Annotated in this window: 173 protein-coding genes, 4 tRNA genes and 4 pseudogenes (1 of these 181 running past the window's edge); 92 read left to right on the forward strand and 89 right to left on the reverse strand. The window is 70.7% G+C overall.

What is annotated here, in order from left to right:
* The 4 genes from mmsA to iolC form a co-directional block, all read right to left on the reverse strand.
* A protein-coding gene (gene mmsA / locus ACFZDA_RS07435) for a CoA-acylating methylmalonate-semialdehyde dehydrogenase (RefSeq protein WP_391076267.1) crosses the window boundary here: on the reverse strand, positions 1-201 show its 5' end (the start). Its footprint begins 1,302 nt before the window's first position; 201 of the gene's 1,503 nt are visible here — the first part of the coding sequence; the start codon lies at positions 199-201; the stop codon falls past the left edge of the window.
* A gap of 14 nt (positions 202-215) precedes the next feature.
* Positions 216-2,099 (reverse strand): 3D-(3,5/4)-trihydroxycyclohexane-1,2-dione acylhydrolase (decyclizing), encoded by a 1,884-nt coding sequence (gene iolD / locus ACFZDA_RS07440; protein WP_391076270.1) that lies wholly within the window; start codon positions 2,097-2,099, stop codon positions 216-218.
* A gap of 311 nt (positions 2,100-2,410) precedes the next feature.
* A complete protein-coding gene (locus ACFZDA_RS07445; RefSeq protein WP_391076273.1) occupies positions 2,411-3,301 on the reverse strand; it encodes a deoxyribose-phosphate aldolase in 891 nt (296 codons plus the stop codon).
* Positions 3,298-4,248, reverse strand: a complete 951-nt coding sequence (gene iolC, locus ACFZDA_RS07450; protein ID WP_391076276.1) for a 5-dehydro-2-deoxygluconokinase — start codon at positions 4,246-4,248, stop codon at positions 3,298-3,300. The genes ACFZDA_RS07445 and iolC overlap by 4 nt, the downstream gene beginning before the upstream one ends.
* Positions 4,249-4,658: 410 nt before the next feature.
* On the opposite strand from iolC, the gene ACFZDA_RS07455 reads away from it, so the two are divergent.
* The gene (locus tag ACFZDA_RS07455) at positions 4,659-4,859 is read left to right on the forward strand and encodes a MerR family transcriptional regulator (protein WP_391076279.1); all 201 of its coding nucleotides are present in this window, start codon (positions 4,659-4,661) and stop codon (positions 4,857-4,859) included.
* A 61-nt stretch (positions 4,860-4,920) separates the two neighbouring features.
* Here the strand turns inward: ACFZDA_RS07455 and ACFZDA_RS07460 are convergent, their stop codons facing one another.
* Complete coding sequence (locus ACFZDA_RS07460) at positions 4,921-5,964, reverse strand: zinc-binding dehydrogenase (protein WP_391076282.1); 1,044 nt, start codon at positions 5,962-5,964, stop codon at positions 4,921-4,923.
* A gap of 223 nt (positions 5,965-6,187) precedes the next feature.
* Between ACFZDA_RS07460 and ACFZDA_RS07465 the strand changes: the two genes are divergently transcribed.
* On the forward strand, positions 6,188-6,427 hold the full coding sequence (locus tag ACFZDA_RS07465) for a cation transporter (RefSeq protein ID WP_391076285.1): 240 nt from the start codon (positions 6,188-6,190) through the stop codon (positions 6,425-6,427).
* Positions 6,428-6,572: 145 nt separating this feature from the next.
* Positions 6,573-8,825, forward strand: a complete 2,253-nt coding sequence (locus ACFZDA_RS07470) for a heavy metal translocating P-type ATPase (RefSeq protein ID WP_391076288.1) — start codon at positions 6,573-6,575, stop codon at positions 8,823-8,825.
* Between the two features lie 621 nt (positions 8,826-9,446).
* Here ACFZDA_RS07470 and ACFZDA_RS07475 read toward each other — a convergent pair.
* The 4 genes from ACFZDA_RS07475 to ACFZDA_RS07490 all read right to left on the reverse strand — a co-directional run bounded on the left by ACFZDA_RS07475 (position 9,447) and on the right by ACFZDA_RS07490 (position 14,420).
* A complete protein-coding gene (locus ACFZDA_RS07475; protein WP_391076291.1) occupies positions 9,447-10,736 on the reverse strand; it encodes a citrate synthase in 1,290 nt (429 codons plus the stop codon).
* Between the two features lie 369 nt (positions 10,737-11,105).
* Positions 11,106-13,379 (reverse strand): ATP-dependent RecD-like DNA helicase, encoded by a 2,274-nt coding sequence (locus ACFZDA_RS07480; RefSeq protein WP_391076294.1) that lies wholly within the window; start codon positions 13,377-13,379, stop codon positions 11,106-11,108.
* A 29-nt stretch (positions 13,380-13,408) separates the two neighbouring features.
* Positions 13,409-13,609 (reverse strand): DUF397 domain-containing protein, encoded by a 201-nt coding sequence (locus ACFZDA_RS07485; protein ID WP_391076297.1) that lies wholly within the window; start codon positions 13,607-13,609, stop codon positions 13,409-13,411.
* A complete protein-coding gene (locus ACFZDA_RS07490) occupies positions 13,596-14,420 on the reverse strand; it encodes a Scr1 family TA system antitoxin-like transcriptional regulator (RefSeq protein ID WP_391076300.1) in 825 nt (274 codons plus the stop codon). The genes ACFZDA_RS07485 and ACFZDA_RS07490 overlap by 14 nt, the downstream gene beginning before the upstream one ends.
* A 218-nt stretch (positions 14,421-14,638) precedes the next feature.
* Here ACFZDA_RS07490 and ACFZDA_RS07495 point away from each other — a divergent pair, with 218 nt between their 5' ends.
* On the forward strand, positions 14,639-14,917 hold the full coding sequence (locus ACFZDA_RS07495; protein ID WP_391076303.1) for a hypothetical protein: 279 nt from the start codon (positions 14,639-14,641) through the stop codon (positions 14,915-14,917).
* A 19-nt stretch (positions 14,918-14,936) separates the two neighbouring features.
* On the opposite strand, the gene ACFZDA_RS07500 is transcribed toward ACFZDA_RS07495, so the two are convergent.
* Complete coding sequence (locus tag ACFZDA_RS07500) at positions 14,937-15,197, reverse strand: hypothetical protein (RefSeq protein WP_391076307.1); 261 nt, start codon at positions 15,195-15,197, stop codon at positions 14,937-14,939.
* Positions 15,198-15,231: 34 nt separating this feature from the next.
* The gene (locus ACFZDA_RS07505) at positions 15,232-15,825 is read right to left on the reverse strand and encodes an ABATE domain-containing protein (RefSeq protein WP_391076310.1); all 594 of its coding nucleotides are present in this window, start codon (positions 15,823-15,825) and stop codon (positions 15,232-15,234) included.
* Between the two features lie 86 nt (positions 15,826-15,911).
* Here ACFZDA_RS07505 and ACFZDA_RS07510 point away from each other — a divergent pair, with 86 nt between their 5' ends.
* Positions 15,912-16,715 (forward strand): MBL fold metallo-hydrolase, encoded by an 804-nt coding sequence (locus ACFZDA_RS07510; protein ID WP_391076313.1) that lies wholly within the window; start codon positions 15,912-15,914, stop codon positions 16,713-16,715.
* Positions 16,716-16,722: 7 nt separating this feature from the next.
* On the opposite strand, the gene ACFZDA_RS07515 is transcribed toward ACFZDA_RS07510, so the two are convergent.
* Entirely contained in the window at positions 16,723-17,367 is a 645-nt protein-coding gene (locus ACFZDA_RS07515) for a dihydrofolate reductase family protein (RefSeq protein ID WP_391076316.1), read from the reverse strand.
* Positions 17,368-17,700: 333 nt separating this feature from the next.
* Between ACFZDA_RS07515 and ACFZDA_RS07520 the strand changes: the two genes are divergently transcribed.
* From ACFZDA_RS07520 to rbsD, 5 genes are all read left to right on the forward strand, one after another.
* Positions 17,701-18,768 (forward strand): substrate-binding domain-containing protein, encoded by a 1,068-nt coding sequence (locus ACFZDA_RS07520; protein WP_391076319.1) that lies wholly within the window; start codon positions 17,701-17,703, stop codon positions 18,766-18,768.
* Complete coding sequence (locus tag ACFZDA_RS07525; protein ID WP_391076322.1) at positions 18,765-20,309, forward strand: ATP-binding cassette domain-containing protein; 1,545 nt, start codon at positions 18,765-18,767, stop codon at positions 20,307-20,309. Before ACFZDA_RS07520 ends, ACFZDA_RS07525 begins: the two co-directional genes overlap by 4 nt.
* A complete protein-coding gene (locus ACFZDA_RS07530) occupies positions 20,299-22,248 on the forward strand; it encodes a substrate-binding domain-containing protein (protein WP_391076325.1) in 1,950 nt (649 codons plus the stop codon). Before ACFZDA_RS07525 ends, ACFZDA_RS07530 begins: the two co-directional genes overlap by 11 nt.
* A 75-nt stretch (positions 22,249-22,323) precedes the next feature.
* Positions 22,324-23,226 (forward strand): PfkB family carbohydrate kinase, encoded by a 903-nt coding sequence (locus ACFZDA_RS07535; protein ID WP_391076328.1) that lies wholly within the window; start codon positions 22,324-22,326, stop codon positions 23,224-23,226.
* A complete protein-coding gene (gene rbsD, locus ACFZDA_RS07540) occupies positions 23,223-23,612 on the forward strand; it encodes a D-ribose pyranase (RefSeq protein WP_391076331.1) in 390 nt (129 codons plus the stop codon). Before ACFZDA_RS07535 ends, rbsD begins: the two co-directional genes overlap by 4 nt.
* 197 nt (positions 23,613-23,809) lie before the next feature.
* Here the strand turns inward: rbsD and ACFZDA_RS07545 are convergent, their stop codons facing one another.
* Positions 23,810-24,313: a GNAT family N-acetyltransferase gene (locus ACFZDA_RS07545; protein WP_391076334.1), complete on the reverse strand. Its 504-nt coding sequence runs from the start codon at positions 24,311-24,313 to the stop codon at positions 23,810-23,812.
* A 76-nt stretch (positions 24,314-24,389) separates the two neighbouring features.
* Positions 24,390-25,214, reverse strand: coding sequence for a prolyl oligopeptidase family serine peptidase (locus ACFZDA_RS07550; protein ID WP_391076337.1), 825 nt, complete (start codon positions 25,212-25,214; stop codon positions 24,390-24,392).
* A 232-nt stretch (positions 25,215-25,446) separates the two neighbouring features.
* On the opposite strand from ACFZDA_RS07550, the gene ACFZDA_RS07555 reads away from it, so the two are divergent.
* Positions 25,447-25,599 (forward strand): hypothetical protein, encoded by a 153-nt coding sequence (locus ACFZDA_RS07555; RefSeq protein WP_391076834.1) that lies wholly within the window; start codon positions 25,447-25,449, stop codon positions 25,597-25,599.
* Positions 25,600-25,671: 72 nt separating this feature from the next.
* Here ACFZDA_RS07555 and ACFZDA_RS07560 read toward each other — a convergent pair whose 3' ends face one another.
* The gene (locus ACFZDA_RS07560; protein ID WP_391076340.1) at positions 25,672-26,475 is read right to left on the reverse strand and encodes a TIM barrel protein; all 804 of its coding nucleotides are present in this window, start codon (positions 26,473-26,475) and stop codon (positions 25,672-25,674) included.
* A gap of 220 nt (positions 26,476-26,695) precedes the next feature.
* A complete protein-coding gene (locus ACFZDA_RS07565) occupies positions 26,696-27,628 on the reverse strand; it encodes a GNAT family N-acetyltransferase (RefSeq protein WP_391076343.1) in 933 nt (310 codons plus the stop codon).
* 213 nt (positions 27,629-27,841) lie between these two features.
* Between ACFZDA_RS07565 and ACFZDA_RS07570 the strand changes: the two genes are divergently transcribed.
* Entirely contained in the window at positions 27,842-28,414 is a 573-nt protein-coding gene (locus ACFZDA_RS07570) for a dihydrofolate reductase family protein (RefSeq protein WP_391076346.1), read from the forward strand.
* Between the two features lie 374 nt (positions 28,415-28,788).
* On the opposite strand, the gene ACFZDA_RS07575 is transcribed toward ACFZDA_RS07570, so the two are convergent.
* Complete coding sequence (locus ACFZDA_RS07575) at positions 28,789-29,838, reverse strand: LacI family DNA-binding transcriptional regulator (protein ID WP_307175313.1); 1,050 nt, start codon at positions 29,836-29,838, stop codon at positions 28,789-28,791.
* A 312-nt stretch (positions 29,839-30,150) separates the two neighbouring features.
* Between ACFZDA_RS07575 and ACFZDA_RS07580 the strand changes: the two genes are divergently transcribed.
* Genes ACFZDA_RS07580 through ACFZDA_RS07590 form a run of 3 tightly spaced genes read left to right on the forward strand, consistent with a single transcriptional unit; the run spans position 30,151 to position 33,301 of the window.
* Positions 30,151-31,302 carry a Gfo/Idh/MocA family oxidoreductase gene (locus ACFZDA_RS07580; RefSeq protein ID WP_391076350.1) on the forward strand — a complete coding sequence of 384 codons (1,152 nt, stop codon included), beginning with the start codon at positions 30,151-30,153 and terminating at the stop codon, positions 31,300-31,302.
* Positions 31,299-32,468, forward strand: a complete 1,170-nt coding sequence (locus tag ACFZDA_RS07585; RefSeq protein ID WP_391076352.1) for a DUF993 family protein — start codon at positions 31,299-31,301, stop codon at positions 32,466-32,468. The genes ACFZDA_RS07580 and ACFZDA_RS07585 overlap by 4 nt, the downstream gene beginning before the upstream one ends.
* Complete coding sequence (locus ACFZDA_RS07590; protein WP_391076355.1) at positions 32,465-33,301, forward strand: TIM barrel protein; 837 nt, start codon at positions 32,465-32,467, stop codon at positions 33,299-33,301. Before ACFZDA_RS07585 ends, ACFZDA_RS07590 begins: the two co-directional genes overlap by 4 nt.
* Positions 33,302-33,338: 37 nt before the next feature.
* Here ACFZDA_RS07590 and ACFZDA_RS07595 read toward each other — a convergent pair whose 3' ends face one another.
* Positions 33,339-33,968 (reverse strand): GNAT family N-acetyltransferase, encoded by a 630-nt coding sequence (locus ACFZDA_RS07595; protein ID WP_391076358.1) that lies wholly within the window; start codon positions 33,966-33,968, stop codon positions 33,339-33,341.
* Positions 33,969-34,393: 425 nt separating this feature from the next.
* Here ACFZDA_RS07595 and ACFZDA_RS07600 point away from each other — a divergent pair, with 425 nt between their 5' ends.
* On the forward strand, positions 34,394-36,229 hold the full coding sequence (locus ACFZDA_RS07600) for a glycoside hydrolase family 3 N-terminal domain-containing protein (RefSeq protein ID WP_391076362.1): 1,836 nt from the start codon (positions 34,394-34,396) through the stop codon (positions 36,227-36,229).
* Positions 36,230-36,343: 114 nt separating this feature from the next.
* The gene (locus tag ACFZDA_RS07605; RefSeq protein ID WP_391076365.1) at positions 36,344-37,000 is read left to right on the forward strand and encodes a hypothetical protein; all 657 of its coding nucleotides are present in this window, start codon (positions 36,344-36,346) and stop codon (positions 36,998-37,000) included.
* 36 nt (positions 37,001-37,036) lie between these two features.
* Here ACFZDA_RS07605 and ACFZDA_RS07610 read toward each other — a convergent pair whose 3' ends face one another.
* The 3 genes from ACFZDA_RS07610 to ACFZDA_RS07620 all read right to left on the reverse strand — a co-directional run bounded on the left by ACFZDA_RS07610 (position 37,037) and on the right by ACFZDA_RS07620 (position 42,801).
* Complete coding sequence (locus ACFZDA_RS07610; protein WP_391076369.1) at positions 37,037-38,470, reverse strand: S28 family serine protease; 1,434 nt, start codon at positions 38,468-38,470, stop codon at positions 37,037-37,039.
* A gap of 96 nt (positions 38,471-38,566) precedes the next feature.
* Positions 38,567-38,959, reverse strand: a complete 393-nt coding sequence (locus tag ACFZDA_RS07615) for a hypothetical protein (protein WP_391076373.1) — start codon at positions 38,957-38,959, stop codon at positions 38,567-38,569.
* A 110-nt stretch (positions 38,960-39,069) separates the two neighbouring features.
* Positions 39,070-42,801: an ABC transporter transmembrane domain-containing protein gene (locus ACFZDA_RS07620; protein WP_391076375.1), complete on the reverse strand. Its 3,732-nt coding sequence runs from the start codon at positions 42,799-42,801 to the stop codon at positions 39,070-39,072.
* 175 nt (positions 42,802-42,976) lie between these two features.
* On the opposite strand from ACFZDA_RS07620, the gene ACFZDA_RS07625 reads away from it, so the two are divergent.
* Positions 42,977-44,134, forward strand: a complete 1,158-nt coding sequence (locus tag ACFZDA_RS07625; RefSeq protein ID WP_391076378.1) for an acyl-CoA dehydrogenase family protein — start codon at positions 42,977-42,979, stop codon at positions 44,132-44,134.
* A gap of 45 nt (positions 44,135-44,179) precedes the next feature.
* Positions 44,180-45,070, forward strand: a complete 891-nt coding sequence (gene tesB / locus ACFZDA_RS07630; RefSeq protein ID WP_391076381.1) for an acyl-CoA thioesterase II — start codon at positions 44,180-44,182, stop codon at positions 45,068-45,070.
* On the opposite strand, the gene ACFZDA_RS07635 is transcribed toward tesB, so the two are convergent.
* Both ACFZDA_RS07635 and ACFZDA_RS07640 read right to left on the reverse strand, forming a co-directional pair.
* A complete protein-coding gene (locus ACFZDA_RS07635; RefSeq protein WP_391076385.1) occupies positions 45,067-45,855 on the reverse strand; it encodes a phosphatase in 789 nt (262 codons plus the stop codon). The two genes, tesB and ACFZDA_RS07635, sit on opposite strands and share 4 nt — an antisense overlap.
* A gap of 93 nt (positions 45,856-45,948) precedes the next feature.
* Positions 45,949-47,733 (reverse strand): PucR family transcriptional regulator ligand-binding domain-containing protein, encoded by a 1,785-nt coding sequence (locus ACFZDA_RS07640; protein ID WP_391076387.1) that lies wholly within the window; start codon positions 47,731-47,733, stop codon positions 45,949-45,951.
* Positions 47,734-47,850: 117 nt separating this feature from the next.
* Here ACFZDA_RS07640 and speB point away from each other — a divergent pair, with 117 nt between their 5' ends.
* Both speB and ACFZDA_RS07650 read left to right on the forward strand, forming a co-directional pair.
* The gene (gene speB / locus ACFZDA_RS07645) at positions 47,851-48,834 is read left to right on the forward strand and encodes an agmatinase (RefSeq protein WP_391076390.1); all 984 of its coding nucleotides are present in this window, start codon (positions 47,851-47,853) and stop codon (positions 48,832-48,834) included.
* Positions 48,831-50,516, forward strand: coding sequence for a thiamine pyrophosphate-dependent enzyme (locus ACFZDA_RS07650; protein ID WP_391076393.1), 1,686 nt, complete (start codon positions 48,831-48,833; stop codon positions 50,514-50,516). The genes speB and ACFZDA_RS07650 overlap by 4 nt, the downstream gene beginning before the upstream one ends.
* A 29-nt stretch (positions 50,517-50,545) precedes the next feature.
* Here ACFZDA_RS07650 and ACFZDA_RS07655 read toward each other — a convergent pair whose 3' ends face one another.
* Positions 50,546-51,163, reverse strand: a complete 618-nt coding sequence (locus tag ACFZDA_RS07655) for a hypothetical protein (RefSeq protein WP_391076396.1) — start codon at positions 51,161-51,163, stop codon at positions 50,546-50,548.
* Between the two features lie 252 nt (positions 51,164-51,415).
* On the opposite strand from ACFZDA_RS07655, the gene ACFZDA_RS07660 reads away from it, so the two are divergent.
* Positions 51,416-52,267, forward strand: coding sequence for a serine hydrolase (locus tag ACFZDA_RS07660; protein ID WP_391076399.1), 852 nt, complete (start codon positions 51,416-51,418; stop codon positions 52,265-52,267).
* A 375-nt stretch (positions 52,268-52,642) separates the two neighbouring features.
* Here ACFZDA_RS07660 and ACFZDA_RS07665 read toward each other — a convergent pair whose 3' ends face one another.
* Complete coding sequence (locus tag ACFZDA_RS07665; RefSeq protein WP_306966836.1) at positions 52,643-53,239, reverse strand: TetR/AcrR family transcriptional regulator; 597 nt, start codon at positions 53,237-53,239, stop codon at positions 52,643-52,645.
* Between the two features lie 86 nt (positions 53,240-53,325).
* Here ACFZDA_RS07665 and ACFZDA_RS07670 point away from each other — a divergent pair, with 86 nt between their 5' ends.
* The 4 genes from ACFZDA_RS07670 to ACFZDA_RS07685 are packed head-to-tail and all read left to right on the forward strand — an operon-like array spanning position 53,326 to position 58,998.
* Positions 53,326-54,942: a carboxyl transferase domain-containing protein gene (locus ACFZDA_RS07670; RefSeq protein ID WP_391076403.1), complete on the forward strand. Its 1,617-nt coding sequence runs from the start codon at positions 53,326-53,328 to the stop codon at positions 54,940-54,942.
* Positions 54,943-54,956: 14 nt separating this feature from the next.
* Positions 54,957-56,885 carry a biotin carboxylase N-terminal domain-containing protein gene (locus ACFZDA_RS07675; protein WP_391076406.1) on the forward strand — a complete coding sequence of 643 codons (1,929 nt, stop codon included), beginning with the start codon at positions 54,957-54,959 and terminating at the stop codon, positions 56,883-56,885.
* A complete protein-coding gene (locus tag ACFZDA_RS07680) occupies positions 56,882-57,832 on the forward strand; it encodes a hydroxymethylglutaryl-CoA lyase (protein WP_391076409.1) in 951 nt (316 codons plus the stop codon). The genes ACFZDA_RS07675 and ACFZDA_RS07680 overlap by 4 nt, the downstream gene beginning before the upstream one ends.
* Before the next feature lie 5 nt (positions 57,833-57,837).
* Positions 57,838-58,998 (forward strand): acyl-CoA dehydrogenase family protein, encoded by a 1,161-nt coding sequence (locus tag ACFZDA_RS07685; protein WP_391076412.1) that lies wholly within the window; start codon positions 57,838-57,840, stop codon positions 58,996-58,998.
* A gap of 45 nt (positions 58,999-59,043) precedes the next feature.
* On the opposite strand, the gene ACFZDA_RS07690 is transcribed toward ACFZDA_RS07685, so the two are convergent.
* Positions 59,044-59,565, reverse strand: coding sequence for a hypothetical protein (locus ACFZDA_RS07690; RefSeq protein WP_391076415.1), 522 nt, complete (start codon positions 59,563-59,565; stop codon positions 59,044-59,046).
* Positions 59,566-60,047: 482 nt separating this feature from the next.
* On the opposite strand from ACFZDA_RS07690, the gene ACFZDA_RS07695 reads away from it, so the two are divergent.
* The 6 genes from ACFZDA_RS07695 to ACFZDA_RS07720 all read left to right on the forward strand — a co-directional run bounded on the left by ACFZDA_RS07695 (position 60,048) and on the right by ACFZDA_RS07720 (position 67,236).
* The gene (locus ACFZDA_RS07695) at positions 60,048-61,091 is read left to right on the forward strand and encodes an ABC transporter substrate-binding protein (protein ID WP_391076418.1); all 1,044 of its coding nucleotides are present in this window, start codon (positions 60,048-60,050) and stop codon (positions 61,089-61,091) included.
* Positions 61,092-61,252: 161 nt separating this feature from the next.
* Positions 61,253-62,107, forward strand: coding sequence for an SIP domain-containing protein (locus ACFZDA_RS07700; RefSeq protein WP_391076421.1), 855 nt, complete (start codon positions 61,253-61,255; stop codon positions 62,105-62,107).
* A gap of 111 nt (positions 62,108-62,218) precedes the next feature.
* Entirely contained in the window at positions 62,219-63,661 is a 1,443-nt protein-coding gene (gene desA, locus ACFZDA_RS07705; protein ID WP_391076423.1) for a lysine decarboxylase DesA, read from the forward strand.
* A complete protein-coding gene (locus ACFZDA_RS07710) occupies positions 63,645-64,922 on the forward strand; it encodes a SidA/IucD/PvdA family monooxygenase (RefSeq protein WP_391076426.1) in 1,278 nt (425 codons plus the stop codon). Before desA ends, ACFZDA_RS07710 begins: the two co-directional genes overlap by 17 nt.
* Positions 64,919-65,470: a GNAT family N-acetyltransferase gene (locus tag ACFZDA_RS07715; protein WP_391076429.1), complete on the forward strand. Its 552-nt coding sequence runs from the start codon at positions 64,919-64,921 to the stop codon at positions 65,468-65,470. Before ACFZDA_RS07710 ends, ACFZDA_RS07715 begins: the two co-directional genes overlap by 4 nt.
* Positions 65,467-67,236: an IucA/IucC family protein gene (locus ACFZDA_RS07720; protein ID WP_391076432.1), complete on the forward strand. Its 1,770-nt coding sequence runs from the start codon at positions 65,467-65,469 to the stop codon at positions 67,234-67,236. Before ACFZDA_RS07715 ends, ACFZDA_RS07720 begins: the two co-directional genes overlap by 4 nt.
* Positions 67,237-67,366: 130 nt before the next feature.
* On the opposite strand, the gene ACFZDA_RS07725 is transcribed toward ACFZDA_RS07720, so the two are convergent.
* Positions 67,367-68,995: a family 20 glycosylhydrolase gene (locus ACFZDA_RS07725; RefSeq protein ID WP_391076435.1), complete on the reverse strand. Its 1,629-nt coding sequence runs from the start codon at positions 68,993-68,995 to the stop codon at positions 67,367-67,369.
* Positions 68,996-69,051: 56 nt separating this feature from the next.
* Between ACFZDA_RS07725 and ACFZDA_RS07730 the strand changes: the two genes are divergently transcribed.
* Positions 69,052-69,933 carry a DUF4429 domain-containing protein gene (locus ACFZDA_RS07730; RefSeq protein ID WP_391076437.1) on the forward strand — a complete coding sequence of 294 codons (882 nt, stop codon included), beginning with the start codon at positions 69,052-69,054 and terminating at the stop codon, positions 69,931-69,933.
* A 36-nt stretch (positions 69,934-69,969) separates the two neighbouring features.
* Here the strand turns inward: ACFZDA_RS07730 and ACFZDA_RS07735 are convergent, their stop codons facing one another.
* Positions 69,970-71,529 carry a fibronectin type III domain-containing protein gene (locus ACFZDA_RS07735; protein WP_391076810.1) on the reverse strand — a complete coding sequence of 520 codons (1,560 nt, stop codon included), beginning with the start codon at positions 71,527-71,529 and terminating at the stop codon, positions 69,970-69,972.
* Between the two features lie 186 nt (positions 71,530-71,715).
* Here ACFZDA_RS07735 and ACFZDA_RS07740 point away from each other — a divergent pair, with 186 nt between their 5' ends.
* Entirely contained in the window at positions 71,716-71,973 is a 258-nt protein-coding gene (locus ACFZDA_RS07740; protein WP_031114246.1) for a hypothetical protein, read from the forward strand.
* A 12-nt stretch (positions 71,974-71,985) separates the two neighbouring features.
* Positions 71,986-73,803 carry a glutamine--fructose-6-phosphate transaminase (isomerizing) gene (gene glmS / locus ACFZDA_RS07745; protein ID WP_391076440.1) on the forward strand — a complete coding sequence of 606 codons (1,818 nt, stop codon included), beginning with the start codon at positions 71,986-71,988 and terminating at the stop codon, positions 73,801-73,803.
* Between the two features lie 229 nt (positions 73,804-74,032).
* Here the strand turns inward: glmS and ACFZDA_RS07750 are convergent, their stop codons facing one another.
* The gene (locus ACFZDA_RS07750; RefSeq protein ID WP_391076443.1) at positions 74,033-74,560 is read right to left on the reverse strand and encodes a universal stress protein; all 528 of its coding nucleotides are present in this window, start codon (positions 74,558-74,560) and stop codon (positions 74,033-74,035) included.
* Positions 74,561-74,866: 306 nt separating this feature from the next.
* Here ACFZDA_RS07750 and ACFZDA_RS07755 point away from each other — a divergent pair, with 306 nt between their 5' ends.
* The 6 genes from ACFZDA_RS07755 to ACFZDA_RS07780 all read left to right on the forward strand — a co-directional run bounded on the left by ACFZDA_RS07755 (position 74,867) and on the right by ACFZDA_RS07780 (position 79,734).
* Positions 74,867-75,199, forward strand: a complete 333-nt coding sequence (locus tag ACFZDA_RS07755; RefSeq protein ID WP_391076446.1) for a hypothetical protein — start codon at positions 74,867-74,869, stop codon at positions 75,197-75,199.
* Between the two features lie 377 nt (positions 75,200-75,576).
* Complete coding sequence (locus ACFZDA_RS07760; RefSeq protein WP_391076449.1) at positions 75,577-76,857, forward strand: helix-turn-helix domain-containing protein; 1,281 nt, start codon at positions 75,577-75,579, stop codon at positions 76,855-76,857.
* A gap of 145 nt (positions 76,858-77,002) precedes the next feature.
* Complete coding sequence (gene orn / locus ACFZDA_RS07765) at positions 77,003-77,605, forward strand: oligoribonuclease (protein ID WP_391076452.1); 603 nt, start codon at positions 77,003-77,005, stop codon at positions 77,603-77,605.
* A gap of 115 nt (positions 77,606-77,720) precedes the next feature.
* A tRNA-His gene (locus ACFZDA_RS07770) sits at positions 77,721-77,793 on the forward strand.
* Positions 77,794-77,986: 193 nt separating this feature from the next.
* Positions 77,987-79,177 carry an MFS transporter gene (locus tag ACFZDA_RS07775; protein WP_391076455.1) on the forward strand — a complete coding sequence of 397 codons (1,191 nt, stop codon included), beginning with the start codon at positions 77,987-77,989 and terminating at the stop codon, positions 79,175-79,177.
* A 26-nt stretch (positions 79,178-79,203) separates the two neighbouring features.
* The gene (locus ACFZDA_RS07780; protein WP_391076458.1) at positions 79,204-79,734 is read left to right on the forward strand and encodes an NUDIX domain-containing protein; all 531 of its coding nucleotides are present in this window, start codon (positions 79,204-79,206) and stop codon (positions 79,732-79,734) included.
* On the opposite strand, the gene ACFZDA_RS07785 is transcribed toward ACFZDA_RS07780, so the two are convergent.
* Together ACFZDA_RS07785 and ACFZDA_RS07790 are read right to left on the reverse strand one after the other, a co-directional pair.
* Positions 79,664-80,485 carry a serine/threonine protein kinase gene (locus tag ACFZDA_RS07785; RefSeq protein ID WP_391076461.1) on the reverse strand — a complete coding sequence of 274 codons (822 nt, stop codon included), beginning with the start codon at positions 80,483-80,485 and terminating at the stop codon, positions 79,664-79,666. The genes ACFZDA_RS07780 and ACFZDA_RS07785 overlap by 71 nt on opposite strands.
* A complete protein-coding gene (locus ACFZDA_RS07790) occupies positions 80,482-81,537 on the reverse strand; it encodes a substrate-binding domain-containing protein (RefSeq protein ID WP_391076465.1) in 1,056 nt (351 codons plus the stop codon). Before ACFZDA_RS07790 ends, ACFZDA_RS07785 begins: the two co-directional genes overlap by 4 nt.
* A gap of 397 nt (positions 81,538-81,934) precedes the next feature.
* Between ACFZDA_RS07790 and ACFZDA_RS07795 the strand changes: the two genes are divergently transcribed.
* The 4 genes from ACFZDA_RS07795 to ACFZDA_RS07810 all read left to right on the forward strand — a co-directional run bounded on the left by ACFZDA_RS07795 (position 81,935) and on the right by ACFZDA_RS07810 (position 86,757).
* A complete protein-coding gene (locus tag ACFZDA_RS07795; RefSeq protein ID WP_391076468.1) occupies positions 81,935-83,260 on the forward strand; it encodes an extracellular solute-binding protein in 1,326 nt (441 codons plus the stop codon).
* A 5-nt stretch (positions 83,261-83,265) separates the two neighbouring features.
* Positions 83,266-84,276, forward strand: coding sequence for an ABC transporter permease subunit (locus ACFZDA_RS07800; protein ID WP_391076814.1), 1,011 nt, complete (start codon positions 83,266-83,268; stop codon positions 84,274-84,276).
* A 12-nt stretch (positions 84,277-84,288) separates the two neighbouring features.
* Positions 84,289-85,209, forward strand: coding sequence for an ABC transporter permease subunit (locus ACFZDA_RS07805; protein WP_391076471.1), 921 nt, complete (start codon positions 84,289-84,291; stop codon positions 85,207-85,209).
* A gap of 111 nt (positions 85,210-85,320) precedes the next feature.
* On the forward strand, positions 85,321-86,757 hold the full coding sequence (locus ACFZDA_RS07810) for a GH1 family beta-glucosidase (protein ID WP_391076474.1): 1,437 nt from the start codon (positions 85,321-85,323) through the stop codon (positions 86,755-86,757).
* 77 nt (positions 86,758-86,834) lie between these two features.
* Here the strand turns inward: ACFZDA_RS07810 and ACFZDA_RS07815 are convergent, their stop codons facing one another.
* The 6 genes from ACFZDA_RS07815 to ACFZDA_RS07840 form a co-directional block, all read right to left on the reverse strand.
* The gene (locus ACFZDA_RS07815; RefSeq protein WP_391076477.1) at positions 86,835-88,151 is read right to left on the reverse strand and encodes an alpha-galactosidase; all 1,317 of its coding nucleotides are present in this window, start codon (positions 88,149-88,151) and stop codon (positions 86,835-86,837) included.
* 21 nt (positions 88,152-88,172) lie between these two features.
* On the reverse strand, positions 88,173-89,057 hold the full coding sequence (locus ACFZDA_RS07820) for an ABC transporter permease subunit (RefSeq protein WP_391076480.1): 885 nt from the start codon (positions 89,055-89,057) through the stop codon (positions 88,173-88,175).
* Positions 89,054-90,028 (reverse strand): ABC transporter permease subunit, encoded by a 975-nt coding sequence (locus tag ACFZDA_RS07825; protein WP_391076483.1) that lies wholly within the window; start codon positions 90,026-90,028, stop codon positions 89,054-89,056. Before ACFZDA_RS07825 ends, ACFZDA_RS07820 begins: the two co-directional genes overlap by 4 nt.
* Positions 90,025-91,338, reverse strand: a complete 1,314-nt coding sequence (locus ACFZDA_RS07830) for an extracellular solute-binding protein (RefSeq protein ID WP_391076487.1) — start codon at positions 91,336-91,338, stop codon at positions 90,025-90,027. The genes ACFZDA_RS07825 and ACFZDA_RS07830 overlap by 4 nt, the downstream gene beginning before the upstream one ends.
* A gap of 375 nt (positions 91,339-91,713) precedes the next feature.
* On the reverse strand, positions 91,714-92,583 hold the full coding sequence (locus tag ACFZDA_RS07835) for a fused MFS/spermidine synthase (protein WP_391076490.1): 870 nt from the start codon (positions 92,581-92,583) through the stop codon (positions 91,714-91,716).
* 251 nt (positions 92,584-92,834) lie between these two features.
* A complete protein-coding gene (locus tag ACFZDA_RS07840; protein ID WP_391076493.1) occupies positions 92,835-93,242 on the reverse strand; it encodes a hypothetical protein in 408 nt (135 codons plus the stop codon).
* Between the two features lie 297 nt (positions 93,243-93,539).
* Here ACFZDA_RS07840 and ACFZDA_RS07845 point away from each other — a divergent pair, with 297 nt between their 5' ends.
* On the forward strand, positions 93,540-94,991 hold the full coding sequence (locus tag ACFZDA_RS07845; RefSeq protein WP_391076496.1) for a hypothetical protein: 1,452 nt from the start codon (positions 93,540-93,542) through the stop codon (positions 94,989-94,991).
* A gap of 14 nt (positions 94,992-95,005) precedes the next feature.
* Here the strand turns inward: ACFZDA_RS07845 and ACFZDA_RS07850 are convergent, their stop codons facing one another.
* Positions 95,006-95,599, reverse strand: coding sequence for a histidine phosphatase family protein (locus ACFZDA_RS07850; protein ID WP_391076498.1), 594 nt, complete (start codon positions 95,597-95,599; stop codon positions 95,006-95,008).
* Positions 95,600-95,787: 188 nt separating this feature from the next.
* On the opposite strand from ACFZDA_RS07850, the gene ACFZDA_RS07855 reads away from it, so the two are divergent.
* The 7 genes from ACFZDA_RS07855 (at position 95,788) to ACFZDA_RS07885 (ending at position 102,013) form a co-directional block, all read left to right on the forward strand.
* A complete protein-coding gene (locus ACFZDA_RS07855) occupies positions 95,788-96,741 on the forward strand; it encodes a phosphatase PAP2 family protein (RefSeq protein ID WP_391076501.1) in 954 nt (317 codons plus the stop codon).
* Complete coding sequence (locus ACFZDA_RS07860; protein WP_391076504.1) at positions 96,692-97,813, forward strand: hypothetical protein; 1,122 nt, start codon at positions 96,692-96,694, stop codon at positions 97,811-97,813. Before ACFZDA_RS07855 ends, ACFZDA_RS07860 begins: the two co-directional genes overlap by 50 nt.
* The gene (locus ACFZDA_RS07865) at positions 97,804-99,396 is read left to right on the forward strand and encodes a hypothetical protein (protein ID WP_391076507.1); all 1,593 of its coding nucleotides are present in this window, start codon (positions 97,804-97,806) and stop codon (positions 99,394-99,396) included. The genes ACFZDA_RS07860 and ACFZDA_RS07865 overlap by 10 nt, the downstream gene beginning before the upstream one ends.
* Positions 99,393-100,727 (forward strand): AAA family ATPase, encoded by a 1,335-nt coding sequence (locus ACFZDA_RS07870; protein WP_391076510.1) that lies wholly within the window; start codon positions 99,393-99,395, stop codon positions 100,725-100,727. Before ACFZDA_RS07865 ends, ACFZDA_RS07870 begins: the two co-directional genes overlap by 4 nt.
* Before the next feature lie 122 nt (positions 100,728-100,849).
* Positions 100,850-101,215, forward strand: a complete 366-nt coding sequence (locus ACFZDA_RS07875; protein ID WP_391076512.1) for a hypothetical protein — start codon at positions 100,850-100,852, stop codon at positions 101,213-101,215.
* Between the two features lie 134 nt (positions 101,216-101,349).
* Positions 101,350-101,949, forward strand: a complete 600-nt coding sequence (locus ACFZDA_RS07880) for a bifunctional DNA primase/polymerase (RefSeq protein ID WP_391076514.1) — start codon at positions 101,350-101,352, stop codon at positions 101,947-101,949.
* Positions 101,940-102,013, forward strand: a tRNA-Lys gene (locus ACFZDA_RS07885). Before ACFZDA_RS07880 ends, ACFZDA_RS07885 begins: the two co-directional genes overlap by 10 nt.
* A 51-nt stretch (positions 102,014-102,064) precedes the next feature.
* Here ACFZDA_RS07885 and ACFZDA_RS07890 read toward each other — a convergent pair.
* Positions 102,065-103,360 (reverse strand): M6 family metalloprotease domain-containing protein, encoded by a 1,296-nt coding sequence (locus tag ACFZDA_RS07890; RefSeq protein ID WP_391076517.1) that lies wholly within the window; start codon positions 103,358-103,360, stop codon positions 102,065-102,067.
* Between the two features lie 277 nt (positions 103,361-103,637).
* Here ACFZDA_RS07890 and ACFZDA_RS07895 point away from each other — a divergent pair, with 277 nt between their 5' ends.
* Complete coding sequence (locus tag ACFZDA_RS07895) at positions 103,638-105,494, forward strand: EAL domain-containing protein (protein WP_391076520.1); 1,857 nt, start codon at positions 103,638-103,640, stop codon at positions 105,492-105,494.
* On the opposite strand, the gene ACFZDA_RS07900 is transcribed toward ACFZDA_RS07895, so the two are convergent.
* The 4 genes from ACFZDA_RS07900 to ACFZDA_RS07915 all read right to left on the reverse strand — a co-directional run bounded on the left by ACFZDA_RS07900 (position 105,470) and on the right by ACFZDA_RS07915 (position 108,687).
* A complete protein-coding gene (locus ACFZDA_RS07900) occupies positions 105,470-106,561 on the reverse strand; it encodes an MsnO8 family LLM class oxidoreductase (RefSeq protein ID WP_391076523.1) in 1,092 nt (363 codons plus the stop codon). The two genes, ACFZDA_RS07895 and ACFZDA_RS07900, sit on opposite strands and share 25 nt — an antisense overlap.
* Positions 106,562-106,650: 89 nt before the next feature.
* A complete protein-coding gene (locus tag ACFZDA_RS07905; RefSeq protein WP_391076526.1) occupies positions 106,651-106,920 on the reverse strand; it encodes a hypothetical protein in 270 nt (89 codons plus the stop codon).
* Between the two features lie 223 nt (positions 106,921-107,143).
* The gene (locus ACFZDA_RS07910; RefSeq protein ID WP_391076528.1) at positions 107,144-107,875 is read right to left on the reverse strand and encodes a decarboxylase; all 732 of its coding nucleotides are present in this window, start codon (positions 107,873-107,875) and stop codon (positions 107,144-107,146) included.
* On the reverse strand, positions 107,872-108,687 hold the full coding sequence (locus ACFZDA_RS07915; RefSeq protein WP_307175387.1) for an aspartate/glutamate racemase family protein: 816 nt from the start codon (positions 108,685-108,687) through the stop codon (positions 107,872-107,874). The genes ACFZDA_RS07910 and ACFZDA_RS07915 overlap by 4 nt, the downstream gene beginning before the upstream one ends.
* Before the next feature lie 198 nt (positions 108,688-108,885).
* Between ACFZDA_RS07915 and ACFZDA_RS07920 the strand changes: the two genes are divergently transcribed.
* Together ACFZDA_RS07920 and ACFZDA_RS07925 are read left to right on the forward strand one after the other, a co-directional pair.
* On the forward strand, positions 108,886-109,833 hold the full coding sequence (locus tag ACFZDA_RS07920) for an NAD(P)-dependent oxidoreductase (RefSeq protein WP_391076532.1): 948 nt from the start codon (positions 108,886-108,888) through the stop codon (positions 109,831-109,833).
* Between the two features lie 17 nt (positions 109,834-109,850).
* A complete protein-coding gene (locus ACFZDA_RS07925) occupies positions 109,851-111,260 on the forward strand; it encodes an amidase (RefSeq protein WP_391076535.1) in 1,410 nt (469 codons plus the stop codon).
* Here ACFZDA_RS07925 and ACFZDA_RS07930 read toward each other — a convergent pair.
* Positions 111,241-111,735 (reverse strand): DUF3830 family protein, encoded by a 495-nt coding sequence (locus tag ACFZDA_RS07930; protein WP_010047957.1) that lies wholly within the window; start codon positions 111,733-111,735, stop codon positions 111,241-111,243. The genes ACFZDA_RS07925 and ACFZDA_RS07930 overlap by 20 nt on opposite strands.
* A gap of 107 nt (positions 111,736-111,842) precedes the next feature.
* Between ACFZDA_RS07930 and ehuB the strand changes: the two genes are divergently transcribed.
* The 6 genes from ehuB to ACFZDA_RS07960 all read left to right on the forward strand — a co-directional run bounded on the left by ehuB (position 111,843) and on the right by ACFZDA_RS07960 (position 116,040).
* On the forward strand, positions 111,843-112,772 hold the full coding sequence (gene ehuB, locus ACFZDA_RS07935; protein WP_391076539.1) for an ectoine/hydroxyectoine ABC transporter substrate-binding protein EhuB: 930 nt from the start codon (positions 111,843-111,845) through the stop codon (positions 112,770-112,772).
* Positions 112,769-113,470, forward strand: coding sequence for an ectoine/hydroxyectoine ABC transporter permease subunit EhuC (ehuC, locus tag ACFZDA_RS07940; protein ID WP_086562330.1), 702 nt, complete (start codon positions 112,769-112,771; stop codon positions 113,468-113,470). Before ehuB ends, ehuC begins: the two co-directional genes overlap by 4 nt.
* Entirely contained in the window at positions 113,467-114,117 is a 651-nt protein-coding gene (gene ehuD / locus ACFZDA_RS07945; protein WP_086562329.1) for an ectoine/hydroxyectoine ABC transporter permease subunit EhuD, read from the forward strand. The genes ehuC and ehuD overlap by 4 nt, the downstream gene beginning before the upstream one ends.
* The gene (gene ehuA, locus ACFZDA_RS07950) at positions 114,107-114,892 is read left to right on the forward strand and encodes an ectoine/hydroxyectoine ABC transporter ATP-binding protein EhuA (RefSeq protein ID WP_391076545.1); all 786 of its coding nucleotides are present in this window, start codon (positions 114,107-114,109) and stop codon (positions 114,890-114,892) included. The genes ehuD and ehuA overlap by 11 nt, the downstream gene beginning before the upstream one ends.
* Positions 114,893-115,091: 199 nt before the next feature.
* Complete coding sequence (locus ACFZDA_RS07955; protein ID WP_391076547.1) at positions 115,092-115,853, forward strand: IclR family transcriptional regulator C-terminal domain-containing protein; 762 nt, start codon at positions 115,092-115,094, stop codon at positions 115,851-115,853.
* Between the two features lie 113 nt (positions 115,854-115,966).
* Positions 115,967-116,040 (forward strand) — tRNA-Lys (locus tag ACFZDA_RS07960).
* On the opposite strand, the gene ACFZDA_RS07965 is transcribed toward ACFZDA_RS07960, so the two are convergent.
* The 5 genes from ACFZDA_RS07965 to ACFZDA_RS07985 all read right to left on the reverse strand — a co-directional run bounded on the left by ACFZDA_RS07965 (position 116,006) and on the right by ACFZDA_RS07985 (position 121,576).
* On the reverse strand, positions 116,006-117,670 hold the full coding sequence (locus tag ACFZDA_RS07965; RefSeq protein WP_391076550.1) for an AMP-binding protein: 1,665 nt from the start codon (positions 117,668-117,670) through the stop codon (positions 116,006-116,008). The genes ACFZDA_RS07960 and ACFZDA_RS07965 overlap by 35 nt on opposite strands.
* A gap of 40 nt (positions 117,671-117,710) precedes the next feature.
* Positions 117,711-118,205 carry a hypothetical protein gene (locus ACFZDA_RS07970; RefSeq protein ID WP_391076553.1) on the reverse strand — a complete coding sequence of 165 codons (495 nt, stop codon included), beginning with the start codon at positions 118,203-118,205 and terminating at the stop codon, positions 117,711-117,713.
* Between the two features lie 100 nt (positions 118,206-118,305).
* Positions 118,306-118,911, reverse strand: a complete 606-nt coding sequence (locus ACFZDA_RS07975) for a lytic polysaccharide monooxygenase (RefSeq protein WP_391076556.1) — start codon at positions 118,909-118,911, stop codon at positions 118,306-118,308.
* Positions 118,912-119,012: 101 nt separating this feature from the next.
* Entirely contained in the window at positions 119,013-120,146 is a 1,134-nt protein-coding gene (locus ACFZDA_RS07980; protein WP_391076558.1) for an SPFH domain-containing protein, read from the reverse strand.
* Between the two features lie 104 nt (positions 120,147-120,250).
* Positions 120,251-121,576 carry a peptidoglycan-binding protein gene (locus tag ACFZDA_RS07985; RefSeq protein ID WP_391076561.1) on the reverse strand — a complete coding sequence of 442 codons (1,326 nt, stop codon included), beginning with the start codon at positions 121,574-121,576 and terminating at the stop codon, positions 120,251-120,253.
* 199 nt (positions 121,577-121,775) lie between these two features.
* On the opposite strand from ACFZDA_RS07985, the gene ACFZDA_RS07990 reads away from it, so the two are divergent.
* The 5 genes from ACFZDA_RS07990 (at position 121,776) to ACFZDA_RS08010 (ending at position 131,311) form a co-directional block, all read left to right on the forward strand.
* A tRNA-Lys gene (locus ACFZDA_RS07990) sits at positions 121,776-121,849 on the forward strand.
* Positions 121,850-121,964: 115 nt separating this feature from the next.
* Complete coding sequence (locus ACFZDA_RS07995; protein WP_391076564.1) at positions 121,965-122,678, forward strand: FCD domain-containing protein; 714 nt, start codon at positions 121,965-121,967, stop codon at positions 122,676-122,678.
* Positions 122,679-123,007: 329 nt separating this feature from the next.
* Entirely contained in the window at positions 123,008-125,014 is a 2,007-nt protein-coding gene (locus ACFZDA_RS08000) for a glycosyltransferase family 2 protein (RefSeq protein WP_391076567.1), read from the forward strand.
* A complete protein-coding gene (locus tag ACFZDA_RS08005) occupies positions 125,011-126,951 on the forward strand; it encodes a galactose oxidase-like domain-containing protein (RefSeq protein ID WP_391076570.1) in 1,941 nt (646 codons plus the stop codon). Before ACFZDA_RS08000 ends, ACFZDA_RS08005 begins: the two co-directional genes overlap by 4 nt.
* Positions 126,952-127,102: 151 nt before the next feature.
* Positions 127,103-131,311 carry a trypsin-like peptidase domain-containing protein gene (locus tag ACFZDA_RS08010; RefSeq protein ID WP_391076573.1) on the forward strand — a complete coding sequence of 1,403 codons (4,209 nt, stop codon included), beginning with the start codon at positions 127,103-127,105 and terminating at the stop codon, positions 131,309-131,311.
* On the opposite strand, the gene ACFZDA_RS08015 is transcribed toward ACFZDA_RS08010, so the two are convergent.
* The 3 genes and pseudogenes from ACFZDA_RS08015 to ACFZDA_RS08025 all read right to left on the reverse strand — a co-directional run bounded on the left by ACFZDA_RS08015 (position 131,312) and on the right by ACFZDA_RS08025 (position 133,607).
* Entirely contained in the window at positions 131,312-132,346 is a 1,035-nt protein-coding gene (locus ACFZDA_RS08015) for a glycoside hydrolase family 6 protein (protein WP_391076576.1), read from the reverse strand.
* 366 nt (positions 132,347-132,712) lie between these two features.
* Positions 132,713-133,126: pseudogene (locus tag ACFZDA_RS08020) on the reverse strand (DUF4267 domain-containing protein); the annotation flags it as partial.
* Between the two features lie 34 nt (positions 133,127-133,160).
* Complete coding sequence (locus tag ACFZDA_RS08025) at positions 133,161-133,607, reverse strand: anthrone oxygenase family protein (protein WP_391076579.1); 447 nt, start codon at positions 133,605-133,607, stop codon at positions 133,161-133,163.
* A 91-nt stretch (positions 133,608-133,698) separates the two neighbouring features.
* Between ACFZDA_RS08025 and ACFZDA_RS08030 the strand changes: the two genes are divergently transcribed.
* Positions 133,699-134,277: a WHG domain-containing protein gene (locus ACFZDA_RS08030; RefSeq protein WP_391076582.1), complete on the forward strand. Its 579-nt coding sequence runs from the start codon at positions 133,699-133,701 to the stop codon at positions 134,275-134,277.
* A 46-nt stretch (positions 134,278-134,323) separates the two neighbouring features.
* On the opposite strand, the gene ACFZDA_RS08035 is transcribed toward ACFZDA_RS08030, so the two are convergent.
* The 11 genes from ACFZDA_RS08035 to ACFZDA_RS08085 form a co-directional block, all read right to left on the reverse strand.
* The gene (locus tag ACFZDA_RS08035) at positions 134,324-135,013 is read right to left on the reverse strand and encodes a class F sortase (protein ID WP_391076585.1); all 690 of its coding nucleotides are present in this window, start codon (positions 135,011-135,013) and stop codon (positions 134,324-134,326) included.
* Between the two features lie 2 nt (positions 135,014-135,015).
* Positions 135,016-135,819, reverse strand: a complete 804-nt coding sequence (locus ACFZDA_RS08040; protein WP_391076588.1) for a hypothetical protein — start codon at positions 135,817-135,819, stop codon at positions 135,016-135,018.
* 121 nt (positions 135,820-135,940) lie between these two features.
* On the reverse strand, positions 135,941-136,720 hold the full coding sequence (locus ACFZDA_RS08045) for an HAD-IIA family hydrolase (RefSeq protein ID WP_391076591.1): 780 nt from the start codon (positions 136,718-136,720) through the stop codon (positions 135,941-135,943).
* 154 nt (positions 136,721-136,874) lie between these two features.
* Complete coding sequence (locus tag ACFZDA_RS08050; RefSeq protein WP_391076594.1) at positions 136,875-137,660, reverse strand: LPXTG cell wall anchor domain-containing protein; 786 nt, start codon at positions 137,658-137,660, stop codon at positions 136,875-136,877.
* 116 nt (positions 137,661-137,776) lie between these two features.
* Positions 137,777-138,010 (reverse strand): hypothetical protein, encoded by a 234-nt coding sequence (locus tag ACFZDA_RS08055; protein WP_391076597.1) that lies wholly within the window; start codon positions 138,008-138,010, stop codon positions 137,777-137,779.
* A gap of 45 nt (positions 138,011-138,055) precedes the next feature.
* The gene (locus tag ACFZDA_RS08060) at positions 138,056-139,477 is read right to left on the reverse strand and encodes a glucoamylase family protein (RefSeq protein WP_391076600.1); all 1,422 of its coding nucleotides are present in this window, start codon (positions 139,475-139,477) and stop codon (positions 138,056-138,058) included.
* Between the two features lie 153 nt (positions 139,478-139,630).
* Positions 139,631-140,833: a family 1 glycosylhydrolase gene (locus ACFZDA_RS08065; RefSeq protein WP_391076603.1), complete on the reverse strand. Its 1,203-nt coding sequence runs from the start codon at positions 140,831-140,833 to the stop codon at positions 139,631-139,633.
* A gap of 94 nt (positions 140,834-140,927) precedes the next feature.
* Complete coding sequence (locus tag ACFZDA_RS08070) at positions 140,928-141,797, reverse strand: ABC transporter permease subunit (protein ID WP_391076606.1); 870 nt, start codon at positions 141,795-141,797, stop codon at positions 140,928-140,930.
* Positions 141,794-142,786 (reverse strand): ABC transporter permease subunit, encoded by a 993-nt coding sequence (locus ACFZDA_RS08075; protein WP_391076609.1) that lies wholly within the window; start codon positions 142,784-142,786, stop codon positions 141,794-141,796. The genes ACFZDA_RS08070 and ACFZDA_RS08075 overlap by 4 nt, the downstream gene beginning before the upstream one ends.
* A 13-nt stretch (positions 142,787-142,799) precedes the next feature.
* Complete coding sequence (locus tag ACFZDA_RS08080; RefSeq protein ID WP_391076612.1) at positions 142,800-144,044, reverse strand: extracellular solute-binding protein; 1,245 nt, start codon at positions 144,042-144,044, stop codon at positions 142,800-142,802.
* Positions 144,045-144,491: 447 nt separating this feature from the next.
* Positions 144,492-145,586 (reverse strand): substrate-binding domain-containing protein, encoded by a 1,095-nt coding sequence (locus tag ACFZDA_RS08085; RefSeq protein WP_391076614.1) that lies wholly within the window; start codon positions 145,584-145,586, stop codon positions 144,492-144,494.
* A 274-nt stretch (positions 145,587-145,860) separates the two neighbouring features.
* Between ACFZDA_RS08085 and ACFZDA_RS08090 the strand changes: the two genes are divergently transcribed.
* Entirely contained in the window at positions 145,861-148,158 is a 2,298-nt protein-coding gene (locus ACFZDA_RS08090; protein ID WP_391076616.1) for a glycoside hydrolase family 3 N-terminal domain-containing protein, read from the forward strand.
* Between the two features lie 517 nt (positions 148,159-148,675).
* Here ACFZDA_RS08090 and ACFZDA_RS08095 read toward each other — a convergent pair.
* Complete coding sequence (locus ACFZDA_RS08095) at positions 148,676-149,815, reverse strand: ROK family protein (protein WP_391076817.1); 1,140 nt, start codon at positions 149,813-149,815, stop codon at positions 148,676-148,678.
* 216 nt (positions 149,816-150,031) lie between these two features.
* Positions 150,032-150,265 (reverse strand): annotated as a pseudogene (locus ACFZDA_RS08100) (ROK family transcriptional regulator); the annotation flags it as partial.
* Between the two features lie 47 nt (positions 150,266-150,312).
* Between ACFZDA_RS08100 and ACFZDA_RS08105 the strand changes: the two are divergent.
* The 3 genes from ACFZDA_RS08105 (at position 150,313) to ACFZDA_RS08115 (ending at position 152,877) form a co-directional block, all read left to right on the forward strand.
* A complete protein-coding gene (locus ACFZDA_RS08105; RefSeq protein WP_391076618.1) occupies positions 150,313-151,401 on the forward strand; it encodes a Gfo/Idh/MocA family oxidoreductase in 1,089 nt (362 codons plus the stop codon).
* On the forward strand, positions 151,398-151,919 hold the full coding sequence (locus ACFZDA_RS08110; protein WP_391076621.1) for a heme-degrading domain-containing protein: 522 nt from the start codon (positions 151,398-151,400) through the stop codon (positions 151,917-151,919). The genes ACFZDA_RS08105 and ACFZDA_RS08110 overlap by 4 nt, the downstream gene beginning before the upstream one ends.
* Positions 151,920-152,007: 88 nt before the next feature.
* Entirely contained in the window at positions 152,008-152,877 is an 870-nt protein-coding gene (locus ACFZDA_RS08115) for a TIGR03620 family F420-dependent LLM class oxidoreductase (RefSeq protein ID WP_391076623.1), read from the forward strand.
* 78 nt (positions 152,878-152,955) lie between these two features.
* Here ACFZDA_RS08115 and ACFZDA_RS08120 read toward each other — a convergent pair whose 3' ends face one another.
* From ACFZDA_RS08120 to ACFZDA_RS08130, 3 genes are all read right to left on the reverse strand, one after another.
* Positions 152,956-153,813, reverse strand: coding sequence for a fumarylacetoacetate hydrolase family protein (locus tag ACFZDA_RS08120; protein ID WP_391076626.1), 858 nt, complete (start codon positions 153,811-153,813; stop codon positions 152,956-152,958).
* A gap of 163 nt (positions 153,814-153,976) precedes the next feature.
* Positions 153,977-154,684 (reverse strand): membrane protein insertase YidC, encoded by a 708-nt coding sequence (locus ACFZDA_RS08125; protein ID WP_391076629.1) that lies wholly within the window; start codon positions 154,682-154,684, stop codon positions 153,977-153,979.
* Positions 154,685-154,780: 96 nt separating this feature from the next.
* Positions 154,781-155,092, reverse strand: coding sequence for a DUF6412 domain-containing protein (locus ACFZDA_RS08130; RefSeq protein WP_391076632.1), 312 nt, complete (start codon positions 155,090-155,092; stop codon positions 154,781-154,783).
* 244 nt (positions 155,093-155,336) lie between these two features.
* Between ACFZDA_RS08130 and ACFZDA_RS08135 the strand changes: the two genes are divergently transcribed.
* The 4 genes from ACFZDA_RS08135 (at position 155,337) to ACFZDA_RS08150 (ending at position 159,889) form a co-directional block, all read left to right on the forward strand.
* Complete coding sequence (locus tag ACFZDA_RS08135) at positions 155,337-156,812, forward strand: beta-1,6-galactanase (RefSeq protein ID WP_391076635.1); 1,476 nt, start codon at positions 155,337-155,339, stop codon at positions 156,810-156,812.
* Between the two features lie 130 nt (positions 156,813-156,942).
* On the forward strand, positions 156,943-157,959 hold the full coding sequence (locus ACFZDA_RS08140; protein ID WP_391076638.1) for an SEC-C metal-binding domain-containing protein: 1,017 nt from the start codon (positions 156,943-156,945) through the stop codon (positions 157,957-157,959).
* A gap of 425 nt (positions 157,960-158,384) precedes the next feature.
* The gene (locus ACFZDA_RS08145) at positions 158,385-159,290 is read left to right on the forward strand and encodes an endonuclease/exonuclease/phosphatase family protein (protein WP_391076641.1); all 906 of its coding nucleotides are present in this window, start codon (positions 158,385-158,387) and stop codon (positions 159,288-159,290) included.
* A 137-nt stretch (positions 159,291-159,427) separates the two neighbouring features.
* On the forward strand, positions 159,428-159,889 hold the full coding sequence (locus tag ACFZDA_RS08150; RefSeq protein ID WP_391076643.1) for a DNA mismatch endonuclease Vsr: 462 nt from the start codon (positions 159,428-159,430) through the stop codon (positions 159,887-159,889).
* Here the strand turns inward: ACFZDA_RS08150 and ACFZDA_RS08155 are convergent.
* The 4 genes from ACFZDA_RS08155 to ACFZDA_RS08170 all read right to left on the reverse strand — a co-directional run bounded on the left by ACFZDA_RS08155 (position 159,821) and on the right by ACFZDA_RS08170 (position 165,281).
* Positions 159,821-161,167: a DNA (cytosine-5-)-methyltransferase gene (locus ACFZDA_RS08155; protein ID WP_391076646.1), complete on the reverse strand. Its 1,347-nt coding sequence runs from the start codon at positions 161,165-161,167 to the stop codon at positions 159,821-159,823. The two genes, ACFZDA_RS08150 and ACFZDA_RS08155, sit on opposite strands and share 69 nt — an antisense overlap.
* 146 nt (positions 161,168-161,313) lie before the next feature.
* Positions 161,314-163,131: an SNF2-related protein gene (locus ACFZDA_RS08160; RefSeq protein ID WP_391076650.1), complete on the reverse strand. Its 1,818-nt coding sequence runs from the start codon at positions 163,129-163,131 to the stop codon at positions 161,314-161,316.
* Positions 163,128-164,564 (reverse strand): hypothetical protein, encoded by a 1,437-nt coding sequence (locus ACFZDA_RS08165; protein ID WP_391076653.1) that lies wholly within the window; start codon positions 164,562-164,564, stop codon positions 163,128-163,130. The genes ACFZDA_RS08160 and ACFZDA_RS08165 overlap by 4 nt, the downstream gene beginning before the upstream one ends.
* 18 nt (positions 164,565-164,582) lie before the next feature.
* Complete coding sequence (locus ACFZDA_RS08170) at positions 164,583-165,281, reverse strand: hypothetical protein (RefSeq protein ID WP_391076655.1); 699 nt, start codon at positions 165,279-165,281, stop codon at positions 164,583-164,585.
* Between the two features lie 276 nt (positions 165,282-165,557).
* Between ACFZDA_RS08170 and ACFZDA_RS08175 the strand changes: the two genes are divergently transcribed.
* The 3 genes and pseudogenes from ACFZDA_RS08175 (at position 165,558) to ACFZDA_RS08185 (ending at position 167,465) form a co-directional block, all read left to right on the forward strand.
* A complete protein-coding gene (locus tag ACFZDA_RS08175) occupies positions 165,558-166,478 on the forward strand; it encodes a hypothetical protein (RefSeq protein WP_391076658.1) in 921 nt (306 codons plus the stop codon).
* Positions 166,479-166,744: 266 nt separating this feature from the next.
* Positions 166,745-166,795 (forward strand): annotated as a pseudogene (locus ACFZDA_RS08180) (hypothetical protein); the annotation flags it as partial.
* Between the two features lie 124 nt (positions 166,796-166,919).
* The gene (locus ACFZDA_RS08185) at positions 166,920-167,465 is read left to right on the forward strand and encodes a transposase (RefSeq protein ID WP_391076660.1); all 546 of its coding nucleotides are present in this window, start codon (positions 166,920-166,922) and stop codon (positions 167,463-167,465) included.
* On the opposite strand, the gene ACFZDA_RS08190 is transcribed toward ACFZDA_RS08185, so the two are convergent.
* Positions 167,437-167,976, reverse strand: coding sequence for a YrhB domain-containing protein (locus ACFZDA_RS08190; RefSeq protein WP_391076665.1), 540 nt, complete (start codon positions 167,974-167,976; stop codon positions 167,437-167,439). The genes ACFZDA_RS08185 and ACFZDA_RS08190 overlap by 29 nt on opposite strands.
* A gap of 527 nt (positions 167,977-168,503) precedes the next feature.
* Between ACFZDA_RS08190 and ACFZDA_RS08195 the strand changes: the two genes are divergently transcribed.
* Complete coding sequence (locus ACFZDA_RS08195; protein ID WP_391076667.1) at positions 168,504-169,202, forward strand: hypothetical protein; 699 nt, start codon at positions 168,504-168,506, stop codon at positions 169,200-169,202.
* Between the two features lie 61 nt (positions 169,203-169,263).
* A pseudogene (locus ACFZDA_RS08200) lies at positions 169,264-169,845 on the forward strand (HAD family hydrolase).
* Between the two features lie 14 nt (positions 169,846-169,859).
* Here the strand turns inward: ACFZDA_RS08200 and ACFZDA_RS08205 are convergent.
* Complete coding sequence (locus tag ACFZDA_RS08205; RefSeq protein ID WP_391076669.1) at positions 169,860-170,507, reverse strand: ATP-binding protein; 648 nt, start codon at positions 170,505-170,507, stop codon at positions 169,860-169,862.
* A 216-nt stretch (positions 170,508-170,723) separates the two neighbouring features.
* On the opposite strand from ACFZDA_RS08205, the gene ACFZDA_RS08210 reads away from it, so the two are divergent.
* From ACFZDA_RS08210 to ACFZDA_RS08235, 6 genes are all read left to right on the forward strand, one after another.
* On the forward strand, positions 170,724-171,572 hold the full coding sequence (locus ACFZDA_RS08210; RefSeq protein WP_391076672.1) for a Scr1 family TA system antitoxin-like transcriptional regulator: 849 nt from the start codon (positions 170,724-170,726) through the stop codon (positions 171,570-171,572).
* A gap of 32 nt (positions 171,573-171,604) precedes the next feature.
* Positions 171,605-171,781, forward strand: a complete 177-nt coding sequence (locus ACFZDA_RS08215) for a DUF397 domain-containing protein (RefSeq protein WP_391076820.1) — start codon at positions 171,605-171,607, stop codon at positions 171,779-171,781.
* A 492-nt stretch (positions 171,782-172,273) separates the two neighbouring features.
* On the forward strand, positions 172,274-172,792 hold the full coding sequence (locus ACFZDA_RS08220) for a winged helix-turn-helix domain-containing protein (RefSeq protein WP_391076675.1): 519 nt from the start codon (positions 172,274-172,276) through the stop codon (positions 172,790-172,792).
* A gap of 83 nt (positions 172,793-172,875) precedes the next feature.
* Positions 172,876-173,139, forward strand: a complete 264-nt coding sequence (locus tag ACFZDA_RS08225) for a hypothetical protein (protein ID WP_391076679.1) — start codon at positions 172,876-172,878, stop codon at positions 173,137-173,139.
* Between the two features lie 74 nt (positions 173,140-173,213).
* A complete protein-coding gene (locus ACFZDA_RS08230) occupies positions 173,214-173,738 on the forward strand; it encodes a MarR family transcriptional regulator (RefSeq protein ID WP_391076682.1) in 525 nt (174 codons plus the stop codon).
* The gene (locus ACFZDA_RS08235; RefSeq protein ID WP_391076685.1) at positions 173,735-174,973 is read left to right on the forward strand and encodes a Bcr/CflA family efflux MFS transporter; all 1,239 of its coding nucleotides are present in this window, start codon (positions 173,735-173,737) and stop codon (positions 174,971-174,973) included. Before ACFZDA_RS08230 ends, ACFZDA_RS08235 begins: the two co-directional genes overlap by 4 nt.
* A gap of 1,341 nt (positions 174,974-176,314) precedes the next feature.
* Here ACFZDA_RS08235 and ACFZDA_RS08240 read toward each other — a convergent pair.
* From ACFZDA_RS08240 to ACFZDA_RS08255, 4 genes are all read right to left on the reverse strand, one after another.
* Positions 176,315-176,623 carry a VOC family protein gene (locus tag ACFZDA_RS08240; RefSeq protein ID WP_391076823.1) on the reverse strand — a complete coding sequence of 103 codons (309 nt, stop codon included), beginning with the start codon at positions 176,621-176,623 and terminating at the stop codon, positions 176,315-176,317.
* A gap of 98 nt (positions 176,624-176,721) precedes the next feature.
* Positions 176,722-177,528: an alpha/beta fold hydrolase gene (locus ACFZDA_RS08245; RefSeq protein WP_391076688.1), complete on the reverse strand. Its 807-nt coding sequence runs from the start codon at positions 177,526-177,528 to the stop codon at positions 176,722-176,724.
* Between the two features lie 122 nt (positions 177,529-177,650).
* The gene (locus ACFZDA_RS08250; RefSeq protein ID WP_391076691.1) at positions 177,651-178,148 is read right to left on the reverse strand and encodes a DUF2267 domain-containing protein; all 498 of its coding nucleotides are present in this window, start codon (positions 178,146-178,148) and stop codon (positions 177,651-177,653) included.
* A gap of 147 nt (positions 178,149-178,295) precedes the next feature.
* A complete protein-coding gene (locus ACFZDA_RS08255; protein ID WP_391076693.1) occupies positions 178,296-178,718 on the reverse strand; it encodes an Hsp20 family protein in 423 nt (140 codons plus the stop codon).
* A gap of 214 nt (positions 178,719-178,932) precedes the next feature.
* Here ACFZDA_RS08255 and ACFZDA_RS08260 point away from each other — a divergent pair, with 214 nt between their 5' ends.
* On the forward strand, positions 178,933-179,235 hold the full coding sequence (locus ACFZDA_RS08260) for a hypothetical protein (protein ID WP_391076696.1): 303 nt from the start codon (positions 178,933-178,935) through the stop codon (positions 179,233-179,235).
* A gap of 324 nt (positions 179,236-179,559) precedes the next feature.
* On the forward strand, positions 179,560-181,014 hold the full coding sequence (locus ACFZDA_RS08265; protein ID WP_391076826.1) for an alginate lyase family protein: 1,455 nt from the start codon (positions 179,560-179,562) through the stop codon (positions 181,012-181,014).
* A 162-nt stretch (positions 181,015-181,176) separates the two neighbouring features.
* On the opposite strand, the gene ACFZDA_RS08270 is transcribed toward ACFZDA_RS08265, so the two are convergent.
* Both ACFZDA_RS08270 and ACFZDA_RS08275 read right to left on the reverse strand, forming a co-directional pair.
* On the reverse strand, positions 181,177-182,661 hold the full coding sequence (locus tag ACFZDA_RS08270; RefSeq protein WP_391076699.1) for an MFS transporter: 1,485 nt from the start codon (positions 182,659-182,661) through the stop codon (positions 181,177-181,179).
* 99 nt (positions 182,662-182,760) lie between these two features.
* Positions 182,761-184,101 (reverse strand): DUF445 family protein, encoded by a 1,341-nt coding sequence (locus ACFZDA_RS08275; protein WP_391076702.1) that lies wholly within the window; start codon positions 184,099-184,101, stop codon positions 182,761-182,763.
* 195 nt (positions 184,102-184,296) lie between these two features.
* Between ACFZDA_RS08275 and ACFZDA_RS08280 the strand changes: the two genes are divergently transcribed.
* Positions 184,297-185,631, forward strand: a complete 1,335-nt coding sequence (locus tag ACFZDA_RS08280) for a GDSL-type esterase/lipase family protein (protein ID WP_391076704.1) — start codon at positions 184,297-184,299, stop codon at positions 185,629-185,631.
* 33 nt (positions 185,632-185,664) lie between these two features.
* Here the strand turns inward: ACFZDA_RS08280 and ACFZDA_RS08285 are convergent, their stop codons facing one another.
* From ACFZDA_RS08285 to ACFZDA_RS08300, 4 genes are read right to left on the reverse strand one after another with little or no spacing between them, the layout of a single operon-like run.
* Positions 185,665-186,339 carry a DUF1707 domain-containing protein gene (locus ACFZDA_RS08285; protein WP_391076707.1) on the reverse strand — a complete coding sequence of 225 codons (675 nt, stop codon included), beginning with the start codon at positions 186,337-186,339 and terminating at the stop codon, positions 185,665-185,667.
* A gap of 33 nt (positions 186,340-186,372) precedes the next feature.
* Positions 186,373-187,389 carry an ATP-binding cassette domain-containing protein gene (locus ACFZDA_RS08290; protein WP_391076710.1) on the reverse strand — a complete coding sequence of 339 codons (1,017 nt, stop codon included), beginning with the start codon at positions 187,387-187,389 and terminating at the stop codon, positions 186,373-186,375.
* A gap of 4 nt (positions 187,390-187,393) precedes the next feature.
* Positions 187,394-188,215, reverse strand: coding sequence for an ABC-2 family transporter protein (locus tag ACFZDA_RS08295; RefSeq protein WP_391076713.1), 822 nt, complete (start codon positions 188,213-188,215; stop codon positions 187,394-187,396).
* Positions 188,208-189,008 carry an ABC-2 family transporter protein gene (locus tag ACFZDA_RS08300; protein WP_391076829.1) on the reverse strand — a complete coding sequence of 267 codons (801 nt, stop codon included), beginning with the start codon at positions 189,006-189,008 and terminating at the stop codon, positions 188,208-188,210. Before ACFZDA_RS08300 ends, ACFZDA_RS08295 begins: the two co-directional genes overlap by 8 nt.
* A gap of 479 nt (positions 189,009-189,487) precedes the next feature.
* Between ACFZDA_RS08300 and ACFZDA_RS08305 the strand changes: the two genes are divergently transcribed.
* Entirely contained in the window at positions 189,488-191,896 is a 2,409-nt protein-coding gene (locus tag ACFZDA_RS08305; RefSeq protein WP_391076716.1) for a transglycosylase domain-containing protein, read from the forward strand.
* Positions 191,897-191,967: 71 nt separating this feature from the next.
* On the opposite strand, the gene ACFZDA_RS08310 is transcribed toward ACFZDA_RS08305, so the two are convergent.
* Both ACFZDA_RS08310 and ACFZDA_RS08315 read right to left on the reverse strand, forming a co-directional pair.
* Complete coding sequence (locus ACFZDA_RS08310) at positions 191,968-192,324, reverse strand: co-chaperone GroES (protein ID WP_010040015.1); 357 nt, start codon at positions 192,322-192,324, stop codon at positions 191,968-191,970.
* 44 nt (positions 192,325-192,368) lie between these two features.
* Complete coding sequence (locus tag ACFZDA_RS08315; protein WP_391076720.1) at positions 192,369-192,698, reverse strand: DUF3618 domain-containing protein; 330 nt, start codon at positions 192,696-192,698, stop codon at positions 192,369-192,371.
* Between the two features lie 95 nt (positions 192,699-192,793).
* Between ACFZDA_RS08315 and bcp the strand changes: the two genes are divergently transcribed.
* On the forward strand, positions 192,794-193,261 hold the full coding sequence (bcp, locus tag ACFZDA_RS08320) for a thioredoxin-dependent thiol peroxidase (protein ID WP_391076723.1): 468 nt from the start codon (positions 192,794-192,796) through the stop codon (positions 193,259-193,261).
* Between the two features lie 72 nt (positions 193,262-193,333).
* On the opposite strand, the gene ACFZDA_RS08325 is transcribed toward bcp, so the two are convergent.
* Genes ACFZDA_RS08325 through ACFZDA_RS08335 form a run of 3 tightly spaced genes read right to left on the reverse strand, consistent with a single transcriptional unit; the run spans position 193,334 to position 195,941 of the window.
* The gene (locus tag ACFZDA_RS08325) at positions 193,334-194,065 is read right to left on the reverse strand and encodes an ATP-binding cassette domain-containing protein (protein WP_391076726.1); all 732 of its coding nucleotides are present in this window, start codon (positions 194,063-194,065) and stop codon (positions 193,334-193,336) included.
* On the reverse strand, positions 194,062-194,658 hold the full coding sequence (locus ACFZDA_RS08330; protein WP_391076831.1) for a hypothetical protein: 597 nt from the start codon (positions 194,656-194,658) through the stop codon (positions 194,062-194,064). The genes ACFZDA_RS08325 and ACFZDA_RS08330 overlap by 4 nt, the downstream gene beginning before the upstream one ends.
* On the reverse strand, positions 194,658-195,941 hold the full coding sequence (locus tag ACFZDA_RS08335; RefSeq protein ID WP_391076729.1) for a hypothetical protein: 1,284 nt from the start codon (positions 195,939-195,941) through the stop codon (positions 194,658-194,660). Before ACFZDA_RS08335 ends, ACFZDA_RS08330 begins: the two co-directional genes overlap by 1 nt.
* Positions 195,942-196,091 lie beyond the last annotated feature (150 nt).

Genomic DNA, 196,091 nt, shown 5'->3' on the forward strand with positions numbered 1-196,091 from the left:
CGTGCGCTGGGCCAGGGAGGACTGGCCCCAGGTCGCGAAGGCCTCCTTGGCGGCGGCCACCGCCGCGTCCACCTCGTCGGCCGAGGCGAACGCGACCTTCGTCGTCACCTCGCCGGTCGCCGGGTCGGTCACCGGCCCGTGGGTGCCCGAGGCGCCTTCGACGGTCTTGCCGCCGATCCAGTGGTTGACGATCTTCGTCATGGCCGGGTACTCCTTCACAGATGGCGGCGTCGGGTGGAGACGTGCCGTTCGTACAGCTCGCGTGCCTTGACCGCGGACGGCCGTATCGCGGTCTCGGCCACGGGTACATCCCACCAGGCCTGCGCGGGAGGCGCGCCCGACACTGTGTCTGCCGTTTGGGTCTCCACGTAGACACATGTGGGAGTGTCGGCGGCCCGGGCCTCGGCGAGCGCCGCTTCGAGGTCCCGCACGGTCTTCGCGCGCAGTACGCGCATGCCGAGGCTGGCCGCGTTGGCGGCGAGGTCCACCGGCAGCGGCGGGCCGGTGTACGAGCCGTCCTCGGACGGGTAGCGGTAGGCCGTGCCGAAGCGCTCACCGCCCACCGACTCGGACAGCCCGCCGATGGACGCGTAGCCGTGGTTCTGGATGATCAGGACCTTGATCGCGATGCCCTCCTGCACGGCCGTCACGATCTCCGTCGGCATCATCAGGTACGTGCCGTCGCCGACCAGCGCCCACACGGGCCGGTCGGGGGCGGCCATCTTCACGCCGATGGCGGCCGGGATCTCGTAGCCCATGCAGGAGTAGCCGTACTCCAGGTGGTACTGGTCGTACGAGCGGGTCCGCCACAGTTTGTGCAGGTCGCCGGGGAGGGAACCGGCGGCGTTGATGAGGATGTCCGAGTCGTCGACCAGGGCGTCGAGCACGCCGAGGACCTGCGGCTGGGTCGGGCGGGTGTCCGGCTCGTCCACCTCGTAGCAGGCGTCGACGCGCTGCTCCCAGCGCTCCTTGTCCTCGGTGTACTCGGTGGCGTACAGCGGCGCGACCCGGTGGCCGTGCATCTCCAGCCGCTCGGTCAGCTCCTCCAGGCCGGTGCGGGCGTCCGCGATGAGGGGCTGCCCGGCGAGCTTGTGGCCGTCGAAGGAGGCGATGTTGAGGTTGAGGAACCGGACGTTCTCGCCGGTGAAGAGGGTGCCGGAGGCGGTGGTGAAGTCGGTGTAGCGGGTGCCGACGCCGATCACCAGGTCGGCGGTGCGGGCGAGTTCGTCCGCGGTGGCCGTCCCGGTGTGTCCGATGCCGCCGACGTCCTGGGGGTGGTCGTGGCGCAGGGAGCCCTTGCCGGCCTGGGTGGAGGCGACCGGGATGCCGGTGGTCTCGGCGAACTCGGCGAGCGCCGCCTCGGCACGGCTGTGGTGGACGCCGCCGCCGGCGACGACCAGGGGCCGCTTCGCCGCGCGGATGATCCGTACCGCCTCGGCGAGTTCCGCCGGGTCGGCGCCGGGACGCCGTACGGTCCACACGCGCTCGGCGAAGAACTCCTCGGGCCAGTCGTACGCCTCGGCCTGCACGTCCTGGGGCAGGGCGAGGGTGACGGCGCCGGTCTCGACGGGGTCGGTGAGCACGCGCATCGCGTTCAGCGCCGACGGGACCAGGGCCTCCGGGCGCGTGATCCGGTCGAAGTACTTCGACACCGGGCGCAGACAGTCGTTGACCGACACGTCGCCCGCGTACGGCACCTCCAGTTGCTGGAGGACCGGGTCGGCGGGGCGGGTGGCGAAGACGTCACCGGGCAGGAGCAGCACCGGCAGGTGGTTGACGGTCGCCAGGGCGGCACCCGTGACGAGGTTGGTGGCGCCCGGGCCGATGGAGGTCGTGACCGCGTGCGTGGACAGCCGGTTGGACTGGCGCGCGTACCCGACCGCGGCGTGCACCATGGCCTGTTCGTTGCGGCCCTGGTGGTACGGCATCGCGTCGGTGTGCTCCAGGAGCGCCTGGCCGATGCCGGCGACGTTGCCGTGGCCGAAGATGCCCCAGGTGGCGCCGATGAGCCGCTGCCGTACGCCGTCGCGTTCGGTGTACTGGGCGGACAGGAAGCGCACGAGCGCCTGAGCGACCGTCAGCCTCGTCGTCGTGGTCATCGATTTCCCCTCCCTATGGATGGTCACGGGTACGCGGGGGCCGTCGCGGGTGTTCACCACCGGGAGTGAACACACAGGTCTCCGGCACGACACGGCGAGGCCGCGTGCGCCTCGCGTGGGGGACCTCCGGCGCGGGGCCGTAGCGGGCGGGGAGTTGTCGCTCGCTCTTCGCTCCTGCCAAAGCAAAGCGGCATCCCGCGCCGGAGGCGATCTGGGTCCGGGCGTCATGGGCGCCCGGGAGGGGCGGCACGATCCGCACGACGGTCGTGGTGCCCTGGGGGGTGTACGGCTCACTGCTCATGAAGCGGCCCTCACAGCAGTCCTACGGCGGTGTCCACGGCGGCGGCCACATCGCCGTCCGCCGGGTACAGCAGCGAACGGCCGACCACCAGCCCGCGCACGGTGGGCAGTTGGAGCGCGCCGCGCCACTTCTCGTACGCCCCGGCCTGCTCCTCGGCGGAGCCCCCCACCTCACCGCCGAGCAGTACGGCGGGCAGCGTGGAGGCGGCCATGACCTCGGCCATGTCGTCGGGGTTGTCGGTGACCGGCACCTTCAGCCAGGTGTAGGCCGAGCTGCCGCCCAGGCCGGAGGCGATGGCGATCGACCGGGTGACGGCCTCGGCCGACAGGTCGTTGCGCAGCCGGCCCGTCTCGTCGCGGCGGGAGATGAACGGCTCGACGAAGACGGGGAGCCGGCGGGCCGCCATGGCGTCGATGGCGCGGGCGGTGGACTCCAGCGTGGTGAGGGAGCCCGGGTCGTCGTAGTCGATGCGCAGCAGCAGCTTGCCCGCGTCGAAGCCGAGGCGCTCGATGTCCTCCGGGCGGTGACCGGTGAAGCGGTCGTCGAGCTCGAAGCGCGCGCCCTGGAGGCCGCCGCGGTTCATCGAGCCCAGGACGACCTTGCCGTCGAGGACGCCGAGGAGGAGCAGGTCGTCGAGGATGTCGGCGGTGGCGAGGACGCCGTCCACGCCCGGGCGGGACAGGGCCAGGCAGAGGCGTTCGAGGAGGTCGGCGCGGTTGGCCATGGCCAGGCCGCGGCCGCCGACGCCGAGGGCGCCGCGGGCCGGGTGGTCGGCGGCGACGATCATCAGCCGGCCGTTGTCGTTCAGCAGGGGCCTGCGGGGGCGGCGGGCGGCGGCCTCGGCGATCGCCTCCGGGCGGTGGCTGCGCAGGCGGACGAGTTCGCAGACGTCGACGGTCACTGGACGGCCCCCGCGGTGACGGCCGCCTCGATCTCGTCCGCGGTGGGCATCGCGGAGGAGCACTCCAGGCGGGAGGCGACGATGGCGCCGGCGGCGTTGGCGTGCCGCATGGTCTTCTCCAGGTCCCAGCCGGACAGCAGGCCGTGGACCAGACTGCCGCCGAAGGCGTCTCCGGCGCCGAGGCCGTTGAGGACGTTCACGGGCAGCGGCGGGACCTCGGCGGTGACGCCGTCGCGGTGGACGGCGAGGACGCCCTTCGGGCCCTGCTTGACGACGGCCAGCTCGACACCGGCGTCCAGGAGGGCCCGGGCGGCGGCGTGCGGCTCGCGCACGCCCGTGGCGACCTCCACCTCGTCGAGGTTGCCGACGGCGACGGTGGTGTGGCGCAGGGCCTCCTGGTAGAAGGGGCGGGCCGCGTCCGGGTTCGTCCAGAACATCGGGCGCCAGTCGAGGTCGAAGACCGTCGTGCCGGACCTGGCGCGGTGGGCGAGGGCCGCGAGCGTCGCCGTACGGCTCGGCTCCTCGCTCAGGCCCGTGCCCGTGACCCAGAAGACGCGGGCGTCACGGATGGCGTCCAGGTCGAGCTCGTGGGCGTCGATCTCCAGGTCGGGGGCCTTGGGCTGCCGGTAGAAGTACAGCGGGAAGTCGTCCGGCGGGAAGACCTCGCAGAACGTGACCGGGGTGGGCAGGCCGGGGACCGGGGTGACCCAGCGGTCGTCCACGCCGAAGCCCTTCAGGGCCTGGTGCAGGTACGTGCCGAAGGGGTCGTCACCGGTGCGGGTGATCACCGCCGTGCGCCGTCCCAGGCGGGCCGCGGCGACCGCGACGTTCGTGGCCGAGCCGCCGAGGAACTTGCCGAAGGAGGTGACCTGCGGCAGCGGGACGCCCGTCTGGAGCGGATACAGATCCACTCCGATGCGCCCCATGGTGATCAGGTCGTACGCCATCGGCTTCCCCTCGGTGTCGGCTCTCCCCGGCTTTGTAGTCCCCTTTCCGAAGCCCTGTCAATGTTTTGTCCGGACATTCGGACCAGATCATGACAGCGCTTTCCGGTGTCGTGTGCCCGTGCCCGCTTTCCGTGCCCCTCGGTTCTCCAGTCTTCGCCTGATGCCGCGTCAAGGCACCCCGCCGGAGCCCGGGCGGGCGCGTGTGCCCCGGCTGTGTCACAAACGCCCCCGTCCTGTCACAGGTGTCCCGTGTCCGCGACCCTTCCGTCACACCCGGCGCACAGGCCCTGCCCGGTGTCACGGGAGCGTCGTTGACCGGACACAGGCTTGTTGATCGCCAGCGCAGCGCCCGGCTCCCCCGGACGGCCGTCCCCGGCCCCCGCCGTGGTGCGCGCGGGGAGGTGCACGTCATGACCGACCGAAGGCTCTGGTCCTACAAGGAGATCGCGGCACACATCCGGGTGCAGCCTGACACCGTGCGGTCCTACCGCAAGCACGGCCTTCTGCCCCCGCCCGACCACGTCGAGAACGGCAAGCCCTACTGGTACGCCGACACGGTCCGGGCCTGGGTGGCGTCCCGGCCCCGCAACCGCGCCCGGAGAGCCGACTGACCGTCCCGGCCCGGCCCCGTGCCCCACCGCCGCGCCGGGCGCGGCCGTCTCCGTGAGCAGGTCAGCGCCACGGCTCGATGACCGTCGCGCCCGCCGGTGGCGCCGTCCCCATCGCCGCCAGGGCGGGCGGGGCCGCGTCCAGCGGGATCGTGGACGTCACCAGCAGGTCGGGGCGCAGGACACCGCTGCGGACCAGCTCCAGCATCGGCGGGTAGCCGTGCGCGGCCATGCCGTGGCTGCCTAGGAGTTCCAGTTCCAGGGCTATCGCGCGGGCCATCGGCACGGGGGTCGTGCCGCTCGGCGAGGGCAGCAGGCCGACCTGGACGTGCCGGCCGCGGCGGCGCAGGCCGTTCACGGAGGCGGCGCAGGTGGCGGGGGAACCGAGGGCGTCCAGAGAGAGATGGACACCGCCGCCGGTGAGGTCACGGACCGCCGACGCGGGGTCCGGCACGGCCGACGCGTCCAGGCACCGCGCCGCCCCGAACTTCCGCGCCAGGTCCAGCGCCCGGGCCGACACGTCGACGGCCACGACCCGCGCGCCCGACGCCGCCGCGATCATCACGGCGGAGAGACCGACCCCGCCGCAGCCGTGCACCGCGACCCACTCCCCCGCCGCGACCCGGCCCTGCAGCACCACCGCCCGGTACGCCGTGGCGAACCGGCAGCCGAGGGAGGCCGCCGTCGCGAAGGACAGCTCCCCGGGGAGCGCCACGAGGTTGACGTCGGCGTGGTCCAGGGCCACGTACTGGGCGAAGGAGCCCCAGTGCGAGAAGCCGGGCTGGGTCTGCCGCTCGCACACCTGGTGGTCGCCCGCCGCGCAGGACGGGCAGATGCCGCAGGCGCAGATGAACGGCACGGTGACCCGGTCGCCGGGCCGCCAGCGGGTCACCCGGCCGCCCACCGCCTCGACGACTCCGGCGAGTTCATGCCCGGGCACATGCGGCAGCGTGATGTCCGGGTCGTGGCCCTGCCAGCCGTGCCAGTCGCTGCGGCACAGCCCCGTGGCCTCGACCCGCACGACGACACCGTGCTCCGCGGGCTCCGGATCGGCGACGTCCCGCACCTCGGCCGGCTCCCCGTACCGCTCGAACACCACGGCCCGCATGAGCTACCCGCCTTCCGTTCGCGTCCGGGGACGGCGCCGGTCGTCCTCGCGCCCCCGGGCAGTCAGCGCCTCGGGGAACGCTAGCCGGTGCGTGCGGGGCCGTGCCGCGCGGGCCCGTGCGAGCTGGTGGGTGAGGTCGTGAACTGATACCCCCTAGGGGTACAGTGGGTATATGGACCCAAGGGTCCCCACAGCCCCACATGCCTCGACGAGGAGTAACGACATGACCGCCCAGACCGATACCACGGGCCACGTCACCACCGTCTACAAGGTGAGCGGCATGAGCTGCGGACACTGCGAGGGCGCCGTCTCCGGCGAGATCTCCCAGCTCTCCGGCGTCAGTTCGGTGACGGCCGTCGCCTCGACCGGCGAGGTCACCGTCGTCTCCGCCGCCCCGCTCGACGAGGAGGCCGTGCGCGCGGCCGTCGACGAGGCCGGTTTCGAGCTGGCCGGGAAGGCCTGACCGGTTCTGGGAGCACGGGGCGCACAGGTCTGAGACACCCCAGGCCTGGCACTCGTACCGACGTACGGGCCGTACGCCGCCGCCCCCCGGCCCGTACGGCCCCCGTCGCACTTCCCGGGCGACCCGCATCACCTGGAGTACGGACATGACCAGCACCACCGCCAAGGCGCCGGCCGGCCGCGAGCCGGCACTCGCCGAGGTCGAGCTGCTCATCGGCGGGATGACCTGCGCCTCCTGCGCGGCCCGCGTCGAGAAGAAGCTCAACCGCATGGACGGCGTCGCCGCCACGGTGAACTACGCGACGGAGAAGGCCCGGGTCACCTATCCCGCGGGCACCGAGGTCGCCGACCTGATCGCGACCGTGGTGAAGACCGGGTACACCGCCGAGGAGCCCGCGCCCCCGCGCGAGGAGGAGCCCGCCGAGGGCGCGCACGCCGCCGGGGAGGACGCCGAGCTGCCGGCCCTCCGCCGGCGCCTCGCCGTCTCCGCCGCCCTCTCCGTGCCCGTCATCCTGCTGGCCATGGTCCCGGCGCTCCAGTTCGACAACTGGCAGTGGCTCTCGCTCACCCTCGCCGCACCGGTCGTCGTCTGGGGCGGGCTGCCCTTCCACCGGGCGGCGTGGACGAACGCCCGGCACGGCGCCGCCACCATGGACACGCTGGTCTCCCTCGGCACGCTGGCCGCGTTCGGCTGGTCCCTGTGGGCCCTGTTCCTCGGCGACGCGGGCATGCCCGGCATGCGGCACCCCTTCGAGCTCACGGTCTCGCGCGGCGACGGCGCCTCCTCGATCTACCTGGAGGTCGCGTCCGGCGTCACCGCCTTCATCCTGCTGGGCCGCTTTCTGGAGGCCCGCTCCAAGCGCCGCGCGGGAGCCGCCCTCAAGGCGCTGCTGGAACTGGGCGCCAAGGAGGTGGCCGTCCTGCGGGACGGGCGCGAGGTGCGGATCCCGGCGCGGCGGCTGGCCGTCGGCGACCGGTTCGTCGTACGGCCCGGCGAGAAGATCGCCACCGACGGCACGGTCGTCGAGGGCGCCTCGGCGGTGGACGCCTCGATGCTGACCGGCGAGTCCGTGCCGGTGGACGTGACGGCCGGGGACGCGGTCACCGGCGCGACGGTCAACGCGGGCGGCCGGCTCGTCGTCGAGGCCACCCGGATCGGCGCCGACACCCAGCTCGCGCGGATGGCGAGGCTCGTGGAGGACGCGCAGAACGGCAAGGCCGAGGTGCAGCGGCTCGCCGACCGGGTCGCCGGGGTCTTCGTGCCGGTGGTCCTGCTGATCGCCGCCGCCACGGCCGGGGCGTGGCTCGGCCTGACCGGCGACAGCGTCGCCGCGTTCACCGCCGCCGTCGCGGTCCTGATCATCGCCTGCCCGTGCGCCCTTGGCCTGGCCACCCCGACCGCGCTGATGGTCGGCACGGGCCGCGGCGCCCAGCTCGGCATCCTCATCAAGGGCCCGGAGGTCCTGGAGTCCACGCGGCGGATCGACACGGTCGTGCTGGACAAGACCGGCACGGTCACCACGGGCCGGATGACCCTCCAGGAGGTCCACGTCGCCGAGGGCGCCGACGAGAAGGAGGTGCTGCGGCTCACGGGCGCCGTCGAGCGCGCCTCCGAGCACCCCGTGGCCCGGGCGATCGCGCTGGGCGCCGGGGAGAGGGCCGGAGCGCTCCCGGACGTCGAGGACTTCGAGAACGTCCCCGGGCGGGGCGTACGGGGGCGTGTGGAGGGCCGCGAGGTCGCCGTGGGGCGGCTCTTCGACGACGTACCGCCGGAGCTGGCCCGCGCGCGGGAGGAGGCCGAGCGGGCCGGCCGTACGGCCGTCGTGGCCGGCTGGGACGGGACGGCGAAGGCCGTCCTGGCCGTGGCCGACGCGGTCAAGGAGACCAGCGCCGAGGCGGTGCGCGAGCTGCGCGCGCTGGGGCTCACGCCGGTGCTCCTGACCGGGGACAACCGGGCGGTGGCCGACGCGGTGGCCGAGGCCGTCGGGATCGACCGGGTGATCGCGGAGGTCCTGCCCGAGGACAAGGTCGACGCCGTACGGCGGCTGCGGGCGGAAGGGCGGGTCGTCGCCATGGTGGGCGACGGCGTCAACGACGCGCCCGCGCTCGCCACCGCCGACCTGGGCCTGGCCATGGGCACCGGCACGGACGCGGCGATCGAGGCGGGTGATCTGACGCTGGTGCGCGGCGATCTGCGGGTGGCCGCGGACGCGATCCGGCTGTCCCGCCGGACGCTGGCCACGATCAAGGGCAACCTCGTGTGGGCCTTCGGCTACAACGTGGCCGCGCTGCCGCTGGCCGCCGCGGGACTGCTGAACCCGATGATCGCCGGGGCCGCGATGGCCTTCTCGTCGGTCTTCGTCGTCACGAACAGTCTTCGACTCCGGACATTCCGGTGAAGTCCCCCGAATTCGCCCTAAGTTCGCGGCGAATGCGATATGAGCCCCTCTGGAGTCCGCAGCCCGGCTCACATAAGCTCTTCACAAGGCGCACGCATCATCCTTACGCTTGAGCCCCGGACGGCATATCCGGGCTCTTGCGCATCTACCGGACATACGCAAGAGACGCAGATCACAGTGATGTGAACGTAACCATCGAAGGGGTTCGAAGGTCTAAGTTGACGATGTCAGGCAGCGTCTTGGGGGGCGCCACCTGGCATCTGGAGATGTCTTGGGGGACTTCTCCAGAGATGCGTTGCCGGGGCACGTACACCGGGAAGCTTTGAGCGGCCCTCCCGGTCGTGCGCTGTCCCGGCAGACCGCACCACCGCAGTACGGCGAGTTCTGCTCGTTTTGCTCAACAGCGATTCAGGCGCTGTCCTCACAGACGCCCGGCCGGATCCCGTGGGGGGAATCCGTACCGGGACTGGGAAGGCGCCCTGGCCGTCGGCCCGTGGGGGGACCGGCGTTCCGGGGCGCCTTCTTTTCTGCCTCACGGCACCTTCACGCCTCGCGCGCCCACGCAAGGGCCCCCGCACCCGCACGGCGGCGGATACGGGGGCCGAGCGGCGCTACGACGCCTCAGCGCTCCTCGACGGGCACGAAGTCGCGCTCGACGACTCCCGTGTAGATCTGGCGCGGGCGGCCGATGCGGGAGCCCGGCTCCTTGATCATCTCGTGCCACTGGGCGATCCAGCCCGGAAGCCGGCCGAGGGCGAACAGGACGGTGAACATCTCGGTCGGGAAGCCCATGGCCCGGTAGATCAGGCCGGTGTAGAAGTCGACGTTCGGGTAGAGGCTGCGCGAGACGAAGTAGTCGTCGGAGAGCGCGTGCTCCTCCAGCTTCAGCGCGATGTCCAGCAGCTCGTCGGACTTGCCGAGGGCGGACAGCACGTCGTGCGCGGCGGCCTTGATGATCTTGGCGCGCGGGTCGAAGTTCTTGTAGACCCGGTGGCCGAAGCCCATCAGGCGGACGCCGTCCTCCTTGTTCTTCACCTTGCGGATGAAGTTGTCGACGTCGCCGCCGGAGTCGCGGATGCCCTCCAGCATCTCCAGCACGGACTGGTTGGCACCGCCGTGCAGCGGACCCCACAGGGCGTTGATGCCGGCCGAGATCGACGCGAACATGTTCGCCTGCGAGGAACCGACCAGGCGGACCGTGGAGGTCGAGCAGTTCTGCTCGTGGTCCGCGTGCAGGATCAGCAGCTTGTCGAGCGCGGAGACCACGACCGGGTCGAGGTCGTACTCCTGCGCGGGGACCGAGAAGGTCATGCGGAGGAAGTTCTCCACGTAGCCCAGGTCGTTGCGCGGGTAGACGAACGGGTGGCCGATCGACTTCTTGTACGCGTACGCCGCGATCGTCGGGAGCTTGGCGAGCAGACGGATCGTGGAGAGGTTGCGCTGGCGCTCGTCGAACGGGTTGTGGCTGTCCTGGTAGAACGTGGACAGCGCCGAGACGACCGAGGACAGCATGGCCATCGGGTGGGCGTCGCGCGGGAAGCCCTTGTAGAAGTTCTTGACGTCCTCGTGCAGCAGGGTGTGCTGCGTGATGTCGTTCTTGAACGTCGAGAGCTCGTCGACGGTCGGCAGCTCGCCGTTGATCAGCAGGTAGGCGACCTCCAGGAAGGTGGAGCGCTCGGCCAGCTGCTCGATCGGGTAGCCGCGGTACCGCAGGATGCCCGCTTCGCCGTCCAGGTAGGTAATGGCGGATTTGTAGGCGGCGGTGTTGCCGTAACCGCTGTCCAGTGTCACCAGACCGGTCTGGGCGCGGAGCTTGCCGATGTCGAAGCCCTTGTCACCGACGGTGCTGTCGATCACCGGGTAGGTGTACTCGCCGTCGCCGTACCGCAGTACTACAGAGTTGTCGCTCACGTCATCCCTCACCGACGTTGTGCCTCTTCTTCGAGGTGCCCTGACTGTCTCTACCATCCCCCATTTGGCGCAGGAGAGTGCACTCGGGGTCGACCATTGGGCCTATCGGCGGCACTGAGTGCCGCCAACCTGTCCATCCTGCCCCCTCCTGCCCTCCCGAGGAAAGCACTGTGTGACCTTTGCGACTTGTTTGATCGATCATTTTTCGGTCCGCGGGTGCCGGCGGGGGTGTGGTGGCCCTGACCCGGGGTCAGCACCTCGTCAACCTGACGCCGGGGTGCTGCTCAGCGGCTTCCTCGGCCCGAGGACCCGCGTGCTGTCACGGTGCGGGGCGCGGCGTTCTCCCGGCAGCGCGTGAACGCGTCGGCGTCAGGGTGACCCGTCCGGGGGCCGGCCCCCGGCCAGGCGGAAGTCCAGCGCCGTGCACCGCCGCCCCGCGGACACCGTACGGACCGCCTGGCCCAGGGCCTTGCGCGAACCGACCAGCACCACCAGCTTCTTCGCCCGAGTGACCGCCGTGTACAGCAGGTTGCGCTGGAGCATCATCCAGGCCCCGGTGGTGACCGGGATGACGACAGCGGGGTACTCACTGCCCTGGGAGCGGTGGATCGTCACCGCGTACGCGTGGGCGAGCTCGTCGAGTTCGTCGAACTCGTACGGCACCTCCTCGTCCTCGTCCGTCCGCACCGTCAACCGCTGGTCGTCGAGGTTGAGGGAAGTGACCACGCCGACCGTGCCGTTGAAGACGCCGTTCTCGCCCTTCTCGTAGTTGTTGCGGATCTGCGTGACCTTGTCGCCGACGCGGAAGACGCGACCGCCGAACCGCTTCTCGGGAAGGTCGGGGCGGCCGGGGGTGATGGCCTGCTGGAGCAGGCCGTTGAGGGTGCCCGCGCCGGCCGGGCCGCGGTGCATGGGGGCCAGGACCTGCACGTCCCGGCGGGGGTCCAGCCCGAACTTGGCGGGGATCCGCCGCGCCGCCACGTCCACCGTGAGCCGCCCGGCCTCCTCCGTGTCGTCCTCGACGAAGAGGAAGAAGTCCTTCATGCCGTCGGTGAGCGGGTGTTGGCCGGCGTTGATCCGGTGCGCGTTCGTCACCACGCCCGACTGCTGGGCCTGGCGGAAGACCCGGGTGAGGCGGACGGCGGGGACCGGGCTCCCGTCGGCCAGGAGGTCGCGCAGCACCTCGCCCGCGCCGACGCTGGGCAGCTGGTCCACGTCCCCGACGAACAGGAGATGCGCTCCCGGCGGCACCGCCTTCACCAGTTTGTTGGCGAGCAGCAGGTCCAGCATGGACGCCTCGTCGACCACCACCAGGTCGGCGTCCAGCGGGCGGTCCCGGTCGTAGGCCGCGTCCCCGCCGGGCTTCAGCTCCAGCAGACGGTGGACCGTGGAGGCCTCGGCGCCGGTGAGCTCGGACAGGCGCTTGGCGGCCCGGCCGGTCGGGGCAGCGAGCACGACCTTCGCCTTCTTGGCGCGGGCCAGCTCCACGATGGAGCGGACCGTGAAGGACTTGCCGCAGCCGGGGCCGCCGGTGAGGACGGCGACCTTCTCGGTCAGCGCGAGCTTGACGGCGGCCTCCTGCTCGGGGGCGAGGTCGGCGCCGGTGCGTGTCCTCAGCCAGCCGAGGGCCTTGTCCCAGGTCACCGCCCGGAAGCCCGGCATCCGGTCCTCCTCCGTGCGCAGGAGGCGAAGCAGCTGGGCGGAGAGGGAGAGTTCGGCGCGGTGGAAGGGCACGAGGTAGATCGCGGTGACGGGCTCGCCGCCGTCCGGGCCGGGGACCTTCTCCCGTACGACTCCGGGGTCCTCGCCGTCCTGAGGGGGTTCGGCCAGCTCGGCGAGGCACTCGATGACCAGGCCCGTGTCGACCTGGAGGAGCTTGACCGCGTCCTTGATCAGCTGCTCCTCCGGGAGGAAGCAGTGGCCCTGGTCGGTGGACTGCGACAGCGCGTACTGCAGGCCCGCCTTGACGCGCTCCGGGCTGTCGTGCGGGATGCCGACGGACTGGGCGATCTTGTCTGCGGTGAGGAATCCGATGCCCCAGACGTCGGCGGCGAGGCGGTAGGGCTGGTTCTTCACGACGGAGATGGACGCGTCGCCGTACTTCTTGTAGATCCGCACCGCGATGGACGTGGACACCTCCACCGTCTGGAGGAAGAGCATGACCTCCTTGATCGCCTTCTGCTCCTCCCAGGCGTCGGCGATCTTCTTCGTCCGCTTGGGCCCGAGGCCCGGGACCTCGATGAGCCGCTTGGGCTCCTCCTCGATGATCTGGAGGGTGTCCAGCCCGAAGTGCTGCGTGATGCGATCGGCGAAGACCGGGCCGATGCCCTTGACCAGGCCGGAGCCGAGGTAGCGGCGGATGCCCTGGACGGTGGCCGGCAGGACGGTCGTGTAGTTCTCCACGTGGAACTGCTTGCCGTACTGGGGATGCGAGCCCCAGCGGCCCTCCATGCGCAGGGACTCCCCGACCTGGGCGCCGAGCAGCGCGCCCACGACCGTGAGCAGATCACCGCCGCCTCTGCCGGTGTCGACCCGGGCGACGGTGTAGCCGTTCTCCTCGTTCGCGTACGTGATCCGCTCGAGAACGCCTTCGAGCACGGCGAGTCGCCGTTCGCCGGCGGGGGTTCCCGTCTGGTTGGGCATGATCCGACCGTACCGCCGGGGTACGACAGTCAGGCCCTTATGTGACCTTCCTTGACAGCCGTCACGAACGCCGTCCAGCCGTGCGTGGAGAAGACCAGGGTGGGGCCGGGGGTGGTCTTGCTGTCGCGGACGGGGACGTCGGGGTGGTCGCGGGCGACTTCGAGGCACTCGGCTTGACTGCCACCGCTGTAGCTGGACTTGTACCACCCGCTGTGTTCACTGCTGATCATGCGCGTGTTCCTCTGCTGCCGACCGGACGAGGGCCAGTGACTCCTGCTGCGACAACGCGTCGCTCAGGGCCAGAGAGTAGGCGGTCTGGCAGGTGCTCACCAGCGCCGGATCGTCCATCAGACGTCCGGTCTCGAATGCGTCGACGTATGCCACCGGGGCGGAGTCCTCAAAGGTCATCAGGGTGAGCAGGCTCTCCATGAGCGGATGCGCACCGACCCGGTACGGGAGGACGTGCAGCCGGATCCGCCGTGACGCGGCCAAGTCCGCGATCTTGTACAGCTGTTCCGCCATGACCTGCGGGCCACCCACAGAGCGTCGCAGGACGGCCTCGTCGAGAAGTGTCCAGACGACCGGAGCCGACGGCCCGTCGAGGATCCGGGCACGCCCTGTTCGGATGACAACCTGCCTGTCAAGTTCCTGGTCGGTGGAGTTGAGGCGGTAAGCGGCGAACACCGCCCGCGCGTAATCGGGTGTCTGGAGCAGGCCGGGGACCAGTGAGAGCGCGAACTGCTGGATCACCGTTGCCTGTCGCTCCAGTTCGGCGGCGGCAGCAAAGCGCGGGTCGTACTTGTTCTCCAGGTCCTCCAGCCACCGCGCGAAGAACCCGTCCGTCCCCAGCGCACGGTCGATCCGCTGCGCGTCGTCGGGTTTGGGCAGCCGCCTGCCGGCCTCGAAGTGGCTGATCAGTGTGGGGGAGCACACGACCTGGTCGCTCAGTTCCTCCTGGGTGAGGCCGGCCGCAGTCCGCCGAAGCCTCAGCTCCTCCCCGTACTTCTCCCGCAGCGTTCGAGGCGTACGACGTTCGTCCATGCGGCCAACTCCCTTTCTTGACAAGCGCGATGTCAAGCCCCAACCCCTGGCAGCGTAGCCAGCGCCGACCCCACTCTGTGAGTGATTCACCACAGAACGCAGTCACCGCAGGTCGGAAGGCAAGCAGACATGACAGACCTCATCGCCCGAGCCGAACGTCCGTTGCGTGGAGAGGACAACCGACTGGTCCGTCCCTACCTGGCGGCGGAGGTGCGCGCGTGACGGCCGGGCGACTGCTGCCTTGGACCGCTGTCGACGGCAGACCGTGCTACCTCGTGGGCGACGGGACCGGATACGTCTCACGCCTGGCCGACGACATCGAAGCCGTACAGCTGGACATGGCGGACGATCTTCTCGGCCACGCCGCCGCACTCCTCGCGGAACACCGCGTGACGAGCGCGGAGCTGCGCTATCTGGCCCTGCGGCTCGCCGAGTCCCTGCGGGACGTCAAGCGGGTGGCGGAGAGCAGAGGGGCACGGCTCGACCCGTCACCGTGATTCCGACCGAGGATCAGAGTCACTCTCCGGACTGCCGCTCGTGTTGGTGGGTGCCGCGGGCCAGTTCCTGGAGCAGCTCGTGTTCGCTCTTCCCGACATCCCTGGCCATCTTGCTCAGCAGCAGGGCGCAGAGGGCCGCCGCCCCGTCCATCAGGGCCTCGGTCGCCATGGGGTCCTCGCGCCGTCGTTCTGTCACGTAGTCCGCCAGCAGGTCGTTGCCGGAGACGTAGGCGGTCATGAACTCGATGCCGTTACGGAGACGGTCGTAGTCGCTGGTCATGGTCGAACCGTCCCACACGAGTGAAGCGAACGAGTCATCGCGGGTTGCTGCGGCGGGCATACGCCCGGGCCGCGCGGGCGCGGTCGCCGCAGCGGGTGGAGCACCACTGGCGGCGGCCGTGGCGGAGCAGGTAGCGGTTGCAGGGCGGGGAGCCGCAGGCGGTGAGGCGCTCGGCGTCGGGCGACGTGAGCAGGTCGGCGGCGTCGGCGGCGAGGGTGGCCAGGGCCAGGTCGACGATCGCGGTGGTGGGGTGGGGGGCCGTGCGGTAGGGGCCGGTCTTGTCGTCCCACCGCAGCAGCGGGGCCGTGGGGACCCGGGTCATCGCGTCGTTGACGGCCGCCACGGCCGCGGGGAGGGCCGGCAGGCCTTCGGCGCGGGCGGCGAACAGCGACCTGATCTGTTCGCGCAGGGAGCGCAGCTGGGTCGCGCACATCTCCCGCATGCCGGCGTCGACCGGGGCGAGGCCGCGCTGGGTGAGCCAGTGGTTCGCCTGGTCCGGGGTGCCCAGGAAGTCGGCCGTGTGCCCGCCGGGCAGGGCGATGGCGCTGTTGACGAGGGCGAGGGAGGGGTGTTCCTCCTCGCCCTGGGCGGGCGGCGGGGCGGGCTGTTCGGTCACGGACTCTTCCATGTTTCTCATGGTACGGCTTGCACTTATCCGTGAGAAGTAGGTACGGTCGTCTCACGGTTCAAATACATCCATCCGTGAGGTTCTTCATGTCTGCCCTGCCTGCGACGACCGCCTCCTTCCCCGTCCGCGTCTTCGGCGGCCCGACCGCCCTCTTCGAGTACGGCGGCCTGCGCTTCCTGACCGACCCCACCTTCGACGGTCCCGGCGACTACCCCCGCGGTGGCGGCCGGTTCCTGACCAAGACCGCGCCCTCCAGCACCACCCCCGCCGAGCTCGGCCGCGTCGACGTGGTGCTGCTCTCCCACGACGAGCACGCCGACAACCTCGACACCTCCGGCCGGGCCCTCCTCTCCGGCATACCGCTGACCCTGACCACGCCCGGCGGCGGCGAGCGCCTGCGCGAAGGCCTGGGAGAGAAGGTCAGGGGTCTGGCCGACTGGGAGTCCGTCGAGGTGGAGCGCCCCGACGGCGGCACGGTCACCGTGACCGGCGTGCCCGCCCTGCACGGCCCCGGCCTCCGCGAGGAGGTCGAGCCGGTCACCGGCCAGGTCGTCGGGTTCGTCCTGACGGGCGAGGGCCTGCCCACCGTCTACGTCAGCGGCGACAACGCCTCCCTCGAAGCGGTCCGCGAGATCGCCGGCCGCTTCGCGCCCGTCGACACCGCCGTGCTCTTCGCGGGCGCTCCGCGGTTCAACGTCCTCTTCGACAACCAGGTCGTCGTCCTGGACAGCGCCATGGCCGCCGAGGCCGCGCGCATCCTCGGCGCCCGCCGCGTGGTCCCGGTGCACTACGACAGCTGGGCCCACTTCACCGAGGGCCGTGAGGAGCTGGCGGCGGCTTTCACCGCCGCGGGGCTGGCCGACCGTCTGGACTGGGGCGGACGCGACTGACCTGCCGTCACTTCCGCCAGAACAGGTGATGCGTCACGCCGCTGGGACTCGGCACGACATCGCAGTGGAACCGGTCGAACAGCTCCTCCGGCGACTCCCAGAGCCGTGAACCGGATCCGAGCTTCAGCGGCGAGACCGCCACGTGCAGCGTGTCGACCAGGTCGGCGTCGAGGAACTCGCGGACGGTCATGGCTCCGCCGCCGAGCCGAACGTCCTTGCCCTGGGCCGCCTCCCTGGCCTTTTCGAGGACCGCGGCCGGGTCGCCGCCGACGAAGTGGAACGTCGTGTCGGACAGGGTGAACGAGGGGCGTTCGTGGTGGGTCATGACGAACACCGGCGTGTGGAACGGGGGCTCGTCACCCCACCAGCCCTGCCACTCGTAGTCCTGCCAGGGGCCGCGCTGGGGGCCGAACTTGTTGCGGCCCATGATCTCGGCGCCGATGTTGTTCGCGAAGTCGCGTGTGAAGTAGTCGTCGAGACCGCGGCTCCCGCCGGGGTCGGTGCGGTTGGGCCAGCTCGCCGTGGCGCCGGCCCAGGCGAACATCTGCCCCGGGTCGGCGTGCCCGAAGGGCCGCTCCAGGCTCTGGTGCTCACCGGCACCGAATCCGTCGCTGGAGACGTTGAAGTTCTGTACTCGCAGTAGCTGGGGCACGGCGCTCCTCCTGTGGTGGTCGATGCCCGTGGTGGTCGACGAGGGACAGACCGCCCGGGCCGGCGAAACTCATCGGTGGCTCGGGGACAACTCCGCGAACTCGCTGTCCTCCAGGGCGACCGGGACATGGCCAGGACCCCAGTAGTACGCCTGTCCCGCCTCTAGTACGGGCCTCGCGGCAACGGATCTTCTCCTTCCACCCTGAACCGCCGCGGACCGGCCCGCGACATCACGATCCGGTCAAGAGGTGCCCTCGGGGTCTTGATTTACCGGCGTGTAATCGATTCCATCCACCCGTCGGTGTAATCGATTCCACGAGGGGGTGGAGCGGCGGTGGCCAGCATCAAGGACGTCGCTGCCGAGGCAGGCGTATCCGTCGCCACGGTCTCGCGCGTCCTGAACGACCACCCGTCGGTCAGCGCCGACGCACGCACCCGCGTGCTGGCCGCCGTCGAGTCCCTGGGCTACCGCCCGAACGCCGTCGCCCGCTCCCTGCGCACCGACCAGACCCACACCCTCGGCCTGGTCATCAGCGACGTACTGAACCCGTACTTCACCGAGCTGGCCCGCTCCGTCGAGGAGGAGGCCCGCGCGCTCGGCTACAGCGTCATCATCGGCAACGCCGACGAGCGGCCCGACCTCCAGGACCACCACGTACGCAACCTGCTGGACCGGCGGATCGACGGGCTGCTCGTCTCCCCCACGGACGGCGGCTCGCCACTGATGCTGGACGCGGCCCGGACCGGGACGCCCATGGTGTTCGTGGACCGGTGGATCCCGGGCGTGGACGTGCCGGTGGTCCGGGCGGACGGCCGGGCCGCCGTCCGGGACCTCGTGGCGCATCTGTACGGGCTCGGGCACCGGCGGGTCGCGATCATCGCGGGTCCCGCCGCCACCACGACCGGGCGGGAGCGGGTCGAGGCCTTCCGGGAAGCCCTGGGCGCCCACGGCCTCGCCCTGCCCGACGCCTACATAGGGCAGGGCGACTTCCAGGCCGAGAGCGGGCGCCGGGTCACCGAGGGGTTCCTCGACCTCGCCGAGCCGCCCGAGGCCGTGTTCGCGGCCGACAACCTGATGGCGCTGGGCGCGCTGGACGCCGTACGCGCGCGTGGCCTGCGCGTGCCGGACGACATCGCGCTGGCCGCCTTCGACGACATCCCGTGGTTCGTGCACACCGATCCGCCGGTCACCGCGATCGCCCAGCCGACCGGTGAACTGGGGCGGGCCGCCGTGCGCGCGCTGGTCGACCGGATCGAGGGGCGGCCCGGCGAGTCCGTCACCCTCCCCGCCCGGCTCGTCGTACGCCGGTCGTGCGGCGAGCCGGATCCGGCCTCCCCGGAGCCGGACCCTGCACAGGCCCCCGCTGTGCAGCCCCCCGCAAAGAACAGGAGCCATTCGTGAGCGACGCGGACGAGTTGCTGCGCATCGAGGGCATACGCAAGACCTTCCCGGGTGTGGTCGCGCTGGACGGCGTGGACTTCGACCTGCGCCGGGGCGAGGTGCATGTGCTGCTCGGTGAGAACGGCGCGGGCAAGAGCACCCTCATCAAGATGCTCTCCGGCGCCTACACGCCCGACGCCGGGCGGATCCTGGTCGGCGGCGAGGAGACGCGCGTCCAGGACGCGCAGGACTCCGAGCGGCTCGGGATCGCCACCATCTACCAGGAGTTCAACCTCGTTCCCGATCTGACGGTCGCCGAGAACCTCTTCCTGGGGCGGCAGCCGCGCCGGTTCGGGGTGATCGACCGCAAGCGGATGGAGGCCGACGCCGAGGTCCTCCTCGCGCGCGTGGGCGTGAACGTGTCACCCCGCGCGCGGGTGCGCGAACTCGGCATCGCGCGCCTGCAGATGGTCGAGATCGCCAAGGCGCTCAGCCTCGACGCGCGGGTGCTCATCATGGACGAGCCGACCGCCGTGCTGACCTCCGAGGAGGTCGAGAAGCTCTTCGCGATCGTGCGCACGCTGCGCGAGGACGGCGTCGGGATCGTCTTCATCACGCATCACCTGGAGGAGATCGCCGCCCTGGGTGACCGGGTGACGGTCCTCCGGGACGGCAGGAGCGTCGGGCAGGTCCCCGCCTCCACCCCGGAGGACGAGCTCGTCCGGCTCATGGTGGGGCGGTCGATCGAGCAGCAGTACCCGCGCGAGCGGACCGACCGCGGCTCCGCCCTGCTGTCCGTCGAGGGCCTGACCCGCGACGGTGTCTTCCACGACGTCAGCTTCGAGGTGCACGCCGGTGAGGTGGTCGGCATCGCGGGGCTGGTCGGGGCCGGACGTACGGAGGTCGTACGGGCCGTGTTCGGGGCGGACCCGTACGACAAGGGGGCCGTGAAGGTCGCCGGTTCCGCCGTCCCCAGGTACGACGTCAACGCGGCGATGACCGCGGGCATCGGGCTCATCCCCGAGGACCGCAAGGGCCAGGGCCTGGTGCTGGACGCCTCGGTCGAGGAGAACCTCGGGCTGGTGACACTGCGGTCCGCCACGCGCGCGGGGCTCGTCGACCTCAAGGGGCAGCGCGAGGCCGCCGAGCGGATCGCGGGGCAGCTCGGGGTGCGGATGGCCGGACTCGGCCAGCACGTGCGCACCCTCTCCGGCGGCAACCAGCAGAAGGTCGTCATCGGCAAGTGGCTGCTCGCCGAGACCAAGGTGCTGATCCTCGACGAGCCGACGCGCGGTATCGACGTCGGCGCCAAGGTCGAGATCTACCAGCTCGTCAACGAACTCACCGCCGCCGGCGCGGCCGTCCTGATGATCTCCAGCGATCTGCCCGAGGTGCTCGGCATGAGCGACCGGGTGCTGGTGATGGCACAGGGCCGGATCGCCGGCGAACTCTCCGCCGACGAGGCGACCCAGGACGCCGTGATGGCACTCGCCGTCAGCACCCCGACGACCACGAGCACGAGCACGACTACGACCGGAACGGAGGCCTCCCGTGGCCACTGACACGCTCAAGAGCACGACGGGCGCGGGTGGCGCCTCGGGCGGCCTGCGCCGTCTCCTGCTCGACAACGGGGCGCTCAGCGCGCTCATCGTCCTCGTCGTCGCGATGTCGGCGCTGTCCGGCGACTTCCTGACGACGGACAACCTGCTGAACGTCGGCGTGCAGGCGGCCGTCACCGCCATCCTCGCCTTCGGCGTCACCTTCGTGATCGTCTCGGCGGGCATCGACCTGTCGGTCGGCTCGGTCGCCGCGCTGGCGGCCACGGTCCTCGCGTGGAGCGCGACCTCGGCGGGCGTCCCCGTGTTCCTCGCCGTCCTGCTCGCCATAGCGACCGGTATCGCGTGCGGCCTGGTCAACGGCATCCTGATCTCCTACGGCAAGCTGCCGCCGTTCATCGCGACGCTGGCCATGCTGTCGGTGGCCCGGGGTCTGTCCCTCGTCATCTCCGAGGGCTCGCCGATCGCCTTCCCCGACTCGGTCTCCCACCTCGGGGACACGCTCGGCGGCTGGCTGCCGGTGCCGGTGCTCGTCATGGTCGTGATGGGCCTGATCGCCGCGTTCGTGCTCGGCCGGACCTACATCGGCCGTTCGATGTACGCGATCGGCGGCAACGAGGAGGCCGCGCGGCTGTCCGGACTGCGCGTGAAGAAGCAGAAGCTCGCGATCTACGCCTTCTCCGGCGTCTTCGCGGCCGTCGCCGGTGTCGTCCTCGCCGCCCGCCTCTCCTCCGCGCAGCCGCAGGCCGCCGACGGCTACGAGCTGGACGCGATCGCCGCGGTCGTCATCGGCGGCGCCTCCCTCGCGGGCGGCACCGGCAAGGCCTCCGGCACGCTCATCGGCGCGCTGATCCTGGCCGTGCTGCGCAACGGGCTGAACCTGCTGAACGTGTCGGCGTTCTGGCAGCAGGTCGTCATCGGCGTCGTCATCGCGCTGGCCGTGCTGCTCGACACCGCCCGCCGCAAGGCCGGGGCGACGCCGGTCGCGGCCGGCACCGGCGGCGACAAGGGCAGGCAGGCGGCGACGTACGCGCTCGCGGCCGTCGTCACCGTCGCGATCGTCGGCGCCACGTCCTTCCTGCACAACGGCTCCTCCTCGGCGAGCACCCCGAAGATGGGCCTGTCGCTGTCCACCCTCAACAACCCCTTCTTCGTGCAGATCCGGGCGGGCGCCCAGGCCGAGGCGAAGAAGCTGGGCGTGGACCTGACCGTCACGGACGCGCAGAACGACGCCTCCCAGCAGGCCAACCAGCTGCAGAACTTCACCAGTTCCGGACTCGGCGCGATCATCGTCAACCCGGTCGACTCGGACGCGGCGAGCAACTCGGTGAAGGCCGCCGACCAGGCGAAGATCCCGGTCATCGCCGTCGACCGCGTCGTCAACAACGCCAGGACGGCCACCCTGGTCGCCTCCGACAACGTCACCGGCGGGGAACTCGCCGCCAAGAGCGTCGCCGAGAAGCTGGGCGGCAAGGGCAAGATCGTGATCCTCCAGGGCCAGGCCGGCACCTCCGCCGCCCGCGAGCGCGCCCAGGGCTTCGCGAACGGACTCAAGGCCTACCCGGGCATCCAGGTCGTCGCCCAGCAGCCCGCCGACTTCGACCGCACCAAGGGCCTCGACGTGATGTCGAACCTGCTCCAGGCCCACCCGGACGTCCAGGGCGTCATCGCCGCCAACGACGAGATGGCGCTCGGCGCGATCAAGGCCCTGGGCTCCAAGGCGGGCACGTCGGTCTCCGTGGTCGGCTTCGACGGCACGCCTGACGGGCTGAAGGCGGTCGAGGGCGGCACGCTGTACGCGTCCGTGGCGCAGCAGCCGTCCCAGCTCGGGAAGATCGCCGTGGACAACGCCCTGAAGGCACTCCAGGGCAAGGAGGTCGAGGAGACGGTGAAGGTGCCGGTGAAGGTGGTCACGAAGGAGAACGTGGCCGGGTTCAGCGGCTGACATCGGGGAACGGCGGGCGGTCAGCCACTCCCGGTGGGGCCGCCCGCCCATGTCACTGACGTGGGGAGACAACGCATGTACGACTACGACCTCCTGGTCGTGGGGTCGGCCAACGCCGACCTGGTGATCGGTGTCGAGCGCCGGCCCGGTGCCGGCGAGACCGTGCTCGGCTCCGACCTGGCCGTCCACCCGGGCGGCAAGGGCGCGAACCAGGCGGTCGCGGCCGCCCGGCTCGGAGCCCGTACGGCTCTGCTGGCCCGGGTCGGCGACGACGCGTACGGCAGGCTGCTGCTCGACTCGCAGCGCTCGGCCGGCGTGGACACGGTGGGTGTCCTGGTGGGCGGCGCGCCGACCGGCATCGCGCTGATCACGGTCGACCCCTCCGGGGACAACAGCATCGTGGTCTCGCCGGGCGCGAACGGCCGGCTGGCCCCGGAGGACGTCAGCGCCGCCGGGAGCCTCTTCCACGCCTCCCGGGTGGTCTCGGCGCAGCTGGAGATCCCGCTGGAGACGGTGGTGGAGGTCGTGCGGAACCTGGCGCCGGAGAGCCGTTTCGTGCTGAACCCCTCGCCGCCGCGGCCCCTTCCGCAGGAGGTGCTGGCGGCGTGCGATCCGCTGATCGTCAACGAGCACGAGGCGAAGGTGATCCTCGGCTCGGCCGCCGTCGGCGACAGCCCGGAGGACTGGGCGCGGATCCTACTCGCGAAGGGCCCGCGGTCGGTGGTGGTGACGCTGGGCGCCGAGGGCGCGCTGGTCGCCTCGGCACAGGGCGTCTCGCGGGTGCCGTCCGTGAAGGTGGACGTGGTGGACACGACCGGCGCGGGTGACGCGTTCACCGCCGCGCTGGCCTTCCGGCTGGGGACGGGTGAGTCCCTCGCGGAGGCGGCCGCGTACGCGGCGCGGGTCGGGGCGGTGGCCGTGACGAGGGAGGGCGCGCAGGCGTCCTTCCCGACGGCGACGGAGGTCGCCGCACTGTGAAGCGGAACGGAATACTGAACCGTCATCTCGCCGGCGCGCTGGCCGAGCTGGGCCACGGGGACGGGGTGCTGGTGTGCGACGCGGGCATGCCCATTCCGGACGGCCCGCGGGTGGTGGACCTCGCCTTCCGGGCCGGGGTGCCGGCGTTCGCCGAGGTGCTGGACGGACTGCTGGCCGAGCTCGTGGTCGAGGGGGCGACGGCGGCGGAGGAGGTACGGCGGGCGAATCCGGCGGCGTCGACGCTGCTGGACGGGTACTTCCCGGCGCTGGACCTCGTCCCGCACGAGCGGCTCAAGGAGCTGTCGGCCGGGGCCCGGCTGATCGTCCGCACGGGCGAGGCACGGCCGTACGCGAACGTGCTGCTGAGGTGCGGTGTCTTCTTCTGAGAGCCAGGACGAGGCTCGGAACGGTTTCGAGGGGGCCCGGTCCGTCGACCGGGCCCCCTCGGCTTTTCCCCTCCCGTCAGGAACCCCCGCGATCCCCCCGGATCCCCCTCCAGAAGTCCTGACACGAAGTACGACCCCCTGGGGGCGGGAAGGGTTGCGCGGCGGAGCAGGAAATTCTTGCCGGATTCCCGAGAAGCTCACGGCGCTCGCCGCGTCAGCACGCGGGTGAGGCCGCCGTCGTCCTCCTGGACGTCCCTGACGTGCGCGAACCCGATCCGGCCGAGCAGGCGCAGCGAGGCCTCGTTCTCCGCGGCGACGGTGGCGTGCACCTCGGTCAGCCCGAGCGTGTCGAAGCCGTACGCCACGAGCGCCTGAGCCAGCTCCGTCCCGAGGCCGCTCCCCCAGGCCTCCGGGGCGAGGGCGTAGACGATCTCGTGCCCGCCGACCGCGTCCGTCCGCTTGACCTCCGCGTGCCCGACCAGTCGCCCGCCGCGCCGGACCGCCCACACGTCGAACAGGTCCTGGGCGTAGACCTTGCTGAAGATCCGCCCGAACAGGGCCCGGTCGTCCGCCTCGGCAGCGGGCCCGTCGCCCATCCACCGGGAGACCCTGGTGTCCTGGAACAGGGCGACGAAGTCCTCTTCGTCGTCCGGGGTGTAGGCGTCGAGGAGGAGACGGGGCGTTCGCAGGGTCGGGGGCATGGGCGGCGACGCTAGCGAGGTGGTCGGCGGGGCCGCAATCCCTTTCGTGGCCGCTGCCCTTCGGGACGGCTCGTCGTCAGCGGCCGAGCCGCCGGCCGAACCACCGCGTCAGGACGTCGTCGACGGCCCTGGCGGCCGGCAGCTGCGGAGCCGGTTCCAGACCGGGTTCGTCGGCCAACGGGTGTGCCAGGTCCGGCACGGTGATCAGCTCGACCTCGTCCGGGCGCGCGTACCGCTCGCGCAGTGCGTCGACCAGGGCGGCGGCGTCCGTGCGGAATTCCGGGTGGTCGCGCTCCCCGCTGACGAGCAGCAGCGGCGGGTGGGCCGTGAGGTCTCCGGCGCGGGCGACGAAGTCCAGTTCGTCGGCGGCCTCGTGGGACTCCTCGGTCCACCGGTACGCCTGTCCGGTGAGGTCCTGGACGCGCTCGACGGCGGAGCGTATCCGCACGGCCGGGTTGACCAGGGCGACCGCCCGGACCGCGATCCGCCGCGTGGTGAGCACCCGCAACGCCACGGCTGCGCCGAGCGAGGCGCCGAGGAGGCCGACCGGCCCGTCGTCGACGGGGAGTTGCTCGCGCAGCGCGGCGAGTGCGGCCGGGAACTCGTCGGCGGCCTGATGGGCGAACGGGGCCAGGAAGGACAGCAGCGCGTCCTCGCGGGCCCGTCGGAGGACGGCGTCGACACGGCCGTCGACCATCCGTGCGCCGCACATCGGCATGCCCAGGTGGACCCGCCAGGCAGGCACCCCGGCCAGGGGCAGGGCGGCCGCGAACGCCGCGTCCGTGCGCGGCGCGTCCAGCATGTGCCAGGTCACGATCAACGGCGCGAGACCGTCGGCGGCTCCGGCCGGCGGGAGCGCGGTGAACGGAACTCCGGCCGCTGTACCAGTGATCGTCTCCATGACTCTCCCTTGCCCTCGGGTCGGGAAGGGCGAGCGTAGTCGCCTCGACGGAGGCGACGGCCCGGCTTCTGCCCAGGGCTAAGGGGTTTGTGCACTGCCAGCGCCCGATGAGGTCGCGTGGTCTGGGGAGCCGGTCGGCCGTCATCGCCGTCGGCCGCTTGCCACGTCGGCATAGCTTTGGGGCACGGGCCGTCCCGGCAGCTTGACAGGGCCGCGAAGGCAAGGACTCGAAGTGGGCGCGCAGGACACCGCCAAGAGGCTGCGGATGATCGGCGACGAGATGACGGAGCGGTTGGCCGGCTCGGTGCTGGAGGCGCTGTGCGACAACCTCCGCTCCGGGGAGGACCTCACCGACGTCCAGCCGCCGCCGACCTCTTCCGCGTGATCCGACCGCACCGGGAGGGCACCGGGCCGCCGTCCGTGCTGTCCGGTGCTCTGCGGAGCCGGCGCGGGACCGTCACGCCGAGTCGTTCAGCAGTCGGTTCAGGTGCTCGCCGCCCGGGCCCAGCAGGCCGGGCAGGTCGGCGGCCGACTCGTACCAGCGCTTCTCGTACTCCCAGCACAGCCAGCCGTCCCAGCCGTGCCGGGAGAGGACCTCCACGCACTCGGCGAGCGGCAGGACGCCCGCGCCGAGCGGCAGCGGTGTCGTGTCCTCGGCCGAGGCGATGTCCTTGACCTGGACGTAGCCCAGGTGCGGGGAGAGGGCCGCGTAGCTCTCCGAGGGCTGTTCGCCGCCCAGCCAGGTGTGCATCACGTCCCACAGCGCGCCCACCTGGCGGTGACCGACCAGCCCGAGGACGCGCATCGCGTCGGCGGCGGTGCGGTGCGAGTCGTGGGTCTCCAGGAGGATGCGCACGCCCAGGTCGCCCGCGTACTCGGCGGCCGTGCCCAGCCGCCGGGCGGCCGTCGCGTCGGCCTCCTCGGGGGTCTGGACGTCCAGGTCGCCGCCGGGGAAGACCCGGATGTACGGGGCGCCGAGGTCGCGGGCCAGGTCGAGGAGGGAGCGGATCTCGGCCAGGACGGGTTCGTCGTCGCCCGGCGCGGCGACCCGGGCGTAGCCCGCCAGGCCCAGGAGCTCTACGCCCGATCCCTTGAACTCGGCCGCGGCATCGGCCCGTTCGGCGGAGCCGAGGCCGGGGTGGACCGGTTCCTCGGGGTGGGCGCGCAGCTCCACGCCGTGGTAGCCGTGCGCGGTCGCGAGCCGCAGGACGTCGGGCAGCGGCATGCCGGGGACACCGAGGGTGGAGAACGCCAGCTTCATGTGGACGGACCCTACCCGGCACCCCGGCCGGCGACTCCCCTGGACCCTGCCGTCACACTCCCGTCGTCCGCCCGAAGGGCGGACCCCGCGGCGTCGGGTGCGTGCTCTCGCCGTGCCGGGCGCAGGCCCGCGTACTGGTTGTACGTGGGCTGTGCCCGGTGCGGCGAGCGTGCGCGCATGGCGTCGCGGGGCAGGCCGGAATTTGACGGCAGGGCCTAGGTCACTCGGGTGTTGCGAGAAGATCCAGTCGCCAGTCCTGGCCGACCAGGTCCTGGCCGAAGGAGCGGTGCGGTTTCTCCGCGACCAGCACGAAGCCGTGGCGCTGGTAGATGCGGCGGGCCGCGGCGAGAATGTCGTTGGTCCACAGGACGACCTCGCGGTAGCCGGCCTCGCGTGCGAAGGCGACGACGGCCCCGACCAGCCGGTCCCCGATGCCCAGGCCGCGCGCGTCCGGCTCGACGAGCAGCAGCCGGAGCCGGGCGGCCCCCGGCACGTCGTCCCGCACGACCATCACGCACCCCACCGGGCGGCCGTCCAGCTCGGCGATCCAGGTCCGCTCCAGGTGCGGGTCGTGGTCCTCGGCGTACTCGGCGACGATCCGGGCGACCAGGCCCTCGTACGCGAGGTCGAAGCCGTACTCGGCGGCGTACAGGGCGGCGTTGCGCTGCACGATCCAGCCGAGGTCGCCGGGGGCGGAATCGCGCAGGACGACGTCCTCGGGGCGTGGCGCCCGGCCCTCGCCCAGGAGCGTCCGGACGGTCCGCAGCGCCTCCGCCAGCCGCGGCCGGTCCTCGGCGCACACGGTGTCCAGCATCGCCCCGACCGACTCCCGCGCCCGCTCGTCGAGGAGCGCGGCGGCCTCCCGGCCGCGCCCGGTGAGGGTGATACGGCGGCGGCGCGGGTCCGTCTCGGACGGCCCGCGCTCGACCAGCCCGTCCTCCTCGAACTTGTTCAGGATGCGGCTCAGGTACCCGGCGTCCAGGTGCAGCTGGGTCCGCAGGTCTGCGGCGTCCGTGCGCGGCGCGTGCGCGAGTTCGTAGAGGACGCGGGACTCGGTGAGGGTGTAGGGCGCGTAGAGGTGACGGCCGTAGTCGAGCGCGCCGATGACGTTCGTGTAGAAGCGGTTGAAGGAGCGAATGTCCTGGACGGTCATGGCCACGACCCCCGATGTTTGACTCAGTCAGAGATTCTGATGGGGTCGAGCCTAGACTTCCAGGACAGCCGGCGCCAGACACGGTGACTTCCGATGAGTTTCCCGGTGATCCGCAGTCAGAGATCATGGTTGGTGCGTCGCGGCTGCGCGTGCGGTGGAAGCGCACCGGCTGATTCTGTAGCGAACCGGACACGAGACACCGAGGAACCTTAGATGCGCACCCTGATCAGCACCGCTTTCATCTCGCTCGACGGCGTCGTGGAGGCCCCGGGCGGCGAGCCCGGTTACCGGAACTCCGGGTGGACCTTCAAGGGCATCGAGTTCCTCCCCGAGGCATTCGAGATCAAGGGCCGGGAACAGAAGGAAGCCACCGCCATGCTGATGGGCCGGACCAGCTACGAGGCGTTCAGCCCGGTGTGGCCCGGCATGGAGGACTTCGCCGACTACAAGGTGATGCCGAAGTACGTCGTCTCCACCACCCTCACCGAGGACGACCTCGTGTCGAACTGGGGCGAGACGACGATCCTGCGCTCGCTCGACGACGTCGCCGCGCTGAAGGAGACCGAGGGCGGCCCGATCATCGTCCACGGCAGTGCCTCCCTGAACCAGGGCCTTTCGGACGCCGGCCTGATCGACCGTTACCACCTGCTGGTCTTCCCGCTCCTGCTCGGCGCGGGCAAGCGGCTCTTCAGCGCCACGGACAAGGACACCCAGAAGCTGAAGCTCGTCGAGCACGAGGTCTATGCCAACGGTCTGCAGAAGAACGTCTTCGACGTCGTCCGCTGACGGGGCTCCCGCACCCGCCCTGCCGTCGCGCCCTCGGCGTGGCACTCGTCGCGGGGACCTGTTCGGTGGGTGGGAGGAGTAGGCCTGGCGGCGGGCACCGGCCGCGAGGGGGATCCTGGCGGTCGGCCCACCGCGGGACCGGCCGATGGCGTGGTCGGTCCCTTCACCGACCGGGCCCCCGAGGGCCCCGGCCGTGGTCGGTCCCTTCGCCGGCCGGGCCCCTGAGGGCCCCGGCCGCGAGCTGGTGAGCGCGCACGATCGTGGCGGCCACCGACGCGGCCCAGGTCGGTTTCGACTCCTGGGACACCACCGGCGTCCGCGCCCGCCCGGCCCGGGGGCCGCGACCCCCGGGAGGCCGGGCGGGAACGCCGGGGTCAGGAAACCCGCGGCACCCCGGAGGAACCCCGCACCATCAACTCGCCCCGCACCGACGCGATCCCCCCGGGCGGCGCCTCCTCCCGCCCCATCGCGATCCGCCCGGCCCGCGCCCCGGCCTCCGCCAACGGCAACCGCACCGTCGTCAGCGCGGGCACCGCGTCGATGCTGAACGGCAGATCGTCGAACCCGGCCACCGACACGTCCTCCGGAATCCGCAGCCCGGAGTCCCGCAGCGCGGCGCACGCCCCCAGCGCGACGGAGTCGTTCGCGGCGACGACCGCCGTCAACGACGGGTCGCGCCGCAGCAGTTCCAGCGTCGCCTCGTAGCCGGACCGCCGGTCGTAGCGCCCGTGCACCGTCCACCGAGGGTCCTCCTCGATGCCGTGCGCGGCGAGCGCGGCCCGGTGCCCCTCCAGCCGGTGCCGGGTCGTCGTCCGTTCCTCCGGGCCCGCGATGTAGCCGAGCCGCCGGTGCCCGAGCCCGATCAGGTGCTCGGTGAGTTCCTGTCCGCCCCCGCGGTTGTCGAACGTCAGCGCGATCGCCCCGGTCTCCGGCGCCGGCGGGCGTCCGCACAGCACCACCCGGGTCCCGGCGTCGGCCAGTTTGCGCACCTTCGCGTCCATCGCCGCCTGGTGCGCCGCGTCCTCGATCGCCCCGCCGGTCAGCACCACGGCCGCCGCCCGCTGCCGTTGCAGCAGCGTGAGGTACGTCAACTCCCGCTCGGGAGAGCCCCCCGTGTTGCAGACCACCGCGAGCCGCTCCCCGCCCGCGCGGCCGCCCGGCCCGCCGATCTCGGCCTGGATCGCGCTCGCCATGATCCCGAAGAACGGGTCGGCGATGTCGTTCACCAGGATCCCGACCAGGTCGGAGGTGGCGGCGGCCAGCGCGCTCGCGGGCCCGTTGAGCACGTAGTCCAGCTCGTCCACGGCCTTCAGCACCCGCTCCCGGGTGGACGCGGCCACGGGGTAGTTCCCGTTCAGCACGCGCGACACCGTCGCGGGCGAGACCTGCGCGCGGGCCGCCACGTCCGCCAGGGTCACCGTCATCTCGTCGTCCTCCGGTCGCGCATCTCGTCGTCCGCCCTCATCCACATGCAGAGTCGCCCCCGTACACATACAGAGTCGCCCTCGTACACATACAGACCCGTGGCCTTGGTTCCGACCAACCCATGGCCATGGTTCCGAGCAGACCTTAAGCCCCCGTCCCGAAGCTGTTCGCCCCCTCGAACAACTCGTCCTGGTCACGGTCTTGTCCGGACCGCGGTTCAGAGGCTAGCTTCTTTATGTATAGAAAGCGCTTGCTGTACCGCTCACCAGTCGGGCGTACGCGGCGCGACGACCGCGTACGAAGGGAACGACGTGACACGCAAGACGGTGCGTATCGCCATGAACGGCGTGACCGGGCGCATGGGCTACCGCCAGCACCTGGTCCGCTCCATCCTCGCCCTCCGCGAGCAGGGCGGCCTCGACCTCGGCGACGGCACCGTGCTGTGGCCCGAGCCGATCCTGGTCGGCCGCCGTGAGCACGCGCTCAAGGCGCTGGCCGAACAGCACGGGCTGGAGCACGTCTCGACCGATCTGGACGCGGTCCTCGCCGACGAGAGCGTGGACATCTACTTCGACTCCCAGGTCACCTCCGCCCGGGAGGAGGCCCTCAAGAAGGCCATCGCGGCCGGCAAGCACATCTACACCGAGAAGCCCACGGCCACCGGCCTCGACGGCGCCCTGGCCCTGGCCCGCCTGGCGAACGAGGCCGGCATCAAGCACGGCGTCGTCCAGGACAAGCTCTTCCTCCCCGGCCTGCTGAAGCTGAAGCGCCTCATCGACGGCGGCTTCTTCGGCCGGATCCTGTCCGTGCGCGGCGAGTTCGGCTACTGGGTCTTCGAGGGCGACTGGCAGGCCGCGCAGCGACCGTCCTGGAACTACCGGGCCGAGGACGGCGGCGGCATCGTCGTCGACATGTTCCCGCACTGGGAGTACGTCCTGCACGAGCTGTTCGGCCGGGTGAAGTCCGTCCAGGCCATCGCCACCACCCACATCCCGCAGCGCTGGGACGAGAACGGCAAGCCCTACGACGCCACCGCCGACGACGCCGCCTACGGCATCTTCGAGCTGGAGGGCGGCGCGATCGCCCAGATCAACTCCTCCTGGGCCGTGCGCGTCAACCGCGACGAGCTCGTCGAGTTCCAGGTGGACGGCACCGAGGGCTCGGCGGTGGCCGGCCTGCGCAACTGCCGTGTCCAGCACCGCTCGGCCACGCCCAAGCCGGTCTGGAACCCGGACATCCCCGCCACCGAGGTCTTCCGCGACCAGTGGCAGGAGGTCCCGGACAACACCGAGTTCGACAACGGCTTCAAGGCGCAGTGGGAACTGTTCCTCAAGCACGTCTACGCCGACGCCCCCTACCACTGGGATCTGCTGGCCGGCGCCCGTGGTGTCCAGCTCGCCGAGCTGGGCCTGAAGTCCTCGGCCGAGGGCCGCCGTATCGACGTTCCGGAGATCCAGCCGTGACCATCCGACTCCCGGACAGCAGCGGGGCGTCGCGGACCTACGAGCCGCGTACCGAACCACTCCTGGTGAGCCCCGGTACGCCCTTCACCTCCCGCACGGTCTACTCGGCGGCGCACGTCGTCGCCGACCCGTACGCGGACGTGTCGCCCGACTCGCCCGCCGCCGTCGACTGGGACGCCACCCTGGCCTTCCGCCGGCACCTGTGGTCGCACGGGCTGGGCGTCGCCGAGGCGATGGACACCGCCCAGCGCGGCATGGGCCTGGACTGGGCCGGCGCGGCGGAGCTGATCCGCCGGTCGGCCGCGGAGGCGAAGTCGGTCGGCGGTCTCATCGCCTGCGGCGTGGGCACGGACCAGCTCTCGGCCACCGAGGTCGGCTACCCGTACGGCCTGGCGGAGATCCGTGCCGCGTACGAGGAGCAGCTCGCGGTCGTCGAGGAGTCGGGCGCGCGGGCGATCCTGATGGCCTCCCGGGCCCTGGCGGCGGTCGCCAAGGGTCCTGAGGACTATCTGGAGGTCTACGGCCACCTGCTCCGTCGGGCGTCCGAGCCGGTCGTCCTGCACTGGCTCGGCCCGATGTTCGACCCGGCGCTGGAGGGCTACTGGGGCGCCACGGACCTGGACGCCGCCACCGGCACCTTCCTGGACGTCATCGCCGCCCACCCGGACAAGGTCGACGGCATCAAGGTCTCGCTGCTGGACGCGCAGCGCGAGATCGACATCCGCCGCCGCCTGCCGCAGGGCGTGCGCTGCTACACGGGCGACGACTTCAACTACCCCGAGCTGATCGCCGGCGACGAACAGGGCTTCAGCCACGCCCTGCTGGGCATCTTCGACCCGCTGGGCCCGCTGGCGGCGCAGGCCGTCCGGGTGCTCGACACGGGGAACACGCAGGGCTTCCGCGACCTGCTGGACCCCACGGTCGGCCTGTCCCGGCACCTCTTCCAGACCCCGACCCGCTTCTACAAGACGGGCGTGGTGTTCCTGGCCTGGCTGGCCGGCCACCAGTCCCACTTCACGATGGTCGGCGGCCTCCAGTCGGCCCGTTCGCTGCCGCACCTCGCGAAGGCGTACGAACTCGCCGACGGTCTGGGCCTGTTCCCCGACCCGAAGCTGGCGGAGGAACGGATGAAGAACCTGCTGAGCGTGTACGGGGTGGACCAGTGAGCGCCGCGGAGCTGGAGCGCTTCTCCATCAACCAGATGACGGTGAAGCAGCTGTCGATGCCGGAACTGGTCGAGTGCTGCGGCGAGTTGGGCATCACGAAGCTGGGCCTGTGGCGCGAGCCGGTGCAGACGTACGGGCTTCAGGCCACGGCGAAACTGGTCCGGGACGCGGGCCTGACGGTGACGACGTTGTGCCGGGGCGGCTTCTTCACGGCGATCGACCCGCGGGAGCGCGCCGAGGCCCTGGCCGACAACCGCCGGGCGATCGACGAGGCGGCGACGCTGGGCACCGACACGCTGGTCCTGGTCTCGGGCGGACTCCCGGCGGGCTCGAAGGACCTGTACGGGGCCCGCGAACGCATCGCGGACGCCCTGGCGGAACTGGGCCCCTACGCGGAGCGGCACGACGTCCGCCTGGCCATCGAGCCGCTGCACCCGATGTACGCCTCCGACCGCTGCGTGGTGTCGACGCTGGCCCAGGCCCTGGACCTGGCGGAACGCTTCCCGGCGCACCAGGTCGGGGTCACGGTCGACACGTACCACATCTGGTGGGACGACACGGCTCCCGCGCAGATCGCCCGGGCGGGTGCGGGCGGCCGCATCCACAGCTTCCAGCTCGCCGACTGGACGACTCCGCTGCCGGAGGGTGTGCTGACCGGCCGCGGCCAGATCGGCGACGGCGCGATCGACATGCGCCAGTGGCAGCGGTACGTGGAGGCCGCGGGCTACACCGGCGCCATCGAGGTCGAGTTGTTCAACGACGGGCTGTGGGCGAGGGACGGCCGGGAGGTCCTGGCCGAGACGGCGGCACGATTCGTCGAGCACACCCTGTGATCCGTCACGGTCGTAGGTCGCTCGTGGCCCCACCGGCCTACGACCGTGCGAGGTACCCCTTGACCCGTTCCTCCAGCCGCTCACGGCACCGCGGCCATTCCGGTGCCGTCACCGAGAAGATCGCGGAGTCGCGCAGCCGTCCTTCCTCACCGGGAGCCGATGACCGGGACCAGTTCCGCAGCACGCCCTCGAACCGGGCTCCCACGCTCTCGATGGCCGCGCGGGAACGGCTGTTGCGGGCATCGGTCTTCAGGTCCACGCGCGAGACGCCCCACTCCTCGAAGGCGTGCCGGAAGAGGAGGAGCTTCGCCTCGGCGTTCACGCCCGTGCCCTGGGCCGAACGGGCGAGCCAGGTGAAGCCGACCTCGACCGCGTCGAGCCGGTCGTCCGAGAGCCAGGAGCGTGGCTCCCAGTACGCCGTGGCGCCGACGGCTCGTCCGGTGGCGGCCGAGATCTGCGCGTAGGGGGCGAGCCGCCCCGTCGCCGCGCGGGCGAGCTGCGCGTCGATGTAGGCGTCCACCTCGTCGGCACCCGGTACCCAGGTGAAGGCGTAGGTCTCCCGGTCCTCCGCCGCCGCCCTCGCCAGGTCGGCGGCGTGCCGGTGGCCCAAGGGCTCCAGGCGGACCAGGGCACCCTCCAGGAGAGGTCCTTCCAGCGCGAAGTTCACCGGGGAAGTCTTCCTCGGGCAGCCCGGTTCGTCGAACGAATTACCTGGCCTACGGAGTGGATGCCCGTAAGCGGTGGCTCGTCCGCCCCATTGAACCCCTGGTTCACCCCCGTACCGAACTTCCGGAAATCCGCCCCGCGCCGGGAACCCGGACCGGGCTCGCGTCGTCCCATCGCAGACCGCCGGAGAGTCACCACGGTGCGGTGTCGGCCCTCGCTGCTGGCTGCGATCGCTGACCACCCTCTCCGCCGCACCGCGGCCGGCGGCAATGCCGCCATCGGCGCGTCCCCCTCCTACCGCGCCGGTGGCGGCCCCGGCGCGGTTGGTGTGCGGCGTCTTGACTGGCAGAAACTTCCCGGCTACTGGTGACCCATTGGAAGTTTCCTTCAGCGGATCCCAGTGGATCACCTCCGGAAGGAGCGCACGTGCAGGACACCGGCACGGGAAGCACGGGAAGCACCGCACAACCCTCCAGACGCACGGTCCTCGCCGCCACGGCCGGCGCCGCCGGCGCCCTCGCGGCCGCCGGGCCTTCGTACGCGGCCGACGCCCCCGACGACAGGCGACTGCCGGCCCTCGTCTCGCGCATGACGCTGGAGGAGAAGGTCGGCCAGCTCTTCGTGATGCGGGTGTACGGCCACTCCGCCACCGCCCCCGACCAGGCCGACATCGACGCCAACCTCAAGGAGATCGGGGTCCGTACGGCCGCCGAGCTCGTCGCGAAGTACCGGGTCGGCGGCATCATCTACTTCGCCTGGGCGCACAACACCCGCGAGCCGCACCAGATCGCGGCTCTCTCCGACGGCATCCAGCGGGCCTCCCTGGAACTGCCGCGCGGGCTGCCCGTGCTCGTCTCCACCGACCAGGAGCACGGGATCGTCGCCCGGGTGGGCAGGCCCGCGACGCTCTTCCCGGGCGCCATGGCCGTCGGCGCGGGCGGGTCGCGGTCCGATGCCCGCAGCCTCGGGCGGATCGCGGGGCGTGAGCTGCGGGCGATGGGCATCCGGCAGGACTACTCCCCCGTCGCCGACGTGAACGTCAACCCCGCCAACCCGGTCATCGGCGTCCGGTCCTTCGGTGCCGACCCGAAGGCGGTGGCCGCGCTGGTGGCCGCCGAGGTCGCCGGGTACCAGGGGTCCGGGGTGGCGGCGACCGCCAAGCACTTCCCCGGGCACGGCGACACCAACGTCGACAGCCACACCGGCTTCCCGGCCATCACGCACAGCCGGGAGCTGTGGGAGAAGCTGGACGCACCGCCGTTCCGGGCGGCGATCGCCGCGGGCGTCGACTCGATCATGACGGCGCATCTGATGGTCCCGGCCCTGGACGACTCCGGCGACCCGGCCACCCTCTCCCGCCCCATCCTCACCGGCATCCTCCGCGAACGCCTCGGCTACGACGGGGTCGTGGTCACGGACTCCCTCGGCATGGAGGGCGTGCGGACCAAGTACGGCGACGACCGGGTGCCGGTGCTCGCGCTGAAGGCGGGCGCGGACCAGCTCCTCAACCCACCGGACCTGGACCTCGCCTGGCACGCCGTCCTCGATGCCGTGCGCGGCGGCGAGCTGACCGAGGCACGGCTCGACGCGTCGGTGCTGCGGATCCTGCGGCTGAAGTCGAAGCTGGGCCTGTTCCGCGCGCCGTACGTCGGTCAGGAGGGCGTCGACCGCGCCGTCGGCACCAGGGCGCACCTGGCGGCGGCCGACCGGATCGCCGAGCGGACGACCACCCTGCTCGTCAATGAGGGGCGGCTGCTGCCGCTGTCCCGGCGCCGGTACCCCAGGGTGCTGGTGGTCGGAGCCGATCCGGCCTCGCCGTCGGGGACGACCGGGCCGCCGACCGGGGTGCTCGCCGCCGCGCTGAGCGGGCTCGGGTTCACCGCCACCGCCCTGTCGACCGGCACGGCCCCGTCCGCGGCGACCATCGCGCGGGCGGTCGCGGCGGCGCGGGACGCGGACGCGGTGGTGGCGGCGACGTACAACGTCACGGCGGGCAGCGGCCAGCAGACGCTGGTCGAGCAGCTCGCGGCGACGGGGAAGCCGGTCGTGGCGGTCGCGATCCGCAATCCGTACGACGTGGCCCGGCTGCCCTCCGCCACGGCATGCCTCGCGGCGTACTCCTGGACCGACGTCGAACTGCGGGCCGCCGCACGGGTGATCGCGGGCCGGGTGACGCCCCGCGGGAAACTCCCCGTGCCCGTGCAGCGGGCGGATGATCCGGAACAGGTGCTGTACCCGATCGGGTACGGGCTGACGTATTAGACGTACGCCACGGACCGGGCGCACCACCCCCAACGTGCGCAAACCCTCCCAGGTGCCTGGCGTGCGCCCCACCGCGGCGGTCACGCTGGGTCAGGGCTCTTCTGGGGGACGGCGATGCGCGTGCGAAGTTCGGCGGGGGTGGTGCGGGGGCTGCTGGTGCTGGTCGGTGTGGTGCTGACCGGGTGTCAGAGTCCCCCGGCGGGTGTCGCGGAGGACGGCCTGCCGGGCGGGCCGGCGTCGGGGCCGGCCGCCGCCGGGTCGCCGCCGGTGACCCGGCCGTCCGGGTACGGGGCGGTGTTCCTCGGGGTCGGCGAGTGCAGTTCGTTCGGCACGACGAGCTTCACCGAGGTGCCGTGCGCCGGTGAGCGGGCGGCGGCCCGGGTCGTGGCGCGGCACGACGGCACGGTCCGCGACGGGCCGCGCTGCCCGGCGACCACGGACTTCGTGCTGCACATCAGCGAGCAGCGACCCGCGTCCGACGAGGACGGCGACGGTGCGGTACCGCGGGGCTACGCCTGTATGCGCAACCTCCAGCCGCCGCACCCGGGCGACCCGGGCGGCGGGGGCGGGCCGCGCACCCTCGTCGGCGACTGCGTCTACGGCTCCGGCGACGGGCAGGTCCGGGAGACCTCGTGCGACGGCAAGGGCGGCCGGGAGCCGGAGTACAAGGTGACCGAGGAGGTCGCCCGGCGCGCCGACTGCCCCGTCTCGACCGCCCTGTACGTCCGGCTGGGCGGCGACCGGCCCGTGGGGTGCGCCCGGCCGCTGTGAGCGGCCGGGCGCGGCAACACGGACGGGCCACCGGCCTTACGGCCGCAGCGTCATCTCACGCTGTGTGTCCCGCTTGTCCAGCTTGGCGTCGAACCTCGCCAGCGGCTTCGCCGCCTGCGGGTCCGCCTGCACCGCGCTGGAGGCGACGCCGGCCCAGTCGAGGATGCGGGCCGTGGCGAGGGCCTTCTGCTCGGGCACGAGGCCCGCGACGTTCGCGCCGTGGTTCATGCCGGGAGCGGTGAAGACGTAGGAGTCCTTCGCCCCCTTGCCGACGCGGAAGGGCTCCGCGCCCCACGGGTCGTTCTGGCCGTAGACGAACAGCATCTGCCGGGCGTTGTGCCGGACCCAGGTGTCCACGTCCCGCATCGCCGACGGCTGGAACTTCATCGGGATGTCCCGGGGGACGAAGTTCCGTGGCGGCTGGTAGCCGTAGCGGAGGTACTTCTTCTCGATGTGCGGGAAGTGGATCGTCGGCGCGCCGAGCTGTGTACCGGCCTGGTAGTAGTACGGCGTGTAGGTTTCCAGGCCCTGGTCGGCGTAGGCGGAGAAGCCGGAGATCGTGTCGACGGAGGTCCAGATCTCGTCGTCGGTGGCGTTCTTCGCGTCGGCCGGGATCTGGTCGCAGTCCTTGAGCAGGCTGTACTGCCAGAAGCCCCACACGTAGTCGAGGACGGTCGCCTCGTAGGCCTTGTCGAGGCTGCCGATGGTCTCGAAGGTGAGGTCGTTCTCCTTGGCGTAGGCCGCGTACTTCTTCTCCAGCGGCTCGCGGCGCACCAGCGCCTCGCGCTGCACGGCGTTCAGCCGGTCGCGGCACTCCTTGGTGCCGACGCGGGCGAAGAAGCGGTCGTAGGCCGAGTCCTCCTTGTTGACGACGTCGTTGGGGGCGACGTAGGCGACGACGCCGTCCATGTCGCGCGGGTAGAAGCGCTCGTAGTAGGTGGCGGTCATGCCGCCCTTCGAGCCGCCCGTGGAGATCCAGTTCTTGCCGTAGATCCCCTTTAGGGCCGTGAAGACGCGGTGCTGGTCGCTGGCCGCCTGCCAGATGTCCAGCTTGGACCAGTTCGCCGGGTCGGGGCGGGACGGGGTGAAGAAGCGGTACTCCAGGGAGACCTGGTTGCCGTCGACGATCTGGGCCGGTTCGCTGCGGCGGGGCGTCGTGGAGACGTTGTAGCCGCTGGTGAAGAAGACCGTCGGTCGGGAGACGTCCTTGTGCAGCACGGTGATGCGCTGCTGGAACGTGCCCTTCGACGGCCTGCGGTGGTCGACCGGCTGGGTGTAGTTCAGGACGAAGAAGCGGTAGCCGGTGTACGGCTTCTCCTCGACCAGGCTCATGCCCGGTATGGAGAGCAGCCTCTCCTTGATGTCAGTGCTGCCGGTGGCCTCCGGCTCGGCGGCGGTGGCCGCTGAGGCCGTGCCCAACGTGCCTATGAGCACCGTGAGCGCCAGCAGCCATCTGAGCGCCTTGCGCATGCGCACTCCCCTGTGAGACGGATGTGCGCCGGAAGCTAGCGGACCAACTCCCCCCAGCACCAGGGGACATGGGGATAACCCTCTATGCGCCGGGCGTCAGCACAGGATCCAGCCGGAGCTGACCGAGCCCGCCCCCACCCTGCCCTTCAGCCAGACGCAGCGGCGTCCGGCGTGCACCATCACCGGGCCGGCGCGGTAGGCGAACCGGCCCTCGTCGACGACCGGGCGGCTGCCGCGCGCCTGCACGCTCACCGACATCTTCCGTTTCACGCCGGGCTTCTTGGTGACGGTCACGGCGCAGACGTAGCCGCCGCGCTTGTAGACGAGCACGGTTCCGGTGGAGAAGGGCAGGGTCCTGACCTTGCGGCCGGGGCAGGAGGCGGAGGCGGCGGCCTGCGCCTCGGCCGGCGCCGCGACGGCCAGCAGGCCGGAGGCGGTGAGCACGGCCAGGCCGAGCGCGAGCCGCCTGCGTATCGCTCCACTGTCCACTGTCGTCCTCCCGTACCGCGTCGTGCGCGACCATCGGCGTACGGGTGTACGGACGCACGACGTATGTCGCACGGTTGCACGAGCGTTACCAAAACGCCGGTCGCACGGCCTCACCGGGACGCGCCGACCGGCTCCTCCGGCTCCGCGGCGCCGATGAAGGTGCGCCACAGCTCGGCGTACCGCCCGCCGCGCGCGAGCAGTTCCTCGTGCGTGCCGTCCTCGGCGACCCGGCCGTGGTCCATGACGACGACCCGGTCGGCGCGGGCGGCGGTGGTGAGGCGGTGGGCGACGACGAGGGTGGTGCGGCGGCCGGCCAGGCGGTCGGTGGCCTGGTTGACCTGCGCTTCCGTGGCCAGGTCGAGGGCGGCCGTGGCCTCGTCGAGGAGCAGGACGTCCGGGTCGACCAGCTCGGCGCGGGCCAGGGCGATGAGCTGGCGCTGTCCGGCGGAGAGGTTGCGGCCGCGCTCGGCGACCTCGTGGAGGTAGCCGCCCTCCAGGGTGGCGATCATCTCGTGCGCGCCGACCGCGCGGGCCGCCGCCTCGACCTCGGCGTCGGTGGCGTCGGGCCGGCCGTAGGCGATGGCGTCGCGGACCGTGCCCTGGAAGAGGTACGCCTCCTGCGGGACGACCCCCAGACGGTGCCGGTAGGAGGTGAGGTCGAGGGTGCGCAGGTCGGTGCCGTCGACGGTGACCCGGCCGCCGGTGGGGTCGTAGAAGCGGGCCACGAGCTTGACGAGGGTCGACTTGCCGGCGCCGGTCTCGCCGACGAACGCGACGGTCTGCCCGGCGGGGATGCACAGGTCGACGCCGCCGAGGGCCTCTTCGTCATCGCCGTAGGCGAAGTGCACGTCCTCGAAGGCGATCTCGCCGCGCAGGGACAGCACTTCGCGGGGTTCGTCGGCGGACTTCGTCGACGTCGGCTCCTGGAGCAGCTCCTGGATGCGGCCCAGCGAGACGGTCGCCTGCTGATAGCCGTCGAAGACCTGGGAGAGCTGCTGCACGGGCGCGAAGAACAGGTCGATGTAGAGCAGGTACGCCACCAGCGAGCCGATCGCCAGGGTCCCGTCGTCGACCCGGGCCCCGCCGACGATCAGCACGGCCGCCGCCGCCACCGACGACAGGAACTGCACGAACGGGAAGTACACCGAGATCAGCCACTGGCCCCGGATGCGCGCCTGGCGGTAGCTGTCGCTGTGCCCGGCGAACCGCCGCCCGCCGTCCCGCTCGCGCCGGAAGGCCTGCACGATCCGCAGCCCGGACACCGACTCCTGGAGGTCGGCGTTGACCACCGACACGCGCTCACGGGCCAGCTCGTACGCCTTCACGCTCGCCCGGCGGAAGAAGACCGTGGCGATGATCAGCGGCGGCAGTGTCGCGAAGACGACCAGGGCCAGCCCCACGTCGAGCACCAGCAGGGCGACCATGATGCCGAAGAAGGTGACGACCGAGACGAAGGCGGTGACCAGGCCCGTCTGGAGGAACGTCGACAGCGCGTCGACGTCGGTCGTCATCCGGGTCATGATCCGGCCGGTCAGCTCCCGCTCGTAGTAGTCGAGCCCGAGGCGCTGGAGCTGGGCGAAGATCTTCAGCCGCAGCGAGTAGAGGACGCGTTCGCCGGTGCGTCCGGTCATGCGGGTCTCGCCGACCTGGGCCGCCCACTGCACGGCCACCGTCAGCAGCGCGAGCAGCGACGCCGCCCACACGGCGCCGAGCGCGACCTGGGTGACGCCCGAGTCGATGCCGTGCCGGATCATGATCGGCAGCAGCAGGCCCATGCCGGCGTCGACGGCGACCAGACCGAGGCTGACCAGCAGCGGCAGTCCGAAGCCGCGCAGCAGCCGGCGCAGGCCGTAGGACTCCTCCGGCTGGACGGCCCGCGACTCGTCGACGTCGGGGACGTCGGTGGCCGGGGGCAGCGCCTCCACCTGGGCGAGCAGCTCGGGCGTGGCCGGGCTCTCGGCGAGGGCGGTGTCCTCGCGTTCGCGGTCGCCGCTCCACAGCCGCGGGGTGACCCCGCGCTCGGCGTCGAACTCGGCGTCCAGCTCGTCCCGGACGGAGGTGTCCTCCTCGGGGCAGGCCGGCTGGGTGTGGCCCGGGGAGACCGCGCCCAGCTCGTCGGGGTCGGTGAGCAGGCGCCGGTAGAGGGCGGAGCGCTCCTGGAGTTCCTCGTGGGTGCCGATGTCGGCGAGGCGGCCGCCGTCCAGGACGGCGATGCGGTCGGCGAGGTTCAGGGTGGAGCGGCGGTGGGCGATCAGCAGGGTCGTGCGGCCCCGCATGACCTCCTTCAGGGCCTGGTGGATCTCGTGCTCGACCCGGGCGTCCACGGCGGAGGTGGCGTCGTCCAGGACCAGCAGGCGCGGGTCGCTGAGGATGGCGCGGGCGAGGGCGACGCGCTGGCGCTGGCCGCCGGAGAGGGTCAGGCCGTGCTCGCCGACGGTGGTGTCGTAGCCGTCGGGCAGCTCGCTGATGAACCGGTCGGCCTGGGCGGCGCGGGCGGCCTGCTCGATCTCCTCCTGGGTGGCGTCCGGGCGGCCGTAGGCGATGTTGTTGCGAACCGTGTCGGAGAAGAGGAAGGAGTCCTCCGGGACCAGCCCGATCGCGGCCCGCAGCGATTCAAGGGTCAGTTCGCGCACGTCGTGGCCGCCCACCAGGACGGCGCCGCGGGTGACGTCGTAGAAGCGCGGCAGCAGCAGGGAGACCGTGGACTTGCCGGAGCCGGAGGAGCCGACGACGGCGAGGGTCTCGCCGGGGCGGATCTCGAAGGAGAGCCCGTCGAGGACCGGGCTGGTCTTGCCGGGGGCGACGTCGTAGCCGAAGGAGACGTCGTCGAACTCGACGGTCGCGGGGGCGTCGGCGGGCAGGTCCTTCGTGCCGTCGCTCAGGGACGGCTCGGTGTCGATCAGCTCCAGGACGCGTTCGGTGCCCGCGCGGGCCTGCTGGCCGACGGTGAGCACCATGGCGAGCATGCGGACCGGGCCGACGAGCTGGGCGAGGTAGGTGGAGAAGGCGACGAACGTGCCGAGCGTGATGTGCCCGCGCACCGCGAGCCAGCCGCCGAGCGCCAGCATCGCGACCTGGCCGAGGGCGGGAACGGCCTGGAGGGCCGGGGTGTAGACGGAGTTCAGGCGGATGGTGCGCAGCCGCCCGGCGAAGAGGCGGCGGCTGACGTCCCTGAGCTTGCCGGTCTCCTGGTCCTCCTGCCCGAAGCCCTTGACCACGCGGACCCCGCTGACGGCGCCGTCGACCACGCCGGCGACGGCGGCGGCCTGGGCCTGGGCGTACCAGGTGGAGGGGTGCAGCCGGGTGCGGCTGCGCTTGGCGATCCACCACAGGGCGGGGGCGACGGCCAGGGCGACGAGGGTGAGCGGCAGCGACAGCGCCGCCATGATCCCCAGGGAGATCAGGAACAGCAGGACGTTCCCGATGGTCATCGGGAGCATGAACAGCAGGCCCTGGATCAGCTGGAGGTCGCTGGTGGCCCGGCCGACGACCTGGCCGGTGGACAGTTCGTCCTGGCGGCGGCCGTCGAGCCGGGTGATGGTGTCGTACATCGCCGTCCGCAGGTCGTGCTGGACGTCGAGGGCGAGCCGGCCGCCGTAGTAGCGGCGGATGTAGGTGAGGACGTAGACGACCAGCGCGGCGGCGATGAGCAGGCCGGCCCAGGTGGTCATGGAGCGGGTGTGGTCGGTGACGACGTCGTCGATGATCACCTTGGTGATCAGCGGGACGAGGGCCATGACCGCCATGCCGGCCAGGGAGGAGCCGAGCGCGAGGACGACGTCCTTCGGGTGGCGCCATGCGTAGGCCCACAGTCGTCGTGCCCATCCCCGTTGCGGTGTCACTCCGGTGCCCTCCGATCGTCCTTCGCTGCCGGAAGGCACCAACGCCGTGGGAGGCTGTTTTCATCCCGCGGCGTGACGAGCGTTACCCCGCACCCACCCTGGACGGTCGTTGATACTCGCCGGTATCTTGACATGAGCAAGCGCTTAGACAGCTGAGGTCCCTGGAGGTGGCGGCGTGCGCCGTACGGTGTTCAACGAGGATCACGAGGCGTTCCGGGAGACCCTGCGCGCCTTCATCGAGGCCGAGGTCGTACCGGTGTACGACGAGTGGTTCGCGGCGGGCCAGGCGCCCCGCGACTTCTACTACAAGCTCGGTGAGCTGGGCATCTTCGGGATCAACGTCCCCGAGGAGTTCGGCGGCGCCGGCCTGGACAGCCACAAGTTCGAGGCCGTGCTCTACGAGGAGACCGCCCGCGCGGGCGTCCAGTTCGGCGGCTCGGGCGTGCACGTGCTGCTCGCCCTGCCCTACATCAAGATGCTCGCCACCGACGAGCAGAAGAAGCGCTACCTGCCGAAGTTCGTCAGCGGCGAGGAGATGTGGGCCATCGCGATGACGGAGCCGGGCACCGGTTCCGACCTCGCGGGCATGAAGTCCACCGCCAAGCTCAGCGAGGACGGCACGCACTACGTCCTCAACGGCGCCAAGACCTTCATCACCGGCGGTGTGCACGCCGACCGCGTGATCGTCTGCGCCCGGACCTCCGCCCCGACCGCCGAGGACCGCCGCCACGGCATCTCCCTGTTCGCCGTCGACACCAAGTCCGAGGGCTACTCGGTCGGCCGCAAGCTCGACAAGCTCGGCCTGAAGACCTCCGACACCGCCGAGCTGGCGTTCGTCGACGTCAAGGTGCCCGTCGAGGACCTCCTCGGCGAGGAGAACAAGGGCTTCTACTACCTCGGCCACAACCTGGCCTCCGAGCGCTGGGGCATCGCCTTCGGCGCCTACGCCCAGGCCAAGGCCGCCGTCCGGTTCGCCAAGCAGTACGTGCAGGAGCGCACGGTCTTCGGCAAGCCCGTCGCCCACTTCCAGAACACCAAGTTCGAGCTGGCCGCCTGCCAGGCCGAGGTGGACGCGGCCGAGGCCGTCGCCGACCGCGCGACCGAGGCGCTGGACGCCGGTGAGCTCACGCCCGCCGAGGCCGCCTCCGCGAAGCTGTTCTGCACCGAGGTCGCCCACCGCGTCATCGACCGCTGCCTCCAGCTGCACGGCGGCTACGGCTACATGAACGAGTACCCGATCGCCCGCCTGTACGCGGACAACCGCGTCAACCGCATCTACGGCGGCACCAGCGAGATCATGAAGACGATCATCGCCAAGGACATGGGCCTGTAAGGCCCCCGACACCGGTACGCGATCACTGGCCGGTACAACTACCTCATGAGTCAGGCACTACAGGACCTCCTCGATCTGCTCGACCTGGAGCAGATCGAGGAGGACATCTTCCGCGGCCGGTCCCGGTCCGCCGTCGTCCCCCGGGTCTTCGGCGGGCAGGTCGCCGCCCAGGCGCTCGTCGCCGCCGGGCGCACGGTCCCCGAGGACCGGTCCGCGCACTCCCTCCACGCGTACTTCCTGCGCCCCGGTGACCCCGGCGCGCCCATCGTCTACACCGTGGACCGGATCCGCGACGGCCGCTCCTTCACCACCCGCCGGGTGGTCGCCGTCCAGCACGGCAAGCCGATCTTCCACCTCTCGGCGTCCTTCCAGGTCCACGAGGACGGGCTGGACCACCAGGAGCCCATGCCGGACGCGCCCGATCCCGCCACGCTGCCCACCAGTGAGGAACGGCTGCGCGGCTACGGCCATCTCGACCCGGAGGTCGTGGAGCGGTTCCTTCAGGCCCGGGCCGCCGTCGACCTGCGCTACGTCGACGAGCCGCCGTACGGGAAGTTCGGCGAGCCGCGCGAGCCGCACTCCCAGGTGTGGTTCCGCACCAACGGCAAGCTGGCCGACGACCCGCTGCTGCACGTCGTCCTCGCCACGTACGTCTCCGACATGACGCTCCTGGACTCCGTGCTGCTCGCGCACGGGCGGGGCGGCTGGGCCGTCGGGGACGTCGTCGGGGCCTCCCTGGACCACGCGATGTGGTTCCACCGGCCGTTCCGCGCCGACGAGTGGCTGCTCTACGACCAGGAGTCCCCGTCCGCGTACGGCGGCCGGGGACTGGGACAGGCCCGCATCCACACGCAGGACGGGCGGCTGGCCATCACGGTGATCCAGGAGGGCGTGGTCCGCGTCCCGCTGGAGCGGGACCAGGGCGACAGGCCCTAGCCGAGGCCCGCCTCCGCCAGCAGGTACGCGGTCATCGGGTCGTAGTGGCGCGGGCTGACCACGTGGTCGTCCAGGGGCACCGTCACCTGTACGGTGCCCTCGGCCTCGCCGATGAAGAGGGCCGGGTCGTTGCAGTCGGCGTAGCCGACGGAGTCCACGCCGTGCTGTCCCGCGTAGCCGGCCCAACCGTGGTCGGCGACGACCAGGTCGGGCAACGGGCGGCCCTCGCGCTCCATGGCCGTCAGGATCGCCTTCATCGGCTCGCCCGAGTGGGTGTGCCACAGGGTGGCGCCGTGCTCCAGCACCGCCACGTCCGCGAACTGCATGACGTAGCCCTCCTCCGTCGTCAGCCCGTCCGGGATGACGACGATCTCGCAGCCGGCCGCGCGCAGGGCCGCCGCGGTCGCGCGGTGCACGTCGAGCAGGCCGCCGGGGTGGCCGGTGGCGAACAGCACCCGCTGCTGCCCGTCCGCCGCCTTGCGCAGCCGCCCGGCCATCCGCTCCAGACCGTCGACGGTCAGCTCGGGGTCGATGGTGTCCTGGCCGTACCGGTGCCCGGGGTCGTCGTTCACGCCGACGCGTTCCGCCATCACCGCGAGGACGTCCTGCTCGTCGCTCCAGCGGTCGCCGAGTTCCAGGCCGAGCCAGTAGTGGCGGTCGGCGTTCGCCAGCTTGCGGTAGTGGGAGAGGTTGTTCTCGCGGGGGGTGGCGACGTCGCCCGCGATGCGCGTCGTGACGAGGTGGTCGACGAGTTCGGCGCGGCTGGGTGTCCCGGGTATCGGCATGACAACCATTGTGGAGCAGCCGACTGTGGGCGGCCCTGGCGTATCGCACGCTGGGATGTGCGTCACGTACTCAGCCGCAGCCCGCTCGCCTACTCAGATCTGCCGCAGCGCGAACCAGAGTTCCATGCGGACGTCGGGGTCGTCGAGGTCGGCCTCCAGCAGGGCCGCGCAGCGGGCGATGCGCTGGCGCACGGTGTTGCGGTGCACGGACAGGGCGACGGCCGTGCGGTCCCAACTGCCGTGCAGCGAGAGCCAGGTGCGCAGGGTCTCGGGGAGAGCGGGGTGGGACGTGACGGGCGCGAGCAGGGTGCGGGCGTGGGCCGCCGCCTCGCCGGGCGGGACCAGGTCGGCGAGGGCGGGGCGCGGGCCGTGCCGGAGCAGCGGGACGCGGGTGGCCCGGGCCCGGGCCAGGGCGCGGGCCGCCTGGGTGTCGGCGGCGGGCCAGTCCTTGGGCGCGGCGTCGGCGCTGACGCCCAGGGTCCAGCCGGGCAGCGGCTGCGGTGCCCGGCCGGCCGGGACCAGGGCCCGGACGACGTCACCGGCCGGGTCGACCAGGGCGGACCCGAGCGCGGCGCCCAGCGCGGAGGCCGCGACGGCGTCGGGCGCGCCCTCCCCCTCCGGACGGGCGTGCACGACGACCCACCGCCGACCGTCGCCGAGCAGCGGCGCGACGTCCTCGGGCGCGGCCCCCAGCAGCAGCCGCACCAACGCGCAGGAGCGGGCGGCGCCGGTGCCGCTCCCCTGCTCCCCGGTGAGGAGGGCGAGCAGCACGGCGGCGACGGAGGCGATGGTGTGGTCCCCCGGCGCGCGTTCCGGGGCGGCCACCCCGAGCACGAATCCGCGCCCGCCACCGAGGGCGTAGGCGGCGAGGTGTGTGCCGGCGACGGTGTCGGTGGCCGAGGTGGGGGCGGGGCGGCTGTGATCGGTGGGTGGCGGAGGGCCGGCGTGCGACCCGGGCGGGAGGGCCGAGCGGGAGGGTGCCGCGGCGGGCTCACCCGGCCGGGACCCGGGCGAGTGGGCCGAGCGGGAAGGTGCCGCGGCGGGCTCACCCGGCCGGGACCCGGGCGCTTGGGCCGAGCGGGAAGGTGCCACGGCGGGCTCACCCGGCCGGGACCCGGGCGAGTGGGCCGAGCGGGAAGGTGCCGCGGCGGGCTCACCCGGCCGGGACCCGGGCGGGAGGGCGCGTGATGCGGAGCCGGTCTGCGATGCCGCACCTGCCGCAGGCGCCGGACGGTCCGGCCGTACGACCTCCGCCAGCCGCGCCAGCGCCGCGCGCGCCTCGTCCCCGGGCTCCCGGCCCGACCCCGCGATCTCCGCCTCTTCCGGGCCGTACAGCACCGCCCAGCCTCCCAGCCGCTGGGCGAGCTGCCGGAGGACCGACGGGACCGGGTCGGGGCGGGAGGCGGCCGAGGCGAGGCTCTGCTGGGCCTTGGTGACGCGGCGGAGTTCGGCCAGGCGGGCCTGGGCCATCAGCTGCCAGACCGCGCGGGCCACGCCCGAGAAGGTGGTCTGCGGCGGCACCTCCAGCAGCGGCAGGCCGTGCTTCTCGCACGCCGCGACCAGCGCCCTCGGCACCGTGTCGTGCACCGGCGCCACCCCGAAGCCGAGGGCCGCGCCGCCCGCCGCCGCTATCCGGGCCACGTAGTCGTCGAAGTACGTGCCCGATCCCGCCGCCTCGGGGATGTGCACGCCCGCGGTGAGCAGCAGTTCCCCGCCCAGAAGATACGGATACGGGTCCGCCATCTCCGAGGTGTGCACCCAGTGGACGACGGTACCGGGGTCGTCCGGGCCGGCGATCCGGCGCAGGGCCAGGTCCTTGCGGGCCAGGAGAGCGGACAGCGGAACGGCAGGAGTCGGGGGAACCGTCGAATCCGGCATGTGTACGTTCCCTCCGCCAGGAGCCGCTTCAGTGGATGAAACGTACACTTCGCAGTCGCTTTCCGGCCACCTAGGGTCATTTCGTCAGCCTCGCCCCAGGACGGAAGGCATTTCCACATGAGCAGCAACGAGACCCCCCGCGGCCCCGTCGACTCGTCCCGCGTCCCGCGGTACGCGGGCCCCGCGACCTTCGCCCGGCTGCCCCGGCTGGACGAGGTCGGCGGACGGGCCGATGTCGCCGTGGTGGGCGTGCCGTTCGACTCGGGTGTCTCCTACCGGCCGGGTGCCCGCTTCGGCGGCAACGCGATCCGTGAGGCGTCCCGGCTGCTGCGCCCGTACAACCCGGCGCAGGACGCCTCCCCGTTCGCCCTCGCCCAGGTCGCGGACGGCGGCGACATCGCCGTGAACCCGTTCGACATCAACGAGGCCGTCGAGACCGTCGAGGCCGCCGCCGACGACCTGCTCGGGACGGGCGCCCGCCTGATGACCCTCGGCGGCGACCACACCATCGCGCTGCCCCTGCTGCGCGCGGTGGCGAAGAAGCACGGCCCGGTGGCCCTGGTGCACTTCGACGCCCACCTCGACACCTGGGACACCTACTTCGGCGCCGAGTACACCCACGGCACCCCGTTCCGCCGCGCCGTCGAGGAGGGCATCCTCGACACCTCGGCCCTGTCCCACGTCGGCACGCGCGGCCCGCTGTACGGCAAGCGGGACCTGACCGACGACGAGAAGATGGGCTTCGGCATCGTCACCTCGGCGGACGTCTACCGGCGCGGTGCCGACGAGGTCGCCGACCAGCTCCGCCAGCGCGTCGGCGACCGGCCCCTGTACATCTCCATCGACATCGACTGCCTCGACCCGGCCCACGCGCCGGGCACGGGCACGCCCGAGGCCGGCGGCATGACCTCGCGCGAACTGCTGGAGATCCTGCGGGGGCTCGCGTCGTGCAACCTGGTCTCGGCGGACGTCGTCGAGGTGGCCCCCGCGTACGATCACGCGGAGATCACGTCGGTGGCCGCGTCCCACACGGCGTACGAACTGACCACGATCATGTCGCGCCAGATCGCCGCGGCCCGGAAGGACTCGGAAGCGCAGTGACTCACGACCACGACCTGGTGCTCCGCCCGACGCCCGCCCAGAGGGAGGCCGCCCTGAACCCTCCCCCCGGCCGCACCGGCGGAGACCTGGTCGTGGAGACGCTGGCCGGGCTGGGCGCGACGACCGTCTTCGGACTGCCCGGCCAGCACGCGCTCGGCATGTTCGACGCGCTGCGCCGCTCCGACCTGAGGTACATCGGCCTGCGGGTGGAGAACAACGCCGGGTTCGCGGCGGACGCGTACGGCCGCATCACAGGTGAGGCGGCGCCGCTGCTGCTGTCGACCGGGCCGGGAGCGCTGACCTCGCTGGCGGCACTCCAGGAGGCGGCCGCGGCCAGCGCCCCCGTCCTGGCGATCAGCAGCCAGATCCCGACGGCCGGGCTCGGCGGCGGCCGGCACGGCTATCTGCACGAACTGCCCGACCAGGCGGCCTCGTTCCGGGGCGTGGTGAAGTCGGTCCACACCGTCCGCACTCAGTCCCAGATCCCGTCCGCGATCGAGGCGGCCTGGAAATCCGCACTGAGCGCCCCGCACGGCCCGGTGTGGGTGGAGATCCCGCAGGACGTGCTGCTCGCGCGGACGGCGATCCCGGTGGTGACCGGCGGCGACGCCTTCCCGGAGGAACTGCCGCCGCGCCCCGAACTGACCGCCGTGGCCGCCGACCTGCTGTCGAAGGCGGCCCGCCCGGCGATCATCGCGGGCGGCGGGGTGATCCGGGCGGACGCGTCGAAGAAGCTGCGCCGGCTGGCCGAGACACTTCAGGCGCCGGTCGTCACGACGCCGGGCGGCAAGGGCGCGTTCCCCTGGACGCACCCGCTGTCACTCCAGTCCTGGATCGAGGACCGCCACACCACCGACTTCCTTCAGGACGCGGATGTCCTCCTCGTCGTCGGTTCGGGCCTCGGCGAACTCTCCTCCAACTACCACACGTTCAAGCCGCGCGGCCGCGTCATCCAGATCGAGGCCGACCTCGGCAAGCTGGAGTCCAACCACCCGGCCCTGGGCATCCACGCGGACGCCCGGCTCGCGGTGCAGGCCCTGCTGGAGACGGTCTCCGAGCGGGCTGACCCGACGGCACCGGAGCGCGTACGCGCACTCCTCGCGAAGGTCGCCGGACGCATCGCCGCCCAGGAACTCACCCTGGAGCAAGAGGTGTTGGCATCCGTCCGCCGGGCCCTGCCCGCCGACTCCCCGTCCTTCTGGGACATGACGATCCTCGCGTACTGGGCCTGGTCGGCCTTCGACGCCAAGGGCCCCAACCACATGCACTCCGCCCAGGGCGCGGGCGGCCTCGGCTACGCCTTCCCGGCGGCACTCGGCGCCGCGGTGGCCGACCCGACCCGGCCGGTCCTCGCCGTCTCCGGCGACGGCGGCGCCCTGTACTCGATCGCCGAGCTGGCGACGGCCCGCCAGTACGGCCTGAACGTCACCTGGCTGATCGTCGACGACGGCGGCTACGGCATCCTGCGCGAGTACATGACCGACGCCTTCGGCGAGGCGGCCGCGACGGAGCTGACCCGGCCGGACTACGTGGCACTGGCGGAGTCCTTCGGCGTCCCCGGGGTCCGTACGACCCCGGAGACCCTGCGGCAGGACCTCGCGACGCAACTCGCCTCGCCGGGGCCCTCGGTGGTCCTCCTCCCGGCCGTGCTGCGGATGTTCGCGCCGACGCACCTGGACTGACCGCCGGCCATCCGCCACGGGGCGAGTGCCTACAGGCCGTCGCGGACCATCGCGGCGACGATGTGGACGTGGCGGTCCGCGGCCGTGTTCGACCACTCGTTGTCGTAGTTCAGGCCGTAGGGCCAGAAGTGGCCGCCGCCCGTGGAGATCTTCGCGCCGGACCCGTCGTACTGCTTGACGAGCGCGGTCGCCTGCCCGCCGGTCCAGGTGCCGCTGCCGCCGAGCCGGGACCAGCCCGAGCTGGTGCCCACGCCGATGGTGTGGGCGATCTCGTGCAGGGCCGTCCGCTCGTTCATGTAGCTGCGGTTGCTGCCGAAGCGGATGGTCCCGTTGATGTTGCCGTCGGCGGTGGGGACGCCCGGCTCGTAGCGGACGGTGATGGTCTTGCCCAGGTCACTGAGGTTGTTGTAGCGGGCCACCGCCGCGTTCATGGCCCGGGTGATGGCGTCGTAGGCGGTGCGCTGGTCCTCGGTGGGGTTGCTCGCCCGCACGAGGGACCAGGTGATGGTTGCCGCGGCGGCGCGTTCGCGGGCCGGGGCGGGAGCGGAATGGGGGGTGGTGGTCTGGGTGGTGGCGGCCTGGGCGACACCCGGGCCGGCCAGGAGTGCGGCCGCCAGGGCGGCTATGAGGGCCTTGCGTGAGCGCATGTGAGGATCCTCCGGTGGGGGCCGTCGAAAACTTGCGAAACTTCGCACGACGTTCGGGATCTCGTACAGCGAAGACCAAATCTCTTCATTGCTACGGGAGTTGACGCGCTGTCGACCGCAAGTATCCCGGTGGGGAAGGCGGCGTCAAGAGTTTCTGCAGGGCTGTGAGATCTCACGGCATCCGGTAACAACTCGCACAAGTCTTCGCCAATCGCTACAACCTTTGCCCCCTTCCGGTGAGTCATGGGGTGCATGACTTCTGGGATATCCCGCCGCGCAAGAGTGCTGGCGGCGGCAGTGGGTACGGGTGTGCTCGTGCCGCTCGTCGCCACCGCCACGCCCGCCGCCGCTGCCACGCCGGCCGTGACCTGTACGTCCGCCAGGGCCGGGCTGGCCGCCAAGCTGAAGCAGGACATCACCGCCGCGCTCGCGACCCGCAAGGGCACCGTCGCCGTCGGCCTCTACGACCGCAGCACGAACACGACCTGCACCCTGCGCGCGAGTTCCGCCTTCGACTCGGCCAGTGTCGTCAAGGTCACCGTCCTCGCCACGCTGTTGTGGGACGCGAAGAAGCACAACCGGTACCTCACCGACCGCGAGAACACCCTCGCCAAGGCCATGATCACCAAGTCGGACAACGCCGCGACCTCCACGCTGTGGAAGCAGCTCGGCATGACGAAGATCAAGGGCTTCCTCACCGCCGCCGGCATGACCCAGACCAAGCCCGGCGCCAACGGCTACTGGGGCCTGACCCAGATCACCGTCACCGACGAGCAGAAGCTGCTGAAGCTCCTCACTGCCAAGAACACGGTCCTCAGCGACAACTCCCGTGCCTACATCCTGAAGTTGATGGGACAGGTCGTCTCGTCCCAGCGCTGGGGCACGCCGTACGGAGTGCCGTCCGGCGTCACCGTGGCCGTGAAGAACGGCTGGCTGCAACGCTCCACGAACGGCTGGCGGGTACACAGCGTCGGCGCGTTCAAGGGCGGCGGGCACGACTACATGATCACCGTGCTCAGCCACGGCAACAGCACCATGAACTACGGCATCGCGACCATCCAGGCCGTGGCCAAGGTCATCCACAGGGACCTGGCCGCGAGCTGATCCTTCACGCCGCGGGGCGCGGGGGCAAAGCCCCCGCCGGGGTCCGGGGCGGAGCCCGAGGCAAGGCCAGCCCCTTGCCCAACCGCTTCAGGCGAGCGGGCGAGAAACCCCCCGCCGGGGCGCAGGGGGCAAAGCCCCCGCCGGGGCGCAGGGGGCAAAGCCCCCGCCGGGGCGCAGGGGGCGAAGCCCCCGCCGGGGCCGGGGGCGGAGCCCCGAGGCAAGGCCAGCCTCCTGGCCAACAGATACGGGCGGGCGGGTGGGCAAACCCCCGGGGGCGCAGGGGGCGAAGCCCCCGCCGGGGTCCGGGGCGGAGCCCCGAGGCAAGGCCAGCCTCCTGGCCAACAGATACGGGCGGGCGGGTGGGCAAACCCCCCGCTAAACCCCCGCCGCCGCGAACGCCCCCCGGGCCATCCGGTGCAGCAACTCCGCCGTGGCCCCCCGGCCGGGCAAAGACCCCGCCCTCCCCAGATGCGGCGTCGAGTTCAGCAGCCCGAACACCGAGTGCACAGCCGACCGCGCCGCAGGCTCCCCCAGCCCGGGATACACCTCCCGCACCACCCCCACCCACAGCTCCACGTACTGCCGCTGCAGCTGCCGCACCATCTTCCGGTCGCTGTCCCGGAGGCGGTCCAGCTCCCGATCGTGCAGGGTGATCAGAGGCCGGTCGTCGAGCGCGAAGTCGATGTGCCCCTCGATGAGCGAGTCGAGGACCGCCTCCGCCCCCGCACCCCCGTCCGCCTCCGCCACCCGCCGCTTCGCCCCGGTCAGCAGCTGCCCGCTGATCCCCACCAGCAACTCCGCGAGCATCGCGTCCTTGCCCGCGAAGTGCCGGTACAGCCCGGGCCCGCTGATCCCGACAGCGGCACCTATCTCGTCGACTCCGACCCCGTGGAAGCCCCGCTCGGCGAAGAGCCGGGCAGCCTCCTTGAGGATCTGCTCACGTCGGGTGGGGGCGTCGGTTCTCGTGGCCATGAAATCAATTCTAGACAGGGAGGTTAGCGGTCGTTAACCTGAAGGAAATGCGTTAACGCTCATTAACAAGGTGAGGGGACCGCAGGATGCACGAGGCACCGGAGCTCACGAGCGCGGCAGACCCCGCGTCGGAGGCCTTTCGGGCCAACGAGGCGGCGCACCACGCGCTCGTGGAGGAGCTGCGCGCCAAGCTGGCCGCAGCCGCGCGGGGCGGCGGCGAGAAGGCCCGCGCCCGCCACACCGCGCGCGGCAAGCTGCTCCCCCGCGACCGCGTGGACACGCTCCTCGACCCGGGCTCGCCCTTCCTGGAGCTGGCCCCACTCGCGGCCGACGGGATGTACGAGGGCCAGGCCCCGGCCGCCGGTGTCATCGCCGGCATCGGCCGGGTCAGCGGCCGCGAAACCGTGATCATCGCCAACGACGCCACGGTCAAGGGCGGCACCTACTACCCGATGACGGTCAAGAAGCACCTCCGCGCCCAGGATGTCGCCCTCGACAACCGCCTCCCCTGCGTCTACCTGGTGGACTCCGGCGGCGCCTTCCTCCCCATGCAGGACGAGGTCTTCCCGGACCGGGACCACTTCGGCCGGATCTTCTACAACCAGGCCCGCATGTCCGGCGCCGGCATCCCCCAGATCGCCGCCGTCCTCGGCTCGTGCACGGCCGGCGGGGCGTACGTCCCGGCGATGAGCGACGAGGCGGTGATCGTCCGCGACCAGGGCACGATCTTCCTGGGCGGCCCGCCCCTGGTGAAAGCGGCCACGGGCGAGGTCGTCACGGCGGAGGAGCTCGGCGGCGGAGAGGTCCACTCCCGCGTCTCGGGCGTCACGGACCACCTCGCGGAGAACGACGCGCACGCCCTGCGCATCGTCCGCACGATCGTCTCCACCCTCCCCGCCCGAGGACCGCTCCCCTGGGAGGTCACGCAGCCCACGGAACCCAAGGCCGACCCGCACAGCCTCTACGGCGCGGTCCCGGTCGACTCCCGCACCCCCTACGACGTACGCGAGATCATCGCCCGGGTCGTCGACGGCTCCCGTTTCGCCGAGTTCAAGTCCGAGTTCGGCCAGACCCTGGTCACGGGCTTCGCCCGGATCCACGGCCACCCGGTGGGCATCGTCGCGAACAACGGCATCCTGTTCTCCGAGTCCGCCCAGAAGGGCGCCCACTTCATCGAGCTGTGCGACCAGCGCGGCATCCCGCTGGTGTTCCTGCAGAACATCTCCGGCTTCATGGTCGGCAAGGACTACGAGGCGGGCGGCATCGCCAAGCACGGCGCCAAGATGGTCACGGCCGTGGCCTGCACACGCGTACCGAAGCTCACGGTCGTGGTCGGCGGCTCGTACGGCGCGGGCAACTACTCGATGTGCGGAAGGGCGTACTCCCCCCGCTTCCTGTGGATGTGGCCGAACGCCAAGATCTCGGTCATGGGCGGCGAGCAGGCCGCCTCGGTCCTCGCCACGGTCAAGCGCGACCAGCTGGAGGCCCGCGGCGAGTCCTGGCCGGCCGAGGAGGAGGACGCCTTCAAGGCCCCGATCCGCGCCCAGTACGAGCGCCAGGGCAACGCCTACTACGCGACGGCCCGCCTCTGGGACGACGGTGTGATCGACCCGCTGGACACCCGCCAGGTCCTGGGCCTGGCCCTGACCGCGTGCGCCAACGCGCCCCTGGGTGACCCCCAGTTCGGCGTCTTCCGGATGTGAGGGGACGGACGACGATGTTCGAGACAGTGCTGGTGGCCAACCGGGGCGAGATCGCCGTACGGGTGATCCGTACGCTGCGGTCGCTGGGCGTGCGCTCGGTGGCCGTCTTCTCCGACGCGGACGCCGACGCCCGGCATGTCCGCGAGGCGGACACCGCGGTGCGGATCGGCCCGGCCCCGGCGTCCGAGAGCTACCTGTCGGTGGAGCGCCTGCTTCAGGCCGCGGCCCGCACGGGCGCGCAGGCCGTCCACCCGGGCTACGGCTTCCTCGCCGAGAACGCCGCCTTCGCGCGCGCCTGCGCCGAGGCCGGCCTGGTCTTCATCGGCCCTCCGGCGGACGCGATCGCTCTCATGGGCGACAAGATCCGCGCCAAGGAGACGGTCCAGGCGGCCGGAGTGCCGGTGGTCCCCGGCGGACGCGACCCGGGCCTGGCCGAGGCGGCCCGCGAGCTGGGCGCGCCCGTGCTGCTGAAGCCGAGCGCGGGCGGCGGCGGCAAGGGCATGCGCCTGGTGCGGGACCTCACCCGGCTGGAGGAGGAGATCGCCGCGGCCCGCCGCGAGGCCCGCGCCTCCTTCGGCGACGACACGCTCCTGGTGGAGCGCTGGATCGACCGCCCCCGCCACATCGAGATCCAGGTCCTGGCCGACGGCCATGGAAACGTCGTCCACCTCGGGGAGCGCGAGTGCTCCCTGCAACGCCGCCACCAGAAGATCATCGAGGAGGCGCCGAGCGTGCTCCTCGACGAGCGGACGCGCTCCGCGATGGGCGAGGCGGCGGTCCAGGCGGCCCGCTCCTGCGGCTACCGGGGCGCGGGCACGGTGGAGTTCATCGTCCCCGGCGTCGACCCGTCGTCGTACTACTTCATGGAGATGAACACCCGCCTCCAGGTGGAGCACCCGGTCACAGAGCTGGTCACCGGCCTGGACCTGGTCGAGTGGCAGTTGCGAGTGGCGGCCGGGGAGCCCCTCGGCTTCACCCAGGAGGACGTACGGCTGACGGGCCACGCGGTGGAGGCCCGTATCTGCGCCGAGGACCCGGCGCGCGGCTTCCTCCCCTCCGGCGGCACGGTCCTGAAGCTGAGCGAACCGCAGGGCGACGGCATCCGCACCGACTCAGGCCTCACGGAGGGCACGGAGGTCGGCAGCCTCTACGACCCGATGCTCTCCAAGGTCATCGCGTACGGCCCCGACCGCGCGACCGCCCTGCGCAAGCTCCGTTCGGCCCTGGCGGAGACGGTCACGCTCGGGGTGCAGACCAACGCCGGCTTCCTGCGCCGGCTGCTCGCCCACCCGGCGGTGGTCACCGGCGACCTGGACACCGGCCTGGTCGAGCGGGAGGTGCAGGGCCTGCTCTCCACGGCCGTACCCGAGGAGGTCTACGAGGCGGCAGCCGCCCTGCGTCTGGAGGCGCTCCGGCCCGAGCCCGGCGGCTGGACGGACCCCTTCTCGGTCCCGAGCGGCTGGCGGCTCGGCGGGGCCCGGAAGCCGCCCGTCTTCCACCTGCGGGTGCAGGACCCGGTGGAGTACACCCCGCGCGGCACCGCCACGGTCACCGACGACCGGGTCTCCGTCACGCTGGACGGCGTCCGGCACACCTTCCACCGCGCCGCCGACTGGCTCGGCCGCGAAGGCGACGCCTGGCACGTACGCGACCACGACCCGGTGGCCGCCTCCCTCAGCCGCGCGGCCCACGCGGGCGCCGACTCGCTGACCGCGCCCATGCCGGGCACGGTGACAGTGGTGAAGGTCGCCGTCGGCGACGAGGTGACCGCGGGCCAGAGCCTGCTGGTGGTGGAGGCGATGAAGATGGAGCACGTCATCTCGGCCCCGCACGCCGGCAAGGTCACCGAACTGGACGTGACCCCGGGTTCGACGGTCGCCATGGACCAGGTGCTGGCGGTCATCGCACCGCACGAGGAGGCGCAGGAGGAGGCGGAGGAATGACAGTCGACGGTCTCCCGATGGTGGTCCCGACCACGGACCTGCCCACCCGCGTCCGCATCCACGAGGTGGGCGCACGCGACGGCCTTCAGAACGAGAAGGCGACAGTCCCGACGCGGATCAAGGCGGAGTTCATCCGCCGCCTGGCCGAAGCGGGCCTGACGACGATCGAGGCGACGAGCTTCGTCCACCCCAAGTGGGTCCCCCAACTGGCGGACGCGGAAGAGCTCTACCCCCTGGTCGGCGACCTCCCGGTGGCGCTCCCGGTCCTCGTCCCGAACGAAAGGGGCCTGGACCGCGCCCTGACGCTCGGCGCCCGGCGGGTGGCGGTCTTCGCCAGCGCCACGGAGTCCTTCGCCAAGGCCAACCTCAACCGCACGGTGGACGAGGCACTGGCGATGTTCGAGCCGGTGGTGAGCCGGGCGAAGGCCCAGGATGTCCATGTCCGCGGCTACCTCTCCATGTGCTTCGGCGACCCCTGGGAAGGCGCGGTCCCGGTCCCCCAGGTGGTCCGGGTCTGCAAGGCGCTCCTGGACATGGGCTGCGACGAACTGAGCCTGGGTGACACGATCGGCGTGGCGACCCCGGGCCATGTGGTCGCGCTCCTCGCGGCCCTCGACGAAGCGGGAATCCCGCCGTCCGCCCTCGGCGTCCACTTCCACGACACCTACGGCCAGGCCCTCGCCAACACGCTCGCGGCCCTCCAGCAGGGCGTCACGACGGTCGACGCCTCCGCGGGCGGCCTGGGCGGCTGCCCGTACGCCAAGTCGGCGACCGGCAACCTGGCCACCGAAGACCTCGTGTGGATGCTGCGGGGCCTCGGCATCGACACCGGAATCGACCTCGGCCGCCTCGTCGCCACGAGCACGTGGATGGCCGACCGTCTGGGCCGACCCAGCCCGTCCCGCACCGTCCGAGCCCTGTCCCACGAGGACACCGAGGAGCAGTGATCACCATGGACTACCGCCTCTCCCCCGAGCTGGAGGAACTCCGCCGCACAGTCGAGGAGTTCGCGCACGAGGTCGTGGCGCCGAAGATCGGCGACTTCTACGAGCGGCACGACTTCCCGTACGAGATCGTCCGGGAGATGGGCCGCATGGGCCTGTTCGGGCTGCCGTTCCCCGAGGAGTACGGCGGGATGGGCGGCGACTACCTAGCCCTGGGCGTGGCGCTGGAGGAACTGGCGCGGGTCGACTCCTCGGTGGCCATCACGCTGGAAGCGGGCGTCTCGCTCGGCGCGATGCCGATCTTCCGCTATGGCACCCAGGCCCAGAAACAGCAATGGCTCCCCCGCCTGTGCTCCGGCGAACTCCTGGGCGCGTTCGGCCTGACGGAACCGGACGGCGGCAGCGACGCGGGCGCGACCCGCACGACGGCCCGCCTGGACCCCTCGACGAACGAGTGGGTGATCAACGGCACCAAGTGCTTCATCACCAACTCGGGCACGGACATCACGGGCCTGGTGACCGTCACGGCGGTCACCGGCCGCACCCCGGAGGGCAAGCCGCAGATCTCCTCCATCATCGTCCCGTCCGGAACCCCGGGCTTCACGATCGCGGCCCCGTACTCGAAGGTCGGCTGGAACGCCTCGGACACCCGCGAGCTGTCCTTCTCGGACGTGCGGGTCCCGGCGGCGAACCTCCTGGGCGAGGAGGGCCGCGGCTACGCCCAGTTCCTCCGCATCCTCGACGAGGGCCGCATCGCCATCGCGGCCCTGGCGACGGGCCTGGCGCAGGGCTGCGTGGACGAGTCGGTCAAGTACGCCAAGGAACGCCACGCCTTCGGCAAGCCGATCGCCGCCAACCAGGCGATCCAGTTCAAGATCGCCGACATGGAGATGAAGGCCCACACGGCCCGCCTCGCCTGGCGCGACGCGGCAGCCCGCCTGGTGACCGGCGCCCCCTTCAAGAAGGAAGCGGCCCTGGCCAAGCTCCACTCCTCCACCATCGCCGTGGACAACGCCCGCGAAGCCACCCAGATCCACGGCGGCTACGGCTTCATGAACGAGTACCCGGTCGCCCGCATGTGGCGCGACTCCAAGATCCTGGAAATCGGCGAGGGCACGAGCGAGGTCCAGCGGATGCTGATCGCACGGGAGTTGGGGTTGGTGGGCTGACCTACGGCGGAGGCCCGCTCCAGCGATGGTGCGGGCCCCCACGCATCAGCCGTGGCTCAGAGGCGAACCGAGGGTTTCCTGAGTGATGGCGCCCTTGCCGTCACCTTCGATGTCGTAGACGATCGTCGCGTCCGTCGACCACCACACCTCGCCGTCGTACACCGCGGACGGCGCGACGCAGGTGTTCACGGGCTCCACCTGGAACCACGTGTAGTTGTCGTTGACCAGCTTGGTCAGGTCACACGTCTTCGACGTGACGACGTGGTCCTCGCTGGTCTTGGTCAGACGCTCCTCGATCCGCGTCGTTATCTTGAAGCTGGTGAACCGCTTGGAGTTGTCGACGACCTGGTCGTCGAGGATCTGCCAGCTCATGACGGACTTGCCGGTCATGTTGCCGGACACGGTCCCGGTGTTCTGAACGTAGTAGGTGGTCTGCGGTTTCTGGCCGGGGAAGACCACGTCGAACTGCGAGTCGGCGGTGGCGGCCGAGGCCGGTGCCGCGGCCAGGGCGGCAAGTGCGAGGGCGGCGGCGCCGCCCGCGACGGCGGTGGACAGAAGCTTCCTCATGATGGTGTCCCTTCCGGGGCTGGATCGAGCGGGACCCCGCGCGCGTGGGGTCCCGGGGAAAGCAGCGGGGGTTAGGGCCCTAGAGGCCCGACCGGCCACGCTGTTGGGCCGGCAAGGTGACACGCAGGACAGCGCAGGACATGGCGCAGCATTCCCCCGTGAAAGCGCGCATGGGGAACCGGTGTTCGGTTCGATGGTCGCCTGGAACGTATCAGTCGGCCGCAGCGCCTGCCACACCGAATCTTCACGTCAGACTCGCGAGCGACACACGAGCGACGCAGAACGCGCGTCACGTGAGCGCTGGGCGCTGCCGCCGTGATCCGGATCACCGTCTCGTCGCGCATCCCCACCGCACCCCACGGGCACAGCTACCAGGGCCCCCTGGACACATCTTGAGGTTAGGCTAACCTAAGCTCGATTCCAGCCAACTGGCTGTCAGCCGTGCCCGCAGTGGCTCCGTACGTACGAAAGCAGACCCAGCGATGTCGAACGCCAGAACCGCCCGCCTCTCCCGCCGCGGCATCCTCGCCGCCGGCGGCGCCCTCGGACTCGGTGCGCTCGTGACCGCGTGCGGCAGTGAGGACTCGACGGACGGCGGCTCGGACTCGAAGGCGTCCGCCAAGTCCGGCCCGTGGTCCTTCAAGGACGACCGCGGCAAGAACGTGCAGCTCGACCACGTCCCCGCGAACATCGTCGCCTTCACCGGCGTCGCCGCCGCCCTGTACGACTACGGCGTCTCCGTCAAGGGCGTCTTCGGTCCCACCAGAACGCAGGACGGCAAGCCCGACGTCCAGGCCGGCGACATGGACATCAGCAAGGTGACCATCCTCGGCAACTCCTGGGACCAGTTCAACGTCGAGAAGTACGCCGCCCTCGCCCCCGACGTGCTGATCAGCACCATGTTCGACTCCGCCGGCACCCTCTGGTACGTCCCCGAGTCCTCCAAGGACAAGATCGCCAAACTCGCCCCGAGCGTCGGCATCTCCGTCTACGACCGTCAGCTCACCGCCCCGCTCCAGCGCATGTGGGAGCTGGCCGAGTCCCTCGGCGGCGACATGAAGGCCGCGAAGGTCACCGACGCGAAGAAGCGGTTCGAGGAGGCCTCCGAGCGGCTGCGCAAGGCCGCCAAGGCACACCCCGACATCAAGGTGATGGCCGGCTCCGCGAGCCAGGAGCTCTTCTACGTCTCCGGCACCAACCTCTCCGTCGACCTGGAGTACTTCAAGGCCCTCGGCGTGAACTTCGTCGAGCCGCCGGAGAAGGCCAAGGCGAAGGGCGGCGGCTGGTTCGAGAGCCTGAGCTGGGAGAACGTCGACAAGTACGCGGCCGACGTCATCATGATGGACGACCGGTCCTCGGCGATCCAGCCGGCGAACATCACCGAGGCGACGTGGAAGAAGCTGCCGGCGGTGAAGGCCGGGCAGGTCATCTCGCGTTCGGCCGAGCCGATTCTGTCGTACGACAAGTGCGTGCCGTTGGTGGAGGACCTGGCGAAGGCCATCGAGACGGCCAAGAAGGTCGCCTAGCGCAGCCTGTGGGTGGGGCGTCGAGTTGTGTTGGCGCGTGCGGGTCCGTTGTGGCCTGTGGCGCCCACGCGGCGGAGCCGCGATCGACACCGCCCCGTAGCGCCTCGCCCCGCACCCCTCGGTAAGTCGCCCAACCCCCTGACCATGACTCAGGAGCCCTCATGACCACCGCCGTAGCCGCTCCGTTCCGTTTCTTCTCGCTTCAGGTCGTGCGGACGAGGCGGCTCGGTCCGTCCCTGGTCCGTGTCACCTTCGGCGGGCCCGATCTGCACGCCTTTCATTCCGGCGGGCGTGACCAGTCGCTGTCGCTGTTCCTGCCCCACCCCGGGCAGCCCGAGCCGGTCGTGCCGCTGGAGCTCGGGGACGGGTGGTGGCAGGGCTGGCGTGAACTGCCGGACGACGTACGGGCCGTGATGCGGTCGTACACCCTGCGGGAGCTGCGCCGCGACCCGGACGAGATCGACATCGACTTCGCCCTGCACGGCATCGAGCCTGGCGCCCGGGTCCAGGCCGGCCCCGCCTCCCGCTGGGCCGCCGGGGCCGCCGCCGGAGACCGGGTGCTGCTGCTCGGGCCGGCCGTCGCCGACAACCGGGCGATCCGCTTCCGGCCGCCCGAGGACACCGACCTCGTGGTCGTCTGGGGCGACGAGACCGCCGTACCCGCCGCCTCGGCCATCGTCGAGTCGCTGCCGGCCGGCACCCGCGCCCGGGTCTGGCTGGAGGTGCCGCACGCCGGGGACATCCAGGACCTGGCGACCGAGGCGGACGCCGAGATCACCTGGCTCGTGCGCGAGGAGAAGGGCCACGAGGGCTCCGCCATGGTCCTCGACGCCCTCCGCGAGGCGCAACTGCCCCCGGCCGAGCGGCCGTACGTCTGGATCGCCGGCGAGTCCGGCTGTGTGAAGGAGCTGCGCCGGCACTTCGTGCGCGAGCGAGGGATCGACCGCCGCCGGGTGACGTTCGTCGGCTACTGGCGTCGCGGCGTGAGCGAGGAGCAGTTGCGGGCCGAGGGGTAGCCCACCGCCCGCCCTCGGCTCTGACTGTCACTTAGGTTAGGCTTACCTAAGTAACTCGCGAGGCAGCCCGCCCTGTCCCGCACCGGACTGTCCCCACCGGAGGACCCCCACATGCGCTCGCACCTGCTCAACGACACCACCGCGGAGCAGTACCGCCGCTCCGTGACCGACGGAGTCGAGCGGGTGGCCGCCAGAATCGCCACCACCGAACGGCCGTTCACCGGCATCACCGTCGACGCCCTCGCTCCCGCCATCGACGCGATCGACCTCGACAAGCCGCTGCACGACACCACCGCGGTGCTCGACGAACTGGAGGACGTCTACCTCCGGGACGCGGTCTACTTCCACCACCCCCGCTACCTGGCCCACCTCAACTGCCCGGTCGTCATCCCGGCCGTGCTCGGCGAGGCCGTGCTGTCCGCCGTGAACTCCTCCCTGGACACCTGGGACCAGTCGGCCGGCGGCACCCTCATCGAGCGCAAACTGATCGACTGGACGACCGAGCGCATCGGCCTCGGCCCCGCAGCCGACGGCGTGTTCACCTCCGGCGGTACCCAGTCCAACCTCCAGGCGCTGCTGCTGGCCCGCGAGGAGAGCAAGACGGACTCCCTCGCGAAACTGCGCGTCTTCGCCTCCGAGGTCAGCCACTTCAGCGTGCAGAAGTCCGCGAAGCTGCTGGGCCTGGGCCAGGACTCCGTGGTCTCCGTACCCGTCGACCACGACAAGCGCATGCGGACCGTCGCCCTCGCCCGCGAGCTGGAGCGCTGCACGCAGGACGGCCTCGTCCCCATGGCCGTCGTCGCCACCGCCGGCACCACCGACTTCGGCTCGATCGACCCGCTGCCCGAGATCGCCGAGCTGTGCGAGCAGTTCGCCACCTGGATGCACGTCGACGCCGCCTACGGCTGCGGCCTGCTCGCCTCCCTGAAGCACCGGGACCGGCTGAGCGGCATCGAGCGCGCCGACTCCGTCACCGTGGACTACCACAAGGCCTTCTTCCAGCCGGTGAGTTCGTCCGCCGTACTGGTCCGCGACGCCGCCACGCTCCGGCACGCCACCTACCACGCCGACTACCTGAACCCGCGCCGCATGGTGCAGGAACGTATCCCCAACCAGGTGGACAAGTCCCTGCAGACCACCCGCCGCTTCGACGCCCTCAAGCTCTGGATGACGCTGAGGACCATGGGCGCCGACGGCATCGGGCAGCTCTTCGACGAGGTGTGCGAGCTGGCCCGGGAGGGCTGGAAGCTGCTCGCCGCCGACCCGCGCTTCGACGTCGTCGTCGAGCCGAGCCTGTCCACCCTGGTCTTCCGCTACATCCCGGCGTCCGTCACCGACCCCGCCGAGATCGACCGCGCCAACCTCCACGCCCGCAAGGCCCTGTTCGCCTCCGGCGACGCCATCGTCGCGGGCACCAAGGTCGGCGCCCGCCACTACCTGAAGTTCACCCTGCTCAACCCCGAGACGCAGGCGTCCGACATCGCCGCCGTCCTCGATCTGATCGCCGGCCACGCCGAGCAGTACCTGGGAGAGTCCCTTGACCGCGCGTCCTGAGAACCCGAACAGAATCCATGACTTCGTGGGCATCGGGCTCGGCCCCTTCAACCTCGGGCTGGCCTGCCTCACCGAACCGATCGACGAACTCGACGGGGTCTTCCTGGAGTCGAAGCCCGACTTCGAGTGGCACGCGGGGATGTTCCTCGACGGCGCCCATCTCCAGACCCCGTTCATGTCGGACCTGGTCACCCTCGCCGACCCCACGTCCCCGTACTCCTTCCTGAACTACCTGAAGGAGAAGGGCCGGCTGTACTCGTTCTACATCCGCGAGAACTTCTACCCGCTGCGCGTCGAGTACGACGACTACTGCCGCTGGGCCGCGAACCGGCTGAGCACCATCCGCTTCGGCACGACGGTGACGGAAGTCCGGTACGAGGACGACCTCTACGTCGTGCACACGGAAGCCGGAGACGTCTTCCGCGCCCGTCACCTCGTCCTCGGCACGGGCACCCCGCCCCACATCCCCGAGGCCTGCCGGAGCCTGGGCGGCGACTTCATCCACAACTCCCGCTACCTGAGCCACAAGGCGGAGCTCCAGCAGAAGGACTCGATCACGCTCGTCGGCTCGGGCCAGTCGGCCGCCGAGATCTACTACGACCTGCTCGGCGAGATCGACGTCCACGGCTACCGGCTCAACTGGGTCACCCGCTCCCCGCGTTTCTTCCCGCTGGAGTACACCAAGCTCACGCTGGAGATGACGTCACCGGAGTACGCCGACTACTTCCGCGAGCTGCCCGAGGACACCCGCTACCGCCTCACGGCCGAGCAGAAGGGCCTGTTCAAGGGCATCGACGGCGACCTGATCAACGAGATCTTCGACCTGCTCTACCAGAAGAACCTCGGCGGTCCCGTGCCCACGCGGCTGCTCACCAACTCCTCCCTGACCAGCGCGGCGTACGAGAACGGCACGTACACGCTCGGCTTCCGCCAGGAGGAGCAGGGCAAGGACTTCGAGCTGACCTCCGAGGGCCTGGTCCTGGCCACGGGCTACCGGTACGCCGAGCCGGAGTTCCTCACGCCCGTGCGCGACCGACTGGTCTACGACTCCCGGGGCAACTTCGACGTCGCCCGCAACTACGCCATCGACGTCACCGGCCGGGGCATCTTCCTCCAGAACGCCGGCGTCCACACCCACAGCATCACCAGCCCCGACCTCGGCATGGGCCCGTACCGGAACGCGTACATCATCCGCGAGCTGCTCGGCACCGAGTACTACCCGGTCGAGAAGACGATCGCCTTCCAGGAGTTCGCGGTATGAGCGCCACCACCGGCATCGGCACCTTCGCCATCCGCCCGCTCGACCCCCTGAAGGACGCCGAGCTCCTGCACTCCTGGGTCACCCACCCCAAGGCGGCCTACTGGATGATGCGGGACGCGAAACTCCAGGACGTCGAGCGCGAGTACATGCGCATCGCGGCGCACGAGCACCACGACGCCTACCTCGGCCTGCACAAGGGCCGGCCGGCGTTCCTGATGGAGAAGTACGACCCCCGGTACGTCGAGCTGACCGGACTGTACGACCCGGAGCCCGGCGACGTCGGCATGCACTTCCTGGTCGCGCCGACCGACCGCCCGATCCACGGCTTCACCCGGGCCGTGATCACGGCCGTGATGGACGAGCTGTTCGCCGACCCGCGCACCCGCCGTGTCGTGGTGGAGCCCGACGTGAGCAACAAGGCCGTGCACGCGCTCAACGAGGCCGTCGGCTTCGTGCCCGCGCGCGAGATCGACAAGCCGGAGAAGCGCGCGCTGCTGAGTTTCTGCACGCGAGAACAGTTCGTGGCCGCCCGAGGAGTAGCCGTATGACCCTGTCCGACGCCGTAGCGCATCTGTCCCCCCACCGCTGGGCGCGGGCCAACCGCCTCCTGCTCCGCAAGGCACTCGCCGAGTTCGCGCACGAGCGCCTGATCACCCCCGAGCAGGACGGGGACGGTTACGTCGTCCGCAGCGACGACGGCCAGACCCGGTACAGCTTCACGGCCACGCGCCGCGCCCTCGACCACTGGCAGGTCGACGCCGAGTCGATCACCCGGCACCGGGACGGTACCGAACTCCCCCTCGCCGCCCTGGACTTCTTCATCGAGATGCAGAAGTCCCTCGGACTGAGCGACGACATCCTGCCCGTCTACCTGGAGGAGATCTCCTCCACCCTCTCGGGCACCTGCTACAAGCTCACCAAGCCGCGGACCACGGCCGCCGAGCTCGCGCGCGGCGACTTCCAGGCCATCGAGACCGGCATGACCGAGGGCCACCCCTGCTTCGTGGCCAACAACGGCCGGCTCGGCTTCGGCGTCCACGAGTACCTGTCGTACGCGCCGGAGACGGCGAGCCCGGTCCGGCTCGTCTGGCTCGCGGCCCACCGCTCACGCGCCGCGTTCACGGCCGGGGTCGGCGTCGAGTACGAGTCGTTCCTGCGCGAGGAGCTGGGCGCGCAGACCGTCGACCGCTTCCACGGCGTCCTGCGCGAGAAGGACCTGGACCCGGCCGACTACCTCCTCGTCCCCGTCCACCCCTGGCAGTGGTGGAACAAACTCACCGTCACCTTCGCGGCCGAGGTGGCCCGGGGGCACCTCGTGTGCCTCGGCGAGGGCGACGACGAGTACCTGGCCCAGCAGTCCATCCGGACGTTCTTCAACAAGTCCAGCCCCGAGAAGCACTATGTGAAGACGGCTCTGTCCGTCATCAACATGGGCTTCATGCGCGGGCTGTCGGCCGCCTACATGGAGGCCACGCCCGCGATCAACGACTGGCTGGCCCAACTCATCGACGAGGACCCGGTCCTGAAGTCGACCGGCCTGTCGATCATCCGGGAGCGCGCCGCCGTCGGCTACCGGCACCTGGAGTACGAGCGGGCGACGGACCGCTACTCGCCGTACCGCAAGATGCTCGCCGCGCTGTGGCGGGAGAGCCCGGTGCCGTCCCTGAAGGACGGCGAGTCCCTGGCCACCATGGCGTCCCTGGTCCATGTCGACCACGAGGGCGCGTCGGTCGCGGGCGCGCTGATCGAGCAGTCGGGCCTCACCCCCGCCGAGTGGCTGCGCCGCTACCTCCAGGCCTACTTCACGCCCCTCCTGCACAGCTTCTACGCCTACGACCTGGTCTTCATGCCGCACGGCGAGAACGTCATCCTCGTGCTGAAGGACGGGGTCGTACAGCGCGCGATCTTCAAGGACATCGCCGAGGAGATCGCCGTCATGGACCCGGACGCGGTCCTGCCGCCGGCGGTGGAGCGGCTGCGCGTGGAGGTCCCGGAGGACAAGAAGCTCCTGTCGGTCTTCACGGACGTCTTCGACTGCTTCTTCCGCTTCCTGGCGGCGAACCTCGCCTCCGAGGGCATCCTGGAGGAGGACGGCTTCTGGCGCACGGTCGCGGAGGTCACCCGCGCCTACCAGGACTCGATGCCCGGCCTCGCCGGCAAGTTCAAGCAGTACGACATGTTCGCCCCCGAGTTCGCCCTGTCCTGCCTCAACCGCCTCCAACTGCGCAACAACGCACAGATGGTCGACCTCTCGGACCCGTCCGGCGCCCTCCAGCTGGCCGGCACCCTGAAGAACCCGATCGCAGAGTTCTGACCCCCACAGCAGACGGGCACCCCGGAGCACGGTCCTCCGGGGTGCCCGTCCTTTCATGGGCGCGGGGAACTGCGCATGTCTTAGGGGCGCGGGGAACTGCGCGACAAGCCCCCACCGGCCCGCAGTCGAATCACCGCCCAGCCGCCCCCCACGGCACCTGCGGCGACCGATACCACTCCACCCCCAGGGCCTTCCACCGCTCAGCCTGCGCAGCCAACCGCACCTTGTACCGCTCCCAGTCCCGCGAGCCGGCCGCCGACCACCCCACTTCCGCAACCCCCGGCAACCGCGGAAACGCCATGTACTCAACCTGCCCGGAGTCCTCGATCGTCTCCGTCCACAACGGCGCCTCCACCCCCCGCACAGCCCCCTCCGGCACCCCCGGCAGATAAGCCCCCGGATCCCAGTCGTAGGACCGCCGCACCTCGACGTACCCTGCCCAGGACAATCCCAGCGGCGTGTCCCGCGTGTACTTCATGTCGAGATACACACGGTCGGCCGGAGACAGAATCAGCCCCGTCCCCTCCTGCGCGGCCTTCACCACCCGCGCCTTCTCCTCCGCACTGGTGCTGTCGAGCCCCCAGTACTGGACGAGCGCCCCGGTCGCAGGTGTCGCACCGGTCAGCTGATGCCAGCCGACGACCGTCTTGCCGTACTCCGCGACGACCGGCTGCACCCGGTCCATGAACTTGACGTAGTCCTCATGGCTGGTGGAGTCCGCCTCGTCGCCCCCGATGTGCAGATAACGCCCCGGCGTGAGCGCCGCGAGTTCCCGGACCACGTCCTCCACGAAGTCGTACGTGCTCTCCTCGCCGACGCACAGCGAGCTGAAGCCGACCTCGGTGCCGGTGTACAGCGGGGGTGCGACGCCGTCGCAGTTCAAGCCGGCGTAGGAGGCTAGGGCCGCGTTGGTGTGGCCCGGCATGTCGATCTCGGGGACGACCTCCAGGTAGCGGGAGGCGGCGTACCGCACGATCTCCTTGTACTGGGCCTTGGTGTAGTGGCCGCCGGGACCGCCGCCGACCTCCGTGGAGCCGCCGTACGTCGCGAGGCGCGGCCAGGAGTCGATGGCGATGCGCCAGCCCTGGTCGTCGCTGAGGTGAAGATGCAGCTTGTTGATCTTGTAGAGGGCGAGCTGGTCGATGAAGCGCTTGACCTGGTCGACGGTGAAGAAGTGCCGGGAGACGTCGAGCATGGCGCCGCGCCAGCCGTAGCGCGGACGGTCCTGGACGGTGCCGCCGGCGATCAGCCAGGGGCCGGGCTGGACGGTGTCCTTCTCGACGGCCGCGGGGAGGAGATGGCGCAGCGTCTGGACGCCGTGGAAGAGACCGGCGGGCCGGGCCGCGGTGATGGTGACGCCACCCCGGCCGCTGTCGAGGCGGTAGCCCTCGGCGCCGAAGGGGCCCTGGGCGAGGCGCAGCCGGATGCCCCCGGCGCCGTGGTCGGTGACGGGGAGGCGGTAGCCGGTCGAGGGCCGCAGGAGGGCCGCGAGGTACTCGGCGACGCCCCGCGCCTCCGGCGAGCCGTCGACGTGGATGTGCGTGCCGCGGGTGATCCGGTAGGGGGAACCGCCCGGGGCGACCGAGGCGGGCGCGGGGATCACCCGGTCGAGCGGGGTGGGCGCTGTCGCCTGCGCGGGGACGGCCCCTGTCATGGAGAGGCCCGTCCCGACCAGCAGCAGGGAACCGAGAAGGCGAAGCGTTCTGCGGCACGGTCGCGCACGGCCGTCTCTCACAAGCGTGTCCCTTCCATGAGCCATGAAGCCCCAAGAGGTCTGGACCACTCTCTCGCGGAACCGGTGGAACAATCCACCCCATGGCGGAAATCATCCAGAAGGACGGCACATGGGCCTTCGACGGCGACGCCCTGCGGCTGACCCCGGGGCGGGACAGGAGCGTCAGTCTGCTGCGCAGGGAGCTGGGTGAACTGGTCGTCCCGCTGGGGGCGTTGGCCGGGATCTCCTTCGAGCAGGGCAAGAAGGCCGGGCGGCTCAGGCTCCGTCTGCGCGAAGGCGCCGACCCCCTGTTGCACGCCACGGGCGGCCGGCTCACCGAGCCCCACGACCCGTACCAGCTGATCGTCGAGTCCGACCGCTACGGCGTCGCCGAGTACTTCACGGACGAGGTCCGGGGCGCCCTGCTCCTCGACCAGGTGCCCGCCGACCCGGTCGACACATACCTGCTGCCGGGCCCCTCCGTCCCCCTGTCGGTCTCCGCCGGGGACGGTACCGCCGGCTTCGACGGCGAGCGCATACGCCTGGAGTGGAACTGGAAGGCGGAGGACGCCAAGGCCGCCGCCGGTGCCCGCACGCTCCTGCTCACCGACATCACGGGTGTGGAGTGGCACCCGGCCGCCGGCCTGGAGAACGGCTACCTCCGCTTCACCGTGCGCAACACGCCCACCAAGGCCCCGCCCAAGTACGACCCCAACGCCGTGGAGCTGTGGGGCTTCCGGAAGGACCCGCTGATGGCGCTGGTCGCGGCGGCGGTCCAGGCCAGGCTTCCGCACCCGGCCCGGGCCGCCGCCGACGTACCGGACGCGCGACCGGAACTGCCCTCTCCCCCGGTCGCGTCCGCCGAGGACGATCACGACGCCCTGCTGCGCCGCCTGCGCGAACTCGGTGACCTGCACCGCACGGGCGTCCTGACGGACGACGAGTTCGCCCTGGCCAAGCAGGCGATCCTCAACCGGATGTAGCCCCCCGGAACATCCCTGGGACGCTACGTGCGGGCGCTACTTCGCCCGGCGCGCCACCGTGAAGTGGTCCACCTGGTCACCGGTCTCGGCGATGCCGCGCACCGTCAGCGTGGCCAGGCGTCCCTTCGGCGCGGGCGTGACGTCCACGCGCAGGAAGGAGTAGTCGAGGTAGCGCACCCGCGACCAGGTGACGGTCTCGTTCTGCTTGCCGCCCTTGACGTTGACGAACGAGGACACGGAGTCCACGTCGTGCTCGTTGCCCTCGTACGACAGCGGGGCGCTGAACGCGTAGAGGCTGCGGCCCGCCGCGCCGGCCGTCACGTACACCACGCCGTCGGTCTCGGGGTAGGCCGTGCCGCCGATCGGGAGCTTCCTGGTGACCTTGTCGCCCTTGATGACGTCGGTGCGCTCGTACTGGTGGTTGTGGCCGTTGATGACCAGGTCCACGGTGTACTTCTCGAACAGCGGCACCCACTCCTGCCGGACCCCGCCTTCGGAGGCGTGGGAGGTGGAGGTGCAGTAGGCGCAGTGGTGGAAGAACACGACGACGAAGTCGATGTCGGGCGCGGCCCGGTACTTCTTCAGCTGGGCTTCCAGCCATGTGGTCTGGGTGCCGCCCGAGATGCCGAGGTTGGCCGGGATCTCGAAGGAGATGTCGTTGGCGTCGAGCGAGATGACGGCCGTGTTGCCGTAGGCGAAGGAGTAGACGCCCGGGAGGTTCTTCTTGTCGGGGCCGTTGTCCGGGAGGGTCCAGCGGGCCTCCTCGCCGCCGTAGCCGCCCGGCGAGTACCAGGCCTCCATGTCGTGGTTGCCGTAGGCGGGCATCCAGGGCACGGACTTGGCGACGGACTCGGTCTGGGCGAGGAACTGGTCCCACACGCGCGAGTCGAAGCCGGTGTCGTCGGTCCGGCCCTGGCCGGCCGGGTCGCCGTACGCGATGTCGCCGGCGTGCAGGTGGAAGGCCGGGTTCTGGCCGAGGAGGAGGCTGTTGTTGGCGAGCGCGTGATAGCTGACGCCCTCGTCGCCGAAGGCCGTGAAGGTGAACGGCGTCTTGTGCGCGGGGGCGGTGGTGAAGGTGCCGAGGGTGCCCAGCAGGTGGGGTTCGGCCGGGTCGAAGCCCTGGTGGCCGACGCCGTAGTAGTACGTCCGGCCCGGGCGCAGGTGGGTCAGCCTGGCGTGGACGTAGTACTGGGTGTGGTTGCCGCTCGCGCCGACCCCGGCGGGCGTGAAGAGGGTGCGGACCTCGGCGTCGATCTTCCGGGAGAGGTCCGTGGGGTGGGCGCCGATCCGGATGAACGGCTTCTTGACGGCGACCGGCACCTGCCAGGAGACGCTCATCTCGGTGCGCGGGTCGGTGCCGTAGGCGAGGTGGCGGCCGAAGGGGGCCACATGGGCGCCGTCGACGGTCTCGGTGCCCGTCCGTCCGCTCGGCACGGCTGCCTGGGCGGTGGCGCCCGGTACGAACGCGCCACCGGTGACGGCGCCGAGCGTGACGGCACCGCCTCTGATCATCGTGCGCCGGGAGAATCTGGCGCGCAGGTACTCGTGCTGCTCGGCCATGCTCATGCGCTCGGCGAGCCGCTCGGGTACGCCCATACGAGGAATGTCCATGGCGTCCAAAAATCGACGCCTCGGGCAACGGGACACCGGCCGCCCGGTGGACGCCTCACGAACAGGCGCTCATGACAGGTTCAACGTTCCCCCAAGGGATCCCCACCGCCCGCTGCCCGAAACCGGGCAGAATTCTTGCGTAAGAGCCGCGAGTGCCTCAGGATCTACCGGGTGCACGACGAACTCGTTGATCATCTGACGCGGTCCACGCCCCTCAGCCGGGGCGAGGCGCTGCGCGTGATCCAGGACGTGCTCGCCTACTTCGACGAGACGACCGAGGAGTACGTCCGTCGCCGCCACCGCGAGCTCCAGGCCCAGGGCCTGGTGAACGCGGCGATCTTCGAGCGGATCGAGGCGGATCTCAAATATCGCGCGGTGGCACCGCCGGAGCTCTCGCTCCGGCAGCTGCGGCGCATCGTCTACGGCTAGGAACGCGTATATATGTGCGGCATCGTCGGTTACATCGGGAAGCGTGACGTCGCTCCCCTCCTCCTTGAGGGCCTCCAGCGCCTGGAGTACCGCGGGTACGACTCCGCGGGCGTCGTCATCACGTCCCCGAAGGCCTCCGGCCTGAAGATGGTCAAGGCCAAGGGCCGCGTCCGCGATCTGGAGGCCAGGGTCCCGGCCCGCTTCAAGGGAACGACCGGCATCGCCCACACCCGCTGGGCCACCCACGGCGCCCCCTCCGACGTCAACGCCCACCCGCACCTCGACGCCGAGGGCAAGGTCGCCGTCGTCCACAACGGCATCATCGACAACGCCGCCGACCTGCGCCGCAAGCTGGAGGCGGACGGCGTCGAGTTCCTCTCCGAGACCGACACCGAGGTCCTCACCCACCTCATCGCCCGCTCGCAGGCGACGAAGCTGGAGGACAAGGTCCGCGAGACCCTCCGGCTCATCGAGGGCACCTACGGCATCGCCGTACTGCACGCCGACTTCCCCGACCGGATCGTCGTCGCCCGCAACGGCTCCCCGGTCGTCCTCGGCATCGGCGAGAAGGAGATGTTCGTCGCCTCCGACATAGCCGCCCTGGTCGCCCACACCCGCCAGGTCGTCACGCTGGACGACGGCGAGATGGCCACCCTGAAGGCCGACGACTTCCGCACCTACACGACGGAGGGCACCCGCACCACCGCGGAGCCCACCACCGTGGAGTGGGAGGCGGCCTCCTACGACATGGGCGGCCACGACACCTACATGCACAAGGAGATCCACGAGCAGGCCGAGGCCGTGGACCGCGTGCTGCGCGGCCGCATCGACGACCGCTTCTCCACCGTGCACCTGGGCGGCCTCAACCTCGACGCCCGCGAGGCCCGCCGCATCCGCCGCGTGAAGATCCTCGGCTGCGGCACCTCGTACCACGCGGGCATGATCGGCGCCCAGATGATCGAGGAGCTGGCCCGCATCCCCGCCGACGCCGAGCCGGCCTCGGAGTTCCGCTACCGCAACGCGGTCGTCGACCCCGACACCCTCTACATCGCCGTCTCCCAGTCCGGCGAGACCTACGACGTCCTCGCCGCCGTGCAGGAGCTCAAGCGCAAGGGCGCGCGGGTCCTGGGCGTGGTGAACGTGGTCGGCTCCGCGATCGCCCGCGAGGCCGACGGCGGCATCTACGTCCACGCGGGCCCGGAGGTCTGCGTCGTCTCCACGAAGTGCTTCACGAACACCACGGTCGCCTTCGCGCTCCTCGCCCTCCACCTGGGCCGCACCCGCGACCTCTCGGTCCGCGACGGCAAGCGGATCATCGAGGGCCTGCGCAAGCTGCCCGCCCAGATCGCCGAGATCATGGAGCACGAGGACGACGTCAGGAAGCTGGCCCTGCAGTTCGCCGAGGCCCGCTCGATGCTCTTCATCGGCCGGGTGCGGGGCTACCCGGTGGCCCGCGAGGCCTCCCTGAAGCTCAAGGAGGTCTCCTACATCCACGCCGAGGCCTACCCCGCCTCCGAGCTCAAGCACGGCCCCCTGGCCCTGATCGAGCCGGCCCTCCCCACCGTCGCGATCGTCCCCGACGACGATCTCCTGGAGAAGAACCGCGCGGCCATGGAGGAGATCAAGGCCCGCAGCGGCAAGATCCTCGCGGTGGCCCACCAGCACCAGGAGAAGGCCGACGAAACCATCGTCGTCCCGAAGAACGAGGACGAACTCGACCCCATCCTGCTGGGCATCCCCCTCCAACTCCTCGCCTACCACACGGCCTTGGCCCTCGGCCGCGACATCGACAAGCCGAGGAACCTCGCCAAGTCGGTGACGGTGGAGTAGGGGCCTTCTTTTCAGGGGCGCGGGGCCACACAAAGCGGACGGACCCCACGCGCTGCCAACCAGCGCGGGGGGTCCGTTTTCATCGCCGGGAAGCCGCCCGACTCCCTAGCCGGTGGCCGTCACTCCCCGGCCCGCAGCGCGTCGCGGAACCACTGTGGGCCAGTGCGCCAATCGAACAACAGCAGGAACAGCCCTGCCGCGTTGGCGCTCAGGCAATGCCCGGGAATGCTCAGGGAATGACGATGACGGGCCGCTGCGCCCGCTTGGCGAGCCGCCCGGCGACCGAACCGAAGATCCGCCCGACGAGGCCGTGGGTCGACCCGACGACGATCGCGTCGGCCTCGTACTCCCGGCCGACCTCTTCGAGTTCGTGGCAGATGTCGCCGCCGCGCTCGACCAGGATCCAGGGCACCTCGGCGAGGTAGTCCGCACAGGCCAGCTCAAGACCGAGCACCTCGGTCCGGTGGTCCGGCACATCCACGAACACCGGCGGCTCGCAGCCGGCCCACACCGTGGTCGGCAGCCGGTTGGCGACATGGACGATGATCAGGCCCGACCCGGAGCGATGGGCCATGCCGATCGCGTACGCCAGGGCGCGCTCACTGGACGTGGAGCCGTCGAAGCCGACGACGACGCCGTGCTTGAAGGCGGGATCGCAGGAGTGGCGTGACTCTTCAGCCGCCAGGGGCTCGGCCGCCGTGGGGTCGGCGACGGGCCGCTTGCGGTCCGCGGGTTCGAAGAATTCGTGACCGGCCATGGCTGTCTCGGCGTTGTGATCCTTTATGGGAGGGACAACAGTGTGCGGCGGAGCTGTGTCCGGGAATGGTCTTCCCAACCCCATACCCCCAAGGGTACGGCGGCACGCCTCCTTAGCCCAGATCCCGCCCGCCGTGCGTGCGGGATCCAGGGAGCATGCACGAGGCGGCGCCCGTAACGCAATGGTTGCTGCGCTGTACAGGCGGTTTGCACAGGGTTCACTTACCTGTGGGGGTGGTCGGGTCACACAGTGACCTGCTCACCTGCCGCGCGTTGAACCCCGTGAGTCACGCCACAGGGAGCACGCATGCCCGGACCCCGCCCCGCCGCCGAGGCGGACCGCGCGGCCCCGCCGCCGCGGGACACCGCGACGGACGTGGTTCGCTGGGCTGCCTTCAGCTGCCTGCTCGTCCCCCTCGTGCTCCTCGCGTACGGCGCCTCCCTGGCCGGCGCCGCCGGCACGGCTCTCGGGCTCGCGGCCGTCACGGGCGCGTGCCGGGTCCTGCTGCGGCAGTCCGAGCGGGGCGCGGCCCGGCTGGCGGCCGAGGACCGGGCACCCCACCGGGGGCGGCACCACCGCACCGGAACGGGGTCGCACCGCGGTGGACGGCACACTGGCGGGGATACACCGGTCGGCTGACCGGTTTCCGCGCACACGCACGCTGCTTTTCAGCCAACTTCTCGCACCCGCACAACACCCTCCCCGAGCACCCCCCAACCCCCGTTCGACCTGCACGGAAAGGGCCTTCGGGGTGTCGCGCACCCTACGCGGATTGGCCACTGCGACAAGGCGCACTTCCCTGCACGCCCCACGAGTGCAACGCTTCGTGATCGAATGCTTCACGCCAAGTTGCCAAGTCGACAATGTGCCGAGTGCCGAACCGGCCACTGCGGCGCGACGGGACACAGTAGATTCGATCTTGACTGTCTACGGCGGGGGACTCGTGCAGGACCGAGGGGAAACGTGCAGGAGCGACACAACCGAGGAGCCGCGACCACCGAGGGGGGCTTAGCAGTATGAGCCACGACTCCACTGCCGCGCCGGAAGCCGCGGCCCGGAAGCTTTCCGGGCGACGTCGCAAGGAGATCGTCGCGGTGCTGCTGTTCAGCGGCGGCCCCATCTTCGAGAGTTCCATACCTTTGTCGGTGTTCGGGATCGACCGCCAGGACGCCGGCGTACCGCGCTACCGCCTGCTGGTGTGCGGCGGCGAGGACGGCCCACTGCGGACCACAGGGGGCCTGGAACTCACCGCGCCGCATGGCCTGGAAGCGATCTCACGCGCGGGTACGGTCGTCGTACCGGCCTGGCGTTCGATCACTTCTCCGCCACCGGACGAGGCGCTCGACGCGCTGCGCCGGGCACACGAGGAGGGCGCCCGCATCGTCGGGCTGTGCACCGGCGCCTTCGTCCTGGCGGCGGCGGGCCTGCTGGACGGCCGGCCCGCGACGACACACTGGATGTACGCGCCGACGCTGGCGAAACGCTATCCGTCGGTGCACGTCGATCCGCGGGAGCTGTTCGTCGACGACGGCGACGTGCTGACGTCGGCAGGCACCGCCGCGGGCATCGACCTGTGCCTGCACATCGTGCGCACGGACCACGGCAACGAGGCGGCAGGGGCCCTGGCCCGGCGTCTCGTCGTGCCCCCGCGCCGAAGCGGCGGCCAGGAGCGCTATCTCGACAGGTCTTTACCGGAGGAGATCGGCGCCGACCCGCTCGCCGAGGTCGTCGCCTGGGCGCTGGAGCACCTCCACGAACAGTTCGACGTGGAGACGCTGGCGGCACGCGCGTACATGAGCCGTCGTACGTTCGACCGCCGCTTCCGCTCGCTGACCGGGAGCGCGCCGCTGCAGTGGCTGATCACGCAGCGGGTGCTCCAGGCGCAGCGTCTGCTGGAGACGTCGGACTACTCGGTGGACGAGGTGGCGGGGCGCTGCGGCTTCCGGTCGCCGGTCGCCCTGCGCGGGCACTTCCGCCGCCAGCTGGGCTCGTCGCCGGCCGCGTACCGGGCGGCCTACCGCGCCCGGCGCCCGCAGGGCGAGCGGCCGCAGGACACCGAGGCCGCCCCGGGCGGTCCGGGGCCCGGCATGTCCGGGCACCCGGGGCATCCCGGCCAGCCGCCCGCCTCGCTGCATCCGGAGCACCCGGTCCCGCTCCAGTCCCGCCGTACGGCGGCGGCGAGCGCGGTCGGATCGTCCCCGGCCCTGTCCGCGTCGGCGTCGGCCGCGCCGGACAACGGGCGGGAGGCGTACGTGCCGAGCCGGGCGAGTCTGCCGGGGCAGCGCAGCGGGACGTGAGGTGACGTGAGCCGGTGACCGGGCCCGCGGGGAGTGACCCTCCGTGCGGGCCCGGTGCCGTTTCGCGGGGCGGGCGCGCCCGGCGGCCACAAGGTCACGGCACGGCCGGGTTCAGCCCGGGGCGGCTCACCGTAAGGTTAGACACATGAACGATCGCATGGTGTGGATCGACTGCGAGATGACCGGCCTCTCGCTGTCGGACGACGCGCTCATCGAGGTGGCCGCCCTCGTCACCGACTCCGAGCTGAACGTGCTCGGCGAAGGCGTGGACATCGTCATCCGGCCGCCGGACCGGGCGCTGGAGACGATGCCGGAGGTGGTGCGTCAGATGCACACCTCGTCCGGGCTGCTCGCCGAGCTGCCGGACGGCACGACGCTGAAGGACGCCGAGGAGCAGGTCCTGACGTACGTCAGGGAGTTCGTCAAGGAGCCGGGCAAGGCCCCGCTGTGCGGCAACTCCGTCGGTACGGACCGCGGCTTCCTGCTGCGTGACATGCCGACGCTGGAGGACTACCTGCACTACCGGATCGTCGACGTGTCGTCGATCAAGGAGCTGGCCCGCCGGTGGTACCCGCGGGCGTACTTCAACAGCCCGCAGAAGAACGGCAACCACCGCGCGCTCGCCGACATCCGCGAGTCCATCGCGGAGCTGCGCTACTACCGCGAGGCCGTGTTCGTCCCGCAGCCCGGGCCCGACTCGGACACGGCGAAGAAGATCGCCGCGAAGCACGTACTGCCCGCGCAGTAGCCGTGCCGGGGGCCCGGGGAGGAGCGCCGCGAAAGCCGGGCGCGAGCACCCCTTCGGACCCTGTACACTTTTTCTCGGCCGGTCGGGGACATCACTGATCTCCAAGCCGGTCATGGTGGGTGTAGCTCAGCTGGTAGAGCACCTGGTTGTGGTCCAGGATGCCGCGGGTTCGAGTCCCGTCACTCACCCTCACCAAAGAGGCCGGTGACCTGTAGTAATCAGGTCACCGGCCTCTTTCGTGTCCGCCGTGGTCATACAGGCCGAGGCGGGATCCGGTTCCTGGCCGCCTTCATGCGAGGCGATCCCCTGCCGCCGTCGCCGGCTGATGTCCTTTGCGCGCCGGTCCAGGGCCGGGCAGCCGCCGGGGTTACGGTCGGCGGCATGGACGGTGAGTGCCGAGGGTGGCGTGCGTGTGTGCTCGGCGGGGCGGTGTTCGCCGTGTGCATGGCCGGTACCACGCTGCCGACTCCCCTCTATCCCCTCTACCAGGGCAAGTTCGGGTTCTCCGAGCTGACGGTGACCGTGGTGTACGCCGTGTACGCCTTCGGGGTCATCGGGGTTCTGCTGCTGGTCGGCAACGCCTCGGACTGCGTGGGCAGACGCCCGGTGCTGCTGTGCGGCCTGGGCCTCGCGGCCGCGAGCGCCGTCTGTTTCCTGTGTGCCGGCGGGCTGGGCTGGCTGTACGCGGGGCGGCTGCTGTCGGGACTGTCGGCCGGTCTGTTCACGGGGGCCGCCACGGCATACGTGATGGAGCTCGCGCCTCACGGCGGCGCCTCCCGGGCCACGTTCGTGGCGACGGCCGCCAACATGGGCGGACTGGGCTGCGGGCCGCTGCTGTCCGGGGTGCTCGCGCAGTACGCCGGCTGGCCGCTGTATCTGCCGTTCGTCACGCACCTGGTGCTGCTGGCCTGCTCGGCCGCCGTCCTGCTGCGGCTCGCGGAGACCGTACGGGAGCGCACGCCACTGCGCACCGTACGGCCGCAGCGCCCCGCGCTGTCCCCGCAGGTACGGGCCGTGTTCGCCCCCGCGTCGATCGCCTCGTTCGCGGGGTTCGCCCTCTTCGGGGTGTTCACCTCGGTCAGCCCGGCCTTCCTCGCCGAGTCCCTGCATGTGGACAACCACGCCGTGAGCGGGCTCGTCGTCGCCCTGGCCTTCTTCGCGTCGACGGCCGGGCAACTGGCGGTCGGCGGGGTCGGGGTGCGGCGCTCCCTCCCGCTGGGCTGCGCCGGACTCCTCGCCGGGCTGGCGCTGCTCGCCGGTGCGCTGCGGTGGGAGCTGATGTCCCTGGTGGTCCTGAGCGCACTCGTCGGCGGCACCGGGCAGGGCCTGGCGTTCCGCGGCGCGCTGTCGGGGGTGGCCGGGGCAGCTCCCGAGCACCAGCGCGCGGCGGTGATCTCGGCGCTGTTCGTGGTCGCCTACGCGGGCATCTCGGTCCCGGTGATCGGCGTCGGCCTCCTGGCGGACCGGATCGGCCTGGAGGGCGCGGGCCTGGTGTTCATCGCGTGTATGGCGGTGCTGGTGTCGACGGCGGGCGTCTACCTGGTGCGGCGGCCGGTGGTGGCGAGGGTCTGACGGTCCCTCCGTGCAATCGTGACGCCATGGGTGAGCTGGTGGAGCGGGTCGACGAGCAGGACCGGGTGATCGGGGTGGCCGACCGGGACGAGGCGATCCGGAACGGTTGGCTGCACCGGGTCGCGACCACCGTCTGCCGTGATCCGCGGGGACGTGTGCTGGTGTATCGCAGGCCGGAGCACGTGTCCCGGTTCCCGGGTCATTACGACTGGCTGTTCGGCGGGGGCGTCGAGGTCGGGGAGTCGTACGAGGAGGCCGCGGCGCGGGAGCTGGCCGAGGAGCTGGGGGTCCGGGTGCGGGTGCGGCCTGTGTTCACGTTCCTGTGCCGAGGGGCGATCAGCCCGTACTGGCTGGGCGTGCACGAGGCAATCGTCGCCGGGCCCCTGGCTCCCGACCCGGGCGAGATCGCCTGGCACGGCTGGCTCGGGGAGCGGGAACTTCACGAGGCGTTCTTGCGGTGGACGTTCGTGCCGGACGGGAGGGAGGTCATGCGGCGGTACCCGGGCCTGTGTGCGCCGAGCACCGCCACGCCGCCGTCAGCTCCGCCACCGTCGTGAAGCGTTCGGCCGGGTCCGGGTGCGTGGCCCGTTCCACGAGCGCCAGTTGAGCCGCCGTGCCGCGCCAGGCGGGCTCCTCGCCGGCCGTGTCCAGCAGGATGCGGACGGCCCGGCCCAGGGCGTGCACGGTGGTGCGGGTGTCGATCGTCGCACCGCGCTGCCATTCCTCCGGGGCCATGAAGCGCCGTGAGCCCGGCAGGCGGTCCGCCTGGAGGACGAACGGGCCCGGGCGGTACTCGTCCAGGTCGATCAGATGGAGTGCGCCGGCGTCGAAGTCGTAGAGGAACGCGCCGTCGTAGAGGTCGACGGCGACGAAGCCGGCTGCCTCCACCGCCAGGTGGGCGTCCAGGAGGTGGTCGATGGCGTGCAGGATCCGCGGGGCGGGGAGGTCTTGGAAGCGGGCCAGGGGTCCGGCGTGCCGTAGCGGCGCGGGCGAGTACAACGGCTCCCCGTGACGCCAGGGCATCACCACCGCCGTGCGCCCGCTGCCCGTGGCGAACCGGTGCAGTTGGGGGACGATGACGGGGTGCCGTACTGCCCGGTGGAAGGCCCAGGCGCGGTGCAGCGACTGCCGGGCGGCGTCGGTCGTCGCCTCCTTCACGAACCAGCACTCCCCGTCGGCGAGCCGAACCCCGTACGACACACAGCCCGAGTCCTGGTCGCGGAAGGCCCGGAACACCTCGCCCACCGTGCGCAGATACGGCTCGGTCCGCGCGACCTCGGTGACGTCCAGGAGGGGATGCGGCGTCACGACGACGACCGGGGCACCAGTTCCGTCGCCAGGACCACCTGCCGTCGGTCCAGTCCCCGGGACGCCAGTGGGCGGCGGTCGGCGACCTCCGTGAGGAGGAGGTCGATCATCCGGCGGCCCATCTCCTCGATGGGCTGGCGGACGCTGGTGAGGGGCGGTTCCATGTGGCGGGCGATGGCGGAGTCGTCGTAGCCGACGAGCGCCACGTCGTCGGGGATGCGGCGCCCCGCCTCGCGCAGCGCGTGGCGGGCGCCGGCCGCGGTGACGTCGGAGGCGGCGAAGACCGCGTCCAGGTCGGGCCGGCGCTCCAGCAGGGCCGCCATGGCACGGCTGCCGCCCTCCTCCGTGAAGTCGCCCGGCTCGATCAGCGCCTCGTCCGCCTCGTGGCCCGCGTCGCTCAGCGCGTCGCGGTAGCCGTCGACGCGGCGCTGGGCACCGTAGACGTCGAGGCGGCCGGTGATGTGGGCCACCCGGCGGTGGCCGCGGGACAGCAGGTGCTCGACGGCCTGGCGGGCGCCGCCGTAGTTGTCCGAGTCGACCGACGCCAGTGTCTCCCGCGCCGAGCGCGGGCCGCTGATCACCGCCGGGATGTCCAGCTGGGACAGCAGGTCGGGCAGCGGATCGTCCGCGTGGACCGAGACCAGCAGGACGCCGTCCACCCGGTGGGCGGCCAGGTACTGGGCGAGACGGCGGCGTTCCTTGTCGCTGCCCGCGAAGATGAGCAGCAGCTGCATCTCCGTGTCGGACAACGCCGCCCCGACGCCCTTCAGCATGTCCGAGAAGTACGGCTCCGCGAAGAACCTGGTCTCCGGCTCGGGCACGACCAGGGCGATCGCGTCCGTGCGGTTGGCGGCCAGGGCGCGGGCCGCGGTGTTGGGAACGTAGCCGAGCTCGGCGACCGCCGCCTCCACGGCCGCGCGGGTCGCGTCGCTGACCCGGGGCGAGCCGTTGATCACCCGGGACACCGTGCCGCGGCCGACACCGGCGCGCGCCGCCACCTCTTCGAGGGTGGGCCGGCCACCACTTCGGCCCCGCGCTCCGTGGCTTGCCATGGGCTCCGCCTTCCCGTCCACACCCGCACTCTGCGGCTGGCCTGGAATTTAACAGGCTCGTCAGCTGTAGTGACCGCTACCGGGGCGCGCCGCCCCCGGCCTTCCGCTTGTGCCCGCGGGCCGGTCCGGCTGGCTAGAAGTCGCCGTCCGAGACCACAAGGGACCGCGGCCCGGGTCCAGTTAACAGCCCGATAACTGAACGCATCTCTCGCTGTCCGGTCCCTTGACACCCCCGCCCCGACCGGCGAACCTTCAACACATCACTGGTGGGAGCGCTCCCACAGTACCTGACACATACACAACCCGCACGTTCCCCGCCCGAGCCGCAGCGAGTGAAAACGGGTCCAACCATGCAGTTGGCCGGGGGGTCGGCACGTCAGGGCAACAGGAGGACGACATGCGAGCACGCATCCGAACCGCCCGCAAGGCGATGGTCCTCGCGGCCGTCGCGTCGCTGGGCGCCGGGCTGCTGGCCGGCTGTGCCGACGACGGCGGCGACGACAACTCCGGCTCGTCGGACGGTGACGGCAAGGGCAAGACGACGATCTCGGTGGGGCTCTTCGGCACGATGGGCTTCAAGGAAGCCGGCCTCTACGCCGAGTACGAGAAGCTCAACCCGAAGATCAAGATCGCCGAGAACGTCGTCGAGCGGAACGAGAACTACTACCCGGCGCTGCTGAACCACCTCACCACCAACAGCGGCCTGCTGGACGTCCAGGCCGTCGAAGTGGCCAACATCGCCGAGGTCACGGCCACCCAGGCCGACAAGCTCGAGGACATGTCCAAGGTCTCGGGCGTGGACAAGAGCAAGTGGCTGGACTGGAAGTGGCAGCAGGCCACCACCAAGGACGGCAAGACGATCGGCCTCGGCACCGACGTCGGCCCGATGGCCATCTGTTACCGCACGGACCTCTTCAAGCAGGCCGGACTGCCCACCGACCCGGCCGAGGTCGGCAAGCTGTGGGCCGGTGACTGGGCCAAGCTCGTCCAGGTCGGCGAGCGCTACAAGTCGAAGGCCCCCGAGGGCACCTTCTTCATGGACTCCCCCGGCGGTCTGATCCAGGCGATCCTGGGCAGCGAGGAGAAGAAGTTCTACGACACCTCCGGGAACGTCATCTACAAGACCAACCCGGCCGTGAAGGCCGCCTTCGACCTGACCGCGGATGCCGCCAAGAAGGGTCTCGTCCAGTCGCAGACGCAGTTCCAGCCGGGCTGGAACTCCACGATCGCCAACAACAAGTTCGCCGCCATCGCCTGCCCGCCGTGGATGCTCGGCACGATCAAGGGCAACTCGAAGCCGGACGCGGCCGGCAAGTGGGCCGTGGCCACCGCGCCCAAGGGCGGCAACTGGGGCGGCACCTTCCTCACCGTGCCGAAGAGCGGCAAGCACGTGAAGGAAGCGCAGAAGTTCGTGACCTGGCTGACCGCGCCGGAGCAGCAGGCGAAGCTGTTCAAGGTGCAGGCCAGCTTCCCGAGCGCCCCGTCCGCCTACACCATGCCCGAAGTGACCGGCGCGACGAACGAGATGACCGGTGACCAGAAGATCGGCCCGATCTTCGCGGAGGCCGCCAAGGCCGCCCCGGTCCAGGTGATCGGCCCGAAGGACCAGATCATCATGCAGGGCCTGACGGACAACGGCGTGATCCTGGCGACGAAGGGCAAGTCGGCCAAGGAGGCCTGGGACTCCGCGATCAAGACCATCGACAACAAGCTGGACCAGTGACCCGTATGGCCACCCGCCACGACACCGCCGCGCCCCCCGCCGAGGGGGGCGCGGCCCCGGGCCGCCCGCCCGGGGACGCCGCCGTGGACAAGGAGCGGCGGCGCCGGGACCGGCTGTCCCGCCGCTGGCAGCGGGACATCCGCTGGAGCCCGTACGCCTTCGTCTCGCCGTTCTTCCTGCTGTTCATCGCCTTCGGCCTGTTCCCGCTGATCTACACGGGCTGGGCCTCGCTGCACCAGGTGGAGCTGACCGCGCCGACCGACATGAACTGGGTCGGGCTGCGCAACTACACCCGGATCTTCGACGACGAGTTCTTCTGGAACGCGGCGAAGAACACCCTGACCATCGGCATCATCTCCACCGTCCCGCAGTTGCTGATGGCGATGGGCATCGCCCACATCCTCAACTACAAGCTGCGGGCCTCGACCTTCTTCCGGGTCGCGATGCTCGCGCCGTACGCGACGTCGATCGCCGCCGCCTCGCTGGTGTTCGTGCTGCTCTTCGGCCGTGACTACGGCATGATCAACTGGGCGCTCGACATGGTCGGCATCAACCCAGTCGACTGGCAGAACGACAAGTGGTTCTCCCAGATCGCCGTCTCGTCGATCATCATCTGGCGCTGGACCGGCTACAACGCGCTGATCTACCTGGCCGCGATGCAGGCGATCCCGCATGACCTGTACGAGTCGGCGGCACTGGACGGGGCCAGCCGCTGGCAGCAGTTCATCCATGTGACGCTGCCGGCGCTGCGCCCGACGATCCTGTTCACCTGTGTCGTCTCGACGATCGGCGCGAGCCAGGTCTTCGGCGAGCCGCTGCTGTTCGACGCCAACAAGGGCACCTCCGGCGGCGCGGAGCACCAGTTCCAGACGCTCGGTCTGTATCTGTACGAGCAGGGCTGGGTCGCCCAGCACCTGGGCCGTGCCTCGGCGATCGCCTGGACGATGTTCCTGATCCTGATCGTCATCGGCATCGTCAACTACGTCATCTCGCGCCGGCTGCGCGCCAGTAGTTAAGGAGTTCCGGCCGTGACGACGACTGTGACGCCCCAGGACGCCCCGCCGCCCGGCGCGGCGCCCGCGAAGGAGTCCAAACGCCCCCGCCTGCCGAAGTCCGCGCGGGCCGGCGGGCAGCTGCACGGCGGTCCGATCGCGTACGCGGTCCTCATCGTGTTCACGATCGTCTCGCTGTTCCCGCTGGTGTGGACGGCGATCGCCGCCTCGCGTGACAACCAGCGGCTCGCGCAGACGCCGCCGCCGTTCTGGTTCGGCTCGGGTCTGTTCGACAAGCTGGAGATCGCCTGGAAGGACGCCAATCTGGGTGAGGCGTTCCTCAACACCACGATCGTGGCGGGGGTTTCGGCGGCGACCATCGTCTTCCTGTCGACGATCGCCGGTTTCGCCTTCGCCAAGCTGCGGTTCAGGGGCCGCGGCGCGCTGATGCTGATCGTGATCGGCACGATGATGGTGCCGCCGCAGCTGAGTGTGATCCCGCTGTACATGATGGTCGCCAAGCTCGACTGGACGGACCAGCTGCAGGCGGTGATCCTGCCGTCGCTGGTGAGCGCGTTCGGTGTGTTCTTCATGCGGCAGTACCTGATCCAGGCGCTGCCCGACGAGATCATCGAGGCCGCCCGGGTCGACGGGGCGAGCAGCTGGCGTGTGGTGTGGCACGTGGTGTTCCCGGCGGCACGGCCGGCGATGGCCGTGCTCGGGATGCTGACGTTCGTGCAGACCTGGAACGACTTCATGTGGCCGTTCCTGGTGCTGACCCAGATGGGCAACCCGACCGTGCAGGTCGCGGTCGCGGGGCTGGGCCGCGGCTACACGCCCGACCAGTCCCTGATCATGGCGGGCGCGCTGCTGGGTACGCTGCCGCTGCTGCTGGTCTTCGCGATCTTCGGCAAGCAGATCGTGGGCGGCATCATGCAGGGCGCCGTCAAGGGGTGACGCCCTGTTTTCCAGGGGCCGGGCCGGCGCTGCTCCGGCCCCTGTCCTCCCCCTTTCCTCCCCCTCCCCCCTCCACCGTCGGTCTCCACGACCCCCAATGGGAGCGCTTCCATGCCTGACTCCGAGAACCCGGCCACTGCGGTGACCTTCCCTCCCGCCTTCCTCTGGGGCGCGGCGACCTCCGCGTACCAGATCGAGGGCGCGGTGCGGGAGGACGGCCGTACGCCGTCGATCTGGGACACCTTCAGCCATACGCCCGGCAAGACGGCCGGTGGCGACACCGGTGACATCGCAGTCGACCACTACCACCGCTACCGCGAGGACGTGGCGCTGATGGCGGAGCTGGGCCTGGGCGCCTACCGTTTCTCCGTCTCCTGGTCGCGGGTGCAGCCGACCGGCCGGGGCCCGGCCGTCCAGAAGGGCCTGGACTTCTACCGCCGGCTGGTCGACGAGCTGCTGTCCAAGGGCATCAAGCCGGCCGTCACGCTCTACCACTGGGATCTGCCGCAGGAGCTGGAGGACGCGGGCGGCTGGCCGGAGCGGGACACGGCGTACCGTTTCGCGGAGTACGCGCAGATCGTCGGCGAGGCGCTGGGCGACCGGGCCGAGCAGTGGATGACGCTCAACGAGCCGTGGTGCAGCGCGTTCCTGGGCTATGCCTCCGGGGTGCACGCCCCGGGCCGGACGGATCCGGCGGCGTCGCTGCGTGCCGCGCACCACCTGAACCTGGCGCACGGGCTGGGCGCGTCGGCCCTGCGGTCGGTGATGCCGGCCCGCAACACGGTCGCGATCAGCCTCAACTCCTCGGTGGTCAGGCCGCTTTCGCAGAGCCCGGCGGACCTGGCGGCGGCCCGGAAGATCGACGACCTGGCCAACGGCGTCTTCCACGGCCCGATCCTGCACGGCGCGTACCCGGAGTCGCTGTACGCGGCGACGGCGGACCTCACGGACTGGAACCACGTCCTCGACGGCGACCTGGCGCTGATCAACCAGCCGCTGGACGCGCTGGGCCTCAACTACTACACGCCCGCGCTGGTCTCGGCGGCCGACCCGGCGGCGAAGGGGCCGCGCGCCGACGGCCACGGCTCCAGCGCGCACTCGCCCTGGCCGGCCGCGGACGACGTCGCCTTCCACCAGACGCCCGGCGACCGCACCGAGATGGGCTGGACGATCGACCCGACCGGCCTGCACGAGCTGATCATGCGCTACACCCGGGAGGCGCCGGGCCTGCCGCTGTACATCACGGAGAACGGCGCGGCCTACGACGACAAGATCGACTCGGACGGCCGGGTGCACGACCCGGAGCGTGTCGCCTACCTGCACGGGCACCTGTCGGCGGTGCGCCGCGCGATCGCCGACGGCGCGGACGTCCGCGGTTACTTCCTGTGGTCCCTGATGGACAACTTCGAGTGGTCGTACGGCTACGGCAAGCGCTTCGGCGCGGTGTACGTGGACTACGCGACGCTCCAGCGCACCCCGAAGTCCAGCGCCCTCTGGTACGCCCGCGCGGCCCGCACGGGCACGCTGCCGGAGGCGGGGGCCGTCTGACCACTGGGGCCGTCCAGCCACTGCGAGGCGGGGGGACGGGGCGCGGCACTATTAGGGGAGTGCCGCGCCCCGGCATGTCAGGAGGCGACTCGTGGCGTCAGCAGCCGGCGGGTCGTCGTCACGCCCCACTCGTCCAGGGACAGCAGGCGGTCGCTGGAGGCCATCAGGCCCCCGGTGGACTCCACGTGTGCCGCCCACTGTTCGCGGGTCTCGACGGCCGGGCGGGCCATCAGGCAGTCGGGGTCGTTGGTCCAGAGGCGGGCGTGCTGCCACTGGCGGGCCGCGCCCGTGAACTCGGCCGGGTCCTGGCCCGGCTGGGAGTAGTCGTCGGCCTCGGGGCGGCGGCGGGGGGCCGTGTCGGGGCTGACGCGCATGGCGTCGAACAGGCCGATGGAGGGGAGCATCGGGGCGCCGCAGCCCAGGAGGTAGGAGTCCGGGCCGATCGCGTCGCGGATCAGGCGGATGCCGGAGCGGTACGCCGTGAGGGGGTCGACGTCCGCGTGGCGGATGCCGTCCAGGGCGCCCGCGTAGAGGAAGTCGGTCTTGAAGTAGTCGTAGCCCTCCGCGCGCAGGGTGGTGAAGACCTCGGTCAGATACGCCGCCGCGGCCGGGTGCGTGGTGTCCAGGACGCGCAGGTCGTGGCCCCAGTTGCGGCCGGCGTGCGCGAAGCCGCCTGCGGTGTCGCGGACCAGCCAGTCGGGGTGCTCGGCGGCCAGGTCGCTCGCGGGGTCGACGAGGAAGGGGGCCGTCCAGATGCCGGCGCGGCGGCCGCGGGAGCGGATCTTCTCGGCGATCGAGGCGCGGGAGCGGAAGCGGCCGGAGAGGGTGAGCCAGTCGCCGAGGGCCCGCTGGTAGCCGTCGTCGATCTGGACGACGTCGACGGGCAGGTCGAGGGTGTCCATCGCGCGGAGGTTCTCGTGGATGTCGTCCTCGGTGACCTGCGTGAAGTACTCGTACCAGGAGCACCAGACGGTGGGTGCCGGGCGCGGGGCCGCGATGCCGAGACCGCCGGCCCAGTCGCCCAGCACGGACCGGATGTCCTCGCCCGTCCACTCCTTCACCGGGCCGTCCGCGCCGACCTCCGCGACCCCGCCCCGTACGGCGAGCCGGATCGACGGCACCTCGCGCGCCGGCTCGGCCGCCGCCCAGAGGCGAACCGGTGAGCCGTCGCCGGGGTCGAGCGCGAGCAGGCCCTCGCCCTGGAAGACGCCGGCGGGGACGGTGACGCCGGGCCGGTAGCAGACCGTGGCCCAGTTGGCGTTGGCCGGACGGTAGGGCGCCGCGCCCAAGGGGTAGGTGCCGCTGGGGCTCCAGGACTGCCAGCCCTCCTCGTGGACGCGGGCGCGGCGGAGGTCGACGGGCACGGAGGCCAGCGGCGTGAACGGGTGCTGCACGGTGATCTCTTCCGGGAAGGGTCAGCCCTTGTTGGCGCCCAGGGTCAGGCCGCTGACGAACTGGCGCTGGAGCACGAAGTAGACGATGAGGGTCGGGATGGCCGTGAGCAGCGCTCCGGCCGCGACCAGGTTGGGGTCGGTGAAGTACTGGCCGGAGAGGTTGTTCAGCGCCGAGGTGATCGGCATGTTCTCGCCGGTGGAGATCAGGACGATGGCCCAGAAGAAGTCGTTGTAGATCCAGATGGACAGCAGGGTGGCGAGGGCGGCCATCGCGGGCTTGCACAGCGGCAGCACGATCTGCCAGTACAGGCGCCACACGGAGGCTCCGTCGACCAGGGCGGCCTCGGTCAGTTCGTGCGGCAGCGAGCGCATGTAGTTGCTCAGCACGAACGCGCAGAAGCCGGACTGGAACGCCACATGGATCAGGACCAGGCCGAGCGGGGAGTCGTAGAGCTTGCCGGACATGGTGATGCCGGGCAGATCCACCAGCAGGTACAGGCGGTACAGCGGGGTGATGATGACCTGCTGGGGCAGCAGGTTGCCCGCGGTGAAGACCAGCAGCAGCGCCAGGTTGAGGCGGAAGTCGAAGCGGCTGACGTAGAAGGCGACCATCGACGACAGCAGCAGCGTCAGCAGCACGGCCGGCACGGCGATGATCAGCGTGTTGCCGAAGTAGTGCAGCATGTCGGACTGCTGGAAGGCGTTCGTGAAGTTGTCGAAGCTCAGCTTGTCGGGCCAGGAGACATAGCCCTTGGTGCTGGTCTCCGAGTAGGGCCGCATCGCCGCGAGCAGCGCCCACAGCAGGGGCGCCAGCCAGGCCAGCGCCGTGACGACGAGGAAGGTGTGCAGCAGGATCCGGGCGGGGCGGACGGGGGTGCGCTGCTTGCTCACCAGGGCGTGGCTCATGCGCGCCGCTCCTTGCGGAAGGTGCCGATCAGGTACGGGATGATCACCGCGAGCGAGATCACCAGCAGGACGACGGCGATGGCGGAGCCGTATCCGATCCGGCTGGACTCGCCGATGATGTTGTTGGTCACCAGGATCGACAGCAGTTCGGTGCCCTGGGCGCCCTTGTTGAACACGAAGACCAGGTCGAAGGCGCGTAGCGCCTCGATGATCGTGACGACCAGGACGACGGTGTTGGTGGGCCGCAGGGTGGGGAAGACGACGTTCTTGAACGTCTGCCACTCGCCCGCGCCGTCCAGCGCGGATGCCTCGCGCAGGGCCGGGTCGACACCCTTCAGGCCGGCCAGGTAGAGGATCATCATGTAGCCGGTGTGCCGCCAGGACGCGGCGACCAGGACGGCCCAAAGGTTGAGGTCCGGGTCGCCGATCCAGTCGATGTAGTGGCCGGGCTTGTTGGCTCCGAGGAGGCTGTTGATCAGGCCGGTGTCGGGGTTGTAGACGAGCTGCCAGACGAACCCGGTGACCGCCAGCGACACCACGACCGGCAGGAAGAACGCGGTCTGGTAGACGCGGCTGAAGCGGATCTTCTTGTCCAGCTGCAGGGCCAGGAACAGGCCGAAGGGCGTGGGCAGCAGGATGAGCACGACGAACCAGACGACGTTGTGCTCGACGGCGGGCCAGAACTGCGGGTTGCTGGTGAACAACTGCCGGAAGTTCTGCAGACCGACCCAGTGGATGGAGTCGAAGCCGATGCCGTCCCAGCTGGTGAAGGCCAGCGCGATGGAGGCGAGGGCCGTCACCCACACCAGGGCGACGTGCAGGATCGTCGGCACACCCGCCATCAGGCCGAGCGTGATGCGGTCGCGGCGGGTCAGCAGACGGCGGTGGCCCGTCGAACTCTTCGCGGGGGCGGCGCCCGGAGACGGCGCGGGGGCCGTCTCCGGGTTCTCGGTGGAGGTGTCGGTGCTCATGAGGACGCGAAGATCGTCTTCTTCTGACGCTCGATCGACGAGAGGATGCTGTCGACGTTCTTGGGGTTGCGGATGAAGTTCTGGAGCGCGGGCTGCATCACCGTGGAGGTGAAGTCCGGGCGCGAGTCGCGGTCCATGAACTGCGTCAGGCTCTTCGCGCTGGAGATCATCTCGAAGGACTTCTTCTGGAGCGCGGTGTAGGAGGAGGTGTCGGCCTTGGTGGAGGCGGCCACCACGCTGGAGTCGGCCTTGAGGTAGATCTGCTCGGCCTCGGGGGTGCCGAGGTACTCCAGCAGCTTCACGGCGCCGTCGCGGTTCTTCGGGGCCTTGGAGAGCATGAAGCCGTCGGTGGGCGCCTCGACGGTGTCCTGGCCGAACTGCGGGTCGATCTCCGGGAAGGCGAAGAAGTCCAGGTCGTCCAGGTCGGCCTTGTTGGTGAACTGCTGGCCGACGAAGGTGCCCAGCAGATACATGCCGGCCTTCTTCGCCACCAGGGTCTGGGCCGCGTCCTGCCAGGTGCGGCCCACCGCGCCGTCCTGGTGGTAGGGGAGGATCTCCGACCAGTGGTCGAAGACCTTGCGCACCTTGGCGTCGGTCCAGGAGGCCTTGCCCGCCATCAGTTCGACGTGGAAGTCGTAGCCGTTGGTGCGGAAGTTGATCTGGTCGAAGGTGCCCATCGCGGGCCAGGCGTCCTTGTCGCCGAAGGCGATCGGGACCAGCCCGTCCTTCTTCATCCGCTTGCACAGGGCGACGAAGTCGTCCCAGGTGGCGGGGACCTTGTAGCCGTGCTGGGCGAAGACGCTCTTGCGGTAGAAGACCGCCCACGGGTACGTGTACAGCGGCACGAAGTAGTACTTGCCGTCCTCGCCCTTGCTGAGCTTCTTCATCGCGTCGGGGAAGTTGCCCCCGATCTTCGCCCACACGTCGTCGATGGGCGTGGCCAGCTTCTTCGCCGCGAAGAACTGCATCCGGTACCCGGCGAACCAGGTGAACACGTCGTCCGGCGTGCCCTGCAGATAGGAGTTGATCTGCTCCTGGAACGTGTTGTGGTCCTTGGTGTTCACGTCGACCTTGATGCCGGACTTCTTCGTGAAGGCGGCGTAGATCTCGGCGAACGCCTTCTTCGGGACCGCGTCCGAGGAGTTCGAGCCGAGACTGACCGTCTTCGAGTCGGCGGCTGCGCCGCTGCCGCCACAGGCGCTCAGCAGGGGTATGCCGGCGCCGAGCAGGGCCGCGCCGCCTATGCCGCGCAGGACAGAGCGGCGGCTGGCAGCGGGGAGGGAGAGTCCGGAGGGAGAGAGGTCGTGCATGAACGGCTCCTGAGGCAGGGTTCGGCCACGAGGGCGTGGCTGAAATCCGGTCTTAATCGACCAGAAATCAACTTGACCGAACACGGTGGCGCAATAACAGCCGTATGTCCGGTCATACGTCAAGAGCCGTCGACTTCATTTGTCGAAATGTGACCGACCCGTGAACACAGGACGATCAGCGCGTTTCGGGTGGGGCCGGAAGACGTTGCCGAGCAGCGCGGCGGCCGGTTCCTCACCGAGCGGGGCGGCGTTGAGCCGCAGCACGGTCAGGCGCGTGTGGAAGACAGCACGGTCAGGGGCGTGTGGAAGACGGAGTCGTGATCGGCGTGGAGAGCGCGGCCTGCTGAGTGCCGTACGGGTGAGTGCCCTGGGAACTCACCGGAACACCGAGGCGGGCGGGGCGGGCGATGCCACGGCCGCGATGTCGGTGACGGGTGCCGCACCGCCGGTGAAGTCGGTGAGCGTCCTGCCGTGCTCGACCCGGCCGGGATGTGGGTCGGAGGCGGCCCGGCGGGTCAGTTCGGCGACGGGCAGCGGCTGGCCGGAGGCGACCAGGACGGCGTTCCCGAAGCGTTTGCCGCGCAGCACCGTCGGGTCGGCGACCAGCGCGAGCTGTTCGAAGCGGGCGGCGGCGGTGGCGATCTGGCCGCGCAGGTGGGCGAGCGGCGGCCCGTCGGCCAGGTTGGCGGCGTAGATCCCGCCGGGTTTGAGGGCCCTGCGTACGTCGTCGAGGAACTCGGTCGAGGTCAGATGAGCCGGGGTCCGGGCCCCGCTGAACACATCGGTGATGACCAGGTCCGCCCAGCCGTCCGGCACCTTGGCGAGCCCCTCGCGGGCGTCGGCGGACCGCACCCTGATGCGCGCGTTCGCGTCCAACGGCAGCTCACGGCGGACCAGTTGGACCAGGCCGGCGTCCCGTTCGACGACCTGCTGGGTGGAGCGGGGCCGGGTGGCGGCGACGTACCGGGCGAGGGTGAGCGCGCCACCGCCGAGGTGCACGGCGTGCACGGGCCTGCCCGGCGGGGCGACGAGGTCGATGACATGCCCGAGCCGGCGCTGGTACTCGAAGGACAGGTACGCCGGATCGTCCAGGTCGACGTGCGACTGCGGGGCCCCGTCGATCACCAGGGTCCAGGCCCGGGCCCGATCACGGTCCGGGATGAGCTCGGCGAGCCCGCCGTCGACGCTCTCGACGACGGCTTCCCCACCGGCCTGCCTGCGCCGGCCGCTCCTGGACTTTCCCATGGGGTCATTATCGGGGGTGGGCCGATAAGCGGGGCGTTCGGTTCCCCGGGCACCAGGGGGTCCTGCGCCTCGCCGGGCAAGCGGCCCTAGGGCCCTTCTGATGGATCTCCGCAGGAGAAGGAGCGGCGTTCGGTGCGTGCGATCGGCGTGCGGTGCGCAGGGTCATGTGGCGGAGCCACCTGGCCCTGCGCACCGTGCGGCGAGCGTGCGTGCCGGGCGTCGCGACGCTGCGGAGATCCATCAGAAGGGCCCTAGCGGCAGCTGTCCGCCGCCCTGATCGTCCGGGCCGCCTCCCCGAGGGCCTTGCGCAGCACCGCGGGGTCCGTCGCGAGGTCCGCCTCGCCGGGCGGCAGCAGCCAGTCCGAGCCCTCCACCGGAGGCTCGGGGGCCAGGGTCGCTCCGCGTCCGTCGGTCCGCGTGCACGTGCTCCCCGGCACGTCCCACGCCGCGGCCGTCCCCGGCGGCACCAGGAAGCCCAGCGTGCCACCGCCGTCGTCGTGCAGCACGGGCCCGACCGCTTCCCCGGCCCCGCGCCGCAGGATGTCGACCGCCTCCAGCCCCTGCCGCGCCGGCACCGTCACGACATCGCAGTCGGCCGGCGGCGTGCTCGGCGGCGTACCCGGCGGCGTACGAGGATCGTTGATCTGGCTGGTCTCCATCCCGGCCTCCACCACGGAACCCCTGATTTGACGAGCGGTCGGGAGTCGGGGGCCTCCCGGTCCGCAGGGTTCAACGCGGCAGACCGTCAACGGCTACGGCGGAAGTGAGCCGCAAAGGATGGCACTTCATGGCAGATCACGGATGAGATATCCGGTTTGTAGCCAAACTCAGCGTGAGGACTTCGACACAGCAGGTACGTTCTTGCCCGCCGGACACGGGGAAGAACATACGGGACAACACGTACAACTCGCTCCGAACCCGGCATGGTTCGACGGTTCGCACGAGAGGACCCGGCCATGGCGTCGTCAACGGTTACCTCGTCTCAACCCGACCGGCCATCACGGCCCAACCTCGCCTTCCGGCACCTGCGCGGACAGCGCTCGCCGGCCGAGTTCGCCGCGGCGGTCCGCCGGGCGGCCCTGGAGATCGGCGAGCGGGTCAGCTGTGACGCGCGATACATCGGCCGGGTCGAGGCGGGCGAGATCCGCTGCCCCAACTACGCGTACGAACGGGTGTTCCTGCACATGTTCCCTGGCCGCACGCTCACGGACCTGGGCTTCGCGCCCCGCTCATCGGTACGCGGACGCCGGGCGCGCGACACCGAGGTCGCGCCCCTGACGTGCAACCCGAACCCGGCGAACGCCACGAGTGAGACCAGCCGGGCGTGCGAGCCGTATGAAACGCGGAACCCGTACGACCCGCACCACCCGCACAACACCTACGAGGAGAGCGACGTGCTGCGTCGCGCATTCATGACCGGCGGGGGCGCCACGGTGGCCGCCGCCTCGCTGGGGCCCGTCGGCCTCGCCCTCGACGCCACGGCGGCACAACGCCCCCTGCGCCGCGCGGGGGCGAGTGACGCGGAGGCCCTGGAAGAAGCCGTCCGCCGCATCCGGCTGCTCGACGACCGGCACGGGGCCGACGGCCTCTACCGCCGTGCGGCGGCCCCGCTGCGTGCCGCCTACGCCCTGCTGGAGGCCGGCACGACCCGGCAGACGACGGCGGACCGGCTCTACTCGGGCGCCGGTGAACTGGCCATCTCCGTGGGCTGGCTGGCCCACGACTCGGGACGCTTCGACGACGCCCGCTCCCACTACGCGGAGGCGCTGGCGACCGCCCGGATGACCGGCGACCCCGGCCTGGAGGCGCACGCCTTCTGCAACACGGCCTTCCTCGCGCGCGACGCGGGCCGGCCGCGCGAGGCGGTCCGGGCCGCCCAGGCCGCACAGCGCGTCGCCCGGCCCCTCGGCTCGGCCCGGCTGATGTCGCTGCTGGCGCTGCGCGAGGCGGGCGGCTGGGCGGGCCTCGCCGACCGCGTCGGCTGCGAGCAGGCCCTGGTCCGGGCGCAGGCCCTCTTCGAACGGGGCCCCTCGGACGCCGACCCCGAGTGGATGAGCTTCTACGGCGAGGCCGAACTGGAAGGCCTGGAGGCACAGTGCTGGTCCACGCTCGGCGCCTGGCCCCGGGCGGCACGGCACGCGCGGCGGGCGGCGGAGCTCCAGGATCCGCACTTCACACGGAACATCGCGCTGTACACGGCGGAGCTGGCGGACGACCTCGCGCGCGGAGGCCGGCCGGACGAGGCCGCCGTGGCGGGGATGCGGGTGCTGGATCTGCTGGAGGAGGTCCAGTCGTCCCGGATCCAGACGATGCTGGCGGCCACGGCGCGGGTGCTCTCGCCGCACCGGCGGGCGTCGGGGGTGTCGGCGTTTCTGGAGCGGCACGCGTCGACGCCGAGGGTGGTGTGAACCGGCTCAGCCCGCTAGGCGAGGTGCCCCACGTCGTTCCAGCTCTCGATCGCCGGCTCCCCGTAAGCCCACCCCAGCACCGACAGCGACGTCGGGTTCAGCCGTATCCGCGCCGCGAAGTCGACCGGCAGGCCCAGCCACCGCGCCCCGATGGACCGCAGGATGTGCCCGTGGGCGAAGACCAGGACGTCCCGGTCCTCGGCGCGCGCCCAGGAGACCACCTCGTCCGCCCGGGCCGTGATCCCGGCGAGGGTCTCGCCCCCGGGGACACCGTCGCGCCAGATGAACCAGCCGGGCCGGACGGCCTGGATGTCCGCCGGGGTCATGCCCTCGTACGCCCCGTAGTCCCACTCCAGCAGCGCGTCCCACGCCCGCGCGCGGTCGCCGAAGCCGGCCAGCTCGCAGGTCTCACGCGCGCGTACCAGCGGACTGGTGCGCACCTCGACGCCGGGCAGGCCGTCGTAGGGCGCCCGGTGCAGGCGCTCCCCGAGCAGCTTGGCCCCGCGCCGGCCCTCCTCCAGCAGCGGTACGTCGGTCCTGCCGGTGTGCTTGCCGGACAGCGACCACTCGGTCTGTCCGTGCCGGGCCAGCAGGATGCGCGGAGCCATGGGGGACCTTTCCGGGAGACCAACACAAGGGGAACTCCACCATCATCGCGCACGCGGGTCGCGGGCAACCCGGGGGGCGATCTCTGCGTCTTCGAGGTCCGGAGGGCGCCCCCCGGGGCGCGCACGTACGCCGTAAAGTGGCACGACCGGCCGGGCGCCGCGTGGAGACGAAGGGGGAGGGCGATCGGATGCCGCACACCGAGACACCGGGCACCGAGGCGGCCCCTGCGCTCCGGCTCCGCTGGTGGACGGAGCTGCCGCTGATCCTGCTGGTGTACGCGTGCTACACGGCGGGCCGGCTCCTCGCCCGGGGCGACGTGTCCGGTGCGGTCGACCACGGTCTGGCGATCCTGCGCATCGAGAAGGCGCTGTACCTCAACGCCGAGCACCCGCTCAACCGCCTCTTCACCCAGGAGGCATGGATAGGCATCCCGGCGGACTTCTGGTACGCCTCGCTGCACTACCTGGTCACGCCGGCGGTCCTCGTGTGGCTCTTCCGCTCCCGCGCGGTGCGGTACCGCGCCGCGCGCACCTGGCTGATGACGTCCACCCTCATCGGTCTGATCGGTTTCACACTGCTGCCGACCTGCCCGCCCCGGCTCCTCGACGCCAGTCACGGCTTCGTGGACACGATGGCCCAGTACAGCTCGTACGGCTGGTGGGGCGGCGCGGCGAGCGCCCCGCGCGGCATGGGCGGAATGACCAACCAGTACGCGGCGATGCCGAGTCTGCACGTGGGCTGGGCCCTGTGGTGCGGGGTGATGCTGTGGCGCTACGGCGGCACGCGCATGACGAAGGCCGCCGGGGTCGCCTACCCGCTGATCACGACGATCGTGGTCATGGGCACCGCCAACCACTACTTCCTCGACGCGGTCGCGGGCGCGGCCGTGATGGGCGTCGGACTGCTGGCGGCGCCGTTCGTGATGCGCGCGGCGGACCGGGTCAGGGCGCGTTTCGTGCCGCGGGTCGCACCGGTCACGGCGGCATCTCCCGCCGCGGGTTCCCCGATTGTCAGTGCCGGATGCCAGACTTCCGCGGGTGAGCGAATTCCACGGCAGCGCGAGTCGCGGCTCGGAGCGGGAGCCGAGCCGAGTGCCTCCCCCAAGGACGCGGGGGACGGCGCTCCGGCACCGGCTCGCTGAGCTGCGCGGTCCCGACGTACCGGCGAAGGCCCTGGACGCGCGCGCGTTGGCGGCGCTGGCCGCCAACCCCGGTTGTGCGCGCAGAGCGATCCTCGACGGCGCAGGGGTGAACAAGGCGGCGCTGGCGAGCGCGCTGGGCGCGCCGTCGGCCTTCGGGCAGTCCCAGTTCGCGCTCACGCGGGGCAACGCGTTCGAGGCGAAGGTCAAGGCCGACGGCGGCGCGGAGCTGCTGCGGCTGGTGCACGAGAAGCTGGACCGGACGGCCGAGCCGCCCGCCGATGCGCGCGTGCCCGACCTGACCGCGACCGGCCCCCAGGGGCGCACGGCCCGTACGGCGCTGGAGCTGCGGGAGGCCGCCGCGCACCCGGGCGCGTGGACGCTGCTCGACCACCCGATGCTCGCGCTCGACGTCGCGGGCTCCGCCGCGTTCCTGGAGCCGGACGCCGTCGTGGTGCATCCGGACGGCAGCTGGACGGTGGTCGAGATCAAGTCGTTCCCGCTGCTGGACGGTTCGGCGGACCCGGCGAAGGTCGGGGCGGCGGCCCGGCAGGCGGCGGTGTACGTGCTGGCGCTGGAGGAGGTCGCCGCGCGACTGGACCCGTCCCCGCGCGTGCGGCACCGGATCCTGCTCGTGTGCCCCAGGGACTTCTCCAACCTGCCGGCCGCGTCCGCCGTCGACATCCGCAAGCAGCGCGCGGTGACGGCCCGCCAGCTGACCCGGCTGACCCGCATCGAGGACATCGCCGAGGCGCTCCCCGAGGGCACGTGCTTCTCCCCCGAGCTGCCCGCCGACGAGCTGACGGCCGCCGTCGAGTCGGTCCCGGCGACGTACGCGCCGGAGTGCCTGTCCGCGTGCGAGCTGGCCTTCCACTGCCGGTCCCGCTCCCGCGAGTCGGGCGCGGTGACCTCGCTCGGGCGGCCGGTGCGGGCGGAGCTGGGCGGGCTGACGACCGTGGAGGACGTCCTGGCGGCGGCCCGCGGGGAGGCCGGTGACCCCGATGATCCGGCGGTGGCGGCCCTCAGGCGGGCGGCGGCCCTGCGCGCCGAGGCACTGGAGGCGGCGTGTCGCTGATCTCCACCCTGGCCCGGCTCGAAGCGGTCAGCACGGGCCGCGCCCAGCCCGCCGCGACCGTCCGGCACCGGCACCTGTCCGACCACCCGCTGGTGTTCGTGCCGCTCATCACCGCCGGTGAGGCCGGCGCCCCGCTCGGCGCGCTGGTCGGCACCGACCGGGACGCGCCGCGTCTGCTGGTCGTCCCGCAGCCCCGCGACCGCGACCTCAGGTTCGCGTTCCTGGCGGACCTGGCCGACGTGGTGCTGCCGTACGTCGACGCCTACGCCGAGGTCGTGGAGGCCGCCGAGCGCACCGAGACCGACCCGGAGACCGGCAAGCGGGTCAAGGTCGAGGTCGACCTGTGCGCGGACGCGCCGCAGCTGATCGTGCCGAGCCGCGCGGGCATCGACCTGGTGCGGCTGCTCGGGCGTTCGACGCGGTTCCGGCGGACGGCCGAGCAGGACCCGCAGGCCCCGTATCCGGCGCCGCCCCGGGTGCCGCTGCTCGGGCGGTGGCTGACGCACTTCGGGGAGCGGGCCCGGGTGCCCGGCTCCTCCCTCCTGCTGGCCATGACCGACGTACTGGGCCGGCACTGGGCGACGGGGCAGTCCACGCTGGAGGACCAGCACCTGGGGGCGCTGCTCGCCTGGATCGACCCGCCTGAGGGCCTGACCGGCGCCGAGGCGGCGCTGCGGGCCGAGCTGGAGCGGGACGGGCAGGGCCAGCTGACGTGTCCCCCGGCCGGTCCCGCCACGGACCCGGCGTTCGACAACAAGCTGCTCGCCCCCGCCATCGAGCGCTACGACCGTGCCCGCACGGCCCTGGCCGCCGCCGAGGACGGCCTGGAGGCCGACGCCCGGCTCGGTGCGCTGACCGCCGCCGAGCGGGAGATCCGGGACCTGGTCCTCAGCCGCACGCTGCCCACCTGGGAGAAGGTCTGGCAGGGCCTGGAGCTGCTGCGGGAGCTGCCCGAGGGGGCGCATGTCGCGGAGCGCTGGATGCGCGACCGCTGGTCCTTCACGGGCCACCGCGACCGGGTCCTGGCCGGCGAGCCCCCGCAGCCGCGCCGCGACGACGCGGTCACCGCGGCCAACAAGCTCGCCACACGCGAGCGCGAACAGGCCCGGCTGGAGGCGCAGGAGGCCCTCGACGACCCGCTGGTCATGGCGGGACGGCGGCTGTCCGGGGAGGCGTTCGCGGGCGAGGTCACGGACGTCGTGATGGCGTACAGCGAGGGCAAGCGGCCCAGCCCCCGCCCCCTGGTCACGGTCCGCACGGACGACCGGCCGCATCTCGGGGAGCGGACGAAGGTGTACCGGTCGCTGGGCGGGAAGCCGCAGTCGGCGGAGTTCGTTTCGGCCGAGGAGGACGGCGCGTACGTCGTGCTGCGGATCCTCGACAAGATGGGCCGCGGCAAGGAGCCCGAGCCGGGGTCGGTGCCGGAGAAGGGCGACCGCGTCTGCTTCACGCTCTTCGAGCACGAGCAGCGGGGCGGCGCGAAGCTGCCCGACCCGGAGGAGACGCCCTGGACGCACGGCGGTCCGCCCGGTGAGGCGACCCTGGAGGCCGCCGACCCGGTGACCGCGGAGGACCTGCTGTGACGACGCTCTTCGATCCCTCCGCCGCGGCCGCCCAGGCCACCGACGCGATCCTCCACGACACGCTGCACGGCACCGCGCGCGGTGTCGTCGTCGACTCCCCGCCCGGCGCCGGCAAGTCCACGCTCGTGGTCCGCGCGGCCCTGGAGCTGGCCGAGGCCGGCCATCCGCTGATGGTGGTGGCGCAGACCAACGCCCAGGTCGACGACCTGGTCCTGCGGCTCGCCGAGAAGAACCCCGAGCTGCCGGTGGGCCGGCTGCACAGCAGCGACGCCGACCCGTACGACAAGGCGCTCGACGGCCTGGACAACGTCCGCAAGTCGGCGAAGGCCGCCGATCTCGCCGGGCTGGCCGTGGTGATCTCGACGGCGGCGAAGTGGGCGCATGTGAAGACCGACGAGCCGTGGCGGTACGCGATCGTCGACGAGGCGTACCAGATGCGCTCGGACGCGCTGCTCGCCGTGGCCGGGCTGTTCGAGCGGGCGCTGTTCGTCGGCGACCCGGGCCAGCTGGACCCGTTCTCGATCGTGGGCAGCGAGCAGTGGGCGGGGCTCGCCTACGACCCGTCGGCCTCGGCGGTGACGACGCTGCTCGCGCACAACCCGGACCTGCCGCAGCACCGTCTGCCGGTGTCCTGGCGGCTCCCGGCCTCCGCGGCGCCCCTGGTCTCGGACGCCTTCTATCCGTACACGCCGTTTCGCAGCGGCACCGGCCACGGCGACCGTCGTCTCTCCTTCGCCGTGCCGCCGGACGGCTCGGGCCCCGACCGGGTGATCGACGAGGCGGCCGAGTCGGGCTGGGGCCTGCTGGAGCTGCCCGCCCGGCACACCCCGCGCACGGACCCGGAGGCGGTACGGGCGGTGGCGACGGTCGTACGGCGTCTGCTGGACCGGGGCGGCGCGGCGACGTCGGAACGCTCACCGGACCCGACGCCCCTGACCGCCGACCGGATCGCCGTCGGCACCGCCCACCGGGACCAGGCGGCGGCAGTGCGCGCGGCCCTGGCCGACCTCGGCGTCACCGACGTGGTCGTGGACACGGCGAACCGGCTCCAGGGCCGCGAGTACGACGTCACGGTGGTCCTGCACCCCCTCTCCGGCCGCCCCGACGCCACGGCCTTCCACCTGGAGACGGGCCGCCTGTGCGTCCTGACCTCCCGCCACCGTCACGCGTGCGTCGTGGTCTGCCGGGCGGGAGTGAGCGACCTCCTGGACGACTATCCGTCGACGGAGCCGGTCCAGCTGGGGACGGTGGTGAAGTTTCCTGATGGCTGGGAGGCGAATCACGCGGTGCTGGCGCACTTGGCCGAACATCGCGTGTCGTGGCAGCCCTGACGAACGCCGGGTGGTGTCCCAGCCGTATCCACCATCGCGACGCCCACTTGCGCGCCCGCGAGACAATGGACGGTGGCCCACTCCACCGGGAGGGTCAGCGCGACGTACGAGGAGGAGTAGACATGGCGGAGCCCACGCCGCGTCGGAACGAACCGCGGCTACGCCCCGCGCCCCTGCTCTTCGAGCCCGCGGAGGCGGCCTCCGATCCTGAGCACTTCTTCGATCTCGAGTCGATCGACGATCCCCGCGCGCTGCTGTCCCGCGCGACGGAGCTGACGCTGGCGTTCCGCGCGGCGGCGGACCGGGCGGTGGAGTTCCAGGCGATCGCGGCGGCGCAGCTGGCGGATCCGCGGCGGTTCGACCGGCTGACGACGGCGGACATCGCCGAGCGGGCCGAGTGGACCGAGGACTACGCCAAGAAGATGGTCGAGTTCGGACGGGACCTGATGCGCGGCGGCGAGGGCCGGGGGCCCGTCGACCCGGTGTGAGACGGGGAGACCTGCCCCTTCTCGATCTACCTGGCATATGCCAGGCGGGCAAGATACTCCCTCCCCACCCCTCCTGTCCCGATTTCCCGCAACCCTCGGAAACCGCGCGTGCACAGCCGGTAGATGTTGACGCCATGAGCAGCGCATGGAACGCCTCCTTTGTCACCCCGGACGGGGCCGTCTGGCTCGCCTCGGCAGGAACGTATCCGCGAAGCACGCTCGCCCTCTGGGAGGAGCGGCCTGACGCACCGGTCGTGCTGCCCTGCGGGTCGGTCTTCGACGTCGTCAGCGCGCCCGCGATGTTCGGGCGGCGGATGCTCGACCGGCTGTGGGACGACGGGCCCGGCTCGGGGCCGGTCGCGGAGTTCCGCGGCCGGATGCTGCTGTTCACCGCGCCCGGCACGGCCCAGCGGCTGCCGGCGCTGCTGGAGTGGGAGGAGTGGGGCAGGCACGGCGCGGACTCCCGGGAGCCCGGCCGCACGGGCGGGGTCCCGCCCCTGCTGTGCCACGGCACGGGCGACGCGGTGACCGTCCCGGCACCGGCGGACGACCCCTCCGCCGACCGCTCCGGTGCCCGCTGGCTCGTCGCCCCCGACACCCGTCAGCCCTGGCTGCCCGGCCCCGAGGTACTGCTGTGGGCGGCCGTCCGGGCGGCCCGTTCGGCCGTGCGGATATCGATTTTTCCTCCCGCCGACCAGGGTGCTAAGGTCTACGACGTCAGCAGGCGCCGCTAGCTCAGTTGGTTAGAGCAGCTGACTCTTAATCAGCGGGTCCGGGGTTCGAGTCCCTGGCGGCGCACCGACGGCAAAGGCCCTTCGCGAGAGCGAGGGGCCTTCTGCATGCCCCGCTTCAGCGTCCGACCATGATCCGTACCGTCCATTCCCCCGAGGCCGTGCGTCCCTCCACCTCCACCCGGACGCCCTCCCCCGGCACCGTGAAGCTCTCCCCGGGGCCGATCGGTGCGTCCGCGAGGGGCGGGTAGACCGAGTCCTCCCAGCAGGCCTCGGTGCCCGGGTGGGCGTCGATCACCTCGATCGGCCCGCCCCCGGACTGCGCCCCGCCCCGCACCCGGTACACGAGCACCCCCTGCCGGCACGCGGCAACGTCGTTGCCCACCGGCCCGCGCGCCTCGAACGCGAGCGCGCTGTCGCGGCCGGTGCGCACCACCGCGAGCTTGGTGCCCCGCCCGAGACCGAAGGCCGGCGCCCCCGCCGCACCCGCCACCGGCACCCCGGGCCCGGCCGCCAGCGGCTCCAGGGTCAGCCGGGCGGGCCCGGCGTCCTGTACGCACCGCACCTGCCGCTGCCCCAGCCAGCCCAGCTTCCACTTGTGCCAGCCGAACAGGTCGGGCGCCAGTCCGAACTGGCTGCCCATCAGGTCCCAGTCACCGACGTGCGTGTCCCAGTCGCCCTTGCCGTCCGCGGGCCGGTGGTAGAGGTCGGGCAGGTCGAACACGTGCCCGGTCTCATGGGCGAGGACGAGCCGGTCCGGCGGATGCTGCTCGAACACCGTGACGACCCGGCGCAGATCGGTGCCGTCGGCCCGCATCGGACGCGTGAGGTTGACCACCTTGGTCGCGTCGGAGTCCACGCCGGGCGCGTCGGGGTCGGCGACGAAGTACACGACGTCGTAGCGGGAGAAGTCGACCTGCGGGTCGGCCACGGAGAGCGCGTCCCGCAGGTACGCGGCCCGGTGCGCGGCGCTCCAGTCGCGCTGTATGTCGTACGCCGTGGACGGCCGCGGCATCTGGATCCAGTGCCCGAGCGGGTGCGGGCGCAGGGTGAAGCGGCCGTAGGAGGAGCGTTCGAAGAAGCGGGTGGTCGCCGGGAAGTGGTCGGCGGTCAGCTCCCGCGGTGTGGTGAGCGGATGGGCGTCCGGGAAGGACAGGAAGACCATGACCGCGTCCAGGGCCCGGGCCGGGCGCGGATAGGCGGCGTTCCAGGTGTCCAGGCCCTCGGAGTGGTGGGCGTCGGTGCGGGTCAGGGCGCAGGGCGCGGCCGAGTCGGGCTCGGCGGCCGACGGGCCGGCGCCGAGGGAGGTCGCCGCGAGCGCCGACATGGTGGTGAACACGGCCGCGGTGCTGCGCAGTCGGGCGCGCGGGAACTGACGCGGCACGGGTACCTCCGGGTACGGTTCGCGGGACACCGCACCCAGCCTGTGATGATTTGTCGTACTGCGTCCTGTTTGCTTGCACCAGTCGGGTGAAGAAGCCGAAACATCGCGGACGTCGACACCCGGGAACCACTCACAGAACGTCACAACTGGTCGGGGCCCTGAAGAAGCCGTCCAGGCATGAGCAGAAACGATCTGGCAGAAGGGCGGGTCGGTCCGGGACACTGGACACCGGCTGGAAGGCCCTGGGGCCAGCCTCTATGATCGGCACACTTTCCTGACCTTTCCTGCACGGACAGAGATCGAATACATGCGGGAGCGAGCGGTGAGCGGAACCTCCGAAGGGCCGGCGCCCGCGGCAGACCTCGACCGGCCGGTCGTCACAGAGAGTGAGATCGATGCGCCTCCTGGTACCGAGGAGCCGTCGCCGTACCACTCCGTGTTCACGGCCGCCCCGCTCGCCATGGCCGTCGTCGACCGCGAGGGGATCGTCGTCAGCGCCAACGACTCGCTCGCCGCGCTGCTCGGCGGTGCCCCGGACGAGCTGGCCGGGACCGTGGCCGCGGACCTGGTCGACCTCACCTGTGACGCCCGCACCTGGCACGCGTACCGCGAGGTGCTGCACGGCCGGCAGTCCCGGCTGCGCTGCACGCGCCGGCTCAAGCACCCCGGCGGGCACTCGCTGTGGGTGCAGGTGACGGTCGCCCCGCTGCCCGCCGAGGACGGGGCCGTCCTGCTGTCCGTCGCCGACATCAGCTCACGCCGCGAACTCCAGGCCCGGCTGCGGCACTTGCAGATGCACGACCCGGTGACCCGGTTGCCCAACCGCACGCTGTTCTTCGAACGCCTGTCGGCCGCGCTGGAGGCGGAGTCGTACGAGCAGAGCGGCACGGGCCGGATCGGGCTGTGCTACCTGGACCTGGACGGCTTCAAGGCCATCAACGACACCCTGGGCCACCGCGTGGGCGATAGGCTGCTGGCCGCCGTCGCCGAGCGCCTCACGCGCTGCGCGGACGAGGCCGGGCAGTCCCGGACGAGCATCCCGCTGGTGGCCCGGCTCGGCGGTGACGAGTTCGCGCTGCTCGTCGAGGACTCCACGGGCACCGAGCAACTGGCCGAGCTCGCCGAGTCGGTGCTGGAGGCGATCCAGGACCCGTTCGACATCTGCGGGCAGCGGCTGTCGGTCTCGGCGTCGATCGGCGTGGTGGAGCGGCACGCGGCCCAGACGAGCCCGACCGCCCTGATGCAGGCGGCGGACACCACGCTGTACTGGGCGAAGGCCGACGGCAAGTCCCGCTGGACGCTGTTCGACCCGGAGCGCAACGCCCACCGCATCACGCGCCAGGCCCTCGCCTCCACACTGCGGCCGGCCATCGACCGGGGCGAGTTCCAGCTGGAGTACCAGCCGCTGGTCGGTATGGAGGACGACCGGCTGCACGGGGTCGAGGCGCTCATCCGCTGGAACCACCCCCAGTTCGGCGTACTGACGCCGAATCGGTTCATCGGACTCGCGGAGGAGGACGGTTCGATCGTGCCGCTGGGCCGCTGGGTGCTGCGGACAGCGTGTGGGCAGGCCCGCCGCTGGCAGCTGGACCACCCCGACGAGCCGCCGATCTTCGTGAGCGTGAATGTGGCGGTGCGTCAGGTCTGGGACTCGGACCTGGTGGCGGACGTGGCGGAGACCCTCGCCGAGACGGGCCTCGCGCCGCACCTGCTCCAGCTGGAGCTCACCGAGTCGGCGGTGATGGGCTCGGCCGGCCGGCCGCTGCAAACCCTGAAGGCCCTCAGCGACATGGGCGTGCGCATCGCCATCGACGACTTCGGCACCGGCTACTCGAACCTGGCCTACCTCAGCCGCCTGCCGGTGTCCGTACTGAAGCTGGACGGCACCTTCGTCCGCGGCTTCCAGTACGACGACCGGGACAGCACGGCCACCCGCCCGAACCCGGCCGACGAGGTCGTGGTCGAGGCGATGATCCAGCTCGCCCACCGGCTCGGGCTGACCGTCACGGCCGAATGCGTGGAGACCTCGGACCAGGCGACCCGGCTGCGGCGCATCGGCTGCGACACCGGACAGGGCTGGCTCTACTCCCGTCCGGTGCCGCCGGACCGCATCTCCGAGCTGCTGGGCACGCCGGGTGTTCAGGCGGGTGTCGGCAACCCGTAGGCGTCGGCGATGAGTTCGTAGGAGCGCACGCGTACGTCGCCGCCGTGCGCGTTGGCCGTGATCATCAGCTCGTCGGCGCCGGTGCGCTTGTGCAGGTCGTCCAGGCCGGAGCGGACCTCGTCCGGGGTGCCGTGGATGACGTTGGCGTTCCAGGAGTCGACGAAGTCGCGCTCCATGGGGCTGAACGCGTAGGCCTCCGCCTCCTCGGGGGTGGGCACCAGGCCGGGGCGGCCGGTGCGCAGCCGGACCATGCCGAGGGCGGCGGCCAGCACCTGGCGGCGGGCCTCCTTCTCGTCGTCGGCGGCGAGCGCGGAGACACCGATGAGGGCGTAGGGCTCGTCGAGCACGGCGGACGGCTGGAAGGACTCCCGGTACAGGTCCAGGGCCGGGACGGTGTTCTGCGCCGAGAAGTGGTGCGCGAAGGCGAAGGGCAGCCCGAGGACACCCGCGAGGCGGGCACTGAAGCCGGAGGAGCCGAGCAGCCAGACCGGCGGGCGGTGCGGGGACTGGACGCCACCGGGGCCACTCGCCTGGACCGGGCCCGGTACGGCGTGGATACGGCGGTAGGGGTGCCCGTCGGGGAAGTCGTCGTCGAGGAACCGGGTCAGCTCGGCGAGCTGCTCGGGGAAGTCGTCGGCGCCCTCGCCCAGGCGGTCGGTGCGGCGCAGGGCGGCGGCGGTGGCGCCGTCCGTTCCCGGCGCGCGGCCGAGCCCGAGGTCGATGCGGCCCGGGGCCATGGCCTCCAGCGTCCCGAACTGCTCGGCGATGACGAGCGGGGCGTGGTTGGGCAGCATGACGCCGCCCGAGCCGAGGCGGATGCGGCCGGTGTGGGCGGCGAGGTGGGCGAGGATCACGGCCGGGGACGAGGAGGCCACACCCGGCATGGAGTGGTGCTCGGCGACCCAGTAGCGGTGGAAGCCGCGGGCCTCCGCGAGACGGGCCAGGTCGACGCTGGTGCGCAGCGCGCCGGAGGCGGTGCGGCCGGCCCCGACGGTGACCAGGTCCAGTACGGAGAGGGGGACGGGGGCGCTGCCCTGCGCTGCGCCGCGTATCTCGTCTGCCGCCACGGTGGGGTGCCTCCTGCTGTGGGCCGTGTGCTGTCGTCCCGGCCCCAACAGGGGACTGTCTCCGGTTATTCCCGCGAGGCGCCGCGGGGTCAGGCGGCCTGCTCCCAGTCGCTCCGCGTCCCGCCGTACGGGGGCCGCCGGGCGGCCTTCTCGCGGACACGGAGCACGATCCACGCGAGGGCGGCTCCACAGGCGAGCCACCAGGGCAGCGACCACACCGCGCCCCACCAGCCGGCCCGCGGCTCGACGACGGCGTCCACGGCGGCGGTGATCATCGCTGCGGCCAGACTCCAGCACAGCAGGCACCCGGACAGCCGGACAGCGCTTACCTGGAATCTGGTCTGACCCGGTTCGGCCATCGGGGACCGTCCTTCACGGCACGACTGGCTGCGGACGTGGCCAGTGTGCACGGGACGGACAACGGAAGGGGAACGCGCTTTCGGTCAAGTCAAGAGCCCTGTGGGACGGCGGAGTTGAGGGTTCCTCAGCTCTGCGCGGGTCGTTCACCCCCTATGCCCGGATCTGCCCCGCCGAAGAGGTGGGACCGATTCCGGGCGTCGGTGGCGAGGACAGCGCGCGCGGTCAGGCCTGGACGAGCGGCTCCCTGGTGAACAGCGCGCCCAGTTCCGGCGCGTTGACACGGCGGTCCGCCAGGCGCAGGCCCTCCCAGACCGTGACCTGGTTGGCGGTGAGGACCGGCTTGCCGAGCTCCTTCTCCAGGGCCGGGATGTGCGCCGCCGTGTGCAGGGCCGTGTCGGGCAGGAGGACGGCGTCGGCCTCGGGGTGGTCGGAGTGCCGGGCCAGGGCGAGGAGTTCCGCTTCGCCCCAGGTGCCGACCTCGGCGGCCGTGATGATGCCGGAACTCTTCACGGAGACGACCTCGACGCCGTCCGCCCGCAGGAACTCGGCGAACAACTGCGCCACGTCGTCCGGGTACGTCGCGCCGATCGCGACCCGGCGCGCCCCCAGCTCCCGTACCGCGTGCACGAACGCGAAGGACGTCGAGGAGGCCGGCATGCCGGCCGTCTGCGCCAGGGTGCGCACCTGGTCGTGGGCGCCGTCCCAGCCGTAGACGAAGCTGCCGCTGGTGCAGGCCCACACCACGGCCTCCGCTCCGGCGTGCCGCAGCTCCTGGACGCCCGCCGCGAGTCGCCCGGCCGAGCCCATCTCCAGCAGCGCGTCCACCCGGTGCGCGTCCTCACCGATGTCGGTGTGCACCAGGTCCACCCGGATGTCGCTGCCGAGCAACTGCTCGATGCGCGGATAGTCGTCCTCGGCGGAGTGGCCCGGGTAGAGAAATCCCAGTGCTGTCATGTCCAGCCTTCCTGCTGCTGCTCTTTTTCCGGCACGACGGGACCGGGGTCCGCCCCCGGCGATCCGAGACCGGCGCGCGCCTCCGGATTGATCAGCGCTTGATACGGTCCCACCGCACGGGTACCCAGTCGGCGCAGCGCCGCCCACATCGTCACTTGGTTGGCCGAGATCACCGGGATGCGCAGTTCTGCCTCCAGCTGTGGGATGACGTCGTAGGTCGGCAGGTTGGTGCAGCTGATGAACAGCGCGTCGGCGTCGTCGCGCACCGCCTGCCGGGCCATGTCCACCACCTCCCGGTAGGGGACCTTCCAGATGTGCCGGGTCAGGCCCATGAAGGCACAGCCGGAGATCGTGACGCCGGCCTGGGCGACGTACGCCTCCAGCGACTGCGTCACCGACACCGTGTACGGCGTCACCAGCGCCACCCGCCGTACGTCCAGCTCCACCAGGGCCTCCAGCAGCCCGCCGGAGGTGGTGATCGCCGGGACGGCGCCCGCCCGGCTCATCGCCTCGCACATCGCGCGCTCGCCCATGACGCCGCCGACGAAACTGCCCGACGTACAGGCGTAGGCGATGACCTCGGGGGCGATCGCGTTGAGCGTGCGGACCGCCTCGCTCAGCGTCTCGTGTTCGCTGACCATGCGGGCGAGATCGAGGCTGACCTCGACCGGCACGAACGGTGTTCGTGTCATGTGCAGGGAGACCTCGTCCGGCACCCAGCGCCACAGCTCGCGGTCGAGAGCGAAGTCGAAGGGGGCGACGACGCCGACCCCGCGCTGCGGGCTGGGCCCGCCGAGAAATGAGACGTCCATGGCAGGGCACCGGCCTCACACTGGGCAACGAGTGTGCAACGGATCGTGGGAACGCCCGTGTTGACGACGGTAGGTTCGGGTGCGAGCGTGGTCAATCCGCACGGATCATTCCCTGGTCAACACCGTGTTAACTCGTCGTCACCGGCCGCCTCCCGGAGGCAGGCCGCCCCCGCCGCACGGCTGGAGAAACGGCTGCTCATGCCCACCCCCACCCTGCTCGTCCTGGACGCCGAACCCCTCCCCCGCCTCGGCCGCCTCACCGGCCACGCCCGTATCGAACACACCGACGCGGAGGGTCTCGCCGCACGCCTCCCGCGTGCGGATGTACTTCTGGTGTGGGACTTCACCTCGCACGCCGTGCGGGACGCCTGGCCCGGCGAGGGCCCACGGCCACGCTGGGTGCACACGGCGAGCGCCGGTGTGGACCATCTGATGTGTCCGGAACTCGCCGCCTCCGACACGGTGGTGACGAACGCGCGCGGCATCTTCGACCAGCCGATCGCCGAGTACGTCGCCGCGCTCGTGCTGGCGATGGCCAAGGACCTGCCGCGCACGCTTCAGCTGCAACGGGAGCGGACCTGGCGGCACCGCGAGTCGCAGAAGGTCGCCGGGGGCCGGGCCGTCGTGGTCGGCACCGGGCCGATCGGCCGGGCGATCGCCCGCACGCTGGAGGCGCTGGGCATCACGACGGCGCTCGTGGGCCGCGCCCCGCGCGCCGGCGTGCACGGCCCGGAGGATCTGGACCGGCTGCTGGCGCGCGCCGACTGGGTGATCGCGGCGGCACCGCTCACCGAGCAGACGCACGGCATGTTCGACGCCCGCCGCTTCGGCGTGATGCAGCCGTCCGCCCGGTTCGTCAACATCGGCCGCGGCCAGCTCGTCGTCGAGGACGCGCTCGCCGAGGCCCTGGCCAAGCACTGGATCGCGGGCGCCGCCCTGGACGTCTTCGAGTCCGAGCCGCTGCCCCCCGACAGCCCGTTGTGGCAGGCCCCGGACCTGATCGTGTCCCCGCACATGAGCGGCGACATCGCCGGCTGGCGGGACGAGCTCGGCGCCCAGTTCGTCGAGCTTTTCGAGCTCTGGGCGGCCGGAAAGCCGCTGGAGAACGTGGTCGACAAGCAGCGTGGGTACGTACCCGGACACTGACGTTCCTTGGAGGGTGGATGACCGAGCTCACCGAGCTGACCGCCGTACGGCTCCTCGACGGCTACCGCAAGGGCGAGTGGAGCCCTGTGGAGGCGACCCGCGCGGCGCTGGAGCGGGCCGAGGCGATCCAGCCGGAGGTGAACGCCTTCGTCCGGCTGACCGCCGAGGACGCGCTGGCCCGGGCCCGGGAGTCGCAGGAGCGATGGCGGCGCGGTGAGCCACAGGGCCTGCTGGACGGGGTGCCGGTCACGGTCAAGGACATCCTGCTGCTGCGCGGCGCGCCGACCCTGCGCGGTTCGAAGGCCGTGGACCCGGCGGGGCGCTGGGACGAGGACGCCCCGTCCGTGGCCCGGCTGCGGGAGCACGGGGCGGTCTTCATCGGCAAGACGACGACCCCCGAGTACGGCTGGAAGGGCGTGACGGACTCCCCGCTGAGCGGGGTGACGCGCAACCCGTACGACCCCTCGCGCACCGCCGGCGGGTCGAGCGGGGGCAGTGCGGCGGCCGTGGCCCTCGGCGCGGGGCCGCTGTCGCTGGGCACGGACGGCGGCGGCAGTGTCCGGATCCCGGCGTCGTTCTGCGGGATCTTCGCGCTGAAGCCGACCTACGGGCGGGTGCCGCTCTACCCGGCGAGCGCGTTCGGCACGCTGGCGCACGTCGGGCCCATGACCCGGGACGCGGCGGACGCGGCACTGCTGATGGACGTCATCGGCCGTCCGGACTCGCGTGACTGGTCGGCGCTCGCCCCGCCGCCCGGCGCCTACGCGGACGGTCTGGCGGGTGGGGTGCGCGGGCTGCGCGTGGCCTACTCGCCGACGCTGGGCGGCCAGGTGGCGGTGCGCCCGGAGGTCGCGACGGCGGTGCGGCACGCCGTGGAGCGGCTGGCGGAGCTCGGCGCCTACGTCACGGAGACCGACCCGGACCTCACCGAACCGGTGGAGGCCTTCCACACCCTGTGGTTCAGCGGGGCGGCCCGGGTGACCGAGCACCTGGGGCCGCACCAGCGGGAACTGCTGGACCCGGGTCTGCGCGAGATCTGCACACAGGGCGCCCGCTACTCGGCGCTGGACTATCTGGCGGCGGTGGACGTCCGGATGGACCTGGGGCGCCGGATGGGCCGCTTCCACGACACCCACGACCTGCTCGTCACGCCGACCCTGCCGATCACGGCGTTCGAGGCGGGCGTCGAGGTACCGAAAGGATCCGGCCACCGGCGCTGGACGGGGTGGACGCCGTTCACCTACCCGTTCAACATGACGCAGCAGCCCGCGGCGAGCGTGCCGGTCGGCGCGGACGGGGACGGCCTGCCGATCGGACTGCAGCTCGTGGCCGCCCGGCACCGGGACGATCTGGTGCTGCGGGCGGCGCACGCGCTGTACGAGGCCGGCGTGGCGTCCGCCGGCCGGCTCAGGCCCTCCGGAAGCTGAGCGTCTCCCCCGCCGCTCCCGACCTCCACAGGTCGTTGCACGCCTCGGCCATGGCGTCCAGGCCCTCGACGATCTGGCCCCAGACGATGCCGGGGACCCAGCCGACATCGCCGTTCAGCAGCAGGTTGTTGCGCTCGTAGAACAGGGCCAGGTCGACGAGCGTGGTCCCGGCGCGGACCTCGCGGTCGTAGCCGTAGGCCTTGGTCCCCAACTCCGCCCCGGCGAAGGTGAAATAACACAGGTCGCCGGGGATCGGGGTGATGGTCGGGTTTTCCAGGGGTGGCTCGGTTTCGGCGAAAGGCGGGAAAAGGGCGTAGATCTCGTTGCGTGCGTACTTCGCGTGGTAGACGTCGCCGGCCAGCGGAAGGGCGTCCCAGACGGCCGCGCAGGTGATCGGCGCGCGGTCGTCCAGGAGCCTGGCCCGGCAGGTCACGTCGCGCTTGACCAGCGAGACTTCGATGTAGCGATCAGCCATGCCTCCATGGGAGTGCCCGCCGCCCCCGCGGTCAAGGGCGCACCGGGAGACGTGCGGGGCTTGAAAAGATCGGCATAACTCGGATCGGGTCGGGTAGCCGCGCGCCCATGGCTCCACCACAGAGAAGCCCACTGAGAAGTCCGGAATCCATAACGCAGGCCGCATCCACGCCCACACGCCGGTCGCTGCTCGCGGGGGTCGCGGCGCTCGGCGCGCTGGGCGCCACCGGATGCAGCCGAGTGGCCACGGCGTCGAGCACCGAGGGCGGTGACCTGCTCGGCCGGCTCCGGGCGGCGGGCGTCGTCCGACTCGGTATCGCCGGTGAGATCCCGTTCGGCTTCATCGACAAGAACGGCGAGCTGACCGGCGAGGCCCCGGAACTGGCCAAGGTGATCTTCAAGCGCCTCGGCGTCGACCGGGTCCAGCCCGTGCCGACCGAGTTCGGCTCGCTCATCCCGGGCCTGAACTCCCAGCAGTTCGACGTCGTCGCCGCCGGGATGTACGTCAACCCCGAGCGCTGCGAGCAGGTCATCTTCTCCGACCCCGACTACCAGATGCTCGACGCGTTCATCGTCCGCAAGGGCAACCCCAAGGGGCTGCGCAACTACAAGGACGTCGTCGAGAAGAAGGCGAAGTTCGCCACCGGGACCGGATACGCCGAGATCCAGTACGCCGTCGAGGCGGGGTACAAGGAGAGCGACATCCTCATCGTCCCGGACCAGGTGGCGGGGCTGAACGCCGTCGAGGCGGGCCGCGTGGACGTGTTCGCCGGTACGGCGCTCACCACCCGCGAGGTCGTGAAGAAGTCCGCCAAGGCGGAGTCGACCGAGCCGTTCGCCCCGCTCGTGGACGGCAAACCGCACGTCGACGGCGGCGCGTTCGCGTTCCGGCCGACCGAGACCAAGCTGCGCGACGCCTTCAACGTCGAGCTGCGCAAGCTCAAGAAGAGCGGCGAACTGTTCCGCATCCTCAAGCCCTTCGGTTTCACCAAGGCGGAGATGACGGACCTGACCGCGAAGGAGCTCTGCGGCGGATGACCTCGGGACTCTGGGAACTCGTACTCAAGGGCGTCTGGGTCACCATCCAGCTGCTCGTGTGCAGCGCGCTGCTGGCGGCCGCCGTGTCCTTCGTGGTCGGCGTCGCGCGCACCCACCGGCTGTGGATCGTCCGCTTCCTGGCGGGCTTCTACACCGAGGTGTTCCGCGGGACCTCGGCCCTGGTGATGATCTTCTGGGTGTTCTTCGTGCTGCCCCCGGCCTTCGGCTGGCAGCTGGTGCCGCTGTGGGCGGGCACGCTGGCGCTCGGCCTGACCTACGGTGCGTACGGCTCCGAGATCGTGCGCGGCGCGCTGAACGCGGTCGACCCGGCGCAGCGGGAGGGCGGGATCGCGCTCAGCTTCACGCCCTGGCAGCGGATGCGGCTGATCCTGCTGCCGCAGGCGGTGCCGGAGATGATCCCGCCGTTCTCCAACCTGCTCATCGAACTGCTCAAGGGCACCGCCCTGGTGTCGATCATGGGCATGGGCGACCTGGCCTTCAGCGGCAACCTGGTCCGTCTGGCGCTCCAGGAGAGCGCGGAGATCTACACGTACATCCTGCTCATCTACTTCGTGATCGCCTTCCTGCTCACCCGGGTCATGCGCGGGCTGGAGAAGAGGCTCAAGGCGGGTGTCGGGAAGAAGCCCGACAGCAAGACCCGGGCGCCTGAGCCGGTCGTGGTGGAGGCGGTCCGATGAACTGGGACTGGAGCGCGGTCTCCGACTTCATGCCGGACTTCTGGAAGGGTCTGCTGGTCACCCTGCAGATCCTGGTGATCGGTTCGCTGGTCTCGTTCGTGCTGGGCCTGGTGTGGGCGCTGCTGATGCGGCTGCCGACGCGCTGGGTGACCTGGCCGGTCGGCGCCGTCACGGAGTTCGTCCGCAACACCCCGCTGCTGGTGCAGCTGTTCTTCCTGTACTACGTGCTGCCCGAGTGGGGCCTGACCTTCTCGGCGCTCGCCACGGGCGTCTTCGCGATCGGGCTGCACTACTCGACGTACACGATGCAGGTCTACCGGGCCGGTATCGAGGCCGTGCCGGTCGGCCAGTGGGAGGCGGCGACGGCGCTGAACCTGCCGCTGCGCCGGACGTGGACCGCGGTGATCCTGCCGCAGGCGGTGCGCCGGGTCGTCCCCGCGCTCGGCAACTACGTCATCGCCATGCTCAAGGACACGCCGATGCTGATGGCGATCTCCGTGCTGGAGATGCTCGGCCACGCGCGCCTGTTCTCGCAGGAGCACTTCCAGTTCACCGAGCCGCTGACGGTGATCGGCGTGGCCTTCATCGTCATTTCCTATCTGGCCTCCCTTCTCCTGCGAGCCCTGGAGCGACGCCTTGCCCACTGACACTCTCCCCAACCCCGAGAAGAACCCCGCCAGGAGCAGCGGCGAGCTGATCCGGCTGGAGCAGGTCACCAAGCGGTTCGGCGACCACACGGTCCTGGACCACCTGGACTTCTCCGTGGACGCCGGCAAGCACGTGACCCTGATCGGCCCCTCCGGGTCCGGCAAGACCACGATCCTCCGTCTGCTGATGACGCTGCTCAAGCCCGACGAGGGCACGATCACCGTGGACGGGGAGCAGCTGTTCCCGGCGCCCGAGAAGCAGGTGCGCGAGGTCCGCAAGAAGATCGGGATGGTGTTCCAGCAGTTCAACCTGTTCCCGAACATGACGGTCCTGCGCAACATCACCGAGGCCCCGGTCACGGTCCTCGGCATGTCGAAGGACGCCGCCGAGGAGCGGGCGCGCGAGCTGCTGGAGCTGGTCGGGCTGACCGACCACCTCGACAAGCACCCGGCGCAGCTGTCCGGCGGGCAGCAGCAGCGGGTGGCGATCGCCCGGGCGCTGGCGATGCGGCCGCAGGTGCTGCTGCTGGACGAGGTGACCTCCGCGCTCGACCCGGAGCTGGTCGCGGGCGTCCTCGACGTGCTGCGGGACATCGCCCGTTCCACGGACATCACGATGCTCTGTGTGACCCACGAGATGAACTTCGCCCGGGACATCTCCGACCAGGTTCTGATGTTCGACTCGGGCCGGGTCATCGAGTCGGGCCCGCCGGAGAAGATCTTCAGCGAGCCGGAGCAGGATCGCACGCGGGAGTTCCTCAGCGCAGTGCTCTGACTACACCGCGTGACCAGGCAGAACGTCCGGACCCAGGGACTGGGGCATGCTTCTGGCATATACCAGAGGGTCGATGCCCCAGTCCGGGGGCCCGGGAATCTTGTCAACCCCCGCGCTCCGCAGGGTGTTTGCCGGTTAACCTGGGAGAGGTTCACCGACCGGATTACGGCCCTAACAGCAAGCGCAGGGGGAGACCACCGTGGCGCTGAAGCACGAGCCGCCGACCACCCCGTACCACTCGGCCCAGGAAGCCCTGCGCGTCCTGGAGACCCTGGCGCGGAGTTCCACCGGAGTCACCGACACCGAGCTCGCCCGGCACACCGGCATCGAACCGGAGCGGCTGACCGCGCTGCTGCGCATGCTGCGCCGTGAGGGCTACGTCGAGCAGATCGCCGACGGCGCGTATGTCACGGGTGAGACGCTGGCCCGTCTCGGCTCCGCCCAGCACCGCGAGCAGGCCCTGCGCGACAAGCTCCAGCACACCCTCGACCGGCTGCGCGACTCGGTCGGCGCCGCCGTCTACATGAGCCGGTACGTCGACGGCGAGATCAGCGTCACCCAGTACGCCGACAGCCCGGCCACGCCCAAGGTCAACGAGTGGGTCGACTTCCGCTCCTCGGCCCACGCCACGGCGATCGGCAAGAGCCTGCTCACCCAGCTCGACCACGCCGGCCGCCGCGACCACCTCGCCCGGCACAAGATGGCCCGCCTCACCTCGCGCACCATCACCAGCGACCGGCTGCTGCTCTCCCGGCTGGAGTCCCAGCCGCCCACCGTGCCGGTCCTGGACCTCCAGGAGTACGCGGTCGGCACGGTCTGCGCGGCCGTCCCCGTCACGGCCGGCTCCTCCGTCGGCTGTCTGGCCCTGTCCCTCCCGGTCGAGCACGCCCACCGGCTCCGCCGGGCCGCGGACGCCCTCAACCGCAACGCGGCACCGGTCCTGCTGTCCATGGCGATCTGAGGCCCGCCGGGGCCCTGCTCCGGGTGGTCGGAAGCACCCCGCGGGACCGGGTATTATTTTCTCCGTCGCCGCCGCGAGAACGCGCCACGCGGAACGCGGTCGGCGGGAGTCATGCGCCGCTAGCTCAGTTGGTTAGAGCAGCTGACTCTTAATCAGCGGGTCCGGGGTTCGAGTCCCTGGCGGCGCACCGGTGAAGGGCCTCTCGTGGGAGCGGGAGGCCCTTCGGCGTGTCCGAGATCCTCCCTGGTCAGCAGGCGGTACGCCCCCTCCCCCGGCGGCCGCCACCACACCGGGTCCGGGCATCTCAGGCCCTCCTTCCGTAACGCCGCCCGACGGATCTTGTTCGTGGCCGTCACCGGCATCCGCCCCACGACCCGTACGAACCGGGGCGCCATCTTCGTCCCCAGGTCGGGCTGGGCGAGCAGGAACCGGGCGAACGCCTCCGGGTCGAAGGTCCCGGCGATCGTCGCCATCACCTGGTCTCCGGTCACCGGGTCCGGCACCGCGTACACGGCGACGGCGGCAGCACCCTCGTAGCGGGCGAGGATGTTCTCGATCATCGCGGCGGCCAGGTTCTCGCCGTCGACGCGGAGGCGGTCGTCGGTGCGCCCGGCGAAGTAGAGGTAGCCGTCGGCGTCCCGGTAGAAGAGGTCGCCCGTCCAGTACCAGCCCTCCCTGCGGCGCTCCGCCTCCGCCGCCGGGTTGCGCCAGTAGCCCTCGAAGGGGCTGGGCCCCTGGTTGACCAGTTCGCCGATCGCCTCGTCCCCGTTGAGCAGCCGCCCCGCCGCGTCGAAGCGGGCCGGCGGGCACGGCTCGCGGCTCTCCGGGTCGAGGACGACGAGCCCCGGTGCCGCCCGGCCCACCGCGCCCGGCGGTGTCCCCGGCGCCCACTGCACCGCCGCCCCGCCCTCGGAGGAGCCGTATCCCTCCACCAGCCGCACTCCGAACCGCCGCTCGAAGGCCGCCGCGTCCACCGCACCGGCCTCCGTGCCGAAGCCCAGGCGCAGCGGGTTGTCCCGGTCGGCGGGGCCGGGCTCGGTGGCCAGGACGTACTGGACCGCCCGGCCGACGTAGGTGAAGTAGGTCGCCCCGTACCGGCGTACGTCCGGCAGGAAGCGGGACGCCGAGAAGCGCCGGCGCAGTGCCACGCCCGCCCCCGTCACCAGGGCGGGAGCCCAGCCGGCGATCACCGCGTTGCCGTGGAACAGCGGCATGCACAGGTAGTGCACGTCCTGCGGCCCCAGGGCGAACTGGCCGGCCAGGGAGCGTCCGGCGGCTGCCAGCCGGCCCTGGGAGCAGAGGGCGGCCTTGGGCGCGCCGGTCGAGCCGGAGGTGAAGTAGAGGAGGAAGCGGTCGCGCGGGGTGGCACGGGAGGCGTCCGGGTGTGCGTCGGCGTAGGGGGCCAGGAGGCCGGCGTACTCCTCCGTGTCCGTCACCAGCAGGCGTACGCCGGGCAGCTCCAGGCCCCGGAGCAAGGGCAGGCGGGTCCGCTCGGTGACCAGGACGCGGCACTCGGTGTGCAGGATGTCGCGGGCGAGTTCGGCGCCGCGCCGGGTGGGATTGACGCCGGCGACCGCCGCCCGGGCCAGGGCCGCCGCACCCAGCCACAGGAGGAACTCGGGGGTGTTGTCGAGGAGCACCCCGATGTGGGGCTCGGCGTCCGGCGGCAGCAGGTCGGCGAGCAGGGCCGCCCGGGCCGCGGCGCCCGCCGCCACCTCGTGGTGGGTCAGCGCCCGGTCCTCACACCGCAGTCCCGGCCGGTGGTCACCCCACCGGCCGGCGACCAGTTCCGCCACCGTGCCCGCCCTTGGGTCCATGGTCGCGCACGGTAGTTGACATACCGTCAGATGTGGAGACTCACGGCGCCACGGACGTCCCGCTGCCGCCACTGAAGAGGAAGTCGCTGTACGGGCCGAAGATCTGGACGTACGTGACGACGAAGCCGGCACAGAACAGGACGATCACGCCGAGGAACGCCAGGATGCCGAAGGTGGCCACCGCGTGCCGCACCCGGCTCGGCGGCTGCGCCGTGGCCACGACCTGCCGGCCCTCGCTGTAGTAGACCGTGACGTAGTCGCCCTCGACGATCGTCCCCGGGCCACCCTCCTCCTCGAACCGGATGACCCGGCCGTCGCGCGTGATGAACTCGTACACGTGGTGGAGCGCGGTGCGCACGGACGTGTCGCCGTGCCCACCGCTGACCGTCGCGTACGCGCGCAGGCACCGGCCCTCGGCCGTGAGCCCGCTGTTCCAGGCGCCCCGCATCTGGAGCCAGCGCCGCACGATCCGGTAGGCCATGAAGAGGGCCCCGGCCATGATCAGGCCCGGCACGACGTAAAAGATCACGTCCATCGCGCATCCCCCGAGGTCGATGCGCCGGCCTCGACCGGCCGGCGTGGGAGGAACCTACCCGCGCCGGCCGCACCGGTGACTCAAGAGAACCTCAGATGGTTCAGAAGGTGACGTCCGAGCAGGCGTAGAACGCGTTGCCCGTGTCGGCGATCGTCCACACCGCCAGGATGACGTGATGGCCGCTCAGCCCGGACGGCAGCCTGCCGCTGTGGGAGAGCGTCGACGGCGGCCGCTGCCCGTTGTACGGCACCGTGAAGAACGGCGTGAGGTCGAGGTCGGACCGGGCCAGGTTGTGGTTCTGGTTCCAGCCCGGCTTGGTGATGTAGTACCGGAAGTCGGTCGTGGCGTGCATGGCCGTGAACTGCCAGCGGAACGTGTAGGTCTGGCCGCCCGTCACCCTGGTGGTGGGCCAGGCCCCGCCGGACGGCGTGCGCGGTGCGCTGAGCCGGCTGAACTGGCCGAGTCCGGCGTTGCAGATCTGCCCGTCGGCCGGACCGGAGGCCGGGAAGCCCTTCGGGCCCTCGACGCTCTGCGGTTCCCACTGAATCGGACCGCAGTCGGGCACGGTGCCGTTCTGGCAGAGCTTCTGCCGGCTGACGGGGAGGTCGGTGTAGCCGTGGCCGCTGGCGCCGCCGGAGGAGAGTACGAGGGCCGCGGTCGTGGCCAGTCCCACCGCGACCGCGGACAACTTGGTCCTAGTGCGCATGCTGCCGCTCCTGGAGAACGTGGGGGAGGTTCGGTGAGCTGTGCAGGTAGGTCTAGACCAAGTCTGAGAGTAGGGACGTCAGTTAGACATGTCCATACCAATCACGGAGCTGTTTCTCCCCGGCCCGCGCAAAACGCCACCGTCAGGTCCCGCACCAGCACCTTCCGCTCGTAGTCGTCGAGTTCGACCAGCCCCCGCATGGTCAGCCGGGTCACCGTGTCCTCCACCGAGTCCACGACCGAGGTGAGCACACTCGCCCGGTGCTGGGCGTCCAGCGCGGCGATGCGGCGGCGGTGCATCGCCGCGGCGACCTCGGGGGCGTACTCCACCCGGAGCGGCTGCACCGAGAACACCTCCAGGCCGACCGGCACCGCGTCGGCCGCCACCAGCCGGGTCAGCGCCCCGGCCGCCGCGCCCGTCGCGCCCTTGGCCCCGCCGGGCATCTCCACCGGCACGCGGGCCAGGGCCGCCTCGACGCACTCGCGCAGATAGGTCTCGTGGTCCTCGACGCCCAGCGTGGCCCGCGCGGTGTCCCGCACCCGCCACACCACCTGGACGACGACCCGCAGCGCGACCCCGCCCGCGTCGGCGGCCGGCACCGGCTCGCTGCGCCAGTGCCGCAGCCGTACGTCCACCCGGCGGCGCAGCAGCAGCGGGTTGACCCACAGCAGCCCGGAGCGCCGGACGGTCCCCCGGTAGCGGCCGAACAGATCCAGCACCCAGGCCCGCCCGGTCCGGCCCCGGGCCAGCCCACCGAACCCGAAGAGCCCGAGCGCCCCGGCCCCCGCGTACGCCGCCCACTGCGCGGGACCGAGCCCGGCCCCGGCCTGCGCGGGCAGCCGCAGCGCCTCCAGCGCGAGCGGCGGGAGCAGCCCGGCCCACCAGGAGGTGGCCGCACACCCGGCCGCCCCGCACACCCCGGCCAGCACACCCGCCGCCCCGGGCAGCACCCGCGCGGGCCGCTCCACCAGGTCGGGGTCGACCTGCGGCACCGGGCGCGGCGCCACGGCCGCCGGACGTGTGAGGCGCGGCTGCTCCCCCGTGCCCCGGCTGCGGGTGACGACCGCCGGCTTCAGCGGTACCGGCGCCGGGTCGGGGTCGTCGCGGAACAGCAGGTGGACGGGGATTTCCGTGGTGGCCTCGTTGTGGATGAGCCGGGCGGGTCTGGCCGGTCCGTCGGCCGGAGCGCCGCCCGGCCCGTCGGGCTCGGACGTGTGGGACGTGGTCGTACTCATGGGTGCCTCCAGCCTCCGCGCCAGATGCGTCACAACAGCGATCCCCCGTGCCCGGGATCCGGGCCCCTCCGAGGCGGGCCTTCCGGGCTTCTCCGAGGCGTGCTTCACAAGAAGAGCCGCCGCCAGGTCTCGGGGCCCGGGTAGCCGTCCGCGGCACCGCCCCGCCAGCCCTGGGTGCGCTGGAAGGCCTCGACGGCCCGCCGGTCCGCCTCGCCCCAGCGCGGTCCGGGCCCGACCGCGTAGAACCCGCCGAACCCCTTCCGCACCAGTTGCCGCCCCAGCTGCGTGACGTACGCGTTGTCGGCGCCGGGCCGGAACATCGCCCGCCCCGGGTAGCCGGGAACCGCGTGGGAGGAGGGCGGCGGACCGACCGCCCCGGCCTTCACGTCCTCGCCCTTCCCGGTGACCAGCAGCTCCCAGGTGCGCGGGCCGGGCAGGCCGTCCGCGTCGGCGCCCGTCCAGCCCTGGGCCAGCTGGAAGGCCCGGGTCGCCCGCCGGTCCGCGTCCGTCCAGCGCGGGCTCGGGCCCGAGGCGTAGGCGCCGCCCGCCCCGCGCTCGACGAGCATCCGGCCGAGCAGCGTGACGTATCTGTTGTGCGCGCCGGGGCCGAAATACGCCGCTCCGGGGTAGGGCGTGGCGGCCGGTGCGCCCGGCGTCCCGCCGACCTGTTCCGTGCCCGGCGAGGTCCCCGGCTCCTGGGAGGCGACGCCCTTGTACCGGTAGGGGAGGTACTGGTCGGAGTCGTTCCAGTAGGCGTACGGGGTGGACTGCCGCCGGGTGTGCGGGCGGGTCTGCTCGTAGGCGGTGTAGTAGGTGTGCGTGGAGTCCGTCCAGCCGCCGAAGATGACGACGTGCGAGCCGCTCTCCGGGGCGGCCGCATTGTGGAACAGCAGAATGTCGCCCGGCTGGAGTTCCTCCTTGGAAATCCGCTCACCGTATGAGGCGAGGCTGCCCGTCCATTCGTTTCCGGGGAGCTTCCAGGCCATCGAGACATAGCCCGAACAGTCCTGCCGGTAACCGTCGGACCAGTAGTCGTTGATGCTGTAAGGCACCTTCGCGGCGACCCAGGTCTTGGCCCGGTTGATGATCTCCGTACGGGTGATGGCGGTGGGCTCGAGGGCGGCGAAGGGCTGCTCGGGAGGGCCGCCGGGGCCGTGCAGCGGGGCTTTGCCGCCCTGGGGGGTATTTGGCTCGTCACCTGGGGAAATGCCGGGCCGGTGGGGTGCGTGCGGGGCGGCTGCGGCCGGTACGGCGTGGCCCGCGCCGAGCGCCGCCGAGGCGACGGCGGCCAGGGCGAGGGCGCGGCGGGCGGCCGGATGGGCGGTGGTGCGGCCGGCCCAGGAATGCGGCAGGGCGCGGCGCCAGTGGACGCATCCGGGGCAGTCGCAGTCGCTCGCGGGGTCGAATTCCTCGAATACCGGAGACCTCATGCGATTCCCCTCACACTTCCGGCGGAAAAGGCCGCGCCAGTACCCGTCCGGGCGCGCGTCGTCAGTTTCTCAACTGTCTTCCGCACGCGCATGCTGACGGTCCGAATGATGTACGCGGTGCCGCACGGGAGCCTTCCGGGGGCCCTGCCGGGTGGTCCGGGGCACCTCCGGGCGTCCTGTAGAGTGACGACGTCAGCGCGCGCCGCTAGCTCAGTTGGTTAGAGCAGCTGACTCTTAATCAGCGGGTCCGGGGTTCGAGTCCCTGGCGGCGCACAGACAGTGAAGGCCCCTCGCGAGAGCGGGGGGCCTTCGCCGTGCCTGCCGACAGCCCTGGTGCACTCTGGCCGGAACCCGGCCCCCCGCACGATTGGCCGGATACCCTCTCGCCATGGCAGCGCGTGACCTCCAGGAGCGGATCAAGAAGCTCATCATCGACCGCCGGCTGGCCTCCGGGGCCCCGCTGCCGACCGAGCCCGAGCTGATGGAGTACCTCGGCGCGAGCCGGAACTCGGTGCGGGAGGCACTGAAGGCGCTCCAGGCCATGGGCATCGTGGAGATCCGGCACGGGTTCGGCACCTACGTCGGCCCGATGTCCCTGGCCCCGATGATCGAGGGCCTCGCCTTCCGCACGGTCGCCGGGCACTACCGGGGCGAGGACTCCCTGCTCCAGCTGCTGGAACTGCGGGAGGCGGTGGAGACCGGGCTGGTCTCCCGGCTCTCGGGGCGGATACCGGAAGCGGACCTCGTTGAACTGGACGGGCTCGTCGGCCGTATGGATGAGCAGGCCGCGCGCGGAGCCGGTCTCGCCGAGACCGACCGGGCCTTCCACGCCACCCTCTACCGGGGGCTGGACAACGTGCTGCTGAGCGAGGTCCTGGAGGCGTTCTGGGACGCCTTCCACCGGGTCCGCACCGACCTCGGGGGCGAGCCGCAGGATCCGAAGGTGACCTGCCGACAGCACCGGGAGATCCTCGACGCGGTCCGGTCCGGCGACTCGATGCGGGCGGAGGAGGCCATAAGAGAGCACTTCGGGAACATCCGCGCCCGCCTGTCCACAACCGCTCCACAGAGTCCCCACACCCACCACAATGAACGCGTATGACCGGTAAACACCGCGTTTCGCATCTTGCGATCAAGATGAACGCCGTAGAACCCTGGTTATCGGGTTTTTCAAGATGCTGCGGATTCGCGGCAGTTGGGGGGATTCGGAGCCGGTTGCGGCTCGGGGCGGGGGGGTAGGGGACCCCGTTCACGAAGCGATGCCGAGGGGGGCATCATGCAACCGGAAGGTCGCGTTGCCGTGTCTATAAGGTGTGGATGACGTGGTGACAGCGACCCACCACTGATACGTCTGTGAAGGTCGAGGGGGACCTGGCGCAGACGGAAGGAAGCGACGAAACACGCGGTGTCCGCGTGTGGGGGGAATGACTCATGACGTCGAGGCCGACGGGCGCCCGACAGCAGGACCACGACCCGGCCCAGACCACCCAGCTCAGGGTTCCGGCTCATCGGATGAGCACCACGGGGACCTTCCGGCGGATCAAGAAGACGCTGCCGAGATACGACTACGAGCACTACAGCCGGCTCGCCGGTCCCCTCACCCAACCTGATCCGACCAAGCCGTACAAGGTGCAGTACCGGTCGCTGATCTCGCAGGAACCACACCGCATAAGAGTCGCGCTGATGCTGGCCGCGGCCCCCGTGCTGTCCGTGGTGCTGCTGGTGTGGCTGCTCCAGCCCGAGCACTGGACCGAGCGCGACTACCCGGCCTTCGACTGGCTGCCCGCGCTGGACATCGTCATGCTGGTCTCGATCGGTCTGATCGAGCTCTTCCGCTGCATGAACGTGGTGTCGAACGCGCACGCCACACTGGTCGCCCGCGACCCGATCCCGGTGGTACCCGAGACCGGCACCCGCGTGGCCTTCCTCACCTCCTTCGTGCCCGGCAAGGAACCGCTGGAGATGGTGACGAAGACCCTGGAGGCGGCCGTCAGGATCCGCCACCGGGGCCTGATGCACGTGTGGCTGCTCGACGAGGGCGACGACCCCGAGGTGAAGGCGGTCTGCGAGCGCCTCGGCGTGCACCACTTCTCCCGCAAGGGCGTCGCCAGGTGGAACCAGGCCAAGGGCCCGCACCGCGCCAAGACCAAGCACGGCAACTACAACGCCTGGCTCGAAGCGCACGGCGACGACTACGACTTCTTCGCCTCGGTCGACACCGACCACGTGCCGCTGCCCAACTACCTGGAGCGGATGCTCGGCTTCTTCCGCGACCCGGACGTCGGCTTCGTCATCGGCCCGCAGGTCTACGGCAACTACGACAACCCCATCACCAAGGCCGCCGAGTCGCAGCAGTTCCTGTTCCACGCGCTGATCCAGCGCGCCGGCAACCGCTACGGCGCCCCGATGTTCGTCGGCACCTCCAACGCCGTGCGCATCAAGGCGCTGAAGCAGATCGGCGGTCTGTACGACTCGATCACCGAGGACATGGCGACCGGCTTCGAGATGCACCGCCACAAGAACCCGGCGACGGGCAACAAGTGGCGCTCGGTGTACACGCCGGACGTGCTCGCGGTCGGTGAGGGCCCCAGCGCCTGGACGGACTTCTTCACGCAGCAGATGCGCTGGTCGCGAGGGACGTACGAGACGATCCTCAAGCAGTACTGGAAGGGCTGGTACTCACTGCCGCCGAGCAAGCTCTTCAACTACACGATGATGATCATCTTCTACCCGATGTCCGCCCTGAACTGGATCCTGGCGGCGCTCAGTTGCGCCCTGTTCCTGGGCCTGGGCGCCTCGGGTGTGAACATCGACCCGGCGGTCTGGCTGATGCTGTACGGCAACGCCTCCGCGCTCCAGATCGGTCTGTACGTCTGGAACCGCCGGCACAACGTCTCGCCGCACGAGCCGGAGGGCTCCGGCGGTGTGGCCGGCATGGTGATGTCCGCGTTGTCGGCGCCGTTGTACGCCAAGGCGCTGATCGACTCCGTGCTGCGGCGCAAGAGCAAGTTCGTGGTCACGCCCAAGGGCGACTCGGCGAGCCCGGACCGCTGGTTCGCGACGTTCCGCTACCACTGGTACTTCGTCGCGATCTTCGGCGCGTCGATCACGGCCGGCTTCGTCTTCGGCCACTCGCACCCCGCGATGATCATCTGGGCGACGTTCGCGCTGCTGATCACCGCCTCGCCGGTCTTCGCCTGGCGCTGGCAGCTGCGGCAGGACGCGAAGAAGCCCGCCGCCGACGCCCTGGAGCAGCCGCAGGATTCTGCGGGGCCGCACCGGACGCAGCCGCTGCCCATTCCGCAGCAGCCGTCGGCGGCGCACACCCCGCAGCACAAGCCCGGTTGGGCCGCCACCCCTGGCGCAAACGGGGAGGTCGGGGGGACCGACCAGACCATGCAGATTGCCCTTGGTGGACTTGGGGGACGTAAGGAATGAACGACCGTGCAGGCCGCCGCCGGGCCCGTCGATTCGCGATCGGCACGGCGGTGGTACTCGCGCTGGCCGGGATGAACGGGCCGTGGCTCTACCGCTTCAGCACCGAGAAATACCACCAGTACACAATCAACAAGCCGGAGTACAAGGCCGCGAACGGCAAGTGGGAGATCATCGAGTTTCCCGAGGAGTACCGGCAGAACACGATCCACGCGGCGCTGCTGCGCACCGGCAAGGTGCTGCTCGTCGCCGGGTCGGGCAACAACCAGGACAACTTCGACGCGAAGAAGTTCGACACCCGGATCTGGGACCCCGTCAAGGGCACCATCAAGAAGGTCCCGACGCCCAGCGACCTGTTCTGCACGGGCCACACCCAGCTCGCCAACGGCAATCTGCTCATCGCGGGCGGCACCAAGCGGTACGAGAAACTCAAGGGTGACGTCACCAAGGCCGGCGGCCTGATGATCGTCCACAACGAGAACCCGGACAAGCCGATCACGCTGCCCGCCGGCACGAAGTTCACCGGCAAGGAGAACGGCAAGACCTTCGTCTCGAAGGACCCGGTGCTCGTGCCGCGCGCGAAGAAGGTCTTCGACAAGGCGACCGGCAGGTTCCTGCGCAACGATCCCGGCCTCGGCCGGATCTACGTCGAGGCGCAGAAGCGGGGCCGGAAGTACGAGACGGGCACGCAGGACAACTACCGCGTGCAGGGCCTGAAGGGCGCCGACGCCAAGAACACCTACGGCATCGCGCAGAAACTCGCCCTGGACAAGAAGGACTTCCAGGGGATCCGGGACGCCTTCGAGTTCGATCCCGTGGCCGAGAAGTACATCAAGGTCGACCCGATGAAGGAGGCCCGCTGGTACCCGACGCTCACCACCCTGAGCGACGGGAAGATCCTCAGCGTCTCCGGCCTCGACGACATCGGCCAGCTCGTCCCCGGCAAGAACGAGGTCTTCGACCCGAAGACCAGGAAGTGGAGCTACACGGGCAAGATCCGGCAGTTCCCGACCTACCCGGCGCTGTTCCTCATGCAGAACGGCAAGGTCTTCTACTCCGGGTCCAACGCGGGCTACGGACCGGACGACGTGGGCCGTGACCCGGGCGTGTGGGACGTGGACACCAACAAGTTCACGAAGATCCCCGGCCTGAGCGACCCCACGCTGATGGAGACGTCGGGCACGGTGCTGCTGCCGCCCGCGCAGGACGAGAAGTACATGGTGATCGGCGGCGGTGGCGTCGGCGAGTCCAAGGAGTCCAGCGAGAAGACCCGGATCGTCGACCTCAAGGCCGGCAACCCGCGCTTCGTGGACGGCCCGTCCCTGGAGAAGGGCACGCGCTACCCGCAGGCCTCCGTCCTGCCCGACGACAGCGTGCTGATCTCCGGCGGCTCGGAGGACTACCGCGGGCGCGGCGACTCCAACATCCTTCAGGCACGGCTCTACGACACGGAGAAGAACCAGCTCCGGCGGGTCGCCGACCCGCTGGTCGGCCGCAACTACCACTCCGGGTCGATCCTGCTGCCCGACGGTCGTGTGATGTTCTTCGGCTCGGACTCGCTGTACGCCGACAAGGCCAACACCAAGCCGGGCGTGTTCGAGCAGCGCATCGAGATCTACACGCCGCCGTATCTCTACGGCGACGGGGACCAGCCCTCGCTGTCGGGCGGGCCGCAGACCATCGAGCGCGGCGGGACGGGCACGTTCACCTCGTCGGACGCGTCCAGGATCAAGAAGGTCCGGCTGATCCGCCCGAGCGCCTCCACACACGTCACGGACGTCGACCAGCGGTCGATCGCGCTGGACTTCAAGGCGTCCGGCGACAAGCTGACGGTGACCGTGCCGGAGAACCGCAACCTCGTCCAGGCGGGCTGGTACATGCTGTTCGTGACGGACGACCGGGGCACGCCGAGCAAGGCGCAGTGGGTCAAGGTGCCGTAGGAACCGGCTGATCGGGGCGCTCTCCCGTGCGGGGGCGCCCCTTTCGCATGTCCGGGTGTTGACGGGAAACCGGCTTGACCTCGGCTCGGCATCTGGGTTCCCTCGGTACGAGATCGACATGTGTGGCGGGCGGTGGCGGGGGAAACGGGAGATGACCGAGTCGACCACGTCGGACCCGGTGGCCGAGGACGTCCTGGCCGCCGCGACCGTACAGGTCACGGGCAGGGACGGGCACATCGGCGGCCTGGGGGTGCTGATCGCGCCCACGCTGGTGCTGACCTGCGCCCATGTCGTCCTGGAGGCCTCTGGGCGGCCGGTCCACGAGGAGGAGCTCCCCGAGGGACCCCACGGTGTCCGGCTGGTCCTGCGCGAGGGCGAGCCGGTGGACGCCGTCGTCCGCGACTGGGTGCCCGTACGGGCGAACGGCACCGGGGACATCGCCGTACTGTCCCTGCCCCGCCCGCTTCCCGGGGCCCGGCCGGTCCTGATGGTGGCGCCCCGGGACGTCTGGGACCACCGAGCCATCGTTTTCGGCCTGCCGAGGGACGACACCGGCGGCGGCTGGCACACCGCCCGGCTGCGCGCCCGGACCGGCACCGGCCGGCTTCAGATGTCGCCGCTCGACGGGCAGTCGGACCCCATCCAGCCCGGCTTCAGCGGCTCGGCCGTGTGGGACGACGACCTCGGTGCCGTGGTCGGCATCGTCGCCTCGATCTCACCGGCCCACCGGGGACAGGCCTTCTGCATCCCGACCCGCACGGTCCTCGACGAACTCCCGGAGCTGGCCGAACTGCTCGCGCCCGACTCCCCGTTCCCGGGCCTGCGCCCGTACACCGAGGAGCACAGCGCGCACTTCTACGGCCGGGACGAGGACGTCACCGCGGTCGTCGACCTGCTCTGCCCGCACGGGTCGCCCGAGGGCTGTGTGACCCTGACCGGCCCCTCCGGCTCCGGCAAGTCTTCCCTCCTCATGGCGGGCGTGCTGCCCCGCCTGAAGGAACAGGACGCCGAAGTCGTCACCCTGCGTGCGGAGGGCCGGCAGCCGGACGCCGAGGTGATCCGGGAGGCGCTGCGCACCCACCGCTCGGCCCGCGGAGTCGTGCTGGCCCTCGACCAGGCGGAGGCGCTGCTGCTGCGTCCCGAGGAGGAGCTGCGCACCCTGGTCGACGCCCTCCTCGACGCCTGCAGGCACCCCTCGGTGGCGGTCCTGGTCGCTCTGCGGACCGACTTCCAGGACGCGGCCCTGCGCCACCCGGAGCTGAGCCGGCTGGTCGGCGGGGCGCCCGCGCACCAGCTGGGCCTGATGACCCGCGAGCAGCTCACCGAGGTGGTCCGGCTGCCGCTGCGGGCCTTCCCCGGCGTGGAGTACGACAGCGGACTGGCCGACCGGCTCATCGAGGACGCGGCGGGCCGGCCCGGCGCCCTGCCCCTGCTCGGGTTCGTCCTGACCACCCTGTGGGAACGGCAGGTCGGCGGCCGGCTCCGCCTCGACACCTATCGCGAACTCGGCGGCCTCGGCGGGGTGCTGAGCAGCAGGGCGGACTCCGCGTGGCAGCGGGCGCTGCGGGGAGCGTCGGAGGAGGCCGCGACCGGGCTGCTGCGCGCGCTGGTCCAGATCCCGCCCGGCAGCGGCACGGCCCTGCGCGCCCGGCTCGCCCGCCGCGACGTGGGCGAGGAGCAGTGGGCCATCGCCCGCGCACTCGCCGAGGCCCGGGTCCTGGTCCTGGGCGCGGACCCCGAGCGGGGCGAGACGGTCGAGCTGGCTCACGAGGCCCTCATCGAGCACTGGCAGCCGCTCGCGACGCAGCTGGAGAAAGACAGTACGTTCCTCACCTGGCGCGGCGAACTGCGCTACGACCGCGCCCGCTGGTGGCGGGCAGGACGGCCCGACGGCCTGCTGCTGGAGGATCCGGCGCTGCCGGTGGCGGAAGGGTGGCTCGCCCGGCGGCGTGCCGAACTGACGGACGAGGACCGGGAGTTCATCGAGGCGAGTGCCGGGCTGCGGGCACGTAAGGCGCAGGAGACCGCGCGGTCGGAGCGCCGGAAGCGGTATCTGCGGGTGCTGTGGGCGGTGGTCACGGTGCTGGCCGTGGTGGCGGCGACGGTGGTGTCCGTGCTGTATCTGAACCTGCTGACGGAGCAGCGGCGGCTGGCTTCGGACCGGTTGGCGCAGCAGGCCGCCGCCTTGGACGGCACCTCGCTGACCGTCTCTTCGCTGTATGCGGTCGGGGCGTACCGGGCCGAGGCCCGGCCGGACGCGCGTTCCGCGCTGCTCGCGCAGTACCTGCGGTCGCAGGACGAGGAGCGGGTGGTGATGGAGGGGCGTAACGAGGTGGAGGACATCGCCCTCACGGACGACGGCTCGTTCGCCTACACCGTGCTGGGCAACGGCGACTTCGTGCGGCTGGACCTGCGGGGGAACAAACGGCCCGAACCCAAACTCTTCTCGACACGGCGTGACACCGAGCGGATCGCCGTGTCGGCCGACGGGCGGAGGGTGGCCCGGGCGAGGGACTGGGGTCTGATCTCCCTCGGCGTACCGCTCTCCTCCGACCCCGACAAATTCCGGGTCATCACCCTGCGCGAGGGCGAGGCCGTGAAGAAGAACCCGCGCGAGCCCAACGACCTGCGCTTCGACGGGGACAGGAAGCGGCTCCTCGCCGCGATCCCCCACGAGGGCGTGCTCGTGTGGAACGCGGACGACGGCCGCCGCACGGGCCCCACCCTGGCCCCGCCGCGCGGCTGGGACGCGGCACAGGCCTGGTTCGCCGCGGACGACACGGTCGTGGCGCGGATCGTGCCCTCCGGGGCGGAAGCGGACGACGCACGGGGCCGGCTGGTCTCCTGGGACCTCGACCAGGGTTCGCTGCGCCGCCCCTGGGACGAGCGCGCCACCGCCTCCGCGACCGTCAGCGGCAACGGCCGCGTCCTGGTCACCTGCACCGAGCAGGGCGCACTCGAAGCGTGGCGGCTGGGCACCACGCCCCGGCGCTTCCAGAGCTGGAGCAACACCAGCTTCCAGGGGCTGTGCCCGCTGTACACGCCCCGGCTCGACGCCACGGGCCGCTACCTGGTCAATCCCACCGGGCGCATCGGCAGCGACCTGGGCCGGATGCGGTTCCTCGTCATCGACCTGGAGAAGGGCTGGCCGGCCACCTTCGACACCCCCGCCGCGGCCCCCGAGGACCAGAACATCACCGGGCGCCCGTTCGCTCCGGCGGTCGCCCTCGCCGGCCCTCCGGACCACCTGCGTGCCGCCGTCGCCGTCGGCGGAAGCATCGTCACCGTACGCGTCAGGCCGCCCACGTCCTTCGACTCCAACTCCCTGGTCAACCGCATCCGCACCCCGGACGGCCCCAGCGGCAGGATGGCGGTCGTCGACACCAGCGGCAGCGGACTGCAGCTGTGGAACCTGGCCGACCACCGGCTCCTGGCGACCGCGCGCCCGTCCCGGCCGCTGGCCCGGCAGTACGCCGCCTTCAGCCCGGACGGGCGACGGATGCTGACCATCGCCCAGGACGAGCGGACGGTCCTCGTCTGGCGGATCGACAACGGCTCCCTCAAGGAGGAGCACGTCCTCGAACTGCCCGCCCCGCCCGGCATCACGGCTTCCGGAGCGGACCCGCAGACGGGGCTCGTCCCGTCCTGGATCAACCTGAGCTTCTCCGACGACGACCACGCCGTGATCTCGGGGCTGTCGTACGTCTCCCGCTGGGATCTCGCCACGGGCAAGCCGGTCGGCGAGGTCTACCGGCCCCCGGTCCAGGAGCGTGCGCAGCTCGCCAACGAGGCGGCCGGCACCTTCGGCGCCGCCATACCCGGCAAAGCGCAGGCGGTGGTGCGGACGGTGGCCGAGATCGGCGTCTGGGACTTCACCACCGGTGAGTTCAAGAGATGGATCAAGAGGGAGGACAGGGACCGGTCGGTCCGGTCGTTCGCCCTCTCGCCCGACGGCAGGATCCTCGCCGTGCAGTACGCCGACGGGCGGGTACGGCTGTGGGACGTCGAGAAGAAGCGGGATCTTCCTGAACTCACCAACAGCGGCGTCTACTACCTCGGCCGCTTCCTCGGCGACCGCCTGCTCCACACGACCACAGCCGCCGGCGAACAAGTCGTCTGGGACATCGACGAGCGCCAGGACACCTACCGCTACTACGTGGGCTATGGCTCGGTCCTCTCACCGAGCACCGACGGCAAGTCCCTGACGATCGTCGACGGCTCCCGCACCTCCGTGATCCCCCTGGACCCCGAACGCTGGATGGACCGGCTGTGCGCCCTGGCCGGGCGGGAGCTGACGAAGACCGAGAAGGAACTGGCCGTCGATCCCGACCTGGTCGACGACGTGTGCCCGGCCTTCTAGTCAGGAACTCGCCTTGGCCAGCTTCAGCGCGTAGTCCCCCCACCACTGGCCCGCCTTGGGCCCGCCCTTGCACTCGCCGTCCGACTCGCCCGGCCGCTTGACCCACAGGTACGCGTCGACCAGGGGGTCCGCCGTCCTGGTCGTCGGTGTCTCGCCCAGGGCGCGGCCCGGCGGGTTGCACCAGCGTTCGTCCGGGCTGCCCTGGGTGTAGGGGCCCTTGCCGTTGCGGCTGGTGTCGATGACGAAGTGCTTGCCCGCGACCTTGGTGGAGAGCTGCTTGCCGTAGGCGATGGAGTCGTCGGTGGAGTAGAAGTTGGAGACGTTGACGGAGAAGCCGTCGGCCTGCTCGATGCCGGCCCGCTGCAGCGGCTCGAAGATCTGGTCGGGGTGCTGCCAGCCGGCGTTGCCCGCGTCCAGGTACACCTTCGTGTTCTTCAGGGACTTCAGCTTGGTGACGGCGCCCTTGAGGAGGTCGTAGCGCTCCTCGTGGAACTGTTCCGGCGTGCAGCCGTCCACCAGGTGCAGCAGCGCGTCCGGTTCGAGGATGACCGTGGCGGAGCGGTCGCCGATGCCCGACGCCACGCCGTCGAGCCACTGGCGGTAGGCGTTGCCGTCGGCGGCGCCGCCCTGGGAGTACTGGCCGCAGTCGCGGTGCGGGATGTTGTAGAGGACGAGCAGTGCCGTACGGCCGGCCTTGTCGGCGGCCTCGGTGAAGCCCCGGGTCTGCTCCTCGGGGTTGTCCGGGCCGATCCACTCGGCGACCGGCTGCTCGGCGATCCTGCGGATGTGCTCGGCGTCCTGCTTCTTGCCGGCCTTCTCCAGGGCGGCGACCTGCCGGGCCGCGGTGCCGTCCGGGTTGACCCAGAACGGGGCGGTCTCCTTGGGCTGTTGGGTGATCCCGGCGCCCGCGCCGTCGCCCTTGTCCGATCCGTCTCCCCCGCCGGACGAACACCCCGTGATCAGCAGTGCCGCCCCCAGCACCACCGCGGACACCCGCCTCCCGGCGGACGCCCCTGCCCCCCTGCTGCCGTACATCCAACTCCCCCTTGGGTGCACCGTTCCAAGCCTCAATCCTGGCATACGCCGCTCAACCCCCACGAGGCCGAAGCCACCTGTGTGGATGACGCAGAGCCACCGTAGCGGGACTTGGCGTTATTCAACCTCTAGGCCGGGACGGCCCGTTGGTTCTACAGTCTTCTCAGCCGGGCCCGGCCTCCGGCCAGAGTTTCACCCCCCGTGGCTCCCGCGCCCTCCCGCGCGGCTCGCCGGGTTACTCCCGCAGCCCGTGCGCGCGGTCGAGGACCAGCCCGGTCGGCGACTTCAGGGGGAGCGGGTCGTCGACCGGGCTGGGTGGGCATCCGGGCTGGCAGGTGTGCCGGCCGGAGAGGTTGGTGACGCGGCCGGCCGGCGTGTTGCCGGAGCGGCCGCGACCTCGCGGGTCTCGCGCATGATCAGCAGGCCGTTGACCACCATCAGTGTCGCGGTCAGGCCGTGGACGCCGAGCGCGGTGGCCACGGAGCCGTGGTGGGCCAGCACGGTGGCCATGTCGCCGTACGCGGCGAGGGCCTCCACCAGCAGCACCCAGCCCAGCGCCCGGCGGTGGCCCGTCACCAGCAGGATGCCGAGGACCAGGGCCAGGACGACGTCGCGGATTCCCTTGACGACCAGGAAGCCGTCGCCGTCGCCGGACGGCCAGCTCGGCAGGCCGAAGCCCGGCGCCGTCGTCTCCGGGGTCAGGATGAAATCCGTCCCGAACCAGAGGATGAAGAGGATGAAGGCGGCGGCCAGGACGGTGTTGACCTTCTTCAGCGACATTGCTCTCTCCTTGCGGGTCTTCGCAGCAGTGGTTTCAGACGAGGGCGGAGACGAGCAGGGTGAAGGCGGCGATGAGGACGGCGACGCGGAGGTAGTGCCAGCGCTCCCAGCGGTTCAGCTGCTCCTTCCAGTCCGCGGGCCGGTTCTCGGGGGTCCAGGTCTTGTTCCGGTTGTTGATCGGGACGAGCAGCAGCATCGACATGACCACGCTGACGATCAGCAGTGCGGCGGCGGTGACGACGAGTCCGGCGCCGTGGTGGTGCCATCCGGCGGCGGCCCAGATCGCGCTGAGGACGAGCGAGCCGATGTACCAGAACGGCATCAGGGCGCCGAGCATCCGGCCGCCATGGGCGTGGCCGAGCTGGCCGCTGTCCTCAGGAAGCGCGTTCAAGATCCGGTTCATGACGAAGGCGACGGAGAACTCCACCCCCACCATCAGGCCGACGACGACGGTGGTGACGACCTCAAGTGTGCCGAGCATGACGATCCCTCCCGTGAACTAGCGTTGCTAGCGGATAAGGCAACGCTAGTACTACCGCCGCTCGGTTGTCTAGCGGTGCTAGGATCACTTCATGTCGGTACAGGAACGCAAGCAGCGCGAACGAGCGGAGCGCGAGCGCCTCATCGTGGCGACAGCCCGCGAACTCGCCGAGCAGCAGGGCTGGGACGCGGTCACCACCCGCCGGCTCGCCGAGCGCATCGAATACAGTCAGCCCGTCCTCTACAGCCACTTCCGCGGCAAGCGCGAGATCATCGGCGCCGTCGCCCTTCAAGGGGCCGCCGAACTGGCCACGGCGGTGCGGGCCGCGACCTCCGCCGTGCACGGCCCGCGCGCCCGGGTCACCGCCCTGGCCCGCACCTACCTCGACTTCGCCGCACGCAACCCGGCGGTCTACGACGCCTTGTTCCAGCTCGACGGCGGCCTGGCGTACGCGCAGGAGGACACTCCCGAGCCTCTGAAGGACGCCTTCGCGGCCCTGCTGGAGACTCTCGGCGAGGTCGCCGGCGACGGTGTCGCCCCGGGGCTGTTCACCGAGGTGTTCTGGGCGGCCCTGCACGGCCTTGCGACCCTGACCCGCGCGGGCCGCCTGCTGCCCGAGGACGCCGAGCCGAGGCTGGAGCTGCTGGTGGACCGGCTCGCCATCGACTGACACACCGTCCCGGCGGGCACGCAGCCCGGGCCCTCGGGCCCGCCGACTAGAGGCCGGTTCCCGTGAGGTACGCCGACACCACCACGTTCGCCGTGTAGCTGCGGGTCGTACGGTCGAAACTGCCGCCGCAGGTGATCAGCCGCAGTTCGGCACGGCCCGACTCGCGGGGCCCGTAGGCCTGATGGGCGTCGAAGTGGTCGCGGGTGAGGACCTGGACGGACTCGACGGTGAACTCCGCGACCTTGGCGTCGGCCCGGACCACCCGGATCGTCTGGCCCGGCCGCATGGCACTGACCTTGTAGAAGACGGCGGGCCGGGTCTCGGTGTCGACGTGACCGACCATCAGCGCGGTGCCCGGCGCCCCGGGCGACACGCCGCCCGCGTACCAGCCGACCACGCCCGGCTGGTCGTACGGCGGCGGATCGAGCGCGCCGCGTGCGTCCAGGCCGCGCGCCACCACGGGTGCCTGCACCCCGAGCCCGGGGATGTCGACGCGCTGGGGCAGCGCGTCGGTGAGGGGGCGGTGGGCGGGGGGCAGTTTCACGTCCGGGGGCCGTCCGGCCGCCGCCATGTCGCCCGTGGTGGGGGCTGCGATGCCGTGCCGTACGTCGGTCACCTCGCGGCCCCACAGCCACAGCCCGAGCAGCAGCACCACCCAGGTCACGCCGGCCAGCAGGCGGCCGGTGCCGGAGGAGCGGCCCTTGACGCGTTCCTGTTCTCGATCCTGTTCGGACATGGTCAGTCCGTTCCACGGCTCCGGCGGACACCGCCCAGTGCGACGACCACCGCGGCGACGCCCGCGAGCACCAGGCCGGTCACCCCCTGCGCCGTACCGGGACCGGCCCCGCGGTCCTCCGCGGCGACGAGGTCCGCCGCGCCACCGCCGCCCGCCTGGACCGGGGCGACGGGCGAGGCGTGCGGACCCGGCCGCCGGAGGGCGGGCTGCCGCTCGTCGCCGCCGGGTGTGGACTGCCGCCCGGGCCCGTCTTCGCCGGGCGCGGACGACTGGCCACCGCCTTCGGGGACGGGGGGCCGGCCTACGGTGCCGGGTGCGGGAGGCTGACCGGCTGTCCCGGGTGTGGGCGGCTGTCCGACGCCCCCGGGCGTGAGGGGCCGGCCGATCACCCCGGGTGCGGGGGGCCCGCCGCCGGTCCCGGACGCGGACGCAGGCCCGCCCGCCTTGGACGCCGGCCGCCGCCGTCCCTCACCCTCCCGGGCCCGGACGGTGAACGTGCCGGTCCGTTCGGCGTCCCCGCAGGTGACCTTCACGGCGTACGTCCCCGCGTCGAGCGTGGAGCGGACGCGACTCTCGCCGACGAGTTCGCCGTCGGTGACGACGAGCCGCGCGTCCGCGACGAACGCCGTCGAGCGGGCGACGGCCGTCCTCTGCGCACAGTCGGTCACGCGGAGCGTGACGTCACTGCCGGGCGCGGGGATCGCCGGGGTCACCGAGACGCCCCCCGCGTCCGCCGCGTACGCCGCCGGAGTGAGGACGGCCGCGACCAGGACGCTCGAACAGACAGTGACTCTCAGGGAACCCATCGTGAACCTCCAGACGCCTGGAGCGTCCCCCGCACGGTGGGCCACCGCATCCTCAGGGACGCGGCGACTGCTCCATACGGGTGGCGACGGGTTTCGGCTTCCGGCCTGCCGCCTCCCGGGCTCAGACCCGGTCGACGAGGTCCGCGATGGAGTCCACGACCTGCGACGGCCGGTACGGGAAGCCCTCGACCTGGTCGGGCCGGGTCAGGCCGGTGAGCACCAGGAACGTCTGCATCCCGGCCTCCATGCCCGCCAGCACGTCCGTGTCCATGCGGTCGCCGATCATCGCGCTGGACTCGGAGTGCGCCCCGATGGCGTTCAGCCCGGTCCGCATCATCAGCGGGTTCGGCTTGCCCGCGAAGTACGGCTTCTTGCCGGTCGCCTGGGTGATCAGCGCGGCCACCGCGCCGGTCGCGGGCAGCGGGCCCTCGGTGGACGGGCCCGTCTCGTCGGGGTTGGTGCAGATGAAACGGGCGCCGCCGATGATGAGCCGTACCGCCTTCGTCATGGCCTCGAAGGAGTACGTGCGGGTCTCGCCGAGGACGACGTAGTCCGGCTCGTGGTCGGTCAGGATGTAGCCGATGTCGTGCAGGGCGGTGGTCAGGCCGGCCTCGCCGATGACGTACGCCGACCCGCCCGGCCGCTGGTCGTCCAGGAACTGGGCGGTGGCCAGGGCCGAGGTCCAGATGGACTCGATCGGCACGTCCAGGCCCATGCGGCGCAGCCGGGCGTGCAGGTCGCGCGGGGTGTACATCGAGTTGTTGGTGAGGACCAGGAAGGGCTTTCCGGACTCGCGCAGCTTCTTGAGGAAGGCGTCGGCGCCGGGGATCGGGACGCCCTCGTGGATGAGCACACCGTCCATGTCGGTGAGCCACGACTCGATGGGCTTGCGGTCTGCCATGTGCGGGATCTCCTGCCGTACGCGTGCCAGCGTGCGCCCCAGCCTAAACAGTGGCGGGATCTTGGGGAATGGCCCGCATACGGCATCCCGACAGGCGGGACGGCTCCTCGCGGCTCGGGGACTCGGCGGCTCGGGGACTCAGCAGCTCAGCGGCTCAGCGGCGACGGCGCGCGAGGAGCAGTGCCCCGCCCCCGGTGAGCAGGATCGCCGCGGCGGCTGCGGCCACCTGGCCGCCGGTGCCCGTACGGGCGAGCTCCTCGACGTACGGCAGGCGGTCCTCGCGGGGCGGGACGGAGGCGTCGGAGTCGGGGCGGGGGCCGGGAGAGGAGTCGGTACCGCCGTCGGTCTCCGGCTCATCCCCGTCGATCGGCCCGCCGTCCTCGATGCCGAAGCGGTAGTCGTTCGACTGCCCGACCCAGTCGCCGTCGTCGTCGTGCCGCTGCACCACGGCGGCGTTGACGGTGACGTCGTTCGGTACGGCGTCCGAGGTGACCGCGAGCCGCACTTTCACGGAGACGGTCTTCCCCGGCCCGACGGTGAACCCGGCGAAGCGGTCCTGGTCGTCGGCGAACGCCCCGATGAGCTCGTCCTCATCCGTCTTCTCGAACCGCACGGGGTGCGCCCGCGCCCCCTCGAAGAACTCCAGCCGGGGCTGCGACGGTTCCAGCACCCGCTTGTCGTCGACGAACACGACGACGGGGTGGATATCGGTGCACGTCCGGTCGGTCGTGTTGGTCAGATCGACGTACCAGGTCCCGAACCCGCCCCCGGCCTCGTAGGCGCCGGGCCCGCCGTGGATGCGGGTGGTCAGCGGGAAGGTGTGGTCGTCGGGCGCGGCGCAGGCGGGCGCCGGCTCGTCCGCGTACGCCGGATGGGCCCCGGTGAGCAGAACGGCGGCTGCCGCCGCGAGGCAGAGGTGAGCGGGCGTGCAGAGTCGCATGGAGTTGTGACCTTGCCGGATGGAGCCGTTGGCGAGCCGACGTCGCCGCGAAGGCCCCCGAACGGCGGCGCGAATCCACCCGGTCGGCGGACACCCGAGGCGACCGGACGGGACCCTCAGCGGCGGCCAGGTGCCTTGGCACGCCAGTGGGCCCAGCCGGTCAGGACGACACCGGCGGCTGTGAGAACCGCGTAGGCCATCAGCGTGGGGAGGAAGCCGCCGGGGAGCCCGTCCAGCAGCCCCCGGTCACCGTGGTCGACGAGGAGCCGGACGAGCGCCTGGGCGCAGACGACCAGCATCACCATGCCGAGGACCTGGAGGACGTCGTACGAGTCCGACCGCGACGCCACCTCCGACGGCTGAGGCGGAGCCGGCCGCTGTGGCGGACCGGCAGCTCAGATGCTGAAGCGTTCCTTGCCCAGCAGGGGCCGTACCCGTGACCGGAACCCACCCGTGCGGAAGGGGCGTTGCAGGAGTCCCGGTCGCAGTTGCTGGGCGAGTGCGGCGGCGATCATGCCCTGGTCGAGTGCGAGGACGAAGTCGCTGACGCGGCCGGTGGTGACGTTGATGGAGTCGCGGAAGCCGTATCGGTCGTCGTAGGCGCCGAAGGCCCGGTCCAGCGCCTGGAGATTGGTGAGGGCCTCGTTCGGTGCCTGGGGAAGGGCGAGGAAGGAGGCATGCGGGGTGACCACGCCGAGGCTGTTGTAGCCGTCCTCCTGCATGCCGATCGCGTCGACGCCGTATTCGCGATAGCCGCCTTCGGGGATGTTGGCGGGTGAGAAGCCCCAGTAGCCGTACTTGGCCTCGATCAGGCCGTGTTCGATCTGGCTGCGTGCGTAGCGGTGGTGGTTGGTGCCCCAGGAGTGCGGTGACCACTCCGCTTCGGGTACGAACAGCGGCACCATCAGGGCCTCGAACATCGACCCGCCCCAGGAGGGGACGAGGTTGCGTCCGCGGTAGGTGTAGTGGCCCTGCCACACCCGTACGCCGTCCACGGTGGCGTACGCGCCCGCGGGTTCCTGCTCCTGCCCCATGCCGGGCAGCAAGGTGCGGAAGAGGTGCCAATAGTGGTCGCAGGGCAGCGAGCCGTCGGCGATGCCGAGGTAACTCGCCATGCGGGGTTCGGTGTTGAGGGCGCCGTAGTGGTGACCGGTGGGTTCGCCCTTGCCGGGCTTGTCGGGCCAGAAGCCGCCGCGCAGCTGGCCGGGGCCGGCCACCGGGTCGGCCGCGTCGTAGGGCGTGTAGTAGTACGACCAGTCGGCGGTGTCGAGGAGCGCGGCGATGCGCGGGCGCAGCGCTGGCTCCGCGTCGGCGGCGATCTTCAGGCCGGTGACCAGCCAGGCGTTGTCGACGGTGGACAGGAACGGGCGGACGGTGTCTCCGTTCTCCGGCCAGGTCGTCAGCACGGAGCCGTCGTGGGCGTCGTACCAGTTGAACCACCAGCCGTGAGCGCGTTCCAGTTTCTCCACGGCCGCGACCATGCGGGCGAGCCGGTGGTGCATGGTGGATCGGGAGATAACGCCGAGGCCGCCTGCCGCCGCCGTGGACCACAGCCCGCAGGCGATGTTGGTGGGCGAGGTCTGCTGCGAGGGAACGGGGGTGCCGGTGCCGCTGACGTCGATCTTGTCTGTGGTGAGGCCGAAGTCGGTGGTCATGGCCGTGATCGAGCGGTAGGTCGCTTCGAACCAGGTGCGCAGCAGCGCGGCGTGCGAGGCGGTGAGGGTACCGGCCGCTGGAGCCGCCGACGCGACGGGTCCGGTGGCGCAGACGGCTGCTGTTCCTGCGGCGGCGGACATGAGGAACCGACGACGGTTCATGCGGGCTCAACTCCTCGAAGCGGGGCGGATGAAGGGGCGTGAGGTGAGGGACTGGCTGGACAGGCAGGCGGGAGCCGGTGGGGGTCAGGGGTCCCACCGGCTCCCGGTCACGCGGTCGGGCTTGGCGGGGCGGGGAGGGCCCGGCCGCGTGTGTCAGGAGGCAGCGCGCGGGAGTTCGCGGGTCCGGCCGAGGTTGCCGAGCCAGACGGCGGCAGGCTTGGGCGTGCGTTCGAAGGTGGCCGGGTCGACCGCGATGAGACCGAAGGTCGGCTTGTAGGAACCCCACTCGTAGTTGTCCAGGGCGCTCCAGGCGAGGTAGCCCTGGACGTCGAGGCCGTCCTCGATCGCTGCGGCGACCGCTGACAGGGCGCCGGTGTAGTAGTCGATACGGCGGGTCTCGTCGCCGGTGGCGATGCCGTTCTCGGTGACGATCAGCGGCATGTCGGGGCCGATGACGTCGGCCGTGTGGCGCAGGGCGTGGCCCACAGCGGCCGGGTAGTACTCCCACTGCGTCAGCGTGCGCTCGGCGTCCTCGGGTGCGGGGATCGGGCCGTCGGGGCCGATCTTGGTGCGGGTGTAGGACTGGACACCGATCCAGTCGTCTCCGCGGGCGGCTTCGATGAAGACGTCCTCGCGGGGGTGGCGGTAGGCGGCGGTGACCTCCTCGGCGCCGGGCAGGGCCTGGTAGACCTGGTTGGCGACGGTCCAGCCGACCTGGATGTCGGAGTTGATGGCGCGTACGGCCTTGACCGCGGCGTGGTGCGCGGCGATGACCGCGTGGGTGGTCTCCTCGTCGGGGGTGGGCAGGCCCGCCGGCGGGAAGCCCTGGTCGCCCGCCTTCGCGGCACCCGCCATCACGGCGATCATGTTGGGTTCGTTGATGGTGCACACGTGGCGGACGCCGTCGGCGATGATCGGCGCGCACGCTTCGACGTACCGGGCGAACAGCTCCACGGCCCCGTCGGCGGTGAAGCCGCCGAGGTCCTCGAACCACTGCGGGACGGTGAAGTGGTGCAGGGTCACCATCGGGCGCAGCCCGCGGGCGAGGGCGCCTTCCACCATGCGGCGGTAGTGCGCGATCTCGGCTCGGGAGAAGGTGCCGGGGACCGGTTCGATGCGGGCCCACTCGACGCTGAAGCGGTAGTCGGTGAAGCCGAGTTCGGCGAGCAGGTCCATGTCCTGCTCCCAGCGGTGGTAGCTGTCGCAGGCGTCCAGACTCGGTTCGGGGATCTTCGCCGCGGGGTCGTGTTCCTTGCGCCACCAGTCGCTGTTGACGTTGTTTCCCTCGATCTGGTGGGCGGCGGTGGAGGCGCCCCACAGGAAGCCGTCGGGGAAGCGGGTCGCAGTCTGCGTCATCGTGCGTTTCTGTCTCTCTGGTGGGGGGGGCAGGCAGGTCCGGTCGGCGTACGTGAGGTGCGGGAGCCGGACGGTGAGTTGAAGGGGTGGCTGGCTACTTCAGGCCGGCGGTCGCGATGCCCTGGGTGAAGTGGCGTTGCAGGGCGATGAAGACGACCAGGACGGGCAGCACCACCAGCAGGGAGCCGGCCATCAGCATTCCGTTGCCGCCGGCGATGGTGCGGTTGGGGTCGTTGGCGAAGGTGGCCAGGGCCACCGGCAGGGTGTACTTGCCGGGGTCGTTGGTCGCGATCAAGGGCCAGACGAAGTTGTTCCAGGAGCCGAGGAAGGTGAAGATCGCCAGGGTGGCCAGGGCCGGCCTGACCAGCGGCAGCACGATGCGGAAGAAGATGAACCACTCGCCGGCGCCGTCGATCCGGGCCGCTTCGAGCAGTTCGTCCGGGACGGACTGCATGAACTGCCGCATCAGGAAGACTCCGAAGGCGCCCGCCGCGAAGGGCAGGACGAGCCCGGCGTAGGTGTCGATGAGGCTGAGCTTGTTCATCAGCACGTACAGCGGCAGGATCAGCAGGTTGCCCGGCACCATCAGGGCGATGAGCACGACGCCGAAGACCCGGGAGCGGCCGGTGAAGTCGAGTTTCGCCAGCGCGTAGCCGACCATCGAGCAGAACAGCAGATTGCACACGGTCACGAGCACCGCCACGATCAGCGAGTTCATGAAGTACCGCGGCATGTTCAGCTGGTCGAGCAGCTGGCTGAAGTTGCTCAGGGTCCACTGCGACGGGAGCCACACGGGCGGGCTGGCCGTCAGATCCTTCTTCGTCTTGAACGCGGACAGCGCCATCCACAAAAGCGGTGCCGCCATCACCAGCAGCCCCAGCGACGCGATCACATACAGCAGCGGTTTACGGACGCGGCCCTCGCTGCGGCGGCCGGTCGGTGCGGTTGCCGTGGGGGCGCTCATCGGGTGTTGTCCTTCAGCAGTCGGAGCTGGAGCACCGTGATGCCCATGATCACCACGAACAGCACGTACGCCATGGCGCTCGCATAGCCCATGTGGAAGAAGTTGAAGCCCTCCCTGTACATGTCCAGAGACACGGTCAGGGTGGCGTTGTCGGGGCCGCCCTGGGTCATCACGAAGGGCTCCTCGAAGACGTTGAGGTAGCCGATGGTGGTGATGACGGTGGCGTAGAGGAGCGTCGGCCGCAGCAACGGCACGGTGATGCGCCGCAGTTCCGCCCAGCCACTGGCCCCGTCGAGGCGCGCGGCCTCCCGTACCTCGGTGGGAATCGCCTGCAGCCCCGCGATGAACAGCACCATGACGGTGCCGAGGTTGCGCCACACCGCCAGCGCGATGAGCGAGGGCATGGCCCAGGTCTCGGAGCCGAGGAAGTCCGGTGCCTTCGCGCCCACTTCGGAGGCAAGACCGGCGATCAGCCCGTCGGAGGGGTCGAGCACGAAGCGCCAGACGATGGCGACCGCGACGATGGAGGTGACCACCGGGGCGTAGAAGCCGACCCTGAAGAAGGTCCGGGCCCGGTCGATGCCGTTGTTCAGGAGGATGGCGGCCAGCAGGCCGAGCAGCACGGTCACCGGTACACCGACGACCACGAAGTAGGCGGTGTTGAACAGGGCCGTGCGAAACGTGTCGTCGACGAACAGCTTCACATAGTTGTCGAGGCCGACGAAGTCCGCCTCCAGCGGCTGCCTGACGTCGCGCACCCCGAAGTCGGTGAAGCTCATCAGGAGCGTCGCGACGATCGGGAAGAGCATGAAGACGCCGAACAGCACCAGGAACGGTGTGGAGAACAGCCAGCCGTGCAGATTGCGCCGGCTCAGCGAGCGGCTCCGGCCACGTCGCCCCGGCCCCGCGGCCGGAGGCTTCACACCTCCGGCCCGGGCTTTCGTCTTGGGGGCCGCGCCGTCGGCGGCCGATCCGGTCACGAGGGACATCCTGGCCACACCCCTACTTCACGAGTCCTTCGATCTCGGACTGCGCCTTGTCCAGGGCCGCCTTCGCGGAGGACTTGCCCTGGGTGACCGCCCCGATCGCGTCGTCGACCTTGGCGGTGATCTCGGTTCCCTTGGGCTGGGCCGGGAGGACCTTCGCGGTCTCCGCCTGCTCGCGGAACACCTTCAGGTTCGCGTCGGTGGCAAGCTCACCCGACTTCCAGGCGGCGGTGTTGGCGGGCAGGTCCTTGGTGCGCCGGTACCAGTCGGCCTGGCCCTTGGTGTCGGTGAGGTACTGGATGAACTCCTTCGCGGCGGCCTTGTGCGAGCTGTCCGCGGAGACCGCCAGGTTCGCCCCGCCGGCCCACGACACCGAGGCTTTGTCGGCCGGCACGGGAGCGACCGCCCACTTGCCCTTCAGGTTGGGATAGTTGTCGTCCAGCAGGCCGACGATCCAGGGGCCGCTGAAGAACATCGGCACGGCACCGGTGTTGAAGTCCTTGGTGACGTCCTGGCCGGGCCGGAAGGTCTTGTCGCTCAGGCCCTTCTTGAAGAAGCTGGCGTAGTTCTCCAGTGCCTTGACGGCCTCGGGGCTGTTGACGACGGGCTTGCCGTTGTCGTCGAGGACCGCGCCGCCCGCGGAGTACAGGAACGGGTAGAAGCTCTGGACGGCGTCCTGGTTGCTCGGCTGGATGGCCAGTCCCCACTTGGTGCCGGCCTTGCCCTGATACGCCTCGGCGGCCTTCTGCAGGTCCGCCATCGTGGCCGGTGCGCCGTTCAGGCCGGCCTTCTTGGCCAGGTCGGTGCGGTAGAAGAGGACGCGGGTGTCGACGTACCACGGAACACCGTAGGTCTTGCCGTCGTACGTGCCCTGCTCCCAGGCGGCCGGGAAGAAGTCGGCCTTGTGAAAGACCTTGGTGTCGACCGGTTCCAGGGCGCCCATGTCGGCGAACTCGCCCAGCCAGCTCGAACCCATCTGCATGACATCGGGCAGCTTGCCCGCGGCGGATGCGGCGACCAGCTTCTGGTGCGCCACGTCCCAGCCGACCGGGGTCACCTTGATGGTGATGTTGGAGTGGGCCTTCTCGTACTCCTTGGCGACGTCGGCGAGCTTCTCGCCCTCCGCGCCCATGGCCCAGACGGTCAGGGTCTGCTTCGCATCGGCACCCACGTCCTCACCACCGGAGCCGCCGCACGCGGTGAGGGTGAGCGCGGACGCCAGGGTGAGGGCGATCGAAGCGGTTCTGGCGGTGTGGTGCATGGACGGCTCCTCGTCGGGAATGGCCGATGTATGCGCTACCTGTAAGCGCATACATAACTGTCCGGCAGACGCTTCGAGCCTGACAAGAGGGTGTTTGGTCACGCTCCCGTAACGGCGGCGACACCAGATGGCACAGACATGCCGGATTATTCATGGAATGGCGGTCATGAGGTGGAGCGCCCGCGGTGGAAATCAACACAGCGGGCGACGGCGGGACGGGTGCGCGCAGCCGCGCCCCTCACCCAGTGATTCAAGCCATTGGAGTCGTCGGAGCCGTCGGGCCGTGTATGACGCATGGACGCATGACGGGAAGCCCCGGGCGATGCGGCGACCGTGGGTCCGTCACGGAGTGCTGCGCACAGCACTCCGGGGAGCCCCCGGCGCACGTCTCAACCCCTCAGCCAGCCTTCAGATGGGTACTGCACCGCGCACAAGCGGGCGGGCGGCTCACCGCCCGCCCGGCCCCGCCGCCACTTCATCGCCGCACCCGCAGCTGGCGCGGGGTACGACCGTCACGGGAAGCATCATCGACACCGGGTCTCCCGTGCGTCGACCGCTCAGACGCTCCACGAGCAGGTCCACGGCCGCCTCCCCCATGCGCAGCATCGGTTGACGCACGGTGGTCAGCGGCGGGCGGACCAGACGGCTGAGGGGGATCCCGTCGAAGCCGGTCACCACCACATCGTCCGGAACCCTCAACCCCCGCCGTTCCAGCGCGTGCAGAGCGCCGACGGCCATCTGGTCATTGGCGAAGAGGAACGCCTGGGGCAGCTCACCGCCCCGTTCGCACAGCACGTCCGCGGCGCGCGCCCCTTCCGCCTGTGTCATCCACACGCGCAGCGCCGGCTCGTCATCCACCTCCACCCCCGCGGCCTGGCAGGCCGCCAGAAAACCCCGGAAGCGGGCCTGCGCATCCGGAGAGTCCTCGCCACCGGCGATGTAGGCGAGCCGGCGCAGGCCGTGGTCCTCGATGAGGTGGCGCGTCAGCTCCCGCTGACCGTCGAAGTTGGCGACCTCGATGTGATCCAGGTGGTCCGCGCCGTCGACGTCCTCGCGCGGCCCGGACAGCATCACCACCGGCTGACGCCTGGAGATGCGCTCCAGCTCCGACGTCGCCACGGTGCGGGCGATCACCGCGAATCCGTCGACCCGCCCGGCCACCTTAGCCACCTCGGAGCTGCCCTGCAGCGATCCCGCGATCAGCAGCGCGTAGCCGTGGCGGCGTGCCGCCCGTTCCATGCCCCGGATGATCTCGTCCGAATAGAGCATCGCCGCGTCGTCGTCATCCGTCGCCGCCGCTTCCACATCCGGGTCGGAGTAGTCGGAAAAGCACAGCCCCAGGACGCCGGTGGAGCGGCTGGCGAGCCCTCTCGCGCTACCACTGGGCACATAGCCCAGATCACGGGCCGCGGCAAGGACACGCTCCCGGGTCTCGGGCCGTACGGCCTCGGGATTGCGGTAGACGCGGGACACCGTGGCGATGGAGACACCGGACCGTTCGGCCACGTCGTACACCGTGGGGGCAGTACCGGAAACGTTCATGGGACGGAACCCCCGTGCTTGTCGGAACGTGAACCGTAGACAATGTAAGCGCATTCAGAGTAGTTTCCGGAGGCCGGGGCCAGCAAGCGACGCCGGAGCTGTGTGCAACCGGGCAGTCGACGGGCCGACACGGCCCCCGCCCCACTCGGCCAGCCGGGCGGGACGGCCGGCCAGAAGGTGCGCCCGACGCCGACGCCGACGAAGCGAACTGCTGCCTCCACATCCGCAGAGTCCGGCTCGCAGAACCGTTTCATGAGGAAGATGACTTGGAGGCATGGTGGGACAGCCCGTCCGCTCGGCGGTGTACCTGGATCCGGACGCGTCCGTGGAAGCGAGGGCCCAGGACCTGCTGGCCCGGATGACCCTGCCGGAGAAGGTCGGGCAGTTGCTGCTGCTCGACGCGCGTCAGGATCTGGGGGACATCGTGTCGGCCAAGCTGGCCGGGTCGATCCTGCACGCCTCGCCCGCGCGGATGCGGGAGGCCATCGAACTGGCCCGGCGGACACGGCTGGGCATTCCGCTGCTGACAGCCGACGACTGCATCCACGGTCATTCGTTCTGGCCGGGCGCGACGATCTTCCCGACACAGCTGGCCATGGCCTGCGCCTGGGATCCCGGGCTGCTCCAGCGGGTCGCCCGTGCGGCCGCGACCGAAATCGCGGCGACCGGCATCCACTGGACGTTCTCGCCGGTGCTGTGCATCACCCGGGACCTGCGGTGGGGCCGTATCAACGAGACGTTCGGCGAGGATCCGTTCCTGATCGGTGAGCTGGGGGCCGCGATGGTGCGCGGCTATCAGGGTGTGGGCCTCAGCGACCCGGCAGCCGTGCTGGCGTGCGCGAAGCATTTCGCGGGCTACTCCGAGACCCAAGGCGGACGCGACGCGAGCGAAGCCGACCTCAGCCCCCGCAAGCTGCGCTCGTGGTTCCTGCCGCCGTTCGAGCAGGCAGCTCGTGCCGGTTGCCGCACCTTCATGCTCGGCTACCAGTCGATCGACGGGGTGCCGATCACCGCGAACCAGTGGCTGATCAACGACGTGCTCAAGCAGGAGTGGGGCTTCACCGGCACGCTGGTGACCGACTGGGACAACGTCGGCCGGATGGTCTGGGAGCAGCAGGTCTGCGCCGACGACGTCGAGGCGGCGGCGGTCGCCGTCAATGCCGGGAACGACCTCATCATGACCACGCCGGCGTTCTTCGAGGCCGCACAGACGGCGCTCGCCCGCGGCCTGGTCGACGAGAAGCAGATCGACGACGCGGTACGGCGGGTCCTGCGGCTCAAGTTCGAGCTGGGGCTCTTCGAGGACCCGCGCGCCCCCGACCCCGAGCGGCAAGCAGTGGTGATCGGCTGCCGCGAGCACGCCGACCTCAACCTTGAGACCGCTCGTCGTTCCCTTGTGCTGCTGCGCAACGACGGGGTCCTGCCCCTTGAGGGCGGGCTGACTCCTGACGGGACGGGCCGCGCTACCGGCCAGGGCACGCCGCGAACGATCGCGGTCATCGGTCCCAACGCCGACAGCCCGCAAGCCATGCTCGGTGACTGGGCGGGAGACTCCGGCCAGGTCGACTGGATGCCCGAAGGACAGCCCCGCGAGCTGGTGGAGACGGTGCTCGACGGGTTCCGCGCCGTCGCACCCGCCGACTGGACTGTCGCGCACGCCCGCGGAGCCGACATCGAAGTCCTCGTCCCCGATCCCCGAGGGCCGTTCTGGCCGGACGGCCAACCGCGGCCGCCCGTTTTCACCCCCGCCCCCATCGATCAGACACAACTCCGGCAGGCCACCGCCGCGGCAGAGGCCGCCGACTACGCCGTGGTGGTCGTCGGGGACACCCTCGCCCTCACCGGCGAGGGGAGCTCGACGGCAACTCTCGATCTCCAGGGCGGCCAGATCGCCCTGCTCGACGCGGTCGCCGCCACCGGCACACCGATGATCGTGGTACTCATCCAGTCCAAGCCGAGCACCCTCCCGGACTCCGCCCTGAACGCGGCAGCACTCATCGAGGCGTTCAACCCGGGCATGCGCGGTGGCCGCGCCATCGCCGAACTCGTCCTCGGACTCATCGAACCCAGCGGCCGCCTGCCGATCTCCTTCGCACGCCATGTCGGACAGCAACCGGTCTTCTACAACCAGGTGCGAGGCCAGCACGGCGACCGCTACGCCGATCTCAGCCAGGAACCCATGTTCGCCTTCGGCGAGGGCCTCACCTACACCAGCGTCACCTACTCCGCCCTCACCGTGCAGGACAACGACGTCCACGCCGACGGCACCGTCCACGCCACGGTCCGCCTCACGAACAACGGCAACCGACCTGCCCTGGAAACCGTTCAGGCGTACATCAGCGACCTGACCACCAGCGTCACCTGGGCCGAGCAGGAGCTGAAGGCTTTCGTCCAGATCGAAGTCCCTCCCGGCGAAACCCTCGACGTCACCATCCGCATCCCAGCCTCGCGCTGCTCACTCGTCACAGCCGACAACCGCCGAGTGGTCGAACCCGGTGAATTCGCACTCCGCGTCGGTCCCAGCTCACGGCCCGAGCAACAGCTGACCGCAGAATTCCGCATCCGGGCTTGAAGGACATTCCCAACCACCCCTCGCCATCGCCCGGTCGGAGCGCCTGACACGCCCGGCCGGTCGACGGCACCTGCTGACGGAAGGCCCTCCGCGCCCGCACGAGCACCCGGGCACCCCTCCGGCTGGTGCACACCGCCACGCAATTACGCGACTGCGAGCGGCACACCACCGGCGCCAAGGCGATGGGCTACTAGCGGTCGCCAGGCGCTGGGCGAGTCCGACCGCTGAGGCCGAGCCGGACCGCTGAGGCGAAGCCAGACGCTGAGGCGGAGCCGACCGCTGAAGCGAGCCCGACCGCTGAAGCGAGCCCGACCGCTGAAGCGAGCCCGACCGCTGAAGCGAAGCCGACCGCTGAAGCGAGCCCGGCCGCTGAAGCGAAGCCGACCGCTACGGCAACTCCGACCGCTGTCGCGAAGCCGGCCCACACGCCGAGCCCGGCCCACACCCATCAGCCGACCCCGACACGGAATCCGACCCGCACACCCAGTCCGGCCCCCGCACCGAATCCCCCCACACCTCACCCAACCCCCCGCCGGAACACCGGCCCCAGCACCAGCTGAGCCGCCCCCGCCGCCACGGCGCGACCCCCACCCGGCGCGACCCGCACCGGCACGACGTCCTCCCCCGTCCGCCGCGCCCGCGCCCCCAGTACCGCCCCGACCCCCCGCACGAACGCCTCGGGCGCCGCGGCCACCGTCCGGCCGCCCAGCAGGACGACGTCGATGTCGAGGAGCCCCACCAGGTTCGCCGCGCCCGCTCCCAACACCCGAGCCGCCTCTTCCACATCCCCGCGTGCGGCCGCGCCGAGGCACAGCGCCTCCACACAGCCCCGGTCGCCACAGGTGCACGGCGGGCCGTCCAGCTGGATCACCTGGTGCCCGAACTCCCCGGCCCCGGTCCGGGCCCCCCGGTGCACGCTCCCGCCGATCACGAGACCGGCCCCCAGCCCCGTCCCGAGGTGCAGATACGCGAAGGAGCCGCCCTCGCCCCCGGCCGCCAGCCCCAGGGCCGCCGCGTTGGTGTCCTTGTCGACGACGACCGGCACGCCGAGCCGCTCAGCCAGCGCCTCCCGCAGCGGGAAGCCGTCCCACTCGGGGAAACCGGTGACCCGGTGCAGCACACCCCGGACATGGTCGAGCGGCCCGGGCAGCGCGACCCCGACCCCGAGCAGTGAACCGGCGGGACCGAGGACCGGCCCGGCGGTCAGCGCCTCAGCCGCCGCCCGGACGCCCTCCAACCCCGCCGCCCGGACGCCCTCCAACCCCGTCGCCCGGACGGCCTCCGGACCCGCCGCCCGCACGCCCTCCAACCCCATCGCCCTGGCTCGCAAGCCCTCCAATCCCGTCTCCTCGGCGGACTCCGGACCCGCCGCCCGCAAACCCTCCAACCCCGTCTCCCTGGCGGACTCCGGACCCGCCGCCCGCACGCCCTCCAACCCCGCCGCCCGGGCGGCCTCCGGACCCGCCGCCCTGGCTCGCAAGCCCTCCAACCCCGCCGCCCGGACGGCCTCCGTAGCCACGCCCCGCAAGACGCCCCTCGCGTCCCGGACAGACTCCGTCGCCATCCCCCGCAAGGCTTCCGTCCCCGTCTCCCGGCCGGTCTCCTCCACCGCGCCCCGCAACCCCTCCGCCACCACCCCCCGCACGGCCTTCGTCACCGCCGCCAGCACCGCCCGCGCCCCGGCCCCCAGATCCAGCGCGGCCCGCCGCTCCCCCACCACCGTCCCGCGCAGATCCACGAGTACGGCCCGGACCTCGTCCCGGTCCAGGTGGACCCCCACCGCGTGCCCCGCCTCGGGCACCAGCCGCAGCACCGTGCGCGGCTTGCCCCCGGTCGACGCGCGGCGCCCCGCCTCCGCCGCGAGCCCGTCCTCCCGCAGCCGGGCCGTGATCTTGCTGACCGCCTGTGGGGTGAGGCCGGTCCGCTCGGCGAGTTCGAGCCGGCTGATGCCGTCGGGCCCGGCCGTGCGCAGCAGATCGAGCACCAGCGCGGCGTTGTGACTGCGCAGCGCGAGCAGATTCGCTCCGGCCCCCGCACCAGCCATGCCGCCCATTTCGCCCACTCCGCCCGTACGGTCGTCCGCCCTGTTCACGCCCACGCCGACCATTGTCCCCGGCCCTTGCACTTTGGCAACAGCGTTGCGAAAGTGGGGGCATGACTGGCACACCCCTCGGCACCCCCGGCTCGCCCCTCCGCGTCGGCCTCATCGGCTACGGCCTCGCCGGCTCCGTCTTCCACGCCCCCCTGATCGCCGCCACCGAGGGCCTCGCCCTCGACACGGTGGTCACCTCGAACCCCGAGCGCCGGCAGCAGGCCCGCGCCGAGTTCCCGGACGTGCGCCTCGCCGCCGGCCCGGACGAGCTGTTCGACCGGGCCGCCGAGCTGGACCTGATCGTCGTCGCGTCGCCGAACAAGTCGCACGTGCCGCTCGCGACCGCCGCGCTCCGGGCCGGTCTGCCGGTCGTGGTCGACAAGCCCGTCGCGGGCACGGCGGCCGAGGCCCGTGAGCTGGCCGCCCTCGCCGAGGAGCGCGGCCTGCTCCTGTCCGTCTTCCAGAACCGCCGCTGGGACAACGACTTCCTCACCCTGCGCAAGCTCCTGGACGAGGGCGAGTTGGGCGACGTCTGGCGTTTCGAATCACGCTTCGAGCGCTGGCGTCCGAAGCCGAAGGGCGGCTGGCGGGAGTCCGGCGACCCCGCAGAGATCGGAGGTCTGCTGTACGACCTCGGCAGCCATGTCGTCGACCAGGCGCTGGTCCTGTTCGGCCCGGCTGCCGCCGTGTACGCGGAGTCGGACATCCGCCGCCCGGGCGCCGAGACGGACGACGACACGTTCATCGCGATCACGCACACCAACGGCGTCCGCTCCCACCTCCACGTCTCCGCGACGACCGCCCAGCTCGGCCCCCGCTTCCGCGTCCTGGGCTCCACCGCGGGCTACGTCAAGTACGGCCTCGACCCCCAGGAGGCGGCCCTGCGCGAAGGCCACCGCCCCGGGCCCGGCTGGGGCGCGGAGCCCGAGTCGCTGTGGGGCCGCGTCGGTTCCGGCGAGTCGCCGGTCACGGGAGGCGGCCGGCCCGAACCCACCCTCCCGGGCGACTACCCCGCCTACTATGCGGCCGTGGCGAAGGCCCTGCTGGAGGGGGCCCCGAACCCGGTGACCGCCCTGGAGGCGGCCGCCGCCCTGGACGTACTGGAAGCCGCCCGTCGTTCGGCCCGCGAGAAGGTGACGGTGACCCTGTGACCCACAAGAGCAACTCCTCGCACAGCCAGGAGCTCACCCCGAAGTTCCACCCGGAGCTCACCCCGAGCCTGGAGGAGCTGGAGAAGGAGGAACGCCGCCTGGTGTTCCGCCAGTTCACCCACGACGACGCCTGGGCGCTCGGTTCGCTCCTCGTCGGCATGGCCCGGGAGCGGCAGGCCCCGGTCGCGATCGACATCCACCGCGCCGGCCAGCAGCTCTTCCACGCGGCGCTGCCCGGCTCCACGCCCGACAACGACGCCTGGATCGCCCGCAAGCGCCGGGTGGTGGAGCGCTACGGCTCCGCGTCCTACCTGGTGGGCGCCCGCTTCCGCGCCAAGGGCACGACGTTCGAGGAGTCCTCGCGCCTCGACCCCGACACGTACGCGGCGCACGGCGGTTCCTTCCCGATCACCGTCGAGGGCGCCGGCGTGATCGGCGCGGTGACGGTGTCCGGGCTGCCGCAGCTCCAGGACCACCGGTTCGTGGTCGAGGCCCTGGAGCGGTTCCTGGACCGCTAGGGGTGCTGGAATCATCGGCGGCCCCCTCCGGTTGGCACCTGCTGTACGCGTGATCAAACATGGCGCCCAACCGGAGGGATCCCAACCGATGACCACCGCCCTGAAGGAAACCGTCGGCCGGTACGGCATCTGGAGCGTAGGCCTGCGCTCGGAGGACCCGGACCGGCGCGGCGAACTCGCCGAGGCCGCCGCCGAACTGGAGGAACTCGGCTACGGCGCCGTCTGGCTGGGCGGCAACAGCTCCGCCGCCAACGCCGCCCCGCTGATCGAGGAGACCTCGAAGCTCACCTTCGGCACCAGCATCCAGAGCATCTGGCAGCACGAGCCGGACGCCACCGCAACGGCCTTCGGGGAGCTGGAGGCGGCCCACCCCGGGCGTTTCCTGCTGGGCCTCGGGGTGAGCCACGCCAAGCGCGAGGAGCAGTACGCGCGCCCCTACTCGGCCCTCGTCGGCCACCTGGACGGCCTGGACGCCGCCGGAGTGCCGGCGGACCGTCGCCTCCTGGCCGCCCTCGGCCCGAAGTCGCTCCGGCTGGCCCGCGACCGGGCGGCGGGCTCGATCCCGTACCTGGTCACCCCGGAGCACACCGCGCACGCCCGCGAGATCCTGGGCGAGGCCCCGCTGCTGGCCCCGGAGCTCGGCGTCGTCCTGGAGACGGACCCGGCCCGCGCCCGCGCCCTGGCCCGCGAGTTCCTCGGGATCTACCTCCCGCTGCCGAACTACACGAACAACTTCCTCCGGCACGGCTTCACCGAGGACGACCTGAAGGACGGCGGCAGCGACCGCCTCGTCGACGCCCTGTTCGCCTGGGGCGACGAGACGGCGATCCGCGCCAAGGCAGACGCCTTCTTCGAGGCGGGAGCGGACCACCTCGCCCTCCAGGTCCTGGACGGCGAGCCGCGCGACACCCTCCCCAGGAAGGCCTGGCGCGACCTGGCAGCGCTGCTGCTGGGCTGACCTTTCAGGGGCGCGGGGAACTGCGCGGACCACCACGACGGAACCCGCGGTCGCGAACGCTCCGCAGTTCCCCGCCCCTCAGGCGTCTTTGAACTCCTGGCGCTGCCGCCCCAGCCCCTCGATCTCCAGCTCCACGACATCCCCGGCCCGAAGGAACGGCTTCGGCTCGGGCGCCCCCAGCGCCACCCCCGCCGGCGTCCCGGTATTGATCACATCCCCGGGATACAGCGTCATGAAGTGACTGAGGTACCGCACGACCTCCCCCACCGGGAAGATCTGCTCAGCCGTCGTCCCGTCCTGCTTCAGCTCCCCGTTGACCCACAGCCGCAACGACAGCCGCTGCGGATCCGGCACCTCGTCCGCCGTCACCAGCCACGGCCCCAGCGGATTGAACGTCTCGCAGTTCTTGCCCTTGTCCCAGGTCCCGCCCCGCTCGATCTGGAACTCCCGCTCGGACACGTCGTGCGCCACCGCGTACCCGGCGACATGCGCGAGCCCCTCCTGCGCGGACCCCAGGTACCGGGCCGTACGCCCGATGACGACGGCCAGCTCGACCTCCCAGTCCGTCTTGCGGGACGCGCGCGGCACGAGCACCGTGTCGTTCGGCCCGACGACCGTGTCCGGCGCCTTCATGAAGAGGACCGGCTCGGCGGGCGGCTCCGCACCCGTCTCGCGCGCATGGTCGTGGTAGTTCAGCCCGATACAGACGATCTTGCCGATCCGCCCCAGCGGCGGCCCGATCCGCAGCCCGGTGGCGTCCAGTACGGGCAGCTCACCGGCGTCGGCGGCGGCACGGACGCGTTCCAGCGCCGCGTCGTCCGCGAGCAGCGCCCCGTCGATGTCCGGCACGACGCCCGACAGGTCCCGCAGGGCCCCGTCGGCGTCGAGCAGCGCGGGCCGCTCGGCCCCGGCCGTACCGACTCGCAGCAGCTTCATGATCAGTCTCCCTCGGTCGCGAGCGCCCACCGGAGGCACATGACCCGGTTGCGGCGGGGCAGCCATCGGAGGACTGGTCGATCCTCCAAGCTGGAAGTCCACTCCGCAATACCCGGTTCACGTACTGGACCGTCACTTACCGGAACCGCGTACCGCCCACCGCCTACCGGTACAGCACAGCGCGCTCGACGACACTCCACGTCGTACTGGTCACGACGTACAGCGCGGCGGCCAGCGGCACGACGGCCACGGTGACGAGGGTGAAGAAGGACATGAAGGGCATCACCTTGGTCACCGCCCCCAGCCCCGCCACCTGCTGCTCACCGGCCGGGAGGGCGGGGCTCGCGGTCATCATGCGCTTGCTGAGGCGGTAGCTGAACACGGCGACCCCGGCGACGACCGCGAACAGCCCGGCGTAGACGAGCCCCGCCCCGTCGAGGAGACCGCCCTGGAGCGCGTCCCCCCACCGCTCCCCCAGCGGCGCGGCGAGCAACTGGTGGTCGAGCAGCGCGTTGGCCCGCCCGCCGATCGTGTCGCTGGAGAACAGGTGGTAGAGCAGGAAGAACGCGGGCACCTGGAGCAGCCCGGGCAGGCAGCCGGCCAGCGGCGACACCTTCTCCTCGGCGTGCAGCTCCAGCACGGCCCGCTGGAGCTTCTCGGGGTTCTTCCCGTGCTTCTTCCGCAGCTCGGCGATCTTCGGCTGGAGCGCGGTGCGGGCCTTCTGGCCGCGCGCGGCGGCTCGGGACAGGGGGTGGACGAGGAGTCGTACGAGCGCGGTGAACAGGACGATCGCGGCGGCGGCCGCGGAGGCGCCGAACAGCGGCTGGAGCAGGTCGGCGAGTCGCTCGACCAGCTGGGCGAAGACGGACATGGGTGAGCCCTCCGGGGGTCTCGTCGTGCCGGGAGTGGGACAGGGCGGCATGACGACCCGCGCGGGGCCGGCTCTGTGCACGTGCTGGCTGTGGCCCTACGCGACGGTCGCCCGGAGGGCGTGTCCGGGCGCCCGGGGCCGGGTGCGCCCCCGGGCGTCGGGATCGCGTTGCGGCAGGAAGGCCGTACGGAGGTCACGGTCGCGGATGGCCGTACGCACCCGGGTGCGCGGCACGGCGGGCGCGCAGCGCGAACCGACGACGGCACAGAGCGTCAGCGCGGCGGAGGCCGCGGCGGTCGCGGCGAGCGCGACGGTGGCGTAGAGGCTGCCGGTGTCCAGCAGCGCCACTTCCAGCACCAGGAGGAGCAGCACGAGAGCGGGACGCAGACTCGCCCAACCGCGGACCATCGGCTCCCCTCCTCCCGAAGGCTCACTCGCTCGCTCGACTACCCGTTCTCTTCGCTCTGTTCGTTATACAGGATCGCTCCGACAGTCGCGTCCGAGACTTCGTACACGGGTTTGAGAAAGGTTCGTCGCAACTCTCGACAACCCACCGGTCACACCCGATGCTTCTCGTTGCCATGAACGGGCCACCCCGCGACGCCGGGCTTCCGGGGACCGGCGCCTGCCCCGATTCCCCCACGGAGGAACCGTGATCCGACGCAGAACCCTGCTGACCGCAGCAGGCGGTACGTTCCTCGGCAGCGCCCTGGCGACGGGCACCGCGCACGCGGACGCCACGATCGCCGTCAACCCGTCGACGACGTACGGCACCTGGGAGGGCTGGGGCACCTCCCTCGCCTGGTGGGCCAACGTCTTCGGCGCCCGGGACGACTTCGCGGACCTGTTCTTCACCACCAAGTCGGTGACCTACAGCGGCCGTTCCCTCCCCGGCCTGGGCCTCAACATCGCCCGCTACAACCTGGGCGCGTGCAGCTGGAACAGCGTCGGCGGCGAGACGATGGTCAAGTCGCCCAACATCCCCGCCTTCAAGCAGATCGAGGGCTTCTGGCAGGACTGGAACAACGAGGACCCCGCCTCCTCGGCCTGGAAGTGGTCGGCGGACGCCAACCAGCGCGCGATGCTGGTGAAGGCGACACAGCGCGGCGCGATCACGGAACTCTTCGCCAACTCCCCCATGTGGTGGATGTGCAGCAACCACAACCCCTCGGGCGCGGCGGGCGGCGGCAACAACCTCCAGACCTGGAACTACCGCCAGCACGCCTCCCACCTGGCGGCGACGGCCCTGTACGCCCGCGACCACTGGGGCGTGAACTTCGCGACGGTCGACCCCTTCAACGAGCCGGCCTCCACCTGGTGGACCGCGACCGGCACGCAGGAGGGCTGCCACATGGACCCGGCGGTCCAGGCGGCGGTACTCCCGTACATGCGCAGCGAGTTGGACAAACGCGGCCTGACGAACCTCCGCATCTCGGCATCGGACGAGACGAACTACGACACGGCCCGCTCCACCTGGGCGTCCTTCAACTCGTCCACCAAGGCCCTGGTCTCCCAGGTCAACGTGCACGGCTACCAGGGCTCGGGCGGCCGCCGCGACCTGCTCTACACGGACGTGGTGACGACGTCCCGCAAGAAGCTGTGGAACTCCGAGACGGGCGACAGCGACGGCACGGGTCTGACCATGGCGTCGAACCTCTGCTACGACTTCCGCTGGCTGCACCCCACGGCATGGTGCTACTGGCAGGTCATGGACCCGACGGCGGGCTGGGCGATGATCGCCTACGACGCCAACACCCTCCAACCGACCACGGTCCAGACGAAGCACTACGTCCTGGCCCAGTTCAGCCGCCACATCCGCCCCGGCATGACGATCCTGGACACGGGCGTGAGCTACGCGGTGGCGGCGTACTCGGCATCGGCCCGCCGCCTGGTTCTGGTGGCGGTGAACACCTCCACGTCGGCCCAGACCCTCACCTTCGACCTCTCCCGCTTCTCGACGGTGACGGGCGGCACGAACGGCGTGGTGCCCCGCTGGAACACGGTGACGACCGGAGGCGGCGACCTCTACACCCCGCGCTCGGACATCCGCCTGTCCGGCAAGTCGGTCAGCGTCCCCTTCGCCGCGAAGTCGGTCCAAACACTCCAGATAGACGGTGTGACCCTGTAGGCCGACGTCATGGCGGTGATTCGGGACGATCCGTAGAGCCGGGATGGCGAGCATGGGGAACCCGCGCAGGCCAGAGGTATGGCCCGCGCATCCCTCACGCTCGTCACCTCCCGGCAGTACGGTGTCCCCCATGCGCCCCGACACGCCTGCCGAAACCGTCGACCACACCGCCGAGGCGGCACGCCTGGAGCGGACCGCCGGCCTGTATCCCGAGGACTCCGAGGCCCTGCTGCTGCGCGCCGCGGCCCACCTGGAACTCGCCGGCGACCGCCCCACGGCCACGGCCCTCTACGACCGTCTGCTGTCCTCCACGGACGGCTTGGAGAACCCCCACCTGGTACGGGCGCTCAAGGCGTCGAACCTCTGGGAGTACGGCCACGAGGCCGAGGCCAGGGCGATCATCGAGGGAGTCCGGGCGGCGTCCCCCCGGGACCCGGCCCCCTGGGTGATCGTCGCCGAGGCCCTGGAGTCCCACGACGAGCTGGAAGCGGCGCACGACACGTTCACGGAGGCCGTCCGCCTCCTCCTGACCGACGTCCCGGAACCCCCGCAGCCGACCCACCCCCTCCTCTTCGGCCGCCACAGGATCCGCCGCATGCTGGGCACTGCCCACGACGAGTGGGACGCGCTGGCGGACACGGTCCACTCCCTCCCGATCACCCTGGACGAACTCCACGACCCCAAGCGCGTCTGGTCCCTGGGCTCGGAAAACCCGGCGGAACTGGAAGCGGAGATCACCCGCCTCCGAGCGGAACTGGGCGCCTACCGAGAGGCCCTCTCCCGCCCCTTCCCGGTAGCGATCCTCCACTGGCCGGCGACGGAACTCTCAGAACTCCTGGAGGCGTACCCGACCCTGGCCTCGGAATACCCCTCCCACGAGACCCACCTCGCGACCATAGAGTCCGCCCTACGAGAACTCGCCTCCTCCGGCACCCCCAACCTGGGCATCGTCACCGGCACGGTCCCGTCCTACGAGGCCTTCGCAGCCTCGGAGCTCTCTTCCCCGTCCGACGCGACCCTGCTCCCCCAGTACGCCACGACACTGGCGGCCCGTGGGCGCGCTGTGGCTTGGCCGCCACAGCAGGGGGCGGCTTGCTGGTGTGGGTCGGGGCGGGCTTACGGGGAGTGCCACGGCTCGGACGCCTAGCCGACGCGTGCACGAGACCGCCCATCCCACCGAGGCCTTCGGCCCATGGTTAGGGCGCCAGGTGCGACGAGCGGGTATGGCGCAGGCGGATCTGGCAGACCAGCGGACGACCTGCCGTTCTGCGGCGGCGAGGCACGGTAATCGTCACTGGATCAGCACGCTACTTGTCACCCTCAGCGCGCAGGAGCTCGGGCGGAGGACACAGCACGCGCTTACGACCGAAACGGAAACTGATTCACCTGGCGATTCGTCTTGGGCAACGAGCCGAGCGGATGGGAAGCCAGGTGGAGCGAGCAGTCAACGGTAAGACGTCGACGGGAAAGGCAGCAGTGCCCCGGTTGGCGCGGTGCTGGGCCGGACAGGGGCGTCCGGGCGACGCCGGAAAGGGGGATGCAAGGCGCCAGTGGGCCTGGACGCGCGGGCAGGTGGTAGCCGCGTTCGCGGTGCTGACGGCCGGGCTGCTGGTGTTCCACCGGGCGGTGCCCAACGCCGCGGGCCGACTGGGCAGTTTGCTCGAAACATTCCTGCCGTGGCTCGCCATGGTCGTCCTGACGCTGCTCGGCCTGGCCCTGCTGCGCCGTTCAGTCACCGCACTGGTGGCCCTGCTCCTGCCCGCGGCGGCCTGGACGTATCTCTTCGGTGGGCTGCTCCTGCCCGTGGCGAAGTCCGGCCCGCACGACCTGGTCGTGGTGCAGCACAACGTCAGCGACGAGAACACCGACCCTGCGGGCACGGCCCGTGCCCTGTCCGACGCCGAGCCCGATCTCATCGCGCTGCAGGAGCTGGTGCCTCCGGCGCTGCCGATCTACGAGAAGACACTCGCCGCGGACTACCCGTACCACGCGGTCCGGGGCACCGTCGGACTGTGGTCGAAGCATCCGCTCACCGATGCCCGGCTACTGGACATCAAACCGCAGGGAATCGCGGAGCCCTGGAGTCGCGGGCTGCGGACCGTGGTCAAGACGCCGCACGGCGATATCGCGGCGTACGTCGCGCACCTGCCCTCGGTCCGCGTCCGAGCGAGCGGCCTGGCATCCTTCCGGCGCGACGAGAGCGCCAGCTTGCTCGGCAAGGCCATCGCCGCCGAGCCGTTGAAAACGGTGATTCTGCTGGGCGACCTCAACGGCACAGTCGAGGACCGCGGGCTGGCCCCGCTGACCTCACGGATGAACGTGGCAGAGCGGGGCTTCGCCCTCAGCTTCCCCACCGCCTTCCCGCTGGCCCGGATCGACCAGGTCATGGCCCGCTCGACAACCGTCGCCCACATCCGCACCCTGCCCGCCACCGGCAGCGACCATCTGCCGGTCGCCGCGAGAATCACCCTGCCCTGAAGGAGCGGTCCCGGTGACAACAAGCCTGCCTACGTGACACCTATCGTGCTTCGGCTCGTCACCCGTGACCAGCAGTTACGGGACAGCCCTTAGGAGTGCCTGTGAACCCCGCCCAAGGGCGGACTACCCTCTGCCGTGTGTCCGAAGATCCTACGTGGGAAGCGCCAGAGGGCTCCTGGGCTTCGTCCGCAGCTCGCCGTCGCAACATGCAAGCGATCCGCAGCCGCGACACGAAGCCGGAGAAGCTGATTCGCCGTCTAGTCCACGCACAAGGGTTGCGGTATCGCGTCGCCGCCCGCCCGCTTCCCGATCTACGCCGAACAGCCGACATGGTGTTCCGTTCGGTGAAGGTTGCAGTGTTCATTGACGGTTGCTACTGGCATGGCTGCCCAGAGCACTACGTTCCGCCTAGGACCAACTCCGGATATTGGTCAGAGAAGGTTCTCCGCAACATGGAACGCGACCGAGACACCGATCAGCGACTCAAGGACGCCGGGTGGCTCGTGCTCCGCTTCTGGGAGCACGAGCCATCAGACAGGTGCGCCGACAAAATCGCCGCTACGGTCGTAGCCCGCCGAATCACTGGCCGACACCCCTGACACAGGGAACTCCATCTGTTCGGAATCCTTCGCTGGGGCTGGACTGTCGTTAACATCCATTACGTAACCTTCGAGCAGCTCTTCGCGGTGTTCTGGCCGCAGCACCGCAGCAATAGCCCGACCAACCGCTTCAGCAACTGGGGGCGGGAACGCGTTGCCAACTTGCCGGTATCGAGCGGTCTTCTTGCCCTGGAAATCCCAATCGCGGGGAAACCCTTGGACGATGGCGGCCTGCTCGACTGTCAGCATCGGTCCAGCGGGCCTGAAAAGATCCCTCTTGGGGTCACATTCCTTACGATCGTTAGCGACACCCATAGCGTTGACGCCCATCGCCTCCCAGGCACGCTTGGCGCGGGTGGGGCCGAGGTCCGCCCCACCATGCTTCCTCGAACCACCCACCAGGGTCGGCGCTACACCCCTCCCGGCGTCCCGAGCATTCTTGGCGTTGATCAGCCATTTATAAAAGACGTCTCTCCCAGTCCAATCTCCAGGCGAGGCCAACTCGCCTTCCTGGTTCTTGTCCCAGAAATCTTCGCAACGCTCCCTCATAGTCCTTCGAAGCTTTCCCACGACAGAGGCTTGCGTCCGTGAAACTTGCCGCGGCCACACAAACTCGACACCCTCCTCAATTGCGTCCTTATGGATCGCAACAAGGATGGCACGGGGCCGCAACTGAGGGACTCCAAAATCACTCGCGTCCAACCTTCGCCAAACACGTCGCATTACAGCATCTTGCTGGCGAGGACTCGCTGAGACATCAATTTCCGGAACTACATAGCCCAGCTTTCGGAGTTTATTAAGAATCCAAATACGATACTCGATAAAAACCTCAGGCGGTTCTAGAATGCCTCGGACATTCTCGATCATTACAGCTTTAGGGAGCAGGGCTTCGGTGATTTTCAAGGCGGCAGGAAATAGGTCTCTTTCGTCATCCTTTCCGAGCCTCTTCCCTGCCAAGGAGAACGGAGGGCAGGGAACACCCCCCGCAAGCAAGTCCAGCCTTTTTTTGCCAAGGCCAAGCGCTTTGTACTCCTCGGAGTCAAGGAACTTCGTGACATCCATGGGCCTCAGCTCCTTGGCCCGCTCCGTGGTCCACCCGGGCCACCCCCCCACGTTGGCGCGAAGCGTATCTACCGCATCCGGCTCCCACTCGACGAGGGCCAAGTGGTCGAAGCCCGCGTTGTGCAACCCAACAGCCTGTCCGCCTGCCCCCGCACAGATCTCAATCGAGGTCAGTGGCGAGGCGAACTGCGGACGCTGCTGGCCGCTGGGGCGCATGGCGCTCCTCCCGGAGGTGACTCAAAACTGTTGCCAAGTCTTACAGAGACGGTGATCGTGCACCGCGTAAGGCAACAAGAGTCTCGCACTGCTCCTGATTCCTGACCCAATCCGGGGCACGGGCGGGGCAGGAGAGCTACCCGGAGCTAGCCGCCGCCGATGTGACTGAGCAAGGCTTCAATGTCGTTTGGCGCCAGGCCAGCCGCAACCGCCGGCTCCTCCTGCAGGTCGGCGAGCTGCTGCACCGTGGGGTCATCAAGAATCTTCCCCATGAACTCGAGCTTCTGGTCCAGTCGCGCTGTGACGACCTCGTCGATGGTGTTCCGGACAGCCAGAACGGTGACCCGAGTGTCTGTCCCGGGCGCCAGTCCAAGGCGATGGATCCGGTCAAGGCTCTGCAGAAACCGTCCTGCCATGAAGTCACGATCCACATACACAGCGTCATGACAGATCTGATGCAGGCTGATGCCCTCTCCGAGTGTCGCCGGGTTGGAGATCAGCACCATGCAGCTCGGGTCCTCACGGAAGCGCCGCAACTGCTCGTCTCGGTCAGGCGTGCCACCGTAGACGACCGCGGGACTGTACTTCTCCAGCATCTGCTCCAGAGTCGTGAGGCTACGGACGAACGTCGTCCAGACCAGTGTCTTGCGGCCTCGTGCAGCGTTCTCCGCCACGATCGCCACCGCTTCTTTGTACTTGGGCGAGAGCTCATAGTCCGGCAGGTTCTGCAGGAGCGAGTACAAGGAGCTGCCTTCCGGGACTTCCAGTGGCGGTAGCTGATACGCCAAGGGCTCATACCGGCTGCCGCCCTCCAGGAGGAGTGCTGGGCTGGTGGCCGCCATCAGCAGTCGCAAGGCTGTCTTGCCGAGTGAACTCAGGTCATCCCTGGAGGCACGACTGCTCTCACCGCCCACCAGCGAGCTGTAAATCTCGTTGTGCAGTGGAGGCATGTCGACGTACCGCATCCTCAGCCAGACCGGAGGAAGGCCCAGCTCCTGCTTCGTCGTCCGGGTAAACAACGGCCGGAGGACGGAGCTGGCATAGGCAAGATCGCCACCTGCCACAGCTTGTACGACCGTTCGCTGCCCATGCCCGGGCCAGACGAAGCCGAGGAGGTTCTCCAGGTCCTTCGAACCATTGGGCGCCGGCGTCCCGGTAAGGATCATCCGCCGCTCGGCTAGGGGGCCAAGAGCCATGCATGCGGCACCGTACGTACCCCGGGCCCCCAGCTTCATTCGGTGCGCCTCGTCGAGAATGATCATTGAGGATGCTGACTTCAGCCAACTTGCCAACGTGGCTAGCGAGCGGTCAAGCCGTTCGTAATTGACGATCAGTACTTCCGCCCACTGATCCATAGACCCATCGAGGACGTGGGTGCGCAGCGGGTAGCTGAAGCACACCGCTGTCTCGTAACGCCATGACTCGTAAGCCGACTTGGGACAGACCACCAGGACCCGGCTCACGCGTTCCTGAGCCTTCTGTGCCGCGTACACGGCCAGGGCTACCCGCGTCTTCCCGGCTCCGGGAACGCTGAAGTTGGCCCCGTGCTGAAGCGTCAGCAGCTTAGCGATGTCCCGAAGCTGGAACTCGCTCAGTTCGCCTTTCCAGGTCTCACCCAAGAGGCCTGACACCTCGTCGGGCTTGATCTCCCCCTGGGGGTTGGTGCCGGCGAGACGCTCCTTGACCGTGTTGGCGTCCTGGACGACTCCCGCCACGAGACTTCGGAGCTCAGGGGCCCATTCCACTCCCTGGTGGTGCGGCCAACCACTAAGAACGCTGAGGTCCGCGAGCAGTTCATCGAGGGCAACCGACGCTGCGAGCGGGCCGAGCTGGCCACCCGTGCGGAAACGGGCGGCCAGCCGGACAAGGTGTTGCTGGTACTGGTCGGTCGTCCTGAGGACGACACGGGTGCGCGTCTCATCAAACCCGAGATGCAACGACGTTTCGGTAGCGTTGTCCGTCACTGGCGGCCCTCCGCAGCCGCGGCCTCCAGCAGCCAGGCAACCCCGTCACCGGGGCTCGGAAGGCCCCTGCCTGCCTGTTGTGCGAGCTTGCGAAGGCTGACACGCAGCTTCAACACAGCTTCATCGAAAGCTTCCTCGTCCAGACTCCTAGAGGTGCGGGCTTGGACGAGGTCCATCACGCACTGATCGATGCTCGCACAGGCTTCCGCGAGCCTCGCCGGCGCAAGCTGCTTACGCTTGCGCAAACGCGCACTACGGCCAGCAGCCTCGATCGCATCATCGAATGCCTTCTTCGCGTCGTCCCACACAGCCTGACTCTGTGCCTTGTCACTCTCGAGCAGATACGAGCCCTCACTACGGATAGCTGCACTGGCACGCAGAATCTGGTCGTTCAACGCTCGCGCCTGGGACACGGCAGAAGAGGCCGCTGGAACCGCAAGGTCAAGCCCGGGGATGGCCACCGCCTCCTGACCAACCGAGTTGCTGCTTGACTCGGTCAGTGTGGCCGGCAACGTGCGGGTGAGGTGGCCCTCCTTCAGGAACTCCTCGTCGATGTGCCGCACGTCCGTCTTCGAGAAGTCGAGGAGGATGGCGGCCAGTCGCCACTCCTTGAGAACCTCCGCCTGGTCCCGGTCGACAGTCTCAAGCTTCACGTAAAGGCGGTGAAGCTCCTTGAGGCGTTCCTGGGCGCCTTCCCAGTCCACAAGCCGCAGCGCCACGCCTCCACCGCTCTTGCTGCGATCGATGAGTTCCCGGATGGTACTCAGGATCCAGCGCTCCTGGTGATAGGTCTTCACCTGGATCCGGAATTCCTTGGCGATCTGTTCAGGTGTACGTCCGAGCGAGGCCTGCTCCTCCATCGCCAGAAGCCGGTTGATGTACGAGTAGTCGCGACGGTGGTCCTTGCGTAGCTGGAGGGACAGCTCGACCGCGTTGATGTCCGCCCACGTGAACGACTCCGGCAACACACCGACGCGCATCGACTGAGCGCCGAGCTCGTGCAGTGCAGCGGCCCGCGTGTTGCCGTTCACGAGCACGCCCTGATGGGTCACGAGGCCGGGATCGTTCTGGCCGAACTGCTCCAGGCTCTCCTTGAGCTTGTCGAAGTCGGTATCACGGATGTTCGGATCCGCCGGCGAGGCCTTGAGCAGAAACCGCAGGTAGTCCTGGCTTTCAGCACACCAAGGATCCTTCTCCAGCAGCTCATCACGGGCCGCGTCATGGCTGCGCTGGGCCCGGATCCGGTGCGTGCTGGGGTTGAAGTACAGTCCGCTGAGCGGCAGGTCAACGACCTCCACATGAGCCTGCTGCTCGTTCCAGTCGACCGTAACGGTCTCCCTGGTGCCGCCGGCCGTCTTCACCTCCTCCACCTTCTTCTTGATCAGCTCACTGAATTGGGCCGCGCGTGGCGGCGGCGGGAGCTCCCGCAGCATCGTTCTTCCCCGTCCTGTCTAGTTGTCCTGATCGTCCATGTCGTGGAGCGCGTCGGCGACGGCCTTGCGGGACTCCTCGGGAAGAGTCCGGTAGATGCCCCACATCTTCTCCATGGGACTGAGCGACCTCTGATCGGCCGCGATCCACGCCAGGAAGATCTGCCGCTCCATGGGGGCGAGCGACTCGGCGAGATCCAGGATCACTCCAAGATCGACCTCGCGATCGGTGCTGCCAGCCCCACAACGCTTGCATTCGGTGACGAACTGGTAGTCGTCCCCTCCGTCCGGCAGCACGACCTTCCTGCGTGCCACGTTCAGAACCGACAGCGTTATGCCGTCCTCGTAGGCTTCGCCACCAGCGATTCCACAGGACCGACAGAGGTGGTTGTCGGTCTGGAAGACCTTCAGGCGCTGTGCCGTCGTGAGACTGTTCTTGTGCTTGGGCGCCTTCGACTTGCCTGGAATCCAGACATCGGCACCCCTAGCGACGAAGCGCTGTTCCTGCTGCTTCAGAGACACGTCATCGCGACTCGTGTCGATCCGCCACCCGTGATCCCTGAGATCCCGGGTCCGCCGGTCAATCTGAGCGACCTCAGGGAAGGCCGCGCGCAGCTGAGCCTTCGTGAAGACGTTTCCCTCCCCTACCACATCAACCAGCCACAGGGCCGCACGCGCCATGCTTCCCAACTTCTCGTCCTGCCACGACGGCAGCCCCATCCATCGCCTCCGGTCAAGTCGAATGACATACCGCAATAAGCCGTGCATGACGGAAAAACCGATGCATACCCGGATTACACCCCCCGCTTCTCGAGCGGTTGCACCATCAGTCTGGCACCACACCCCGAAAGGAAGTCCAGCAGTTGAACACTTGCTCTGGAAATAGCAAGAGGCAACTCCTCGCCCCTCAGGCACAATTGCGGAACCCAGGCAGGCCTACCGGCCTGCCATCAGGAGTTACATCGGTCAACCACCGATCAGGGAGGCAGAAATCGCATGACACGAGACGGGGGCGTCCCAGTCGAGCGCGGCTGGATACACAAGGAGTTCCGCAGTGACGTTCCGCCGGGCCAGCGAGCCTTGGCCATAGCTCTCCAGAATCTATGCCGTCACATCACGCCGACATCATCGAACAAATCACCGAATACCGCTCCCACCCAGGCAGATGCAGCCCGGCACTTGCTCTGCAGCGAAAGCTCTCTGTCCAGATTCCTGAGCGGGCAGTCGGTGCCGCGATTCCACTCCGTAGAGCATCTCTACAAGACGGCCTGCGCCGACGCTGGCGGCGAGCATGCCCTTGGTGTCACCCTTGATGACCTGCGGAAGCTTCACAAAGCGGCTTCAGGTGAGCGATGCCAGAGCTGCGTTGATCTACGGTCGCAGCTGAAGGCCGCGGTATCGCAAGCAGTGACAGCGGAGGCTGAGATCGCCGCTCTGCGACAGTCAGCTTCGGGCGACGCGACAGAGCTGGAGTCCCTCCGACGAGAGGTCAGGGCGCTCAAGGACGCTGTCTCCGAACTGAAGTCCACCCGGGCCGGCTTGCAAGCACGGCTCACGACCCAGGCTGCGCTTGCTCCGCTGCCGGTCCCCCGCCGAAGAGGGGACCGGCAGCGGAGCAAGAACAAAGTGTCGGCAGCACGACAGGTGGCGAAGCGGGCAGCAGAGTTGCGGAGCGACGGCCGGCAAGATGCCGCACTGACCCTGCTGCGTCACACCACGGAAGTCCTCAGCCCCGCCGAGACCGCGACGTTGTTCATGGCACTCCGCCAGCAACGGCAGAACGAACTCGTGGACAACTTGATCCACATCTACGGACGTGACCACCGGGATCAAGAGGTGATGTACGTGACCTGGGAACTCCACAAGCAGGGCTTGCCGGACGACGCCGGCGCTTTGCTCCGGGCTGCGATCGAGTGAACGCCGGCGCTACAGAGCGGCGACTCCTCTTTGTATCGGGACCCAGCTGAGCAGGCCTCAGGGCACGTTTGAGATCTGCCGTACTCCCGAGCCGGAGCGGTCGTTGAGCTCTGCGTGAGTGGTGGTGCAGGCGGGTATCCGTCGGATTTGAGCGACGACCAGTGGGCGTTGGTGGAGACGTTGCTGCCGCCGTCGAGGGTGGGGCCAAGGGCGGACAGCGGGAGAAGCACCAGCGGCGCCGGATCGTGGACGCGATCTTCTACGTCGTGCGGACTGGCTGCGCCTGGCGACAGCTGCCGAAGGATTTCGCTCCATGGCCCACGGTGTACTCATACTTCACGTGGTGGCACGACGACGGCACTGTAGAGCGCGTCCACGACGCGCTGCGGAGCCAGGTCCGGGAGGCGGACGGCTGGAGTGCTGAGCCGAGCGCGGGGCTGATTGACTCGCAGTCCGTTCGCACGGCCGACACGGCGCCAGCCACGACCAGGGGTCGACTCGGGCAAAAAGGTCAAGGGATGCAAACGGTTCATCGTCACCGACACCCTCGGCCCGCTCCTGGCCGTTCACGTCATTGCAGCGAATGTCCAGGACCGCGACGGCGCCCGGCGTCCGCTGCTGTGGACCCGGCTCGACCATCCCGGAATCTGTAAGGTCTGTGCGGACCAGGGCTTCGTCGGCCGAATCGTGGACTGGACCGCTCAGCCCCTGGGGCGAGAGCTCGAGATCGTCCGAAAGGAACCCGGCCAGCGAGGCTTCCAGGTCCAGCTCAAAAGTTGGGCGGTCGAGCGGACCTTCGCATGGCTTACCGCCCGCCGGCGTCTGACCCGGGACTACGAGTCCAGCCCCGCCCGGTCCGAAACGATGATCCGTTGGGCGGTGATCGGCAACATGGTCCGCCGACTCACCCGGCGAGGGTCGGCCGCACGGCCAGGATCCCGTCCCCTCCGCCGGACCGCTACTGAACCGGGCCAGCCAGGGTGCTGATGGCCAGCGGAGGGCACGTCTCCGGCGTCCGGGTGAGATCGACCAGCTCCTCCGGTGGCACGTCTCCGTCCCGGAGGGCCATGACATAAGCCTTCGCCTGTTGCAGCCCCAACAGCGGGGCTTGCTTCCGCAGGTGGCGCATCGCGGCCATGGTCCCCTCGGAGTGCACGAGCGCCTCAACGGCCGCGACCAGCGGATCGGGTGGCCGGACCCCCCTGATCTGCTGGAGGTAGAGATCTTCCCAGGCATCGGTGGCGTATGTGGTGGCAGGGATGTGGTGGATACTCCCGTCCTGCCGGTCCACAAGGTAGGGCCCGTGGCCCACCAACATCTTCCCAATGTCGCGGCTGCGGATGTACCCCACCGATTGCCAGACGACCAGCCACCCGAGAGCGTTCTCCTTTACGTCGCAGACGGCTAGCTCGGGTAGTCGTGCCATCCATGGTGACTCCCGCCGCTGTCTCTGCAACAGGGCCTTGACAAGCTGCACGGCGCGCTCCTTGGTAACCACGCTCCCCATCCTTCACCACGGCACAACCGGTTTTTGTTCTCCGAGCTGACCAGTCGCACATTCCTAGATCGAGACCTCAAACACGGTCTCAGGCCCCCCAGCCCGGCTCGTCACCCCTGGGCAGGTGCCCCCACAAAGTCGGCCGGACGCCTGCCCGGGAGCGGGACGGCGCCGCAGCTGTGCTCCCGCCGGTCGGCATACTCGCCGACCGGCACTGCTCGGCCGGCGCCCCGGACCGCCTGCTGGCCGCACCCGCCGCCGGTTACCGCACCGCGGTCGCAGGCGGCTTGTCTCCCTTCCACCTCACTGACAGCCCGGGAACGCGCCCCTGCGCTGGGAACGCCCCCGTCGTCACCGCGACCAACCAGCGCCCCAGCCAACTACGTCCGCCGCACCCTACTTCCACAGTTGCCGAACGCTGCCGAACGTTGACGGCTGCACGAAGTCCCGCGACGGCGGTACAGTAGTTCGAGCCGTCACCCATGAGGGTGGGGCCGACGGTATTCATGGACCAGAGGAGGGGTGGCGTGGCAGACGAGCGCGCTGTAAGGCGGTCATCGAAGGTGAAGGTCGCGGAATTTCTCGCGGCTAAGGGCGAAGGCGAGGTGTTCAAGAAGCTTGAGTTGTTCGAAGGCGTTCCCGGTGTGGCTCAGGCGGATCGCCGCATGCGTGACCTACGGGAACTGGGCTGGCAGATCGACAACTACAAGACCGACCCGCGCCTCCAGCCCGACGAGTACCGGCTCACAGCGATCGGCACTCGAATCGACCTTGGTGAACAGCCGGAGCGATCTTCACGACCGCGGATCTCTGCGACTCGCCGCCGTGAAGCCATTGAAGCGGTCGACTCCTTGTGCCAGATGTGCGGCACAAGGGCCGGCGAGGCCTTCGCAGATGGCGGCGACGAGAAGGCGGCCCTTGGCGTCCACATCATTGACCCGAGTCCGCCAACAAACACGGAACTGTCGAACCTGCGTGTGGAGTGTCAGCGTTGCAGCCGCGGAAGCGGGACTGGAAAACCGCTGCCGACACGCGAAGAGATCTTGGAACAAGCCTCCAACCTCAGCAGTCGTGCCGAAAAGCGGCGTCTGTACCGGCTCATGCAGTCAGGGCAACCCGAGCGCGACGAGGTAGAGCGGGTTTTCGTCCAGTGGCTGCGTTTGAAGCATGACGACCGCGTGGATGTCATGCTGAAACTTGCAGGTGCTCTGATCGAGGAGGACTGACAGCCCTCGTTCCTCCAGGGGATGACCGGTGCGCCGAACAGCGCACCGATACCCTGCCCCCGTGATTCGCGCCGTGGTCTTCGACGTCGGTGAGTGCCTCGTGGACGAGACCCGGGAGTACGGCACTTGGGCCGACTGGCTGGGTGTGCCGCGGCATACGTTCCATGCGATGTTCGGGGCGGTGATCGCCCAGGGCCGCGACTACCGGGAGACGTTCCAGGAGTTCCGGCCCGGCTTCGATCTCTACAAGGAGCGGGAGAAGCGGGCTGCTGCCGGGCAGCCGGAGAGCTTTGGGGAAGAGGATCTGTACGAGGACGTCCGTCCAGCTCTCCGGTAGCTCCGGGCCGACGGACTGTGGCTTGGCATCGCCTGGGGCGCCAGCAAGCCCGACCTCGAGTTCTTCGAGAGGGTGGCCGACGCCGTGCCGTTCGAGGTCGGCGAGATTCTGTACGTAGGTGACCGGTGCGACAACGACATCCGGCCTGCCGGGCAGGCGGGTATGCACACAGCGCTTGTGCATCGGGGGCCGTGGGCCACTATTCAGTGGAACAGTGCCGAGTCCTTGGAACTGCCGACCTTCCGTGTCGAGGGGCTGCTTGAACTCAGCCGCCGGATGCGCGAGTTCAACGCCTCGGCGCGCTGAGTGTCGTAGACCAGTCACGCCCCTTCACACAAGGCGGCGCACTCGGCCTCGAAACGCATCTGTGCTCGGTCGAGCGTGTCGTCCGCGTCGCGGCCGTGGGCCTGGAGCCAGTGGAGGAAGTCGGTGATCGCCGCGATAACAGTCTCTTCCGCCGCGGCAGAGGCCAACCTGCCCGCACCCGTTCCGCACGGCAACCGCGAAGCAGCGGCGTAGAGGCCGAGCAGGGCCTCGGCCCGCATCACGCTGGGGGCTTCCACATGGCCGCTGGGGGCCGTGAGCTTTGTGGCCAGCTCGCACCACGTGACCTTCCGGTCCGGGCGTAGCAATACACCCCACCGATCGGCTACGGCGTCCACGAGCGCCATACCCCTCCCCTCCAGGGATTCCGTGCTCAGGTCCCTGAGGACGGGCAGGGCCCGTGTGTCGGGATCATGCACCTCGATGCGCAGGTGCGTGCCCCGTACGGAGACGACCAGCGTCGCGGGCGTGCCGTGTCCGACATGTGTGATGACGTTGGACACCATCTCGCTCACGCACAGTTGGGCCTCGTCCGTGATGTCCTGCAACCCCCACATGCCCAGGTGCAGTCGCATGATCCGGCGCAGGGCAGCCACCTCCACCGGTTCGGCCGTGAAGGCAACCTCCCACGGCTTGCGCGACATACACGCTTCCTGGCTCACGCGGACCCCTCTCGTCGCGGTCGACACCGCACTAGCAGCGCAGCGTCACGAACGATCACTTTGAGTTGTGCTGTCGACCACTGTGCTCGCAGCGCATCCCTTTGTGCAATGTGCACGGCGGGATTCCCACTTCCGTGTGATTGGCAAGCACACGTCTTGGCGCGAGACTGAACGCCCGCTAGTGGAAAGAGGGTTGAGATGGCCGGTTCACCCACGGCACGCCGTCGGCGCCTCTCGATCGAGCTGAAGAAGCTCCGCGAGAAGAGCACACTCACCTGCGCCCAGGTCGGTTCGGCCCTGGACTGGAGCGGCTCCAAGGTCAACCGGATGGAGACGGGCAGTGGGCGTATCCAGCCGTCGGACATCGATGCCCTGTGCCGCTTCTACGGCACGAGCGACGAACTGCGCGAGTTCCTCAAGTCGCTTGCCAGGCAGGCAAAAGTGCGCGGTTGGTGGCAGGTCCACGGCGCCGGCGTTCCCGAGTGGTTCAACATCTACATCGGCCTCGAACAGGACGCTTCGACGTTCCGCCAGTACCAGTGCGAGGTCGTACCCGGCCTCATGCAGACCGAGGTGTACGCGTCCGAACTCCACAAGTCCGGCGCACACATGTCGGCCGAGGACATCACCAAGGCAGTGCAGGTGCGCATGGAACGCCAGGCCATGCTGAGGCGACCGGATGCTCCCGATGCCTGGTTCATCGTGAACGAGGGTGCCCTGCGCCACGTCATGGGGGACCACGCCCTGATGCGGGAGCAGATGGAACGGCTCCTGGAGACCGCCGAGCTGCCGACCGTGACCTTGCAGGTCCTCCCCTTCGACGCGGGGATTTATCCGGCCACGGGCTCGTTCACCATGCTGGGTTTCCCGGCCCCGGAAGATCCGGACCTCGTGTATCGAGACGGCATCACCGATGCCATGTACTTGGAGGGCGAGCATCATGTCCGTGAGTACACGAGGGCGTTCGACGGCCTCCGGGCCGCGGCCTTGAGTCCTCAACGCTCAGCCATGTTGATCGAGTCGATCTTGAAGGATTACGCAAGGTGACAACAGATGCGTCCGGCGGAAGCGGCCGTCCGGTGTGGTTCACGTCGTCCTACAGCAACGGTGCGGGGGGTGAATGCGTCGAGTGCGCGTTCACCGGCGGTGGTGCCCTTGTCCGCGACTCAAAGGTCGAGGCGGGTGTGATCGTGGTGGGAAGCGATGCTTGGCGCTCCTTCGTCCAGACCGTGAAGCGCGGCGAGGCGACGCGCTAACCGGTTACCTCTCGCCACTCCGCTGCTGCGATCACGCGCCTGGCGCTTCGGTCCCCATCAGTGCGGCAGGCGCGCCTGCTCACGGGAGTCTGCCCGAGGCGGTCTTATACCGTCCGTAGACAAGACCGCGCGCAAGTTGCTGGTCAAGCAGTGCTGTTGGGCGAAGGATCGGACACACAGCAGTCCGGGGGGAGCAGACATGACACTCATCAAGCTGGGGCAGGGCCCGGAAAGCCCGGCACCGGACTCACCCACGAGGGCTCGCACCTGCTCCCATGTGCATGGCTGGTCGAGCCGGGCCACCGAATGCACTTGAAAGCCTCTCGCCCTTTTTGGGGAATCGGAGCCCTTCTTTTTGGTCCGGCCTCCGGACCGGTCAGCCAGGAAGCCGTTGATGTCTAGAGACCTTTAACGGTTCGGGTTACGCCGGGTCGTGACGGCTGTCGTGTGCCGCGCTATGCCGGAGGAATGAGGTATCCCGATGGTGGTGGATTGACGGCCGAGAAACGGTCTCGGCGTGAGCAAGTCCGGCTCGCAGCTGCTGACCTGATCGAGGCCGGGGCCAGCGACCGGGAGGTGGCCCGACGGTTCAGGGTGACCCGGATGTCGGCGAACCGCTGGCGGCGGGCGTTGTCTTCTGGCGGGCGGCAGGCCCTGGCCTCCAAGGGCCCCGGCGGTGCCCGCTGCAAGCTCGACCCGGGACAATTGCGTGTGCTGGCGACGGTGTTGGATGCCGGCCCGGCCGCCTCCGGTTGGAGTGACCAGTGCTGGACGCTGGCCCGGATCGCCGAGATCGTGCGCCGACGGTTCGGCGTCGAATACACCCTGGCCGGGCTGGACCTGCTGCTGCACCGCATCGGCTGGAGCGTGCAGGTCCCCTCCCGCAGGGCCACCGAGCGGGACGAGGCGAAGATCGCCGCCTGGAAGGACGAGCAGGGGCCTGTCATAAAAAGAAGGCGGCGGACTTGGGCGCCTGGCTCTGCTTCGAAGACGAAGCCGGCCAGGGCCTGAGGCCGCCCAAGGGCCGCACCTGGGGCCGCCGGGGGCACACCCCGGTGGTGCGGGTGACCGCAGCAGGGACAAAGCGTGTCCTGATGGCGGCGCTGATCTGCGCCAAAGCCGGCCACCGGCCACGGCTGATCTACCGCACCCACCTCGACCGCGGCCCTGCCAAAGGCCGCCGCAAGGGCTTCACCGAGACCGACTATGCCCGTCTGATGGACGCCGCCCACCAGCAACTCGGTGGACCGATCGTGCTGGTGTGGGACAACTTGAACACGCACGTCAGCCGCACCATGCGCGAGCTGATCGCCGGCGATGCATCTGGTGCAGCATGTGTCGACAGACCGCCCAGGTGAGAAGCTCACACTTACTAAATTGACTTAAAGTGCAGCCATTGAAGAGCCGTATAGTAAGCGTTAGCTTGGTAAGCATGGTTGATGTTCCAGAAGAGGTGTCGAAGGATCTGGTCTTGGCCGAGGCGTTGCGGTGGGGCGTGTCCCGCCTGGCTTCCCGGCTACGCGCCGAGCAGCCGGGGAACAGCCGCTCCTTGACGCGGCTGGCCGCATCCGTGCTCGCCAACCTTCGGCACAGCGGCCCACTGACCCCGTCGGAACTGGCCGCCATCGAAGGGCTGCAGACCCAGTCACTGACCCGGGTGCTCAACGAGTTGGAGGAACAGGGGCGAATTCGCCGGTCGAAGAGCGAGGTGGATGCCCGCCGCCAGAACATCGAGGTCACGGAAGCGGGGCGGGAGGCGCTGCGGGAGCACGTGCGCGATGGCAACGCCTGGCTGGCGGCTGCACTGCGTCAGACGCTGTCACCGGCCGAGCGCGGTGTGCTGCAGATCGCCGCCGGACTGCTGGAACAGGTGGCGGAGGCCGAGGTGGCCGTCGATGAGTGCCGGGGGCCGGCGCAGGCGTCAGGGCAGGTCGAGGGGGCGGCCCCGGCGCTATGACTACTCACTCAACCGGTAAGGCATCAGCCGGTCATCAGCGCCCGTCCCTCGAACTTCCGAAACGGCTCCCGCTGTTGATGGTTCTGGCCGGACTGAGCGGCGCAAGCCCGCTGGCCACAGACATGTACGTCCCCGCCCTCCCCGACCTGGCCCGCTCCCTGGCAACCGATGCTTCCGGCGCGCAAATGTCACTGACCGGGTTCCTGGCCGGAATCATCGTCGGGCAACTCGTTCTGGGCCCCCTCAGTGATGCGGTCGGCCGCCGGCCCGTCCTCATCGGCGGATCCGTGCTGTTCACCGTCTTCTCCGCCGTGTGTGCTCTGGCGCCCACGGTCGAGGTGCTCAACACGGCACGAGTCGGGCAGGGCATCGCGGGAGCGGCCGGGATCGTCGTCTCCCGCGCTGTCGTGGCCGACCTCTACGACGACCGTGAACTTCCCTTGGTCTTCTCCCGCCTGGGAGCGATCACCGCCACGGCCCCGGTCCTGGCCCCCTTAGCCGGAGGCGCCCTGCTGCTCGCGGTGTCCTGGCGCTACGTCTTCGCCGTCCTCGCCCTCATGGGCTTACTCCTGTCGCTGGGCGTATGGCGCTGGATCCCCGAGTCCCACCCGCCCCACGCCCGCCTCACCGGCGGGATGACCGCCAGCCTGCGCGCCATCGCAGAGGTCGCCGCACAGCGCGCCATCCTCGCACCGGTGCTGGCCCTCGCCTGCGGTGGGGCCGCCGTCTTCGCCTATATCGCCGGAACCACCTTCGTCTTCCAGGACATCTACCGTCTCTCCCCGGCTCTTTCCAGCCTCGTCTACGGCGTCAACGCCGTCGGCAACATGGCAGGGAGCCTGGCCTACGGCCACCTGGCCAAACGCCGGACCCCCGAAGCTCTCCTCATCATCAGCGGGACGCTGGCGACAACGGGGGCGGCAACACTACTTCTCATACAGGCGACCGCTGGCAGCACTACGCAGCTGACCTGGCTATGCCTGTTGATCACTATCAGCGCATTCGGCATCTTCTTCCCAGCCGTGATCACCGTCGCTCAGAGCCGCGGACGCGCTGCCCCGGGAGCTACCTCCGCTCTCCTGGGCGGAAGCCAGTTCCTCTTCGGCGCGGCCGCCTCCCCCCTGGTCGGGCTATTCGGTACCCAGAGCCCGGCGCCCATGGCAGCCGTGATGAGCAGTTGTCTCGCCCTGGGAACCCTGGCCGCCATTGCCACCAAACGTGCACACACCTCCTGAGGGTTGCTACCCCAAGGGTACTGATCACGACCTGGACAACAGAGAGTCCTGCGCCAGAAACCTTCAGCCGCCGTAACGCCAGCCCTTGAAGGTCTCTAACCTTCGGGTGCCGACGACGGCCGGCTCCGCCGCTGAGGAGTCCGGCCGTCTTCGGGTCGTCAGGGTGAGGTGCGGGAGGAAGATGCTGGTCCCCAGTCGTTGGGCGGGACCGGCACACGCCAGTACTCCTCATTCGTGCCCTGAGGCGTCTCCACGCTCAACGCGTTCCAGTAGTTCGGGGCTTCGCCGTTCGGGGTGGTCCGCCGGAGTACGGTATTCATGGCGTCCCGGGGATGGATGGTGACTGTCCCGCGCGGCGCGAAACGGGACGCCGCCCACAGTGAGAACTGCTGGTTCGTGGCGGTCGGGCTGCACGGCGAGAGCGTGACGACCCAAGGGCCATAGCGAGCCCAGTCACCATCGCTCGCCGGCTTCGGACTGTAGGTCCAGCAGGTCCCCTTGGTAGTGCTCTGAATGCTGTAGTACCTGCCGTACTCCCGTGGTGTGAAAGTCCAGCTCTTGTCGGATGAGGCCGGCCAATGCGCGTCAGTGAACGCGGCAAGTACCTGCCCCAGGTTGCCGTAGGTGCCGATGTGTCGGTCAGTGCTCGCGTTCCGGATCTCGCCGGTGCCACCGGCCGCGTCGGCGGTGGCTGACGGTGCAGTGCCCAGGACACCGCCCAGCGCGACACACGCGGTGGCTGCGGCGATGGCCGTACGGCACCATGACCGGTGGCGTGGGATGGCAGCGGGCGACGATTTACGGTGCCGAGAAGAAGAGCGCATAGAACCTCTTTCGATTCTTCCCCATTGGTTGCGACAGAACAGACGCACACCGGCCTGCCCATGCCGTGCACGACATAGACGAGCGATATGACAATAGGAGACAGTTTTTGGGCACTTGATCCTTTTGGCTGTCGCTCCTGCACGGTCACCGAACCGGTTCCGGTAACGGGCAAGGCCGTTCACCGCACTTCACCCCTGTGGACATGGCACCCCGGGCGACCCGACTACCGAAACTCGGCGACCAATACCATCCTTGGAAGCGAATGAAGCCGGACGGCACGCGCCCACCTGGCTATCACCGCCCCTCCATCCCAAGTCCCTCCAGAGGAAAGTACAGGTCAGGGCTACTCAGTTGTCTTCTCGGCGAAAGCTGAAACCGGCACACATCGCATCTGATGAGAACTGGACGCAAGCTGCGCCGCCTTGGCCGGGCGGGTATGGGGAGGCCGCTGATCAGCGGATGACGGCCTGCCGTGTGCTTGCCCAGACAGACGGTGGCCGAAGGGCCGATGACGTCTCATTCTGATTCACTCGACCGGATGGCAGACCCCCGTTCGACGCAGAACTCGTTGCCCTCGGGGTCGGCCATGACGACCCAGCCTCTGCCGTTCGGGAGGGTGCGGTCCGTCAGGACGCGGGCGCCGAGGCTCACCGCGCGTTCGACCTCCTCGGGTGCGCCGTTCGGGAGCTCGATCAGCACCTCGGGGTCCCCGGGCTTGTCCGCGTCGGAGATCGGGCGGCCGAGCAACTCGGACCAGAAGCGGGCCAGTTCGTAGGGCTGTCCCGTGCAGTCGAAGGTGATGTGACGGATGGTGGGGTTCAACAGTCGTCTTCTACAGGCGAGTTGGGCGCGCTGGTGTACCGATGCGCCACCGCAGGATGGGCGGGGAGACGGGGTCCTGTCGAACTGTTCGGGGTTCGGGGTCAGGCGATGAAGGACCTGATCGCTTCATAGAGACGGTCCGGCTGGTCCAGGTGGACGTCGTGGCCCGCGTCGGCGATGCGGGTGTGGTGCGTGTGTGGGCGGTGCGCGAGCATCTCCGCCGGTTCGTCGGGGCGCATCGTGCCGTGGTCGCCCTGGATGAGGAGGGTGGGGCAGGTGATGCGGGACCATTCGGGCCAGTAGGCCGTGGTGGCCAGTTCCGCGACCGTTTCGACGATCGTGGTCCGGTCGAAGGCGGGGTACCAGCCGTCTTCTCGTTTCTCCAGGCCCCTCGCCCAGGCCTCGTGGCCCAAGTACGCCTCCGCCTCGTCGAGGGTCTTGAAGGGGGCCGGCCAGCTGTCCAGCCAGGTCGCGATCTGAGTGGGGAGGTCCGGGGACGGGCCGGCCGGGCCCGCTTCGATCAGGATCAGGGACTTCACCAGGTGGGGGTGGGACGCGGCCAGGAGCAGGGCCGTGTGGCCGCCCAGGGACTGGCCCAGCAGGGTGACGGGGGCCAGGTCCAGGTCCTCGATCAGCGTTGCGGCGTCCTGGACGTGGGCCGCGCGGGTCGTGGTCGCCGGGGTGCGGGTGCTGGCGCCGTGGCCTCGGGCGTCGTAGGTCACCACGCGGTGGCCGTCGGCCGACAGTCGCGCGGCGAGGGTGTCCCACTCGCCCTGGTGGCCCGCCAGGCCGTGCAGGAGGAGGAACGTGCCCGTGGGTTCCCCGGCGCGGCCGTCGGGGTGGTGGTCCGTGTGGGCGAGGTGCGTGCCGTCGGGGGTGGTGAGGGTTGCGGACCTCGTGCGGGTCAAGTGGCGGCTCCTGTCGGTGGCTTGGCCGTCTGTGCGACGGCCACCTCCCGTCCGTCCAAGAGGTGGCCGTCTTACGCGGTTCAGGAGCCTACGACGCCGGGCCGGCCCTACGACGCCGGGCCCTACGACGCCGGGCTCAGGTCCGCTCGGCCGAACAGGAGGGCGTAGCCGGCGGGGAGCTGGTTCAGGATGCGGGTGATCAGGTCGTCGCCGACCAGGGGCGGCAGCACGCTCAGGACCGAGCTGACGTCCCAGCGGGCCGTGGCGGGGGTCGCTCCCTCGATACGGGCCGCTACGGAGTCGACGAACTCGGCGGCGGTCAGCGGGCGCGTGGCCGGGATCTGGGAGGCGACGACTCTGGCGGCCTCCTCGGGCAGGGCGCGGGCGAGGTCGACCCGTTCGTCGCCGATCACATGGCCGCCGAGGGCGGACAGGACGATACGGGTGACCCGCTCCGCCTCCGACCTGGTGGTGTACTGGCCCGATTCCCGCACCGCTTCGATCAGCCGGGTCCACGCGTCGTCGTCGCCTCGGGTGGCGTGGTGGCGCTGCGGGGCGGGGATCAGGGTCTTCGGGGTCGCGAGAGCAGTCGCCGCACTGGGCACCGTCGTCACGCTCATGTGTGGGTCTTCCTCCGGATCCGGTGCTGTGTCGCGCCGCCGGGGTGGGGCTCCGGCGGCGCGGGTGGGGGTTGGGTTGGGGGGTGGGCTGTCCCGTGGGCGGGACGTCCTCGGGACAGCCTTCGTGGGTACGTGAGTGCCGTGCCGTCAGCCGCTGATCTGCTTGGGCTTGTCGCCGCCCGTGATCTGGATGCGGCGCGGCTTGGCCTGCTCGGCCACCGGGATGCGCAGGGTCAGGACGCCGGCCTCGTAGGAGGCGTCGATGCGCTCCGTGTCCAGCGTGTCGCCGAGGAAGAGCTGGCGGGTGAAGGTGCCCGTGGGCCGTTCGGCGACGAGGAGCTCCGCGTCCTCGGGGGCCGGGGACCTGCGTTCGGCTCGGACGTTCAGGACGTTGCGTTCGACGTCCAGCTCGATCGTCTCGGGGTCGATGCCGGGGAGGTCGAAGTGGACGAAGAACTCGTCCCCCGAACGGTAGGCGTCCATCGCCATCGCCGAGGGGCGCGTGGCGGGGCCGAAGACCTGCTGGGTGAGCCGGTCGAGTTCACGGAAGGGGTCCGTGCGCATGAGCATCACTGGTCACTCCTCTCTCCAGGCGCTGTCCGTGCGATGCCCTACGTTCTTCGCCTTCTTATATAACTCGGAGCGGGAAACTTGACAAGCGTCGACTCATGTTCGGGGGCTGTTTGGGGAACGGGCCTGCCTATGCCCCGGCGCGTGTGCCTCCGACCTCGGGCGTTAGCCTCGGTGGTCCCGGGCAGGGCAGGGCAGAAAGCAGGAGGCAGGGATGGCGAAGGTTCCCAGTGCGGTGATCGCCGCGAGCGGGCTCGTGGGCGGGTACGGCGTGGCCCGCTGGACCAGGCAGCGGCCGCTCGGCGGGGCCGTGCTCGCCGTCGCCGGGGCCGCGGCCGCGCGGCAGTGGCGGCAGCAGGCCGGCGGGGTGGCCGCGGGGGCGTTGTCGGCCGCGTATGTCGCCGCCTTCGCCGGGTCTCATCCGCTGGCCAGGAAGGTGGGTGCCTGGCCTGCCGTGTTCGGGGTGGCGGGGGCCGTGGCCGTGGCGTCCTGGGCGGTCGCCGACCGGCGCGGTTGAGCGAGCTGCGCTCCGGACCTTCGGCGTCCGGAGCGGGCCGAGCACACAGCGAAGAACCCCGGCCCTGAAACCAGGGCCGGGGTTCTCGTCTGGAGCGCCGGGCAGGCCTTGCACCTGCATCTCCCCGCAGGAAGCGGGACGTCTTTCCTTGGACCACCAACGCATCGTCCGTCTGCGGGAGTTCCAGCGAGCGGACGCAGATCAACTATAGCGCAGTTTTTGTTATCGCCTCACCGTCCGGCCGTCTCCTCACCGTCCCCCGCAGGAACGCGACTTACGACGTTGAGGTACGACAACGTGACACGACAGATCAGCCGCCGGAACATGTTGAAGGCCACGGGCGCGGCAGCCGGAGCCGCCGGTGTCGGCGTCGTCGGCGCCGGTGTCGGCACGACCGCGCTCGCGAGCCCGGCACTCGCCGCCGGCTCCGCCTTCGCCCACCCCGGACTGCTGCACACCCGTGCCGACCTGGACCGTATGGCGGCCAAGGTGAAGGCGGGCGCCAGACCCTATACGGCCGGTTTCGCCAAGCTCACCGCCAACCGGCACGCGCAGAGCGGCTGGCGGGCCAATCCGCAGGCGACGGTGTACCGGGGGGCGGGGTCGCCCCAGAACTACACGGTCCTCTACAACGACATCCACGCCGCCTACCAGAACGCCCTGCGATACCACGTCACCGGCGAGACCGCGCACGCCGACACCGCGGTGGCGATCCTCAACGCCTGGTCGGGGAAGCTGACCTCGATCCAGGGCTCGGCCGACCGGTTCCTGGCCGCGGGGCTGTACGGCTACCAGTTCGCCAACGCCGCCGAACTCGTACGGGATCATGGTGACTTCGCGCTCGAGCGGGCGCAGGACGTGATGCGGAACGTCTTCCATCCGGTCAGTGACAGTTTCCTGCGCGATCACAACGGCGCCGTCATCACCAACTACTGGCCCAACTGGGACCTGACAGCCCTCGCCTGTGTGCTCGCCACCGGCATCTTCTGCGACGACCGAGCCGTGGTCGACCGGGCCGTCGAGTACTTCAAGCACGGGGACGGCATGGGGTCCGTCAAGCACGCCATTCCCGTCGTGCACGACGACGGGCTCGCCGAGTGGGTCGAGGCCGGGCGGGACCAGGGGCACGCGCTGCTCGGGGTCGGGCTGATGGGCACGGTCTGCGAGATGGCCTGGAACCAGGGCATCGATCTCTACGGCTATGACGACAGCCGCTTCCTCAAGGGGGCGCAGTACGTGGCGAAGTGGAGCCTGGGCGGGGATGTGCCGTATACGGCCAACACGCGGAAGAAGGGGGCGATCGGGGGGTGGTCGGGGAGTGAGACCGCGACGCGGGCCGCGGGTGTGGATCCGGCCATGACGCGTCCCATCTGGGCGATGATCGCCAACCACTACACCAAGCGGCGGGGGTTGTCGGCGTCGTATCTGACGCGTGCGGCGGCCAAGGCCGCGCCGGAGGGCGGGGGTGGGGATTACGGGCCCAACAGCGGGGGTTACGACCAGCTGGGCTTCGGAACGTTGGCCTTCACGCGGGACAAGGCAACGGACCCGGCGGCGCCGGCGCCGGCCCCCGCTTCGTCTCCCGCGGCGTCCGGTGCCCGGCCTCAGGCGGGTGCCACTCCGTCGGTCGTAGCCTCGCCTGCCTCGGGGAGGGACCTCGCCGCCACCGGTTCTGAGGAGGTCGTCGGGTGGGCCGCCGCTGCGGGAGTCACCGCCGTCGCGGGTGGGTTGCTTCTGCTGCGACGGCGGGATCGTGTGCGGCAGGGTGCGGCCGAGTAGCCACCGGCACGTCGCAGGGGTGCTGGGCGTGCGGCCCGGGCACGGGTCGGGCCGCACGCCCGCGCCGGCGGGGTGCCGCCGCGCCCACCCGTGCCGCCTGGGGGGCACCTCCCAGGCCCTTGAGGCGCTGCGGAGATCCATCAGAAGGGCCCTAGGTGCGGCCTACACCGGCGCCGCCCTCGACCCCGTCTGATCCGCCGACGCCGTCAGCGGCGTGGCGATGTCCTCCAGCGAACGGCGTTCCGCCCGCACCGCGAGGAGTGCCGCCGCCAGGCCGGCCAGGCACATCAGGGTCGCGCCGATCTGGAAGGCGAGGACCGTGTCGCCGACCTTGCCCGTGCCGGTGAGGTCGGCGAAGAGGAGCGGGCCGCTGATGCCGCCGGCTGCCGTGCCGATGGCGTAGAAGAAGGCGATGGACATGGCGCGGGTCTCCATCGGGAAGACCTCGGAGACCGTCAGGTAGGCGCTGGACGCGCCCGCCGAGGCGAAGAACAGCACCGCGCACCAGCAGGCGGTCAGCGTGGTCGCGCTGAGCGAGCCCTGGTCGAAGAGCCAGGCCGTGCCGAAGAGGAGCAGGCCGGACAGCAGGTAGGTGCCGGAGATCATCACGCGGCGGCCGACCGTGTCGAAGAGCTTGCCCAGGAGCAGCGGACCGCAGAAGTTGCCGAGCGCGATGACCGCGAAGTAGTAGCCGGTGCTGCCGCTCGGGACGTCGAAGAACGTCGTCAGGATCGCGCCGAAGCCGAAGGTGATGGCGTTGTAGAGGAAGGCCTGGCCGATGAAGAGGGAGAAGCCGAGGACGGCGCGGCGGCGGTAGTCGGAGAAGACGGTGCGGCCGATCTCCAGGAAGGAGACGCTGCGGCGCTGGTGGATGGTGATCTCGCCCTCCGCGCGCGGCAGCGACTGGCCGTGCTCCTGCTCGACCTTCCGCTCGATCGAGGAGACGATGCGTTCCGCTTCGTCGTCGCGGCCGTGGATCAGCAGCCAGCGGGGGCTCTCCGGGACGTGCCGGCGGACCAGCAGGATCACCAGGGCCAGGACCGCGCCGAGCGCGAAGGTGAGGCGCCAGCCGACGTTCGCCGCGAAGATGTCCGTGTCCAGCGCGACGATCGACAGGAGGGAGCCGCCGACCGCGCCCAGCCAGAAGCTGCCGTTGATCATCAGGTCGACCCGGCCGCGGTACTCCTTGGGGATCAGTTCGTCGATCGCGGAGTTGATGGCCGCGTACTCGCCACCGATGCCGAAGCCGGTGAGGAAGCGGAAGAGGAAGAACCACCAGGTGTCGAAGGCGATCGCGGTCAGGGCCGTGGCGCCGAGGTAGACCGCCAGCGTGATCATGAAGAGTTTTTTGCGGCCCCACTTGTCGGTCAGCCGGCCCCAGAAGAGCGCGCCGGAGCAGGCTCCCGCCACGTACAGGGCGGCCGCCATGCCGGTGACCTCACCGGAGGTGATGGGCAGGCCGCTGCCGGGTTCCGACAGGCGGCCGGCGATGTTGCCCACGACGGTGACTTCGAGACCGTCGAGGATCCACACGGTGCCGAGGCCGATGACGATCGTCCAGTGCCAGCGCGACCACGGGAGGCGGTCGAGGCGGGCGGGGATGTCGGTGGTCACGGTTCGGCCGGTCCCGGCCTGCGCGGTGGTCATGGGCTCCCTCCTCATCGAGAAGAACCCGGGTCGAGTGCCCTGAGCGGATGTGCTTACGCCCTGACACCTGAGGCCACCCGTGCGTCACCTCCCGGCCGCTCACGCTCCCAGCGCTTGCGACACCGTGTAGATCAGCAGGCCGGCGAGCGAGCCGACCACCGTGCCGTTGATCCGGATGAACTGCAGGTCGCGGCCGATGTTCGCCTCGATCTTCCGCGTGGTGTGCTCGGCGTCCCAGCTCGCCACCGTGTCCGTGATCAGGGAGGTGATCTCCTTGCGGTAGGTGGTGACGACGTAGACGGCCGCGTCCTCCACCCACTTGTCGACCTTGTCCTGCACCTTGCGCTCGCCCGCCATCCGGGAGCCGAGCGACAGCAGGGACGCCCGTACGCGCAGCCGCAGTTCGCTGCGCTCGTCCTCCGCCGCCGCGACGATCATGGACCGTACGGCCGTCCAGGCGCTGGCGATGAGGTCCTGGACCTCGCCGCGGCCCAGCACCTCGCCCTTGAGGCGCTCGACGCGGGCACGGGTGTCGGTGTCGGACTGAAGGTCGGAGGCGAAGTCGGTGAGGAAGCGGTCGAGGGCGCCGCGCGCGGGGTGGGCGGGCATGTCGCGCATCTCCGTGGCGAAGCGCAGGAGTTCCTTGTAGACCCGCTCACCGACCTTGCGGTCGACGAACCTCGGCGTCCAGCCGGGGGCGCCGCCCTCCACGGCGTCCATGACCTCGTCGCGGTGCAGCACCAGCCAGTCGTGCGCGCGGGTGACGACGAGGTCGACGACCCGTTTGTGGCCGCCGTCGGCGACGACCTTCTCCAGCATCTTGCCGATGCCGGGCCCGATCTCCTGGGCGTTCGCGCGGCGGGTGATCGCCTCTCCGACGACGGCCTGGACGTCGGAGTCGCGCAGGACCGTCAGGGCGCCGCGCAGGGCGGTGGACAGCTCCGCCGTGACCCGGTCGGCGTGTTCGGGGACGGCGAGCCAGGCGCCGAGGCGGCTGCCGATGCCGACGGCGCGCAGCCGCTGCCGTACGACGTCCTCGGAGAGGAAGTTCTCCCCGACGAACTCGCCGAGGGTGACGCCGAGCTGGTCCTTCTTGGTGGGGATGATCGCGGTGTGCGGGATGGGGATGCCGAGGGGGTGGCGGAAGAGGGCGGTGACGGCGAACCAGTCGGCGAGCGCGCCGACCATGCCCGCCTCGGAGGCCGCGGCGACATAGCTCGCCCAGGGGCCCGCGCCGGAGTTCTGGGCCCACTTGGCGAGGATGTAGACCACGGCGACGAACAGCAGGAGCCCGGTGGCGGTGAGTTTCATGCGGCGTACGCCGCGCTGCTTCTCCTCGTCCGCGGGGCTGAAGGTGGCCATCGCACGGTTCGTGGGGACGCCGGGGCGGGCATGCTGCCCTCCGACGGCGCCTGTTTCTTCTGCTTTCGTCCGTTCCATCCGCTCCACCCGCTTGGTGATCCCGCACACATTGTCCCTTCCTGACCGACTCCTGGAACGGAACAGGAGTTCCCGGCGTCTGTCGGGAGGGGGTAATGCCACGGGGTCCGTGTGAGCCTCCCCCGGCCCATGACGCATCATGGGCGTATCAGATCGGAGCCTTGGGCTCCCATCGCCCGAGGAGAACTACACAGCATGACCCGGGGTCGTGGTTACGCCCTATTGGCCGTCGTTGTCGCAGCGATCGTGGCCCTTTCCACCGCCATATACGTCGGGGTGGCGCCCGGCAGAGGTACGCCGGCGCGCAACGCTCTCGCCGACGACCGCCTCCCGAACAACTCCGCCGCCCCCGCCTCCACCGGCACCTGGGTCGGTACCTGGTCCGCTTCTCCGGCCGCGGCCGAGCCGGGCACGGAGACGACCGGCATGGCGGACCGCTCGGTGCGCAACGTCGTCCACACCAGCGTCGGCGGTACGAGTGCCCGCGTGACGCTGTCCAATCTCTACGGACAGTCGCCGCTGAACATCACGCGCGCCTCGATCGCCGTCGCCGCCGGGAGCGGCACGGCCGCCGCGCTCTCGGACACCCTGCGGCAGCTGACCTTCAGCGGCGGGCCGGCGGTCGTCATCCCGCCCGGCGGGCAGGTGATGAGCGACGCCGTGCGCATCGTCATCCCGCACGGCGCGGACGTCCTGATCACCACGTACACGCCGACCAGCTCCGGCTCGGTGACGTACCACCGGCACGCCCGGCAGATCTCCTACGTCGCCCAGGGCGACCACACGGCCGACGCGACGGGCGCGCCGTACACCGAGCAGAGCATGTACTGGCGTTACCTGACCGCGCTGGACGTACTGAGCAACGAGTCCGACGGGACGGTCGTCGTCCTCGGCGACTCGATCACCGACGGGATCACCTCCACCGCCGGTGCCAACAACCGGTGGACCGACGTCCTGTCCGACAGGCTACGCGCGGAGATCGCCGCCGGGCGGGACCTGCCCCGCTACAGCGTGGTCAACCAGGGCATCAGCGGGAACCGGGTCCTCACGGACGGGCTGGGCCGGCCGGCGGACAACCCCAGCGGCCTGAACCGCTTCGCGCGGGACGTGCTGGAACGGACGAACGTCAAGGTCGTCGTCATCGACCTCGGGGTCAACGACATCCTGCGCAACCCGCGGCTCGCGGATCCGAACGCGGTGCTCGGCGGGCTGCGCACGATGGTCGCGCAGGCGCATGACCGGGGGCTGAAGGTCGTGGGGGCGACGCTGATGCCGTTCGGGGGGCACCGGGGGTACTCGGAGGCCCGGGAAGGCGTGCGGCAGCAGATCAACGCGGAGATCCGGGCGGGGCGGGTGTTCGACGCGGTGGTCGACTTCGACAAGGCGCTGCGTGATCCTTACGATCCGCGGCGGCTGCGGGCCGAGTACGACTCGGGGGATCATCTGCATCCCAGTGACGCGGGGTATGCGCGGATGGGTGAGGTGTTCGATCTGGAGAGTTTGAAGGGGTCCGTACCGGCGGAGCTGTAGGGCTGAGGCATGACTGCGCGCACGCAGCGGCGGCTAGCCGTCCAGCTGGCGGCGGCGTTGCTCGCGCAGTCGCTGTTTCTCCGCGCGGGTCGGTTTTCGCTGGACTCCGACGCCGCCCCAGAAAGCGAAGCCGGTGATGACGACGCGCGGGGCGCCGGGGACGCGGGGGACGCCCTCCTCGCGGTGGTCGAAGCCGCCCATGATGCCGATGCCGCGGACGACGACCTCGACGCCGGGCGGGACGATGACATCCACCCCGCCCATGATCGCGATCGCGTTGATCTCGACCTCGCCGTCCGCGAAGTTCGCCTCGCGCAGGTCGATCTCCCCGCCGCCGCACAGGGCGAGGCAGGTGAACCGCCGGGGCATCGTCCAGCGCCCCTTGCGCTGGAAGCCGGACATCACGGCCACGGCCCACGACGAGGAACCCTCCCCGCCGACGATCCGCCCGGACCAGGGCGAGCCGTCCGGGCCGGCGGCGGGCTCCTTGGCCAGTGACACGGAGGGCGCCGTGACGCCCGCGGCCGGCAGGTCCCGGGTGATCGGCGCCAGTTCGCCGTACGTCCGCGCCTGATACGTCGCGTCCAGCCGCTCCTCGAACTCCGCCATGTCGAGACGGCCCTCCGCGAGGGCGTCCCGCAGGATCTCGGCGACCCGTTCACGGTCGGCGTCGGAGGCGCGGAGGTCCGGGACTGAGTCGTCGGTCATACACAGCAGATTACGAGTTCACCCCGCCGGGGGCTACGAGATCGCACGCTCGGCCTGGTCCGGCGGGGGTTTGGGGGTGTCCCCCAAGGTATGCAGCATCTTCGCGATCACCGCCTCGATGTCCGGCTCCCGCACCGACAGGTCCACCAGGGGGTACTCCGCCGCGATCCGCGCGACCAGCGGTGCCGCGGACTGAGCCGCCGGGAACGCCAGCCACTGGCGCGGACCGTCCACCCGGACGACCCGGGCGGGCGCCGGGGCGTCGATCGGCGGCAGTTCCCGCTCCAGGTCCACCACCAGGGTCCGCTCGCTCTCCCCCGCCTCGTGCAGCCCGGCGAGCGGGCCGTCGTACATCAGGCGCCCGTGGTCGATGACCATCACCCGCTTGCACAACTGCTCGATGTCCTGGAGGTCGTGCGTGGTCAGCAGCACCGTCGTGCCGCGCTCGGCGTTCAACTCCCGCAGGAACTCCCGCACCTTGGACTTGGAGACGACGTCGAGGCCGATGGTCGGCTCGTCGAGGTACAGCACCTCCGGGTCGTGCAGCAGTGCCGCCGCGATGTCGCCGCGCATGCGCTGCCCGAGCGAGAGCTGCCGTACCGGCACGTCCAGCAGGTCGCCCAGGGCGAGGAGTTCGACCAGTCGGCCGAGGTTCTCGCGGTAACGGGCGTCCGGGATCCTGTACATGCGGTGCATCAGCCGGTAGGAGTCGACCAGCGGCAGGTCCCACCACAGCGTCGTACGCTGCCCGAACACCACGCCGATGCGGTGCGCGAGCCGGGTGCGTTCGCGGGAGGGGTCGATGCCGGCGACCCGGAGCCGGCCGGCGCTCGGGGTGAGGATGCCGGTCAGCATCTTGATCGTGGTCGACTTGCCGGCGCCGTTGGGGCCGATGTAGCCGACCATCTCGCCGCGTTCCACGCGGAAGGAGATCGAGTCGACGGCCCGGACCTGCCGCCGTTCCCGTTTCATGAAGCCGGTCTTCTTGCGTACGTCGAAGACCTTCTCGACGCCGTCGAGTTCGATGAACCCGCCGTCCACACCGTCCACGCCGTCAACTCCCTGTACTCCGGTAGGAACGAAGCCCCACCCGCCACGCCATCCCCGCCAGCACACAGCAGGCCACCGCCACCAGCGGCGACGCGAAGGCCGCCCCCCGGGGCAGCTCGATCGGGTACGGCCGGCCCAGCACATAGGCGGCCGGGACCCAGTTGACGAAGGCGAGCGGCAGCATGAAGGTCACGCCGCGCACCAGGTCCTTCCCGAACACGCTCGGCGGATACTGCAGCAGCGTGGTCCCGCCGTACGTGAACGCGTTCTGCACCTCGGCGGCGTCCTGGGCGAAGATCTGGAAGGCCGCGCCCGCCACGAACACCGCCGAGAAGATCGCCGCGCCGCTGACCACCATCACCGGCACCAGCAGCGCCTTGGGCGCGCTCCAGTCGACGTCGACCGAGACCAGCGCCCAGCCCAGAACCACCGCGCCCTGCGTGATCCGGCCCAGACGGCGCAGCGCGAAGCGGTCGGCGCCGACCTGGGCGAGCACCGGCGCGGGACGCACCAGCAGGATGTCGAACGAGCCGTCGCGCATCCGGGCGCCCAGGACGTCCATCGAGCCGAGCACCAGGTCGGCGATCCCGAACGCCGTCACCGACAGCCCGTACAGGAAGGCGATCTCGGGCAGTGACCAGCCGCCCAGCGAGTCGACCTGCGAGAACATCAGCAGGATCCCCACGAAGTCCAGGCCGGTCACCAGCAGGTTGCCGAACACCGTGACGACGAAGGAGGTGCGGTAGGTCATGCTGGAGCGCACCCACATCCCGGCGATCAGCCGGTAGGCCCGCAGCCCCTCCAGCAGGAGGCTCCGCTCACCCACCCTGCACCACCACCCGCCGCGTCGCGGCCGACTGCAGCAGCCGCCCCGCCGCGAGCAGTGCCACCGCCCACGCCGCCTGGAAGGCGAACGCCCCGAGCGGGTCGGTCTCCCCCATCAGCACGTCCGCCGGCATCTGGATCTGCGCCGCCCACGGCAGCACCCGCACGATGTCGCCGAACACGCCCGGGAAGGCGTTCAGCGGCAGCACCATGCCGGAGAAGAAGATCCCCGTGATCATCAGCACCTGGTTGACGCCCATGCCGTCCATGAGCCAGAACACGCTCAGGGCCACCAGGTAGCGGAGCGCGAAGCTGACGACCGCCGCCAGCAGGAGCGTGACCACGAAGGCCGCCCAGGGCGTGACCGTCGTCGGCAGCGCCATGGGGAAGAAGACCGCGCCGAACGCGAAGGGGACGACGCCCCGCCCCAGCATCTGGAACAGGGCCCGGCCCACGTCGCCCGCCAGCCACCACAGCTGCAGATCGGCCGGCCGGTACAGGTCGACGGCGATCTCGCCGGTGCGGATGCGCTCCATCAGGTCCTTCTCGGCGCCGCCGCCCTGGATGGCGAGGGTCGCGTAGAGGCACTGTCCCAGCCACACATAGGTCACGGCCTGCGCCTGGTCGTACCCTCCCAGATGCGGCTTCTCGTCCCACAGCGCCAGGTACGTGTAGACGAGGATGACGCCGAAGACCGTGTTGGTGAACACCCCGGCCACCGTGGCCGCCCGGTACGTCGCGTACCGCCTGAAACCCCCCGCCGCGACGGCCGCGTACAACCGTCCCGAGCCCACATCCACCGCCCCCTCGCCGCCAGGCACCGAAGCGCAGGAGCCTAGTGGACCGGTGATCACGCGTGCCACGCGTTTTCGAGGACCGGATCGGGCGCCGCGGGGCGGGTGGGCACCGGCCCAGACGGTACGATCCGTTGCGTCCGCGTGGGCCGAGGCGCCCGTGGCCAGGGCGAGCGGCATGGCGGCGGTGCCGGCCGGGACGGAGCGTACGAGCCGTCGCGTCCACGGTGGCGTCCCCCTTCGGGCGAATGTCGCGCAGGCGAGAACGCGATTCGGGTAACCGTGCGAAACAGCGCGGTTCACCCCTGCGTCCGCCCGCCCGCTCGCCCCCACACAGCCCGTCCCGCCGCCCGGCTCACGACACGGCCCTCGGTCAGGGAACTGATCGCCGGATGGGACAGTCTTCATCACAGGGGCGCAAGAGCGAGCAGAGACGTACGGGAACGACGTACGACGCGAATCAGGAGTCCGTGCACGACATGAGTGACGAGCCGCAGCCGCAGCAGCCGACACCCGGCTGGGCACCGAGAGAGCCGCAGGCGGACGGCGACCCGGCCACACCGCAGGCCCGGCCGGCCGGGAAACCGAAGCGCACCGGCTGGCGCCGGATCATCCCGACCTGGCGTATGACGCTCGGCGCCTTCATCATCGTCGCCCTGCTGCTGGTCGGCGGCTTCTTCCTCGGCTACTCGCTGGTGCAGATCCCGCCGGCCAACGCGCTCGCCACCAAGCAGGCCAACGTCTACCTGTACGCGGACGGCTCGGTGATCGCCCGCGACGGCGAGATCAACCGGGAGAACGTCACCCTCCCGCGGATCTCCAAGGCCGCCCAGCACGCGATCCTGGCCGCCGAGGACCGCGACTTCTACACCGAGTCCGCGGTCGACCCCAAGGCCATGCTCCGCGCCGCCTGGAACACGGCCCTCGGCAAGGGCAAGCAGTCCGGCTCCACCATCACCCAGCAGTACGTGAAGAACTACTACCTGCGCCAGGACCAGACCCTCACGCGCAAGGCCAAGGAGTTCTTCATCGCGATCAAGCTGGACCGCGAGGTCAGCAAGGACCACATCCTCGAGGGCTACCTCAACACCAGCTACTTCGGCCGCAACGCCTACGGCATCCAGGCCGCCGCCCAGGCCTACTACGGCACGGACGCCACCGACCTCGACCCGGCCCGCGCCGCCTACCTCGCCGCGCTCGTCAACGCGCCCAGCCAGTACGACGTCGTCGCCCACCCCGAGAACCGCAAGGCCGCCGAGGCCCGCTGGAACTACGTCCTGGACGGCATGGTCAAGAAGGGCTGGCTCAGCGCGTCGAAGCGGGCCGGCATGAAGTTCCCGGTGCCGAAGGAGTCCACCCTGTCCACCGGCATGTCCGGACAGCGCGGCTACATCGTGCGGACCGTCAAGGACTACCTCACCCAGAACAAGATCATCGACGAGAGGCAGCTCGACGCGGGCGGCTACCGCATCACCACGACGCTCCAGAAGCCCAAGCAGGACGCGTTCGTGAAGGCCGTCAACGACAAGCTGATGGACAAGCTCGACAAGAAGAACAACAAGGTCGACCGCTACGTCCGCGCGGGCGGCGCCTCCGTCGACCCCAAGACCGGCGAGGTCGTGGCGATGTACAACGGCGTCGACTACGTCAAGCAGTACACCCCGAACGCCACCCGCAGGGACTTCCAGGTCGGCTCCACCTTCAAGCCCTTCGTGTTCACCGCCGCCGTCGAGAACCACTCGGAGACCCAGGACGGCCGCGTGATCACCCCCAACACGATCTACGACGGCACCAACGAGCGCACCGTCCAGGGCTGGACCGGCGACCCCTACGCCCCCGAGAACGAGGACCAGCGCTCCTACGGCGACATCACCGTCACCGAGGCCACCGACAGCTCCGTGAACTCGGTGTACGCGCAGATGGCGGCCGACGTCGGCCCCCCGGAGGTCAAGCAGACCGCGATCGACCTCGGAATCCCCGAGAACACCCCCGACCTCGCCGACGGCCCCGCCATCGCGCTCGGCACGGCCACCGCCAGCGTCCTCGACATGGCGGAGGCGTACGCCACGCTCGCCAACCACGGCCGGCACGGCACGTACACGATGGTCAAGAAGGTCACCAAGGAAGGCGCGCCGATCGACCTTCCCGAGCGGCGCACCCGGCAGGCCGTGAGCCGCGAGGCCGCCGACACCACCACCTCGATGCTGCAGAGCGTCGTCCAGAACGGCACGGCCTCCGCCGCGCAGGGCGCGGGCCGCCCCGTCGCCGGCAAGACCGGCACCGCCGAGGAGGACACAGCGGCCTGGTTCGCGGGCTACACCCCCGACCTCGCCACGGTCGTCTCCGTCATGGGCCAGGACCCGGTCACCGCCGCCCACAAGTCGCTGTACGGCGCGATGGGCCTGGACCGCGTCAACGGCGGCGGGCCGCCCGCGGAGATCTGGACGCAGTTCACCCAGGACGCCCTCAAGGACAAGCCCGTCAGGGACTTCGACCTCATGCTCCAGCCCGGCGCCGACGTCTCCGAGGCCCCCGGCACCGAGCCCCCGGCCGACCCGACCACCGGCGGCACCACCGACGGCGGCAGCACCTCCACCGGCGGCCAGGACACCGGCACCGAGACGCCCGGCCAGTCCCCGAGCGCACCCGAGGGACAGACCGAGGGCCAGACCGACGGCGGCACCACCGACGGCGGCACGGGCGGCGAGTCCCCGACCGGCGGCGGCACCGCGGACGGCGGCACCGGCGACGGCGGCACGGCCACCGACGGCGGCACGACCGACGGCGGCACGACGGAGGGCGGCGGCGACGCGACCGACGGCGGCGCGACGGGCGGCCCGACGGGCCCGGGCTGGGGCGTGGTCCCGCAGGGCGGCCGCCGCGAATAGAGCGCGAACAGAGAAGGGGCCGGTGACGAGGGTCACCGGCCCCTATTGCTCCTGCTCTGCTCCTGCCGGAACTACAGGTACAGGCCCGTCGAGTCCTCCGAGCCCTCGAACCGGTCCGCGGCCACGGCGTGCAGATCACGCTCACGCATGAGCACGTACGCGATACCGCGCACCTCGACCTCGGCACGGTCCTCCGGGTCGAACAGAACCCGGTCGCCCGGCTCCACCGTCCGTACGTTCTGCCCCACCGCGACGACCTCGGCCCAGGCCAGCCGCCGGCCGACCGCCGCCGTGGCGGGGATCAGGATGCCGCCGCCGGAACGCCGCTCGCCCTCGCTGGTGTCCTGCCGCACGAGTACGCGGTCGTGCAGCATCCGGATGGGCAGCTTGTCGGGATGGGTGCTGTGCTCGTTTCTCTTGGCGCTCACGCCCTGAAACCTACCTGTCTTCCCCGTGGACGTACGCGGTCGGGTCAGCCCTTGCGCCGCCGCGTGCTGACGGCCAGCAGCCCTACCACACCGACGATGGCCAGCGCGACGGGCACGACCCGCTCCAGCCGCGGCGCCCCGTCCTCGTCCACGAACCGGGCGCGCACGTCCGTGACGGCCCGGTTGACCTCCACGTACGCCCGCCCGAGGGTGTGATCGATGTTGGAAGCGACCTTGGCCTTGGCGTCCCCGACGATGGTCTTCGGGTGCACCCGCACCCCGATCTCGTCGAGCGTCTCGGCCAGGGTCGCGCGGCGGCGCCTGATGTCCGCCTCGATCTGCGCCGGGGTCCTGGTGTCCGCCGTGTCCGCCACCGTGTCGCCTCCGAAGTCGGTATGAAGCCTGTGCTGGACAGTCTGTCAGCTCCACGGCTCATAGCACTGTCCCGACCCCCGGTTAGGCTGGTCCGATGAGCGAGCGACTCCAGCCGGGGGACGTGGCCCCCGCCTTCACCCTGCCCGACGCCGACGGCACCGAGGTGTCCCTGTCGGACCACAAGGGCCGCAAGGTCATCGTGTACTTCTACCCGGCCGCCCTCACCCCGGGCTGCACCAAGCAGGCCTGCGACTTCACGGACAACCTGGAGCTGCTGACGGGCGCGGGCTACGACGTCATCGGCATCTCCCCCGACAAGCCCGAGAAGCTGGCCAAGTTCCGCGACACGGAATCCTTGAAGATCACGCTGCTCGCCGACCCGGACAAGCAGGTCCTGGACGCCTACGGCGCCTTCGGCGAGAAGAAGAACTACGGCAGGACCTACATGGGCGTCATCCGCTCCACGATCGTGGTGGACGAGGAGGGCAAGGTCGAGCGCGCGCTGTACAACGTCCGTGCGACGGGTCACGTGGCCAAGATCATCAAGGATCTGGGGATCTGATCCCGTCGAGCCGGGGGGCTCGGAACCGATGCGGGCGAGGTGATCTCGGCCCGCATCGGAGACCCGAGCGGATCAGGCCGACTCGAGCAGGGTCGTATAGGCCCCTTCGGCAGCCCGGCCCTGCGCCGTACCGGGCGGCGTGTGGGCGAGGAACTCGCCGGTCGAACCGTTCTGCACGAGACGCCCGCCCACGAGTACGGACACGTGATCGGCCTCTTCGGCGAGGTCGGTCACGTCGTGCGTGGAGAGCAGGATGCGGACCTCGTCCTTGACCGAGCCCAGGAGATCGCGGAAAACCCGTCGCTGACGTGGGTCCATGCCGGCCGTGGGTTCGTCCAGGAGGAGCACCCGTGCATCGTGGACCAGGGCACAGGCCACCCCCACCCGCCTCAGCTGCCCGCCCGAGAGCCGGCTGGTGCGGATGTCGGCGCGCTCCGACATCTCGACGCGGGACAGCGCTCGAGGAGCGCTGGCCCAGGCATCGCCCCTGCTCATTCCCTTCAGCCAGCCCACATAGGCGACGTACTCGCGTGCCGTGAGCGAGGGCAGGGGGGTGATGTTCTGCGGCATCCAGGCCACCGTCCGCCGGTAGTCCTTGCTCTTCGCGTCGAGTCCGTCCCACGTCACGGTTCCCCGCTGGGGCGCGGTGACGGCGGCGGCCAGCTGCAACATGGTGGACTTTCCGGCCCCGTTCGGTCCGAGAAGGATGGTCAGTCCGTCCGGAAGGCGGTAGTTGAAGTCCTTCAGCACGGCAGCCCGCCGTCGGCCGTATGCGAAGGTGCAGGAATCGAGAACAAGCGTCATGCGGCTCTCCGTGCGAAGCGGGTCGGTGAAAGGAGGTGGGCGCCCACGCCGACGACGAGCATCAAGAGCGCTCCCGTCGTGGCGTACCAGGTGCCGGGCGGTTCGAGGAGGACGGTCCACGGGTAGGCGTCACCGGGCGCTCTCATGCCGAACAGCACGCCGAGCAGCGGCCACAGTGCGGGAACGAGGACTGCGGATCTCCCGAAGAGGGCCCCGCACAACAGGGTGAGGCCGGCGAGGAAGGCCGTGTTGCGGCCCAGTGTCTCGGCCGATGCGGCCCCGGTGACCATGGCGATCACCTCGCCCACGGCACATGCGAGTGCCACCACTGCGAGCGAGAGCAGGACGTCGAAGAACCTGACGGGTCGGATTCCGGTGTTCTCTGCGGCGTCCAGCCGGGTGTGCAGACAGTCGAAGAGGACCGAGGTCAGCACGAGCGGGACGAGTGTGGCGGCCTGCACGAGTTCAGAGCCGCCGGACCAGATGGAGGGCAGGAAGAGGGGGGTGTCCTGAACGATCGCCGCGAGCAGCGTGAACATCAGGAACCCCAGGGGCAGCCGGGTGTGGGCGCGGCGGGCGCGCAGCCACCACATCACGTGGTTTTCCCGTCTTCCTGGCAGGCCTCCGCCACGGTCGTCTCGTACCAGGCCATTTGCCGGGCCTCGCTCAACCGCAGAACCTTCCCTACTCGGTCCTGGAGACGGCTGCGTTCCCGGGGGGTGAAATCGGGTTCGGAGCTGAGCCGTCTCAAGTAGGTGTCCGCCTGCCCGACTTTGGAGGACACCCAGTAGTACACCTGGCGGGCGGGACCGGTGGCGGGCGGGGCGCACCGGAAGCGCACCACTTCGCGGGCGATCTGGTAGCGAACGGTGCCGGTCGCCTCGCCGACTGCGAGCGGGACGGTCCAGGCGTCCTTCGTGGACGGTTCGGGATACCGGAGGCTGACAGAAGTGTCCGTGATGGACGTCGGTTCGGCGGGCAGACCGGCTCGCCGCAGGGTTGCCAGCGTGGCCTCGGCTTCCTCGCTGAGAGCGGAGATGTGCTCGGCGCGCGCCTCGGGCAGACAGATGCGGGGGGACTGCCCGGCGCAGGCGATCGTGCCGTGACCGGTGCTTCGTGGGCCTATGTAGCTCCAGTTGCCGACCAAGGTGAACGATCCGAACGCGCAGGCGACGACGAGTGCTCCCGCGACGGCTCCTCGCAGCCAGCGGGAAACAGGTGCCCAGAGCAGAACCATGGCGACGGCGGAGCCGACGGCGAGCAGGAGGGGAGCCGCGAGGGCGGCGGGGGTGGGCAGTTCGCCGAACATCATCTTTCCGGCGAAGAGGCCGGTGAGGTGCCGGGGCCACGGCGTCTCCAGTCCCGTGGACCAGCCGACGGCAAGGAAGTCGGTGACCGCGATGATCGGCACCACGGCGATGTGCCGGATGGCGGCTCCGACGGCGAATCCGACGATGCCGTGGGCGACGCAGAGCACCAGCGCGAAGGCCAGCAGCGTGAGGCCTGGCAGATCGGGTGCGACCTGCTCTTGGACCAGGGCGCACAGCGTGGGGAGGACGAGGAGCAGCCAGGCCAGTGCGATCACGGGAGACAGCTGCTGTGCGGCGATGGTGTAGCGGGATCGCACCGCCCCCAGCCCCCAGATTCCGGAGGCTCCCAGCTTCCGCGCCTCCCAGGCGGCGAGACCCGAGGCAACCGCGAAGGCCACGGGCAGCAGGTTGCGCAGCACCGCGTCGACCACGGTGGCGGAGTAGCCCAGCGGATCGATACGGAGGTCGTCACCGAGATCGGTGGCGTAGTAGGCGAACACGAGAAGCAGGGCGACAGGCGCGACCCGCAGCGCGCTGCTGGACCTGATGAGTGTGAGGGGTTTCACTTCTTGGCTTCCTGAAGCGGTCCGAAAAGGGGGCGTGGGGGGGGGGCCCCCGGGGGGCCCCCCCCCCCCCCCCCAACCTGACGAATAGGGGCGAGTGGGGTGGTCAACCCCCCCCGGCGCCCCCCCCCCCCCACCCCCCCGGGGTGGCGC

Origin of the sequence: Streptomyces sp. NPDC007991 (genome assembly GCF_042958445.1) — a bacterium.
Classification (GTDB): domain Bacteria; phylum Actinomycetota; class Actinomycetes; order Streptomycetales; family Streptomycetaceae; genus Streptomyces.

Bases quoted from the DNA above. Each gene is read 5' to 3' on its own strand.
- iolD (WP_391076270.1), bottom strand. From the start codon at position 2,099: ATGACCACGACGACGAGGCTGACGGTCGCTCAGGCGCTCGTGCGCTTC.
- iolC (WP_391076276.1), bottom strand. From the start codon at position 4,248: ATGGCGTACGACCTGATCACCATGGGGCGCATCGGAGTGGATCTGTAT.
- ACFZDA_RS07455 (WP_391076279.1), top strand. From the start codon at position 4,659: ATGACCGACCGAAGGCTCTGGTCCTACAAGGAGATCGCGGCACACATC.
- ACFZDA_RS07460 (WP_391076282.1), bottom strand. From the start codon at position 5,964: ATGCGGGCCGTGGTGTTCGAGCGGTACGGGGAGCCGGCCGAGGTGCGG.
- ACFZDA_RS07465 (WP_391076285.1), top strand. From the start codon at position 6,188: ATGACCGCCCAGACCGATACCACGGGCCACGTCACCACCGTCTACAAG.
- ACFZDA_RS07470 (WP_391076288.1), top strand. From the start codon at position 6,573: ATGACCAGCACCACCGCCAAGGCGCCGGCCGGCCGCGAGCCGGCACTC.
- ACFZDA_RS07480 (WP_391076294.1), bottom strand. From the start codon at position 13,379: ATGCCCAACCAGACGGGAACCCCCGCCGGCGAACGGCGACTCGCCGTG.
- ACFZDA_RS07485 (WP_391076297.1), bottom strand. From the start codon at position 13,609: ATGATCAGCAGTGAACACAGCGGGTGGTACAAGTCCAGCTACAGCGGT.
- ACFZDA_RS07490 (WP_391076300.1), bottom strand. From the start codon at position 14,420: ATGGACGAACGTCGTACGCCTCGAACGCTGCGGGAGAAGTACGGGGAG.
- ACFZDA_RS07500 (WP_391076307.1), bottom strand. From the start codon at position 15,197: ATGACCAGCGACTACGACCGTCTCCGTAACGGCATCGAGTTCATGACC.
- ACFZDA_RS07505 (WP_391076310.1), bottom strand. From the start codon at position 15,825: ATGGAAGAGTCCGTGACCGAACAGCCCGCCCCGCCGCCCGCCCAGGGC.
- ACFZDA_RS07510 (WP_391076313.1), top strand. From the start codon at position 15,912: ATGTCTGCCCTGCCTGCGACGACCGCCTCCTTCCCCGTCCGCGTCTTC.
- ACFZDA_RS07535 (WP_391076328.1), top strand. From the start codon at position 22,324: ATGTACGACTACGACCTCCTGGTCGTGGGGTCGGCCAACGCCGACCTG.
- ACFZDA_RS07545 (WP_391076334.1), bottom strand. From the start codon at position 24,313: ATGCCCCCGACCCTGCGAACGCCCCGTCTCCTCCTCGACGCCTACACC.
- ACFZDA_RS07550 (WP_391076337.1), bottom strand. From the start codon at position 25,214: ATGGAGACGATCACTGGTACAGCGGCCGGAGTTCCGTTCACCGCGCTC.
- ACFZDA_RS07560 (WP_391076340.1), bottom strand. From the start codon at position 26,475: ATGAAGCTGGCGTTCTCCACCCTCGGTGTCCCCGGCATGCCGCTGCCC.
- ACFZDA_RS07565 (WP_391076343.1), bottom strand. From the start codon at position 27,628: ATGACCGTCCAGGACATTCGCTCCTTCAACCGCTTCTACACGAACGTC.
- ACFZDA_RS07570 (WP_391076346.1), top strand. From the start codon at position 27,842: ATGCGCACCCTGATCAGCACCGCTTTCATCTCGCTCGACGGCGTCGTG.
- ACFZDA_RS07575 (WP_307175313.1), bottom strand. From the start codon at position 29,838: ATGACGGTGACCCTGGCGGACGTGGCGGCCCGCGCGCAGGTCTCGCCC.
- ACFZDA_RS07605 (WP_391076365.1), top strand. From the start codon at position 36,344: ATGCGCGTGCGAAGTTCGGCGGGGGTGGTGCGGGGGCTGCTGGTGCTG.
- ACFZDA_RS07610 (WP_391076369.1), bottom strand. From the start codon at position 38,470: ATGCGCAAGGCGCTCAGATGGCTGCTGGCGCTCACGGTGCTCATAGGC.
- tesB (WP_391076381.1), top strand. From the start codon at position 44,180: ATGAGTCAGGCACTACAGGACCTCCTCGATCTGCTCGACCTGGAGCAG.
- ACFZDA_RS07635 (WP_391076385.1), bottom strand. From the start codon at position 45,855: ATGCCGATACCCGGGACACCCAGCCGCGCCGAACTCGTCGACCACCTC.
- ACFZDA_RS07640 (WP_391076387.1), bottom strand. From the start codon at position 47,733: ATGCCGGATTCGACGGTTCCCCCGACTCCTGCCGTTCCGCTGTCCGCT.
- speB (WP_391076390.1), top strand. From the start codon at position 47,851: ATGAGCAGCAACGAGACCCCCCGCGGCCCCGTCGACTCGTCCCGCGTC.
- ACFZDA_RS07655 (WP_391076396.1), bottom strand. From the start codon at position 51,163: ATGCGCTCACGCAAGGCCCTCATAGCCGCCCTGGCGGCCGCACTCCTG.
- ACFZDA_RS07660 (WP_391076399.1), top strand. From the start codon at position 51,416: ATGACTTCTGGGATATCCCGCCGCGCAAGAGTGCTGGCGGCGGCAGTG.
- ACFZDA_RS07665 (WP_306966836.1), bottom strand. From the start codon at position 53,239: ATGGCCACGAGAACCGACGCCCCCACCCGACGTGAGCAGATCCTCAAG.
- ACFZDA_RS07670 (WP_391076403.1), top strand. From the start codon at position 53,326: ATGCACGAGGCACCGGAGCTCACGAGCGCGGCAGACCCCGCGTCGGAG.
- ACFZDA_RS07675 (WP_391076406.1), top strand. From the start codon at position 54,957: ATGTTCGAGACAGTGCTGGTGGCCAACCGGGGCGAGATCGCCGTACGG.
- ACFZDA_RS07680 (WP_391076409.1), top strand. From the start codon at position 56,882: ATGACAGTCGACGGTCTCCCGATGGTGGTCCCGACCACGGACCTGCCC.
- ACFZDA_RS07685 (WP_391076412.1), top strand. From the start codon at position 57,838: ATGGACTACCGCCTCTCCCCCGAGCTGGAGGAACTCCGCCGCACAGTC.
- ACFZDA_RS07690 (WP_391076415.1), bottom strand. From the start codon at position 59,565: ATGAGGAAGCTTCTGTCCACCGCCGTCGCGGGCGGCGCCGCCGCCCTC.
- ACFZDA_RS07695 (WP_391076418.1), top strand. From the start codon at position 60,048: ATGTCGAACGCCAGAACCGCCCGCCTCTCCCGCCGCGGCATCCTCGCC.
- ACFZDA_RS07700 (WP_391076421.1), top strand. From the start codon at position 61,253: ATGACCACCGCCGTAGCCGCTCCGTTCCGTTTCTTCTCGCTTCAGGTC.
- desA (WP_391076423.1), top strand. From the start codon at position 62,219: ATGCGCTCGCACCTGCTCAACGACACCACCGCGGAGCAGTACCGCCGC.
- ACFZDA_RS07715 (WP_391076429.1), top strand. From the start codon at position 64,919: ATGAGCGCCACCACCGGCATCGGCACCTTCGCCATCCGCCCGCTCGAC.
- ACFZDA_RS07720 (WP_391076432.1), top strand. From the start codon at position 65,467: ATGACCCTGTCCGACGCCGTAGCGCATCTGTCCCCCCACCGCTGGGCG.
- ACFZDA_RS07725 (WP_391076435.1), bottom strand. From the start codon at position 68,995: ATGGCTCATGGAAGGGACACGCTTGTGAGAGACGGCCGTGCGCGACCG.
- ACFZDA_RS07730 (WP_391076437.1), top strand. From the start codon at position 69,052: ATGGCGGAAATCATCCAGAAGGACGGCACATGGGCCTTCGACGGCGAC.
- ACFZDA_RS07735 (WP_391076810.1), bottom strand. From the start codon at position 71,529: ATGGGCGTACCCGAGCGGCTCGCCGAGCGCATGAGCATGGCCGAGCAG.
- glmS (WP_391076440.1), top strand. From the start codon at position 71,986: ATGTGCGGCATCGTCGGTTACATCGGGAAGCGTGACGTCGCTCCCCTC.
- ACFZDA_RS07750 (WP_391076443.1), bottom strand. From the start codon at position 74,560: ATGGCCGGTCACGAATTCTTCGAACCCGCGGACCGCAAGCGGCCCGTC.
- ACFZDA_RS07755 (WP_391076446.1), top strand. From the start codon at position 74,867: ATGCCCGGACCCCGCCCCGCCGCCGAGGCGGACCGCGCGGCCCCGCCG.
- ACFZDA_RS07760 (WP_391076449.1), top strand. From the start codon at position 75,577: ATGAGCCACGACTCCACTGCCGCGCCGGAAGCCGCGGCCCGGAAGCTT.
- orn (WP_391076452.1), top strand. From the start codon at position 77,003: ATGAACGATCGCATGGTGTGGATCGACTGCGAGATGACCGGCCTCTCG.
- ACFZDA_RS07775 (WP_391076455.1), top strand. From the start codon at position 77,987: ATGGACGGTGAGTGCCGAGGGTGGCGTGCGTGTGTGCTCGGCGGGGCG.
- ACFZDA_RS07780 (WP_391076458.1), top strand. From the start codon at position 79,204: ATGGGTGAGCTGGTGGAGCGGGTCGACGAGCAGGACCGGGTGATCGGG.
- ACFZDA_RS07790 (WP_391076465.1), bottom strand. From the start codon at position 81,537: ATGGCAAGCCACGGAGCGCGGGGCCGAAGTGGTGGCCGGCCCACCCTC.
- ACFZDA_RS07795 (WP_391076468.1), top strand. From the start codon at position 81,935: ATGCGAGCACGCATCCGAACCGCCCGCAAGGCGATGGTCCTCGCGGCC.
- ACFZDA_RS07800 (WP_391076814.1), top strand. From the start codon at position 83,266: ATGGCCACCCGCCACGACACCGCCGCGCCCCCCGCCGAGGGGGGCGCG.
- ACFZDA_RS07810 (WP_391076474.1), top strand. From the start codon at position 85,321: ATGCCTGACTCCGAGAACCCGGCCACTGCGGTGACCTTCCCTCCCGCC.
- ACFZDA_RS07820 (WP_391076480.1), bottom strand. From the start codon at position 89,057: ATGAGCCACGCCCTGGTGAGCAAGCAGCGCACCCCCGTCCGCCCCGCC.
- ACFZDA_RS07825 (WP_391076483.1), bottom strand. From the start codon at position 90,028: ATGAGCACCGACACCTCCACCGAGAACCCGGAGACGGCCCCCGCGCCG.
- ACFZDA_RS07830 (WP_391076487.1), bottom strand. From the start codon at position 91,338: ATGCACGACCTCTCTCCCTCCGGACTCTCCCTCCCCGCTGCCAGCCGC.
- ACFZDA_RS07835 (WP_391076490.1), bottom strand. From the start codon at position 92,583: ATGGGAAAGTCCAGGAGCGGCCGGCGCAGGCAGGCCGGTGGGGAAGCC.
- ACFZDA_RS07840 (WP_391076493.1), bottom strand. From the start codon at position 93,242: ATGGAGACCAGCCAGATCAACGATCCTCGTACGCCGCCGGGTACGCCG.
- ACFZDA_RS07845 (WP_391076496.1), top strand. From the start codon at position 93,540: ATGGCGTCGTCAACGGTTACCTCGTCTCAACCCGACCGGCCATCACGG.
- ACFZDA_RS07850 (WP_391076498.1), bottom strand. From the start codon at position 95,599: ATGGCTCCGCGCATCCTGCTGGCCCGGCACGGACAGACCGAGTGGTCG.
- ACFZDA_RS07855 (WP_391076501.1), top strand. From the start codon at position 95,788: ATGCCGCACACCGAGACACCGGGCACCGAGGCGGCCCCTGCGCTCCGG.
- ACFZDA_RS07875 (WP_391076512.1), top strand. From the start codon at position 100,850: ATGGCGGAGCCCACGCCGCGTCGGAACGAACCGCGGCTACGCCCCGCG.
- ACFZDA_RS07880 (WP_391076514.1), top strand. From the start codon at position 101,350: ATGAGCAGCGCATGGAACGCCTCCTTTGTCACCCCGGACGGGGCCGTC.
- ACFZDA_RS07895 (WP_391076520.1), top strand. From the start codon at position 103,638: ATGCGGGAGCGAGCGGTGAGCGGAACCTCCGAAGGGCCGGCGCCCGCG.
- ACFZDA_RS07905 (WP_391076526.1), bottom strand. From the start codon at position 106,920: ATGGCCGAACCGGGTCAGACCAGATTCCAGGTAAGCGCTGTCCGGCTG.
- ACFZDA_RS07910 (WP_391076528.1), bottom strand. From the start codon at position 107,875: ATGACAGCACTGGGATTTCTCTACCCGGGCCACTCCGCCGAGGACGAC.
- ACFZDA_RS07915 (WP_307175387.1), bottom strand. From the start codon at position 108,687: ATGGACGTCTCATTTCTCGGCGGGCCCAGCCCGCAGCGCGGGGTCGGC.
- ACFZDA_RS07920 (WP_391076532.1), top strand. From the start codon at position 108,886: ATGCCCACCCCCACCCTGCTCGTCCTGGACGCCGAACCCCTCCCCCGC.
- ACFZDA_RS07925 (WP_391076535.1), top strand. From the start codon at position 109,851: ATGACCGAGCTCACCGAGCTGACCGCCGTACGGCTCCTCGACGGCTAC.
- ACFZDA_RS07930 (WP_010047957.1), bottom strand. From the start codon at position 111,735: ATGGCTGATCGCTACATCGAAGTCTCGCTGGTCAAGCGCGACGTGACC.
- ehuB (WP_391076539.1), top strand. From the start codon at position 111,843: ATGGCTCCACCACAGAGAAGCCCACTGAGAAGTCCGGAATCCATAACG.
- ehuC (WP_086562330.1), top strand. From the start codon at position 112,769: ATGACCTCGGGACTCTGGGAACTCGTACTCAAGGGCGTCTGGGTCACC.
- ehuD (WP_086562329.1), top strand. From the start codon at position 113,467: ATGAACTGGGACTGGAGCGCGGTCTCCGACTTCATGCCGGACTTCTGG.
- ACFZDA_RS07965 (WP_391076550.1), bottom strand. From the start codon at position 117,670: ATGGACCCAAGGGCGGGCACGGTGGCGGAACTGGTCGCCGGCCGGTGG.
- ACFZDA_RS07970 (WP_391076553.1), bottom strand. From the start codon at position 118,205: ATGGACGTGATCTTTTACGTCGTGCCGGGCCTGATCATGGCCGGGGCC.
- ACFZDA_RS07975 (WP_391076556.1), bottom strand. From the start codon at position 118,911: ATGCGCACTAGGACCAAGTTGTCCGCGGTCGCGGTGGGACTGGCCACG.
- ACFZDA_RS07980 (WP_391076558.1), bottom strand. From the start codon at position 120,146: ATGAGTACGACCACGTCCCACACGTCCGAGCCCGACGGGCCGGGCGGC.
- ACFZDA_RS07985 (WP_391076561.1), bottom strand. From the start codon at position 121,576: ATGAGGTCTCCGGTATTCGAGGAATTCGACCCCGCGAGCGACTGCGAC.
- ACFZDA_RS07995 (WP_391076564.1), top strand. From the start codon at position 121,965: ATGGCAGCGCGTGACCTCCAGGAGCGGATCAAGAAGCTCATCATCGAC.
- ACFZDA_RS08000 (WP_391076567.1), top strand. From the start codon at position 123,008: ATGACGTCGAGGCCGACGGGCGCCCGACAGCAGGACCACGACCCGGCC.
- ACFZDA_RS08005 (WP_391076570.1), top strand. From the start codon at position 125,011: ATGAACGACCGTGCAGGCCGCCGCCGGGCCCGTCGATTCGCGATCGGC.
- ACFZDA_RS08010 (WP_391076573.1), top strand. From the start codon at position 127,103: ATGACCGAGTCGACCACGTCGGACCCGGTGGCCGAGGACGTCCTGGCC.
- ACFZDA_RS08015 (WP_391076576.1), bottom strand. From the start codon at position 132,346: ATGTACGGCAGCAGGGGGGCAGGGGCGTCCGCCGGGAGGCGGGTGTCC.
- ACFZDA_RS08025 (WP_391076579.1), bottom strand. From the start codon at position 133,607: ATGCTCGGCACACTTGAGGTCGTCACCACCGTCGTCGTCGGCCTGATG.
- ACFZDA_RS08030 (WP_391076582.1), top strand. From the start codon at position 133,699: ATGTCGGTACAGGAACGCAAGCAGCGCGAACGAGCGGAGCGCGAGCGC.
- ACFZDA_RS08035 (WP_391076585.1), bottom strand. From the start codon at position 135,013: ATGTCCGAACAGGATCGAGAACAGGAACGCGTCAAGGGCCGCTCCTCC.
- ACFZDA_RS08040 (WP_391076588.1), bottom strand. From the start codon at position 135,819: ATGGGTTCCCTGAGAGTCACTGTCTGTTCGAGCGTCCTGGTCGCGGCC.
- ACFZDA_RS08045 (WP_391076591.1), bottom strand. From the start codon at position 136,720: ATGGCAGACCGCAAGCCCATCGAGTCGTGGCTCACCGACATGGACGGT.
- ACFZDA_RS08050 (WP_391076594.1), bottom strand. From the start codon at position 137,660: ATGCGACTCTGCACGCCCGCTCACCTCTGCCTCGCGGCGGCAGCCGCC.
- ACFZDA_RS08060 (WP_391076600.1), bottom strand. From the start codon at position 139,477: ATGAACCGTCGTCGGTTCCTCATGTCCGCCGCCGCAGGAACAGCAGCC.
- ACFZDA_RS08065 (WP_391076603.1), bottom strand. From the start codon at position 140,833: ATGACGCAGACTGCGACCCGCTTCCCCGACGGCTTCCTGTGGGGCGCC.
- ACFZDA_RS08070 (WP_391076606.1), bottom strand. From the start codon at position 141,797: ATGAGCGCCCCCACGGCAACCGCACCGACCGGCCGCCGCAGCGAGGGC.
- ACFZDA_RS08075 (WP_391076609.1), bottom strand. From the start codon at position 142,786: ATGTCCCTCGTGACCGGATCGGCCGCCGACGGCGCGGCCCCCAAGACG.
- ACFZDA_RS08080 (WP_391076612.1), bottom strand. From the start codon at position 144,044: ATGCACCACACCGCCAGAACCGCTTCGATCGCCCTCACCCTGGCGTCC.
- ACFZDA_RS08085 (WP_391076614.1), bottom strand. From the start codon at position 145,586: ATGAACGTTTCCGGTACTGCCCCCACGGTGTACGACGTGGCCGAACGG.
- ACFZDA_RS08090 (WP_391076616.1), top strand. From the start codon at position 145,861: ATGGTGGGACAGCCCGTCCGCTCGGCGGTGTACCTGGATCCGGACGCG.
- ACFZDA_RS08105 (WP_391076618.1), top strand. From the start codon at position 150,313: ATGACTGGCACACCCCTCGGCACCCCCGGCTCGCCCCTCCGCGTCGGC.
- ACFZDA_RS08115 (WP_391076623.1), top strand. From the start codon at position 152,008: ATGACCACCGCCCTGAAGGAAACCGTCGGCCGGTACGGCATCTGGAGC.
- ACFZDA_RS08120 (WP_391076626.1), bottom strand. From the start codon at position 153,813: ATGAAGCTGCTGCGAGTCGGTACGGCCGGGGCCGAGCGGCCCGCGCTG.
- ACFZDA_RS08125 (WP_391076629.1), bottom strand. From the start codon at position 154,684: ATGTCCGTCTTCGCCCAGCTGGTCGAGCGACTCGCCGACCTGCTCCAG.
- ACFZDA_RS08130 (WP_391076632.1), bottom strand. From the start codon at position 155,092: ATGGTCCGCGGTTGGGCGAGTCTGCGTCCCGCTCTCGTGCTGCTCCTC.
- ACFZDA_RS08140 (WP_391076638.1), top strand. From the start codon at position 156,943: ATGCGCCCCGACACGCCTGCCGAAACCGTCGACCACACCGCCGAGGCG.
- ACFZDA_RS08155 (WP_391076646.1), bottom strand. From the start codon at position 161,167: ATGCGCCCCAGCGGCCAGCAGCGTCCGCAGTTCGCCTCGCCACTGACC.
- ACFZDA_RS08165 (WP_391076653.1), bottom strand. From the start codon at position 164,564: ATGCTGCGGGAGCTCCCGCCGCCGCCACGCGCGGCCCAATTCAGTGAG.
- ACFZDA_RS08170 (WP_391076655.1), bottom strand. From the start codon at position 165,281: ATGGGGCTGCCGTCGTGGCAGGACGAGAAGTTGGGAAGCATGGCGCGT.
- ACFZDA_RS08175 (WP_391076658.1), top strand. From the start codon at position 165,558: ATGACACGAGACGGGGGCGTCCCAGTCGAGCGCGGCTGGATACACAAG.
- ACFZDA_RS08205 (WP_391076669.1), bottom strand. From the start codon at position 170,507: ATGTCGCGCAAGCCGTGGGAGGTTGCCTTCACGGCCGAACCGGTGGAG.
- ACFZDA_RS08210 (WP_391076672.1), top strand. From the start codon at position 170,724: ATGGCCGGTTCACCCACGGCACGCCGTCGGCGCCTCTCGATCGAGCTG.
- ACFZDA_RS08225 (WP_391076679.1), top strand. From the start codon at position 172,876: ATGGCGGCGCTGATCTGCGCCAAAGCCGGCCACCGGCCACGGCTGATC.
- ACFZDA_RS08230 (WP_391076682.1), top strand. From the start codon at position 173,214: ATGGTTGATGTTCCAGAAGAGGTGTCGAAGGATCTGGTCTTGGCCGAG.
- ACFZDA_RS08235 (WP_391076685.1), top strand. From the start codon at position 173,735: ATGACTACTCACTCAACCGGTAAGGCATCAGCCGGTCATCAGCGCCCG.
- ACFZDA_RS08250 (WP_391076691.1), bottom strand. From the start codon at position 178,148: ATGAGCGTGACGACGGTGCCCAGTGCGGCGACTGCTCTCGCGACCCCG.
- ACFZDA_RS08255 (WP_391076693.1), bottom strand. From the start codon at position 178,718: ATGCTCATGCGCACGGACCCCTTCCGTGAACTCGACCGGCTCACCCAG.
- ACFZDA_RS08260 (WP_391076696.1), top strand. From the start codon at position 178,933: ATGGCGAAGGTTCCCAGTGCGGTGATCGCCGCGAGCGGGCTCGTGGGC.
- ACFZDA_RS08265 (WP_391076826.1), top strand. From the start codon at position 179,560: ATGTTGAAGGCCACGGGCGCGGCAGCCGGAGCCGCCGGTGTCGGCGTC.
- ACFZDA_RS08270 (WP_391076699.1), bottom strand. From the start codon at position 182,661: ATGACCACCGCGCAGGCCGGGACCGGCCGAACCGTGACCACCGACATC.
- ACFZDA_RS08275 (WP_391076702.1), bottom strand. From the start codon at position 184,101: ATGGAACGGACGAAAGCAGAAGAAACAGGCGCCGTCGGAGGGCAGCAT.
- ACFZDA_RS08280 (WP_391076704.1), top strand. From the start codon at position 184,297: ATGACCCGGGGTCGTGGTTACGCCCTATTGGCCGTCGTTGTCGCAGCG.
- ACFZDA_RS08285 (WP_391076707.1), bottom strand. From the start codon at position 186,339: ATGACCGACGACTCAGTCCCGGACCTCCGCGCCTCCGACGCCGACCGT.
- ACFZDA_RS08305 (WP_391076716.1), top strand. From the start codon at position 189,488: ATGAGTGACGAGCCGCAGCCGCAGCAGCCGACACCCGGCTGGGCACCG.
- bcp (WP_391076723.1), top strand. From the start codon at position 192,794: ATGAGCGAGCGACTCCAGCCGGGGGACGTGGCCCCCGCCTTCACCCTG.
- ACFZDA_RS08325 (WP_391076726.1), bottom strand. From the start codon at position 194,065: ATGACGCTTGTTCTCGATTCCTGCACCTTCGCATACGGCCGACGGCGG.
- ACFZDA_RS08330 (WP_391076831.1), bottom strand. From the start codon at position 194,658: ATGTGGTGGCTGCGCGCCCGCCGCGCCCACACCCGGCTGCCCCTGGGG.